Origin of the sequence: Methanofollis sp. UBA420 (genome assembly GCF_002498315.1) — an archaeon.
GTDB lineage: Archaea > Halobacteriota > Methanomicrobia > Methanomicrobiales > Methanofollaceae > Methanofollis.
In genome coordinates, this window is sequence record NZ_DAGX01000002.1 from 458,178 (window position 1) to 622,312 (window position 164,135).

The window sequence follows — 164,135 nt, forward strand, 5'->3', positions numbered from 1 at the left end:
TCTGATACTTGCGGAGGTATCGGGGGGTTCATCACGATTTTCATCACAATGCTTAACCCTGCTTCTGCCTATCATATATGAATGCTCACGATAGGCCTGCTGGGGTGCGGCAATATCGCAAATATAATCGTCAAAAACCATGTAGGAGTCGAGATTGTCGCCCTGTATGACCAGATGCCCGAGCGTGCGGAGGAGCTGGGGAACCTCTGCAACGCAAGGGTATTCCGGGATATCGAAGAGTTCCTCAGCGCAGATTTTGACATCGTTGTGGAGGCGGCCTCGGTCGCCGCCGCCCAGGCACATGCCGCCCGGATCCTTGAGCACGGCAAGGACCTTGTGGTGATGAGTGTCGGTGCCTTTGCCGAGAAGCAGTTCCGGGACGCGGTCAATGACCTCGCCCGGTCTCTCGGCAGGAAGATCTACATCCCGAGCGGAGCGATCTTCGGGCTGGACAACCTCAAGATCGGGCAGGTCTCCGGGATCCACCGTCTCCTTCTGCGGACGACGAAGAACCCCCGTTCCCTCAATATCGAGTGCGACGAGCGCACTCTCCTCTTCTCGGGAGCGGCAAACGAGTGCATCAAGCACTACCCGAAGAACACCAATGTCTCGGTCGCCCTCGAACTCGCCGCCGGCCGCACGGTGGACGTGGAACTCTGGGCCGATCCTGCCGTGGACAGGAATGTGCACGAGATCGTCATCGAAGGGGACTTCGGGGACGCCACGATCACGGTGCGGAACCTGCCGAGCCCCGACAACCCGGCGACCAGTTATCTTGCCGCCCTCTCGATCGTGACCCTGCTCAAGACTCTCGACGAGCCGATGAGGATAGGGACATGATAGCCGACGAGATCCGCAGGCTGAAGGAGGAGAGGAATGCGGTGGTCCTCGCCCACAACTACCAGGTGCCTGCGGTGCAGGACGTCGCCGATTTCGTCGGCGACAGCCTTGAACTCGCGATCAAGGCAAAAAATACCGATGCCGACGTGATCGTCCTCTGCGGCGTCGACTTCATGGCCGAGACCGCCCAGATCCTGAACCCGAAGAAGACCGTCCTCCTCCCGGCCAGGGAGGCGACCTGTCCCCTGGCACGGGCGCTGACGCCCGACATGATCAGGGAGGCCAGGTCTTCCCACCCTGACGCGGCCGTTGTGGTGTACGTCAATTCGACGGCCGAGTGCAAGGCGGAGGCCGATATCACCTGCACCTCGGCGAACGCCGTCGATGTGGTCAGGTCTCTTGGCGAGGACGTGGTCTTCGTCGGGCCGGACGCCAACCTCGCCTCCTATGTCAGGGGGCAGGTGCCCGAGAAGACGGTCTTACCCCTGCCTGCGGACGGCCACTGCCCGGTACACCTGCGGTTCACCCTTGCCGACGTCGAGGCCGGACGGGCACAGGGCGACGCGGTCGTCTGCCACCCCGAGTGCAGTCCCGAGGTGCAGGCGGCATCCGACCTTGTCGCCTCCACAGGCGGGATGGTGAGGCAGGCCCACCTCCACCCGAACTGGACAGTGCTCACCGAGGAGGCGATGACCTACCGTCTCGGCCGGGTCTTCCCGAACGCCGCCTTCCACGCGGTCGAGGGCACCGAATGCGCCGATATGAAGATGACGACGGTCGAGGACGTGCTCGTGGCCCTGAAGGCCGGGAAGCACCGGGTGGCGGTGGACGAGACCGTCGCCGCAGGGGCGCGCCGGGCCATCGAGAGGATGATCGCACTCAAGAGGTAGAAGAGAATGGTCGATGCACGCATGCTCCTCTCCTTCCTGGAGGAGGACACCCCCTTCGGCGATATCACCTGCGATGCCGTCATCCCTGCGGACCTCACGGCATCGGCCGTGATCAGGGCGAAGGAGGCGTGCGTCATCGCCGGCCTGGAGGAGGCGGCGTTCCTCTTCTCCCACCTCGGCGCCGGCGTCGTCACCCCTGTGAGGGACGGCGAGAGAGTGGCCGCGGGGACGGTCGTCATGGAGATCAGGGGGCCGGCCCGCGCGGTCCTCGTTGCCGAGAGGACGGCCCTCAATATCATGGGGCGGATGAGCGGGATCGCGACCGCGGCACGCGAGGCTGTGGACGCGGTGCGGGCGGTCAACCCCGCAGTGCGGGTCGCCTCCACCAGGAAGACCTGCCCCGGCCTCAGGACACTTGACAAGAAGGCGGCGGTGCTCGGCGGCGCCGCGTCGCACCGCTTCTCCCTCTCCGACATGGTCATGATCAAGGACAACCACCTCGCACTGGTAGACCTGGAGGAGGCGGTGCGGCGGGCGAAGACGCACTCCCCCTACCACAAGGTGGAGGTCGAGGTGGAATCGGCGGAGGACGCTGTCAGGGTGGCGGAGTACGGTGCCGACATCGTCCTCCTGGACAACATGACCCCCGAGGGGGTCAGGGAGGCCGTGGCAGCCCTCATGGCCGCGGGCCTCAGGGAGAGGGTCGTCGTCGAAATATCGGGCGGGATCACCCGTACCACCCTTCCCCTCTATGCCGGGGCCGGGGCCGATATCATCAGCATGGGCGCCCTCACCCACTCTGTCAGAAACGTCGACGTCAGTCTGGACGTCGTGCCTGACGGGGAGTGAAGAGTCTTTTTTTTGGGGGGGGGGAGAAAATGTTCCCCTTTTTTCTGGCTTATCGCAATGTCGTGAATCAGTGGTGGGGATCAAACGCCTTCCCACTACTGCCTACCGGGGGACACTCGAAAGCCTGACGGCTTTCTCGTTGCCCCCGGACCCCCGAACTCAGGATAGACCGGGGAAGGCAGAATAGAGACCTTGAGATATCTTGACGAGAGAAATTGTCATCTCACCTCTATCCTGAGCGGGGGTCTGGGGGCGTAGTCCCCCAGGGACGGAACACCGACCCCCCCGCCCTCTCATACCTTCCACTCTGGATCTCAGAAGGATATATTGAGGGGGCAGGGGTTATCTACAGATCCAAAAAAAAGATTAGAAGTCGGGCTTCGACTTCAGGGCCTCGACAAGGAGAGCAATGCCTCCCTCGATGTCCTTCATGTCGAGCACCTCGACAGGCGAGTGGATATAGCGGGTCGGGATGCTCAGCGTCGTGGAGGGGATGCCGCCGCGCTCCAGATGGATGGAGGTGGCGTCGGTTGTGCCGCCCTTCCCGACCTCGAGCTGCACCTTGATCTCCTTCCCGGCCGCGGCCGCGCGCAGCCAGGCGATGACCTTCTTGTTGGCGATGAGGCCCCGGCCATTGCTGTCGACGATGGTGATGACCGGCCCCTCGCCCATCTGGAGGGAGGCGTCCTTCTTCTCGATGCCCGGGTGGTCGCCCGGAATGGTGGTGTCGGTGGCGATGGCGCAGTCGGGGTTGAGGGAGTAGGCGACAGTCTTCGCGCCCTTCAGCCCGACCTCCTCCTGCACCGTGAAGACGCCGTAGATGGTGTGCGGCGACTGCACCGTCTGGAGGGTCTTGATCAGCATCACGCAGCCGGCCCTGTTGTCGAAGGCCTTGCCCGTCACCCTGCCGTTCGCAAGTTCGGTGAACGCGCGGTCGACGGTGACCGGCGTCCCGACCTCGATGCCGAGCGCTTCCGCGTCCTCGGGAGAGGTGGCGCCGACGTCGATGAACATGTCGTCCACCTTCAGGGGCTTCTTCCGGTCTTCCTCCTTCATCACATGGGGGGGCTTGCCACCGACGACGCCGTACACCGGCCCCTTCGTCCCGTGGAGGATCACACGCTGGGCATAGAGAGTCGGGTCGAACCAGCCGCCGATGGTGACGAACCTGACAAAGCCCTTCTCATCGACGTACTTGACCATCAGCCCGATCTCGTCCATATGGGCCGCGAGCAGGACCGAAAAGTCATCGCCCTTCTTCACCGCGATGAGGTTCCCCATCGTGTCCTCCCTGATCTCGTCGACGTACGGGGCGACCTCTTCCCTGATCACCGCCGCAACGCTCCCTTCGCTCCCGGAAATCCCGTGGGCGTTGGATAATTTCCTCAGCAACTCCTTTACCATATGATCACCTGTTTGTTCGGGACTACGTTAAGCCTCATCGACCGCTTCCCGGATCCGGCCGAGAGCACGCCGCAGATCGTCCTGTGAGGCGGCATAACTGAGACGGGCATACGCGGGTGCGCGCGTGCCGAAGGCCGTGCCCGGCACGATGATCACGCCTTTCGCGATGATCCGGGCGAAGAGGTCCGCTTCCATAGGCACGAAGGCGTAGAACGCACCTTCAGGTCTGGGGAAGGAGAGGCCGAGATCGGCGAGGCCGTCGCAGACGAGGTCGCGCCGCCGGTGGTACTCCTCCCGCATCGCCGGGACCGCCGTCTGGTCGCCTGTCAGGGCGGCAAGGGCGGCGTACTGCGAGATCGAGGTGGCGCAGGCCTGGCAGTACTGGTGAACCTTGATGCACTCTTCGATCACCGCCTTCGGTGCGGCCATGTAGCCGAGGCGCCACCCGGTCATGGAGTAGGTCTTCGAGGTGGCATTGATCGTGACCACGTCCTCGCCGAAGCGGGCCGCACTCACGTGGGGTTTTCCGTAGGTGAAGTGCTCGTAGACCTCGTCGGAGACGATGGTCACGCTCATATCGGCGGCGTACTCCACCAGCGCCTTGATCGACTCCTCGCTCTCCACCATGCCTGTCGGGTTTGCCGGGGTGTTCAGCACGAAGAGGCGCGCGCCGTCCATCTGCTCCTTTGCCGCCTCCACGTCGATGTGGAGGGTGGCGTCGAGAGGGACGCCCTCAGGCCTGCCGCCTGCAAGGGTTGCAAGGGCCGCATAGGAGACAAAGCCGGGATCGGTCATCAGGACGCGGTCCCCCCTGTCCACCAGGGCCTGCATCACGATGTGCAGGGCCTCGCTTGCGCCCGCGGTGACGATCACCTGATCGGGCGCGTACTGCAGGCCGTTCTCGCGGCCGAACTTCCCTGAGATCGCCTCTCTCAATTCGGGGACGCCGGAGTTCGTCGTATACCCGGTCATCCCGTCGCGGATCGCCCTGATCCCCGCCTCACGAACGTGCGCCGGAGTCGGGAAGTCGGGCTGGCCGAGGCCGAGATTGATGGCGTCCTTTCCCGCCCCCTCGAACATCCGCCTGATCCCCGAGATCTCGATCCCGCGGACCCTTTCTGCAAACCTGTACCCAGTCATATGCCGGTCACTCGATATTGGCGTGCCTGCATTTGAGTGCTTCGACGTCAGTCTCCGTGATCTCCATCAGGCGGGAGACGATCGCATCGGAGAAGACCATGCACGCCGTCTCGAAGATCGTGCCCAGCGGGGCGAAAGACTTGTGCTCGCCCATCATCTGCCTGATCTCGAACTCCACGGAGTCGTCCTTCACCTCGTCGCGGTGGCTCTCGATCTCGACCATGCAATCGGCGATCTTCCCGATCCGGGAGTCCCGGTTGGAGGTGATCAGGCAGACCCGGCCGCCGATCTCTTTCGAGGTCTCGGCGAGCTCGGCGACGGTCTTCGTCTTCCCCGACCCGGAAAAGACGATGAGCACGTCCCCCGCCTGCATGGCCGGCGTGATCGTCTCGCCGACGACAAAGGACTGCAGACCAAGGTGCATCAGCCGCATCGCAAATGCCTTTGCAACCAGACCTGAGCGGCCTGCGCCAAGGACGTAGATCCTCTTTGCACAGAGAAGTTCCTGCAAAAGGGATTCCACCTCTGTGTCCGCGATCCTGTCGGCGATAGAGGAGATCTTTGACGCCATCAGGCGCATCATATCCTGAACTTCGTGGTTCTCCATGATCCTTCAATAGGGGTGGTCGTGCCAACTAGATGAGAATATCGCGGATGCCCGGTTTCAGATGGGAAATGTCATCTTTCAGGAGGGCAATGTCTATGCAGACCGGTGGCATGATGCAACCCTATTACTCCTGCGACGGCGTGACTCTCTACCATGGCGATTCTGTCGAGTGCATGAATGCCATGACTGCGGGCTCCGTCGACCTCATCTTTGCGGACCCGCCGTACAACCTCTCGAACGGCGGTTTCACCTGCCAGAGCGGGAGGAGGGCACCCGTCGACAAGGGGGCGTGGGACCGGAGCGGCGGGATCAGGGAAGACTTTGATTTTCATTGCCACTGGATAGAGGCCTGCAGCCGCCTTCTCAGGGACGGCGGGACGATCTGGATCAGCGGCACCTATCACTCGATCTATGCCTGCGGTTATGCCCTCCAGAGCCTCGGCTTCCATATCCTCAATGATATCTGCTGGTTCAAGCCGAACGCCCCTCCCAACCTGAGCACGCGGGTCTTCACGGCGAGTCATGAGACCCTGATCTGGGCGCGGAAGGGAGAGGGACGCCATACCTTCAATTATGACGAGATGAAGCACGGCGGATGGGACTACGACGTCCTGAAACGTCCGGGCAAGCAGATGCGCTCTGTCTGGTCTGTCCCGACACCGAAACGCTCGGAAAAAAAGGAGGGGAAGCACCCGACCCAGAAACCCCTTGCACTTCTTCAGCGCGTGATCCTGGCGAGTTCCTATGAGGACGACCTTGTGCTCGACCCCTTTGCCGGGAGTTCGACGACCGGGATTGCCGCATGCCTCCTCGGCCGACGTTTTATCGGGATCGAGAAGGAGCAGACCTACCTCGACCTATCGGTCAGGCGTTTCCGGGCGCTCCTCGGTGAGGACGGCGAGTGACGCTCCTCAGATGAAACGCTCGAAACGATCTTTTCCCGCCTTGCAGATCGGGCAGATCTCAGGGGGGTTCTCCCGGGCGCAGAGGTAGCCGCAGACCCTGCAGCGCCAGACCGGGAGGGGAAGAGACCCGGCGACCCCGCCTGATGGGCGTGCCTCTCCTTTTTTTGGTCCTCCCGGCGGGCGGCGTTCGGGAACGGGTCTTGCCTCCGCCTTCCCCGACGCAACCTCCGCGGAGACATAGAGGGCGCAGTAACAGGCCCCGTACGCGGTGAGGTCGGGATCGCGGTAGTCGCAGGGGCAGATGATGTCGAGGTCTCTCTCCCTTTCCCCGGCGGCGAGGCGGCAGGGACATGCCGCGTAGCCGTACCTTTCCGTGTTGGTCAGGAGGCCCTTGACCAGTCCCGCGACGAACTCCCTGTCGGGGTTGAGGCGGTACCCCCCGGCCTCGGCCTCTTTTTTCAGGCGGAGATATTCTTTCTCGACCTGCTCGTCCGGGATCATTCCGCGAGGGCCTCCCTGATCTCGTTCTCCTGGTAGCCGATGATTGCCTTCCCATTGATCACGAGTGTCGGGAACGAGCCGAGGGGGTTGTAGAGCTGCAGCATCTCAGAATAGGTCTGTTCCATCTCGTCCTTCTGGAGCCGGTCGACAAAGACATAGTCGAAAGCGACGCCGAGTGATGAAAGGAGTTCTTTTGTCTTTGCGCACCACCCACAGGTGCTCAGGGCATAGAGGTAGATCGGGCCCCGGTCTTTTCCATCCACATGTATCATATCCATAGTATCTCGATGCGAGGATTAACCGGCCTTCTCATAAGGATTTCGGAGTGGTATGGATCAGAAGATTGATGCCGCCGCATCGCCTCCGGTGGCGTACATGCTCCTCGAGGTCTACGACGCGGCCGCCAACGCCTTCAGCCTTATCGGGGCCATCGTCATCATCTACGGCGGGATCAGGGCGGCTGCGGAGACGCTGGGGAAGGAGGTGCTCGGGCGCCCCTTTGGGTACGGCGAGATCAGGCGGGATTTCACCATAAAAATCGTCTTCGGCCTGGACTTTCTCATCGCCGCCGACATCCTCCAGACCCTTGTCACGCCCTCGCAGGAGGAGATCCTCTTCCTCGGCAGCATCGTCATCATCAGGACGATCCTGGGGTACTTTCTCACCAAAGAGGCGACCGAATTCAATCTGGACTGAGAAAATATCTGCTTCTGGTAGTTGAGTGAAAAATTCTCAGGAGTGGGATTGCCATCCTCCCTATCCTGATGTGTGGACGACTCGAGATAGGGCAGGGGAAGAGCGAACAAGATATTCTGAAGAGGAGATTGCCATCTCGCCCCCATCCTAAAGATGGGGGGAACGACCGAAGGGAGTTTGAGAAGCCTTTAGCTTTCGAAAGCGGGGGGCTCTGCCCCCCGGAAGAGAGCGCAGATCAACCGCCTTCCCCAAAGAGTGTACCGGGGGCAAGCCCCCGGACCCCAAAATTAGGATAGGCTCCGGGAAGACAGATCCAAAGATCCTGAGGGGGTTCTGGTGGCTGCGACCGAAGGGAGTATGAGAATACAGGATATCGGAGATATCCTGTTCCAGCAGATCTCCGATCTACATGGGGTCAAAGTCTTTGAGGCAGTCCCCCGGAAAAAATGCCGAACCACCGCCTGCCAGACCAGCAGGCGTATGAAGATTTTTACCGCGTCCCCTCTTCAGATCCCCAGAATCTCTATGAGTTCCCTGATGTCGTGGAGCACGAAGTCCGGCCTGCAGATGAGGGGCGCGGGACCGTCGCTCCTGTCTCCGTACAGGGCATAGGCCGTCTTCATGCCCAAGCCCTGCGCCGGTTCGATCTCGCGCCTGATGCTGTCGCCGACGACCATCGCCTCCGCGGCGTCGGCGGGGAGGGCCCTGAGGGCGTAGAGGAAGGACGCAGGGTCGGGCTTTCTCTGCCCGGAGATGTCGGGGGTGACGATGCAGGAGAAGTACTCGCTGAGCCCGGCCTTCTCAAGCCTCCTCTTTGCCTGGGAGGAGTGGGCGTCGGTGACGATAGCAAGGGGGATCCCGGCGTCGGAAAGAGAGGCCAGTGTCTCGGCCGCCCCCTCGTACGGCCTGATGGCGGCGAGTTTCGTCTTCTCGTAGACCGTGCAGCAGCGGGGGAATGACGAGGCAGGGGCGTTGATGTCCCTGATATAGTCGAGGATGTTTTCCGGGTCCTCGAAACCGACCCCCGGCCTCCTGAAGTACTGGTAGAGGTCTTCGCCGTCGCCCACTTTGAGAAAGTCCACGACTGCATGGCATGCCGCCTGCTTTGCGGTGACGAAGTCCCAGAGCGTGTTGTCCATGTCGAAGAGGAGGGCCTTTACCTCTCTATTCCGAGGGCCAGAAGATGCCTGCATACGTCCACGTCCAGTGCAAACTCTGTATGCAGATGCTCATCTATGAATGTTAGTTTGAAGGCATCGGCGTTGTTGCCCTTGCCACCGTACTCGCTGAAGATGCAGGTCCCCTCGATCTCCACGACCCCGAAGGTCACGGCAAGGTCGGCGATGAAACCGAGGAGCGCCTGGGGGGAGACCGTCCGCGGCCGTGCATGGTACGGCGCCCTGAAGAGGAAGTACTCAAGGCCGCCGGCGTCGCAGAGATCTGCCATCGCGGCGTCGGCGGTGAGGAGGACGGGCAGGTTGAAACGTTCTTCCTCGAACCGCCTGAGCGCCCTGACGATGAACTGGTCGTTCTCCCGCGTGGCATGGGTGGCCTTCTGTCCCGACTCGAGGAGGATGGCACGGTCGCGGAGCGCCCTGTACTCGGCCATCGCGCGGTATGCCGCTTTTCTCGACTTCTTCTTCCGCCTGTTCTCGAACTCCGCGATGATCCATTCTTTTTCCGGGGCGCTTGCGATGAGTTCGCTGATCAGGCGGGCCGAGTACTTGTGGTTCAGGACGTACTCGATCTCCTGCCTGACCACGTCGACCAGGATCGTCTCTTCGGGCTGCAGGGCGCCGGTGACGGTGACGAAACGGTGGTACAGGAGATTGGTGTCGACACCGTAGTACACGTCTTTCCTGAGGCCCCTGTACAGGTCGGCCCGCGTTGCAAACTCGTCGAGGTTCTCGTACGCCGTGATCCCGCTCGCCAGGAGGCACTCCTCGAAGTCAGTAAAGAGAGGCATCTCCTGTGCATGCTCCCCAAAACGTTCGGCACCGTCGAAAAAGTCCTCGTACCGGCAGAGGACCGTGATCGCATATCCGTCGCCGGCAGGCCGGGCGGAGAGCAGATCGGTCCCGTAGACCGGGTATGAGAGGGTGAAGCCCTCGGCGAAGAGATTTGCAAGGACAGCCAGTTCCCTGCCCTCGACCACCTCACCTGTGCCCTGCATTATGGCCCTCCTGCAAGGTCATGGAGGGTCTGGAGGTGGAGCGGGATCATCGGGTGGGGGAGTGGCAGGGGCCCGCCGCCCTGGAGACCGAGATAGAATATGTGTGCCGGGGCGATGCCGGCGTCGGCCAGGGCCAGGCAGGCCGAGACGATGAGGGCCTTCCTCCCTGGCGTGATGTCGAGGGCGATCTCATACCCCTCCGCGACCCGGCGGCGGGCAAGGTCGAGCACCGTCCCGGCGGCCCCGGCAAAGTCGCCGCACGGCACCGTGGTCACCGAGACGGCAGGCGAGGTCACGTACCGCCGCGAGATGATCCCGATCCCTTCGACGGCCGTGGCCGGGCCGGGCATGCACGGCGTCTCCGCGATGATATGGACCTCATCAGGGAGGCACCTCCCTTCCCGGAGGACGGCGTGGTAGGTATTGAGGAGCGCCCAGACAGACCGTCCGGCAAAGGTAATGTACGCGGTCCCGCGTCCCATGGGGGGTAGTCCGGGACGGGAGGTTAAAAATGCTCTGCCCGATCCCGCTCCCGACGATGGCGTCCCCGGGGCATTGGAGACGCCATCGCCGACACCTGCACTGTCGAGCAGTGTCGCGTACCCGGATTGGACCCGATATCAGTCTGGTCTTCATGTGCGTCTGTAAATTTATTGGTGCTATAAATTCGCCATTTTTAAAATTTTCTTCGTGATACTCATTACATAATTTAAAATAGGTATGTTTCAGTATTATTTTTATATACACTAATGTGGAGAGTATAGCATGAATATGAAAAATCGTATTATCGTGGTTGCGCTCTTTGTGGCCCTGATTGCCGCTGCAGGCTGCATGGGGAGTTCATCAACCGTTCAGGAGACTCCTGCGGTCACCCCCGCGCCGTCCTCCGAGATCGCCCTCACCGACGGTTTTGGCAGGACTGTCACCGTCCCGTCGCCCCCTGAGAGCGTCGTCTGTTCCGGGTCGGGCTGTCTCCGCTACCTCGTGTACCTGCAGAGTCAGGACCTTGCCGTCGGTGTCGACAGCATCGAGAAGAAAAATCAGGCGATCGAAGGCCGCCCCTATGCCCTCGCATATGGGTCGCAGTTCAAGGATCTTCCCCTGATCGGCGAGTTCAGGGGCAAGGACGACCCGGAGAAGATCATTGCGATCAGCCCCGAACTCGTCTTCAAGACCGGTTCGACCGGGACGGCATATGGTACGAGTGCCGCCGAGGCCGACAAACTGCAGGAGAAGACGGGCATCCCGGTCGTGGCGTTCCCGTACGGATCCCTGCGGAACGACGTTGAGACAGCCGAGATGTACGGCGGCCTCCGGGCGATGGGTCAGGTACTCGGGAAGCAGGACCGGGCCGAAGAGGTGATCGCCTATATCGATGCAACGATGGCCGACCTTGAGCGCCGGACCGGCGACATCCCTGAAGCCGAACAGAAGACCGTCTATGTCGGCGGCATCTCCTCGGCAGGCGCCCACGGCATCATCTCCACCGAACCGGCCTACTCACCGTTCCTCTGGGTGCACGCAAAGAACGTCGCTGCAGGCATGGGCACAGCACACGTTGACGTGGCGAAAGAGGCACTCGTTGACTGGGACCCCGAGTATATCTTCGTCGACGTCGGCACCATCCAGATGGACAGCGACGGGGCGATCGGTGAGTTGAAGACCGACGCCGCGCTGCAGGGCCTCTCCGCGTCGGAGGAAGGCAGGGTCTACGGCGTCCTCCCGTACAACTTCTACAACACAAACCACGAGACCGTGCTTGCCAACGCGTACTTCATCGGGAAGACCCTCTATCCCGACCGTTTCGCCGACGTCGACCCCGTCCAGAAGACAGACGAGATCTACACCTTCTTCATCGGCAAACCTGTCTTCGGCGACCTGAACGGCCAGTACAGGGACCTCGGCTTCACACAGATTTCGGTGTGACACATGATCCGCGGCACGAGATCGTAAAGGAGGATGTAGAGACGTGCACTTTGCAGACGGGACTATTCCCGCGGACTACCTGGGATACGTGCGGCGCAAGTACCTCTGGGTTCTCGGGGGACTCGCCCTCCTTTTTCTCCTCCTGATCATATCCATCTCCGTCGGCGCGGTCAGCATCCCCCCGTACGACGTCTTTCTCTCCATCGTGAACGGGTCCGTCGACCGGATCAACGCGCTTCTTCACCCCGGCATCGCCACGAGCGAGCCCGGCAACTGGGACCGTATCATCTGGAACATCCGCCTCCCTCAGGCGCTCGCCGCGATCGTCGCCGGCGTCGGCCTCTCGGTGGCCGGGGTCGCGATGCAGTCGATCCTCAGGAACCCGCTCGGCTCGCCGTTCACCCTCGGCATCTCGAATGCCGGCGCCTTCGGGGCGGCCGTCTCTGTCATCCTCCTCGGCACCGGTCAGATGCAGTCGACGGTCGCCAGTGCCGTCACCCTCAACAACCCCTACCTGACGACGATGGTGGCATTCGTCTTCTGCCTCCTTGCCACCGCCGTGATCCTCCTGATCTCCCGGATCCGCGGGGCGTCTCCCGAGGTGATGGTACTCGCCGGCGTCGCCCTCTCCTCCCTCTTCACGGCCGGGACGATGTTTCTCCAGTACTTCGCCGACGATACCCAGCTTGCCGCAGTCGTCTTCTGGACCTTCGGCGACGTCGGCCGGATCAACTGGCAGGAACTCGGGGTCATGGCCCTCATCGTCGCAGGGGCCTGCATCTTCTTCACCGCGAACCGCTGGAACTATAACTCCATCGACGCCGGCGACGAGACAGCAAAAGGGCTCGGCGTCAATGTTGAGAGGGTGCGGAATGTCGGCATGGTCGTCGCGGCGCTCGTCGCCGCCGTGATCGTCTCGTTCCTCGGGGTGATCGGATTCGTGGGGTTGGTCTGCCCGCACATGACACGAAGGATCATCGGCGACGACCAGCGTTACCTGATCCCAGGGTCATGCGTGATGGGCGGCCTCCTCCTTCTCGCCTCCGACACCGTCGCCCGACTTATCGTGGCGCCGTATGTCCTTCCTGTTGCTGTCCTGACAGCATTCATGGGAGCGCCGGTCTTCATCTACCTGCTCCTGCGGGGGTATCGGCGATGATCCTCTCTGTCGAAGAACTCTGTTTCCTCTACAAGAACCGCGAGGTGCTCAGCAAGATCGCCTTCTCGATCAATGCCGGCGAGGTCGTTGCGATCCTCGGCCCGAACGGTGTCGGGAAGACGACGCTTCTCAAGTGTCTCAACCGTATCCTCCGCCCGAAAGGGGGCGTCGTCAACCTCGACGGCGAAGACCTCTGCCAGCTCGACCAGATGGATATCGCCAGAAGAGTAGGATATGTCCCCCAGCGGGTGGAGACCGGGCGGCTGACCGCGTTCGACGCCGTCCTCCTCGGCCGCCGACCCCATATCGGGTGGGACGTCACCGGGCGCGATCTCCGGATTGTTGATGCTATCTTCCACCGCCTTTCGATGGACCGCCTCCGCCTCTCCTACATCGACGAGATGAGCGGCGGCGAACTCCAGAAGGTCGCGATCGCGCGGGCCCTCGTCCAGGAACCGAAGATCCTCCTCCTCGACGAACCGACGAGCAGTCTGGACCTCAAAAACCAGGTGGAGATCCTTTCCATCATTTTGCAGGTCGTCCGCCAGCACGATATCGCGGCGGTGATGACGATGCACGACCTCAACCAGGCGCTCAGGTACGCGGACCGCTTTATCTTCCTGAAAGACGGGCGTATCCACGTCCACGGCGACCGCGATGTCGTCACGGCCGACGTCATCGAGGAGGTCTACGGGCTGCCCGTGATCATCGGCGAGATCGCCGGCGTGCAGTGCGTCATCCCGGACGGCAGTGCGGGCATGCCGGAGAGGCACGTCCTATCTCCGGCAGAATAGGACCGTGACGTGTACGTGTGAGGGCGGGCCTGTGCTCTTCAGGCCCGCTCGATAGATATCACCTTCACCGGCGTCCCCCACTGCTGGATGGTGGCGACATCCACTTTCTCGACGGTGAACGTCACGGAGAGGTTGTCCTGCTCGAACGCGGGGTCGAGGTCCAGGGGCAGGTACCGCGTGCCGTCGTCGGCAACGATCCCGTAGAACCCGCCTTCGAGGTCGATGTAGGTCACGGTGCCGGTGATCGTGGCGATCGGCGTTTCATTCATCGTTCTGTCGGGTGTCTCATTCAACTCTTTGCCGCTGTCGGTGCCGGTGCACCCTCCGATGAGCACCGCACCGCAGAGGAGTGCGACGAGTGCCAGGGCGGTCATCCATGGTCTGCCATGCATCATTTCCACCACCCTGAAATCGTCCTGCCAGGATATAGTGCTTTTTAAGACTGCGAGTATTTTCGTAGTCTCATTTCGGGATGAGCAGATCCCGGAACTCCAGGACGTTCTCTTCCCCACTCAGAGATCGAACCGAAGCGGATCCACCGATCCAGCGGATCTCTCCAGAAACGACGGACGGAACAATCCCGGTGAAGAAAGCATATATCATACCATACCAAAGACTTTCTGTACAATTCTGGTGAAATTCGATGATCATTACGACCAATGAATCCATCCCCGGCCACGAATTCGAAGTGCTCGGCCTCGTCGTGGGCAACACTGTACAGGCAAAGAATATCGGGCGTGACATCCTGAGCGGGTTGAAGGGCATGGTCGGCGGGGAGATCACGGCCTATACCGAGATGCTCTCCGAAGCACGGGATATCGCACTCGATAGGATGCAGAAAGAGGCCGAAAAACTCGGCGCCGACGCTGTCATTGCCCTCAGGTTCTCGACCGCGGAGGCAATGCCCGGTGCCGCCGAACTGATGGCCTACGGGACTGCTGTCAAACTGCGGTAAGTCCCTCCCCCTTTTTTCTCTGCACCTGCCGTGCCGGGCAGATTTATATAGAGAGATCGATACCCCTCAGCGAGGGGACATGATCATCGAAAGAATCGTTTCAGAGAGACTGGCGCACAACTCCTACCTGGTCGGGGCAGGAAAAGAGGCGGCCGTCATCGACCCGCGGCGCGACATTGGCGTCTACCTGGACTGTGCCGGACGGCACGGCCTTGCGATCACCCACATCTTCGAGACCCACAGGAACGAGGACTACTGTGTCGGGTCCCTCGAACTGGCAGAGAAGACCGGGGCGCAGATTTTGCATGGGGCACAGATGGACTTCACATACGGCGTCCCTGTCCGTGAAGGCGATGAATTCGCCGTCGGCCCTCTCCGCCTCGGCGTCCTTGAGACGCCCGGTCACACCGACGAGAGTATATCAGTCGTGCTGACTGACATGCGGGTCTCCCGCGACCCCTTCCTCGTCTTCACCGGCGATGCCCTCTTTGCCGGCGACGTCGGCAGGACCGACTTTTTCCCGGACCGCCTGGGCGAGATGGCCGGGAAACTCCACGACTCTCTCTGGAAAAAGATCCTTCCCCTCGGCGACGGCGTCATCGTCTGCCCGGCCCATGGGGCGGGGTCTGTATGCGGCGGAGGGATAGCCGACAGGCCCCTCACGACGATCGGGTACGAGAAGAGGACGAACTCCGCCCTCCGCCTGGGACGGGACGCCTTCATCCGCCTCAAGGTCGGGGAGCACCACTATTATCCGCCGTACTTCGCCGTGATGGAGCGGTACAACCGTGCAGGCCCTCCCCCGATCGGCGCCGCCCCGGCGCTCCGCCCTCTCTCCCCTGACGAGGTCGCCGACGCGGCCTCGAAGGGGGCTCTGCTCGTCGATATCAGGGGGCCCTCGGCCTTTGCAGCCGGGCATGTCCCGGGCAGCCTGAGCATCTGGCAGACAGGCCTCTCCTCCTTCCTTGGCTACTATGCCGACTACATGCACCCCATCATCTTTATCGACGAGTTTGACGTCGGCGTCGTGGATGCGGAGGTGCAGGCCAGGCGGATCGGCTACGATCTCATCTCAGGATATTGTGCCGGCGGGATGGCGGCATGGGCGAGGAGCGGGATGCCCTTCGGGCGGTGCGGCACGTGCACGGTCCATGAGGTCGAGGCAGACCGGTTCGTCCTCGACGTCAGGGACATAGGCGTCAGGAAGAGGACAGGACATATCCCGGGATCTGCCCACATCTATGCCGGCCAGATCGAGGGACACCTCGACGAGGTGCCGCGGGATCGGGACGTCTATGTCATCTGCGACAGCGGTTTCAAGGCAAGCCTCGCCGTTTCCATCCTGCTAAGACACGGCTACACGCGGCTGACCACCGTTCTCGGCGGGATGACGGCCTGGATAAATGCCGGCCTGCCGCTGGAGAAAGAGGTAGCCCCCCTTATGGGGGCAGCATAACGGTGTCGATGACATGGATGACACCGTTTTTCGCCTGGATGTCGGCGGTCACGACCGTGGCGCCGTCCACCTTCACCCCGCCGTCTGTGGAGACGGTAAGGGTCGCACCTGACAGGGTCGTCAGGTTATCGGTTCCGGCGAGATCGGCGGCGGTGTAGGTGCCCGGCACTACATGGTAGGTCAGCACCCGGGTGAGTTCAGTCTCGTTCGAGAGCACGGCGTCGAGCGTCCCTGCCGGGATTCCGGCGAAAGCCTCGTCAGGCGGCGCAAAAACGGTGAAAGGCCCGTCCCCCTTCAGGGTTTCGGTAAGGCCTGCGGTTTCGATCGCCGTCAGCAGCGTGGTAAATGTTCCTGCTTCTGTCGCCGTTTCGATGATGTCCTTCTCCGCGGCCGGTCCGGTCGTATTGACGGCCGCCGTCTCCGTTGTCGCCGCAGTCGTTTCTGTTGCTGTGGTTTCCGTCGCCGTTATCGTCTCATTCCCCATAACAGGGACTGTCGTTTCCGTTGTCGGTACGGTCGTCAGCGACGTCGGCGTCGGCGTGACCCCCGGCTGCTGTCCGGTACATCCGCAGATCATGACGGCAACGACGAGCACGACACATGCTATCCCCCCATAGATCGTGTTCAAATTCTTCCCCTCCTCCGGGTCAACGCATACCCTGGGCATATGCCATATAATATTTTCCCGCATGACTGTCCACGCTGAGCAGTTCTTTCAGGGCAGCGGCGTCCTGTACCGGCTGTTCGCAGAGCCGCTCCCGGCAGAGATACGCAGTCGTACCTCCCCTGATGGGTGTGAGCCGGGCAGTATGGGGGGCGATATCGGCAAGCACGCCGGCGTTCTCATCGTCCCTGAGGACAAGGGTGAGGTTCGGGATGTAGAAGCCGCGAACGACGTTGAGCATCGCTCCTGTCACCGTATCCTCTCGTTCTCCGGCGATAACGACCTCGTAGGAAGGCGTGACCGCGGAGAGAAGCGCTGCCAGGTACCATATCGACGCGGACGTGTTTTTTGCGGCTCTGCCCGAGAACGCGCTGAAGCCTTCGGCCACGACCTCTTCGTACCTGCTCTCCCCGGTCAGCCGTGAGAGGACAAGGAGGTTCTGGAGCGCCACCGCGTTGCCCGACGGCATCGCCCCGTCGTACGCATCTTTCTGCCTGAAGAGGAGTTTTTCGCCTCCCGCAGGTGCGAAGAAAAATCCTCCCCCTGCGGTGTCGGCGAACCCGGCGATCATCCTGTCGGCGACTTCGCAGGCCTCCTTCAGGACGGCAGGGTCAGATGTCGTCTGGTAGACCTCGTTCAGGGCCCAGAGCAGGAAGGCGTGATCGTCGAGCATGGCAGGAATGGCCGTCTCGCCGCCGCTGTACCTGTGGAAGAGTCGCCCGTCCGGATCGCGGAGGTGCGCCCGGAGAAATGCCAGGGCACGCAGGGCGGCGGCGGTGTACCTCTCCTCTCCAAAGACCCTCCCGGCCCGGACAAGGGCGGCGACCATCAGGGCATTCCAGTCGAGGAGAATTTTTTCGTCCCTGTGCGGCCGTATCCGCCCGGCCCGCGCCGATAAAAGTTCCTTTCGCACCTTTTCAAGTCGCCCGGCACACTCCTCCTCTGTGATGCCGGCGTGCCGCGCGATCTCTGCGGTCGTCCCTGCCCTGTGCGGGACATTCATCCCGACCTGCGGCACCCGGGCCGGAGCTCTCTCGCCGAGTGCATAGGCCGCGGCAAAGAGGTCGCCGTCGTCCGACCCTGCAACCTCGCGCACCTCAGGTGCCGTCCAGAGATAGAACCTCCCCTCGGCACCCTCGCTCTCCGCATCCTCGGCCGTATAGAATGCACCGTCGGGCGCGGCAAGGTCGCGGAGCACATATGCGATGACCTCGTCCGCCGTCCGCCGGCACGCCAGGTTGCGCGTCGCCTCGAAGGCCTCCGTGCAGGCAAGGACCAGCATCGCCTGATCGTAGAGCATCTTCTCGAAATGCGGGAGGGCCCACGCATCGTCGGTGGCATAGCGGTGGACGCCGAAACCGATCTGGTCGAAGACGCCTCCCTTGCGGATCTCAGTCAGGGTCTTTACCGCCGTTTCAAGGGCCACCTTCTCCCCTGTCGCCTGCCAGTACCTGATGAGGAAGATGAGGACATGAGGGGAGGGAAACTTCGGGGCATGGCCAAAACCGCCATGGTCCCGGTCGTACTCCCGTTCCAGGTTTCTGAAGGCCCGGTGGACGAGTGCCATGCCGGGTTTTTCCCCGCCAGCGCTCTCCTGCAGCGCGGTCTTCAGGGCGACGGCGACCTCTTCGGCAGAAGACCGGACCTCCTCCCTCCGTTCTGTCCAGAGATCCCTGACCTTCGGGACGAGGTCGAGCATCCCGGTCATGTCGAAGCGTGACATCTTCGGGATATAGGTTGCCGCGAAGAAGGGGAGTTTCTCGGGGGTCATGATGATGGAGAGCGGCCATCCTCCCCGTCCTGTGAGGGCGAGGCAGGCCTGCATGTACACGGCGTCGATGTCCGGCCTCTCCTCACGGTCCACCTTAATGGAGACGAAGGTCTCGTTCATCATTCTGGCGACCTCGGGGTCTTCGAAGGACTCCCGGGCCATCACATGGCACCAGTGACAGGTGGAATAGCCTATCGAGAGAAATATCGGTTTATTCTCCTGCTTCGCCCGCTCGAACGCCTCCTCTCCCCAGGGGTACCAGTCCACCGGGTTGTAGGCGTGCTGCAGCAGGTACGGACTTTTCTCCCGGACCAGTCTGTTTGCTTTCAGGTGCGCTCTCTCCTCGGCCATGGGACATCACCCCTTCAGCGGCATCACCCTTTATATCACTTTCCGGTGAGTGTGCGACAGGGTTAATCCCGATCTTGGAGAAAACTGAGAGAGGAGATACGTATCCTATGACAGAAAATGTGTTCGAACGCTATTTCAGGCTTAAAGAGCATGGAACAACAGTACGCCAGGAGGTCGTCGGCGGCCTCGTCACCTTCATGACGATGGCGTACATCATCGTGGTGAACCCTGCCATCCTCCTGGCCGCAGGCATGCCCTTCGGCCCTGCGATGGTCGCCACGATCCTCTCGGCCATCTTCGGCACCGCGATCATGGGCATCTACGCAAACCGTCCCTTTGCGATCGCCCCGTATATGGGCGAGAACGCCTTCGTCGCCTACACCGTCGTCGGCGTCCTCGGGTATTCCTGGCAGACCGCCCTCGGCGCCGTCTTCATCTCGGGCGTGCTGCTGACCCTGCTCACCCTGACGAAGTGGCGATCGATCATGACCGAGGCCGTCCCCAATAACCTCAAGATCAGTTTTGCCGTCGGCATCGGCTTTTTCATCACCTTCATCGGTCTGGTGAACTCAGGGATCGTCGTTCTCGGCGTCGAGGGTGCACCAGTCCATGTCGGTGCGCTCAACACCGCGCCCGTCGCCCTTGCAATCTTCGGCGTCCTCCTGATCGCCGCGCTCATGATCAGGAAGGTAAAGGGCGCCATTCTCTTCGGCATCCTGGCCACCGCTATCATCGCCTTCCTCACCGGTATCGCCGCGCCCCCTGAGGCCATCTACAGCATGCCGCCCGACGTATCGGCGGTCTTCCTCCAGCTCGACGTCTTCGGCGCCCTGACCTGGGGATTCTTTGCTGTCATCCTCACGATGTTCACGATGGACTTCCTGGACACAATGGGGACGCTCATCGGCGCCTCGGCAAAGGCCGGTTTCCTGGACGAGAACGGGAACCTCCCGGAGATCGAGAAACCCTTCCTTGCCGACTCACTGGCGACAGTCTTTGGCGCCGTCGCCGGCACGACCACGACAGGCACCTTCGTCGAGTCCGCGGCCGGCATCGAGGCGGGCGGCAGGACCGGCCTGACCGCCCTTGTGGTGGCGGCCCTCTTCGGTCTCGGCCTCTTCTTCTCCCCGCTCTTCGGGGCGATCCCCGCGGCGGCGACAGGGCCGGCACTCATCATTGTCGGCCTCCTCATGATGGCGCCGATCCGGGGCCTGGACTTCCAGGACTATGCTGAGAGCATCCCGGCCTTTGCGGTCATCGTCCTGATGAGTTTCACCTACAACCTGGGGGTCGGGCTCTGTGCGGGTTTCGTCCTCTTCCCGCTCTTCAAAATCGTCCAGGGAAGGATCGAGGACGTCAAGCCCGCAGCATGGGTGCTCTTCGTCCTCTGTCTGCTCTTCTTTATCTTCTACCCCTACTAACTTTTTTCACCGGCCGTACAGGACGTAGGTCTCCCCGTACTGGGTGAGATGTCCTTTCATCGCCTCTTGAAGCGATTTTTTGTCGGCACCCGCCGGGAGGTCGAGCATGGAGTCAAGGCCGTAGACCCTGACGTCGTACCTGTGCTGTTCGCCCCGCGGCGGGCACGGGCCATTGTACCCGATCTTTCCAAAGGAGTTCGTCCCCTGGCGTGCTTCGAACGGGAAGGAGATCTCGGCGTCCTTTGGGATCGCCTCAGGGATGATTCGCACGGGTTCGATGTTCCAGATCGCCCAGTGCGTGAAGTCCCCGCCATGCGGCGCGTCGGGGTCGTTGACGATCAGGGCAAGGGATTTCGTCTTCTCCACGTCGACCCCGCCAATGGTGATGGCGGGCGAATGGTCGAGACCGTCGCAGGTGTAGTTGTACGGCAGTTTCAGGACGCTGATCTCGACGCTCAGTTTTCCGATCTGTTCTCCGATCATCCGGGTTCCCCCACCTCCCATCCCCGTCTACCTCTATATAATGGTGTCCGCCATGCCCCCCTGACACCCTCCCGGGAGAAGGATAAAGATAGCAGAGATCAGATAAAAATAGATATTCTGTGAGTCTGGTGATTTCTTGAAGAGCCCATTTGATGTCGGAGATCCGCGGTATCACCTCTCTGTCACCGCCCTCCTGAGTGCGGTCGTTGCCATGGTCATGTTCACCGAGGCGATGCTGGCGCCGGCCCTCCCGGCCATCCAGAACGAGTTCGCCATCTCGGGCGTCCTGAACTCGTGGATCCTGACAATCCCCCTCCTTGTCGCCGCCATCATCTCGCCGGTCATCGGAAAATGCGGCGACCTCTACGGCAAGAAGAGGATGATCCTCTTCTCTGTCATCGTCTATGCGGCGGGCGTCTTCGCGAGCGGGTGGGCCCCGGACATCTGGGTCCTCATCCTGTGTCGGGCGATGCAAGGAGTGGGCCTTGGCGTCCTGCCCCTCGGGTACGCCCTGATCAGGGAGCAGTTCCCGCAGGAGAAGGTCCCTGTCGCCATCGGGACGATCGCCGCGATGTTCGGTGCCGGTGCCTTCCTCGGCATCTTCATCGGTTCCTGGATCATCGAGCACTTCGGTTGGAGGATGACCTATCATGTGGCGGCGCCCGTGGTCTTCCTCCTCGTCCTTGCAGCGGTACTTGTCATCGTCCCGTCGCCCCGCGTCCGGGGTGCGGCGATCGACAGGCCCGGCGTGGTCACCCTCACCCTCTTCCTCCTCTCTGTCGTGCTGGCCCTCACCCTCGGCGGACAGGAAGGGTGGACGTCGACGGCAGTCATCGTCTGTGCCGTGCTCGCCGTCATCTTTGCCGTCCTCTTTGCCCGTGTCGAGAGGCGGTCGCCCGACCCGATGATCGACCCGGCCATGCTCAGGAAGGCTCCTGTGGTCATCGCGATGACCATCGGGTTTCTCATCTCCATGCTCACCTTCATGGTCATCCAGACTCTCCCCTATCTCATAGAGAGTCCGACAGGTCTTGGTCTCTCCCACTTTGCCGTCGGCCTGGTGATGATGCCCGGCGCTCTCGCCGACATGATCTGCGGCCCCCTCACCGGCATCTTCATCGGGCGGCGAGGAACGCGTGCCGCCATGCTCGTCGGGTCTGTACTCTTCGCCGCGGGGGCCGTCTGCTATCTCCTCCTCGACTCCTCAATGGTGACTCTCGTCCTTGCGGGTATCCTCTTCAATGCCGGGATGTCGGTCACCCTCACCGGCAACACGATCATCGTCGTCAGGTCGGTGCGGCCGGAAGAGACCGGCATCGGGACTGCGGTCTACCATACCGCCCAGAACATGGGCGGGATGATCGGCCCGGTAATTGCGGGGATATTCATCTCTCTCCATGTAGTGTCGGTGCCGGGATGGGACGCCGCCGTACCCACAGGCGAGGCTTTCACCTCGATATTCGGCCTGATCGTCCTTCTCGCCCTCTTCGTCATCCTCCTTGCCCGGCAGATCCGGGACAGTGAGGTGACGGCTGCGGTCCCGGGGAAGTAATCAAAAAAAGTAGAGCCTGGTCGGGGTACGCCCCTTACCAGGCCTCGACAAAGGCCATCTCTGTATAGAGGTCTTCGAGCCGCGCCTTGTGTCCCCTCTCCATCTTCGCCAGTTCGACGAAGACCCGCTTCTGGGCCTGGTCGGTGCTGAGTTCGGCAAACTGTTCGTACATCTCCATGGCGTCCTCTTCCCTCTTGATGGCATATTTCAGGCCGTCAAGGGGCTTCATGTCGGTCGTCGGTTGCGGGCGCTCGAAGGTGGACGAGACCTTGTAGTCCTTCGACTCGTCGAAGTGGAGTTCGCCGGTCTTTCCGGAGAGATAGCCCTCCAGAAGTTTCCTGTGCTGCTTCTCCTCTTCGGCAAGTTCCCCGAAGAGCGCCTTCAGGTTTGTGTCTTTCACCTTCTCCTGGACCGACTCGTAGAAGACATATGCCTCGACTTCTTTGTCGATTGCCTGGGACAGGATTTCCCTGTACATATCAAGTTTCAGCATGGTCATTCCCCCCTGCACGGGAGACCAGATGACCTCCTGCCATATAGAGTGTTCCCCCGGAGAGACACGAGGCCCTTCGCCGCCACCTCAATCTTTTTTTCGGCATAAAACCCTGACTATAGCGTGTCTGCCAGAGGTACGGAATTTTCAGAGGAGCACGCGGTGCTGGTCGGGAAGTTCGAGAGGGCCCTGACCGGAGAGGGGGCGGGCAGGGCGGCCTGCCTCGCCCTCCGCAGGGTGATCTGCCACTACTACCGGCACCAGGGGCGGCAGATGGCATGGAGGGAGACGAACGACCCGTACAGGATCTTCGTCTCCGAGGTGATGCTGCAGCAGACAGGGGTGGAGCGGGTCAGGCAGAAATACGCGGAGTTCATCGAGAAATTTCCGGATTTCCCTGCACTCTCCGCGGCCGAGCAGCGAGACGTCCTTGCTGCCTGGCAGGGTCTCGGCTACAACAGGCGGGCGCTCGCCATCCACCGTTCGGCACAGATTGTCATGGAGACATTCGGCGGTGCACTCCCCCGGACGGTTGAAAACCTCGAGTCCCTCCCGGGCATCGGCCAGGCGACGGCCTCATCGATCGCGGCATTCACCTTCAATGACCCGACCGTCTTCATCGAGACCAATGTCCGCCGCGTCTTCATCCACTTCTTCTTCAGAGGCAGGGAAGGGGTCGCCGATGCCGAGATCCTCCCCCTTGTCGCCGAAACTCTCGACCCTGAGCACCCGCGGGAGTTCTACTGGGGGGTGATGGACTATGGCACCATGCTCAAGAAACGGTACCCCAACCCGAACCGGCGGAGTGCCTCCTATGCTCGCCAGAGTCGATTCGAAGGGTCTGACCGGCAGGTCAGGGGCCGTGTTCTCAAGGTGCTTCTCAGTGAGGGGCCCATGAACACGGCCGACCTCCTCGCGGGTCTGGAGGTGGACGACCGAGAAAAAGGAGAGATTATTCTTCAAAAAATGGTGGCTGAGGGATTTGTAGCGGAAGAGTCGGGAAAGTACCGTCTTCGGTAGTGTCGTTCCCGACTTTCTCGTCTGCCACTGTTTCGTTTCCACTGGCACCGTTCTCGGCGGGCACGTCCCCGGTTGCGTTGTCGTGCCCTTCACGCCAGAAGAGGTCGGGGATGGGGATTTCCTCCTCTCCCGCCGGTTCCATACCGTTCTCCTCTCCTTCTGCCATCATCCCGTACTTCGTGACAGGGTAGGGGGAGTATCCCTCGAAGACCAGGCGGTCCTCGGGGTCGTAGCCGATAAACTCCGTCTTCATCACCTCGGCCCTGAGGGGGTGATCGATGGCGTCGGGGGCGACGGTGACGAGGCGTATGTTCCCACTGCCGCCGTGGTCCTCGGCCCATTCTTTTTCAACGATCATCCTGACGACGACCTGCGGACCGGTGCCCGCGTCCTGCCGCACGATGCCAGCGATGGCGACGCCGTCGAACTCGTGAGCGATCTCGGGCACATAGTCCTCCCCGCCGAGCAGGAAGGACCTGAGGAGGTAGGGGTCCTTGTTCTGGCCAGGTTGTTCAGCCGCTGCCATGCTCTTCATCTCCTGGGGTGCCGACATGTTCTCTGGGGCGGGTTCTTCCGGTTTGACGGGTTTGTCCGCCCCGCGGAGCAGGACCGCTCCTTCTCCGCCTGTCCCTGTCCCGACGGCGATCTCTGTCCCGTCAGGGGTGATCGCTATCCCGAAGACCGGGTGGCCGATGTCATAGGTCCGGACGACATCGCCGGCACGGGTGAAGAGGGTGACTGTGTGGCCCGAGGATGCTGCCACATATGCCCCATTCTCGGAGACGGCCACGCCATAGACCCTCTCTTGTGTGTTATACTTCCAGAGCACCGTGCCGTTCCTGTCGAAGAGATATACGAAGTAATTCAACGACCCTGCCGCTACGTAATCTCCTTCAGGTGACACGGAGATGCTGGTTACTGCTTTCCCGGTGTCGAAGGTCCAGAGAGGGGTGCCCTGGTTGTCGAAGACAGAAACCAGTGCGTCCTTTCCTCCCGCGGCGATGACCGAACCGTCGAATGAGAGGGCAAGGGCCTTCGGGTCACCCTCCAGGACCTGTGTCCACCGCCTCTTGCCGTCCGCGGTCAGGAGCACGAGCTGGTTGTTGTCGTAACCGGCCGCAACATATTTCCCATCTCCAGAAATGGCTGCACCATATGCGTAGTAATCGTCCTCAACCTGAGTTACGATATCGCCGTTCCTGTTGAGGACTCTAACCTTGTCGGACGCGACGGCGATGAGATTCCCGTCGTCTGAAGAGGACACCTGAAAGACAGGGCAGCCTGTGGGATAGGTCCAGAGTTCCTTTCCCGTACGGTCAAGAAGCACGACTCCCCCACTCTCCTGGGTCCCTGCGGCAACCAGGTCCCCGCCAGGCGTGATCGACGTGGAGACGACCCTGCTTCCGAGTGCTGTTTCCCAGACCGGTTTGCCGGTCTCCTCTGCCACGGCGAGAGAGGGGCAGAAGAGGAGGACGATACATGCGAGTGCAATTGCTTTTTTTTTCAATGGATTCCCCCCGATACTTTATGGTATGCCTGAATTGGCCCGATAGATCCTTTTGATTGATGTTTAATTAATATTATTATTGTACCAAAAGGATGCAGGGAAGAAAAAAGGGGTTTTTGCGCCTTAGGAAAGCGCTGCAAGTCCACCATAATCGATGGAATTTGCAAATGCGTACAGGTCGTCTTTCGAACCTCCGTCAACGTTGACAAAGACGATGATCCTGTCCTTGATCCCGACATAGACGCCATAGTCCTCGGCAGTTTTGTCGATGTACTCCCATGCGGGGTGGCCCTTCATCGTTGTCGACTTCCATGAGAAATCATCCGTTTCGATGGTCATCGCCGCGTCCCACATCGTCCAGTAACCTTCTCTCATGCCGGCCGTGTCCTGGATATAGACCGCCGCGGTGATGTCGGGATTGTCCGTCCGGGAGTAGGTGGCCCATGCCGAGCTCCAGTCCTCACCATCTGCTTTATAGGTCACGCCACTCTTGTCGTCGAGTTGCCAGCCTCCGGGTGCTGCCGGAAGGAATTTCTGGAGTTCTGTGTAGGAGACGGCGGGTACCGATGAGGAGGGGGAGGAGGAAGAGGGCGACGATGACGCACTGCCGGCATCGCCAGAGGTGGTCTGGGGTGCGGCGGGCGTCTGCTTCTCCGACGCACCGGTACATCCAGCTGCGGCTGCCATGATAACCATCATCAGAACAATAGAGCCCAATAACAGAGCCTTTGCATGATTTAACTGTTCTACGCGCATAGTATCACGTTCGCAGCGATATAATCGATCATAATATTTATCCGTTGCGCAACGATTTAGGTGGGCCAGGGAAACTGTTATATCGCGGGAGGTGCAGCACGGCAGGGGGAGAGATATGCCCAGGGCAGAGTGGAAAGGGAAGATCCTTGCCGAGAGCGATCATGTGAGGATGGTCGAAGGGAATGTGTATTTCCCTCCTGAGTCAGTCAGGCGCGAGTGCCTGCAGGAGTCGCCCACCAGGAGCATATGCCCCTGGAAGGGTGAGGCGCACTATTACACGGTTGTCGTGGGCGAGGAGGAGAACCCTGACGCCGCCTGGTATTACCCTGAACCCAAACCGGCGGCGAAGCAAATCTGTAATTATATCGCGTTCTGGAAAGGAGTGAAGGTAGCTGACTGAATAACAAAAAGAAACTTTTTTATCTGGTGCAATGGAGACGCCAATGTGGAGAGAGCATGGAGATTGTAAAGATACCCCGGATGGAGAAAGAAGAGTACGACCAGCTCATTGCCGACGGGTTCATCGCCAGGATCGCCTTCCAGGGGGAGAAGTACCCCTATATCGCACCATTCCTCTACGTCTTCGACGGCACGTTCCTCTACTTCCTCTCGACCAAGTACGGGCGAAAGAACGACCTCTTCAGGAAGAGTCCCTATGTCTCAGTCGAGGTTGAGAAATTCACCAGGGATCTCTCCTGCTATACCTTTGTGACGATGCAGGGGTACCTCAGGCAGGAGGAGGACACGATTCAGAAGAAGATCGTCAGGAATGAGTTTGTCAGGATGATCAAGGAGCGGAAACTCTCGACAAACATCCTTGCGGCGCTCGGCCACCTGCCCGGGGATCCCATCGAGTCTATCGCCTCGGAGGAGCGCTCGAACATCTGGAAGCTGACCGGCGTCGTCGATATCGTCGCCCTGAAAAACCTCTGAGTGCCTGTTTTGCAGAATCGCTCACGAAACGAAGTTTCAAGCGGTTCTTTGAAAACCACCTCAGTGGTTTTCATGGTAATTCCTGTTCTGGAGTTTCTGTGCCGGGGGACTACCAGCGAAGACCTGATGGTCCGTGGCACATCGAAGATGTGCACGCACAGGAAAATCTCCGATTTTCCGTCTTCTCGATTCCCTTCGGTCATTCCCTGTTCTGGATTGGACCGGGGAAGATAGAACCCAGGATTCAGAGGAGGGCGATTGCCATCCCGGGCCTATCCTATTGTTGGGGGTCCGGGGGCGTGCCCCCGGGCTCCTGATGAGGGGATGGCATTGCATGGAGATTCTAAGTCTTGAATAACAGTGGCTGGAGAACAGGGTCTGTTTTTCTCAAAATCACTACTCTTACCTCCCCCTCAGGAAAAAAGTCTGAGATGGTACCGTGAGCCTTTTTTTCCCTCACTTCTCTCTTCGCTGCCACCTCTTCAGCACGAACGCCCCCATCACAACGACAAAGATCCCGCCGAGCACCGCCCTGATGACCGGGGCCGTGGTGTCGGTGCCGCGGAGGAGGGCATGGACGAGCCCGAGAAGGAGGGCGGCGTACATGAGCATATGAAAGGGTCGCCAGTGCGCGGTGTACCTCTTCCTGAGGCTGACCGCTGTCAGGGCGACGAGGATGAGGACGAGGGCCGGCCGCCCCGCATAGGTCCAGAACTCCACCCATGTCCAGGTCGAGGGGAGGAGAACCTCAAGGCTCCCGGCCAGGAGGGCGTAGGAGAGGGGGTGGAGGAGGATGGCGGCAAGGCCGAAGGCGGCGAGGAAGTGGTGGACCGCGAGGAAGGGCCTGCCGAAGACCTCCCTGATCTCGCGGAGGAAGGGCGACATCGAGGCGGCGAGGGCGAGGGCAAGGTAGCCGTTGAGGGCCAGGAGGCGGACGAGAAGAGAGAGGGGGTCGCCGCCTGCCAGAAGAACGGAAACGCTGACGATGAAAAAGAGCGCCGCTATTCCCCCGGCCAGCACCGCCCCCCGCCTCTCCATGCCCTCCCTTTGCCGGGGGGTTATATCAGGGTTTGCCGGCGGCCGCTCGCCAGAGGGCGACCTTCTCCTCCACGGTGAGGCGGGCGTTCGCCGGACTTGTCGAGGGGAGGGAGAGGACGACGATGCCCGGCGTTGCCCACACCTCCGGGTGGACGCGCCTGAGCCACTGCTCCGCCGTCCTGCCATTGAGGACGACGGTCCTCACTGTCGGGTGGTCGCGGAGAAAGCCCGGGATGTCGTTGGCCCTTGCGTCCCTGATGGAGGCGTCGCTGCTCCCCTCCCGCGTGCACCCTGCAAGGACGTCCCAGAGAGCGACCCCGGTCGCCTTCAGACCTTCAAGTCGCTCATGATAGGGATGGTCCCTGCGGACGCCGAAGACCCCCTCCATCACCCGCCAGAAGGCGTTCCGCGGGTTCGCATAGTACTCGCCGGCCTGCAGGGAGGCGACGCTCGGGAAACTGCCCAGGATCAGGACGCGGGGTTCGCGTCCCGCGGCAGGGAGAAGGCCGGTCATCCCCGCCGACTCTCCCGCATCGAGAGGGCGATCCGCTGTCTCTTCAGGTCCACCGAAAGGACGGTGACGGCGACCCGGTCATGCACCCCCACGACGTCGAGGGGGCGGGCGACATAGGAGTCGGCCAGTTCGCTCACGTGGACCAGGCCATCCGTCCCGACCCCGATGTCCACGAAGGCCCCGAATGCCGTCACATTGGTCACCGTCCCGGAGAGGGCCATGCCGGGGGCCAGGTCGTCGACCGAGGCGGGTGCGTCCTCATAGACGCTCAGGTCGAAGGGCGGCCGAGGGTCCCGTCCCGGGGCGGCGAGTTCGGCGCATATGTCCTGCACCGTTGGGAGGCCGACCGCACCATGCACATAGCATTCGGGCTCGACCTTCCTGAGGAGGGATGGGTTGCCGATCAGGTCGCCGACGCCGACACCCAGGTCGGCGGCCATCGCCCTGACGACCGGCGCGTGCATCGGGTGGACGGCGGTGGCGTCCAGGGGGTCTGCCCCCCTGGCGACACGCAGAAACCCGGCCGCCTGTTCGAAGGTCTTCGGTCCGATCCCGGGCACGTCCCGGAGGGCACGGCGAGACCCGAAGGGGCCGTGCTCCTCCCTGAAGGCGACGATCCGTTCGGCCTGCGCCGGCCCGATCCCGGAGACCCTGGCGAGGAGGAGGGCGCTCGCCGTGTTCATCTCCACCCCGACAGCATTGACCGCGCTGACGACCGTGTCGCCGAGAGCCGCGGCCAGGAGTCTCCCGTCCACATCGTGCTGGTACTGCCCGACGCCGAGGGCCTGCGGGTCGATCTTCACCAGTTCGGCGAGCGGGTTCTGGAGGCGCCTGCCGATGGAGACGGCGCTCCTGAGGGTGAGGTCGAGGTCGGGGAACTCACGGCGTGCCTCCGCCGAGGCAGAGTAGACCGAGGCCCCGCACTCGCTCACCGTGATCACCGGGACTTCCAGGTCGAGAGTCTGGAGATAGGCCCGCGCCTCCCGGCCGCCGTGCCCGTTCCCGACGGCGATCACCTCGACCCCGTACCGCCGGCAGAGGTCGGCGAGCACCACCCCGGCCTTCGCCTCCTGCCGGTGCGGCGGGAGGGGGCGGACGACCGTGGCGTCGAGGAGTTTCCCCTGCCCGTCCAGGCAGGCGACCTTGCACCCGGCCGCGAAACCGGGGTCGACGGCAAGCACGACTTTTCTCCCCAGAGCAGGGGCCAGGAGGAGACGCCTGAGGTTTGCGGCAAAGACCCGCACCGCCTCCAGGTCGGCCCTTTCCTTCGCGGCCGCGAGAGTCTCGCGCTCCATCGCCGGGGCAAGGAGGCGGCGGTACCCGTCCTGCACTGCAGCGGCCACCACCTCCGCCACCGGCCCCCGGCCCCTCTTCCCCAGCAGGGCGAGCGCCCGTCTCTCCGGCGGGGCGACCGTGAGGGAGAGCAGGCCCTCCCGCGCCCCCCGCAGCACAGCGTGGACGCGGTGGGCCGGCATCGCCCTGACAGTCCCGGTATATCCTGCATAGTCGGCGTACGGCGTGGCCGCGAGGTCCTTCCCGCGTGCCGCCCTGACCGTGATCACCCCGGCCTCCGCGAAGAGGCGGCGCATCGCCGCCCTGACGTCGGCGTCCTCGGAGACGGTCGCGGCGATGATGTCCTTCGCACCGGCAAGAGCCTCCGCAGCGTCGACAGGGCCGCCGGGGCGGACATATCTCCGCGCCTCGGCCTCGGGGTCGGCGCACTCACCCCCGAGCAGGGCCTCTGCCAGGGGCGCGAGCCCCTGCTCCCGCGCCGCAGAGGCGCGGGTCCGGCGTCCCGGCCTGAAGGGGAGATAGAGGTCTTCGAGGGCCGCGGGGGTCTCCGCCCCCATCACGCCGGCCAGGAGGGCAGGAGTGAGCACGCCCTGCTCCCGCAGCGACGCGATCACCGTCTCCCGCCGGTCTTCGAGCCTCTGCATCGCGGCAAGGCGGTCCCTGATCGCGGCGACGGCCACCTCGTCCAGAGACCCGGTCGCCTCCTTCCTGTACCTCGCGATGAAGGGGACGGTCGCGCCGCCAGCAAGGAGGGCCACGGTCCCTTCCACCTGCTCCCTCCTGATCCCGAGGGCGGCCGCAATGCCGGCGGCGATCCAGCCCGAGCGCTCCCCGGTCGCTTCAGCCTCCATTCTTCTGAACTCTTGGGCCCTCTCCTGATAAAGGCGCGCCGGCCCGTTCACTTTCACTGCCCACTCCTGTACCTCTATGAGGTCCGAGGACAGAGTATCCGCGTGATGAAACACCTCGTCGTCAGGGGCGCGAGGGAGCACAACCTCAGGGATATCACCGTCACCCTCCCCCGCGACCGCCTCGTCGTCCTCACCGGCGTCTCCGGTTCAGGCAAGTCCACCCTCGCCTTCGACACCATCTATGCCGAGGGGCAGAGGCGGTACGTGGAGTCCCTCTCCGCCTACGCTCGCCAGTTCCTCGGTCTGATGAAGAAACCCGACGTCGACGCCATCGAGGGCCTCTCCCCCGCCATCTCCATCGAGCAGAAGACGACCTCGAAGAACCCGCGGAGCACCGTCGGCACGGTCACCGAGATCTACGACTACCTCCGCCTCCTCTATGCCCGCATCGGCGTGCCGTACTGTCCCGAGCACGGCACGCGCATCGAATCGCGCTCGCCCGAGGCGATAGCCGACGCCATCGCGGCCTCTTTCGCCGGGCAGGTGACCGTCCTCGCTCCTGTCGTCAGGCAGAAGAAGGGGACGTACGGGCAACTCCTCAAGGATCTCAACGCCGAAGGCTTCAGCCGCGTCCGTCTCGACGGTGCGATCGTGCGGACCGACGAGGAGCACCCCCTGGAGAGGTACGTCAAGCACGACATCGACGTCGTCGTCGACCGCCTCGACCCGGCCGAGCGCTCACGCCTCGTCGAGGCCGTCGAGGGCGCCCTCGCTAAGTCCGGCGGCCTCGTCATCGCCGTCGGGAAGGACGGCCGCGAGGAAACCTACTCTGCAAAGATGGCCTGCCCTATCTGCGGCCTCTCCTTCGAGGAACTCCAGCCGCGGATGTTCTCCTTCAACTCCCCCTTCGGGGCCTGCGAGGAGTGCAATGGCCTCGGCATCAGGATGGACTTCGACCCGGCCCTCATCATCCCCGACCCCTCCCTGAGCATCGCGGACGGCGCCGTCGCCCTGTACAAAAACTATGTCGACGGCTACAGGACGCAGTACCTCGCCGCGGTCGCCCGCCACTTCGGATTCTCGGTGCTGACGCCGATCCGGGACCTGACGCCGGGCCAGTACGAGGCCCTGATGTACGGCTCTCCCGACCAGATGAGGTTCTCCGTGCAGGGGAAGGGGGGCGACACCAGCTGGTCGCACACCGGTGCTTGGGAAGGCCTCCTCCCGCAGGCCGAACGCCTGTACCACCAGACCCAGTCGGAGTACCGCCGGGAGGAACTGGAGAAGTTCATGCGGGTCTCGCCCTGCCCGAAGTGCGGGGGCAAGAGGCTGAAGGAGAAGGTGCTCGCCGTGAAGGTCGGCGGGAAGAGCATCGTGGAGGTGACGGACCTCCCGATCACCGCGGCCATCCGGTTCTTCGACGACCTCGAACTTACCGGCAGGGAGGCCGAGATCGCCCGCCAGGTCCTCAAGGAGATCAGGGCCCGCCTCACCTTCCTCGAAGAGGTCGGCCTCGGCTACCTCACCCTCTCGCGGAGCGCCGGCACCCTCTCAGGCGGCGAGGCCCAGCGCATCCGTCTCGCCACCCAGATCGGCTCCAACCTGACGGGCGTGCTCTACGTCCTGGACGAACCCTCCATCGGCCTCCACCAGCGCGACAACCGCAGGCTCATCGAGACCCTCAAAAAACTCCGCGACCTGGGGAACACCCTCATCGTCGTCGAGCACGACGAGGAGACGATCAGGGCGGCGGACCATGTCGTGGACATCGGCCCCGGCGCCGGGATGCACGGCGGCGAGGTCGTCGCGGCCGGGACGCCCGACGAGGTGGCGGCATCTCCCGCCTCCCTCACCGGACAGTATCTCTCGGGCGCCCTCTCCATCCCGGTGCCCGCCCACAGGCGGCGGAGCGACGCGTACCTCAGGATCACCGGGTGCCGGGAGAACAACCTGAAGAATATCGACGCGGCCATCCCCCTCGGCACTCTCACCGTCGTCACCGGCGTCTCGGGGTCAGGCAAGTCCACCCTCGTCTACGACACCCTCTATCCCGCCCTCGCACGGGAGGTCTCGGGCTCGCGGGTCACGCCCGGCGCCTTCGCCACCCTCGCATCGGACACACCCGTGGACAAGGTGATCGTCATCGACCAGAGCCCCATCGGCAGGACGCCGCGGTCGAACCCGGCGACGTACACGAAGGTCTTCGACGAGATCAGGAAGGTCTTCGCGGAGACGAAGGAGGCGAAGGTGCGGGGCTACAAACCCGGCCGTTTCTCCTTCAACGTGAAAGGCGGGCGGTGCGAGGCCTGCCAGGGCGACGGCGTCATCAAGATCGAGATGAACTTCCTCCCGGACGTGTACGTGGAGTGCGACGAGTGCAAGGGGAAGCGCTTCAATGCCGAGACCCTGGAGGTGAAATACCGCGGGAAGTCCATCGCCGACGTCCTTGACATGACAGTCGAGGAGGCGACGGCGCTCTTCGAGAACATCCCGGCGATCAGGAACAGACTCGAGACCCTCTGCCGGGTCGGCCTCGGCTACATCAAACTCGGGCAGAGTTCGACGACTCTCTCCGGCGGCGAGGCGCAGAGGATCAAACTGACGCGCGAACTCTCGAAGAGGGCGACCGGCCGGACCGTCTATCTCCTCGACGAACCGACGACCGGCCTCCACTTCCACGACGTGAAAAAGCTCATCGGTGTCCTGGACGATCTCGTCGAGAAGGGGAACACCGTCGTGGTGATCGAGCACAACCTCGACGTGATCAAATGCGCCGACCACATCATCGACCTCGGCCCCGAGGGCGGGGACGCGGGCGGCAGGGTGATCGCCGCAGGCACCCCCGAGGAGGTGGCAGGGGTGAAGGAGAGTTATACCGGGCAGTTCCTGGCCGCGATGCTGAAATGATCGACCTCTCCGCCGTCCCCGAGGAACCGGGGTGCTACCTGTACCACGACGCCGCCGGGGACGTCATCTATGTCGGCAAGGCGAAGAACCTGAAGAGGCGGGTCTCCAGTTACTTCCAGAAGCACGGCCACGACGCCAAGACGCAGAGACTCGTCGAGCAGATCGCCTCGGCCGACTATATCGTGACGGAGAACGAGGTCGAGGCCCTGATCCTGGAGAACACCCTGATCAAGAGGCACCAGCCGAAGTACAACATCGACCTGAAGGACGCGAAGAACTATGCCTACATCCACCTCTCCGGCGGCGCCTTCCCGCGGATCGGGATCGCACGCCGGGCAGGGAAGGACGGCGAGTACTTCGGGCCCTTCGTCTCGGCGCGGGAGCGGGACTACGTTCTCTCCGTCGTGAAGAAGGCCTTCAGCCTCCGGTCGTGCCGCCGCCTTCCGAAGAGGCCCTGTCTCCGCCACCACATCGGCACCTGTTCGGCCCCCTGCACCGGGACGGTCACGGAGGAGGAGTACGCCGCACGGATCGACCGTGCGCGGGTGGTGCTCCGCGGACAGGGGAAGGACCTCGTCGCCGCCATGGAGGCGGAGATGGCCGGGAGGTCGAAGGCCCTCGAATTCGAGCGTGCCCTCGAACTGCGGGACGAGATCGCGGCGGTCAGGCACCTCGCGGGGCGGCAGAGGGTGGAGCGCCGGAGAGACCACGACGAGGACATCATCACCTACCAGGAGAAGGACGGGAACCTCTACCTCCTCCTCTTCCACGTCGAGATGGGCACCCTCACCGGGAAGCAGGAGTACGTCTTCGAGGCCTCGGACGACGCCGTCGAGGAGTTCCTGGTCCAGTACTACGGGGACCACGCGCCCCCGAAGGAGGTGGTCCTCCCCGCGGGCGTCGGCGAACCTCTCGCCGACTATCTGGCAGACCGCCGGGGCTCGAAGGTCGCGGTCACGGTGCCGCAGAAGGGGGACAAGAAGAAACTCCTCGACCTTGCGGAGAAGAACCTTGAGATCGCCTTCTTCGGCGACGCCCTGAAGGTCGAGGCCCTCCAGAAGGCCCTGCACCTCCCCGACCCGCCGAATGTCATCGAGTGCTTCGACATCTCCCACCTTGCAGGCACGGCGATGGTCGGGTCGATGGTGCAGTTCAGGGGTGGGAAACCTGACAAGAGGAACTACCGGCGCTTCAGGATCAGGTCTGTCGAGGGGATCGACGACTTCGCCTCCATCGCGGAGGTGGTCGGCCGCCGGTACGCCCGCATCCGCGACGAGGGCGGGGAGTTCCCCGACCTGGTGGTCGTCGACGGCGGGAAGGGGCAACTCGCCGCGGCCCTCGACGTCCTGAAGCGCCTCGGCACACGCCTCCCGGTCATCGCGATCGCCAAGAGGGAGGAGGAGATCTATGTGCCGGGTTTCCCCCACCCCCTGCCGATCAGGAAGGACGAGAAGTCCTCCCTCTTCGTGCAGGAGATCAGGGACGAGGCCCACCGCTTCGCGATCACCTACAACCGCCTGTTGCGGAGGAAGGAGATGACAGGATGACGGAATTCAAGGTACACGCGGATTTCAAACCGACAGGGTCCCAGCCCGACGCGATCAGGGGACTGACAGACGGACTTGCGGCGGGCGAACGCTTCCAGACCCTCCTCGGCGTGACCGGGTCGGGGAAGACCTTCACGGTCGCGAACGTGATCGAGGCGGTGCAGAGACCGACCCTGGTCATCGCCCACAACAAGACCCTGGCGGCGCAACTCTACCACGAGTTCTCCGGATTTTTCCCGGAGAACAGGGTGGAGTACTTCGTCTCGTACTACGACTACTACCAGCCTGAGTCGTACCTCCCGGCAAAGGACCAGTATATCGAGAAGGACGCCTCGATCAACCCGAAGATCGAGCAGATGCGCCTGGCCGCCACGGCCTCCGTGCTCTCGCGGCCCGACACCATCATCGTCGCCTCCGTCTCCTGCATCTACGGCCTCGGCAACCCGGCGAACTTCCAGGGAATGGGTTTCGAACTGAAGAGAGGGGAGAGGATGCGGCGGGCCGACCTTCTGGAGAGGCTCGTCGAGATCCAGTTCGAGAGGAACGATATCGACCTCGCGCCCGGCCGCTTCAGGGCGAAGGGCGACGTGATCGATATCGTCCCCGGCTATTTCAACGACATCATCAGGGTCGAACTCTTCGGCGACGAGGTCGACCGGATCTCGGAGATCGACAGGGTGACGGGACGGCGGAAGGAGACGATGGAGTATTTCTACGTCTATCCGGCCCGCCACTTCGTCGCCACGGAGGAGGAGAGGGAGAGGGCAATCGTCTCGATCGCGGAGGAACTCGAGGAAACCCTCCCCTCCCTCGGCATGATCGAGGCCCACCGCCTGAAGCAGCGCACTCTCTTCGACATCGAGATGATCCAGGAGACCGGGAGTTGCAAGGGGATAGAGAACTACTCCCGCCACTTCGACGGGAGGAAACCGGGCGAAAAGCCGTACTGCCTCCTGGATTACTTCCCGGACGACTTCCTGATGGTCATCGACGAGTCCCACCAGACGGTTCCGCAGGTGCGGGGGATGTACCGCGGCGACCGCTCACGGAAGGAGACCCTGGTGAAGTACGGCTTCCGCCTCCCCTCTGCCTTCGACAACCGGCCCCTCCGCTTCGCGGAGTTCGAGGGCTATATGAAGAACGTCATCTTCGTCTCGGCGACGCCGGGCGAGTACGAACTGACGCACTCGGCAGGGGTCGTCGAGCAGATCATCAGGCCGACAGGCCTCGTAGACCCGGTAGTGGAGGTGCGCCCGCTCGAAGGGCAGGTGGAGGACGTGATGGCGGAGATCAGGCGGACGATCGAGAGGGGCGACAGGGTGCTCGTCACCACCCTCACGAAGCGCCTTGCCGAGGAACTGACCGACTTCCTGGCAGAGCAGGGGATCAGGACGCGCTACCTCCACTCCGAGATCAACGCCCTCGAAAGGACGGAGATCATCAGGCAACTCCGTCTCGGCACGTTCGACGTCCTCGTCGGGATCAACCTCCTCCGTGAGGGCCTCGACATCCCTGAGGTCGGTTTCGTCGGCATTCTGGACGCGGACAAGGAGGGTTTCCTCAGGGACGCACGGAGCCTCATCCAGACCATCGGCAGGGCGGCGAGGAACGCGAACGCCCGCGTGGTGCTGTACGCGGATCATACCACCGACTCGATTCGCACCGCCCGCGCCGAAACCGACCGCCGGCGGCGGATGCAGGTCGCCTACAATGAAGCGCACGGCATCGTCCCGCAGACGATCAGAAAACCTGTCCCGGCAAAGGAGATCGACCTCACCGACACGAAGCACCTCCCGAAGTCGGAGATCCCGAACCTGGTCATCGAACTGGAGACGCAGATGTACAGGGCCGCGGAAGACCTCGACTTCGAGAGGGCGATCCTCCTCCGCGACCGGGTGAAGGAACTGCGGGCCGGGATGGAGAAATGAGGGGATCTCCCGGTACAATCTTACGGGAAGGCAGCGGATCGGTGTTCCGGAGGGGGACTACGCCCCCAGACCTCGAAAGCCTCTGGCTTTCTCATGCTCGCTATCGCTCGCACCCCGCTCAGGATAGGGGTGAGATGGCAAGCTCCCTTTCTAGGTTATCAGTCTGTCTTCCCCTGTCCTATCCTAATTTTTGGGGTCCGGGGGTGAAACCCCGGCGCGTGTTCTAGGGGAAGGCAGTAGATCGATGTCTGCGCTGGCGGACTATGCCCCCCCAGGAGACGCTCTGGAAAGGCAGTGATCTGACATTCTCCTTTCTCAGAGAAGGGTATGCTTCAGGGCGGATAATGGGCATATGGATGCATACAATATGTGCAAAAACGTATATGTTGTCATTTAGATCCATATTTTTGGCTGCAAATATTATTAGATTGTAAAATGCCATCATCGATTCTGCAGGATAGCATTAAATATTGCAAATTCCAAGGGGGAGTCCCATACGGGGGATAAAAGTATGCAACAGAAAAGTGCGCAGATCCAGAAGAACATCGTCGAGACCGCGGTCGCATCAGGAGAGTTCAACACCCTGGTCGCGGCGGTGAAGGCGGCGGGTCTTGTCGAGACGCTGAGCAGTCCCGGGCCTTTCACGGTCTTTGCCCCGAACGACGCCGCGTTCTCCAAGGTATCGAAGGAGACTCTTGACAGTCTCATGAAGGACAAAGCAAAACTCGCCGACGTCCTGAAGTACCATGTGATCTCGGGGAAGCACATGGCCTCAGACGTCGCCAAGATGAAGTCTCTCAAGACGCTACAGGGGTCGGACCTCTCGGTCGACACGAGCAAGGGCGTGAAGATCAACGACGCCAACGTGATCAAGGCCGACATCGTCTGCTCGAACGGCGTCTGTCATGTCATCGACTCGGTGCTGATACCGAAGTAACCACCTTTTTTTGCCTGTTCGCCCCCCATCGAAGGGTTTCGCAGAGGGGGGCACGCCGATGATGCCGGGGGATATCTGAATAAAGGGGATAGCCCTGGCAGATGGGCACCTCTCCCAGGCACTGTCCCTTTATCCCCGCGTGATAGAGGAGATGTACGCGATCCCGAGGTGGGCCCGGAGGATCCTGGTCCCATCCAGGAAGTGACGCATATCGACAAACTCCCCCTCTGCAAGGCACCGGTCGATGCCCTTCTCAAGGGTGGTCTGGAGGTCCCAGGGAACCTTCCTGAAGACGACGCCGTGGGTGTGGAGGACAGGGCCGTTATCTCCCTCACCGCGGGGATGGCCGGAGAGAGAGGCGATAGCCCCGGCATCGTAGGAGGAGAGATCTGCCGAAGGGTCCAGGCCGACGCCGAAGGCGACGATGCTATCTCCCGCGTATTTCGGTTCTTCAGAGGCCTCGATCCAGTCGCCGACATTCTCGGGGTCAAAGATCGATCCGCCCTGTGCCGGTGCGTCCCGTGCGAGCGGGGCCTTCCTGATCCCCGAGCCCAAGACACCTCCCGTCACGCCCCAGAGGGCGACGGCTACGACGCCCGCCCCGACCTTCCGATCGCGTGCATGAGCGAAGACGGCACGGTACAGAGCATCGAGGGTGATCTCCTCCTCCGCCTCGACGGTGGCGAACTCGTTGAACTGGCCGTCAAGGGCTACATTGAAGGCGGTGTAGGCCCTCACCTCCCCGCCGACCCGTGCAGGCACGAAGAAGTCGGGGGTGTTGTGGCCGTCCGACGGGAGCCAGGTCATCGAGCCATGGAGGGTGATCATCTCCCCGAGGAACGGCATCGCGTTGAGGAGGCTGCTGCCGAGAGCGCCAAGGCCGAGGGAGTAACCGATATCGGAGAACTTCTCGGCACTGACGCTCTCCTCCCTGATGCGGGCATGGAGGAGGTCGTCGAGGCTGCCCTTCACCCGCAGGGAGGCAGGCGTCCGGGACCCGGGCTCGAACCTGAACTTCGCCCCCTCATGCTCGACCGGAGGGGCTGCAAGGTCGGCGATGAGGGAGAAGGAGTCCTCCCGGCGGAAGGACGCCGCAAGGGCAGCGTCCCGCGAGGGGTAGAGGGTGAAGACCCGGTCGAAACCGGCCATGGCAAGGACCTGCAGGGGGTACTCGCCCACATTGCAGATCGCAAGGCCCCCTCCCCGCCCCTTCAGTTCCTTCTGCAGGCCGAGAAAGACCCTGATCCCGGCGCTGCTCAGGTACGCCAGGCCGGCAAGGTCGATGACGACCGAGCGGTCGTCGTCCCTGAGGACCCCGGCGATCCCTCTCTTCACCTCTTCGGCCGCATAGCCGTCGAGCCTCCCCCCCACTTCGAGGGTGAGGATACCGTCACATCTCTCTGCAGTCATCTCCATGATTCCGTCTCCTTATCTCTCAAAATGTTTCACCAGGCGAAGAACATTCTCCCCTTGCCTGCGCTCGTACATGACGGCGTCGGTCATCTTTCGCATCAGGTGGACGCCGAGGCCACCGATCGGACGTTCATCGGCCCCGCCCTCCAGGTCGGGTGCGGAAGCCGCCGTCGGGTCGAAGGCCGGGGCCGCGTCCCTGATCTCGACGACCACCCCCTCTTCCGTCTTTTCACAGGAGAGGGCGATCCGCCCCCCGGCACTCTCGTACCCGTGGAGGATGATGTTCGTCACCGCCTCGTCGACGGCGAGTTCGACCTCCTGAACAGCCTTTGCGGGAGCACCCAGGCGCTGGAGGGCGGCGGCGACGCGGTCGAGGGCGCCGGGGAGGGACGCAAGATCGGCGGTGATGGTCCACTCCTCCACCTTCACACCCCCTTCAGCACCATAAGGGTGATATCGTCGAACTGCGGTTCTTCACCGGCGAATTCGTGGACTGCGTCCCTGACACCGCGGATGATCTCTCCGGCAGGCCTGTCCCGCAGGCCAAGGACCGTCTCCTTCAGCCGCGTCTCGCCGAACTCCTCTGTCCCGACATTGATCGCCTCGGTCACCCCGTCGGTGTACAGGACGAGCATGTCGCCGGGACCGATCGCGACCGTCTCCTCCCCGTACTCCATCTCATCGACGGCCCCGAGAGCGATGCCGGTCGGCATCAGCCTGACGAAATCGTCCGAACCCGCCCTGAGAAGGAGTGGGGGGTTGTGCCCGGCATTCGCATAGGTGAGCGTGCGTTTCTCCTCGTCAAGGACACCGTAGAAGAGGGTGACGAACATCCCGGAGTCGGACTGGGAGAGGATCATCGCGTTCGTATCGGCAAGGGTACGCGAGACACGGGGGTGCCACCCGGCCATCGCCCTGATGATCGTCCGGGAGAGCGCCATGTACAGCGCCGCAGGGACGCTCTTCCCCGAGACATCCGCGATCACGATACCGGTCTTCCCGTCCTGCAGGCGGATGGCGTCGTAGAAGTCGCCGCCCACCTCCCGCGCCGGGCAGCTCACGGCAGCAAGGTCGAACCCTTTTAGTGGCGGGATGGCCTTCGGGAGGAAGGTGTGCTGGATATCGGCGGCGATCTGCATCTCAGCCTTCTTCCTTTCGAGTTCACCGCGGTATGTGTCCCTCTCCGCCTTTGTCCGCCTCTCCTCGACGAGGTTCGAGACCAGGAGCGCAAAGATGAACATGCCAACGGAGTTCGCCAGGATCATCGGGATGCCCACCAGTCTCACCACTTCCCATGCGGTGGCGAAGGGGTTGCAGAGAAGGAGGACAAGGCCCATGTGGAAGACCTCCATGCCGACGGCAAAGGCAACGGCGGTCCTGACCGGCACCGGGCCATTGCGGTGGACCCACCAGATGGCGCCCCCGAAGAGACCGGCAAGAACGGTGGCGATCGAACAGGGAAGAGCGGTGAAACCCCCCATTTGCAACCTGAAGAGACCGCCGATGATCCCGGCGCCGAGACCGACCAGCGGGCCGCAGAAGAGGCCGGCGACCATCGGTCCGAGGTCGCGGACATTGATCGGGGAACCGAGGGCCGAGACGCCGCTGAGGGTACCGTACACCGAGAGCGCGCCGAAGAAGAGGGCGAGGAGGAGGGTGCTCCGCGGAGAGAGACGCCGCTCCAGCGCCTCGGTGAATGGTTCACGCCGGGTGATGAAGTATGCTGCGACGACGATGACGCAGATCATCTGGAAGAGGACGATGAAGTCCGCCACCGCCGACATCATCAGTCACGTCCCTGATGGTGCAGGGCGTCCTCCACGCTGTCATATGCAGGGAATATCCGTAAAAATCCCGATATTTCAAATATCTCCCGGACAAACGGACAGAGTCCTGCTATCGAGAAAACTCCGTCCATCTTCTTCACCTGTTTGTACGCGGTCAGGAGCACCCGGAGGCCTGAACTGCTGGTGTACGTGAGGTCGGTCATATCGACGATGATGCTTCTCTCCCCCTGCTCGACAAGGTGGGAAAGGGTCGATTCCAGACCCCCGCAGGAGGATGCGTCGATCCTTCCTGCCACCGAAACGACTGCGCACCCGGCCATCACACGGACGCCGGTATTTGAGGAACTTTCCATTGTCATTGGCGTCTCTCCTGATAGCATAAGTAGATTGTTTTTTTGCGTGTCTGTCCAGGTTAGAGAAATGCAGGAAAACAGGAGATCTATCCCTGCTTTTCAAAGACCGCAACGACCTCGGCACGCGGGAGGTCCTTGCCCCTCACTCTCAGGGACCATGTGCAGGTCTCCAGCGCAGAGGGGTGCAGCGCCGAGAAGAGAGTGCAGACTTCGGACTCCGAAAAATAGTGGGTGAGGATCCCTTCGCCGCGGAGGAAGGTACCGGCCTCGACCCTGGTCCCTTTCCCGCACCGCATGTCCCGCTCTGAAAAGTCCCGGAAATAGAGTTTACCGCCGCCTTTCAGCACCCGTTCAATCTCGCCTGCGACATCTTCCCGACCTGCCGCTTTCAGGTGTCCGGCCACATGGAAGGCACAGACCGCGTCGAATATCCGGTCCCTGAAGGGGAGGGAACCGGCGTCGGCGACAAGAAGGGGCGCTCCTTCCCCGGAAGCACGGCGACAGAGCGCGACGGCCGAGGGGGAGATGTCGAGACCGACGACGGAGACACCTTTCCCTAAGAGGGAGGTATAGGTCTTCCCGTTGCCGCACCCGATTTCGAGGACGCGTGAACCGGGGGGGATCGCGGGGAGGTCGCAGGCCGCGCCTCCCCAGAGGCGTCCCCTCTGGAGATAATCCCTCTCCCACGCGCCGGGGTCACGGAATGAGGCGGTCATGCCGCGGCTTTCTGCAGGGAGAGGAGTGTGATCGAGAAGTTGAGGTCCTTGCCGGCAAGGGGATGGTTTGCGTCCATCGTAACGGTGGTCTCGTTCATTGCGGTCACCGTAAACATAGCATGCGTGTTATTATTCATCTGGATAAATCTCTGGCCCACGGCCGTATCCTTCGGGAGCAGGGAGCGGGTCGCATAGGTGACCAGCGCCGGGTTGTACTCACCATACGCCTCTTCCACCGGGATTGTCACGTTCACCGACTCGTTCACGGCAAGGCCGATAACGGCCTTATCGAAACCGGCGATCACCTTCCCTTTCCCGAGGGTGAAAGTAAGGGGGGCGCGGCCGACCGAGGATTCATAGACCGTCCCGTTCAGGAATGAAACCGTATAGTCGACAGAGACGTTGTCGCCCGGAGCGGCCCTCGGCTTTTCGGCCGTACCCGTGCATCCCGCGACCAGCATCAGGGCCGCAAGGAGAAGACAGGCTGCCGGAATGATCATCTTCGATCTCATCCCCCTTCTGTTGGCGCCGAAGGATTATGAGACCATCTCCTGACCCGGAAAAGAGCCGATAAAAAAAAGGGATCTGTTGGCTCTGGAGAATCCGGCATGATTCGAGAGCACACGTCAGGCACGAGTGCCTGTTCGGGGGACGAATGCCCCCGTCAGAGAAAACCGTAGGTTTTCTCGAACTCGCTGACGCTCGTTTCCCCTGGTACAGGAGAGGATCGGATTCTCTCCCAATCCGGAATATCCTGATCCATCTTCCCCGGTCCTATCCGAAAGGGGGTCTGGGGGCAAAGCCCCCTGTCTAATGGTGTGGGGAAGGCGATGGATCTGGCTCACTCAACCGGATATGAGGAGTATCCTTGTTACCAGGATTTCCTTTCCGCGGGTTTCAGTTCGACGGGGCATCCCCGGATGGTCTTGCCCTTCATTCCTTCGATGACTGCAGTTGCTGCGTCCTCGGGCACCTCGACAAAGGAGTATGTGCCATAGATACTGATCGCTCCGATCGACCGGCCGGGTATGCCGGTTTCGCCGGCGAGTGCACCGACAATATCCTTCGGCCGGATCTCCTGATCTCTCCCCAGGTTCAGATAGAGGCGGACCATGCCGGGTTCGGCACCGGTGTTTGCCGGGGTGAGGTCGGGAGCTTTCTCGGGTTCGGCGCCTGTGTCAAGTCTGAGTTTCAGGAGGGCCGCGGCGATGTCCATGGAGGTGTAGTCGTCCACCATGATCCGCTCGACCATTCCGATGTACTTCTCCATCTCGCCGTTGTCGACGGTCTGCTTGATTTTCTCGACGATATTTCTCATCCGTGTCTCCTCGACGTCGCTCTCTGTCGGGAGGGGTATGCGGGCGATCGTGATCTTGGCATATTTCTGGATCGTCCTGAGTTTGTAGATCTCCTTCGGGCCGACAAAGGTTATGGCCCGTCCGGCCCGTCCGGCCCGTGCGGTCCTGCCGATGCGGTGCACATAGTATTCCACGTCCTGGGGAACGTCGAAGTTGATGACCATGTCGACGTCCTCGACGTCGATCCCCCGTGCAGCGACGTCAGTGGCAATGAGCACGTCGATAGTGCCGCTCCTGAACTTTGCCATCACGCGGTCACGCTGGACCTGTTTCAGGTCGCCGTGAAGGCCTTCGGCAAAGTAGCCCCTCGCCTGAAGCTGGCTGTTCAGTTCGTCGACGCTCTTTTTCGTGTTGCAGAAGACAAGGGTGAGTTCAGGGTCGTAGATGTCAAGGAGCCTGCAGAGGATTTCGAGTTTTTCCCTGCTGCGCACCTCAAGGTACAACTGCTCGATCTGCGGGACGGTCAGTTCGCGGTGGGGGACACTGATGAACTGGGGGTTCTTCTGGAAACGCTTCGAGATCTCCAGGATCGGTTTCGGGAGGGTCGCGGAGAAGAGGACAGTCTGGCGGTTCTGCGGAGTCTCGCCAAGGATTGTCTCGATGTCCTCCCTGAAGCCCATGTCGAGCATCTGGTCGGCCTCGTCAAGGATGACCATCTTCACGCCACCGAGTTTGAGCGTGCCGCGGTCGAGATGGTCGAGCACGCGCCCGGGCGTGCCGACGACGATCTGTACCCCGGACTTCAGTGCCCGGAACTGCCGCTCAATGGGCTGGCCGCCATAGACGGGTATCACGGTGATACTCCCGTGATATTTTGCAAGGCGCGAAAATTCTTCGGCTGTCTGGATGGCAAGCTCCCGGGTCGGCGAAAGGACGAGCACCTGTGTTTCCCTGTTTGCAGGGTCGATCTTCTCGATGGCCGGGATGCCGAATGCCGCTGTCTTTCCTGTGCCGGTCTGGGCCTGGCCGGTCACGTCTCCTCCGACCAGGATCTTGGGTATGGCAAGGACCTGGATCGGAGTGGGCTCTTCAAAGCCCATATCTTCTATTGCCTTGAGAATATTCGAGGATAGATGAAATGTTGAAAAGCTGATGGTATCTTCCATTCTATTGTCATGGGTGTTCGTCCCTCATTATATATTGTATTGTGGAGGGGAAAAATCAGACACGGCCCGGACGATATGAGCAGGGATTTACAGGGCATAAAAGAGACAGATCCAGAAAATAATTGAGGAGGTACGTTTATTTGGAGAGATCGGGTGCGACCGCCATAGACAGGCTGCGCGGGGACCGGGGGTGCGGGACAGTTATCCCGCGTTCCCGAGGTCTTTCCGTATTTTTTCGATGTCATCGGGTGTGGCGTCCATCTCCATGACGGCGGTGCCGAAACAGGGCTTCGTGAAAGGGAAGAGGACTTTCCGTTTCTTCTCCTTCACTCCGACGATCAGGGGGGATTTGCCAAGGATGATGACGTCCCGGATGGCATAGTCGGGCGGCATCTCATAGTTCTCCTTTGCATGCCGCCGGATGTACTCGTTTGCCTCTTCCATGGAGATGTCCTTGATGAGGATCCGTGCCGGAAGGCGGTTGACGCAGTGCGGCTTGCCCAGATCTGCCATTGTGGTCTCACTCCGTATGAGGGTACTACTGTATTTCTCCCTCATTTAAGGTTCTCCCGCGGGCAGGAACGGCGGGATACATCGATGCACGATGATGGAGAAGGATGCCCGCGCTCGGCTCGCCAGATCGCTTGATGCCATTCTCCGGTTTCAAGGGCCTCAGAACGACCGGATGCGACAACGGGTTCACATACCATCAGACCCTGCAGGTCTGGCCTGACCATGGAGATAATAGGAGCACATCGGCCATGGCCGCGCAATCTGCACAGACCGCCAGAAATGATAAAATAACAGATGAAACGAGGGATTCGAACAAAAGAAAGAGAGCCCCAGGCGGACTCATATACCTATGGTAAAAATCCCTCCAGAAGGTATATAATCTCCACCTCCCTATTTACACGCATGGAACCGGCGACCAACCGAAAGAGGGCTTTTCACCAGCCCGATGAAAAGTATGTAGAATACGCAGAGAACACCCTTACCCACGCCCTGGAGGAGGAGCGGATCACCCCCGACGACGACGCCCTCATCCGGGAGTTCACCGGCGAGATCGTGGCGACCTCGCATATCTCCGCCGGCCGGAAGTATAAGATCACCTACACCCTTGTGGGGTGGCGGCGGTTCATTGGCCCCTTCCGGGAGAACGGGATCACCGACCTCTTCACAGGTGTGGAGAAGGTGCAGGCCGCCCGCAAGGAGGACGGCGAGCCTGAGTTCAAAAAGAACACCCTCGCCGATTATATCCGATTCATAAAGCGCTTTTACCTGTGGATGATCGAGAACGGGTACTCCACGGTCCCCGAAAAGAAGGTGCGGAAGATCAAGGGCATGTCCTATGACACCGCCACCAAGAGCGCCGAAATGCTTCTTGAGCCCGGAGAGGTGCGGAAGATGATCGAGGCGTGCACCTCCTCCCGTGACCGTGCCCTCGTTGCCATGCTCTATGAAGGTGCTTTCAGGGCGGGAGAACTGGGTAACCTCCTGTGGGGACAGGTGAAGTTCACCGACTGGAACGTGGTCATCAACACCGACTTCAAGACGGGGAAGGGCCGGTACATCCCCCTCGTGATGGCCCGGCAGTACCTCGCACAGTGGCGGAACGACTACCCCCGGACCGTCACCCCTGAAGCCCACGTCTTCCTCAACAACCTGAAGCAGCCCCTCCAGTATCAGGGCATGGCCAAGCAGTTGAAGATCATCACCCGCCGCGCCGGTGTGGAGAAGAAGGTAACACCGCATATCTTCCGGCATAGCCGGATCACCCACATGATACAGGAAGGTTACCAGGAGTCCGTCATCAAGAAGATTGCATGGGGAAACCTCGGAACAGAGATGTTCCAGACGTACGCCCACCTCGTTGATGCTGACATCGACGACGAGATAGCCGCACAGAACGGGATCAAGCCCCCTGAGGCGAAGGAGAAGGCGGAGTGCCTGGAGCCCCGGCAATGCCCCCGGTGTTATACCGTAAACGCACCGACCCACGAGCATTGCTGCAAGTGCGGGTATGCCCTCACCGGTCAGGCCGTGGATAACGTGCGGATCGCAGAGGAGCAGGTCGAACTTACCCCGGAGTATCAGGCGGTCTATGCGAAGGTCATGCAGGATCTCCAGGCGGCGGGTGTGGTTCAGCATCCGGCAAAGTAGGCGTGTGTACTATAATCGTGCACACCTCTCACACCGTGCACAGGGGTGGGTGGCCCCCTCCCGGGCAGAAATAGCAGAAAGGGAAGAAAATGAGAGTATAAGGCGGATGCCTTAGAATATAGGCACAGGGGAGGGCCACCCCAAGATGCATCCGAAGGGAGAAATTTAGTAAATTTACTAAAAGAGGTACAAATTAATATTTCACTCTCATAGAGAATTTGGGCGGAGTGCCTGAAACAAAAGAACGGAAAATGGAGTACTGAAGATGAGATCGATGATAATCCACAAGGGAGAAGCGATTCGGGAGCCAACCGTTCACAATTCGGTGAGGATCCCCGCGAGCCTCCATGCCTATGCGAGGACGCATAAGATCAGTCTCAGCAAAACGCTGACGGTGGTTCTCGCTGCGGCGAAGGCTGAAGACGAAGTAGGGGTCGGGTGCCCGGCAACCAACCAAGACTCGACCCCAATTGGCCTGCAAGAACCCTGTAATCCTTCCGGATCACAGGAGAACACCCCAAACTCCGGGGGCGCAGGTGATTGATAGTTGACTTTTCTGATACTTATACCTCACCCGATCACCAAGTGCCCACCCGGTGCAGGAGCGACGGGACGGTATGCGGCGACGCCGGCCGATATTCCTGGTGTCCGGTCCGACTCGAAGACCCCCCCGTGGAGGCGAGTGTATGAGCGACATCCCCGCCGCAACCCCTCGCCCGATCCCCGGTTTCACTATCACCCCTGACACCCTCGCAGCCATGGACACTCTTCACCGACTCGTCGCAAAAGAGTTGATCAGAAGGGGGAGGTGGCACCTCGTGGAGGGCCGGACCTCCCCGGCGACAACTGACCACACCCCACGGCCGGTGAGGACATGACAGGGATCGCCGACGCCGACGACCCGATCACCGCAGCACAGGCGACCGGGAGGAAGATCACTTCCTCGAAGAACGCCGTATCATCGAGCACCAACGCACGAGCACCAACGCACCCGGTAGAGTGTGGAGAAACATCCCCGGGCACCCTGGACACCCGCCACCGTGACGGGATCGACGCCACATTCCCTCCCTCCATGCGAGCGGTCCCCCGGTGGGTCACCTGGGGATACGAGTATAGGGACGGCAAGAGGACCAAGGTTCTACACAACCCCAAGACCGGAGCGAGGGCAAGCAGCACCGACCCTTCCACGTGGACACCCTATGAGGAGGCCGCCAAGGTCCGGGAGCACTATGCCGGGATCGGTTTCGTCTTAGGTGACGGTTGGACCGGCATAGACTGGGATGCCGTCAGAGACCCGACGACAGGCGAGTGGAAGTCCGGTGTCCTCGAAGAGATCATGAGCATCGGCAGTTACGCCGAACTCTCCCCCTCAGGAACCGGTGCCCACGTCATCACCCACGGCGAGAAGCCCGGCGAGCGGTGCAGGCGTGGAGACCTGGAGATGTACGTGACAGGCCGGTTCTTCACCGTCACCGGGAACCATATCGAGGGGACGCCCGCGGATGTGATGAATGCCCGGCCCGGCAGCATCGAGGCCCTGTATGTGAGGGTTGCGGGGCCGGAGGAGGAGCAGGCACCCGCACCGAAGGAGAAGGCCCCGGCCCCCTCGCCCACAGTGACGGCGGAGGGCCGCACCGACGAGGAGGTGATCGCCCTCTGCACCGCAGGCAAGAACGGCGACAAGTTCACCCGTCTGTGGGAGGGTGACACCTCAGAGCACGGAGGCGACGAGAGCGCCGCAGATCAGGCCCTCTGCAACTACCTCGCGTACTACACCGACCGAAACCCCACACAGATGGACCGACTCTTCAGGCGGTCCGGCCTGATGCGGTCGAAATGGGACGAGCACCGGGGAGCGGAGACGTACGGACAGATCACCATCTCCACAGCGACGCGTGGGACCACCCGCACCTACTCCGAGGACAGCGCAAAGGCGAAGAAGAAGGCCGGGAAAAAGGCGAAGGAAGAGGAGGAGCCGCCGAAGAAGTTGAAGTCGCACGTGATCACCGACAGCGGGATCTATCTGGACGTGGTCACCGCCGATCAGCGTTTCCTCTTCGCAGGTGTGGACGAGGACGGCACCCTCTCTTTCCACGAGACGGTGACGGACAAGAACGGCGAGACGGTCCACCCCCGGCCCCTCGACCGACACCCCGACACCGGCGACCTGGTAGAGATCGTGGGACTCCCCCGGAAGGAGGAGATGGAGGCCGCCGCCCTCCTCGCCCCGGGTGACCTCTACGATATGATCACCCGCCATCTCTACAAGTACACCGACGTGAAAGACGATGAATATCAACTGTTTGTCTACTATGCCATGATGTCTTGGGTATACCAGAAGTGCAGCACCTCCCCCTACCTGAGGTTGATCAGCGACACCGGCAAGGGGAAGAGCAGGATCGCCCGCACAGTGTCGGACTTGTGCTTCTATCCGATCACCGCCGGGGGCGCAAGCAGTCAGTCCGGGATCATGCGTACCAACGAGAAGTGGAAAGGCACCCTCAGGATCGATGAATCGGACCTTTCCGGTGGGTACCAGAATCCCATGATCAAGTTCCTGAATCTGGGGTTCGAGCGTGGGCAATACTACGTAATTAGTGACAAGAACGACCCGAAGAGACAGGAGTTCTTTGATCCTTTCGGTCCGAAGGTGATCGCCATGCGGCAGCCCTTCGGCGATACAGCCACAGAGGGTAGGTGCCTGTCGGTCACCCCGCACGAGACGCAGCGCAAAGACATCCCGGTGGATCTGGACCGCACTTATGCAGAGGAGATGCAGAAAATCCGTGCCCACATCGCCGTCTTTGTTCTCCACCACTGGAACGAGATCGACGGTGAGAGGCTGATGGACTGCACTGACATCGACGTGGAACCCCGGCTCAAGCAGATGTTGCGCCCACTCTCCATCGTGCTCCAGGTCTTCCCCGATGGCGAAGATCGTTTCCGGGGATACATGAAGACCCGGCAGGCCGAACTGAAGAAGCAGCGTTCCCTTTCGTGGGAAGGCAGCCTCTTCAACCTCGCCCTCTCCCTCGCCACAGGGGATACCACGATGATGGATGATCCGAAGTATGCACAGTTCTACGATCTCGCCGACCGTCTCCAGGTGGTCACGCCCCCCATGCTCGCCGACTCTTTCAAGGCGTCTGCAAAGTCGGTGACCTCCGCCCTTACCGGGATCGGGATGGACGTGGAGCGGAGGAGGATCGAGACCTACCCGGCCGTCCACACAAACGGGATTGATACCCGGGTGAAGGGCGAGAACAAGCAGGTGAGCCTCTACACCGTCCCCGGCCCGCAGGAGTGGAGGGAGATCACCCGGCGGTACTACTTTGATGCGGAGAACTCGGACGCCGCCGCCCCGCCATGCCCCGAAATTCTCAGAGGGCGGCACTGGGTGGCAAACGCGCAGGCGACCCTTGCAGAAGAGAAGGTGAGGGCATGAGCGCCGACACCGACGCCCCGCAGAGCGCACCCACGCCGTCACTGTGGTATGAAATGCCGGTGCGGTTTTTCGCCCGGTGTGGTCCGGGATCGGTCTCGAATAGCACCAGCCCCGACCACCCAGGGATCTATCAGAGTTACCCCCGGCGGCCGGCGGTCCTCCTCTCGCCCTTCTGCATCGCCCGGGTGCGGCGGTATTCCGGTGAGCCGGTCCCCCTCTACGATGCGGTCTTGATCGACCCCCGAACCAATGAGAGGATCGAAGTCACGAGGGCCGACGCAGGCGGGATCGCACAAGTCATCAACGCCCGGTGTGGCTACCCTCGCGCCCCCCTGAAGGCGGCGGTCTATGCCTTGATCACGGGGTTCTTCTGGAGATATGTGGACCGGCGGCGATGAGCCCATCACCTCCACACTGTTTTTTTGAAACGGCCCCATATCGGCCTGAGAGGGACCGCACCCCGCCCCATCAGAGGGCATAAGGCCGGTATCCCAAGAAAAAGGGAGATATAAGCGCCCCAGTGGAAAAATATCCTCCCCTCGCCGAACCGACGCACCCACACCGACGCACGGCGACGCAGCGACGCACCCCAAGATTGTGGTTACTCCTCCTCACCCTCAGGTTCTTCCAGGAGGACGCACTGAACCCGGCGACCCAACCACCTTTTAGGAACGAGGACACCGGCCCCGTTGCCCACCTTGATGGCCTTCTTTTCTACCTGTTCAAACCCGCCGATGGTCACAGTAAATTTCTCCATGTTATAACATTGTTATAGAAAAGTATATATCTTTCTGAGTTATAACTATGTTATAACGAGAGATGAGACAGATGATGGCAAAGGCAGGAAAGATAACCCGACTCCACAAGGCCCTGAGGATCGAACTTGAAGCCCGCGAGGGTGGCAACCTCGTGATCGGTGCGGCGGATGCCCGGAACCTGATCGACCACGGCGAAGGGGTCTCCCTCTACCAGGTCACCCGCACCACCGACGTGGACACCATCGAGCGGGTGGGGAGTGCGTACATGAGCCGCAGCGGGAAGGGGATCGCCCTCAGGATCGACGTGGGTATGCCGGTCCTCCCGACCCTCTACGCGAGCAAGGCGCAGGTGGAAGACGTGTATCGAGGCTTCAGGACGGCGGCGATGGTCAGCGCCCCCGCCGACATCTCCCCACACCCTGAGGCGAGGAAGGCCACCGACCGACCCGCCCTGAAGCGTGGCTTCGGTGATGCAGGCAACCCCCCAAGGAGGCCCGCACCCTCACCCGTGATAGTGGCGTGACCCCCCGCCCCGATGACGGCCCATGCCCAGGGCCCGAGGGGAACCGGCGAGGAGGGCGCAAAACCCGGAGTGTGAGAAATGTCTATGCCCGACTGCACCGCCCAAGCCTGAAGAACCGCCCCGGAAGGGGACCAATAGAAGGGAACGCCCTCCCCGACGATCATCATCTCTCTTTTTCGGCGACAGGACACCCGATGCCCACGGGTGATCCCTCGCCAACCCTGTGCACGGTGTGAGAGGTGTGCACGATTATAGTACACACACCCTCTTTCTAACAGTGTGGAGTAGAATAGATAGTATTTCCTGTGGAACTCCCCCTCCGGTATGGCGCGCATCGTATCGCAATTTATCGCAAACATTTTGCGTATCGCAATTTATCGCAACCCCCCACACGCAGGAGGGATTGCAAAAACACGTCGAACCCGTGGACATCAGACACCGCCGTATCGAACCGGTGCGGATCGATTCATGCGATACGATGCGCGCCACACCGCGCAATTTGGGAGATGCTGCGCGCCATGCGCGGACCATGGGGACGCCCCACATCAACGGTGTCGATCATTTTGTGATTGGGTCGGCACCAGGGACCGACCACCCACACCGTGCACGGGGTGATCCCACCCAACCCCCCCTGTGCACGGTGTGAAAGGTGTGCACGATTATAGTACACACACCCTCTTTCTAACAGTGTTGAGTAGAAATGATATCATTTCCTGTGTAAATCCTCAGGGAAGACAGGAGCGGGGAGAGGTGCGCCGACGAAGACAAAGGCCGTGGAAGCCCTCGCCCGCGCGGGAGAGGGGATCACCTGCGGTATGATGTTGTTGGACATCAGAAAAAGGGGAAACTGCACGGAGACACCCCCTTTCAGAAAAAGGGCTTTTTACCGTGCGTCTCCAAGCCCCAGGCGAGAGTTGAACTCGCGACCTGCTGATTACAAGTCAGCCGCTATGCCACTAAGCCACTGGGGCGCGGATGCACTATACGTTGATCATGCCTGATAAAAAAGATGGCGATGCCCCGACCCTCCCCTGCCCCCCTGATCAGGCACGCCTGACCTTCCCGACCCTGCGAGATGTCACGCCATAATCCCCGCAGACGGCCGTCATCTCCTCGAATGTCCCCCGGCAGTAGACACGCACCGGCACCGGCACCCCTTTTCGGAATGAGGCCATCTGCCGGTCATAGACCTTCTGGATATGCCGCAGATCGTTAGCGGCGAAGTAGTCCCGAAGGCACCTGAGAAACGCCACTTCCTGCTCGAGGTACGCCTCTTCATAGGCCCTCACCTCGCGGGCGATCTCGCGCGCCTCATCCTCCCCGATCGAGGCATAGTACTCACCGTGCTGGTTGAGTCCGCTGATCTGCCGCCAGTCCACGGTGCCGTCCTCCCCCTCCTCGCGGTGGAGCATGTAGGGGTATACCCTGCAGATGGCCATCCGGCGGTCATAGATGGTACACCGTCTCTCCTCTGAGAGAAAGACACATGTCCCGTCTTCCCGTGTCCGCAGCGCATAGCCGGAGACATAAAAAATCCCGCTCTGATCACAGAACTCGAAGTACGGCGCGGGCATCAGGACAGAAGGATCGATCGTCCTCACCTGCTCGGTGTCGCCATCGAGGAGAAACACATGGTCGTTAAGCTCCCGCGTGCAGCACCTGCCACAGCAGGTGCAGGAGAACCCAACCTCCCTGATGATGCGGACGAGGTCTGCATCAGGGTAGCCGAGGAGCGCATCGGTCTCAGCCTCGATGTCGGCGATCATCTGGCCAAATCGGTCTATCGGGGCGAGAGTTTTCTGGTGAAGGTCCATCCCTATGAGATTGCAGGCCATGGGAGATGCTCTTTACGGCCGGGGATCACGTCGGCAGAGGTGAGCCGCACGTACCTGGGCTCAGGTACATATCCCGATATGCTTGCCGGGAGACCTCGGCGCAGCCAGCGCCGCGATCTTCGGGACGCCCACGCGTGTTGGGAATATGTGGGTGCAGATGAGGCGGTTTCTCGATGCGAGCCACGGGATCGGGAAAAGAGACTCCCTCGTCGGCAAGGTAGGGCTCCCCTCCCTTTGCCGATCAGAGATCTCTCGAAGAGGTCACCGACTGCTCGCAGTACGGGAGTATCCTCGCCGGCGATACCGTCACATAGCCGGGCAAGAAAGAAAGGGCGGGCAGATGTTTTCAGAGCAGCCTAGATCGGCATGTTGCCGCGGTCGCCCTCCGACCCGCCCCCTCTCCCGAGAGAGCACTCTTGCCGCCACGAGTGGTCCGGACAGGAAATGAGACCAATTTCATCCCTGAACTCACTTTTCATGACAGGACTCCGGAAATATCCCCGTTTTTCCGGATGATTCCAGAAATAGGAGAACACCGGGACGAGAAGCCCCCAAGTCGGAGGAGGAAAGATATAAATATCGAATCTCCTATTAGAGTCCTTCACGAGAGAGCACATCGGTGCGATCCCGGGGGGGACCGAGGGACATTGACAATTTTACCAAATGACGCGTACGTACGCCCGGAATACGATCCAATAACAGCTCATATGAGTTCACCTCTGGCCGAGATCGTACGGCCGGATCTGGAAAAAAACCGTATCAGCGGGGCCAGATCTTTTGGGACGGTCATATACCGCCCCACACAAACGTCCATAACAAGGAAGTCACTTGCAGCCATTCCCTGCTACAACGAGGCCGTTACCATCGGTTCAGTTGTCCTGCAGACACGAAAATATGTCGATGAAGTCCTGGTCATCGACGACGGGTCGACAGACGACACCAGGGTCATCGCCCTTGAAGCGGGAGCGAGGGTCATCACCCATGCCGTGAACAGCGGCAAAGGAAGTGCGGTCCAGACCGCACTGAAATACGCGCAGGACGGTGCATTCGACTTCATCGTCCTCCTTGACGGCGACGGCCAGCACGACCCGCGCGAGATCCCGGCACTGGTGGAGCCGGTGGAAGAAGGAACGGCCGACCTTGTCATAGGGTCGCGTTTCCTCAGCAGCAAGAACAAGATACCGAAATACCGTCAACTCGGCCAGATGGTCCTCACGACCATGACGAACTTCAACGCCCGGCATACGACGACCGACTCCCAGTCAGGCTTCAGGGTGCTCAGCCGGTCCGCGATCGAACGCTTCACCATGGAGTCGAAGGACTATAATGTCGAATCGGACATGATCACCAGCCTCTCGGCACAGGGGATCGCCATCAAGGAGGTGCCCATCTCGGTGACGTACGACGTGCCCAACAAGCACAAGAAAAATCCGATCACCCATGGTTTCGGTGTCTTACGGAGCATCGTCGGGACGATGGAGTACAGCAACCCTTTCCTGACCTTCGGCGTCATCGGCATCGCAGCCCTGGTGGGGGGGATCGCCTTCGGTGTCACCGCCCTCTCGGCCTATGCGGCCACAGCAGTCCTGCCCTTCTGGACGTCGCTGCTGGGAGGCACATTCACGCTGCTCGGCGTCCTCTTTCTGATGGCAGGGATCACCCTCAGGTATGTTGCTATGACGGTCAGGAGGATGGTCTGAGGTAACGTCGTCAAAAAAGTGGAGGGACAGGCATCCCAGAAAAAAGACACATATATACGGGGGGGACGTGTCGCTGAGACCCCTGTTCGCTCCTACTTACACTTGTAGATTGCAATATATAAATCTTATTCTTTTGTTCGGGGATTTATATTTCTGATTGATGTCTTACTTTTGTTCGACCTCCTGGAGGCCGGATGTATTCCCGGAGAGCGGGGAAAGGGACACCTCTTCTTCGGCGCGAACGTTGGTCATGCATACCCGCTGATATCATAGTCGATCTCCGTGCTGCTCCGTGCACACCCCTCGCCATGCCTCAGGAAATCGTCGATGTTCTTCTTCAGCAGTGCGGGGAAGGCCGCACCGACGATCTGCTGGACTACCTTCCCACCGCAGAAGAAGAGGAACGAGGGAGTGTGACGGACGGCATAGCGCTCGGCCGTCCAGCCATTGCCCACCACATTCAGGCGTGCAAAGAGGATCGGGCCCCTGTATTCTCCTGCGAACTGCCTGAAGAAAGGTTCGATCTGCTTGCAGAAGGGACACGTGGGGCTGTAAAACATCACCACAGCAGGCCCCTTCCCCTTCTCGACCGTCGCCTCCCATGTGGTGTCGGTCACCTCCACCAGATCGGTACCCTCAGCCATAGGGAGAGGAGATACCAGTCATCCCGGTTAATGCTTGCCCCCGGCCTCCCGGTCGATGAGGATGTTGATGGTGTTCTCACAGATGTCGGTAGAGTATTCCCCGATCCTCCTGATGCTGTCGGAAAGCGAGACAAGCGCCGTCGCAGTGACAGGGGCGTACTTCAGCGCCGCCTTGTTGATCGCACGCGCTTTTTTTTCGAGATCGGCGACCTGCTGAATGGCTTCATTGGCCCCTTTCAAGTCCTCGCCGAAGAGAGACGAGATCGCACGGTCGAAGATCGCCTGGGATGTCCCGCTCGCCTCACTGATCATCGCCGTCATCCCGGTGTCGATTCCCTCCTTGAGGAGGACGATCGCGCTCTTTGCGATCCTGGTGCCGTGGTCCCCGATCCTCTCGATGATCCGCGAGGTGAGGAAATAACTCATCGCCGCCGCCGGGGTGACGTTCATCCGACGGGAGACCGCGGGGTCGCCGAGCACCAGGTGGCACTGACGGGCGATGAGCCACTGGAGACGGTCCACGTCATTGTCCCGCACGATGACGTCCTCGGCAAGTTTCTGGTTGCCGGACCGCAGGGCCTCGATGCCGTCCTGGTGCATGCCCTTTGCGATCACCGCCATCCGCGTGATCGTCTTCTCGAAGGGCATCTCGACGGGGTTGAGCAGGTCCTTGATGGTGATCGAGGTCTCGGTCTCCTCCACGACCTCCTGCCCGATGGCCATCTGGGTGAACTCCCTGACCCGGATCCTGATGGACGGCGGCATCCTCCCCTGCGCCCGGAGGGTGATCGTGGTGTACCCGGCGATGTACGCCCCGACAAGACAGCGGTACAGGAAGGCCTGGTCGGTGGTTGCGCTCACCGGGAACTCCTTCGTCCTCTGGGTGGCGACGGCATCGATCCTGGGGGTGACGAGAAGGGTGCCGTCCTGCTGGACGATGAGGCCTAGAGGGTCGTTTTTCTTGATATTTGAGGAAAGAACCCAGTCTTTAGGGAGGGATACGATATAGGACGACCCCCCGGTGACCTGCACCTTTCTGATCTCCATGTATCAGGGTTTTCCGGATGAGAATATATTTTTTGCCCGGGCCTATAGAGTGCACCATACTCTCTACGGAGTATATCGCGCGCCATAGTCTCATTCGAAACCGGTTATATTATATGGCGGGCTTTTTACTCATGGTGAAATACCGTGAAGAACAGCAAGATTCCTCTCCTTGCCGTGCCTCTCCTGGCACTTCTCATGATTGCGACCCTCTTCGCCGGCTGCACGGGCGGCGGAGGCGACACGACACCGGAGAGCCTCTCGGTCACCGGCTCCACGACCGTCCTCCCTGTCGCCCAGAAGGCGGCCGAGGCGTACATGGACACGCACCTGCAGGCTGACATCCAGGTAAGCGGCGGCGGTTCCAGTGTCGGCGTTCAGGCCGTCGGCGAGGGCACCGCGGATATCGGCATGGCCTCCCGCGACCTGAAGGATTCGGAGAAAGAGAAATATCCCGATCTGGTCCAGCACGTCGTGGCGCGGGACGGGATCGCCGTGATCGTCCACCCCTCGAACACCATGGAGACGGTCACCACCGCACAGGCGAAGGCGATCTACCAAGGCACTATCACGAACTGGAAAGAGATCGGCGGCCCTGACTTGGCGATCGTCGTCGTCGGCAGGGACAGCGCCTCGGGCACCCGCGAGTTCTTCCAGGAGGCCGTCATGAACAAGGAGGACTTCGTCCCCACCCAGCTTGAGAAGAACTCGAACGGGGCGGTGAAGCAGACCATCGCCCAGACACCGGGCGCCATCGGCTACGTCGGCCTCGGGTACATCGACCCCACGGTGAAGGCGCTGAAGGTCGATGTGAACGGCACGGCCGTCGAACCGACAGTCGCCGCCGTCGTCAGCGGCGACTACCCGATCGCCCGTTCCCTCAATATGTTCACGAAGGGCGAGGCCACCGGGCTTGCGAAGGACTACCTCGACTTCATCCTGAGCCCGGATGGGCAGACGATCGTCGAAGAAGAGGGTTTTGTCCCGGTCGCCTGATCGGCAGGGAGACGGGAGAGGAATTTTGTCCTCCCCCTCTCTCATGAGGTGAAGCACCAGCATGAACAGTTATCTTCAGGCAGCACGCAACGCCCTCTCCTCCGGGAACAGGCTTGCCATGGCGAAGGAGAGAGCCATCGGCCTCATCTGGCTGATTGCGGCCTCCGTCGCCACACTCACCGTCTTTTTCATCCTCCTCTTTCTCCTCCGTGACGCCCTCCCCATCTTCGAGACCGTCGGCATCGTCGACTTCGTCTTCGGGGAGACCTGGAACCCCACCGGCGCGACCCCGTCGTACGGCGCCTGGCCCCTCATCGTCGGGACGCTCCTCGTCACCCTCGGAGCGGTGGCCATCGCCGTGCCCCTCGGCATCGGGAGCGCGGTCTGTCTTGCAGAACTCGCCCCGCCCCGCATGAAGGCCGTCGTAAAACCGGCCATCGAACTCCTCGCCGGCATCCCCTCGGTCGTGTACGGCTTCTTCGGCCTGGTGATCCTCACCGACTGGCTCCGCATCTCCTTCGACGTGCCGTCAGGGGAGAGCTGGCTGGCCGGGTCCATCCTCCTCGGCATCATGGCCCTCCCGACGATCGTCTCGGTCTCCGAAGACGCCCTGAGCACGGTGCCCCGCGCCTACCGGGAGGGGAGCCTCGCACTCGGCGCCACGCGCTGGCAGACGATCAGCCGCGTCCTTGTCCCCTCCGCCCTCTCCGGGATCACGGCGGCGGTGATCCTGGGGATGGGCCGCGCCATCGGCGAGACGATGGCCGTCATGATGGTGACGGGAAACGCCGCCATCATCCCGGACCCCATCACCAACGTCCTCTCGCCGGTCCGCACCCTCACCGGCACCCTCGGCATCGAGATGGGCGAGGTGGCGGTCGGGTCTCTCCACTACCATGCCCTCTTCGGCGTGGCGGTGGTCCTCCTCCTCATCACCCTTGTCGTGAACCTCGCTGCGCTCTGGATCATGGCGCGGATCAGGGCCGGGCAGGGCGCCGCATTGCCGGGAGCGGACAGGCGGCAGGTGAAGAGAGCCCTCTCCATCGTCGCCGTGCTTGCGGCCGCGGCAGTCATCTTCGCCGTCCTCCCGCCGGTCCCGGCCCTCGCGGTCCTCCTCGTTGCGGGGGGAACCTACCTTGCCCGTGACCGGGTCTCCCCCGCAGCCGCGGAGAGGATCGCCTTCTCCACTCTCTGGGCGGCGATCGGGATCGTTCTCTTCATCCTCGGGATTATCCTCTTCTTCATCGTCATCAACGGCCTCCCGGCCCTCTCCTGGGAGTTTCTCACCCAGGCGCCCCGCGACCTCGGGCGGGCAGGCGGGATCTTCCCGGCAATCGTCGGGACCCTCTGCCTTGTCGGCGGCGCCATCCTCTTCGCCCTCCCGATCGGGATCGGGGCGGCGGTCTACCTCAACGAGTACACCCGCGGCGGCCGCGTCACCGCACTCATCAGGAGCGGGATCGACCTCCTGAACGGCATGCCCTCGATCGTCTTCGGCCTCTTCGGCTTTGCATTCCTCGTCCTCTTCCTCAACTTCGGGGTCTCCCTCCTCGCGGGCATGATCACCCTCGGGCTCATGATCCTGCCGACGGTCATCAGGACGACAGAGGAGGCCCTGAAGACCGTGCCGATGGCGATACGGGAGGGGAGCCTCGCACTCGGCGCCACGCGCTGGCAGACGATCAGGCAGGTCGTCCTGCCCCCGGCCCTCCCAGGCATCCTCACCGGCACGATCCTCTCTATCGGGCGGGCCGCCGGGGAGACGGCGCCGATCCTCTTCACGGCCGTCGTCTTCTCGAAACGCTTCCTCCCGACATCGGTCTTCGAACCGGTGATGGCCCTCCCTTACCACCTCTTCATCCTTGCGACAAATGTCCCGGGCGCGGAGACGAACCAGTACGGCACCGCCCTCGTCCTCCTCATCCTCGTCGTCGGGATCTATGCCGCCGCGATCGCCCTGAGAAATCACTACCAGAAGAATGTCAGATGGTAACATGACAGAGACTGCAATCCTCTCGGCCAGAAACCTCAACCTCTACTACGGGGAGAGTCATGCCCTGAAGGAGATCACGATCGATATCGCGCCGAACAGGGTGACCGCCCTCATCGGCCCCTCGGGGTGCGGGAAGTCCTCCCTCCTCCGATGTTTCAACCGGATGAACGACCTGGTCGAGAATGTCAGGATCGAGGGGGAGATCCTCTTCGCAGGTGAGGATATCACCTCCCCTGCAGCCGACGTCGTCGCGATCAGGAAGAGGATCGGGATGGTCTTCCAGAAACCGAACCCCTTCCCGAAGTCGATCTACGAGAATGTCGCATATGGCCCGAGGGTCCACGGCATCAGGGACGCGAAGGCCCTCGACGCGATCGTGGAGAAGAGTCTCCGCGACGCCGCCCTCTGGGAGGAGGTGAAGGACCGCCTCCACTCCTCGGCCCTCGGCCTCTCCGGGGGGCAGCAGCAGCGCCTCTGCATCGCCCGCACCCTCGCGGTCGAGCCCGAGGTGATCCTGATGGACGAACCCTGCTCGGCCCTCGACCCGATCGCCACGGCAAAGATCGAGGCCCTGATCGAGGACCTGAAGACGCGCTACACGGTGATCATCGTCACGCACAGCATGCAGCAGGCGGCGCGGGCAAGCGACTTCACCGGGTTCATGTACCTCGGCGAACTCGTGGAGTTCGGGGAGACGACCCAGATCTTCGAGGCCCCGAAGAACAGACTGACAGAGAACTATGTGACCGGCCGTTTCGGATAGGTGAAAGGATGAGTGAGAAATTTCATGACGAACTGAAGGCCCTGAGAGGGGAGTTCGTCGAATACGGACAGTTTTCAGCTGACATGCTGAAGGACGCCTTCAGGGCGCTGAAGGACGGGGACACGGACCTCGCGGACGCGGTCCTCCAGCGGAAAACCCACCTTGCAGAACTCTCCGACCACTTCGACGAGCGCCTGCTCACTCTCATCGCCCTGTACCAGCCGATGGCAAAGGATCTCAGGGTGATCGCCTGCACTCTCAAGATGAACGACGCTCTCTACCGCATCGGGCGGTACGGCAAGGACATCGCCATGCTCGTCCCGGCGTTCGCCGCGTCCGGCCACCTCGGGCGGATGCTCAACCTCCCGTATATGGCCGAGATCGTCTTTTCGATGGTCGACGACGTCCTCCGCGCCTACGAAGAGAGGGACATCGCCCCGCTCGCCACCCTCTCCGAGAGGGACGACTGCGTGGACGACATCAGGTACTCGGTCTTCAGGGAGGGGATCACCTACATGATGGAGGACCCGAAGAACATCGAGCGGTGCATGGACTACGTGATGGTGGCACGCTACCTCGAAAGGTGCGGCGACCACTGCTGCACGATGGCCGAGAAGATCCACTACATGGTCACGGGGGAGAGGATCGAGATCCGGTGAGGGGGGGGGACGGGAGAATTTTTTTCTGGAGTGCCTGTGCCGGGGGACTACGCCCCCCTCGAAGACTCCGTCTTCTCGACTCCCTTCGGTCGTAATCGAAAGCCTCTGGCTCATGGCACATCAAAGATGTACCTGAACAGGAGAATCTTCGATTTTCCGCTTTCTCAAGCTCCCTTCGGTCGTCACTCGAAAATCGGAGATTTTCTCGAACTCGCTATCGCTCGTTCCCCGCTCAGGATAGGCGGGATACGACAATATCCTTCCAGGGATCTTCTGCTCTCCCTTCCCGGCCCTATCTTAGATCGGGGGTCCGGGGGCAACGAGCAATAGCGAGTTCGAGAAAGCCATCAGGCTTTCGAGGTAGTCCCCCGGCTCAGATTGAGGGGGAGGCGAAGGATCGGCGCATTTTCTCCTGAAATCAGGAGGATACATCAATCCGACCATGAGGAATATCCCCAATCCCGATCATGACGACCTCCCTGGAGCCGATGCGATGCCTTTATGTTACCCCCGGCAGAGGAGGTATTCGGAGGAAATGATATGCCGGAATTTGGTAACCCGTTTTCAGGCACCGCATACGGCCGAAAGATGACCGATGCTGAACTCGTCCGCGCGATACGCTTCATGGTCTCGGCGGAGTACGAGGCGGTCCAGCTCTACCAGCAGCTTGCAGAGTCCACGGACAACAAACTCGCACAGGCGGTCCTCCTCGACATCGCCGAGGAGGAGATCGTCCACGCGGGCGAGTTTCTCCGTCTCCTGAAGGAACTCTCCCCCGAGGAGGAGGGATATTACGCAAAAGGGACAGAAGAGGTCGAGGAGATGATCGAGAAGATCAGAAAGTGACCGTCTCGTCTCCCTTTTTTCCTGTCGGGGTGTAGTGCTCGACCTCCCCGAAGACCTTCAATTTGCCGTCCTCAAGGACGGAGACCGCACCGTGGCCGCCGCAGATGATACAGCGCTTCGCCTGCGCGGCGAGGTCGCGGTCCACCGCGGCCGCAAGGTCGAGGAGGGCGTGCCTTTCCTCTCTGGCCCGACCCGAGTCCACGTTCACCGAGGTGACCAGGAAATCGGCGAGGGAGTTGTAGACCTTCCTCTCATCGGTGAGACTGCCAAAGTTGATCACCGTGTCGCTCGTGAGGAGGATGCCCTCCTCGGGGCAGAAGAGGTAGACCAGACCGTGGACGTGGCCGCCGAGGCTTTCCAGCACCTCGAAGGTCCTGCCGCCGAAGGTGAACCGATCGAGGACCGGGAAGATCCCCCGCACCTCGCCTGTCGGGCCGCCGAAGAGGGTGACGTCCTTCGGCGGGTTGAACCGCGAGAAGAGGTTGATCATCGTCGTATAGACGGTCTCCAGGACCGAACCCTCGGCAGGGGAGCCATAGGCGCGGTCCGAGGTCTCGATGACGGCCAGGGTGCCGGAGTGCATGTACGCCGGGGCGTCGTAGAAGCCGCCCGCGCCGCAGTGGTCGGCGTCGGCATGGGTGATCACCACCCTCTTCAGTTTCGTGCCGTCGCCGATGCCATAGTGCCTGAACATCCCGAGGACGTCGGGGTAGTAGATGCCGTAGCCGGTGTCGACCATCATGGTCTCGTCAGGGGTCTCGAAGACATAGATGCTGCCCCCACCGGGGAGCTGGAAGCAGAAGAGCTCCATCTCCAGGGTCACCCGGACCCGCTGGACGTCGGCGTAGAAGCCATCGCCGCAGGTCCGGTTCAGGCTCTCGCCGGTCTGGAGAACGCTCGCGAAGACCTGCCGCGGGTCGGCGCCGCGGGCGGCGAGGTCCTGGGCGATGTGGTTCATGTCGCCGAGGAGGCGGAGGAGGAAGTCGTCCCCGGCCTGACCGGTCAGCCGCCGCAGACGCTGGGCGAACCAGATATAGAAGACGGTCTCGTCAAGGGTGTCGCCGGTCTGGTCGTATTCGAGAATCTCGATCGGGTATTGCGACTTCAGGCTGTTGAGGAGGGCGTCGACCCTCCCGCTCTCCTCCAGGCTGAGGGCGAGGGTCAGGCGGTCGGGATGGCTCCCCGTGTCGTCGAAGTCGACATGCGCGATATTGGCGCCGACGGTCGTCGTCAGGTCAAGGAACGTGGAGAGTGCGCCGGGGACATGGGGAAGGGTGACGTGGATTCGCAGGAAACTCAGGCCCGGGAGGTGGGTCTGGAGATAGCCGATGGCGGCGAGGTCGTTCCTGATGGCGACATGCGCCTCGGGATATGCCGTTACCTCCAGGAAAACGGTGGATGGGTCGATACACCTGCTGTACTGGATGCGGTTGATGTTCCCGCCGTGCCGCATGATGATCCCGGCCGCCCGGTGAAGGGCGCCGGGCCGGTCGGGCATGCGGGCGACGAAGGAGATCTTCTCTTTCTGGGCCTCCATATCTGGAGATCAATGGGAGGACCACGGCAATAAATGTCGGGGGTCCTCAGGACGGGACGAGGACATAGACGGCAAAACCCATGTACTCCCGCCCATAGGCGGCGTACTCGTCCTGGATGCGGTAGAGGTACTCGCGCACCTCGTCGGCGTCCGCATCGCCGGGGTGGTCGCGCAGCCAGGCAAGGAGACCCTGCCAGTTACCCGACTCGTAGGCGTCCCAGTCGTCGGGCGACGCCCGGAAGATGGCCGCGACATCGAAGCCTGCGTCCCGTGCCGTCTGAAAGATCTCGTACTCGGTGAGGACGTCGCGCCACTCTCTGGCGAATTCAGGGGGGACGCTGTCCCGCGCCCAGTAGCGCTCGCCGATGACGATCCTGCCGTCGGGCTCGAGCCACGCGCTCATTGCCTCGAGGGCACCGGCAAAGCCGCCCCAGATGTGAGAGGAACCGATGCAGGCGGCACAGTCGTACAGGCGGTCGGGCGTTTCGTCCCGCACGTCGGCAAGATCGATCCCGATCCGCGGGGAGAGTCCCTCCTTTTCGAGGAGGGCAACGGCCCGGCGGCAGGCGTCCTCCCTGATGTCGAGGCCCCGCCCGGCGATCCCGAACCTCTTCCCCCAGAGAGCAAGGATCGTCCCGTAACCGCAACCGAATTCCACAACCCGGTCGTCGGCGGAGAGACCGGCCGCCTCCCCCGCACTGACCACCTTCTCAGGCGTCGTGGGGTTCATGATGGCCATGCCGCTCGTCGAGATCGAGATGAGATCAAAATATTCCACCCTGAAAAGTGGATGGTCCCGGAATATAGGGCCATCGCAGGGTGCGTGAAAGGGGTATGTGAGATGGGCAGGTGTGCCTGCCCGTCCTGTTCAGAGCCGGTTGGACTTGGTGCTCTTCTTCACCGGCGCAGTTTCTGTCTTGGCATCCGCGTCCTTCTTACCCTTGGACGAGGAGCGCTTCTGGGTCTCGTAGGTCATAGAGGACTCACCTCCTATCCTGATCAGATATTCTCAGATCTGTCATGCGAGGGATAAAAGTTGCCGGGGCGCAACGAGAGATCCTGCGGGAAAACCCTATTTGAACGGCATTTTGAGGGGTTTTGCATCGGGCGCGCCGGAGGGGATCGGGAGGATCAGGAGGGGGGCAAAAAGGAAGAGGGGGGCATCGCCCTGTGCCGGTATGGACGTGGTGCCTGCATGTCAGAATGTAGGGGGACATTTTGGACCCGACTCGGGTCAAATACGCCCGGATATGCCCTGGATCCGGGGATCCCACCCCCCGTTCAGGGCCATATCGGGGAGATCCAGCGATCCGGGCATACCGGGGGCCGTGGGCAAAACAGGATGAAATCCGGCAGGACTCAACGCCCTCTGGCCGCCGATATGATTGTGGGTAATGCCTCCCATCTCCCGGCCCCCCCGGTGCCATGAAGGGGGAGGGAGCGGGGCTGAAAATCGTCCGGATCCGGGCTCTTGAGAACCCTCACACTGAGGTTGATGTCGGCATTCCAGAGCGGGAATTCTACAGTGACCTCTTCAGGAAGCGATCACTCTACGCGAGGGTTTCTCCAGATCCTGAACTTAAAGATCGATGCCGCGTTCTCTCAGTTCTCTGGTCTTTTTCTCGGAGCAGGCCTCGCACCTGAATTCGGGGGCGCGGTCGTCGGTCCTGTCGTAGTTGGAGGTCATGACAAGGCGGTATCCGCGGCAGACCTTTCCGCAGTCCACGCACCTGATATTCTCCTTCACCTCCCACTGGGCGGCAAGGGCCTTCGAGGTGAAGATGAAGCGGTCCACCCAGAAGAAGATGAGGCCGCCGATGAAGTTGGCGATGATAGTGGCGGTGATGGGGTCCATCGTGGAGAGGAGGATCAGCACGCCGGCGAGGAGCGGGGTCGAGAGTTGCCACCTGATGAGGTAGAGCCCATAACGCTTGAAATTGACGTCCATATATCTGTATAAATTCAGAATTGCGGATAATAAACCTGAGTATGAGGACAGGGGAAGAACCTTCATCTCCCTTGCCATGCCACCTGATCAGATATGGCAGATGCAGAAGCAGAGGAGGGCGCATCCACCTCTTCTATAGTGTCGTCGGTGAGACTGCATGATAGCGCCGAAGGCGCGGATATCGAAGGACAGATCCACCCCCCCGATATCGTCGTCGGAGAGACGGCAGGGCGGGGCCGCGGCGTCTTTGCCGCGAGGGACTTCCTCCCCGGCGAGGTGATCGAGGTCTGCCCGGTGATCGTCTCGGCAGGAGCGGCTGACGAGGGCCTCATCGACCAGACAAACTTCTTCAACTACTACTTTGGGTGGGGAGAGTGTGAGAAGGCCTGTGCGATCGCCCTCGGCTACGGCTCGCTGTACAACCACTCGTATCACCCGAACGCCGACCACCGCCGGGACTTCGAGGCTGGCACGATCACGGTCGCGGCCTGCCGGCGCATCAGGGCGGGCGAGGAGATCACCATCAACTATACCGGTCCGGTGGATTGCCGGGACCCGGTCTGGTTCGACGTCGTGGAAGAAGAATAGAAAGAGACGGGGCAGGGTTCAGAGAACCTCTGCCTTCGTGATCCTGACTTCGGGGACAGGCCGGTCCTGGCGGTCGGTCCTCGTACTTCCGATGGCGTCGACGACCTCCATGCCGGCGACGACCTTCCCGAAGGCCGGGTGCATCCGGTCGAGGTAGTTGTTGTTCACCAGATTGATGAAGAACTGACTTCCCCCGGTGTTCGGGCCGGCATTCGCCATCGAGATGGTGCCGCGGTCGTTCCTGTTCGAGGGCGTGAGCTCGTCGGGGATCGTGTAGCCTGGCCCGCCCATGCCGGTGCCGGTCGGGTCGCCACCCTGGATCATGAAGTTGGGGATGACCCGGTGGAAGATGACGCCGTCGTAGAACCCTTCCTTCACCAGTTTTTCAAAGTTGCCGGCGGTGATCGGCATGTCGCCGTAGAGTTGAATGGTGATGTCGCCCGCCGTCGTGCGGAGGACGACCTTCGCTCCGCCTGGATGGTCAACCATGATCTTTCCTCCCTCTCTGGTGGCGCGGACAACCATAAGAGTTCTCCCGGTTGGACGCCATGGGGGATCATGGCAGGGAAGGATGAGAGGCGGGCCGCGGAGCACGAGGAGATGGTCGCCGTGTTCCTGAAAAACCTCACCCACGAGAGGCCAGAATACCGCTGGGGCGCCGCGGACGTCCTCGGGAGGCTCGGCGACGAGCGTGCCGTCGAACCCCTCATCGCCGCCATGGACGACCCCGACCCGCGGGTGCGGAAGAAGGCAGCATGGGCCCTCGGGCAACTCGGCGACATGCGAGGGCAGCGGCCCCTCCTTGCGGCGATGCGGGACGTTGACGAGGACGTCAGGGAGATCGCGGAGGAAGCGTACGAAATGTTGAAGAGGAAGGTCTTCGGTGGAGGGTGAGGGTCACACCTGCTCTTTCGTCCCGTACCGTACCAGTGCCGACCCGACGGCCCGGAGGCCCTCGACGAACAGGGAGGACGGGACGGCGGCGAGCATTGGCCCTACATCGGGTTCGCACTCGATCAACCGCTCCTCGTACGGCAAGAAGAACCGGTCGGTAAAGATATCCCCCATATCGCCCAGGAGATCCCCGACTTTCTCCACGTCCTTTTCAGAACGCACCCTGTTGACGACGAGGTGGACCGTGGGGATGCCCAGTTCCCGTGCGAGCAATGCGGCATGTTTGACGACCTGCACGGCGTTGAATGTCGGATCGGTGACGAGCACCGCCTGGTCAAACCCCTCCGCAATCGACCTCCCGAAATGCTCGACGCCGGCCTGTGTATCCATCAGGACAAACTCGCCCTCCCGCAGGTTGATGTATCTGACGACGGCCTGAAGCAGTGTGTTTTCTGGGCAGAGACACCCCGTCGCCGCCTGCACGACCGTTCCCATCACAAGGATGTTCACGCCGTCAGGGCCCCTGACCCCGAACCTCTCCACCACATCGGAAACGTCCGGGTTGAGCGTCAGCATGAGTCCCCAGCCGTCGCCTGGCCTGGCACCGGTCTTCTCCTCCACATAGTCGATGTTCTTCGTCAGCGGCACAATGGCGTCGCTCTTCTCGCGCGGCACGCCCACGGCATAGGGCAGGTTCATCTGCGGGTCTTCGTCGACGGCAAGGACGGTGTGGCCGTTCCGTGCAAAAATGCGCGAGAGGAACGCTGTGATCGTGGTCTTGCCGACTCCGCCTTTCCCGGCCACGACGACGCGGAACCCTCTTTCCGTCTCCTTGTGGGTGTTCTGCCTGATCGTCCGGGCAGCACTCAAAATTTTTTCTTTTCTCTCATCAGGGTCACACATAGGTGCCTCCACTCCCGTGTTCTATAGTATCTCCTCCATCTCCCTCCACTTTTCCCTGTCAGGGATCAGATCCCGAGCGCTCTCCTCTTCCTCTCGATCTCCGCTTCGAGGAGGTCTGCGGCCTTCACCGGGTCGGGTTCGACGGCAAGGGAGGCGTTCACCATCTCCCGGAGACGAGAGGTGAGGATATCGAGCACCTTCTGGCTCCCATAGACCCGAGGCGGGATGCCGAGCACGGTGGTGATCCCCGACGCCACGAAGTAGGTGGCGATGGAGAGGGCCTTCTGCGAGTACCATTCAGGTGCCGCACCGCCGAGGGGAAGGTCGCCGATACCAGTGCCCAGTTCGTCCGCAAGATGTGCGGCCATTACCAGAATCCGGGAGCAGTCGACACAGGAGCCCATATGGAGCACTGGCGGGACCCCGGCCGCAGTGCAGAGCGCCTTCAGTCCCTCGCCGGCCAGGTCCGCCGCCTCGGGCACCATCAGTCCGGCCTTCCCGCATGCAACGGCGGCGCACCCGGTCTCAACGACCAGGATGTCTCTTCTGATCAGTTCTTTCGCAAGCGTGACATGGCCGTCGTCCTGCCTGACCGCCGGGTTGTTGCAGCCGACGATGCCTACCACCCCTCTGATGCCCCCGGCAACGACCGCATCGACCAGAGGCCTGTAGGATCCTCCAAACGCCGCCCGGATCGCCTCTTCGGAGAAACCCGCCATCATGCGAATGGGCTTTGCGGGGATCCTGACCCGGTCGGGGTTCCGGTTAGGGAAGTTCTCGATCGCACGTGCGATGATCTCCTTCGCGGTGTCGAGGTCGTTTTCCGGACGGAATTCCAAAAATATCGCACCCTGAACCCTGGATTTTTCGCTGGTGGTGACGACCTTCGTGTGGTAGCAACCGGCCGTGTGGGTGATGGAGGGGAAGATGCACTGCGACCCGATCACCATGACGTCGACCGCACCGGTGACGATGGCAAGTTCCTGGTCGAGCAGGGAACCTGCGATGGGGATGCCGTGCCGCATTAATAGTTCGTTCCCTGTACAGCACATCCCGACCAGGTTGATCCCCTTTGCCCCTTTTTCCCGTGCGCGTTTGAGGAGTGCCGGGTCTCCCGCCACTCTGACGATCATCTCGGAAAGGACGGGGTTATGCCCGTGGAGGACGATGTTGACCCTGTCTTTCCTGAGCGTGCCGAGATTCGCCCTGGCGGTGCACGGCATGGGGGTGCCGAAGAGGATGTCGGATGCTTCCGTCGCCATCATGGACCCGCCCCACCCGTCGGAGAGCGCCGTCCTCATGGCGTGCAGGAGGAGATCTGCAGGATCTGCGCCGACGCCCATGTGGACCCGGTGCATGGCCTCGACGACCTCCCTGTCGACGCCCCGCGGCACGATCCCGGCCTTCGTCCATGCCTCCTTTGTCTTCTGCGGGGCACGTTCCGTCATCTGGATCCTGTTCTTGAGGGTGCCGTACTCCTCCAGCATCGCCCGGGCAAGGTCGGCGGCGACCTCCGCCGTTCTCCGTCCTTCAGACCGGATGCCGTACTCTGCAACGACTGCCTGCAATTTTTCCATATCAATGACCCTGTAGCCCTGCGACTTCCCTTCTGCGGTGCGGAGCAGGACTTCAAGGACCTCGCGGCCGTGGTCAGAGTGGGCGGCGGCGCCCGTTGAGATGTCGTTGAGGAGGTTTCGAGCCACGATGAGGTCTGCGTCTGCACCGCAGACACCCCGCGTCGGTTCCTTCCCGAAGGGTTCGATCCGGCAGGGCCCCATGGCGCACCTGTTGCAGCAGACCCCCAGCTGGCCGTAGCCACACCGGGGTTGCTGGGAGGTGAAGCGGTCCCAGACCGTCTCGATATCGTCGTCTCCCGCCTTTTCGAAAATGTCCCTGTCAGTGTCGTCGAGCACCCTCTTTCCTGAGATATCCCGTGCCCTCTGGAGATCAGACATTGTATGTTTCGTCCTTTCTTTCATTACAAAACTCTGCGATCTTTTTCAGGACAGCCCTGTATGCCCTGATATTTGCGGGGACGGCGGCCTCTGCGCTCTTCGCATGGTGAGGATGGGGGGCACTGCCGAGGACAAGCGCCCCTGTCTTGCACGCCTCCACACACGCGGGGATCTTTCCGGTTCTCCGCCGCTCGATACAGTTGTCGCACTTTGTGTTGACCCTGCGGTCGGTCGAAAAGGGGGGGACGCTCCCGAACGGGCAGGCCCGTGCACAGACGGCGCAACCGATGCACAGGTCTTCATCCACGAGGACCGAACCTGTGTCTCTGTAGAGTGCGTCTGTCGGGCAGGCCTCCATGCAGGGTGCAGGGGTGCAGTGACGGCAGAGGTTGGGAATGGTCAGGGTACTGGTCCCGGTCCAGACATGCATACGGCGCTGTACGATTTTTCCGTCACTGACGGCACTGAAGAGGTCCCTGCCCGGCGTATGCTCCACCGCGCATGCAAACTCGCAGTGTCTGCACCCGATACAGAACTCAGGCCTGACAGAAATGTTTTCCATACATCTTTCCTTCAGATATTTTTTTATCGAGCGTCGAAGGTTTCAGGTGCTGCTATTTATCAAAAAATAATTTTATAACGCCTCATATTCATATCTGGCGATTTATGAAATTCAGAATAATCTCATGATATTTTTACCGCGTTCCGAGTCTCCCGGATAGAGACCTGCGATCCGACCAGAGCATGATGCTCATCCTCCACCGTGCGGAGAAGGTGTGGTCACTCTCCTGAATACTCCCATTCCCCGAAAAAAAGCACCTTATAGGAACACGGCCGAACTCATACAGAATGACCGAGGAGAAGATGACCCCTGCCATGCGGCAGTTCTATGCGATGAAGGAAAAACATCCTGACTGTGTCATTTTTTTCCGCATGGGGGACTTTTACGAGACATTCGGTCATGACGCCGAGATCGTCTCCCGCGAACTCGACATCGTGCTCACCTCGCGGGGCAAGGACAGGGAGGGGGAGAAGATGCCCCTCGCCGGCGTGCCCTATCATGCGGCAGACACCTACGTCTCCCGCCTCGTCGCGAAGGGCTACCGGGTTGCCGTCTGCGAGCAACTCGAGGACCCGAAGAAGGCGAAGGGTATCGTGAAGAGGGGCGTTGTCCGGGTGATCACCCCCGGCACGGTCATCGACGCCTCCATGATCGCCTCGCCGGGGGCGCGGTACCTGATGTCCCTCTGCCCGAATGGTGCGGATTTCGGCCTCGCCTTCCTGGACATCTCCACAGGCGAGTTCTTCGTCGAGGAGTGCAGGGACGGCGGCGAGGTCGTCTCCGAGGTGGAGAGGTACAGGCCGCAGGAGTGCATCGTCCCCGGCACCCTCACCGGCGATCTTTGCGAGCGTTTCTCCGCCCAGGGCGTCCTCCTCACCCCCTATGAGGAGGGGGCGTTCGCGGCCGGGCGGGCGCGGCAGGTTCTCCTCGACCGCTTCGGCACCGTCTCCCTCGAGGGCTTCGGCTGCGAGGGGATGGAGGCGGCGGTCAGGGCCGCCGGCGCCGCCCTCAGGTACGCCACCGAGACCCAGTTCTCCGACCTCTCCCATATCACCGGCCTCTCTGTGCGGTCCACCGCCGAGAGGATGTCCCTGGATGCGATCACCCTCCGGAACCTCGAGGTCACCGAGACGATCCGGGGAGAGGGGAAGGAGGGGACGCTCCTCCATGTTCTGGACAGGACGCGGACCTCGATGGGGAGCAGGACGATGCGGGCGTACCTGGTCAACCCCCTCCTCGACAGGGCAGAGATCGACGCACGCCTCGACGCCGTCGAGTACTTTGTCGGGAACACCCCGGCACGGGAGACCTTCCAGGACCTCCTCCGCGGCTGTGCGGACATCGAGAGGATCGCGGGCAGGATCGCCTACGGGAACGCGACGCCCCGCGACCTCGTCACCCTCAGGACGTCCTTCGAGACCGTGCCGGAGGTGAAAGAGACCCTGCAGGGCGATCTCCCCCTGCGGGTCAGGGAGGCAATCGACCAGATCTCCGACTTCCCCGCGGTCAGGGACCTCATCGCCCGCGCGATCGTCGACGACCCGCCGGCGAACCTCAAGGGCGGCGGCGTGATCAGGGAGGGCTACAGCCCGGAACTCGACGAACTGAAGGGCCTCTCCGGGTCGGGGAAGGACTGGATTGCGGAGTACCAGCAGAAGGAGAGGGAGAGGACAGGGATCAAGTCCCTGAAGGTGCGGTACAACCGGGTCTTCGGCTACTACATCGAGGTGACGAAGCCGAACCTCCCCCTCGTGCCGGACGACTATGACCGGAAGCAGACGACCGCAAATGGCGAGAGGTTCACCACCCCGGACCTGCGGGAGAAGGAGATGCTCATCACCAATGCCGAGGAGCGCCTCCTCTCCCTGGAGGCCGAACTCTTTGCGGACCTCGTCGCCACCCTCGCCGCATCCGTCCCCGGTTTCCAGGAGACGGCACGGGCGATCGGCGTCCTCGACGTCTACGCGGCCCTCGCCGCGGTCGCACAGAGGAACGACTATACGCGGCCGGTCCTCGACGACTCTGTCAGGACCGCGGTCCGGGCCGGACGCCACCCTGTCGTCGAGGAGATGGTACCGGGCTCCTTCGTCCCGAACGACACCCTCCTCGACGGCGGCGGCGACCAGGTCCTCATCATCACCGGCGCGAACATGGCCGGGAAATCGACGTACATGCGTGCCGTCGCCCTCATCCAGGTAATGGCCCAGATCGGGAGTTTTGTCCCGGCCGCCCACGCATCCCTCGGGATCGTCGACAGGGTCTTCACCCGCGTCGGGGCCTCGGACGACCTCTCCAGCGGGCGGAGCACCTTCATGGTCGAGATGCAGGAACTCGCGAACATCCTGAACAATGTCACAGAGCGGAGCCTCGTCGTGCTCGACGAGATCGGGCGGGGGACGAGCACCATCGACGGCTACTCCATCGCAAGGGCCGTCATCGAATTCCTCCACGGCACGGGAAAGACCGGGCCGCGGACCCTCTTCGCCACCCACTTCCACCAGCTCATCGACGTGGAGGCCGACCTGAAGAGGGTGAAGAACTACCACTTCGCGGTGAAGGAGACGGGCGGGGAGATCGTCTTCCTGCGGACGATCATCCCCGGCGCCACAGACCGGAGCTACGGCATCCATGTGGCCCGGCTTGCCGGCGTGCCGCGGGCGGTGACGCAGAGGGCCGAGAAGATCCTGAAGGCGACCGAGGAGGAGGTGGCGTCGGGCGGGCCGAAGCAGAGGAAGTTCACCCAGATGCTCCTCTTCCCGTCCTCTGAGGCGCGGGCGGACCCCGACCCCGCGGTGGAGGCCCTGAAGAGGATCGACCCCGACGCCCTGACTCCCCGGGAGGCCCTCGACGCACTCTATGAACTGAAGGCTCTCGCCGGGAAGGAGGGGTCGCCATGACCGAACCTGTCATCCATGTCCTCGACGAGAGGACGGTCAACCAGATCGCCGCCGGCGAGGTCGTCGAGAGGCCGGCGTCTGTCGTCAAGGAACTCGTGGAGAACGCGATCGACGCCGGCGCCGACCTGGTGCGGGTGGAGGTGACGACAGACCGCACCCATGTCACCGTGATCAGGGTTCAGGACAACGGCGTCGGCATGGACCGCGCCGACGCGGTCCTCGCCTTCAAGGAACACGCCACGAGCAAGATCGCCAGGATCGACGACCTCGACCGCGTCGCCACCATGGGCTTCAGGGGCGAGGCGCTGGCGAGCATCGCCTCTGTCGCCGACGTCACCCTGACCACCAGGCCAAAGGGGGGCGAGGTCATCGCCGGGACGAAGGTCAGGATCAGGGGCGGCGGAGCGCCCGAGGTCGCGGAGGTCGGCGCACCCGAAGGGACGACTCTGGAGGTGCGCGACCTCTTCTTCAACACGCCGGCCCGCCGGAAGTTCCTCAAGTCCCTCCACACCGAACTCGCTCATATCCACGGGGTCGTCGAGAGGACCGCACTCGCCCACCCCGAGGTCTCCTTCCGCCTCGTCCACAACGGGAAGGAGAGGGTCGCCACCCACAGGACGACCGACCTGCGGGAGACGGCGGCCTCCCTCTTCGGGACAGAACTCCACGCCGACCTCATCCCCCTCGACTTCGAGGCCCCCGCGGTGAGGGTCGGCGGCTACATCTCCCGCCCGGCGCACTCCCGCGCCGACATGTACCAGGTCTTCCTCTCGATCAATGCCCGCCCCGTCTCCTCGCCCGCAATCGTGCGGGCGCTCAAGGAGGGGTACGGCACCCTCCTCCCGGCAGACCGCTATCCTGTCGCCTTCGTCACCCTCACCGTCGACCCGGCCCAGGTGGACGTGAACGTCCACCCGACGAAGAAACTGGTCCGCCTCAGCCGGGAGAGGGAGATCTGCGACGCCGTCGCCGCGGCGGTGCGGGCCGCGCTGGACGGGAGGAACCTCCTCTCCGCCCCTGCGGCACGCCCGGCGCCGGCATGGAGACCGGCCCCTCCAATCCCCGCGAGGACGACCGGCATCGCGGAGGCGCCGGCACTCTACGCACGCTCCGACAGGCGCCTGAGGCAGACCTCCCTCCCTCTCGTCACGGCCGAAAGGAACCTCCTCCCGGAGATCGAAATCCTCGGCCAGGTCGACGCCACCTACATCGTCGGCAGGGCCGAGAACAACTCCCTCATCGTCATCGACCAGCACGCCGCCCACGAGCGCATCCTCTACGAGCAGGTGACGGAGAAGCAGCAGGACGGGCAGAAGACGCAGGAACTGATCGTGCCTGTGCTCATCACCTTCACGGCGCAGGAGGCCGAACTGGTGAAGGACGCCCTGCCGGCCCTCGAGGAGGAGGGGTTCGCCCTCGACGAGTTCGGGCCGGACACCTACGCGGTGAGCGCGATCCCCATCGTCCTTGGGCGGATGGAGGACCCGGCGGTGGTCCGCGACCTGGTCTCGGCCCTCGTGCGCGAGGCCACCCGCGACCCGGTGGGGAGGCGGGAGGCGATCACAAGACGGGTCGCCTGCCGCGGAGCGATCAAGGCCGGCGACCCCCTCACCCGCGAGCAGATGCGCCGCCTCGTCGACCAGCTCGCCCACACGAAGAGCCCGTACACCTGCCCCCATGGTCGGCCGACGATCCTCTCCTTCTCCCCCGACGAACTGGCGGCGATGTTCAGGAGGACGTGAGAGAGGATTCTGGGGGAGGGGATCATCCCCCCGATCTGGCCTCTATTTCATATTTCCGCCCTCTCGATCCGGCCTGTATGGGCGGGATTGAGAATAATGCTATTTTCGGAGTGTTTCGGGGATCGTGACCTGGAATACACATCCCTATCGGGACGGGGATGGGTTTGCCGGGTGGCACAGAACCCCCTGATAGGTTGGAGACGTGGAGGGGAAGAGAGGGGCAGTATAGGGGGCGGAAATGAGCGCGATCTGGGAGGAGGATCTGTCGCATATTTTTGTGGATTTTTACGGTGATACGGGGTTTCTCACTTTCCTGATGTGAAGACGATCGGTACAGAATTGATATATACAATACCTGGATACTATCGGCCGTGGACATCTGAACAGGTCTCACGCAGGGGCCGGCGACACGGCCCGGAGGGGAAGAGAAGAAAATGAGGAATGAGCAGGTATGATTAGAGAAAAAAGATTTCTGACTCTTTTGCTCCTCCTCGTCCTTCTGGGATGCACCATTCTCACGACAGGGTGCATGACAGGGGAAGGGCCGGGCACGACGACGCCTGTCCCGACGCCCCCCACATTCCAGCCCGACATCCTGGACAAACCGATCATCAACGCTCCCCCCGGAGAGGGAGGGCCGTCTCCTTTCCTCTTCGAGTTCGACACGGAGAACGCCTCGGGCTTCGAAGCGGTCAGGGCAGATCGACCGGGAGCGCCGAAACTCGTCCTGCGGCCGAATGCATCGGCGACCCTTCCGATCATCGTCTCCTCAGAGGCTGGCACCGAGATCAGGATCACCCGGACCGACGGCCTGCCGGAAGGTGTGCAGGTCTCCTATGCCCCGGACTCCTTCATCCTTAAGGCGGGGGAGACGACACGCGTGGAGATGCGTCTTGCCTCATCGGAGGACCAGACCGTGCCGGCGGAGACGGCAGTCGTCGTCTGGATGGAGGGTGCGGGATGGGAGATCGGGAGGGGTTTCCACCTCGGGGAGATGGAGTGAGGGTCTCCGACCTTCCTTCAATACTTCTCGTCCTCACGTCCGGCGATCGTACCCCGGTGTAACCTTTCCTCCGAGGACCAGGACGGAGGCGACGATGATGCCGACGAGAACAAAACCGGCCAGGGGGTGGTCGGGGATCACGATGAAGAGGTCGGGATAGCCGGTATATTTCAGAAGCAGGTCGACTATCGTGACCGATGCCGCCCCCAGCAGGATGCTGATCGCCGGGTTGAATCGGGAGAGACGAAGAGATCCGAGTGCCTCGAAGGCGGCCGCCATCCCGAGGGAAATGACCATACTGGAGAGCAGCAGGACAAGGAGCGGTTTATTGTACAGTTCGATGAGTATTTCAGAGCGTGTCAGAAGAAAAGAGACCGGGAGCACCAGCAGTATCGGGAATGCGAGAGCAAAACCCGGGCGACGGATGAACGCCGTCAGATGGCACCAGACGGCTGCGAGGGTCGCGATGAAAAAACAGCCCGCGACGTACAGCAACGGTGCAAGGATCACGGCCGCGCTCACCCAGCCTATATTTGACATACTATCGGGGTAGTCCTCTCTGATCAGGGAGATGAGGAGGATGAAACCGCAGATCGATGCGGACACGATCAGGAAGAGAAGGAATGTCAACATCAGCCTCGATGAAAAGAAGAACGGAACGATGGTCCCTGCCTGAAGTGCCGCTTCGGAGACGGGAGACACGTTGAAGTCCCTTGCAAAACCGAGCAGGAATATGAATAAAAAGGAACTCGCCGAGACTGCGGTGATCAGAAGGTACTTCCTCCAGTCTCCGAACCTCTCCGCCACGAGGGGAAGGGGTGTCAGGATGCCGAGCACCTGCACGGCGACGATCGTCAGAGTGCCGGCCAATGCCTCGGGGCCGATGACCTGGAACGGGTAATACTGCGGTACGATCACCGAGAGGGCGAGAGCAAGGACGACGGGCATCAGAGCACTCAGGCAATGGGAGGGCAATCGCTCGAAGATCCCGTACAGGAGTGCCGGGGCCAGGAGAAATCCAAGAAAAATAATAATTTCGATCATATTTTCATTACTGGGGTTTTTTTCGTTTCTTCGCGAAAATTGTTGTGTTTTATATCAGTACACCCCATCCCCGGTTATCAGGATGCCCGTCACCTGATACGTGCCATCGCACCCTCCCTGAAATTCGTGCCTCATCCTCTCCCAGTATGAATTCGACTGCCAGCCCCCTACCCACCACTGGTTTATCGCATGAAATTCGGAGGAGATGGTGAGGACATTCTCGTCATCGGCAGTATAGAAGAGGATGAAGGGCGTCTCGAAGACGTATCCTGAAGACCCGGCGCTCACGTAATAGACCCCGTACATGGCGCTGTCAGGACTGCTGATATTTTCGGCGATCCGGTACGGCATGAAGAGGGGCTCTTTTCCGACCGGCGTTTTTGTATCGATCTCGTGGTCGACAGAGGTATCGTACATATGAATCTCCATCTCGACAAGCTCAGGGGTCTCTTCGGAATAGCGGTCCGAATAGATATGGGTCGGCTGCGGGAGTTCGGACTCGTCCTGTCCCGGCATGATCGGGATCGGCGTGATACGGTTTTTGTAGAGGGGACTGATCCGGTCGGCCGAGATCTTCAGCATCGGGACGCCGTTCACCTCCTCGATCTGTGCGGAGATAGTGTCCCTGTCGAAATTCGTGAAACTGGTGCGGGAGATGTTGATGGCAGTCTCGTTTTTCCCGGACTCCGCATTGTAATTGGAGGGAACGGGGACCAGAAGGGTTGCATTCTCCAGAGGCCCGGTCGTGGAGAGCGTGAGTTCGTAGATATAGACCGACTGTGCACTTTCGGGTGCGGACACGCTGAAATATCCTATGATCAATACAAAGACAACGACCAGAATGGCGACCAGGATGAGTATTGCAAGGATGATCTTCTTGAGAATATCCAGGAGGCTTTCCATGGGCGGTAATTTTATAATAATATAATTTATAGATGCTCGTCTGTCATTCGGATGAAGGATTATTTGGATTTGTTGAACTTCTGGCTCCTTTGAAATCCATCATGCTCTGGTCGATGTATCCTCCCTTTCCTGAGAGAAGACGCGGATATACCGCCTTCCACCTACCGCCTGCCGGGGGACTACGCCCCCGGACCCCCGCTCAGGATTGATCCCGGGAAGAAGGGTCGGAGTTCTGGAGGATTATGTCATCCCTGCCTCTATCTTAATGGCAGGGGGTATGGGGGGCGGCAGCCCCCCCGGACCAGGCGCTTCTGAACAGAATTTTTTCCCCTATCACTTCAGGAAGTACTTTCCCGCGAGGGTTTCTACAGAGCCGATTTACCATGAAAACCATCAGAAATGGTTTCAAGAAGCTTCGTTTCAGGAGCGATTCTACACCGTTAAAAAAAGAGTATTACAGGGTAAGAGTCCCCGCCACCCGCAGGTTCCCGCCCTCGAGGTAGGTGACGACCGCCTTCGAACCCGGCATATAGACCAGGTCCTTTTCGAGTTCGAGGGAGATCTTCACCGACCGTCCGTCGGCCTCGGCCGAGGTGACGCGGGAGGGGATGAACTGCATCCAGTGGCCGACATGGAGGACCATGCCCTCGGTGATCGGCGTCTTCCAGAAGGGCACGAGGTCCAGGGTGCCGGTCACGGAGGTCGCACACCGCAGGGAGGAGTCGTTGGTGAGGACATAGCCCCGGTCGAGTTCTTCAGCCTCGACGTTCTTGAGGGCGAGGCCGACGCGGTCGCCGGCGTCCGCCTCCTCGAAGTCCTCGTCGTGCTTCTGGATCGACCGCACGAGCGCGGTCTTCGCCGTCGGGAGCACCTTGAGGTTGTCGTGCTTGCGCAGGTGGCCGTCCGCGACGCACCCGAGAATCACGGTCCCGATGCCGCGGACATTGAAGAAGTGGTCGATCGGGATGACGCAGGTCTTCTTCGGGTCGGCAAGGGAACGCTCGATCGCGGTCTGCTCTGTCTGCTCAAGGAGGCGCTCGCGCAGGTCGACGAGGTCGTCCTCGACGCACTCGTACCCCTCCAGCAGCGTCCCCTTCAGGAGGGGCCTGATCTGGTCGGGCGCGATATAGTTGCGGAGGACGAAGTAGCCCTTCTTCACGCCCGCTGCCTGGAGCATGAGCAGGTACTCGCCGAAGGTCGCGTTCAGGGCGTCGACGACGACGACGGCCGCGTCCGCAAGGGTTGCGGCGTAGAAGAGCGGGGCGAGACGCTCAGGGTACCGGGTCGGTTCGATGAACGTCACCGTGTGCGCACCCTTTTTCAGGTTGTAGAAGGTGATGTCGGTGCTCGTCCCCTTTTTTCCGAGATCCTTTGCGTATCCTGCAGGGCCGAATACCGCTACAGTAAGGTTCGCCATATAGAGGTATTGGCGTGAGAGGGGGATAATGCTTCTCGAAGGGGGCGGGATCATGACGACAGACGTTTATAGCCGGGCACCGATTGACCGCTGAGGTGCAGGCACATGACCCGGCGACTCGGTGAAGCGGAGGGCTACGCCCTCCTGACGAGGTATGGCATCCCGGTGCCCCGCCATGCCGTTGCAACGAACCGACAGGGGGCGGCGGACGCGGCCGACGCCATCGGCTACCCGGTCGTCGTCAAGGTCGTCTCCCCGGAGATCGTCCACAAGTCGGACGCGGGAGGGGTGCGGACAGGCGTGCGGAGCCGCGAGGAGGCGATGGAGGCGTACGACGCAATCCTCGCCGCCGTCTCCGAGCGGCACCCCGGCGCCGCGATCGAGGGCGTGATCGTCGAGGAAGAGGTCGGAGGCGGGGGGGAGTTCATCGTCGGCGGGGCGACGGATCCCGCGTTCGGGAAGGTGCTCACCTTCGGGTCGGGCGGCGTCCTCGTCGAACTCCTGAGAGACGTCGGTTTCTCCGTCCTCCCGGCAGGGGAGGAGAGGATCAGGGAGATGGTCCGCGGCATCAGGGGCTATCCCCTCATCACGGGCTACCGCGGCATGCCGCCCCTCGACGAGGAGGCGCTCGTGGCGGCGGTCGCCGGCGCGGCCCGGATGTTCCTGGAGGAGGAGAAGGTCGCGGAGTTCGACATCAACCCTCTCGTCCTCGGGGTGGAGGGGGCGTGCGCGGTGGACGCAAGGGTCATCTTCGGAGAGGAGAGGCCCGAGACGGCGGCGGCCCCAGAAAGACCCCCCTTCGCCCTCCCGGCACCGACATCCGTCGCCGTCATCGGCGCTTCCCCCGAAGCCGGGAAGGTGGGGTATGCCCTGACGAGGAACCTCCTCTCCTTCCCGGGAAAGTTCTGGCCGGTCAACCCGAAACATGCGACCGTCCTCGGGCGGACGGCCTACCCCTCGGTCCTCGCCGTCCCCGACGAGGTGGACGTCGCCGTCGTGGCGGTGCCGGCGCCCGTCGTCCCCGCCGTCCTCAGGGAGTGCGCGGAGAAGGGGGTGCCCCTCGCCGTGATCATCTCCGCGGGATTCTCGGAGAGCGGTGCGGAGGGGAAGGAAAGGGAGGAGGAGGTGAAGAGGATCGCGGCGGCGACGGGCATCAGGGTGCTCGGGCCGAACTGCCTGGGCATCATCCTCCCGGCCGAAAAGATCAACGCCACCTTCGACCCCATCACCCCGAAACCCGGCCACATCGGTTTCCTATCACAGAGTGGCGCCGTGATCACGACAGTCGCCGACTGGAGCATCCCCGCGGGCATCGGTTTCTCCGCCGTCGTCAGCGTCGGCAACCAGGCCGACCTCGGCTTTGCCGACCTCCTCCCGGCCCTCGCCGCCGTGCCCGACACGCGGGCCGTCATCCTCTATGTCGAGGAGATCAGGGACGGACGGCGCTTCCTGGAGACGGCGAAAGAGGTGACCCCCGAGGTGCCAGTCATCGCCGTGAAGTCGGGAGCGTCTGAGAGGGGGAAGGCGGCGGCCTCCTCCCACACCGGCTCCCTGGCCGGGTCGTACGCCGTCTATGCCGCCGCCTTCAGGGAGGCCGGGATACTCCTCGCCGGATCCCTCGAAGAGGCCTTCCAGCTCGGCGAACTCCTGGCGTCGGAGGGCTATCCCACGGGCGATAGGTGCGTCGTCATCTCGGGCGCCGGGGGTTTTGCCGTCCTGGCGGCGGACTACGCGGAGAAGCACGGCGTCCCCCTCCCGCCGCTCCCGCCCGGGATCCGCGACGCCCTCGACGCCTTCCTCCCCTCGATCTGGAACCGGACAAACCCGATGGACATCATCGGCGACGGCGGGGCCGCGCGCTTCGCCCGCGTCTTCGACGTCATGATCGCCCGGCAGGACCTCTGGGACGTCGCCTGCGTCGTCAGCGTCCCCTCGGCCGTCCTGAACCCGGTCGAACTCGCCCACGAGATCGTCAGGTTCTCGCGGAACACCAGCAAGATGGTCGTCTGCTGCCTCCTCGGCGGCGAGAGCATGAAAGGCGCGGTGCGTATCCTGAAAGACCACTGCGTCCCGAACTTCCCCGAGATCGAGGACGCCTTCAGGGCCGTCGGGACAGTCCTCGCCTCGGGACGCCGGGGGAGCGGGACGGCACCCCCCTGCGATATCGAAAGGGGCGACTGAGATGGACGGCACCGCACGGAGACGCTCGGAGAAGGCAGGCCTCCCTCCCGGTTCTCTCGTCTATGTCGGGGACGCCGGGCAGGAAAGGACGGAGATCGACGTCATCGACTACACCTGGGAGGAGATCAGGGAGGAGGCCGGCATCGGCGTCGACGAGATCCCGCCGTACCTGGAGAGGGAGTCGGTCACCTGGATCAATGTGACCGGCCTCAAGGACACCGCCGCCATCGGGAGGATCGGGGAGATCTTTCACCTCCACCCTCTCGTGCTGGAGGACATCCTCAACACGGAACAGCGGCCGAAGACCGAGGAGTACGACGGGACGATCTATATCATCCTGAAGATGATCGGCTACTCGGCGGAGGGCGACCTGGTGGACGAGCAGATCAGCATCGTCCTCGGAAAGAACTCCGTCATCTCCTTCCAGGAAAGACAGGGCGACGTCTTCGACCCGGTGCGGGAGCGGATCAGGGGAGGGAAGTGGCGGGCCAGGCGACTCGGCGCCGACTACCTCGCCTATGCCCTCGTCGACGCCATCGTGGACAGTTATTTCACGGTGATGGAGACCTTCGGCGAGAAGATCGAGGCGGTGGATGACGTCCTCATCGAGAACCCGGACCCCGGCGTGATCAGGGCGATCCAGGGGGTGCGGCGCGACCTCCTGTACCTCAGGAAACGGATCTGGCCGCTGAGGGAGGTGATATCCTCCCTCGAACGGACCGACTCGCCCCTCTTCGCCGACCAGACAAAGGTCTATCTCAGGGACGTCTACGACCACACCGTCCAGGTGATCGAGACGCTGGAGACCTACCGGGACATGGGGGCCGGGATGCTCGACATCTACCTGTCGAGCACGAGCAACCGCATGAACGAGGTGATGAAGGTGCTGACGATCATCGCCACCATCTTCATCCCCCTCAGTTTCATCGCAAGCGTCTTCGGCATGAACTTCAGGCAGATGCCGGAACTGGAGTGGGAGTTCGGGTACTACACTTCCCTGGTCCTGATGGCCGTCGTCGCCCTCGGCATGCTCCTCTATTTCAGGAGGAAGAGGTGGATATGACAGTGAAGGAGAGACGAAGATGAAGAAAGTCCTGATCAACGCACGAAAGGAGGACTACGAGAATCTCTCCCTCCTCCTCGAAGGGATCCACCATGTGGTCCTCCGGGAGGACGGGATCTACGAGGTCAAACTCTTTCTCCCTGACAACGACCTCGACCCCTTCATCGAGAAGGTCAGGCCCCTCCTCGACCTGCGGTATAGAGAGAACCTCATCGAGGTCTCCTCGCCGGACTTCGTCATCTCGCCGTACCTCAAGAAGGTCGAGGAGAAGACGGAACAGCCGGAAAAAACCCCGATCGAGGAGCTCCTCGACACCACCCGGCCGTACCAGAGGCTTGACGCGGGAAAACTCGTCCTCACCTCGATCGCCGGGATCATCGCCCTGACCGGCCTCTTTCTCAACAATGTGGCGGTGATCATCGGGGCGATGCTCCTCTCCCCGATCCTGGGGCCCATCTACGGCTTCGCGATCAACATCTCGATCGGGAAGGTGCGTGACGGCCTCCAGAGCATCCTTGTCCTTGCAGCGCTCCTCTCCTGCGTCTTCGCCCTCTCGGCCGCGACGACCTACCTCCTCCACTTTGTAACGCCACTCTCCATCACGCCCGAGATCCTCTCCCGCACCGTCGTCAGCCCGATCTACATCGTCATGGCCGTCCTCCTCGGGTTCGCCTCGGTGCTCGCCCTCGCACGCGGGATGTCCGACCTCATCGCGGGCGTTGCGATCGCCGCCGCCCTCCTGCCCCCGACGGCGGTGATGGGCATCTCCCTCGTCCTCATCAGGGAAAGCCTCCTCCCCTCGACGGTTCTCGTCCTGGAGAACGTCATCGGGATGATGGCCGGGGCCCTGATCGCCACCCTCTCCCTGCAGATAGGTTCGCGGGCATATTACGAGCAGATCGCCGCGAAAAAGTACATCGCACGGACGGCCGTCCTCATTATCATCCTGATCGCCCTCCTCTTCGGGCTGAGCATCCTCCTCTCCACCCCGCCGATCTGAGATGGGGAGAAACCCTATATCACATGGCGCCGTCCGGCACCTATGGCCGGGATATCAGCAGAGGTCGTCGAGGCGCGTTTTCCCCTTCTCTCCGGGCATTCTCTCGAAGGAAGGAAGGTGATCCTGCCCAAGGACCTGAAGGGGATGGTCGCCCTGATCGCCGTGGCCGTGCAGAGGGGGGCCCAGTCCATGATCGACTCGTGGCGGACGCCTTTTGAGGAGGAGTTTGCGGGCGATCCGAAGATCGCATTCTATGAGGTGCCGGTGATCGAGAAAGAGAACGAACTCTTTCTCGGAGGCGTGATCAATGCGGGGATGCGGGAGGGCATCGACCCTGCGAAGTACGGCTCTATCATCACCGTCTTTGAGAACACGAAGCGGATCAGGAAGGTGCTCGGGATGGACGATCCCTCCCGCGCCTACCTGTACCTCCTCGACCAGGAGGGAACGGTCAGGTGGAGAGTGTCGGGATTCGCAGACAAAGGGGGGATTGAAGAAATCATTACCGTGACACGGAGGCTTGCCGGTCCGTGGGGCGGAAGGAATCTTTAACAGCGATGAACGGTACCCGTGCATCAGGTGACTGATATGAGGACCGGAGCGGTTGCGGTGGTCGTCGTCTGCGCCGCCTTCGTCCTGGCCGCCGGGTGTGCGGGAGTGCCGGGACAGGGGGGGCAGACGGTCGTCGTCGGGGCGAAGACCTTCAATGAACAGTACATCCTCGCCGAGATGATCGCCCTTCTCCTGGGGGAGGAGGGCTATGCCACCGAGGTGAAGGCGAACATGAACGACGCCACCCTCTATGAGGGGATCAGGAAGGGGCAGGTGGACGTGTATGTCGAATACACCGGCACCGCCTACTCGCAACTCCTCAAACTCCCCCAGATGACGGAATGGGACCCCGACACCGTCTACGACGAGGTGAAGACCGGGCTTGACGCCGAAGGGGTCACTGTCCTCTCGAAGGTCGGGTTCAGGGACGACTACACCGTCGCCGTGCCCGAGGTATGGGCCGGGGAGAAGAACGTGACGACGATCTCCGACCTCGCTCCCCATGCCGGGGAGATGGTCCTCGGGACCGATTACGTCTTCCCGAACAGGGAGGACGGCCTCCCGCAACTGGCAAAGGTGTACACCTTCACCTTCGGGGAGGCGAGGCAGATGGCGCCGACCCTGATGTACGAGGCGATCAAAAACGGCGAGGTGGACGCCATAACGCCGTACACGACCGATACGCGGGTGGACCTGTACAAACTCCGCATCCTGGAGGACGAGAAGTCGGCCTTCCCACCCTATCACGCGATCATCCTCGCGAACGACCGGATCGCGGGGGACCAGAAAGCGACCGCGGCGCTCGCCGTCCTCTCCGACAGGATCGACGCCGAAAAGATGCGGCAGCTCAACTACCAGTTCGACGTCGAGAAGAAGGACGCCAGGCAGATCGCCCGCGACTATCTCGTCGCAGAGGGCCTGATCGCAGGATAGGGCCTGTCCCTCCTCCCCCCATGCCACCGCACCAGAGGCTCTTCGAGCGGATCGAAAAGGTCGAGATATCGGGCCTTACGAAGACATATGGCAGCAGGTATGCCGTCAGGGACCTCGACCTCACGGTCGTCGGCGGCGAACTCCTCATCCTGATCGGGGCGAGCGGGTCGGGAAAGACGACGACACTCCGGATGATCAACCGCCTGATCGAGCCAGACCGGGGGAGCGTCCGCATCAACGGCGTCGATGTCGGGGGGGTCGAGGCGGTGGCCCTCAGGCGGAACATCGGCTACGTGATCCAGCAGATCGGCCTCTTTCCCCATATGAGCGTCGGGGAGAATGTCGGGATCATCCCGACCCTCGAAGGCTGGACGAAGGAGAAGGTGAGGGAGAGGGTCGAGCATCTCCTCGGCCTCGTCGACCTCCCGCCCGAGACCTATGCCGGCCGCTCCCCGCGCGAACTCTCGGGCGGGCAGCAGCAGAGGGTGGGACTGGCCCGGGCGCTGGCGATGGATCCCCCTCTTCTCCTGATGGACGAACCCTTCGGCGCGCTCGACCCGATACTCAGGAAACAACTCCAGGACGAGTTCAAGAGGATCAAGCACGACCTGGGTCGGACGATCGTCTTCGTCACCCACGACATCGACGAGGCCTTCGCCCTCGGAGACAGGGTGGCGGTCATGCACGACGCCCGCCTCGTGCAGGTCGGCACGCCCGAAGACCTCATCCTCGCCCCGGCGTCGGATATCGTCGCGCATATGGTGGGCGCCGACAGGAAGTTCCGGTACCTCGACACTCTCTCTGTCAGGGACCTGATGACGCCTGTCCTGGCGCGCTATCTCTTCGACGGCGCCACCTCGATCCTCTCGGCCCTCGAGACGATGATGAGGGAGGACACCGGCGTCGCCATCGTCATGGAAGGGGGCGGGGTCGCGGGCACGGTGACGAGGCGCAACGCCTTCACGAAGCGCCACGATGAGGGGGGCCTGGCCGGGATCGCCGCGATGCCTCGGGTCTTCGCGCCCGGCGACGCGGCGGCCGCGGCCCTCGGCGACCTCAAAGAGGCGGGTGCGTCCTTCGGACTGGTCATGGAAGGGGAGAGGCCTGTCGGCCTCTTCCTCGCGGACGAAGTGCTGATGAGGCTGATCTGATGGACGCCGCGGATTTTGTCCTCTCTATCTGGCAGGACTACGACCTCACGGCACGGACAGTCGAGCACCTGGGCATGTTCGCCGTCGCCCTTGCCGCCGCGATCGTCATCGGTGTCGCCGTCGGCGTCCTTCTCTTCAGGTACGAACAACTTTCCGGCCCGGGCTTTGCCGCGCTCAACGTCCTCGAAACCGTGCCAGACCTCGCTCTCCTCGTCCTCCTCATCCCTCTCGTCGGGATCGGGGCAGTGCCGACCGTCGTCGCCTGCATCCTCTACTCTGTGCTGCCGATCGCCAGGAACACCCATGCCGGCCTGACAGGCGTCGGCCCCGACGAGATCGGGGTGGCCGAGGCCCTCGGCCTCACCGAAAGGGAGGTCCTGCTCCATGTCCGCATCCCCCTCTCCCTCCCCCTCGTCGCCGGGGGGATCAGGATCGCCGTCGTCTTCGCGATGGGCGTCGTCACCCTCGGCGGCCTGATCGGGGCGGGCGGCCTTGGCGTGCCCCTCCAGACCGGGATCTTCAACAACATCCCCGAACTGATCCTGGTCTCCGGCCTCTGGGTCGGCGTCCTCGCGGTCCTCTCGGACGGCATTGCCGGGTGTGTCGAGCGCCGCCTCGAACGGAGGTACGGCCGGTGGTAGCCGTCGAGACGGTGATCGCGGCGACGTTCCAGCACGTCGTCCTGGCGTATGCCGCGCTCCTCATCGCCGTCGGCATGGCCCTGCCCCTTGCCGTCCTCTCCCTCTCCTCCCGCACGGTGGCGGCGGTGGTGATGGCCGCCGCAAACCTCGCCCAGGCGATACCCGGCCTGGTCGTCGTCGCCTTTGTCGTTCCCCTGCTCGGCATCGGGTTCTACCCGGCGATCGTCGTGCTCGTCCTCCGGGCCCTCCTCCCGATCGTCAAGAATACCTGGATCGGCCTCTCGACGGTGGACCCCGGGATCATCGACGCGGCGACCGGCATCGGCATGACAGACAGGCAGATCACCCGGCACATCAGGTTCCCCCATGCCTATCCCGCCTTCTTCGCCGGGGTCAGGTTCGCCGCAGTCCTCACGAACAGCGTCGCCGTCCTCACAGCGATCATCGGGAGCGGCGGTCTCGGCGGACTGGTCTTCGAGGGCCTCGCCGGCAGCAACATGATGACCCTCTGTGCCGGCGCCCTGCCGGCGGTCCTGCTGGCCATCGCGGTCGACCTCCTCATCTCCGTCCTGGAGAGGCGGGTCGAGGGGGGGAGGGTCGGGGGGTAGAGAGAAGAGAATGAAGGGGGGAGATAGAAAATGGGGGGAAGGCGGTGAAGGGAATATGTGAAGGTCTTCGGTTCGTGACTCCCCGGTCATCCCCCAGCTCAGGATAGGATCGGGGAAGAGCGAATAAGATATCCTGGGATAGGAAATCCTCATCCTACTGCCTATCCTGATGGCAGGGGGTCTGGGGGGCGGCAGCCCCCCAGTGAAGAGCGGGATTGGACGGGGGAAGAAAGAACAGAGGCTTCAAGAGGCGGAGATTACCATCTCGCCCCTATCCTGTAATGGGCTGCGAGTGCCAGCGAGTATGAGAACGCAGGATATCATAGATATCCCAAGGGACTCGTCCCGGTGAGCAGAATGGGGAGGGCGGCGAATCCGGCCCCCCCTGGAGGACAGAAAAAAAGAACCGTAAGGGCCGAAACCCCTCACGGCGCCCGATTCACCGGCGCGAACGGGTCGAGGAGGATCCTGTTCGGAAGACCCCGCAGGGCCACCGCGGCGAGGGCCCCGATGACGCCGCGGCCTCCGCAGACCTGAACGCCGTTCCGGGCGGCGACCTCCCGCGCCTCCTCGACGGTGACCACCTCGGCCCTCGCACGGGCGCCGAAGGCCCGCAATTCGGGGAGAGGGCAGAAGCCGTGCCGCAGGGCAATCCCCCATTCAGGGGAGAGGGCCTCGGCGGCGACGAAGCGGCGGGCCCTCTCCGCGATGCCGGGGCAGGCGGCCTGGTCGGCAGCGAGTTCGATATAACTGCACGAGTTGCCCGCCGTCCTCTCCGGCAGGTCGGGCTTGAGCATCGCCACCCTGTGGCCGATCGGGATCACCCCGTCCAGGGTGCTGAGGTGCTGGAGGAGGGCGAGGGCCAGGGCAAAGGTCGCCCCTCCTTCCGCACTGTCGGTGTCGTCGACGCCGATCCCGACCAGGACGAGGGCCCGCGTCCGCACCTCGCCCTCGACGATCCCCCCCTCGACCTTCCTGGTCACGACCGAGCAGACCCCCTCCGCCTCGGCCATCTGGTCGGTGAGGGAGTAGGCCGGGCCGCCGGTGCACCGGATCCTCTGCACGATCTCGTCCCCCTCCCGCCTGATCCCGACCACGCCCACGGCAGGCCGGGGCGCGAGGCCGATCTCCACCTCGTGCTCGGTGAGGGTGCCGCACTCCCGCAGGAGGGTGCCGTCCCTCTGCACATGGACGAGCGCCCCGCCTGCCCGGCCATGGTGGTATGCGCAGAACGCGGCGCACCCGCTGCTCAGGCACTCATGGTAGCACTCCACCCTGTCGCCGTCGACGGTCGTGAAGATCCGCCGGCACGCGCTCGCGGGAAGGGCCGAGGCGACGGCATACACGGCCGGGTGCCGCCCCCGCCTCTCCTCCTTCTGGACGATGCACCCCTCGTCGAGGAGACGGTTCACCCAGTCCTGCACCGTGCTCCGCGGCAGGGCGCTCCCCTCCGCGATCTCCTGCACCGTGAAATGCCCGTTTTCGAGAGTCGATCTCCGCATCAGGGCGAGAATGTCCCGCCTCTTCTCAATGACCCTTGACATGACAGTTCTTGATGAAGAGCAGGTCGCCGATGACGGCGCTCGCCGTCTCCACCGACCCCGCCCCCTTCCCGACCTCGGTGATCGCCCCGGCCATATCGGTGACGACAGTCACCGCGTTCAGGGTGTCGCGGACGACAAGAGGATGTTTCTTCGGGAGGATCCGCGGCGAGACCCGCAGCAGCCCCATCTCCGGCACCACCTCGCCGATGAGCCTGATGGTAGAGTTCTGGCTCCCGGCAAGGGTCAGCGCCTCCGCAGTCAGGAGGTCGATGCCCGTGCACTCGACGTCCTTCAGGGTGACGCCGTTATTCCAGATCGTATTGGCGAGGATGACCAGTTTGAGGGCGGTATCGATCCCCTTCACGTCGAAGGTCGGGTCGGCCTCGGCATAACCGAGTTCCCGCGCCTCGGCAAGGGCCTGGTCGTAGGTGAGGCCCTCGTCCGCCATCCTGGTGAGGATATAGTTGCAGGTTCCGTTCATGACGCCATAGACCGCGTGGACGGTGTTGCCGGCAAGGCCGTGCTGGATGGTCTGGATGATCGGGATCGCCCCGCAGACCGTCGCCTCGTACCTGAGTTGTACGCCATGCTCCTCTGCCAGGGCCGTCAGGTCCCTGAAGTAGAGGGCCATCGGCCCCTTGTTCGAGGTGACGACGTGCTTTCCCATGGCGAGGGCCGCCCTGATATGGGTGAGGGCCGGTTCGCCGGTCTCCACGTCGGTGGGCGTCACCTCGACGAGGACATCGTACTCGCCGCCCTCCGCGATCGACCTGGCCGTCACGGCCGGGTCGCCGCAGAGGCCGGTCTTCGCCTTCTTCTCAAGCACGGCGGCGACGTCGATACCCGCAGGGTCACAGACCCCGCTCTTCGAGTCGGCGATGCCGGTGACCGTGATCCCGAGGCCCTTCCTGGCGAGCATCGAAGCGACGCCCCGTCCCACAGACCCGAGACCGAGAATGGCGACCCGCATCATGCCACCTCCTCCAGGGGTTCGACGAGGAGGAGATCCTTCTTCTTCGCCACCGTGCGGAGGATCTTCACAGCCTCGTCCATATGCGTCCGGTTTGTCGCGGAGATGGTGAGGAGGGCCGACGACCTCTGGGCGATCCCAGGCATCGTCATATGCATCTCGACGACCTCGGCATAGCCTGTCCGGTCGATCTGGCCGACGGTGTCTGAGAGGTCGGTGTGCATCAGGTGACCGATCATGATGACGCTCCGCTTCAGGAGGAGACGCTCCTCGCCGAGCCTGAGGATGGTCACCCCCGCCGCTTTGAGAGTCGTGATCAGGCCGTCGAGCCGTTCCTCGGGCAGGTCGAGAACGACCTGGACGATCCTGGTCTTTGGCCTCAGCGTCGGGTCCCACTCGTGGATCACGGCCATGATGTTCCCGCCGGCATCGGAGATCGGCCTGAGGGCGGCCACCAGCTGGCCGGGGGCGTCCTTCACCTCTATCTTCATGGATACCTGCACCAAACCACCGATGTAGTATTCTCGCGCCGAAAAGATAAGCCTTTTATTCCGATCGATCACGGACAAACCGGCCCTTTCCTTCACCTCCGGAATATCAAATCAAAAATATATTTATGATATGACCGCAGAAGTATGACTGATCAGTACAATAAGCTCCTGCTTACCGCGTGAATGCAAGTATCGTCTTGTTTTGGGCGCCTTATTCCGGTGTTCAACGTTGATTCATGCGGGGTTTGGCAGGACTGCCGGTATTGTCCGGGCATTAGAGATTCCCTGCCCTCAAGGGGGTTTTGAAGACCGCATAGCGGAGGCTTTCATGAATAAGGAGATGGTTAAACCCAAAATTACAATCAGATCGTTATATAATATCTTTGGAAAACATCCGGAAAAAGTCGTTTCCCTTCTCAGAAAAGGGAAGACAAAACAGGAAATCCTGGAGGAAACCGGGCAGACCGTCGGCCTCAGGGACGTGAACCTCTCTGTCGACGAAGGTGAAATTTTTGTGGTCATGGGCCTCTCGGGTTCGGGAAAGTCCACTCTTCTCCGGTGCATCAACCGCCTCATCGAACCAAGCCATGGGGAGATCCTCATCGACGGCACCGACATCGCCTCTCTTGAGGAGGACGCACTCAGGGAGGTGAGACGGAAGAAACTGGGCATGGTCTTCCAGAACTTCGCCCTCCTCCCCCACAGGAGCGTCATCGAGAATGTCGCCTTCGGACTGGAGGTGCAGGGGATGCCGGAGGAAGAAAGGATCGAAAAGGCAGGAAAGACCATCGAGATGGTGGGCCTTGCCGGCTACGAGGAGAGCATGCCCGACGAACTCTCCGGCGGCATGAAACAACGGGTCGGCCTGGCCCGCGCCCTTGCCAGCGACCCCGACGTCCTCCTGATGGACGAAGCATTCAGCGCCCTCGACCCCATTATCAGGACAGGAATGCAGGACGAACTCCTCGACCTTCAGGGCGAACTCTCGAAGACGATCATCTTTGTCACCCACGACCTCGACGAGGCCCTCAAACTCGGGAACAGGATCGCCCTGATGAAGGACGGATGCATTGTGCAGGTCGGTACGCCCGAAGAGATCCTCACCTCGCCGGCCGACGACTATGTGGCCAGTTTTGTCGCCGGCGTCGACAGGACCAGAGTGCTCACCGCGGAAGGCGTCATGAAGCCTCCCGAACCTGTTGTATCGATCATTTCCGGCCCCAGGGTCGCCCTGAAATTAATGGAGGAGCACGGGATCTCGACCATCTTTGCCGTCGGGAAAGGAAAGGTCCTGAGGGGCCTGGTGACCGTTGACGATGCCGTCGCAGCGGCACGGGCAAAGAAGACGAACATCGAGGAGATCCTGATCACCGACACTCCGGTCACGAACCCGGGGACGCCTGTCCGCGACCTGATGGGAGTGGTGGCCACAAGCCAGTATCCTGTTGCAGTCGTCGACGCCTGCAACCGACTCAAGGGCGTCATTGTCAGGGGTTCTCTCCTTGCCGCCCTGGCCGTCTCCGGCAACGGTGAGGAGGAACTTGTATGACTTCCTTCGACCTCCCGAAGCTCCCACTCGGCGATGCAGTCGAGGCTCTCGTCGAGTGGATCGAGATCACCTTCGCCGTCGCCCTGGACTGGATCAGCGACGGGCTGGACGCGATCATCGGCGGGATGAAGTCCCTCCTCCTCCTCCTGCCACCACCGGTCTTCATTGTCGTGGCGGCGACGCTCATCTGGTTTGTCACAAAACGCAACACCAGACTCGCCGTCGGTTCCGCGATCGGCCTCCTCCTTATCTGGGACCTGCATCTCTGGCCCCTTGCAATGGAAACGCTTGCGCTGGTCCTGGTGGCCACGCTCTTTGCGCTTCTCATCGGGATACCGACAGGTATCTTTGCGGCGCGTTCTGAGACGGCGCACAGGATCGTCAAGCCGGGCCTCGACTTCATGCAGACGATGCCGGCCTTCGTCTACCTCATTCCCGCGGTGGTCTTCTTCGGCCTTGGCAACGTGCCCGGCATGATCGCCACCGTCATCTTTGCAATGCCGCCTGTGGTCAGGCTCACCACTCTCGGGATCCAGCAGGTGCCCAGGGAACTGACCGAACTCGCCGACGCCTTCGGGACCACCGAGAGGCAGAAACTGATCAAGGTCCAGTTGCCTGTCGCCTTGCCGACGATCATGGCCGGCATCAACCAGTGTATCATGATGGCCCTCTCGATGGTGGTGATCGCCGCCATGATCGGGGCCCAGGGTCTCGGTTACAAAGTGCTGGAGGGCATCCAGCGCCTCGACATTGGCCTCGGTTTCGAGGGCGGCCTTGCGATCGTGATCATCGCGATCATCCTAGACCGGGTGACCCAGAGCCTGGCACCCGCGCGTACAGAACGATGAAAACATTTTCCCGAGTTGATAGTATGATAAAAAACAGCAAAACAATCGCATGTATTCTGGTCGGCCTCGTGGCCGCAGCACTCGTCCTCACCGCCGGCTGCACCGGGGACGCAGGAACACAGCCTTCAGAACAAAAATCGATCTCCATCGGCTACGTCCTCTGGGACTCAGAGATCGCGAGCACCAATGTGATCAAGCAGGTCTTCGAGAAGGCGGGCTATGAGGTCACTATCACCGCTGTCGACGCCGCACCCCTCTACCAGGCCGTCGCCAGCGGCGACGTGGACTGCACGGTCTCGGCCTGGCTTCCCAGAACACAGAAGTCCTACATGGACGAGTTCGGGGACCAACTCGACCTGGTCGGCAAGAACCTCGAAGGCGCGAAGATCGGTCTCGTTGTCCCGGCCTATGTGACCATCGACTCCATTGAAGAGATGAACAGTGTAAAGGACAGGTTCGAAGGGAAGATCGTGGGCATCGACGCGGGTGCCGGGGTCATGAAGACGACCGAGGACGCAGTCGAGGCATATGGCCTTGACTATGACATTGTCTACAGTTCGAGCGCCGGCATGGCCTCGGCCCTGAAAAAGGCCGTTGACAGGGAAGAATGGGTCGTGGTCACCGGGTGGACTCCGCACTGGAAGTTCGCCCGCTGGGACCTGAAGTATCTTGAAGACCCGAAGGGAATCTATGGTGACGAGGAGTACATCGGCACTCTTGCACGCACCGGCCTGGCCGCGGACGATCCCGAGGCCTATGCAATCCTGAAGCGTTTCTCCTGGACTCCCGAAGACATGGGGTCGGTGATGCTCGATATCGAGGACGGCATGTCCCACGAGGACGCCGCACAGAAGTGGATCGACGCCCATCCAGACCAGGTCAATGCCTGGCTCGGGAAGGCATAATACTACAGAACCCCCCTTTTTTCTGATGAAAGTCCGCGTCATTGCCTGCGGCAACCCATACATGGGAAACGACGGTGTCGGCCACGCCGTGATGGAGCGTCTCTCTGCAAGACACCCGGAACTCGATATCGTCGACGGGGGCCTCGGCGGGTTCGGGCTCATACCCCTGATGGAGGACTGCGACCGCGTCGTCATCGTGGACGCGATGACCGGCATGGGAATACCGGGCGAGGTCCGGGTTTTCCATGAGGTGCCTCCCTCATCGGTCTTCCCGATGTCCCTTCACGACCTCGGGATCGCGGAGGCGGTCGCCCTCGCCCGAGAGGTCGGGGTCACGGCAGAGGTGGTCATCGTCGGGATCGAAGGAGGAGAGATCGAGGCATTCTCAGACGAGATGACCCCCGAGGTGCAGGCCGCAGTCCCGGCCGCATGCGACGCGGTGATCCGCGCGGTGCAAGAAGGGGATGTGGGCGGGGAGTGAAAATCCAAGACAGGGGGCTGCCGCCCCCTGCAGCTCCTGCACTCAAGGATAGTCGGGGATACAGCAACCTCCCCCCTCAGGATCTCTGTTCTGTCTTCCCTGTCCCAATCCTGTTTCAGGGGTCCGGGGGCAACGAGAAGACGAAGTCTTCGAGTAGTCCCCCGGCCCGTGTTGAGGGGAAGGCGGTTGGTGTTCTCCCCCGGGGGGTTCACTCCCCGGTCCCCCCACCATTATGATAGGCAGGAATATGGCAATCCCCTCTTCCCACTTTCTTTTTCTGTATCCCCCATCTCATCTGATCTGGGAGACGAGCACCAGCGAGTTCAAGAACAGAGGATATCAAATATTTTCCTGTGCGTGCACATCTTTGATGTGTCACATCTCTCCTCAGGGGACCGGTGATCTACATCAACCCCAGCACGAGGAGTTCAACAGAATCGGAAAAAAAAGAAAAAAATCTCAGATCGACCCGGGCGCGCCGGTGACGACCGGGAGCGCTGCGGCGATCTCGGGGAGGAGTTCGACCGGGATGCCCATGACCATCTCGCCGTCAGCAATACCGGAGAACTTGCGCGACCCGTCGCAGCCCAGGGAGAAGTTCACCTTGCCGTTGAGATAAGTCTGGGCGGTCGTGTCGGCGCAGACCGACTGGATGCCAGCAAAATTCGACTCGATCCTGCCGCCGAGTTTGTAGAGGACGCTCTGGGCGAGTTTGAGCATCACACGCGGCTCGGCCACGATGAGAACGACCGTCGGGGTGAAGGGCGTCTTTTCGAGCGGGGCATACATCGTCGCATAGGTCAGCCCCGACTCCACGTGCGGGATCTGGTCGATCGTCCGCTTGCAGGCAGCCCAGGTATCGAACTTGCCGAGCTTGAAATAGAACTCCCCGCTCTTCAGGCTCGGCGTGATCGCCTTCAGGCCGAGGGCCCAGGCGCCGCCCTGACAGGCGTGCTTCTCTGCAGTGGCGTAGAAGACCTTCCCCTCCTTCCGGGCGAGGTTGACCATCTGGCAGTGACGGGTGGTCTCGGAAAGTTCCTCCATCCCCGCGGGGATCTGTTCCTTCGACTGCACGAACCCGACGGCCACCGGCGAGTGCGATAAATTGAGATTTTTCTTCAGAGCCTCAGAAGCAGCCGCATAATCGATTTTCGTCCTTATGTCACTCATTTTTGTTCCTCCTGTAGTCTACTCCTCTCCCCCATGCACCATAAAAATGTGCCTGCCAGCAAATATATCATGGAAATTATAGACTGTGAAGTTTCTCCCGCACCTTCAGGAAGAAATTTTTCCCGGCGTCGATGAAGATTGCCGGTGCGTCGGCCCTTTTCACCGAGATATCGAGGCCGTCCATAAGTGTCGTGCTCCCTCTGCCGTCGAAGACGAGTTGAGCCGGTTTGTCGCTTTCAAGCTTGATCCGCAGATCCCTGCTGCTCTCGATGAGATGGGGCCGTGAAGAGAGCATGTAGGGTGCGAGAGGGACGAGGAGAAAGCCGTCGAACTTCGGGTCAACGATGGGCCCCCCGCCGCTCATCGCATAGGCCGTCGAACCGGTCGGCGTGGCGATGACCAGACCGTCGGCTCTGAACTCCTCGACCTCGATGCCGTCGATGACGATGGTGAACCGCAACATCTTCGCGGGGCGTTCAGTGACGATCACCGCTTCGTTGAGGGCTGTGCCCAGGGGTTCTCCCCCGGCACTGAGGGCGATACGCATCCGCATTTCGAGTCTCATCTTCCTCTGAAGGTCCCTGAAGAATGCCTGCGCCTCGGAGGACTCGAGGTCCGCGAGGAAGCCCACATGCCCTTTGTTGATCCCGATGATCGGGATCTGCCTCTTCATCCTCCTGACGGCAAGGAGGACCGTGCCGTCCCCGCCAACGGCGACGACGATGTCGGCATCGGTCTCGTCGAGCCACTCCCCTTCCCCGCCTCTCCCGAGGGCAATGGCGGTGCTTCCTTCCAGGGCCACATGGTAGCCGTACGAGAGGAGGAGCTCCTCTACCTCCACGGCATAGGAGAGCACTTCGGGCATGTCTATACGGGATATCAGGATGGCCTTCACGTCTGTTACCTCAGGTATTCGATGATCTTGTTATGGAGGACGCCGTTCGTGGCCACCAGGCACCTCCCGATACTCACCTCGTCGGGGAAGGCGGCAGGGCTTCCTTCCAGTCCTGTCACCGTCCCCCCTGCTTCCTCGCAGAGGACGATCCCCGCGGCGGCGTCGGTGATGCGGAGGGTGTTCCTGACGTCCACGAAGCCGTCGAGCCTGCCGGCAGCGACATAGGCGAGTTCAAGGGACGAAGCGCCGAGGAGCCGCCACCGCCGCACCTTCTGCCCGAGCCTGAGCACCGAGGCCGGGTCGAACTTCCTCCCGTAGACTGAGAGTGCGCTGTCTTCAAGCAGGGACGTCTTTGAGACATGGATGGGTTTCCCGTCGAGGAAGGCTCCTTTCCCCTTCTCCGCCGTGAAGGTCTCGTGAGTGCAGAGATCCCGGACATATCCTTTTGTCAGGACGCCGTCCTCGCCATAGGCGATGGAGATGGTGTAGAACGGGATACCGTGGACTGCATTATAGGTGCCGTCTATGGGGTCGAGGTAGACCGTCCCCTTTTCCCCGCCGACATCGACGCTGCCAGCTTCCTCGGAGATGAGGCGGCGGCAGAAGGGATCGTCCTTGAGGGCAGCGATAACGCACTCCTCCGCGGCCTGATCTATCAGCTCGGTCGGGGTGCCGTCTGCGCCCATCCGGATATACTTTCCGCCCTCAGGACTGCCGGCAAGATCCCGCGTGGCATCCTCGACGATCCCGGCCAGATTTTCGCACCACCTGATGAAGTCCATGCAAACTCACGTGCGTTGTATTTATCTATGGCCGTCATGATAAATTACTACTGCGAGCGTGAACTCAATGAAGGAACAGACTGAGACTGGTAAGTTAAAGGAAGGCCGCTATGTTGTGGTCGACGATGAGCCCTGCAAGATCCTTGGAATTGCCACGTCAAAGCCCGGCAAGCACGGTGCGGCCAAGGCCCGTATCGATGTCGTCGGTATCTTTGACGGCCAGAAACGCTCGATCGTCCAGCCGGTATCGACGAAGGTCTATGTGCCGGTCGTTGAGCGGAAGGTCGGACAGGTGATCTCAATCACGGGCACCACCGTCCAGATGATGGACGTCAAGGACTTCACCATGTTTGAGATTGAGGTCCCTGAGGACAAGGTCGCCGAGATGGAGGCTGGCAAAGAAGTCCAGTACATCGAGGCACTCGGGAAGAAGAAGTTGGACTTCTGAGCCTGCACGGCCATCTGGTCGGAGCGGTGCTCAGGAGGAGCATTCATGGAAGTCTTCCTAAATACTCTTTTTGCCGACGCCGGAGCAGAGTATGCCGACGCCGGCTATGTGATCTTCGGGGCGCCGTATGACGGGACATCCTCGTACAGGGCAGGTTCCCGCGACGCACCCGGCGCGATCAGGGCAGTCTCGTTCAACTTCGAGACCTATATCCCTGACCCGGGTATCGACCTTGTGGACGTTTCCGTCTGCGACCTCGGCGACCTTGAGGTGCTCTCTCTCCCCGACCTCGTCGTGGACCAGGTGAGGGAGACAGCCGCCATGATTGTGCAGGACGGCAAGGTGCCGATACTGATCGGCGGCGAGCACACGGTCACGCCGGGTGCGGTCGAGGCTGTGAAGCCCGCGTGCTATGTCGTCTGCGACGCCCACCTGGACCTGCGCGACGAGTTCGGCGGGACGAAGTGGAACCACGCCTGCGCGACGCGGCGGGTGATGGACCTCGGCGTGGAGGATATCTTCATCATCGGGGCCCGGAGCGGGCCTGCGGAGGAGTTCGAACTCGTCGGGGAGTCGGAGAGGCTCCACATGTATACGGCCGACGATGTCGCGGAACGGGGCATTGAGGCGGTGATCAGGGATATCAAGGATATCATCGGCGACCGGAGTCTGTATCTCTCCATCGACGCGGACGCGGTCGACTGCTGTCTCACCCCGGGCCTCGGGACGCCCGAACCTTTCGGGATCACGCCCCGCGACCTGCGGAGCGTGGTGCGGGCCTTTGCGGCGCGGGCGTCGGGCTTCGACTATGTCGAGGTCTGTCCGATCGACGCGGGCCAGACAGCGGCGGTGGCGGCAAAACTGATCCGGGAATTCATCGCCTGGCATGAGGCCGGGATTGAGGGGCTCTGAGCCCCTCTTTTTGATCTTTCTTCTTTCGCTTTTGAGATCTCATACTCTCGGGGCCGGAACGGCGGCGCCCTCCTCTGAAATATCCTCCAGATAGAGGCCGAAAAGATCTGGACATGCTACACCCTGCCCCTCCTGCTCTTGATCCCGGCATCGTACACTCTCTGGACACCATAACAGAGACAGGCCATGGCAGGGATGACGACGAACAGGAGTACTCCGTTCTGGAAATATCCCGAAAGGTTCAGCCAGGAAATGAACTGACCCGATAGGGAGAAAACCGGCATGTGAAAGAGGTAGATGCAGTACGATGCGTACGCGAGCGCTCCGATGGCAGGAAAAATGCTCGTCTCGTGTTTTTTAAGGGGTTGCTCAAGAAAAAGGAAACGGCGGTTGCCTTCAGCCGCGGCAATTCCGGCAATAAAGAAGAAGTAGTACAGGAAGAAGCGATAGTCGATGATGTTCAGGATCTGATGAAGGATGGCCAGAACGGCAAAGATGCTTACGGCAAGAAGTATCCTCGTCCGACCGGGCCGCCCGGAAAATACGGGATACATGGCATACAGCACCATGATGAAACCGATGAACCAGAGGGTGAAGATCGGTTCGATATATGCGGGTGCCAAGATTACCTGAAGACAGAGGATGTTAGCAACCCATTCGGGAATGCTGTAGTGGAGCGGAGGGAAGAGGCCGAATACCTGGAAGCAGAGGAAGTAGACGAAGAGTGCGGCGAGGTAGAGAGGGTATATCCTCACGATTCTTTTTTTGTAGAAATGCAGGACTTCCTTTCTGTCCCGGAGGGTCGTATTGTTCTCGTAGATGGCATACCCGGATACAAATGTAAAGCAGGCCAGCGCGATGAATGTGAGGAACTCGAAGACGTAATAATTCTCTATGACGACCGCCGACAGGAAATTTTGCATGTGAACGAAAATGACAAGAAGAATTGCAAAAGCTTTGATCGCATCCAGAAAGAGAAACCGCCCCATATGTCACCTCATATGATAGGCACTGATGAATGGATCGTCATAGCCTTTTCGATCTGTTTTTTCCGCGGGGCATGTCGTCATCGAGCGTCAATGATATGGCCATCCCGGTGACGAAGGAAGATAAAATGAGGGCCGGGTTCTGTAGAATCGCTCATGAAAGTTTCAAGCGGTTCTACATAGCCCACTTCACACTTTTTTATCGGCAGGACCCGGCATATCCGGAGGTTTCAGAAGAAGGCGCATTGCATCCAGCCAGAGTTGACGCATTTCTGCATGATCCATGTACGTCAGGGCATAGTCCTGAATCCCCGAATACAATGCGACGATCAGGAGCGCCAGAGTCCGGGCATCGGTCTCTGTGGTGATGGTGCCCTTTTGCTGTCCTCTTTTAATTCCTTCTTCTGCCAGGGAGACCATGCCGTTGACGTACTCGAGGACGACATGCCCGACTCTTGGCGTGTTCCGTGACGCAAGCGCAAACATCTCGTAGAACAGAGCCCGCCTTTTTTCATCGCTGAGACTGTACCGCTCGAAGATCAGGGTCAGTACTTCTTCAAACGGGCGGTTATAGCCATCATAGGCTACTCTCTGTATTTCTGCCAGTATTGTGGCGAAAACTTCCTGGAGCAGGTCTTCTTTGCTCGAAAAGTACCAGTACACCGCCCCCTTGCTCACCCCGAGTTTTTTGGCGACATCTTCGATGGTCGTCTGTGCATAACCGCGTTCGGCAATCGCCTCCATCGCTGCCTGTATAATTCGCTGTTTTGCATCTTCCCTGTACTCAGGAACGACCTTTGGCATTGATGAATCATTTCTCTTTTTTCTCGAATTTAAATAGTCGTACCTCCGGGAGACATCCATACCAAATGGTTTAATAACATTCTATTCAGTATGTTATTTGATCCATTAGAATGGCAACGCCGATGGCCGCGGTGGCCAGAACACGATCGGAGAAGGGCGGTGCCATGAAATGGGCCTCGAAAACCAGCGGAAGGAGAGTGCTCAGCGGCGCCGTCCCTCCCCCGCGGGAACACAAGGAGATGAACACCGATGCAGGTACCGTCACCTACGACGATCTCTGATGAGAAAAGAAGCATGAAAGCGGGCCCGAGCACAATGGCCGAATCGATGCTGCTGGAAGACAGAAGCATTTTTTTGGACCCCTGTGCGGTCCATTTCGTCGGTCGCCAGATGCTTGAGTGGGCCAGAGACCATCCGCTGGAAACAACAGCGATCGCAAAAAAATACGATCGGAAAATGCCGGGGTGGAGCACTTTCATCCGCACCCGCGCCCGGTATTTCGATGACGTCGTACAGAATGCAGGGAGCGAAGGGTTCAGCCCGCGGGGTATCTGTCCTGGTACCGGAGGCGACAGCGAATGAGCAAGTGGGGACGAACGCGATCGGGTTCATACCTGAACCCCAATTTTATCGCCGGGAGAGCGACCGGCACCTGCTGCTGGGGATGCGCCAAGCGCGACGACTGCCCCCTGGAATCCGCGGGGCGGCGGTGCACCCGCGACCACACCACCTGCGAGGTCTGCACCTGGTGGAACGAACGCGGCTGTGTCTGTTTTGAGATCGACCGGAAGTTCCTGAAACTGTGAGTAAGGTTAGAGACAAAATCCCGAAAAGAGAGAACACCATGACAGAAATGAAAAATGCCAATTCGCACATTCCCGGATGCATCAGAAAGATGACCAATACCGAACGGGTATTTTACATGTATCCCGGATGCAATGTCGCGGTCGTTGCCCGGATACGCGGCACCATATCAGAACCTGATCTGCGTCGCGCCCTTGAAAAGGTACTCCGAATGCACCCTTTTATCGGTGCAAAGATAGTTGTCGATGGCCGTCATGATGCCTGGTTCTCAGATGACAATGTTCCCCCTCCTCCTTTGCGGGTCGTACAAAGGACTTCGGATACACAGTGGTTTTCCGAGATGAAATCCGAACAGCGGATACCTTTCGACCTGGGAAAAGGGCCGCTCATCAGGTTTGTGCTGATACATTCGCCGGACATATCCGACCTTGTGATCGTATGCAACCACACTATCTGCGACGGCATGGCACTGGCAAACCTTGTCCGCGATCTCCTGGAGTTATACGCCAATCCGGGGCAGGAAATCACCGTACTTTCTCCCCCCGATATGATGGACTTCCTCCCGAAAAATGGGGGGGTCTCACTAAAAGCACTCCTGACGCGTCTCTTCACGACCTACGGCAACTGGAAGTGGAGAAAGAGCCCGCATTACTTTTCTCAAGAGGATTATGATGCGATCATCACAGCGTACTGGGAAAAATGGGATTACGGTGCTGTGTTGTTGAAACTCGAACCGGAGGAGACGGCATCTCTCTCTGCCCGCTGTCGGAACGAGGGCGTCACCATCGGATCCGCAATCACAGCGGCATGTATTGCCGCGCACGAGGACATTGCCGGTGCATTTGCCGGAAATTTCAGGGTTGTATCCATACCCTTCGATCTCCGGAGACATGCAACCCCGCCGGTTGGCGATGTATTCTGTCTCTGTGTCGGGGGTTCGCAGTTCTCGTTCACGTATCAATCCGAAAAACCCTTCAGGGAGAATGTTTCCGTGCTGCATGCCGAGATCCACAAAAGGGTGGAAAAACTGGACTCGGCCGGCATGGAAGTCCCGGATTTCGATCCTTCGTTTATCGATGCATTTGCCTGTTTTGCATCGCTGAAAAAAAGTATTCCTGAGGCATATACGCGGACCGCCACCCTGTCCAGGTTTTCCCGGGATACGAAGAATATCGCGTTCTCTTTTGCCCGTAATTATGAGAAAATAACTCCCGGAACTGTTGCGTCCAACCTCGGGAGACTCAACATCCCGGACACCTACGGAGATCTCCGGATAGAGAGCATAACCTTCCTGCCTCCGGTCAGCAATTCCATGCCCTTGGTGCTCGGGGGCGTCAGCATCGGGGGCAGACTGGTCTATTCCATGACGTTTGCCGAACCGAAAGAGAACCAAACTGCCTCTCGGGAGCCCGATATGATCAGGATACGGAACCGTGCACTGGAATATCTCGGTTTCCCGGAGAAGGTCAGCGACAACGCACTGGAATCGGTCGAGGCCATCCACCCATGATTGTCTGATAGAATCCAAAAAGAGTGAGGTAAGATCATGCCAACAGTACACGTTAACGACATCGACATGTATTATGAGGCCCATGGCGAAGGCGAACCGCTTCTGATGATCCAGGGCCTTGGTTTTGAGATCTCCGCAATGGTGACCGAGCCGGGAAAGTCCCGGTACATCGACAAATTCACCGACAGTTACAGGGTCATCGTCTATGATTACCGGGGTGTGGGGAGGACGGACAAGCCGGATATGCCCTACACGATAGAGATGCTGGCCGATGATACGATTGGCCTCATGGATGCCCTTGGCATCAGGAAAGCCCACATCATGGGAACCTCGATGGGGTCACAGATCGCCCAGACCATCGCCGCGAAGTACCCGGAGCGGGTGAAGGGCCTCGTCCTCGTTGTCGGTTTCACCCGCGTACTGCCCCTGATGCGACTGATCGGCATTATTACGACAAACATTCCCGGCATCAAAGAGAAGATGACCGGCTGGATATACCAGCAGAAATACCCCCCTACCCCGGCGTCTTTCCGGCGGATTACAGACGCTGCCAACCAGTGTGATACGCGGGAGTTGTGCGGCAGGATCGCGGCCCCGACCCTGATCGTCAACGGGACGAAGGACGGGATTGTGCCGATGAAGATCACGCGGGAACTGGCTGACGGAATCCCCGGTGCCCGGCTGGTCCTTGTGGAGGGGGACCACCTGTTTGTAGCGAAAAACCCCGACCTGCTGATAACACCGGCCCTTGCATTCCTGGGGGAGGTGGACGGGAAAATAGATCATTGATGCTGCCGGGGCTCTCTTTTTTCCTGGGGGTGCAACAAAGTTTCGATGAACAGGGCAACACCGTACCTCCATTTCAAGAGCAAAGAAACTCCCCTGGCGGCTGTCGTGCTCAGAGGAGTACAGTCCTCCGACGAAAAATCTCCGGGATCCAGGTTTGAGAACTGATTCTTTCGGTTCACTTCCTCCTTCGCTATGAAAACGATCACGATTGAGCGTCGTACATGGAATGACCCTCCCCTTTCTGTGTACTATACCGTCAGCGCGTTATTCGGCCCGCCTCGCCCTGGTGCGCACCTCACATCCCGCACAGTCGGGCGGGCATTCCATAGCAACATCTCCGCTCCCCTGACCCCGGAAGAGAGCCCTGACGATCTCGATCCACCGGGAGCGAAGCTCATCCCGGTCGACACCGAGGAGGATCATCACCCGCATGCCGTTGAACATCGATACAAGGGCGATCGCAAGGGTACGTGGATCGGTCGCCGGGGAAATAAGACCTTCCTGCTGCTGTTTCGCGATTGCCTGCGCCGGTTGATCGATGCCGTTCTTCATGCGCTCTCTGGAAAAGTTCCCGAGCACGGGTTCACGCGCCGTCATCGCAAATATTTCGAGGAGAAGCGCATGCTCGTTGAGATCGGACGACATCATCCGGTCGAAGATCTCGATCCATGTCGCGACCGGACACCTTTCCGGACTTTGGGGAGTCGTAATTTTGCGGTACTGTCCCTGAAGGATCTTCGCACTCTCCAGGATCAGTTCATCTTTATTTTTGAAGTACCGATAGAGGGCCGGCTTGCTGACATTGAGGTGTTTCGCAATATCCTCCATCGTGGTCCTGCAGTACCCTTTCTCGTACATGACCTCCAGCCCGGCTTCAACAATCCTCTTTTTCGCCTCTTCACGGTACTCCGGTACCATCTTCGACGTTGAATTCACCCTCCCATGCATGTGAGCGCCACTCGTATATCTCAATAACTAATAGAACACTAAAGTTACCAATTGGTAACTTATATTAACAATTAGTAAGAACGAGAATATGACACTCCACGAAGGACAATCGACAGGATGGCAAATTCCTGCATCATTCAGGTTCTATTGAACGGAGTGGCGCATATGACCGCGAACAGATACTTTCAGAGGGTAAAATGACACCAGCACCACAGAACGAATCGATGACCGCGTTCACCGGCGGTCGGATCCTTACGATGGATTCCGGACAGAATCATGCAGAAGCAGTCGTGATCAAGGGCGGCCTGATTCTCGATGTCGGCGACGCGGGAATCGTGGAGCGGTACCCCGGTGCCGAGATCGTCGATCTGAAGGGCCGGACTCTGCTGCCAGGCTTCATCGACTCGCACAACCACCTCTCGTCCTTTTCCTGCTTCTTCTCGGGATGGGCAGACCTCTTCGGTCTCCTGACAAAGGACGCCGTCCTGGATGCATTGAAAGACCATGCCCGGAAGAATCCCGGAAACGGCTGGCTGGTCGGTTTCGGGTGGCTGGATGCACGATCCGGCGGAGTTGCCCTGACGCGACAGGACCTTGACGAAATCGGATCCGACCGCCCCACACTCGTCATCCAGGCTACGTTTCACATGAGCGTCGCGAATAGCCGGGCGCTGGACATTGCAGGCATCAACGGATCGACACCCGATCCCGGATGCGGGATCATCATGCGGGACGCCGACGGGACACCAACCGGCGTGCTGATCGAAGAGGCACAGGCCCCTGTCTTTGGTCTGACCATGAAGGCCGGCACCCATGAACATGCCGACCTCATCAGAGCGCGGGCAGAAGAACTCCTCCCCTTCGGGGTCACCGCAGTCCATGATCCGGGCGTCACCCCGGCCGCGGCAACGGCATACCGTCTCCTGCATGATGAGGGCCGACTGCCGGTCTCCGTGCTTATGATGCCCCACGGTGCGACCCTTCTCGACAACCGTCCGGGGATCTGGCTTGACGGGCCGGGGACAGGAAGCGGGGACGAGCATCTCCGCATCGGTCCGGTCAAAGTCTTTGCCGACGGAGCAACACCGGAAACGGTGGCATATGCCATGACGATCCAGGGCAGGACCATGACGAGCGGCAGGTACCGCGATGATTTCAGCGAGGTCTTACGCGATGCAACGCGGCGAGGTTTTCGCGTCTGCGTTCATTCCTTCGGGAACGCCACCACAGATGCTGTCCTTGACGCGTTTGAAGAAGCCGCGGGAGATGCCCCCGCAGGATTCGAGATGCGGCCCCGCCTGGAGCACGTGACCCTGATCTCGGAGTCCCAGATCCGGCGTCTTGCTGCCATGGGAGGGTGCGTCTCCATCCAGCCCCAGTTCCTCATCCGGGCCAGTAATTTCTCCCGGGCACAGGTGGAGAATGCAAAGTGGCTGGCCTACGCCGATCTCTTCCGCGCCGGCGTCCATGTTGCCGCATCAAGCGACGATCCCGGCGGTTTCATGGACGCGCGTGATCCGATCACAGGGGCGGTGATGGGATCGACCATGAGCAACGGGGATGGGAATACGGTATTCCCGGACCAGGTGCTGCCCTTCGAGACATGGCTCTGGATATACACCGCAGGGAGCGCCTATGCCGGAGGACAGGAGAACGAGCGCGGCATGCTGAAAGAAGGGCTGGTCGCAGACCTCGTGATCCTAGAGGGAGCACTCGATCCCCTGAACCCCCCGGTCGTCGATGAGACCTGGAAAGACGGCCGGGTCGTGTACAGACGCCACAAAACAGAGAAGATTGCATGAATCCGCCGGAAAACTCATCGAAGGATGCCGGGCGCATCCTGCGGGCGAAAGGCATCCTCTCCGGTACGATCCCGGTGATCATTATGGGAGCGGTCCTTTTCGTCTCGGCGGGCACGCTCGCCTGGCCGATGGCGTGGGTCATCCTCGGTGTCCTGTTTGCCGCCACAACGCTCGTTACCCTGCTCTGCAGCCCCGGCCTGATCGTGGAGCGCATGAACAAACAGACAGGGGCAAAGGACTGGGACGCCCGCCTGGTCAGAGTGATGAACCTTATCGGGCTCCTGCCGCTTCTTGTTGCAGGGCTGGACATGCGGTTCGGCTGGAGCGGGCAGATCCCCCTTCCCGTACAGGTCGCGGCCCTCGGCGTCTTTATCTCTGGTTATATCGTCTTTTCGTGGGCGATGCTCACAAACCCATTTTTTTCTCTCGTTGTCCGTATCCAGGACGAGAAGGGCCATCATGCCGTCACCACCGGCCCCTACCGGTTCGTCCGCCACCCTGGGTATCTGGGATTTTTTCTGATCGTTCTCGCCCAGCCCCTGATGCTGGGGTCTCTCTGGGCGCTTGTGCCTGCCGGGATCACTGCAGCCCTCTTTATCGTGAGGACCGGCAGGGAGGACGAGACGCTTCTCGCAGAACTCGTCGGGTACCGTGAGTACGCCGAGGAAGTCGGGTACCGCCTTATTCCCGGGATATGGTAAAAGAAAACAGAACGTTAAAAAGAAGGAAACAGGAACACAGGGTTGATCCTCGATCCTTTCCATGACGGGATCAGGGAGGCAGGGGGACCTGGTGCTCTCTATCATGTGAGTGACCTTGAAATCCATCCCTGCCCCGGGGACCATGCCTTTTTCCGCCGGCCGTCGGTACATGCGTCCGGTCCGACGACATGGACCGGCCGGTGCCGAAAGTGCGGGATGCGAATGTCGGTCTTCGCATCATCGTCTCTTCTCGGGGGCTATGATCGAAAACCGATTCTGGAAAAATGCATTGTATGGTGCGCCTGCATCAAGATGAAAAGGCAAAGGTAATTCTCAGGAAATACTCTTTTTAAATGACCTTAAATTATCAGAACCGGTACTCGGAAATGAAAACGGTGGTGAAAGATGACAAAAGTCGTTGCGTTTAACGGTAGCCCCCGGAAAAATGGGAACACATCCATCCTTATCGAGCATATGCTCGAAGAGCTCCGGAAAGAGGGGATCGAAACCGAAGAGATATACCTCAGCGGACGTGTTGCACGGGGATGCACTGCCTGTATGAAATGTTTTGAGAAGAAGGACGGGCATTGCATCTTTGATGATGATTGTGTCAACAAATGCATCGACAAGATGGTTGAAGCTGACGGCATCATTCTCGGTTCGCCGGTCTACTTCACCGATGTCACAGCTGAGATGAAGGCCCTGATCGATCGGGCGGGCCTTGTATCCATGGCAAACGGGGGACTCTACCGGCGCAAGGTGGCGCAAGCCGCAGTCGCGGTGCGGAGGGCCGGCACATTCCATACCCTTGATACCCTTCTGCATTTCCTGCTCATAGGCGGGATGACAGTCCCGGGATTCCCCGTTGTTGGTGTCGGAAAAGAGATCGGGGAGGTCCTTAAAGACGAGGAGGGCCTGATGCGGGCAAAAGACGCGGGGAAAAACATGGCATGGCTCCTGAAAACTCTTGAGCAGGCAAAAAATTCCTGATGTTCTGGGAGAGATGAGCAATGATTGACACCAGGAATGCGTACATAAAAATAAAATGGCCCGGGAAAACCTTCATATTTGAAAACGAGAGGAGTCCATCGAACTCCCCGATACTCTATTGTTTATTCCTCGGCCTGAGCGTAGTAGTACTCGCCCTTCGCCCTCTGCTCGCGGTCCAGGTACGACTCGGGCTTGTTGATCCTGGGCCGGCCACTCTTGTCCCGCCTGAAGGTGACGCCGAGGGCCGAGAGGAAGAGGTTCATGCCGTCGCGCATCGAAAACGGCCCCTTCGCCTCGCCGGCAACACCGGGCTCGCCGTCGAAGACGACGAGGCGCTCGGAGATCATGTCGATGAGATAGATGTCGTGGTCGATGACGATGACGCCGCACTCCTTCCCCTCGGCATGGTGCTTGAGCACCCGCACCAGGCTCATCCTCTGCTCCACGTCGAGGTGGGCGCTCGGTTCGTCGAGGATATAGAGGGCGGCTTCCCGGGAGAGGCAGGCGGCGATGGCCACCCTCTGGAGTTCGCCGCCCGATAGGGTGTCCAGGGGCGACTGGAGGATCTGCCGGAGGCCGAGGGGGTCGAGCACCTCGTGCTGGTAATACGAGGTGTCGAAACGCCGGGTGATCTGGCGCAGGGTGAACTCCACCGTGTCGGTGGAGTCGGCCTTCACGTACTGGGGTTTGTACGAGATGGCAATCTTCTCGTCGAGGGGGCCCCCGTCGGGTTCCTCCACGCCCGCGAGGAGTTTTGCGAAGGTAGACTTCCCGATGCCGTTCGGGCCGACAAGGCCGAGCACCTCGCCTTTCCTGATCTCGCCGCCCTTCACGTCGAGGTGGAAGCGGTCATAGTGCTTGGACATCTGCGGGAAGGTATAGAGAGGTTCCCGCCTCGTCTCGTCGGCATGGGCCCGTTTCTCAAAGACGACGGCCGAGTCCCTGAAGCGGACGTTCTCCTCGGGCAGGTATCCTTCGAGGTACTCGTTGATCCCGACACGCACGCCCTTCGGCCCGGTGATCACGCCGAAGACCGCCGGTTTGCCATAGGCGACATGGACCGTGTCTGCGAGCATGTCCAGGATCGCGAGGTCGTGCTCGACGATCACGACAGGCCTCTTCTCCGCGACCTCCCTGATCAGGTTGGCTGTCGCCATCCTCTGGTAGATGTCGAGGTATGGGGTGATCTCGTCGAGGAAGTAGAAATCGGCGTCCCGCGCCAGGCAGGCGGCGATCGCCACCCTCTGGAGTTCACCGCCGGAGAGGTTCTGGATGTCGCGGTCCAGGATGGAGTCGAGGGTGAGTTCCGCGGTGAGGTGGCCGAGCACCCCCCTCTCGTCGGTCTTTGCCAGGAGGTCATGCACCGTCCCTTTGAAGGCCTTCGGTATGAGGGTGATGTACTGGGGCTTCACCGCCACCTTGATCTCCTTCCCCGAGATGTGCTTCAGGTAGTCGAAGAGTTCGGTGCCTGTGAACCTCTTCATGATCTCGTCCCAGGAGACGGTGGCGTCAAAGATCCCCAGGTTCGGCTGCATCTGGCCGGAGAGGATCTGGATGGACGTGGACTTTCCGATACCGTTCGGGCCCAGGATACCGGTCACCTTCCCCTCGACAGGGATGGGGAGGCCGTACAGCACGAAGGCGTTCGGCCCGTACCGGTGGGTGGGTTGCTCCAGTTCCTCGGGGAGGTTGACGATATCGATCGCGTCGAACGGACACTTCTTGACGCAGATGCCGCACCCGGCACAGAGTTCCTCGGAGATGACCGCCTTTCCTTCCTCATCGAGGACGACGGTCTCGTCCCCACTTCTGACCCGTGGACAGTAGATGATACACTCCTGTCCGCACTTCTTTGAATGACAGTTATCTTTGTGGACGACGGCGATTCGCATGGATGATCACATCGATGAAGTGGTGAGCATGGTGGACCAGGAGATGAACCAGAAGGCGAAGGTCATGAACGCCTGATAGAACCAGTCTTTGTTGTTCAACTCGGTGTAGTCGATCTTCATCAGCATGAAAATGTGTTTCTGGACGACCACACCGGCCATGAGGAGGAGGATGCCGATGATCTGGTTTTGCTGCAGTCCTGTCGCAGGGTCGGGAGTCCCGCAGATATAGAATGAGAGCAGGCCGGTCGCGATACCGAGGAAGCACGCAACAAGGGTTCTCCGGATGCGCTTTTTATGCTCTCTCTGTTTTTCCTCTTTCGTCTTTGCGCCTTTGCTTTTCGGCGCTTCGGGTGCCTGTGACAGTTTTTCCTCCTCGCCCATGATGCATCAGTGGTCTATTTTGTGCGTTGTAGCCATATTTAATTTCGTGTTGCCCGGGCGACGGGACCAGCACGATGGTCTCTCACGGCCGGAAACTCCGGGTATCCGGGCGGTGCGGGCATGCACGCGGAGGTGCCGATGGTAGCAGGGGCATCTTAAAGAGCGTTCTGGACCCATACGTACAAAGAGCGTGGGATAATGGCAAACGAACAGGGGATGAGCGGGATGGATGTCAGGGCACTGACGGCGGAACTGTCGGCCCTGCTCCCGCTCTGGATCGGCAAGATCTATCAGTACGATGCGAAGACTCTCGGGATCCGTCTCAACGGGAACGAGGGGGCCAAGTATCAGTTCCTCGTCGAGACAGGCAGGCGCGCCCACCTGGTCGGGGCCCTCCCCGAGTCCCCGAAAAATCCCCTGGGGTATGCGATGTTCCTGCGCAAACACCTCGAAGGGGGACGGGTGACCGCTATCGGGCAGTACGGCCTCCAGCGTATCTTCTACATCGATGTGGCGAAGAAGGCCGGAATACTGAGGCTTGTCATCGAACTCTTCGACGAGGGGAATGCCATCCTCCTCGACGAGGCCGGGGTGATCACCAAGCCCCTGCGGCACCACCGCTTCAAGGACCGTTCCGTCGTGCCTGGAGAGACCTATGCCCTCCCCGAGGGGACTGACTGCAGCGGCTTCGACGGCGAGTCCTTCGCCGCAATGCTCCGGGCATCAGATCGCGATCTTGTCAGGACCCTTGCCGTGAACTGCCTCCTCGGCGGCGCCTATGCCGAACTCGCCTGCAGCCGTGCCGGGGTCGACAAGAGCATTCCGGCTGCCGAAGCCGATGCCGGGGCGGTGTATGCAGCGCTCCACCAGGTCATCGGCATGGTCGAGGGGCAGAGGGAACCGGTGACCACCGGCAGCGGGTGCTGGCCGATCCGGGGCATGGGAGAGGAAAAAGAGGCGTTTCCCACATTCAACAAGGCCCTGGAAGCATATTATCCATTACAGGCAGCCGCCGCGGTGAAGGCCGAGGCGAAACGGCCGAAACTCTCGAAGGAAGAGGTGATCCTCCGCCAGCAGGAGGAGGCGCTGAAGAAGTTCGCGGGGAAGATCAAAAAGGCCGAGAAGGCGGTCGAAGCGGTCTACACCAACTATCCCCTCGTGCAGGACGTCATCGCCACCCTTGAACGGGCAAGCCGGAGCCTCTCCTGGCAGGAGATCGAGGAAGTCCTCAAAAAAAGCGACCTCCCCGCGGCAAAGGCGGTCGTCGCCGTCCACCCGGCCGAGGCGGCCGTCGAACTCGACCTCGGGGTGCGGGTGAAGATCTTTGTCCACGAGAATGTCGAGGCAAACCTCGACCACTACTACGACCAGGTCAAGAAGTTCAGAAAGAAGACCGAGGGTGCCCTTGCGGCGATAGAGCGCGGCGCCGCAAAGCCGAAGGAGAAACCGAAAGAGACCCTCCACCTCCTGAAGAAGAAGTGGTTCCACAGGTTCAGGTGGTTCTATACGACCGACGGCACCCTTGTCCTTGGTGGGCGGGACGCCTCGCAGAACGAGGAACTGGTCAAGAAGTATATGGAGGGTAAGGACACCTTCGTCCACGCCGACGTGCACGGCGGTTCGGTCGTCATCGTCAAGGGGGAGACCGAGCACATGGACGACGAGGTTGCCCAGTTCGCCGCCTCGTACTCCAATGCCTGGAAGGCCGGGCACTTCTCTGCCGACGTCTATTTCGCACGCCCCGACCAGGTGAGCAAGACCGCCGAGTCGGGCGAGTTCGTCGCCCGCGGCGGTTTCATCGTGCGGGGCGAGAGGCGCTATGTGAAGGACGTCCAGCTCGGCGCGGCAATCGGGGTGCAGAAAGAGCCAAGCGTTGCGATCATCGGTGGCCCTCTGGCGGCGGTGCGTACACGGACACAGTATGTCGTCGAACTTTCTCCCGGCACCTTCGAACCGAACGACGTGGCAAAGAAGGTCCAGCGTCTCCTGAGGGAGAAGATCGGCGAGGATAACTGGAAACGACTGAAGACCGCGCTGAACACCGAGGCGATCGCCGCCTTTGTCCCGCCGGGCGGGTCTGATATCGTGGGCGAGCATGAAGGCTGAGTACGGCGAACTCAAGGGATCGTACGGAGAGATCAGGCTGTTCCCTGAGTCTCTCGACGACCTCTGGCACCTGGAACACCTCATCGAGCCGCGCGACCTCGTCTTTGCGACGACCTTGCGGACCGTCGACTCGGCGACGGACAAACTCCGCCCTGAAAAGGCCGAGAAGAGGCCGGTCCGCCTCGGCATCAGGGTGGAGAAGGTGGAGTTCCACCCGTACGCCAACCGCCTCAGGGTCGGCGGCATCATCGAATCGGGCATGGACATCGCCTCGTACCATACACTCAATGTCGAGCCGGGCTACGAGATCTCGGTGATCAGGCGGTGGCGGGGGATCGACCTCGAAAGGGTCGAGAGAGCGGTCGGGGCCTCCCTCCACAATGTCGTCCATGTGCTCACCATCGAGGAGGGAGAGGCCGAACTCTTCAGGATCAGGCAGTACGGTCCGGAGAGGGTCACGACCATCACCGCAGGCAGCGGGAAAGGTGCAGAGATCGACGGCAGGACCGCCTTCTTCGCCGACGCCCTCCTCTCCCTGAAGGACGTCACCGGCCCGGTCGTCGTCGCGGGGCCGGGTTTTGTCAAGGAAGACTTTGTCAGGTACCTGAAGGCGAAAGACCCCGACCTCGGCGAGAGGGTCGTCACCGTCGAGACGCGGCGGATCGGCCGCGGCGCCGTCCAGGACGCAATCGGCCAGGGCGTCCTTGAAAGACTCGCCGGCGACCTCCAGCTCGCCCGCGAGGTGACCAGGATGGACGAGGTGCTCAAACGTATCGGCACCGGCGGGGCGGTGGCGTACGGAAAGGCCGAGGTCAGGAAGGCGGTGGACTATGGCGCCGCCGAGGAGGTGCTCGTCACCGACACCCTGATCAGGGACGCCGGCATCGCCCGTCTCCTCGAAGAGGCGGAGAGGATCAACGCGCGGGTCGTCGTCTTCAGTTCCGAGTTCGACCCCGGCGGACAACTCAACGCCCTCGGCGGGATCGCCGCCCTGCTCCGCTATCCCCTCGGGTGAGGGGCACCGCGATCCTTTTTTTCCAGTACGAAGGTCGCTCCCCCGACAAAGCGGGCGATAGAGTTGTACAGCACGGCGATGACGTAACCCCCAACACCACCTGCAATGCCATAGAGCACGATGCCGAACAGGAGAGCACCGGCGACGACCGCAGGCGTACTCCCCGCGAACCCGCCCGCCTCCGCGCCGAGGAGAGGAAAGATCCCGCTTTTCTGGAGGATTGTGGAGACTCCGGCCATGAAGCCCGCCCCGAGACCCACAATGCTCATCGTACGGGCGACTGACCTGGGCACGACCGCCGCCATCTCCACACTGTTTTCAGAGGTGTTCTCCCTGTCCTGATCTCCGTTTCCGTGGGTGCGGGCCGTCACCCTCACCCCGCCGATGATGACGGCGACGAGGTCGTACAGGACGACACACACACCGCCGATGAAGATGCCGCTTAGTACAGCGACGAATATCCAGGTGATGAGCATGACCAGAATAAATTCGGGCGTAGCGCCGTACAGGATGGGTGTCCATGAGAGAGGCCACATAATAGATCCGATCCAGCCGACACACTCGTATATGAGGGTCTGGAGGGCCATGAGTGCGAGGGAGAGGCAGACGCCGATCTTCAGCGCCGGAAAAACACCGATCTCGCGGATAGCCCATGTCCCTTTTGCCATGGTTCCCGGTTGCGCCCTCACGACGGCCCCGCCGAACCGGCCAGCGGCGAGGTTGTACAGGGTCGCCGCGAGCGCTGCAAAGATGATCGCGTGTACGACGTTGAGAAGGGGCACGACATAGAGCACCTGATAACCGAGAGCCCTGAGCACCTCTCCCTGTGCTGTTGTCACGGGGATATTCTCGTTGATCGCCGTCGGCAGCACCATGAAGCCCTGTACGACGCCGACCACCAGGGAGAGCGTCGCCGCCATCAGGACACACGACCGGAGAGAGACCGACGTGATCTCGACCTCGGAAACGGTGGGACCTGTTACACCCGTGGACATAGGGCAACTATCCATTCCAGACGCATAAAGACTTTATCGCAGGATCGGTTACACGTCCTGTTTCCGAAGGCCTGACCTGTAACCGATCGGTACAGAATGAATAAATAGACCCGGCCCGACCTACCTGTGTCGACGATGAGAACACTCTGTGCATGGTTCGTCCTGGTCCTCGCGTGCTCCCTCGCAGGAGTGTGTGCGGCGGCGCCTGCCGAAGAGGTCGCCGCCGGTGCGGTCGCGGCGTACCATCAGGTCGCCGATTATACGGCCACCGTCACCGTTCACGGCCCGGACAGGGACGAGGTCGTCAGGGTGGCGGCCATGCCGCCAGGCAGTTTCAGGGTCGAATACGGCGACCCGTCACTCCATCACGGCGCCGCCCTTGCGGTCCTGTCGGAGGGGTCTGCATGGTGGTATGTGCCTCCGCAGTGTTCGATGGGGTCGACAGGGGTGGAAAAACCCCTGGACGGCGACTATATGGCGGCGGGGATCGCCGCCCTCTCGACCGGCAAGGTCACGAGCATGCACGAGGCCGTCCTGGACGGCAGGACCGTCCCTGTCGTCGATGTCGTACCCGTTGGTGCCGTCGACCCCTTCCCCCCTGACACCGCACGTCTCTCCATCTCGATCGACCGGGAAACGATGCTGGTCCTGTGTGTCGAGGGCTACGACCGCACGGGGGCCCTCGTGCGGTCGGCGGAGTACCGGAACCTCAGGGTAAATGCCGGCCTCCCTGAAGACACCTTCGCCTTCGGGAAGCCGAAAGGTGTGTGGGAGCGGGCCCCTCCCACAACATCCGATTTTCTCATGAACCTCGCCTTTCTCCTTGCAAACCTGGTCATCATCCCCATCGAGTCATTCCTCGCGCTTCGCATCTGGTTGAGCCTTGGCTACCGGAGGGTCACGCAGAAAAACATCCTTGATAATGTGACACGGTGCCGGGTTTACCAGGCCATCCTGGATAACCCCGGAATACACAGGGAGAAGATCGCCCGGATCACCCGGACACATCCCGGCACCCTCCGCTATCACCTCGCGGTCCTCAGGCAGGCAGGGAAGATCGCGGTCGAGCAGACGGGAGGTTGCTGCCGCTACTATGAGAACAATGGGAGATATTCAGAGCGTGAACGAACAGTCCTTGCCGCTCTCAGGAACAGCACCCGGCGAGAGATCCTCACCGTCCTCCTCCAGACACCCGGCCTCTCGCGGCAGGAAATCGCGGTGCACCTCGGCATCTCCGGCCCTGCCGTCTCCCGCCACATGGACAGACTCCAGAGGGACGGGATCGTCGAGAAGAGCATGAACGGACGTGCCGCATCTTTCTCCGTCACCGGGGAGAGCGGCCACGATCTGCTCGGCGCCCTGCACGTTCTAAAATGCGGGGCCGACTGAAAGGAAAAAGGAGATTATATTTATTCTTCCTTCACTTCAGCTTCGGCTTCTGCCGGCTCTTCTGCGGGCATCTCCGGGCGCTTGAAGGTCTCGACAAAGACGATGTCCTGCACCTCGGGGATGAACTCGAAGATCTGGTGGACGACGATCCCGCGGGCCATGACCCAGCGGCGGTCGTAGTTGATCCCTGCCGGGAGGTTCAGGGTGAGGGTGCCCTCGGCAAAGGTGAGGTCCATCTCGCGGCCTGCAAAGAGCTTGATGAAGCCCTTTGCCTTCTCCTCGACGGTCTCGACCATGCCCTCGATGGTGAAGGTGTAGGAGAGATCCTTGCCGGCGAGCGGGTGGTTGAAGTCGACGACGGCCCTCTTCCCGACCACATTGACGACGACGCCCTCGCGGTCGCCCGACTGGATACGCATGCCGAACTTGGGCTTCTCCCTGAACTGGTTGGCGTTCACGGACTCGACAAGCTTCATGTCATGGGGACCAAAGCCCTTCTCGGCCTCGACCTCGACCTCGTACTGCTGGCCGATCTCCTTGCCGACGAGAGCCTCGTCAAGGCCCGGGATGACATGGTTGCTCCCGACGCGAATGACGATCGGGGCATAGTCCTTCTGGCTCTTGATGCCTGCTTCTTCTGCATCAGCGGCGACGGTGGTGTCGAAGATCTCGCCCTCCACACGGGCGGTATAGTTGAGTCTAACGATGTCTCCTTCCTGAATTGCCATAATATACACCTTGTCTATATCAAGTCTCGACGAAAATACTTAAAATGGTGCCATAGATGTTTGAAGTGGAAACAAAAATACGCGTCCCTGATCTCCCGGAGATCCGCTCCCGTCTTGTCAGGATCGGCGCCGGAACGCCGTCTGTCGCCGACCAGCAGGACGTCTACTACAACCACCCGGTGCGGGACTTCGGCCGGACCGACGAGGCCCTCAGGGTCAGGTACGAGGGCGAGAGGTGCACCCTTACATATAAAGGGCCGAAACTCGCCACAAAGGGTGCAAAGACCAGGGAAGAGTTCAACCTGACCGTGGAGTCCGGGGAGAACCTGGAGGAGGTCCTGCGCCGCCTCGGTTTTGTCAGGAGCGCGGAGGTCCGGAAGCACAGGGAGGAGTTTGCCCTCGGGACCGCGTCCGTCGCCCTCGATGAGGTGGACGGCCTCGGGAGTTTCGTCGAGATCGAGGTGATGGCGCACGAAGCAGGGGCGGAAGCGGAAAAAGAGATCGAACGAATTAAAGGAGAACTGGGGATAGAGGGTTCTCACATCCCGCAGTCCTATCTTGAACTGCTCAAACAGTGAGCAGTTCGATCTCGATCGCCTTCGGTTCGTCGCCGAAGTGGATCAGGGCGCAGTTGCCCTCCGAGGCCGGGCCCGGGTTGACGATCTTGACGCCGTCCACCTCGGTGACCCCCTTGTTCTCGTGCATGTGAGCGCAGCAGACGAGGTCGAACTCCTTGATGTGGTTCCTGACACTTGTGCTGCCCACATGGTCCTCACCGGCCAGGTCAAAGACGCCGTGGGGCGGGACATGGCTGACCAGCACATTATGGACATTCCTGTCCATGTGAGCCGTAGCCTGTTTGATCAGACGTTCAATCTCCTCTTCTTTCAACTCGAAGGGCGTCCCGAAGGGCGTCGGGTTGGACCCGCCAACGCCAGCCATCGAGATCTTCCCGAGCGAGAATGTAGCACCGTGGAGATTGACACAGTCCGAGTGTTCGAGAGCATCGCATATATCGCATGGATCACAGTTCCCCGGTACCGCAAAGCACGGTACGTCGATGAGCGAGGTCATCTTGTTGACCATGTCACATGGTCCGAACTGTGTGAGATCGCCAGCAATGATGACAAAGTCGGGCTGGAGGGCCATGAAGGACTCCAGCTTGCCCAACTGGCCATGAAGGTCTGCCAGCAAAAGCACATCCATCATGATAGAACTTCTCTAACGGTTCCTATAAAATCTTCTCTCAGGATCGTCCCAGGAGCCAGAAATTTTCCCATTTAGTGCAAGGCGACCAAGATCGCGTTGCGTCTCCGAAAGAAGCCATCTTGGCCTCAGGTTTGCCATCGGCGTCCCGGGCAGCGGTATAAAGAGATGGACATGGGCCTGCCCACGGCGCGTGACCTCGCGGATGAGAGCGAGGGTCGCCAGTTCGTCTTCGTCCTCCTCGCACGGGAGGCCGACGATGAAGTCGACCACGGGCATGAAGCCATGGTCACGGCAGAGGTCGAGGGCATGCTCGACGTCGGCGACGGTATGTCCCCGGCGCAGGAGGCCGAGCACCCTGTCGCTTCCCGACTGGGCCCCGAAGTGGAGGCGGCGGTTTGCGCAGTGCGCCGAGATCAGGTCGAGAGACTCGTCGGTGACGAACTCGGGGCGCACCTCCGAGGGAAAGGTCCCGAAATAGATCTGGTTTTTGTGGAGCGCACGAAACAGGCGTTCAACGCGGTCGAGGCGCGGGTGGATGCCGTCGTCAGAGCCGTAGGCAAGGGCGTTCGGGGTGACGAAACGGGCGTCCCTGAACCGTGCCGCATACCGGGCGATCTCCTCCACGGGCCGATGGCGCATCCGCCTCCCGAAGATCCGGGGGGTCTGGCAGTACGCGCACCCGAAGGGGCAGCCGCGGGAGATCTCGATGTATCCTTTGAACTGCGAGAAGGGGGGATACGCGGGGAGAAAGACCGTATGGTCGGGCGGGCAGATGCCCGCCTTTGTGGCCACGCCTGGCACCGGGCCGGTCTCACCGGCCTTGATCGCCCGAAGGAGCCTCGGGAGGGTGTGCTCACCCTCGCCGGTGACGACATAGTCGGCGTACCTCGCCACCTCCGCAGGGCATGCCGCCGCATGGGGGCCGCCGACGATGGTGATGCAGGGCGCCGATGCAATCTCGTCCTGGAAGTGCGGGGCATTGATGGAATTGAGACTGTAGCAGGTCACGTCGCCTTCGGGCCCGCCCGACAGCCGCAGGGTGATCCCCTCTGCCTCGCAGGCCGCATAGAGGGCGGCAAAGGTGTTCTTGGCTGCGGTGATCTCCCGCCAGTTCACCTGCATCCTGTCTGCCCTCTCATGCCTCCCATGAGACCGTCCCCGCCTCTCCGTCCACCGTCACGGTCTCTCCTCCAGGCAGGCCCGAGAGCCCGGTTTCGAGGCGGTCGACCATCGGGATATGGGCGATGATCGCGCCGGTGACGATGATCGGTTCGGCCTCCTCGTTGATGATGGCGGCCGGCGCCTTCCCGTTCCGTGCGAGGGCGTACATCACATAGGACCCAACAGTCGAACCCTTCCCGAAGGGAAATGCAAAGACCGTCCCCGCAATCGATTCGCCCTTGAGAGGATGGCCTTCTTCGATGATCACGCCGCTCTCAGGGTCAACCCCTGAGAGAAATGACAGTGGTGCCGGGGAAACGAGCAACCTCCCGGTCGCAGTTCCCCGAGCAATGCCTCTTCCATTGATTATCACAGACACACCTAATAAATGTATAAAGAATCCACTATATTAGTGACATGGAAGACTCTGTGATTGGCGTCAACAATGACAATAATCTGTATAAACTCCAGGTCCAGGAAATGAAGGCGAAGGTCCTGGACCTGAAGATGCAGAACGAGTTGCTCCAGAAAGAGGTCAACCAGCTGCGGCGGGAAAACAACCAGCTCAAGCGGGTCCCGCTCTTTGTTGCAGCTGTTGTTGACAAACTCGGTGACGGCGAGGTCTATCTCAGGCAGCAGGGAAACAACCAGGAATACATCACACGGGTCAACCCCGAACTCTATGACGGGATGAGTGTGGGCATGAAGGTTGCCGTGAACAATGCTCTTTCCATTGTGAAGCCCATCGGCACAACCTACGACTCCCGTGTCAGGGTTATGGAGCTTGAAGAAGCGCCGAGCGTCACCTTCGAACAGATCGGCGGGCTGAAAGAAGAGATCGAAGAGGTCCGCGAGGCGGTCGAGTACCCGCTCACCAGGCCCGAGATCTTCGAAAAAGTCGGCGTCGAACCCCCGAAGGGTATCCTGCTGTACGGCCCGCCCGGCACGGGGAAGACCCTCATTGCCAAGGCCGTGGCGCACAATGCCCATGCCGAGTTCATCAGGATGTCGGGCTCGGAACTCGTCCACAAGTTCATCGGCGAAGGGGCGCAGCTGGTGCGGGAACTCTTCGACTTCGCGCGCGAGCACGCCCCGGCAATCGTCTTCATCGACGAGATCGACGCGATCGCGAGCCAGCGTACAAACGACGGCACCTCGGGGAGCGCCGAGGTCCAGCGGACCCTGATGCAACTCCTTGCCGAGATGGACGGCTTCAACAACCGCGGCAATATCAGGATCATGGCGGCCACAAACCGCGTCGACATGCTCGACCCGGCGATTCTCCGGCCCGGCCGTTTCGACCGGATCATCGAGGTCCCGGTCCCTGACGCCGACTCGCGCCGGGAGATCTTCAAGATCCACACCGGGAAGATGAGCCTTGACAATGTCAACCTGGAAGCGCTTGTCCCCCTCGCCGAGGGTATGACAGGCGCCGAGATCCAGGCGGTCTGCCGCGAAGCCGGTATGCGGGCGGTCCGCAGGAATGCCGTGGCCGTGGAGCACAATGACTTCCTTGAGGCTATCCGGAAGGTCAGCCGCAAGGAAAACGCAGGCGATCTCCGGATGTACATCTGAACAGACCATGCGCCTGCTCCTCATCCCGCATGAGGGAGTCGACCTCAACAATACCTTTTTTGCATCAGAGACAAGCCGCGAGATTCTCAGGTTCTACCGCCCCGAAAAAAGGCCGTACGGTATGTCCATCAGGGTCGTATCCCTTGGTGCGGCCCTTTCCCTTGCCGCAGAACTGAGGTGGTACCTCAGACGGTACGTTGCACTCACTCTCTTCGAGATGGCACCGGGCTATTCCTGCACCCTCGCCTACGCCCATGCGATTGAGCAGAGGGCGGTCGACCCGGACCAACCGCCGGACCACCGTTTCTTCATCGGCTTTCCCGATGGTCGCCCCGTAATCACCGAGGGACCGGACGGCACCCTTGAGGTGTGGGCGCTTCCCGGCGAGGTGATCCGGGTCAGGTAACTGCCCGTACATCCAGAGACGAGAGACATTGCCATCCCCCTTTACAGACCCCTCACGCTCTGGAAAGGGGTCGGGCACGAAGAGGGGACATCTTTCTCTCAGGCGGAGAACAGGCAGACAACTAACTCCAGAGATATACTTCCAGAGGCAGCAGGGAAAGAAAAAAAGGTTGAGTTTCAGGCGAACATCTCGCCGACTGTATTTCTCAGGGGCTGACGTTCGAAGTCGGCCATGAACTTCTGGAGCGCCCGCCCGAAGTCTTCGTTGGTGACGGATGTCCGCTCCTCCCGGATCGCGAACATCCCGGCCTCCATGCAGATCGCACGGAGGTCGGCACCGTTCCTCCCCTCGGTCTGGCAGGCGATCCCGGTGAGGTCGACGTTCTCTGCCAGGTTCATGCCCTTTGTGTGGATCTTCAGGATCGAGAGACGTCCCTCGATGTCGGGGAGCGGTATCTCGATGATCCGGTCGAAACGGCCCGGCCTGAGGAGGGCGGGGTCGAGGATATCGATCCTGTTCGTCGCCCCGATGATCTTCACGTCGCCCCGTGCCTCGAAACCGTCCATCCCTGCCAGGAGTTGCATCAGGGTCCGCTGAACCTCCCGGTCACCCGAGGTGACAGACTCCGTCCGGTGCGTCCCGACGGCGTCGATCTCGTCGATGAAGAGGATCGTCGGCGCCTTCTCGCGTGCGAGGTCGAAGAGTTCCCGGACCAGGCGTGCCCCTTCGCCGATATACTTCTGCACGAGTTCGGAGCCGACGACATGGAGGAAGTGGGCGTTCGTCTCGTGGGCGACGGCACGGGCGAGCAGGGTCTTGCCTGTCCCCGGCGGCCCGTACAGCAGGACGCCCTTTGGCGGGGTGATCCCCACCGTTTCGAAGAGTTCGGGCTTTGTGAGCGGGAGTTCGACAGCCTCCTTCACCTCCAGGATCTGCGGCTCCAGCCCGCCGATATCGGAGTAACGCTCTTCAGGCCGGTCTTCCAGTTCCATCCCGTAGACCTGCGGGTCGTAGGTGTTCGGGAGCACCTCGATCAGGGCAAGGGACTGCTGGTTGAGGGTGCACCTGCTCCCTGCCTTCAGGTCCTTCGGTTCTATGAACTGGGATACCCGGACAAGGAAACGCGGGCCTGCACTGCTCCTGACCACGACGCGGTTGTTGTCGATGATGTCGAGTATCTCACCGACAATGAGAGGCGGACTTCTGAGTTGTTCGATCTCACTCCGTAATTTCCGCATTTCCCGCTCGTAGCGGATCTTCTGCGTCTCCACATACCGCTTCTCAGACTCCATCTGGCGCATCCGCTCCCTGAGCTCCAGGTTGCGGTTTTCCAGGTTGGAGATCCGTTCGAGCAGGTACTTGCAGAGTTCTTCGCTGTTCTGCGGGTCGGGTGAATCACAGCCGCTGTCCCCCATCGTCCTCCTCGAATAGGTATATAGTATAAAGTGACTTAAATGTGTTTGCGAGTAGTATGCAGTGCGAATTATGTGGGGCTATAATAAAGGGCGCCCCGAAAAGAGTGCGGATCGAGGGTGCGGTACTTCAGGTGTGCCCGAAGTGTGCGACCCTCGGAGTGGAGGTGGCACAGCCACGGCCTGTCGAATCGAAACGGAAAACCGTCGCTGCTACACCGGGCGCCCCTCAGCGCCGGGGCCGTGACGTCTTCGACCTGATGGTCGGAGAGATAGTCGAGGACTTTGGCGAACGGATCAAGAGTGCCCGTCTGGAGAAGAACTGGACCCAGAAGGACCTTGCCAACGAGATCAAGGAACGTGAGATCCTAATCAGGAAGATCGAGAAGGGCGACCTGATCCCTGAAGACGAGGTGCGGATCAAGCTCGAGAAAGTGCTCGGCATCTCTCTCCTCGATGTCTCGGACGAGGAGGTGAGGAGACAGAAGGGGGGCAGGCTTGCGACGACTCTCGGCGATATCATCAAGATCAAGAGGGAGTAGATGGCGACACCCCTGATCCTCGTCAACCTGAAGGCATATACGGAGGGCATGGGCGAGAGGGCCGCAACCATTGCCGCAGCCGCCGCAACGGTCAGCGGGGAGAGCGGCATCGTGATCGGTGTCGCCCCGGCCTTTACCGATCTTGCGGCGATCGCGTCCAGGTTCAGCATCCCCGTCTATGCCCAGCACATCGACGGCGTCTCTCCCGGGGCTTATACCGGCCATGTAACCGCCGCACAGGTGAAGGCGGTCGGGGCGACGGGTACGCTCATCAACCACTCGGAGAGGCGTCTCACGCTCGCCGATATCGATGCCAGTCTCTCTGCAGCACGGAGTGCAGGGCTCAAGACCGTGATCTGCACGAACAATGAGACGACGACCGCTGCAGCAGCGGCCCTTGCCCCGGATTATGTCGCCATTGAGCCCCCGGAACTGATCGGGACGGGCGTCTCTGTCTCCAGGGCCGATCCCGGCATCATCGAGCGCTCGGTAGCGGCGGTGCGGGCGGTCAACCCGCAGGTGAAGGTGCTCACCGGCGCCGGGATCAGCACGGGCGAGTGCGTAAAAATCGCGCTGGAACTCGGGACCGACGGTGTCCTTCTCGCCTCCTCGGTCGTGAAGGCAAAGGACCCTGCCGCCGTCCTCAGAAACCTTGTCTCCTTAATCTAACCGATAAGAGTGATCAGGTCGTGCTTTGTGATCACGCCCTGAACCTTTCCCCCGCCAAGGACAAGAACGGCATGGTGCTGCTGGAGCAGGTGGACCACCGTCTCTACATCGGCGTCTGGGGGGACAGTCGGAAAACTGGACTCCATAAAGTCCTTCACTTTTCGTGTATGCGCCCGAGCGATCCCGATCTGCTCGATGGTATTGACAATCGCCGACTCCGAGATGCACCCGATGGGAAAGCCGTTCTCGATCACCGGCAACTGGGAGACGTCTTCCTCCTCCATGATCGCGACGGCGGTCGTGATCGCGTCGTCAGGGGTGACGGCATGGACAGGGGCGTGCATCACCGATCCCGCGGTGATCGAGGGATTTTCTGCAACTTTCAGCACCTGGACAATCTTCCTGAGGGTGCTCACCCTCGGGTCGACGGTGCCCGACTCGATCCTGGCCACCATGGACTGGGAAATGCCTGCTTTTCGTGCGACATCGGCCTGGCGGAGGCCGAGCATGATCCTCTTGGCCCTCAGTTCCGCGGGGGTGGGAATATACATGGTATTACTCATAGTGATTTCATCCGATAAAAATATGCATTACTTGACCCGCCCAATCCAGGATGGTCGACAGTGCTGGATGCTCTCTCCTCGCGGCTGGAGGGACGATAAAATGCTCAGGAGAATTCCTATTCTGGTGTGTCTGTGCCGGGGGACTACAGTGAAGGTCTTCGACCTTCTTGACCTCACTTCGTTCGGACAGCGAAGACTTCGTCTTCTCGACTCCCTCCGATCGCATCTCCCGACTTCCACATCGAATCGGAGGTGCATGGCTGTCTCCGTTCTCAGGATCTCTGTCTTTCTTCCCCGGTCCTATCCTAGATAGGGGGTCTGGGGGGTGAACCCCCGGTCCAGATTCTGGGAAGGCGGTGGATCGACAATCCCTTCCAGAGACTACCCGCAAAAATCGTTCAGAAGGAGACTGCCATCCTCCACAAGCACTCAAGACAAAAAAAATTCTCCATAGCAAAAAAGGGACGTTACGGGTGCCGTCTCCACACCAGAAGGCCGAGGGCGAGGACCGCAAGGACGGCGCCGAAACCCGGGAGGGGAGAGGCGGGCAGTTCGCTCTTTGCATAGATTATCGTTTTGAAGACTTCGGACCCGGTGAGATGCCATTCGGCTGTTTTCTCATTGACCGTGTTGGCATTGGAGTCGACGATCTTCCCGGGCATCTCCAGGTAATAGTGGATGGAACAACTGCCAAGCATCGCATCGGTGATCTTGTCTGACTCGCCCATCCCCTCGGCGCCTGCAAATCTCCTGTCCATGTAGATCAGGAACCCGCTGTCTTTTGCAAGTGTCCAGTTGGTCCCGTCAGGTACGATCTTTTCGGTGCCCGCAATCTTCATGGTCACTGAATCTTCGTTCCAGACTTCTTCATAGGACATGGCTCGGTCATCCGATCTCGCCAGGACATAGTCCCTGACGCCCGCATATCCTTCGTCTCTGGCATTCTGTTTCAGGATATTATAGACGAACGAGGTTGTCGTGAGTTCGACGCGATAGTCGCTGACCGATCCGTCGGGGTTTGCCGTCGCGTGGACATTCATCGTGAAGCAACCCGAGACCATGACAAGAGCCAGTAATGCAAATATAACCAGAATACTGGCTGTTTTCTTTGATAGTGCCATATGAATTGCCAGATATTAAAAAGCAAGTGCAAATAAAAATTTTTCGATTTTGTTTTCTGAATATGGGAGGCCCACGGATGAAAATACTTCGGGAATCGAATATCATCGATCGCTCCTGCTCGGGAATAATAGGATACAAAATGGTGGAGTCGGAGGAGTAAGCCCCCTTATGTTCTGTGCGGCATTCAGCTCCGCGCCAAACCCGGGCAGGCCCAGGCGCCCGTATGCCCTGTTCTGGCTTGCACCCGCAGGGATTCACCGTTTCATCGATTCCCGCCGTTACGTTCAACGGGTTAACTCGCACCCGATGGTGCTTCTCGCCCGAAGGCTCGGCCGTTTCATAACTGGCGGCGGGGCGTGTCGTTTCTGTGTCATTGCCATGACTCTCGCCATCCGCACTTGTGTACGGCTGCGTGCCTGGTCGGTGGGGGGACTTTCCTCAGCGGCCCGAAGGCCACCGTCGGCCGCACTCTCCCTCTCCTCTTAATAATATGGGGGCCCCTGAATATATTACTAATGTTTGCGCTGACCAGTGAAGAGGGCGGGATCGCGGTGCGCCTCGCACGCGACGCCCTCGAAAAGAGCCTTCAGGGTGAGGAGTTCACCCTGCCGCCACTGCCCCGGATATTCTCTGAGAAAAGGGGCGTATTCGTCACTCTTACCCGGGACGGCTCCTTACGCGGGTGCATCGGCCTTCCGTACCCGGTCATGCCCCTGGCTGAGGGGATCGTCCACGCGGCACTCTCCGCCGCCCTTGAAGACCCGCGCTTTCCGCATTTACAGGCTGCCGAACTCCCACAGGTCAGGGTCGAGGTCACCGTCCTCACAGCCCCCGAACCTCTCGCCTGCCTGCCCGAGGAGCGGGCCGGCCACGTGGAGGTCGGGCGGCACGGACTGATCCTCGCCGACCATGACAGGAGAGGACTTCTCCTCCCGCAGGTCGCGACCGAATACGGCTGGGACGCGGAGGAGTTCCTCGACCACACCTGCATCAAGGCAGGTCTCTCGCCAGGTTGCTGGAAGAGGGCCGACGTCGAGGTCGCCACCTTCGAAGGGCAGATTTTCCATGAGGAGGGAGCGTAAATGGGAATATCCTTTGAGATCCTCCAGAAGGACATCGCCGCCCGCGCCGGCAGGCTGAAAGTGGGGGAGAAGACCATCAGGACACCGGCCCTCCTCCCTGTCGTCAACCCGCACCTCCCCCTCGTCACGCCGCGGGAGATGCAGGAGATGGGGGTCGAGGCGATCATCACCAACGCCTACATCTTCTCGAAGAGCGCCGAGTACCGGGAGAAGGCCCTCTCCGAGGGCCTGCACAAGGTCCTCGACTTCGACGGCGTCATCATGACCGACTCTGGCTCATTCCAGTTGATGGTCTACGGCGGCGTCGAGATCACAAACCTGGAGACGGTCAGCTTCCAGAAGGCGATCGGGTCTGACATCATCGTGCCCCTCGACATCCCGACGACGCCCGACGCCGACCGCGAGCGTGCGGAGAAGGAACTCGCCATCACCCTAGACCGGATCCGCGAGGCCAGGGAGCACCTCGGCCCTGACGCACAGATGGCCGGACCCGTCCAGGGTGCCCTCTTCCCCGACCTGCGGGAGAGGTCGGCCAGGGCCGTCCAGGAGATCGGCTTCGACTTCTGCCCTGTCGGCGCCGTCGTGCCCCTGATGGAGAACTACCGGTACAAGGACCTCGTCGACGTCGTCCTCGGCGCGAAGAAGGGCCTCTCCCCCTCGACCTGCGTCCACCTCTTCGGCGCTGGCCACCCCTCCATGCTCGCCCTAGGTGCGGCGATGGGCTGCGACATCTTCGACTCCGCGGCCTACGCCCTCTTTGCGAAGGACGGCCGGTACCTCACCACCTACGGGAGCCTGAAGATCGACGAACTCTCCGAACTCCCCTGCCCCTGCCAGGTCTGCCGGAGCCACACGGCCGAGGAACTGAAGAAGAGCCCAGACAGGGTGCGTCTCCTCGCCCTCCACAACCTCTATGTCACCCTCGCCGAGATCGCGAGGATCAGACAGGCGATCACAGACGGCACCCTCTGGGAACTCCTGGACCTCCGGTGCCGGAGCCACCCGCGCCTCCTCGAAGGCTACCGCGAGTTCCTGCGCCAGGCACAGGACCTGGAAGAGCAGGACAATGTCTCGAAGAGACGGTTCTTCTACCAGGGCTCGGAGAGTTGCATGCGGACCGAGGTCGTGCGCTACCACGCGATGGTCGAGCGCTTCACCCTCGGCCCCCGCGTCCTCGTCGCGATGGCCGGGAAGGCTCCGGGCGACTACGACGACATCCTCTTCTTCAAACCGCCCTTCGGGCCATACCCTGAGGGCCTCTCCGAGACCTTCCCGATCGGGCAGTCCGAGATCCCGTCCTGGGACGAGGATATGATGCGGGCCGGGTGCCGCGGCATCGCGCGCCTCATCGAGACCCACCCGGAGAGCACGGTATCCGTTCTCTGTCCGGTCGAATGGGCTGCGTTCGTGCGGGGCGAACTCCCCGGTGTGGAGGTGCTGAATGCCGACACAGTTTGAGGTGAGGGGACGGGACGGCCTTGGCCGTTCCGGTCTCTTCTCGGTGAACGACAGCACGTACCAGACGCCCCTCCCCCTCGACATGGAGGAGATCTACCCCGAACTCGCCGCTCTCCACCACGCGAACGTCCCCCTCTCTGCAGACCCGGAGTTTGCGCGGGAGTATCTCGTCCAGCCCGGCGGCGAGGCCGTCATCGTCCACCCCGCACTCGGCGGCGGCGAGTCGGGACAGTGCGCGGTCGTCGCCAACTGGCACACCGCCCTTGCCAACCCGCGGAACATGGTCGGCCACCTGGCCGCCCTCAGGGAGAAGGTCCCGCCGGACGCGGCATGGTATGCTCCGGCCGCGGCCCTGCCGTCGAATGCGTGCTTCCTTGTCTACCTGGGCTTCGACCTCTTCGACTTCACTGCCGTCGACCTCATGACCGCCCGCGGCCTCTTCTGCACCCCCGAAGGTGAGTTCCCATTCGCGGAGATCGAGGAAGGCTCATGCTCCTGCGCCGGGTGCGCACAGGGAGACCTCGGCCTCCACAACCGTCTCGCCCTCCGTGCCGAGTGCGCCACGGTGCGGCGGTTCATCGCCGGCGGGCAACTCAGGGAACTGATGGAGCAGCGCTGCCGGATGGACCCGAACCAGGTCACCGCCCTGCGTCTCCTCGACCAGGAGTATCATATCACCGAGGAGGCGGCGCCCGCGGCGCGTGCCGTCAGGCTGCGCGCGAACTCGGCCGAGTCGATGTACAGGCCCGAGGTGAAGCGTTTTGCCGAGCGGGTGATCGGGCGCTATGTCCCGCCGAGGAACGACGTCGCCGTCCTCCTCCCCTGTGCGGTGCGCAAACCCTACTCCTCGTCGCAGAGCCACCAGCGCTATATCGCCGCCATCGCCGGCCGCGCCCACGAGGTGATCATCACCTCGCCCCTGGGCGTCGTGCCGCGCGAGGTCGAGGCCGTCTACCCGGCAGGCCACTATGACGTCCCGGTGACCGGGTACTGGGACCACGAGGAGTGCGCCTTCCTCTCCGACATCCTTACCCGCTACCTGCAGGCGCACCCCTACGGGAGGGTGATCGCCCACCTCGAAGGCGGGGCGCTGAAGGTCGCGGAGATGGCGGCCGAGGCATGCGGGATCGAAATCGAGTGCACCTGCATCGGCCACCCGACGTCCCCCGCCTCCCTGCGCGCCCTCGACGAGGCCCTCGCCGGCGAGAGAAAGATGAGGACCACGCCAGTCGCCGGCGTCCTCTCCTGGCAGTTCGGCGAACAGGTCGAGACGAAAGGGATGCAGGTCAAGGGGAAACCCCGGCGGCAGGCGGTCTTCAAGGGGAAGACCCTTCTCTACAACATCGACCCCGGGACAGGCCTGTACAAGCCCACCTTCGAGGGCTGGGAGTATCTCAGCGGTTACCGCGTCCAGATCGACGCCTTCGTCCCGCACGGGGACGTGCTGGCGCCGGGCGTGATGGATGCCGACCCCGCGATCAGGCCGGGCGACGAGGTGCTCGTCGCCGGCCCCTCGGCCCTGGCGACCGGCCGGGCGATGATGGGTGCGTCGGAAATGGTCAGGTCCCACCGCGGCGTCGCTGTGAAAGTGCGTAAAGTAAAGTGCATCGAACGCTAACCTCATGAAGCAAGAGTCATTTGACATTGGAGTGGTAGAGTTTGTATCTGGTTGAGGAGGCAACGCAGCTCGCAGATAAAGTGTTCCAGATGTGGATCCACGCGCCCCAGGTGGCGCGGCACGCCCGGGCCGGGCAGTTCCTGGTTATCAGGATCGACGAAACCGGTGAGAGGATCCCCATCACCATCTCGGCAGTGAAAGAGGACTCGGTACGGGTCATCTTTATGACCATCGGCAAGACCACCGAGCACCTTTCCACCCTGAAGAAGGGCGACGCCATCAGGGACGTCGTCGGGCCGCTCGGCACGCCGAGCGATATCAAAAAATACGGCACCGTCGTCGTCATCGGCGGCGGCGTGGGTGTCGCGAGCACCCCGATCATCGCCCGTGAGGCGAAGGAAGCCGGAAACCATGTCATCGGGATCATCGGGGCGAGGAACAAGGACCTCCTCATCCTCGAAGACGAGATGAAGGAGGCCTGCGACGAACTCTTCATCACCACCGACGACGGGAGCAAGGGCATCCACGGCTTCGCAAGCACTGTCCTCGACCAGCTCCTCAAGGAGCGGGAACTGGGCTGTGTCTGGATCGTCGGCCCGGCCATCATGATGAAGGTGACCTCGGGCGTGACAAAGCCGTACGGTGTCAAGACCTTTGTCTCCCTCAACCCGATCATGGTCGACGGCACAGGGATGTGCGGGTCGTGCCGGGTGACTGTCGGCGGGGAGACGAAGTTCGCCTGTGTCGACGGACCCGAGTTCGACGCCCACCAGGTCGACTTCGACGGCCTCATGCAGAGGCAGAGGATGTACGTCGACGAGGAGAAGGAGGCGCTCGAGCACTTCCACCACCCTCATGGCGGCTGCGGGTGCTGCGGGGGTGAGCACTGATGACCGAGGTCTCAGAACACGTTAAGGACTTCAACGAAGTCAACAAGGGGCTTTCCGAGGAGAACGCCGTCCTTGAGGCACTCAGGTGCATGAACTGCGTGCGGCCGAGTTGCGTGAAGGGCTGCCCGGTCTGCATCGACATCCCGGCATTCATCCAGAAGGTCGCAAACAGGGACTTCGCGGGCGCGGCGGAGGCCGTCAAGGAGAACAACATGCTCCCGGCGATCTGCGGCCGTGTCTGTCCGCAGGAGACCCAGTGCGAGGGCGAGTGCATCCTCTCCAAGAAGGAGAAGCCGATCGCCATCGGCGCGCTCGAACGCTTTGTCGCCGACTGGGAGAGGGAGCACGGCGTGACGACCCCCGAAGTCGCCGCCCCGACCGGAAAGAAGGTGGCGGTCGTCGGTTCAGGCCCGGCAGGCCTCACGGCTGCGGCCGAACTCGCCCGTTTCGGCCACGCGGTCACGGTCTTTGAGTCCCTCCACGAGGCCGGCGGCGTGCTGATGTACGGCATCCCGAACTTCCGCCTCCCGAAGGAGATCGTCCAGGCGGAGATCGAGCAGGTGAAGGCCCTTGGCGTCGAGATCAGGCTCAACCACCTCGTCGGGAGGAGCGTCTCCACGGAGGAGCTCCTCGCGTACGACGCCGTCTTCCTGGGCACCGGCGCCGGCCTGCCGTATTTCATGGGCATCGAGGGCGAGAACCTCTGCGGGGTCTACTCTGCAAACGAGTTCCTCACCCGCGTGAACCTGATGCATGCCAACTGCTTCCCCGCCTTTGACACGCCGGTCAAGCGCGCCGCGAAGGTGGTCGTCGCCGGCGGCGGCAACGTGGCGATGGACGCGGCCAGGGTGGCGCGGCGCCTCGGCGCCGACGTGACCCTCGTCTATCGGCGGCGCGAGGAGGACCTCCCGGCCCGTGCGGTCGAGGTCACGAATGCACAGGCCGAAGGCGTCCGTTTCGTCTGCTGCGCAAACCCGGTGCGGGTGCTCGGCGAGAAGACGGTCTCTGGTGTCGAGTGCGCCAGGATGGAGATGTGCGCCCTCGACGAGAGCGGGAGGCCGAAGCCTTCATGTATCGAGGGGAGCAACTTCGTGCTTGAGGCAGACGTCTTCATCGAAGCAATCGGTCAGGGCCCCAACCCCCTCCTCATCTCCATGCTCCCGACGCTGAAACGCGAGCGCCGGGGCAACGTGGTCGTGGATGCGGACGGTCAGACGGCCGTCGCCGGCGTCTACGCGGCCGGGGACGTGGCAACCGGCGCCGCCACCGTCATCTGGGCGATGGGTTCGGCAAAGAAGGCTGCTGCCGCTATAGACAGGATGCTGAGGGGAGAATGACTGAGGTCAGGTTTCTTGAGGAGAGGAAGGTCGTCCTCGACCTTGCAGACGTGAGCGATCGGGAGGTGCTGGACATCGGTGCCGGCCCTCTCTCACTCATCGCCGCAAAGGAGTACGACTGCTATGTCACGTCCGTCGATATCGACGGAGAGAAGATCAAGGAGTGGGAGAAAGAGGCAGAGCGCGAGGGCGTTGCCGAGAAGATCAGTTTCGAGGAGGCCGACGCGACCGACCTCCCGTACTGCAAGGACGCCTTCGATATCGGCATCTGCTTCGGGGCCCTCCATCATCTCCCAGAAGATATGCGGGAGCAGGCACTCTCCGAAATGGCGCGGGTCTCGTATGAGAAGTTCGTCATTGCAGAGTTCACCGAAGAGGGCTTTGCCGAACTGCATGGCGGGGAAGACCTTGTCCCCGTCGATCTCGTCCGCCTGGAGGGTGCCCTGAAAGCGATGGGCACCCTCACCGTCCGTCCCCTCGGGAAACTGAACGTCTATATTGTTGAGAAGGGGAACTGACCTCCCCCCTTATTCCGGGGACGAGGACTTTTTTCGGCTCTGAGATATTTCTGTCCTTCTTTCGGTCCTGCTGTGCAGAAGAGGTTTCTCGACTCTCATTGTCTTTTGATTGACGAGGCAGAGCCTTTGTCCAGAAGATGCGGTGCTGTACCTCGGAAAAAAAGTGTTGGGTTTTATCTCCTCTTCCAGAGGACGACTGCCGCAATGAGGAGGACGGCCGCCCCGCAGAGGATAAGCATCATGGTGGGGAATGGCTGCGGTGTCTCCGCCGGGGGCGATGCCGGTGTTTCAGTCACCGGCGAGGCGGGTTCTGTCGTCCCGGCCTGTGCTCCTGCTTCCGCTGTTTTGACGGCGACGGGTGCTGGTTCTCCGCCGATTGCAAAGACGGAGAAGCCCGGACTCTGTGCCGAGAAGTACCAGAAGGTCGCGTCTTCGTCCCTGACCTCGGTGGGGAGGGGTTGCCAGGCGTCGTCGTGGTAGCGGCAGAGCACGACGTCCGCCGGGTCGATACTGTTCTCCTCCAGCCACGCCTTCGGGATCTTGAATAAGATGAGGGCGCCCTCGATGGCGTCGTCGGTCGTGTGGTAGAGCGTGACCTCGTCGTATTCATAGACCATACTGGCCGGGGCCCCGACGCTGGAGGGCAGGCCTGTCCGCCCGACCGTGACAAGGAGAGTCTGGATCGTCTCGCCGACTGTCACCCTGATCTCGTAGATAGCCGGGCCCCGGAATGCCAGGGTACCGCTGCCGCCTGCCGGGATCTTTCCTGTCGAGTCGGCAGAGAGGTCGGAGTGGCCGCCGCCCGAACCGGATGAGGATGATGTGGGTATCGGTGTCGGCAGGGCTTCGAGGACGAAGAAGACCTCCGTCGTCTCGCCTGCATTGACCGTCACGGTCCTGTTCTCAGGTTTGACGTAGTCGTCGAGGGTGACTGTGACGTTGTGCTCTCCCGTCGGGATGTCCGTCAGGGTCGTGTTGGTCAACCATTCGGTTTCCTTCCCTTCGAGGAATATCCGCGCCCCCTCTGGTACGGATGAGACGTTGAGAACCCCGCACTCGCGTTCAAGTTCGAAGAAGACTTTTGCCTCCTCGCCTGTCTCAACCGTCACGGTCTTGTTCTCAGGCGTGACGTACCCCGCGAGTCTGACCGTGACCTTGTGGTCACCCGTGGGGATACTCTCCAGGGTCGTGTTGGTTAACCATTCGGTTTCTACGCCGTCGAGGAATATCCGGGCCCCCTCCGGTACGGAGGAGACATTGAGAACTCCGCACTCGCGTTCAAGCTCGAAGAAGACCTTTGCCTCCTCGCCTGTCTCAACCGTCACCGTCCGGTTTTCAGGGGTCACGTATCCTTCGAGTCTAACCGTGACGTTGTGCTCGCCCGTCGGGATGTCTTCCAGGGTCGTGTTGGTCAACCATTCGGTTTCCTTCCCGTCGAGGAATATCTGCGCCCCCTCTGGTACGGATGAGACGTTGAGAACCCCGCACTCGCGTTCGAGGGCGAAGGTGACCTCTGTCGTCTTCCCCACTTCGACCGTCACTGTATCATTAATCTGAGTCACGTAGTCTTTGAGGGTGACTGTGACATTGTGCGTCCCTGTCGGGATGTTCTCCAGAACTGCGTTGGTCTCGCCCTTGTCCACCCCATCGAGGACTATCTGCGCCCTCTCCGGTACGGAGGAGACGTTGAGGATCCCGCACTCGCGCTCAAGTTCGAAGAAGACCTCTGTCGTCTCGTCTGCATAGACATTCACGGTCTTGTTCTCCGGCGTGAAATACCCGGCGAGTTTGACCGTTACGTTGTGCTCTCCTGTCGGGATGTCCTTCAGAATTGCGTTGGTCAACCTTCCAGTGTCCACGCCGTCGAGGATGATCCGGGCCTCCGCCGGTACGGAGGAGACGTCGATCTCCCCGCATACCTCTTTGAGTTCAAAGAAGACCTCTGTCATCTCACCTGCATTGACTGTCACGGTCTTGTTCTCCGGCGTGACATACCCGGCGAGCTTGACCGTTACGTTGTGCTCGCCGACAGAGAGGTAGAGGGGCGTATCGGTTGTGTAGCCGTTCGTCACGCCGTCGAGGACTATCTGCGCCCCCGTGGGCGTCGAGGCGACCGCCACAGTCCCGCCGTACACCAGAGGGAGATGGTCGGTGTTGCGTCCGCTGAAGAAGCCATCAATGGTCAACGGTTCGTCACAGATGCCATCGAAGTCGGCGTCCGCACACCACTCCGAGATGTTCTGGGCGGGGTCCTGAAGCCAGAGGTTGCCGCCGAGGTACGGCCCGCCAGCGATGTTGGTGCCGCGGGTGCAGGTGGTGTTGAAGAAGGCGGAGGAGGAAGATGCACGGATATTGTCGGGGTTGTCGAAGCGGCAGTTGGTGATCGTGATGGGAGAGCAAACAAGGAAGTATGATGCCCCGCCCTCGCCGTAGTGTACGGTGTTGTTGGTGAAAGTGCAGTTGGTGATCGTAGCGCCGGCGCCAATACACCACTGGAAGTCTGCCCCGCCGCCATTGATATTTGCTCTGTTCCCGGTGAAAGTGCAGTTGGTGATCGTGGCGCCAGTACACCACTGGAAGTCTGCCCCGCCGCCGCTTTTAGTTGCTCTGTTCCCGGTGAAGGTGCAGTTGGTGATCGTGGCGCCAGTACACCGCTCGATGTATGCCCCGCCGCCGCTTTTAGTTGCTCTGTTCTCGGCGAAGGTGCAGTCAGCGATGGTGAGGCGCTGGAGATTTGACATCATACTTCCTGTGGCTTGTATGCCGGCGCCATTGCAGTCCAACCAGTTGCTGCTGGAGATGTTGAGGCCGCGAAAGGTGGCGTTGTCCGCTGTGACGGTGAACACCGGTCTGTCTGTCTCTTTGTATGTGATGATGGGTTGGGCGGGCGAGCCTTCCCACTGTTTGACGGTCACGTCCGGTTTGTCGATGGTGATCCCGCTCTTATAAGTGTGGCCCTCGACGCCCCAGATGCGGATCGTATCTCCTTTTCTGACCTTATTCCTGAGATCCCAGAGACTGGTGACGTTGTCCTCTCCCTCGATCTTCGAGACATTCCAGATGTGGGGGTGAGTGATCCTGGCCGCTGTCATCATGGGTTCTTTTTCTTCCTCCGCAACGATCTCGATCGAAGTGGTGTTCGCGAGGGGGAGGGTGGTATTGGTTGCCGTGAGTGTGACAGTGTGGGTGCCGGGCGTGAGGAAGGTGTGGGTGATGTCAGGGCCGTCTGCGTCCGCCGCGACGCCGTCGATTGTCCACTCCCAGATATCAGCCGCAAGACCTGTCGCCGTCCCTGTGAACCACACGGTGAGCGGCACCTGACCTTCAAGAGGATCGGCGGTAATCGCGAGCGCCAGTTCCGTTTCCACTGGAGTCTCAGTTTCCACTGGAGTCTCAGTTTCCGCTGGAGTCTCAGTTTCCGTAGGAACCGAGATATTCGTAATCATTTCATAGGACGCCACTGATTCGGGCGGGACTGTGCCCTCTTCATCCCCGGCAACCGGCCCGATGATACAGGCCAGGGCCACCAGCAGGACTGCGAAAATAACTATCTTTTTCGGGAATGGGGGGATATTTCTCATTTCAAACCTCCGCATGAACGGAATGTCAGCTTCCCCGGATACGGGAGAGGATCACGCCTGACGGGGGGCTGAGATGGCGGAGAATTAATTTTTGTATTAATATATGTTTTTATTTTAAGCTACTTGTGCCGCGCATTTGCAAAAATAGATCATTTTGTTGATCCAATCCAATATAGAAAGTATGATAGCGCATAATAAATATATTTACGTATTATAAGATTGCGAAATAGTTGAATGACTTGCGCGAGCGCCCCGATGAAATTTGCCAGGTACCGTACCCTGCCGGAGGATATACCCCGGTTTTTGCGGATATCCCCTCATCACACCGTGGATTGAGGATGAAAAACGGATTGCTGATGATCCGAACCAGATCAACCTCTTCGGCGGGCCACTCCACTGATAGGGGGTGCGTGGTGCTGAACCACGTTGTCGTGTGCAGTGCCCAAGAAGGAGGACAGACCGGCACCTCTCCCTTCTGGGGACCCGGAGATGGTGCGTAACTCACAGAAACGTAATGGAAGTGCGCCACCTCCATGCCCCGAAGAGTTGCTCCTTTCCAGGACGGTAAATATGCATTCACCGCGCTATTGTAAACTATCTCAACAAAACGTCAGGAGGACAGACCTCTGGTGCATCCTGAAGAAAAAAGAGTGCCGTCTGTTTTTATCATCGCTGCAGGTTGTGAGAGAGAAACGACTGGAGAACTGAAAAGCGGAGGGGAGTGCCGGGAGACATCTTCCTGCACACGATATATCAACCCGACCTCCAACTCTCCAGAATACTGAAAAGTTATTCTCTTCCGTATCTCAGGAGTCCGGCGATGGCGAGAGCGGCACCCGCAGTCGCAATGAGAAAGCCCGGTGCCTCTGGTGTCGCAGTCTGCGACGGGGTCGGAATCTCAGTCAACGTCTCTGCATCCTGTAAGACAACCCTCGACACCAGCCATCCCTCGGCACCGCCGTTCATCCTCGACCAACCAGCGGAAACAATTTCTCCGGACTGCGTCAGGAACACGGAACTGAGCCTGCCTTTCCATGCGTCCCATACCTGTCCGTCGAGGACGTTCCCGTCATAGTCAATGATCTGGATCTGCGGGACAGAGCCCCAGCAACCGGCGAGGACGTAGCCTGTTCCAGGAAATTCTGTCATTGCATAGATCTCAACGCCGGGCATCTTCTGTTCCCACTCGATGACACCTGCATCGTCGATCTTTGCGGCCCACGCATCTGTGACGAACGTGGTCTTTCCGGTCTCATTACTGGTTGTGGTCATCGATCCGCCAAGCAGATATCCATCGTTCACTGCCAGAGACGTCAAGAGAGTGCGATTGTCAATCTCTCTTGTCCACATCTCTTTTCCCGATGCATCTGTTTTCATGATCCACAAGGAGACGGGACCATCAATGGTCGATCCGTCTGTTCCCCCGACGAAGATGGACCCATCCGCTGCCGTGGCAATGGTGCGTGCAGCTCTTTCGGCGTAGGTCTCTGCCCGGATCTCCATACCCGAGAGATCGTAGATACCGACAAATGTCTCCGTCTCTCCGGCAGGTTTCCACAACCATCCGCTCACCGCGATTGTATCATCGGGCAATCTGTCGAGATCGGTGAGACGCAGTCCATCAATGGTGACGTTCCAGAGAGGGGTTCCGGCGGTATCGATCCTGACGAGACGTGATGTGCCAGTGGCATTGTCCCAGTCGGCGACGGTAAGAAAATCGCCGTCAATGGCGTATGTCCCCACAATGGCCCCGCCGTCTTCCAGCGGGACGATGCCGACGACGCAGTCACCATCAAGTGTGGCATTCCACTGCTCAACTCCTCTCGGATCGGTTTTTATGAGAAGAGCACTGTCATTTCCGGCACCATACCCGAATCCGCCCAGCAGATATCCCATATCGTCTGTCTGTCCGGCAGCAAAAATATCGGTGTACATCCCTTTGTGGAAGGTTGCATTCAATCCTCCCGTCTCATCGATGGAAACGGCCCCCACAGATATGACAAGGAGGCTGCTCAGGAGAAGGCAGTATATTCCTTCTTTAATATAGTGTGGTTTCAGTGCATTTGTTGCCATAGGAAACTTCACCTCTGGTACATTATTATATGGATCTCGTCAGTCATAATTATCGTTCCCGGCGCGTTGCCGGAGGGTTCTGTCATCAAACACCTTTTTTCATGCCCGGACAGAGAAAAACACTCCCCCAGAAGGCGGTTGCTGGCAGGTCTCGGACCTGCCGAGTCGACCCTTTGAAAAATCCAGTCGGGCTCTGTCTCTTCCCCCTGCATTCACGCCGTATGCGTGACCTTCAGTCCCTCGTTGTCGACCGCCGTGGAGAGGGCCACCGAGAGGCCGAGGCTGTCGGCGATCGCCTTCATCTCCTCCTCCGGTTTCCCGGTGACGACGGCGATGGAGGGGCCGACCGAACTCATGCCCACGAACTCGATGCCGGCCTCGCGCAACCTGCTCATGATGTTGTAGATCGCGAAGTCGTGGTGCTCGATCTCGGCCCTCTTCGACCCCCTGAACTCGATCTCCCACATCACGTCCCCGGCCTTCTTGAGGTCGCCCCGTTCGAGCGCGGGCAGGAGGTCCATCAGGACCATGTAGGCCTTGATCGGGCGGTCGCGGTAGTCGAGGTCGCGTGCCCGGTTCATGAGGAGGTCGAACTCGCTCTTCCCTGACGAGGAGATGCCGCTCTTCGGGATGATGACGAAGACATTCTTTCCCTCGGCAAAGGGATGGCGGTATGCAAGGGCGAGTTCGTCGCCCATGACGACAAAGCCGCCGTAGGTGCTTGCGGCCGGGCCGACGCCGGTCTCGAAGCCGAAAGCGACCATGTTGTTGTTTTCGGCCGTCTCCTCGACGAAGTTCTTCCCGACGAGGATCCGCAGTTCCTCGGCGGTGAGGGGAGAACCGAGGGCCGCGTTCATTGCATGGCTGACGGCGAGGAGCATGGTGCCTGTCGAACCGAGGCCGACATGCTTGTAGTGGTGGTCGTCCGCGGCGATCCTGAAACCGCCCTGGTAGCCCACCGTCGCCCTGAAGGCCTCGACGATATGCCTGATGATCGGCGTGCGCTCGTACTCGATCTCGATGCCGTCGGCGGTGCACTCCGCACGTGCCGTGCTGTACACCTGGACGGCATATCCAAAGCCTCCGCCGCCCGGTTGGTCGGGGGCGAAGCGGTTCATGTCCAGGACCGTCGAGTGGATGCGTGCCGGAACCCTGACCGTGAACGTGCCGGACTGAGGCACTGGCCGGAGGGGCCGGTCGATCCTGAGGGGGCGGATGTTTGTCCCTGCTCTGAAGGGCTCGAAATCGTATTCGACGAGGTCGAGGTCGCCGCCCCTGATCTTCATCAATGGCATGCCTGTTTCTATGAGCGGTCAAAGAAGATATTTTTCCCTGAGGCCTTGAGAGGGAGGGCATAGACGACGGTGCAGTCCGGGAGGAGGCCGAGGATACGGGAGCCGACACCGCCTGAGTAAAAGACCCTGTTGTCGACGTTGTGGATGGACGCCGTCTTTACCGCGGACCCGACGGCGATGCCGAGGTCTGTCATCCTGATCACGCAGTTCGGTCCCCTGAACGGGACGCCGTCTTTTTTTGTCTCTTCAACTGCGGCGGCCATCTCAGTGCAGGTCGGGTACCCGCAGCCGCCGCAGTTGACGCCTGCGGTCTGCTGGCCCTTGCACCCGATCAGGACACAGGCATCCGCTTTCTCGATGTTCTTTGCATCCCGCAGGAAGAAGCCGAGGGTGTGCTCCTCGCCATAGGCCCGCATCGCGTCGGCGAGGTCGGTGAGGTCGGTGCCGGTGAGCACCTCGACCTCGATGGTGTCGACGCCCTTCCCCTTCGGCGCCGTCCGTGCGGCAAGAGCCATCAGCATTGCCACGGTCCTGACTGCCTCGAATTCCGGAGTCATGGGGGTACGATCACCATGGGCACAGATATATTCTCCTCACTTTCGTGCTGCCCGCCGATCCCTTTTGCCCGCGGGGGGATGATGGGTACCTGATGGAGAGGCAGGGTGTGATCACGTCGCCGGTAGAGGGATATCCCTGGTCCGACCTGGACACGCCCGACACCGCCGGGGGGTGCGGGCGTCTCCTGAAGGTCCTCCTCGACGGCCGCTGCTCGTACGACTGCGCCTACTGCGGGGTCAGGGCCAGGAAGGGCGGGGGCCCGGTCGGGCCTGCGGAGATCGCCGACGCCTTCCTCAGGATGCACCGCGAGGGAAGGGCGGACGGCCTCTTCCTCTCCTCGGGCATCGCGGGCGACGTGGACCTGGCGATGGAGGGGATCGTGGAGACCGGGGAGATCCTGCGGCGGCGGGGTTTCCGGGGCTATCTCCACCTCAAGGTCCTCCCGGGCGCCGCACGGGCGGACATCGCCGATGCGGCGCGGGTGGCCGACAGGATCTCGATCAACATCGAGGCGCCGTCGGCATCCCGCCTCTCCGAGGTCGCGGGGGTGAAGGACTATCGGTGCGACATCGAGAAGAGGCAGGCCTGGGTGGCGGAGGCGATGCCCGGCCGCCACACGACGCAACTCGTCGTCGGCGCGGCGGGGGAGAGCGACGCCGAGATCCTCTCCTGTGTCGCCAGGCAGTACAGGCGTCTCGCGCCGGCACGGGTCTACTACTCCGCTTTCACGCCGTTGGCAGGGACGCCCCTCGAGTGCCGGGATGCGACTCCTCTCTGGCGGCAGAGGCGCCTGTACCAGATGGACGCCCTCGTCCACCTCTACCAGTTCTCCCCTGATCTGCTCCGCGACGTGATGGACGACGACGGTTTCCTTCCCGACGCCGACCCGAAGAGGGTGCTTGCAGAGAACCTCCCGCCTGTCGATATCAACACCGCCCCTCTCGCCGACCTCCTCCGCGTGCCGGGGATCGGTCCTGTCGGCGCTCGCCGGATCTGTGCGATGCGGCGGACGGCGCCGCTCGTCTCCCCTGCAGACCTCAGGAGGTGCGGCGTCCGCACGAAAGATGCCGGGCCATTCGTCCGCTTCGGGAGAGAGGTGCAGGCGACACTCTCGTCTTTTTGAGGGGAATCGTTCATGAAACGAAGTTTCAAGCGGTTCTTTGAAAACCACCTCAGTGGTTTTCATGGTAATCCCCGGCCCGGGATCTGCAAAAATGAGCATTCCCCGGGTCGCCGAAAGAAATAGGTGGCCGGACGTTGACCCATTGTGCGTGTCCGCAAAGGTCAGGCCGATCTTCTGGATCGTGCTGGGACTCTCCGTCGCGGCCAGTGGCATAGTGTTGCTTGTGTTTTTCGATATTGTCCCTCTGAAAGAGAATGAATATCCCGCTATCGTCCCCTGCGGGGAAAAGGGAATTCGAAATGTCACGTATCAATTTTCTTTTCACTCACAGAACCATTCGGTCACCTTTCCCGTCGAGATGCCGGTGTACTTCGGGGCTAAAAACTCCCGGAAAGAGGCTCACATTTTTACACACAAACCGCCGGAGGAGATCCTGCAGGAATATTATTCCTCTTTCATCTATGACCGGCATCAAGAGAGCCTCTATGGAGAGATTCTCGGGGACATGAGATTCATCCGCGATTCCTGCAACCTGAACGACGACGAATACCTCGAACTCCTTGTTGCTTTTGTCCGGTCTATCCCCTTCGAAGGGGACTTCAACGAGACGGGCGTGAAATTCCCCGTGGAAACAATCATCGAAGGTGGGGACTGTGACGACAGATCAGTCCTGCTCATCGGTCTCATGACCCGCGAGGGGTACGACGCCGCACTCCTGTATTTTGACGGCAAATACCATACGGCCGTGGGTGTCAGAGACGGAGCCGGTCAGGGGAACTATGAAGGGTATGCATATATTGAGACGACTGCCTCCCTTCCTATCGGTGTGAAAGCCACAGAACTTGCAAACGGCGACACCCTTGATACGGAACCATGTGTCATCAGGTTCGGGAACGGGACAAAATGGTACTCCCGCGGGGGAGCGGAAAAAAGGGATTAAGGATTACTTGTACTCGCGCTTCGAGTAGCTGTACGTCTCGCTGTCGCCGCCCCGCACGACGATGGCGATCCACTCCCAGAGCGACTTGATCGTCCCGAACTGCTCGTACCGGCGCATGTCGAAGGCGACGCGGAGTTTCGGGTCGAGGAGCACCGTGCCGACCTGCCGGGTGCGGCGGGCGATCTCCAGGTCGTCGCCGGCGTCGATGCACCGATACATCCCGATCTGCATGAAGACCTCGCGCCTGAAGGCGGTGTTGCACCCGAGAGTGTAGTAGAGGGTGTGGGTCAATGCGCCGACGCGGGAGAAGAGATTTGCCAGGGCGAGGGAGAGCGCGTTCTTGATCCCCTTCTCCTTCGGGTACACGAGGCCGAAGACCTGCACCGCGTCCGGGCGTGTGGCAAAGTCCTTCTCGATCCTCTCCAGCCAGTCGGGCGGGATGATGCAGTCCGCGTCGGTCGTGGCGACGATATCGCCCTTTGCGGCCTTCGCGCCGTCGTTTCGTGCGCCGCCGACCTTCTTGCTCGTCTGCACGAAGACGAGGTCGGCGTACCTCTCTGCGATCTCCCGCGTTTTGTCCTTCGAGTTCCCGTCCACGACGATGATCTCGTACCTTTCGCGCGGCAGAGTCTGGTTGCAGAGGGACTCAAGACAGGAGGCGATGTTCGCCTCCTCATTGTAGGTCGGAACGATAACCGAGATCATTGACCAATCAACTCCCTGTAGAGGTTCATGTGGAGGTCTGCGACCTCATTGATGTCGAATTTTTCCGAGAAGGGCCGTGCAAGGGAGGCGTGCCTCCCGAGCGCCGCCTCGTCGCCGAAGTGCGCCCCCGCCTCCTCTTTGTCCCCGAAGAAGAGGGCGGCGTCCCCGAAGATCTCGACGAACTCCGGGATCCGCCTGATGACTGTCGGCAGGCCGCTTGCAAGGGCCTCCAGCACGACGAGGCCGAAGGTCTCGGCATAGGAGGGCATGAAGAAGACATCGGCCCCGCAGTAGGCGGCGGCGATGTCGTCGACAAAACCGGTGAAGGTGACGTTCTTCCCGCACCTCTCTTTCTCCTCCTCGATCCGGCCGTGGTCCTTGGAGAACCTCCCGTACGGATACCCGCCGACCCAGACGAAGTGAAGGTCGGGGTGGTCGTGCGAGAGGGCGAGGAAGTCGTAGATGCCCTTCCGCGGCGTCTGCTGGGCGACCGAGAGCACCACCCTCTCGTCCTCGCCGATGCCGTACTTCGCCCTGAATGCCGCCCTCTTTGCCGGGTCGGGCCTGAACCTCTCCCTGTCCACGCCGTTCGGGATGAGGGTGGTCGGGACGTCGGGGGCGATCTCGTGGACCTCCTCCTCGCAGAGGTGCGAGATGGTGATGATGTGGTCGAATCCCCCGTAAATTTCAGGGTAGAAGTGGTTCACCGTCTCCGAAAAGGCGAGGTTGCCAGTGTTGAGGCGCGGCGTGGAGTGGGCGGTGAGCACCTTGACGCCGTGGCTGTATTTTTTGTTCGTCAGGGCGAGGGGGCCGAAGGTGTGGTAGTGGACGAGGTCGAAGTCGCGGCCGCGGGCATTCCAGGCCATCTCCGGGCCGGCCTCCTCTCTCGCGAGGGCGCCGTACAGGGTCTTCGCCAGGGTGGCGCACCCGATGTACTTGAAAAAGAGCATGTCCTCGACGAAGAAGTTGACCTTCATGGATATTCCTTCACGAAATCGATGACATGGCGGATGCAGGCGTCCATATTGATGTACTCGAACTCTGCGAAACGGCCGACGAGGTCGATGCCCCGCGTCTTGCAGTAGTCCCTGACAGTCCTGACATTCTCCTGGTAGGCGAGGTCGTAGATGACGTACGCAAATTTCTGGCGGTCGACAGAGGCGGAGACGACCTGGTCGCGGGACGCGACGACGCCCATCTTCATCAGGCCCTCGACGGTGTGGTCGATGAGGGCCTCGTCGTCCATCAGGGCGGCCTCGTCGCCGTCCCTGTAGGTGATCTCGGCGAGGACCGACCCGCACCCGTCTGGGGCGTTCCCGTCGCTGTAGCCCGAGGGGAAGGAGATGCGGTTGAAGAGGCCGATCTCCTCCTGCGGGACATAGACCCAGGAGTACGGGGGGATCCCGCCCTTCAGGCCGAGGCAGATGCAGGCGACAGAGTTGTACTTCAGGGCCCGGCAGGCCTCCGCCACCGTCTCCGGCACGCCCTCGAGACAGGGGAGGAGGGCCTGGAGGGGGATGGTGGAGATGCACCTCTCCGCCCTGACCTCCTCTGTGCCGTCGCTGATCACGAAGGCCCCGTCCTCCTCTCTCACCGACCTGACCGCGAAATCTGTCCTGATAATGTCCTCGACCGGCGCGGCGATCGCCCTGACCAGCGCCTCGATACCCCCAACCTCGGGGTACGAGAAGACGGCCTGGTGGGTGTAGCCCTCTGTCTCGATGCCGACCGCCGCCTTGATCACGTCCTCCACCGGCGGCCGGGGGATCCGCCCGTCCACCCAGTGGGTGGACATCTCCTCGGGCGGGAACTTCCAGATCTTCCGGTTGTACGGGACCATGTAGCAGTCGGCGATACCCTCGCCGAAGGTGTGGACGATCCACTCCCTGAAGTTCCGGGGTGCGGAGAGTTCCCCCTTCTCCGCTTTGATGAGGGTCTTTACGAACTCGTTGATGCAGAGGAAGAGGTCGTCCTTCGGGAGGTCTGCAAGACCGTTCTCAAAGGGGTATTTGACGTATTTCCCCTTGTAGAAGATCTTGGTGTTCCGGTGCCTCTCTGTGCGGTTCTGGCCGAGCGCCTCTTTCATAAAAGCGAGGGCCCCGGCGTCCCGGGAGAAGATGATATGCGATCCGCCTGTGTCAAAAGTGAAGCCGTCGATGGTCTTCGACCGGCAGAGACCGCCGTATTCAGGCTCCGCTTCGAGAACGACCACATCTTCGCCTCTTTCCCGGAGCAGTCTGGCCAGAGTCACCCCGGTCAGCCCGCCGCCCAGTATCGCCGTTTTCACGCCATAGAGATTCGCGGTCGGGTGATATATGATTGTTCATAGGGAAGGCGTCGATACAAAGCAGGGCATTTTCTTTCGCATTGCGCCTGTTCCTCCCGGTGCATCCGCACCTGTCTGTCAGGAAATCGGATGACACTCACTATATTAATCCTGACCCACAATCTCATCAGGATGATTACCCTCAAACCTGGCGATGTCGAGGCGGGCGGCGTCGGCCTGAGAAACCACCTCATCCTTGCGGCCGGCGTCCTCGGGACGACCGGCGCCTCACTCTCGCGGATGCTCAGGCTCGGTGCCGGCGGCGTGGTCACGAAGTCCATCGGCCCCGCGCCCAATGCGGGCCACCACGGCCCCTGCCTGATCAGGACGGACTGCGGACTGCTCAATGCGATGGGCCTCCCGAACCCGTCGAAGAACTTTGTCGAGGAACTGGAGCCCCTCAAGGGCGAACCGGTGGTCGCGAGCATCTTCGGCGGCAACCCCGAGGAGTTCAAAGAGGTCGCCGGGTGGTTCGCCGGGCAGGCGCAGGCCTTCGAACTGAACGTGAGTTGCCCGCATGCCGAGGGGTACGGGGCGGCGATCGGGACTGACCCGGAGACTGTGCTCGAGTGCACGCGGGCGGTCGCCTCGTACGGCCTGCCGGTCTGGGTAAAACTCACCCCGAATGTCACCGACATCACGACCATCGGGAAGGCGGCAGAGCAGGGCGGGGCGAGCGCGATCGTGGCCGTCAATACGGTGCGGGCGATGCGGATCTCCACCGAACTCCGCCGGCCTGTCCTCGGCCACAAATCAGGCGGGCTTTCCGGGAAGGCGATCTTCCCCGTCGCGGTGAAGTGTGTCTGGGACCTGTACGAGGCCTGTTCCATCCCGATCATCGGGTGCGGCGGGGTCTCGACGGCCAACGACGTCGTCGAGATGATGATGGCCGGTGCGCAGGCGGTCGAGATCGGGAGCGCGGTCGTCGACGACGTGCGGGTCTTCGAGCGGATCGGGCGGGATCTGTATGCAAAGGACGGCCATGCGGCCGACGAGATCGTGGGGGCGGCGCACCATGACTGAGATCCCCACGATGCCGGTGCCGGTGACGATCAAGGCGATCGTGCAGGAGACGCCCTCGATCAGGACCTTCTACTTCGACCCGGCCATTCCGTCCTCGCCCGGCCAGTTCGTGATGGTCTGGGTGCCGGGCATCGACGAGATCCCGATGGCCCTCTCCTCAGGCCACTCGATCACCGTCCAGAAGGTGGGGGACGCCACCGCGGCCCTCTTCGCGATGCAGGTCGGCGACCGCCTCGGCATCCGCGGGCCGCTCGGCAACGGGTTCACCGTGAGCGGGAAGACTCTCGCGATCGGCGGCGGCGTCGGCGCCGCTCCTCTCCTCAACCTCGTCTCGGCAGGACAGGTGAGCACCTTCCTTCTCGGAGCGCGGACGAAAGACGAACTCCTCTTCGCCCCGCTGATCAGGGCGGCGTGCACCCTGCGCATCGCCACAGACGACGGGACTGACGGACGCCACGGCTTTGTCACCGACCTGATGGACGATATCGACCTTGCCGACTACGACCATATCTGCGTCTGCGGCCCGGAGATCATGATGGTGAAGGTGCTCGACCGTCTCCAGAAGGCGGGCATCGCGGAGCGCGGCCAGTTCTCCCTCCACCGGTACATGAAGTGCGGCATCGGCGTCTGCGGGTCCTGCGCCACCGACCCGCACGGCCTGCGGGTCTGTCGGGACGGCCCGGTCTTCACCGGGGACAGTCTCCTCGAAACCGAGTTCGGGAAATATACACGCGACGCCAGCGGCCGCAGGGTCCACTTCCCGCCGCTCCACCCCGAAGCTCCGAAAAAGCCGGAGACGAAGGAAGAATAATAGAGCCCCCACTTTTTTGCGGCCCGGCAATTGTCAGAGGACAGGCCGACGCCGGGAGTGAATGACCCGGGATAGGCCCTATTCCTTCCCGGGACGAGAGGTGCTATCCTCCAGGGGGTGAGGATCTCCCCGCGGCAAAAAAAGATTCAGGTCTCAGTCCTCGACCCTGGCCTGGCACCGGTTTTCGCCTCGAACTGGGCCCTGAACTTCTCCAGGTCGTGGATATGGTTGATGTTCGTGAAAGTGAGGAGGTCAGGGTCCATTTCCCGGAAAGATTCCACATCCATATATCGTGCGTTGAGACTCCGGATCATCGCCCGCAGGGAGAGGGACTCGTGCTCCCTGAGGTAGTCCATGACCGCCGAACGGCGGTAGACGGCATGGAGGGGCTCGTACATATCCTCGTTCCAGAAGGGGATGGCAGCGTCGAAATCGTCGAGACCTTCAAAAAGGGCGTTAATCACCCCGCCGTTGATGCAGGGCATATCGCAGGCGACGACAAAGAGCGTCTCGCCGTGCGCCGCAAGGCACCCGGCATGGAGGCCGCCGATGGGGCCGAGACCCGGCCTGAGGTCGGAGATGCAGACGACATCCTCGAAGCCGGCAAAACGGGCGCACTGCTCCCTGTTCCGTGCCACGATGACGATCTCGTCGACCACCCCCCTCAGGGTCTCCAGGAGCCGTTCGATGAACGTCTTGCCGCAGAACTCGAAGAGATACTTCTCCACGCCTCCGGCCCGGCGCCCCTCGCCGCCCACCAGCACGATGCCCGTCCGCATGTTACCCCAGAAGTGACTCGCGGAAGTGCATCAGCTTTGTGATACAGTCGTTGTACGGAGCGGGTATGTCGTACTTCGCTGCCCGTGCGGCGATCTCGCCGTTCATGAAGTCGATCTCGGTCAGGTGCCCGTGTTTGATGTCCTGGAGCATGGAGGCGTGGTGCTCTGCCGTGCTCGGCACCTGCACGTCATGAAGATATGCGAGGTAGTCCTCTGCCGTCGACCAGGGGACGCGGACACCTTCCCGCGCCATGACGGCAAAGGCCTCCCTGACGACGTGCTCGATGATCCCCCAGGTCATCGGGTGGAGGAGTTTCCCGTACGGGACGCCCATCAGGGCGCCGAGGGGGTTGAGGGAGGAGTTGTACAGGGTCTTCGCCCAGAGGTCGCCCCTGATATGGCTGCTCCCCTCGACAGGGATGCCTGCCTTCTCGACAAGGGCGACGAGGGCGTCGACCTTGGGGTCGGGGCCGTCGGGGAAGCGGCCGAGTTTCATCGGGCCGCCCACGACCGAGACATGGACAGAGGCGTCCCCGGCCCACTCGAAGCCGGTGATGATCGTGCCGCCGATCACATGGTCGGTGTACTCCGCGACGATCTCCTCGTTCCCGATGCCGTTCTGGAGGCTGACAGTCTCGGTGTCCCGGATCACGTCGGCGAACGCCTCGCAGACCGACCGGGTGGCAAGCGACTTGGAGGTGATGAAGATATAGTCGTAGCGCTCGCCTTCGGGCACCGTATCCGAGGCGGAGAAATGGAATGTCCCCTCGCCCCAGAGGCCGGTCATCTGAAAACCGCGCTCTGCGATCACATCGGCATGCCGCTTTCTGCAGACGGCATGGACATCGCAGTACCTGGAGAGCCTGGCCGCAAGGGAGAGCCCGACCGCACCGGCTCCGAGTATCAGCACTTTCATGGAAAAATCACTCCATAGGTTTGTGCCGCAGGGGCTTAAGATATCCGTCTTCCCGCCTCCATGGCAAGGAGGGTCCGCTTCAGATCGAGGGAGGGGGAGAATCCGCCTATCCCGCCCTTCGCCACCACCCGGTGGCAGGGGACGACGAGGGGTGTCGGGTTGGCCCGCATCGCATTGCCGACGACCCGCGCCGCCGTTCCCACCCGTGCGGCGACCTCCCCGTAGGTCGCCGTCTCCCCGTACGGGACCGCCTGCACCGCCCTGTAGATCCGTGCATAGACGGAGTCCCCCTCGACTGCCGCGCTCCGAAGGCCGAAGAGGGCGTCGGGGTCGCCGGCAAGGTACCGAAAAAAGGGGGCCGGCGCCGGTGCCAGGGCAGGCGACCGCCCGAACCGCACCTGGAGGACGCGGTCTCCCGACCAGACGACATGGACATGCCAGAGCCCGAAGGGGCAACTTCCTTCCTGCACTCCCATCCTGCAGGTGGGTTCTGCGTCGTGAAAGAAAAGGGTGGTGGTGGGGGTCGGGAGAGAATGTCGTGCATTAAATCAGGGAAGATACATTGTCCATCTGAGGAGAGGGAAACATCTCACCTCTATCCCAATGGGGGGGGACCGGGGGCAAAAGTCCCCCGGCACAGAAATCCTCGGCCCTCTACTTCCACTTCGCCACGAGTTCCCTGAACCTGACGACGTCGCACCTCTCCATCTCCCGCTGCATCCAGGGAGGGAGGCCGGCGAAGACGCCCGAGTCCAGGAAGCGCTCCTCGGCGAGGACGAGGACGCCGGTGTCCTCCGGTGTCCGCAGCACCCGGCCGAGGGCCTGGGTGGCCCTGTTGATCGCGGGGAGGGTGTACGAGATGAACTCGCCCTCGCGCCCGAACTTGTGCTTGTAGTACTCGATCACCATCTTCCTGACACTGTTGTAGGGAGCGAGTGGGAGGCCGACGACCATCGCCCCGCGGAGCATCTCGCCGCGGTAGTCGAGGCCCTCGCTCCACTTGCCGCCGCAGACGGCAAAGAGGATACCCGCCCGCCCTTTCTGTGGGAGGGAGACGAACTCCTGGAGGGCGGCCGTCGCCTCCCTGGACTCCTTCGGCTCGGTAAAGATCTCTTTCCCGTTGATCCGGCCGCCGCAGAGTTGCGCGTAGGTGTTCAGGATCTGGTACGAGGGGAAGTAGACCGCGAGGTTGCCGCGGGCATGGGCGAACGCCCTGATGTACTCGACGATCCTCTCGGTGTTCTGTTTGTTCTGGCGCATCCTGTAGGCGGTGGTGACATCCCGACCGCAGGCGACGAGACGGTTCTCCTTCGGGAAACTGTTCGGGAGGGAGAGGGTCTGCACAGGGATGTCGCCGAAGTAGTACTTCCTGTAGGCGTCGAGGGGCGAGAGGGTGCCGGAGATGAGGATGCAGGCGGCATGGGCCTGCCCGATCTCCTGGAGTTTCTCGCCCGGGTCGATGTTCCGCACCTCCAGTTCCACCTTCCCCTCGGCAGAGCGGTACAGGGTGAGGAAGGTCGGGTCTGCCCCGGCCCGGAAGACCCTGTACATGAAGTCGGTGAGGCGCTCGATCGCGCTCTCCTTGTAGACCCCGGCGCTCTTGTTCTTCTCGGAGATGCGTTCGGCGATCCTGGAGAGGTCGCCGACGATCTCTTCGAGATTTTTGTACAGCGAACCCCTGACCACCGACCGATGAAAGATCCCGGGGTCGAACCAGTCCTCCCCCTTCTCCGAGCGCCTGAGAGCCTCCATGAATGTCTCGATATTGGGGAGGATCTGGCGGACGGCGTTCACGTCCTTCATCGTCCGCGAGAGGTGGGCGAGTTCGGTCATCGCCTGCCCGAGCATCTCGTCCTCCAGGACGACGCTCTGGATCCCCTCCACGACGTCGCCGCAGTTGTGGGCCTCGTCGATGAGGAGGAGGACGTCTTTGGGCTCGACGTCGAGGGTTGCGTAGAGCTGGTCCCTGATCTCGTCGTTGAAGAGGTGGTGGAAGTTGCAGATGAGGACGTCGGCCCCCCGCGCCGCCTGCATCATCGTCTCGTACGGGCACATGCCGCTGCAGAAGGACTTCAGGTTCTCCGGGGCGATCGCCTCGCTCTTCACCCTGTCGGCCTTCTGCCTGAGAGTCACGGACGACGCCATCCGCAGTGCGCTCTCCTCGTCGCCCCGCACAAACACCTTGCTCCTGATAAAGTACGGGCAGATGAGGGGGTGCTCCGGGTCCAGGTGCCGGATCTGGTCCTGGATCATCCGATCCTCCGAGGGGACGAGCGAGCCCTTCTGCGCCCTCTCCCGCATCAGCGCCGAGGAGAAGGCCTTGACGCCCTCGCACCGCCTGTACGGATCGCCCTCCCCGCCGAGCGGGCACATCGAGCCCTTGCCGACGAGGTACGAGAATGTCAGCGACGGCTGCTTCTTCCTGACGAGGGCGAGTTCCCTGATGAAGGTGGCGAGCTGCGAGATCGTCCGCACCGCCACGATCACCTTGCGCCCGTTGCGTTCGGCGAGGAGGGCCGAGACGACGCTCGACTTCCCGCTCCCTGTCGGGGCGTCGATCATGGCGATCCCGCCGGACCGCGCGGTCTCCGCGGCAAATGCCAGCATCTCGCGCTGGTTGGGGCGGAAGTCCGGATACGGGAACCAGTCATCAAGCGGGTCCATTCTGTATCTCTTTGTCGGCGGGCCAGATGTAGTATTGGGTCGGTCTGACAAAGGGTTAAGAGAGGGAAGGACAAGGTCGGAGGGGGGATGGGAATGGCAAAAGGGGACGTCGCCATATTTATCGCGCTCCTTCTCACCGCAGGGCTTTTCTGGGCGGCCGACAGGCTCTACCCCGACCTGCTCCTGGAAAAGCTCGCGCTCACCGTCTTCGCCGTCGCCGTCATCCACCTCCTCCTCAGGCTCGGCGCCGAGAGGGTCCTGACCAGGGCGGTCAGGTCAGAGATGGCACGCTACTCGGTGAGGAAGGCGGTGTCCATCATCTCCCTCGTCCTGATCCTCGCGGTGGTGATCAGGATCTGGGTCGCGGACCCCCAGACCCTCCTTCTCTCGTACGGGATCATCGCCGCCGGCCTTGCCATCGCTCTCCAGGACGTCTTCAAGGACTTTGTCGGGAGCCTGATCATCCTTGTCGCCCGGCCCTTCGGTATCGGCGACAGGGTCGAGATAGACGGACACGCCGGGGACGTGATCGATATCGGCCTCCTGAACACCGTGCTGATGGAGATCGGCGGGTGGGTCTCGGGCGACCAGCCGAACGGCCGCATCACCTCTGTCCCGAACAGCGCCATCATCTCCGGGGCGGTGAGCAACTATACCCGGGACTTCACCTTCCTCTGGGACGAGGTCACGGTCCCGGTCGCCTATGGGGGCGACTGGAAGGAGGCGGCAGAGACATTTCTCGCCATCGCGCGGGATGAAACGGGGGAGGCGGTCCATGCGGCCGGGCAGGAGATCGACCGGATCAGGCAGGAGTATTATCTCACCAGGCGGAGCGTCGAGCCCATGGCCTTCGTCGCCCTCACCGACAACTGGGTCGGGGTGACGGTGCGGTACATCGCCCCGGTGATGGAGAGGCGGGCCGTGAAGGACAGGATCAGCCGCGCTATCCTCGCGGCGGCAGAGACCTCGGAGAGTTTCAGGGTCGCAAGCGCCACCCTGGAGATCGGCGGGGCCCTTGCGGTCAGGTCACAACCTATATCTACCCGGATGCCGACCGGCAGGCCGGGGGAGAGAGAGGATGGACCTGGCGACTGCCGTCCCACAGGGGAATGAACGGCTGGAGAGAGAGATGGCCGGGCTGGAGGGGGAGGCCGCCTATGCGGAGACGGCCTATGCCCTGCCGGTGAGTTATGCCCTGACCGGCGTGCGGGTGGCCGGGGCCGGGGAGGCAAGGGAGGCGTACCTGGCGTCGGGAAAAAATCCGCTCGTGGCCGCGGAGTGCGTCAGGGCTTTTGCCGGCGGCGGGGTGGAGGAGACGCCGTACACCGGTTTCCTCGGCGACACCGAACTGCGGCGTCTCGGGTATTCCCTGGTGGACGGGAGCATCCTCGGCCTCGCCCTCCTTGTCGGCACGCCGGAAAACGCCGACGCCGCCGCGGCGATCTGCCGGGAACTGCAGGAGACGTACATGCTCACCTTCCTTGCCGGCGGGGTGACTGACGTCCTCACGGCGGCGGGCGTGAAGGTGGGGCCGGGGTACCGCCTCATACCCCTCGGGCCGGGCGGGATGGCGGCCGTCCACTTCGCGGACGTCCTCGCACGGGTGGCGATGATGTTCGGCGGAGTGCAGGCAGGCGATGCCGGTCGTCTCCTCGCCTATGCACGGGAGAGGGCGAAGGCCTTTGTCATCGCCTTCCCGGGCCTTTCGGAGGAGGAGGTCGCCGTCCTCGACGCCCTCCGCCCCCTCGGCGTCCCTATCCTCTCTGTCAGCGGTTATGAGGGCGGCGAGTGGGTGCCGGTCGGGGCCGGCGAGGCGGTCGGCCGCGGCAGGGACCTGCGGGAGATCAGGGTGAAGGTGACGGCGATCCCGATCCCGATGGCCTGTTCGCCGGCCTTCGAGGGGAAGAGCATACGCAAAGAGGAGATGCACGTCGAGTTCGGGGGCGGGCGGACCCCCGCCTTCGAACTCCTCCGGATGCGCCCTGTCGCGGAGGTGGAGGACGGGAAGGTGACGGTGATCGGACCGGAGGCCGACGCCGTCGCCGAAGGCGCGGCCCTGCCTCTCGCCATCCTCGTCGACGTCGCCGGGAAGAGGATGAAGAAGGAATACGAACCGGTGCTGGAGAGGCGGATCCACACCTTCCTCAACTATGGCGAGGGGTCCTGGCACGTCGCCCAGCGCGACCTCATCTGGGTCCGCCTCTCGAAGGAGGCGGTGGCGAAGGGTGTGCGGGTGCGCCACCTCGGCACCCTCCTTGCCGGCAGGTTCAGGGCCGACTTCCCTGACCTCATCGACGCCGTGGCGGTGACCCTGATCACCGAGGACGCCGCCGTCCTCGCCGCCCGCACGGCGGCGGAGGAGGTCTACAGGCAGAGGGACGAGAGGATCGCCGGCATGAAGGACGGCGACGCCGCCCTCTTCTACTCCTGCACCCTCTGCCAGACCTTCGCCCCGAACCATGTCTGCATCATCACGCCCGAGCGCCCGGCCCTCTGCGGGGCGATCACCTGGCTGGACGCCCAGATAGCCCACGAGATCGCACCTGCCGGCGCGAACCAGCCCGTGGAGAAGGGCGAGGTCGTCGACAGCCTCACGGGCGAGTTCGCCGGGGTGAACAGATTCGTGAAGAAGGCCTCCCACGGGACGGTGGAGCGGGTCTGCCTGTACGGGATGATGGAGTACCCGATGACGGCCTGCGGCTGTTTCGAGGCGGTGGCGGCGGTGCTCCCGGAGACAAACGGGGTCGTGATCGTCACCAGGGAGTACAGGGGCGAGACGCCCCTCGGCATGACCTTCTCCACCCTGGCCGGGACGATCGGGGGCGGGGCACAGACGCCGGGTTTCCTCGGGATCTCAAGGAACTACATCCTTTCGGACCGCTTCCTCAGGGCCGAGGGGGGGATCGCTCGGGTGGTCTGGATGCCCGCCCACCTGAAGGAAGAACTGGGGGAGAGGTTGCGGCAGGTGCTCGCCGCACGCGGCATGCCCGATCTTTTCGAGAGGATCGCGGACGAGAGGACGACGACGACCCTGGAGGACCTCGTCGCCTTCCTGGAGACACACGGCCACCCGGCGCTGGAGATGGACCCGATCATCTGAGGGGAGGGACGAATGACAGAGAGGATCACGGAGGTGGCGGTCGGCGCCACCAGGACTGAGGGAGGGACGAGGACGCGGTCGTACAGGGTCGGCGGGGCGTCGGCCCTTCCCGGCATGGGCGACGCGGGGAGCATGCCCCTCGTCGCCCTGGAGATCTGCGACGACCCGGCCCTCTGGCCGACAGTCGTGCTGGAGGAGGTCGGCGACCTTGCCGGCGACCTCGCCGGCTGGGCGAAGGCCGCGGAGGAGAGTTGGGGGGCCGACCTCATTCGCCTCGTGCTGACGAGCACGCGGCGGCGGGGTTTCGACGACCCGGCCGCGGCAGGGCGAGCGGTCGAGGAGGTGCTCGCCGCCACCGGCCTCCCCCTCGTCGTCGAGGGGAGCATCGATCCCGCCCTGGACACCGAGGTCTTCAGGCGGTGCGGGGAGGCCGGCGAGGGGGAGAGACTCCTCCTCGGCACTGCGGAGGCCGAGAGGTATCGCTCTGTCGCGGCCGCCGCCCTTGCCTACGGCCACGCCGTCGTCGCCCAGACCCCGATCGACATCAACCTGGCAAAACAGTTGAACATCCTGCTGCGGGAGACAGGCGTGCCGCATGACCGGATCGTCATCGACCCGTACACCGGCGCCCTGGGGTACGGCTTCGAGTACTCGTACTCGGTGATGGAGCGGGTCCGCACCGCCGCCCTCGCGGGCGACGCCGACCTTGCGATGCCGATGATCAGCGCCGCCCAGGACTCCCTCACGGTGAGGGAGGTGCGGGAGGCCCCGGATGAAGAGAGGGTGGAGACGGCGGTGCGGTGGGAGTTCTATGCCGCCTTCGCCGCGGCCGTGGCCGGCGCCGGCATCGTCTGCGTCCGCCACCCCCGCACCGTCGGGGCGCTCAAAAAGGCGATCGCCGACCTGTGGGGGGGAGAAGGATGGCGATGAAGGCGCTCGAGGTCTACAAACTCCTGCCGAAGACGAACTGCAAGGAGTGCGGTTTTCCGACCTGCCTCGCCTTCGCGATGAAACTCGCCGCCGGGGGCGTCGACCCCGAACGCTGCCCGTACCTCGACGAGGAGACGAAGGCCCTCCTCGGCGGGGCGACTCGCCCGCCTGTGCGAGCGGCGACTGTCGGCGTCGGCGCCCGTTCCTTCACCGTCGGCGAGGAGATCGTGATGTTCAGACACGAGAAGACCTTCTACCACCGCCCCGGCATCATGGTCTGCGCCGGCGACACCTCGCCGCTGGAGGAGGTGAGGAGGAACGCGGAGGAGGTGCGCGACCTCGTCGTCCACCGGGTCGGGCAGGACCTGACCCTCGACGGCATCGCGCTCAGGTGCGAGAGCGGCGACCCGGACCGCTTTGCCGCGGCCTCCATGGCCGTCGGGGAGTGCGGCGACCTCCCCCGCCTCCTCATCGCGGCAGACCCCGACGCCCACGCGGCGGCCCTCCGGGTCTGCGGCCAGTTCCTCCCCCTCATCCACGCGGCGAACCCGGAGAACCACGAGGAGATGGCGGCCCTCGCGAAGCGCTACGGGTGCCCCCTCGTCGTCAGGGCCGGGACTCCCGAGGGGCTTGCAGACCTCGCCGCCCGGTGCACCGCCGCCGGCGCCAGGGCCATCCTTCTCGACCCGGCCCCGCGGACGATGGGGGACTTCGTGGCGCGGGCATCGCACCTCAGGGAGCACGCGGTGACGAGGGCGTCGCCCGACCTCGGCTATCCCCTCTATCTCGACACCACGGCCCTCGGGACAGACGCCGCGCTCGCCGCCGGCATCCTCAGGTACGCCGGCGTGATCGTCGTCCCGCCCCTGCCGCGGCCCTCCCTCCTCGCCGCCCTCACCCTCCGCCAGAACATCTACACAGACCCGCAGAAGCCCATCCAGGTGACGCCCGGCATCTACCCGGTGAACAACCCGGGCAGGGACGCACCCGTCCTCCTCTCGGTGAACTTCTCCCTCACCTACTTCACCCTCCTCGGCTACCTGGAGGCCGGGAAGGTCCCCTGCTACCTCTTCGTCGTGGACACCGCGGGACTCTCCGTCCTGACGGCGGTCGCCGGCGGAAAACTCGACGAAGACGTGGTGAAAAAGTCGATCAAGTCCATGGGCCTTGCCGGGACCGTGGACCACCGCACCATCGTCATCCCGGGCTACGCCGCACCCCTTTCAGGGAGGATCGAGGATGCAACCGGGTGGACGGTGCGGGTCGGGCCGCGCGACGCCGCGGAGATCGCAGAGTTCCTGGAGAAGGAGGAATAGATGCCGGTCATCACCTTCCTGCCGGGCTACAGGAAGGCCCGGGTCCCGCAGGGCGCCACGGTGCTGGAGGCGGCGCAGAAGGCCGGCCTCGTGATGAACGTCGTCTGCGGCGGGCAGGGGAAGTGCGGCAAGTGCATCGTCCGCGTCGAGAGCGGGGAGACGACCTTCGACCGGGAGAAGTTCGGTGTCCTCTTTGCTGCCGCAGAACTCGATGCCGGCACCTGCCTCGCATGCCAGACCCACGTCTTCAGCGACGCCCGCATCGATGTCCCGGCGCGGACGCTGGTGCAGGAGCAGAAGATCCTGGTCGATGCCAGACCTCTCGACGTCCCTGTCCACCCGTTGGTGCGGAAGTACGCCCTCGTTCTGGCGCCGCCCACCCTGGATGACCCCTCGTCCGACCTCGCACGGCTCCTCGAAGGGGTGGAGCACAGCGGGGGACCGGCGGCGGCGAAGGTCTACGCGCCCCTGGACGTGCTCAGGAAGATCCCGGTCGTCCTCCGCCACGGCAGGTGGCGGTGCACGGCGACTGTCGCCCTGGTGCCGGGCGGTTACCGCCTGATCAATGTCGAGGAAGGAGACACGGCGGCACGGCTGTACGGGGCGGCGGTGGACCTCGGGACGACGACGGTCGTCGCCTACCTCTGGGACCTCGCCGGCGGCCGCGTCCTCTCGACGGCCTCGAACTACAACAGGCAGATCTCCTGCGGCGAGGACATCCTCTCCCGCGTGAACTATGCGAAGAAGAACGGCACCGGCCGCCTCCAGGAACTCGCCGCGGCGAGCATCAACACCGCCCTCACCGCGGCGGCCGACGCCGCAGGGATCGACCTCGAAGACATCTACGAGGTGATGGTCGCCGGCAACACCGTGATGACCCACCTCCTCCTCGGCATCGACCCGGCCTACATGATCGCCGAACCGTACGTCCCCGTGGTGAGGCGGACGTTCTCGACGACGGGGCAGCGTCTCGGCCTCTCCGTCGCCCCGACTGCCGGGGTCTTCACCTTCCCCGCGGTCTCGAACTTCATCGGCGGCGACATCGTCGCCGACATCCTCACCTCGGGGATGGCCGACCAGGACGAGGTCTCCCTCCTCATCGACATCGGCACCAACTTCGAGGCGGTCCTCGGCGGGCGGGACTGGATGCTCGCCTGCGCCGGGGCGGCCGGACCGGCCCTGGAGGGCGGGGAGGTGCTCTTCGGGATGCGGGCGAACCCGGGGGCGATCGAGAGGGTGCGGGTCGACGAGGCGACCCTCGAACCCGCCTTCGAGACGATCAACGACGTCCCGCCCGTCGGCATCTGCGGGTCGGGTTTGATCGACCTCCTCGCCGGCCTGATCCGCGCCTGCGTCATCGACAGGACAGGACAGATCAACACGGGCATCGACCACCCGCGGATACGCATGGGCCGCCATTTCCCCGAGTACGTCGTCGCATGGGAGAAAGAGAGCGGGGCGGGGAAGGACATCGTGATCACCGGACACGACATCAGGAACCTGATCCTGAGCAAGGCGGCGGTGCTGGCGGCCTGCATCACCCTGATGGACGCGGCCGGGATCGCCCACGACGACCTCGCCACCGTCTTCTTCTCCGGGGCCTTCGGGAATTACATCGACAAGGAGAACGCCGTCACCATCGGCCTCATCCCCGAGGTGCCTCTCGGCAGGGTGCGGAACCTGGGGAACGGGGCGATCACCGGGGCGAACCAGGCCCTCGTCAGCAAGGAGAGGAGGAATGCCCTCGACAGGATCGCACGGACGATCACCTACATCGAACTGAACGCGGACCCGGGGTTCATGGACAGGTACACGCAGAGTTGTTTCCTCCCCCACACCGACCTATCTCTCTTCCCGACGGTGCAGAGGGTGCTCGAAGAGTGCAGGCTGCGGAGGGGGGCGCAATGGCAGGGGTGATCCCCGCGGCCGGGCTGAGGGCGACCGGGGTCGGCGCCCTGCCGCACCGCGATCCCGACGCCGCCTGCCGGGCGGTCCTCGCCGCTTTCCCGGAGGTGCCGTACGCCCCGACTCTCCCGAACAAAAATCCCCTCGAAGCGATCGTCCTCGCGGAGGCGGAGTGCCTGCCCGGCGCGGAGGTCCGCGACGGGAGGGTGACCGTCGACACCGGGGCAGACGAGGCGATGGAGGCAGTGCTGATGGACTACCTGGAGGGGCGGTATGCCGGGTATGCGGCGTCAGAGGCGACGGCCTCGGGTTTCCACCGCCTGATGGCGTACGAACTCTCCGGTGCCGTCCTCCTGAAGTGCCAGGTCACCGGCCCGGCAACTCTCGGGATGCAGGCGGTGGACGCGGGAAGGCGCCCCGTCCACTATGACGGGGCGTACGCCGACGTCCTGGGGAAGGCGCTCGCCCTGCGGGCGCGGTGGTCCGAGGCGCGGATGCAGGAGCACGGGGTGCCGACGGTCATGGTGCTGAACGAGCCCTACCTCACCGCCCTCGGGTCGCCTGTCGTCCCCCTGGACGAGGAGACGGTCCGCTCCTCCTTCGCCGACATCGCCGCCCTCCTCGACGGGGGCATCGGCATCCACTGCTGCGCGAACACCGACTGGGGCTTCGTCTTCTCCCTTTCGCCGTCCCTCGTCTCCTTCGACGCCCACGCCCATGCCCGCGAGTTCCTCCTGTACGGGGACGATCTGGCGGCGTACTTCGAAGGGGGCGGGGTCGTCGCATGGGGGATGGTCCCGGCAGACAGGCCGGCGCCGGACGCGGGGGAACTCGACCGCATCCACGACCGCTTTGCCGCGATCAGGCGGACGGTCGCGGACCTGGTCGGCGACGACACCTTTGCCGACCGCTCCCTGATCACGCCGACCTGCGGGATCAGGGCTATGGATGAGGCAGGGGCTGATGGGATCATGGCGGCGGCGGCGGCGGTCGCCCGCAGGGCGCGGGGTGAGGGGGCATGAGGCCCTGCACCGTGGCGATCGCCGGCAAAGGCGGGACAGGGAAGACAACGATCGCCGCCCTCCTGGTGGACTCCCTCGTCGCCGCCGGCGTGCGGCCTGTCCTCGCGGTGGACGCGGACCCGAATGCCAACCTCCACGAGGCGATGGGGGTCGCCGTCGAGGAGACTCTCGGCACGATGCGGGAGGAGGCGTTCACCCGCGGCATCCCGCCGGGAATGGACAGGCGGGCCTACATCGGCTACAGGTTCAGGCGGGTGCTCGTCGAGGCCGGGGGCTTCGACCTCCTGGCGATGGGGAGGCCTGAAGGGACAGGGTGCTACTGTTTCGCAAACGACCTCCTCCGCGAGTGCGTCGACTCGCTGGTACAGGACTACCGGTGCGTCGTCATCGACGCCGAGGCCGGCATGGAGCACGTCTCCCGCGGCACCGTCGGGGCGCCAGACGTCCTCCTCGTCGTCTCCGATCCCTCGGCCCGCGGCCTGCGGACTGCCCTGCGGATCCGGGACCTCGCCGTCTCTCTCGGCCTCGACGAGGGGCGGATCTTCCTTGTCGTCAACCGCTCGAAAGGGGAAGAGGTGGCCGACGGCCCCCTCCCCCGCGCCGCCGTCGTCCCGTACGACCGGGCAATCGAGGAGGCCGACGTCGCGGGCCGTCCGGTCATCTCCGTCCCGCCGGAGAGTCCGGCGCGGGCGGCGGTGGAGGGGCTTCGCCGGTGGGTGTGGGAGAGATATAGATGACCTCGTCGGCCATCGCCAGACTCTCCGGCACGAAGGCGACGATGTTCTCCCGCTCGGGGTCGGGTTCCTCGTAGGTGGTGGACGTTCTGACGTCACGCCAGAAGAGGAAGTCGCGGGTCTCGGTGATCGTGACGTTCCCTCCCTGGCCGCCCCGGCCGAGGATATTGATCGGACACGCCTGCACGTCCCCAACAAACCGCACCTCCCTGAGCGGGGTGAAGGTGCCGTTTTCGAGGAGGGCGAGGTCGTAGTCCCCGCCGCCGTACCGGACCGGACCACACATCCCCGAGACCCCGATCCAGAGCCCTTCGCTTCCGAGGTGGAGATCGGCAAAGTCGACCTCTTCCAGTTCGCCGAGGACATCGAGGGGATGGAGGCTCACCGGCACCGACTCAGATGCCGCTCGTGACCAGGAGATCTTCCCTGCCCTGTCAGGAGAGAACGAGAGATCGACATAGACCAGATCCGCGTTGCCCTCGCTCCCGTCCCAGAACTCAATGATCATCCTCTCCAGTTCGCCGCCCGCTCCGATCATGAGGTCGGCGCTGTTGAGCACGGCCGTCTCGTTTGTCGCGCCGGTCTTCTCCAGGACGATGTTCCAGATCCCGGTGAGCGGGAGGCCGAGGGCATTGGGCTGGAGGATGACGGTCGCCTCGTTCTCCGGCGCCCCGGCAAGACCGGTGCACCCGGTGGCGATAAGGCAGAGGGCAAGAGAGGTGGCAAAACAGAAGAAGAGGGGGCCGGGGGTTTGCATATGTCAATTTTTATCACAATCGTCATAATATTTCCCGGACCATGGGTTGGGGGCGGGATGGATCCTATCTCCATCTTTCCCCTGGCCAGCCGGTCCCCTATCCCGACGCACACCCCTTTTATCGCCAGGCGTCCACACTATTCCCCATGGCGATCCACCCGATAGACTACCGGTACGGCACTCCGGAGATGAAGGCCGTCTGGGGCGAAGAGAACCGGTTCAGGTGCATAGTGGCGGCGGAGGTCGCGCTTGCACAGGCCGAGGCGGCGTGCGGCGTGATCCCGGCCGATGCCGCGGCGACGATCAAGGAGTGCGCGGGAGAGGCCACCCTCGCACGGGCGAACGAGATCGAGGCCGAGATCAACCACGACATGATGGCCGTCGTCAAGGCCGTCACCGAGGTCTGCGGCGACGCCGGGCGCTGGATCCACTTCGGCGCCACCTCGAACGACATCCTGGACACGGCCACCGGCCTCCAGATGAAGGCGGCGATGGACCTGGTCGAGGAGAAACTCCAGAAACTCCTCGCGGTCCTCCTCCGCCGCGCCGAGGAGACGAAGAACCTCGTCTGCGTGGCCCGCACCCACGGCCAGCACGGCGTGCCGACGACCTACGGCCTGCGGTTTGCGATCTGGGCGAGCGAGGTCGGCAGGCACATCGAGCGCCTCCGCGAGATGCGGCCCAGAGTTGCGGTCGGCCAGCTCACCGGCGCCGTCGGGACGCAGGCGGCCCTGGGCATGAAGGGGCTTGAAGTGCAGCCCGCGATGATGGCGTACCTCGGCCTCTCGGCCGTCGACGTCTCCAACCAGGTGATCTCCCGCGACCGGTATGCGGAGTACGTCCTCTTCCTGGCGAACATGGCCACCACCCTGGACAAGATCGGGGTCGAGATCAGGTCGCTCCAGAGGACAGAGATCGCCGAGGTCGAGGAGGCCTTCGGCAAGAAGCAGGTCGGGTCCTCGACGATGCCCCACAAGAGGAACCCGATCAAGAGCGAGCAGGTCTGCGGCCTCGCCCGCATCGTCCGCTCGATGGTCGAACCCGCCCTCCAGAACAACACCCTCTGGGACGAGCGCGACCTCACCAACTCCTCCTGCGAGAGGGTGGTCTTCCCCGAGGCCTCGGTCCTCGCGGACCACATCCTCAACGTGATGACCCGCGTCCTCGACCGCCTGAACATCAGGGAGGAGAACATCAGGAAGAACCTCGACCTCCTCCACGGCGTGAACCTGGCCGAGTCGGTGATGATCGAACTGACCCGGCGGGGCATGGGCAGGCAGGACGCCCACGAGGCCGTCCGTGTGGCGAGCATGACCGCCCTCGCGGAGAAGAGGAGCATCGCCGGCGTCCTCGAAGAGAACCCAAAGGTCGCGGCTGTCCTCTCCTCCGAAGAGATCGCCGTCCTTCTCAACCCTGACAACTACATCGGCACCGCGGTCGAGCAGGTCGAGTGCGTCGTCGAAAAACTCAGGCCCCTCTCGGCCTGAAATATCTTTTTTCGGCTCTGGAAACATATTCTCCAATGACCCCTTAGCCGGAGGTGGTCGGCACGGACGATGAGGTACGACCCACCCCCGGATATGGCTAAATTGCCCCAGGTTTCAAGAACAAAGTCCCTCATCAGGGACCATTCTGGGCGTCTTTTCCGATCAAACCATAGAGACGTTTTTTCATGCAACGCATCGAGGGAACCGGGTCTTTCCCGGCCCCCCGAGCCAGCGTATGATTGCAGGTAATATCAAACATCATGGACGTCCGGTACTCCTGCGATAAGGGCAAGAAAAGAGACGGGATTATGGCGGATTTCAGGAGACCCGGCTCTGTTGAATCCTCATTTTTTTGCCAGGGTGGCTCTTCTGATCACTCACGTCCCTTCTGGTGAGCCGGTGCATTTCCAGGGCCATTTCATCGAGTGGGAAGAGTTGTTGGGCCGGAAAAAAGAAGGGGTCTATCCCCGCCTTCCCCTGAGGAGGAGGGCGGCACCGGCTGCAAGGACCGCAAGCCCGAAGGGGAGGGGGCTCTGCTGCGGCGTGGTGGCCGTGGCGGCGGGGGTCGTGACCGGGAGTGCGGTCGCGGTCACGGTCGGCGTCACGGTCGCGGTCGCCGTCGTCTCAGGCCCGGACTCTGCGATCCCGATCGCGAAGAGGGAGAAGCCGGGGCTCTCGGCGGTGAAGGAGTAGCCGTACGCGTCCTCGCCGACGAGATGGGTCGGGAGGGCGTGCCAGGCGCCGTCGTGATACCGATACAGCACCACGTCTTCGGGGGCGAAACCCTTCGCTTCCAGCCATGACTTCGGGACGGTGAAGTTCAGGGACGCACCCGCGAGGGCGGCGTCCGTGGTGCGGTACAGGGTCACTTCGTCGTATTCATAGACCGCACCGGCCGGGGCATCGACGCCCGAGGGCAGGCCTCTCTTCTCCACGGTGAGGAGGACTTCAGGGATCGTCTCCCCGGCGGTCACTCCCACTTCATAGATCGCGGAGTTCTGCACTGCGAAGGAGGCGTGACCGCCTGTCGGGATGTTGCTCGCCGTACCGGCCGAGACATCGGAGTGACCGCCGCCGGAACTGGGGGAATGGGGCGTCTGTGTCGGCGTCGGCGTTGGCGTCGGCGTTGGCGTCGGCACCGGTTGCAGGGAGAAGGAAAGGGGTGCGTTCGGGCCAGAGACGACCGTCACCGTCTTTTCGGCGGGGGTCACGTACCCTGCAAGGGAGACGGTGATCGTGTGGTCGCCGACAGGGAGGTAGAGGAAGGTGTCGGTTGTGCGGGTGGTATTCACGCCGTCCACATGGACGGACGCACCGGCAGGCGTCGAGGAGACTGCCACCGTCCCGCCGTACACCAGCGGGAGGGCGTCGGTGCCGAGGTTCGGGATCTCCAGCGTCTGATCGCAGATGCCGTCGAAGTCCGCGTCCGCACACCACTCCGAGATGTTCCGGGCGGGGTCAGTCAGCCAGAGGTTGCCGCCGAGGTACGGCCCGCCCGCGATGTTCGTGCCGGCGGTGCGGGTGGCGTTGAGGACGCCGGTGGAGTTTTCTGCAAAGATGTTGGTGGGGTTGTCGAAGCGACAGTTGGTGATGACGGCACCGGTGGAACTGATGAAGAACGCACCACCGCCGCCGTTCGTTGCCGTGTTGTTCGTGAAGGTCGTGTGTGTCAGGACGGCACCGGTGGAAGACTCGAAATACGCACCGCCACCGATCCGTGCTGCCGTGTTGTTCTCAAAGGTGGTGTTTGTCAGGGCGGCATTGTGGGACGCCGCGAAATACGTACCGCCGCCGCCGTTCGTTGCCGTGTT

155 protein-coding genes, 1 tRNA gene and 1 other RNA gene are annotated in these 164,135 nt (G+C 61.8%); 83 read left to right on the top strand and 74 right to left on the bottom strand.

What is annotated here, in order from left to right; genetic code table 11:
- The first annotated feature begins 81 nt into the window (after nucleotides 1–81).
- The 3 genes from nadX to nadC are packed head-to-tail and all read left to right on the top strand — an operon-like array spanning nucleotide 82 to nucleotide 2,579.
- Complete coding sequence (gene nadX / locus BP869_RS02305; RefSeq protein ID WP_342676506.1) at nucleotides 82–840, top strand: aspartate dehydrogenase; 759 nt, start codon at nucleotides 82–84, stop codon at nucleotides 838–840.
- Complete coding sequence (nadA, locus tag BP869_RS02310) at nucleotides 837–1,730, top strand: quinolinate synthase NadA (RefSeq protein ID WP_342676508.1); 894 nt, start codon at nucleotides 837–839, stop codon at nucleotides 1,728–1,730. Before nadX ends, nadA begins: the two co-directional genes overlap by 4 nt.
- 6 nt (nucleotides 1,731–1,736) lie before the next feature.
- Nucleotides 1,737–2,579 (top strand): carboxylating nicotinate-nucleotide diphosphorylase, encoded by an 843-nt coding sequence (nadC, locus tag BP869_RS02315; RefSeq protein ID WP_342676509.1) that lies wholly within the window; start codon nucleotides 1,737–1,739, stop codon nucleotides 2,577–2,579.
- 366 nt (nucleotides 2,580–2,945) lie between these two features.
- On the opposite strand, the gene BP869_RS02320 is transcribed toward nadC, so the two are convergent.
- From BP869_RS02320 to hxlB, 3 genes are read right to left on the bottom strand one after another with little or no spacing between them, the layout of a single operon-like run.
- Complete coding sequence (locus BP869_RS02320) at nucleotides 2,946–3,983, bottom strand: M42 family metallopeptidase (protein ID WP_342676510.1); 1,038 nt, start codon at nucleotides 3,981–3,983, stop codon at nucleotides 2,946–2,948.
- A 27-nt stretch (nucleotides 3,984–4,010) separates the two neighbouring features.
- On the bottom strand, nucleotides 4,011–5,123 hold the full coding sequence (locus BP869_RS02325; RefSeq protein ID WP_342676512.1) for a pyridoxal phosphate-dependent aminotransferase: 1,113 nt from the start codon (nucleotides 5,121–5,123) through the stop codon (nucleotides 4,011–4,013).
- 7 nt (nucleotides 5,124–5,130) lie between these two features.
- Complete coding sequence (gene hxlB / locus BP869_RS02330; protein WP_342676514.1) at nucleotides 5,131–5,730, bottom strand: 6-phospho-3-hexuloisomerase; 600 nt, start codon at nucleotides 5,728–5,730, stop codon at nucleotides 5,131–5,133.
- Nucleotides 5,731–5,819: 89 nt separating this feature from the next.
- Here hxlB and BP869_RS02335 point away from each other — a divergent pair, with 89 nt between their 5' ends.
- Entirely contained in the window at nucleotides 5,820–6,635 is an 816-nt protein-coding gene (locus BP869_RS02335; protein ID WP_342676516.1) for a site-specific DNA-methyltransferase, read from the top strand.
- 6 nt (nucleotides 6,636–6,641) lie between these two features.
- On the opposite strand, the gene BP869_RS02340 is transcribed toward BP869_RS02335, so the two are convergent.
- Together BP869_RS02340 and BP869_RS02345 are read right to left on the bottom strand one after the other, a co-directional pair.
- A complete protein-coding gene (locus BP869_RS02340) occupies nucleotides 6,642–7,136 on the bottom strand; it encodes a ferredoxin-thioredoxin reductase catalytic domain-containing protein (protein ID WP_342676518.1) in 495 nt (164 codons plus the stop codon).
- The gene (locus BP869_RS02345) at nucleotides 7,133–7,414 is read right to left on the bottom strand and encodes a glutaredoxin family protein (RefSeq protein ID WP_342676520.1); all 282 of its coding nucleotides are present in this window, start codon (nucleotides 7,412–7,414) and stop codon (nucleotides 7,133–7,135) included. Before BP869_RS02345 ends, BP869_RS02340 begins: the two co-directional genes overlap by 4 nt.
- A gap of 52 nt (nucleotides 7,415–7,466) precedes the next feature.
- On the opposite strand from BP869_RS02345, the gene BP869_RS02350 reads away from it, so the two are divergent.
- Nucleotides 7,467–7,832: a DUF1622 domain-containing protein gene (locus BP869_RS02350; protein WP_342676522.1), complete on the top strand. Its 366-nt coding sequence runs from the start codon at nucleotides 7,467–7,469 to the stop codon at nucleotides 7,830–7,832.
- 506 nt (nucleotides 7,833–8,338) lie between these two features.
- Here BP869_RS02350 and BP869_RS02355 read toward each other — a convergent pair.
- From BP869_RS02355 to BP869_RS02365, 3 genes are read right to left on the bottom strand one after another with little or no spacing between them, the layout of a single operon-like run.
- Entirely contained in the window at nucleotides 8,339–9,025 is a 687-nt protein-coding gene (locus tag BP869_RS02355; RefSeq protein ID WP_342676523.1) for an HAD family hydrolase, read from the bottom strand.
- Complete coding sequence (locus BP869_RS02360) at nucleotides 8,989–10,005, bottom strand: PIN domain-containing protein (RefSeq protein ID WP_342676525.1); 1,017 nt, start codon at nucleotides 10,003–10,005, stop codon at nucleotides 8,989–8,991. Before BP869_RS02360 ends, BP869_RS02355 begins: the two co-directional genes overlap by 37 nt.
- Nucleotides 10,005–10,487: a hypothetical protein gene (locus BP869_RS02365; protein WP_342676527.1), complete on the bottom strand. Its 483-nt coding sequence runs from the start codon at nucleotides 10,485–10,487 to the stop codon at nucleotides 10,005–10,007. Before BP869_RS02365 ends, BP869_RS02360 begins: the two co-directional genes overlap by 1 nt.
- Before the next feature lie 283 nt (nucleotides 10,488–10,770).
- Here BP869_RS02365 and BP869_RS02370 point away from each other — a divergent pair, with 283 nt between their 5' ends.
- From BP869_RS02370 to BP869_RS02380, 3 genes are read left to right on the top strand one after another with little or no spacing between them, the layout of a single operon-like run.
- The gene (locus BP869_RS02370) at nucleotides 10,771–11,931 is read left to right on the top strand and encodes an iron ABC transporter substrate-binding protein (protein ID WP_342676529.1); all 1,161 of its coding nucleotides are present in this window, start codon (nucleotides 10,771–10,773) and stop codon (nucleotides 11,929–11,931) included.
- Nucleotides 11,932–11,974: 43 nt separating this feature from the next.
- Nucleotides 11,975–13,090 carry an iron ABC transporter permease gene (locus BP869_RS02375; RefSeq protein ID WP_342676531.1) on the top strand — a complete coding sequence of 372 codons (1,116 nt, stop codon included), beginning with the start codon at nucleotides 11,975–11,977 and terminating at the stop codon, nucleotides 13,088–13,090.
- Nucleotides 13,087–13,884: an ABC transporter ATP-binding protein gene (locus tag BP869_RS02380; protein ID WP_342676533.1), complete on the top strand. Its 798-nt coding sequence runs from the start codon at nucleotides 13,087–13,089 to the stop codon at nucleotides 13,882–13,884. Before BP869_RS02375 ends, BP869_RS02380 begins: the two co-directional genes overlap by 4 nt.
- A gap of 38 nt (nucleotides 13,885–13,922) precedes the next feature.
- Here BP869_RS02380 and BP869_RS02385 read toward each other — a convergent pair whose 3' ends face one another.
- The gene (locus BP869_RS02385; protein ID WP_342676535.1) at nucleotides 13,923–14,276 is read right to left on the bottom strand and encodes a hypothetical protein; all 354 of its coding nucleotides are present in this window, start codon (nucleotides 14,274–14,276) and stop codon (nucleotides 13,923–13,925) included.
- A gap of 251 nt (nucleotides 14,277–14,527) precedes the next feature.
- On the opposite strand from BP869_RS02385, the gene BP869_RS02390 reads away from it, so the two are divergent.
- A complete protein-coding gene (locus BP869_RS02390; RefSeq protein WP_342676537.1) occupies nucleotides 14,528–14,839 on the top strand; it encodes a heavy metal-binding domain-containing protein in 312 nt (103 codons plus the stop codon).
- 79 nt (nucleotides 14,840–14,918) lie between these two features.
- Nucleotides 14,919–16,295: an MBL fold metallo-hydrolase gene (locus BP869_RS02395; protein WP_342676539.1), complete on the top strand. Its 1,377-nt coding sequence runs from the start codon at nucleotides 14,919–14,921 to the stop codon at nucleotides 16,293–16,295.
- Here BP869_RS02395 and BP869_RS02400 read toward each other — a convergent pair.
- Both BP869_RS02400 and BP869_RS02405 read right to left on the bottom strand, forming a co-directional pair.
- Nucleotides 16,279–16,923 (bottom strand): fasciclin domain-containing protein, encoded by a 645-nt coding sequence (locus BP869_RS02400; protein WP_342676541.1) that lies wholly within the window; start codon nucleotides 16,921–16,923, stop codon nucleotides 16,279–16,281. The two genes, BP869_RS02395 and BP869_RS02400, sit on opposite strands and share 17 nt — an antisense overlap.
- A 19-nt stretch (nucleotides 16,924–16,942) precedes the next feature.
- Nucleotides 16,943–19,081: a thioredoxin domain-containing protein gene (locus tag BP869_RS02405; RefSeq protein WP_342676543.1), complete on the bottom strand. Its 2,139-nt coding sequence runs from the start codon at nucleotides 19,079–19,081 to the stop codon at nucleotides 16,943–16,945.
- A gap of 107 nt (nucleotides 19,082–19,188) precedes the next feature.
- On the opposite strand from BP869_RS02405, the gene BP869_RS02410 reads away from it, so the two are divergent.
- Nucleotides 19,189–20,502 (top strand): NCS2 family permease, encoded by a 1,314-nt coding sequence (locus tag BP869_RS02410; protein ID WP_342676545.1) that lies wholly within the window; start codon nucleotides 19,189–19,191, stop codon nucleotides 20,500–20,502.
- A gap of 6 nt (nucleotides 20,503–20,508) precedes the next feature.
- On the opposite strand, the gene BP869_RS02415 is transcribed toward BP869_RS02410, so the two are convergent.
- Nucleotides 20,509–20,985 carry a YbhB/YbcL family Raf kinase inhibitor-like protein gene (locus BP869_RS02415; protein WP_342676547.1) on the bottom strand — a complete coding sequence of 159 codons (477 nt, stop codon included), beginning with the start codon at nucleotides 20,983–20,985 and terminating at the stop codon, nucleotides 20,509–20,511.
- A 136-nt stretch (nucleotides 20,986–21,121) separates the two neighbouring features.
- On the opposite strand from BP869_RS02415, the gene BP869_RS02420 reads away from it, so the two are divergent.
- Complete coding sequence (locus tag BP869_RS02420; protein ID WP_342676549.1) at nucleotides 21,122–22,537, top strand: MFS transporter; 1,416 nt, start codon at nucleotides 21,122–21,124, stop codon at nucleotides 22,535–22,537.
- Nucleotides 22,538–22,571: 34 nt separating this feature from the next.
- On the opposite strand, the gene BP869_RS02425 is transcribed toward BP869_RS02420, so the two are convergent.
- Entirely contained in the window at nucleotides 22,572–23,030 is a 459-nt protein-coding gene (locus BP869_RS02425; protein ID WP_342676552.1) for a ferritin family protein, read from the bottom strand.
- Between the two features lie 123 nt (nucleotides 23,031–23,153).
- On the opposite strand from BP869_RS02425, the gene BP869_RS02430 reads away from it, so the two are divergent.
- Entirely contained in the window at nucleotides 23,154–24,050 is an 897-nt protein-coding gene (locus BP869_RS02430) for an A/G-specific adenine glycosylase (protein ID WP_342676554.1), read from the top strand.
- Here BP869_RS02430 and BP869_RS02435 read toward each other — a convergent pair.
- On the bottom strand, nucleotides 23,983–25,557 hold the full coding sequence (locus tag BP869_RS02435) for a WD40 repeat domain-containing protein (protein WP_342676556.1): 1,575 nt from the start codon (nucleotides 25,555–25,557) through the stop codon (nucleotides 23,983–23,985). The genes BP869_RS02430 and BP869_RS02435 overlap by 68 nt on opposite strands.
- A gap of 123 nt (nucleotides 25,558–25,680) precedes the next feature.
- Nucleotides 25,681–26,244, bottom strand: coding sequence for a hypothetical protein (locus tag BP869_RS02440; protein ID WP_342676558.1), 564 nt, complete (start codon nucleotides 26,242–26,244; stop codon nucleotides 25,681–25,683).
- A 184-nt stretch (nucleotides 26,245–26,428) separates the two neighbouring features.
- Here BP869_RS02440 and BP869_RS02445 point away from each other — a divergent pair, with 184 nt between their 5' ends.
- Both BP869_RS02445 and BP869_RS02450 read left to right on the top strand, forming a co-directional pair.
- The gene (locus BP869_RS02445) at nucleotides 26,429–26,713 is read left to right on the top strand and encodes a DUF427 domain-containing protein (protein ID WP_342676560.1); all 285 of its coding nucleotides are present in this window, start codon (nucleotides 26,429–26,431) and stop codon (nucleotides 26,711–26,713) included.
- 56 nt (nucleotides 26,714–26,769) lie between these two features.
- Complete coding sequence (locus BP869_RS02450) at nucleotides 26,770–27,246, top strand: pyridoxamine 5'-phosphate oxidase family protein (protein WP_342676562.1); 477 nt, start codon at nucleotides 26,770–26,772, stop codon at nucleotides 27,244–27,246.
- A gap of 456 nt (nucleotides 27,247–27,702) precedes the next feature.
- Here BP869_RS02450 and BP869_RS02455 read toward each other — a convergent pair whose 3' ends face one another.
- From BP869_RS02455 to BP869_RS02465, 3 genes are read right to left on the bottom strand one after another with little or no spacing between them, the layout of a single operon-like run.
- Nucleotides 27,703–28,284, bottom strand: a complete 582-nt coding sequence (locus BP869_RS02455) for a hypothetical protein (protein WP_342676563.1) — start codon at nucleotides 28,282–28,284, stop codon at nucleotides 27,703–27,705.
- Nucleotides 28,285–28,309: 25 nt separating this feature from the next.
- Nucleotides 28,310–28,798 carry a DNA-deoxyinosine glycosylase gene (locus BP869_RS02460; RefSeq protein WP_342676564.1) on the bottom strand — a complete coding sequence of 163 codons (489 nt, stop codon included), beginning with the start codon at nucleotides 28,796–28,798 and terminating at the stop codon, nucleotides 28,310–28,312.
- A complete protein-coding gene (locus tag BP869_RS02465) occupies nucleotides 28,795–30,942 on the bottom strand; it encodes a Tex family protein (RefSeq protein ID WP_342676565.1) in 2,148 nt (715 codons plus the stop codon). The genes BP869_RS02460 and BP869_RS02465 overlap by 4 nt, the downstream gene beginning before the upstream one ends.
- Before the next feature lie 105 nt (nucleotides 30,943–31,047).
- On the opposite strand from BP869_RS02465, the gene uvrA reads away from it, so the two are divergent.
- The 4 genes from uvrA (at nucleotide 31,048) to BP869_RS02485 (ending at nucleotide 38,261) form a co-directional block, all read left to right on the top strand.
- The gene (uvrA, locus tag BP869_RS02470) at nucleotides 31,048–33,849 is read left to right on the top strand and encodes an excinuclease ABC subunit UvrA (protein ID WP_342676567.1); all 2,802 of its coding nucleotides are present in this window, start codon (nucleotides 31,048–31,050) and stop codon (nucleotides 33,847–33,849) included.
- Nucleotides 33,846–35,396: an excinuclease ABC subunit UvrC gene (uvrC, locus tag BP869_RS02475; RefSeq protein WP_342676570.1), complete on the top strand. Its 1,551-nt coding sequence runs from the start codon at nucleotides 33,846–33,848 to the stop codon at nucleotides 35,394–35,396. The genes uvrA and uvrC overlap by 4 nt, the downstream gene beginning before the upstream one ends.
- A complete protein-coding gene (gene uvrB / locus BP869_RS02480) occupies nucleotides 35,393–37,324 on the top strand; it encodes an excinuclease ABC subunit UvrB (RefSeq protein ID WP_342676572.1) in 1,932 nt (643 codons plus the stop codon). The genes uvrC and uvrB overlap by 4 nt, the downstream gene beginning before the upstream one ends.
- Before the next feature lie 511 nt (nucleotides 37,325–37,835).
- On the top strand, nucleotides 37,836–38,261 hold the full coding sequence (locus tag BP869_RS02485; protein WP_342676574.1) for a fasciclin domain-containing protein: 426 nt from the start codon (nucleotides 37,836–37,838) through the stop codon (nucleotides 38,259–38,261).
- A gap of 129 nt (nucleotides 38,262–38,390) precedes the next feature.
- Here BP869_RS02485 and BP869_RS02490 read toward each other — a convergent pair whose 3' ends face one another.
- The 8 genes from BP869_RS02490 to BP869_RS02525 form a co-directional block, all read right to left on the bottom strand.
- The gene (locus BP869_RS02490; RefSeq protein WP_342676576.1) at nucleotides 38,391–39,677 is read right to left on the bottom strand and encodes an STAS domain-containing protein; all 1,287 of its coding nucleotides are present in this window, start codon (nucleotides 39,675–39,677) and stop codon (nucleotides 38,391–38,393) included.
- A 12-nt stretch (nucleotides 39,678–39,689) separates the two neighbouring features.
- Nucleotides 39,690–40,097: an ATP-binding protein gene (locus BP869_RS02495; RefSeq protein ID WP_342676578.1), complete on the bottom strand. Its 408-nt coding sequence runs from the start codon at nucleotides 40,095–40,097 to the stop codon at nucleotides 39,690–39,692.
- Nucleotides 40,098–40,099: 2 nt separating this feature from the next.
- The gene (locus tag BP869_RS02500; protein ID WP_342676580.1) at nucleotides 40,100–41,461 is read right to left on the bottom strand and encodes a PP2C family protein-serine/threonine phosphatase; all 1,362 of its coding nucleotides are present in this window, start codon (nucleotides 41,459–41,461) and stop codon (nucleotides 40,100–40,102) included.
- Nucleotides 41,461–41,820 (bottom strand): STAS domain-containing protein, encoded by a 360-nt coding sequence (locus BP869_RS02505; protein ID WP_342676582.1) that lies wholly within the window; start codon nucleotides 41,818–41,820, stop codon nucleotides 41,461–41,463. The genes BP869_RS02500 and BP869_RS02505 overlap by 1 nt, the downstream gene beginning before the upstream one ends.
- 80 nt (nucleotides 41,821–41,900) lie before the next feature.
- Entirely contained in the window at nucleotides 41,901–42,530 is a 630-nt protein-coding gene (locus BP869_RS02510) for a class I SAM-dependent methyltransferase (protein ID WP_342676584.1), read from the bottom strand.
- Nucleotides 42,527–43,030 (bottom strand): peptidylprolyl isomerase, encoded by a 504-nt coding sequence (locus BP869_RS02515; RefSeq protein ID WP_342676586.1) that lies wholly within the window; start codon nucleotides 43,028–43,030, stop codon nucleotides 42,527–42,529. Before BP869_RS02515 ends, BP869_RS02510 begins: the two co-directional genes overlap by 4 nt.
- Nucleotides 43,031–43,401: 371 nt before the next feature.
- The gene (locus BP869_RS02520) at nucleotides 43,402–44,994 is read right to left on the bottom strand and encodes a DEAD/DEAH box helicase (RefSeq protein WP_342676588.1); all 1,593 of its coding nucleotides are present in this window, start codon (nucleotides 44,992–44,994) and stop codon (nucleotides 43,402–43,404) included.
- A 201-nt stretch (nucleotides 44,995–45,195) separates the two neighbouring features.
- Nucleotides 45,196–45,507, bottom strand: a complete 312-nt coding sequence (locus BP869_RS02525) for a DUF1894 domain-containing protein (RefSeq protein WP_342676590.1) — start codon at nucleotides 45,505–45,507, stop codon at nucleotides 45,196–45,198.
- 402 nt (nucleotides 45,508–45,909) lie between these two features.
- On the opposite strand from BP869_RS02525, the gene BP869_RS02530 reads away from it, so the two are divergent.
- From BP869_RS02530 to BP869_RS02545, 4 genes are all read left to right on the top strand, one after another.
- On the top strand, nucleotides 45,910–47,154 hold the full coding sequence (locus BP869_RS02530) for a tyrosine-type recombinase/integrase (RefSeq protein ID WP_342676592.1): 1,245 nt from the start codon (nucleotides 45,910–45,912) through the stop codon (nucleotides 47,152–47,154).
- A gap of 686 nt (nucleotides 47,155–47,840) precedes the next feature.
- Nucleotides 47,841–48,032: a hypothetical protein gene (locus BP869_RS02535; RefSeq protein ID WP_342676594.1), complete on the top strand. Its 192-nt coding sequence runs from the start codon at nucleotides 47,841–47,843 to the stop codon at nucleotides 48,030–48,032.
- Nucleotides 48,029–50,599: a hypothetical protein gene (locus BP869_RS02540; RefSeq protein ID WP_342676596.1), complete on the top strand. Its 2,571-nt coding sequence runs from the start codon at nucleotides 48,029–48,031 to the stop codon at nucleotides 50,597–50,599. The genes BP869_RS02535 and BP869_RS02540 overlap by 4 nt, the downstream gene beginning before the upstream one ends.
- A complete protein-coding gene (locus tag BP869_RS02545) occupies nucleotides 50,596–50,997 on the top strand; it encodes a hypothetical protein (protein WP_342676597.1) in 402 nt (133 codons plus the stop codon). The genes BP869_RS02540 and BP869_RS02545 overlap by 4 nt, the downstream gene beginning before the upstream one ends.
- A gap of 203 nt (nucleotides 50,998–51,200) precedes the next feature.
- On the opposite strand, the gene BP869_RS02550 is transcribed toward BP869_RS02545, so the two are convergent.
- Nucleotides 51,201–51,356 carry a DUF2080 family transposase-associated protein gene (locus BP869_RS02550; RefSeq protein ID WP_342676599.1) on the bottom strand — a complete coding sequence of 52 codons (156 nt, stop codon included), beginning with the start codon at nucleotides 51,354–51,356 and terminating at the stop codon, nucleotides 51,201–51,203.
- A gap of 62 nt (nucleotides 51,357–51,418) precedes the next feature.
- Between BP869_RS02550 and BP869_RS02555 the strand changes: the two genes are divergently transcribed.
- The gene (locus BP869_RS02555) at nucleotides 51,419–51,880 is read left to right on the top strand and encodes a hypothetical protein (protein WP_342676601.1); all 462 of its coding nucleotides are present in this window, start codon (nucleotides 51,419–51,421) and stop codon (nucleotides 51,878–51,880) included.
- Between the two features lie 899 nt (nucleotides 51,881–52,779).
- Here the strand turns inward: BP869_RS02555 and BP869_RS02560 are convergent.
- Nucleotides 52,780–52,851 (bottom strand) — tRNA-Thr (locus BP869_RS02560).
- A 72-nt stretch (nucleotides 52,852–52,923) separates the two neighbouring features.
- Complete coding sequence (locus BP869_RS02565; protein WP_342676603.1) at nucleotides 52,924–53,715, bottom strand: YkgJ family cysteine cluster protein; 792 nt, start codon at nucleotides 53,713–53,715, stop codon at nucleotides 52,924–52,926.
- A 707-nt stretch (nucleotides 53,716–54,422) separates the two neighbouring features.
- On the opposite strand from BP869_RS02565, the gene BP869_RS02570 reads away from it, so the two are divergent.
- Nucleotides 54,423–55,415, top strand: a complete 993-nt coding sequence (locus tag BP869_RS02570) for a glycosyltransferase family 2 protein (RefSeq protein WP_342676605.1) — start codon at nucleotides 54,423–54,425, stop codon at nucleotides 55,413–55,415.
- A gap of 248 nt (nucleotides 55,416–55,663) precedes the next feature.
- Here the strand turns inward: BP869_RS02570 and BP869_RS02575 are convergent, their stop codons facing one another.
- Both BP869_RS02575 and BP869_RS02580 read right to left on the bottom strand, forming a co-directional pair.
- On the bottom strand, nucleotides 55,664–56,059 hold the full coding sequence (locus BP869_RS02575) for a thioredoxin family protein (protein WP_342676606.1): 396 nt from the start codon (nucleotides 56,057–56,059) through the stop codon (nucleotides 55,664–55,666).
- Nucleotides 56,060–56,086: 27 nt separating this feature from the next.
- Nucleotides 56,087–57,106, bottom strand: coding sequence for a phosphate uptake regulator PhoU (locus BP869_RS02580; protein WP_342676608.1), 1,020 nt, complete (start codon nucleotides 57,104–57,106; stop codon nucleotides 56,087–56,089).
- Nucleotides 57,107–57,250: 144 nt separating this feature from the next.
- On the opposite strand from BP869_RS02580, the gene BP869_RS02585 reads away from it, so the two are divergent.
- From BP869_RS02585 to BP869_RS02605, 5 genes are all read left to right on the top strand, one after another.
- Nucleotides 57,251–58,099, top strand: coding sequence for a phosphate ABC transporter substrate-binding protein (locus BP869_RS02585; RefSeq protein ID WP_342676610.1), 849 nt, complete (start codon nucleotides 57,251–57,253; stop codon nucleotides 58,097–58,099).
- A gap of 118 nt (nucleotides 58,100–58,217) precedes the next feature.
- A complete protein-coding gene (pstC, locus tag BP869_RS02590; protein ID WP_342677389.1) occupies nucleotides 58,218–60,092 on the top strand; it encodes a phosphate ABC transporter permease subunit PstC in 1,875 nt (624 codons plus the stop codon).
- 1 nt (nucleotide 60,093) lies between these two features.
- A complete protein-coding gene (gene pstB / locus BP869_RS02595) occupies nucleotides 60,094–60,855 on the top strand; it encodes a phosphate ABC transporter ATP-binding protein PstB (protein ID WP_342676611.1) in 762 nt (253 codons plus the stop codon).
- An 8-nt stretch (nucleotides 60,856–60,863) separates the two neighbouring features.
- Nucleotides 60,864–61,514 (top strand): phosphate signaling complex protein PhoU, encoded by a 651-nt coding sequence (phoU, locus tag BP869_RS02600; protein WP_342676613.1) that lies wholly within the window; start codon nucleotides 60,864–60,866, stop codon nucleotides 61,512–61,514.
- 540 nt (nucleotides 61,515–62,054) lie between these two features.
- Nucleotides 62,055–62,360, top strand: coding sequence for a ferritin family protein (locus BP869_RS02605; RefSeq protein ID WP_342676615.1), 306 nt, complete (start codon nucleotides 62,055–62,057; stop codon nucleotides 62,358–62,360).
- On the opposite strand, the gene BP869_RS02610 is transcribed toward BP869_RS02605, so the two are convergent.
- The 3 genes from BP869_RS02610 to BP869_RS02620 all read right to left on the bottom strand — a co-directional run bounded on the left by BP869_RS02610 (nucleotide 62,350) and on the right by BP869_RS02620 (nucleotide 65,845).
- Nucleotides 62,350–63,897, bottom strand: coding sequence for an MBL fold metallo-hydrolase (locus BP869_RS02610; protein WP_342676617.1), 1,548 nt, complete (start codon nucleotides 63,895–63,897; stop codon nucleotides 62,350–62,352). The genes BP869_RS02605 and BP869_RS02610 overlap by 11 nt on opposite strands.
- Nucleotides 63,898–63,943: 46 nt before the next feature.
- On the bottom strand, nucleotides 63,944–64,675 hold the full coding sequence (locus BP869_RS02615) for an SAM-dependent methyltransferase (protein ID WP_342676619.1): 732 nt from the start codon (nucleotides 64,673–64,675) through the stop codon (nucleotides 63,944–63,946).
- An 801-nt stretch (nucleotides 64,676–65,476) separates the two neighbouring features.
- Nucleotides 65,477–65,845: a hypothetical protein gene (locus BP869_RS02620; RefSeq protein ID WP_342676621.1), complete on the bottom strand. Its 369-nt coding sequence runs from the start codon at nucleotides 65,843–65,845 to the stop codon at nucleotides 65,477–65,479.
- A 147-nt stretch (nucleotides 65,846–65,992) separates the two neighbouring features.
- Here BP869_RS02620 and BP869_RS02625 point away from each other — a divergent pair, with 147 nt between their 5' ends.
- On the top strand, nucleotides 65,993–66,433 hold the full coding sequence (locus BP869_RS02625; RefSeq protein ID WP_342676622.1) for an SET domain-containing protein: 441 nt from the start codon (nucleotides 65,993–65,995) through the stop codon (nucleotides 66,431–66,433).
- Nucleotides 66,434–66,451: 18 nt separating this feature from the next.
- Here the strand turns inward: BP869_RS02625 and BP869_RS02630 are convergent, their stop codons facing one another.
- Complete coding sequence (locus BP869_RS02630; protein ID WP_342676623.1) at nucleotides 66,452–66,922, bottom strand: peptidylprolyl isomerase; 471 nt, start codon at nucleotides 66,920–66,922, stop codon at nucleotides 66,452–66,454.
- A 69-nt stretch (nucleotides 66,923–66,991) separates the two neighbouring features.
- On the opposite strand from BP869_RS02630, the gene BP869_RS02635 reads away from it, so the two are divergent.
- Complete coding sequence (locus BP869_RS02635; protein ID WP_342676625.1) at nucleotides 66,992–67,327, top strand: HEAT repeat domain-containing protein; 336 nt, start codon at nucleotides 66,992–66,994, stop codon at nucleotides 67,325–67,327.
- Between the two features lie 3 nt (nucleotides 67,328–67,330).
- Here BP869_RS02635 and BP869_RS02640 read toward each other — a convergent pair whose 3' ends face one another.
- From BP869_RS02640 to BP869_RS02650, 3 genes are all read right to left on the bottom strand, one after another.
- Nucleotides 67,331–68,230 carry an AAA family ATPase gene (locus tag BP869_RS02640; RefSeq protein WP_342676627.1) on the bottom strand — a complete coding sequence of 300 codons (900 nt, stop codon included), beginning with the start codon at nucleotides 68,228–68,230 and terminating at the stop codon, nucleotides 67,331–67,333.
- 65 nt (nucleotides 68,231–68,295) lie between these two features.
- A complete protein-coding gene (cooS, locus tag BP869_RS02645; protein ID WP_342676629.1) occupies nucleotides 68,296–70,185 on the bottom strand; it encodes an anaerobic carbon-monoxide dehydrogenase catalytic subunit in 1,890 nt (629 codons plus the stop codon).
- Nucleotides 70,178–70,747, bottom strand: coding sequence for a 4Fe-4S dicluster domain-containing protein (locus BP869_RS02650; RefSeq protein WP_342676631.1), 570 nt, complete (start codon nucleotides 70,745–70,747; stop codon nucleotides 70,178–70,180). The genes cooS and BP869_RS02650 overlap by 8 nt, the downstream gene beginning before the upstream one ends.
- 287 nt (nucleotides 70,748–71,034) lie before the next feature.
- Between BP869_RS02650 and mutS the strand changes: the two genes are divergently transcribed.
- The 3 genes from mutS to BP869_RS02665 all read left to right on the top strand — a co-directional run bounded on the left by mutS (nucleotide 71,035) and on the right by BP869_RS02665 (nucleotide 76,389).
- Nucleotides 71,035–73,644 (top strand): DNA mismatch repair protein MutS, encoded by a 2,610-nt coding sequence (gene mutS, locus BP869_RS02655; protein ID WP_342676633.1) that lies wholly within the window; start codon nucleotides 71,035–71,037, stop codon nucleotides 73,642–73,644.
- A complete protein-coding gene (gene mutL, locus BP869_RS02660; protein ID WP_342676635.1) occupies nucleotides 73,641–75,386 on the top strand; it encodes a DNA mismatch repair endonuclease MutL in 1,746 nt (581 codons plus the stop codon). Before mutS ends, mutL begins: the two co-directional genes overlap by 4 nt.
- A gap of 451 nt (nucleotides 75,387–75,837) precedes the next feature.
- Complete coding sequence (locus tag BP869_RS02665) at nucleotides 75,838–76,389, top strand: hypothetical protein (protein WP_342676637.1); 552 nt, start codon at nucleotides 75,838–75,840, stop codon at nucleotides 76,387–76,389.
- 33 nt (nucleotides 76,390–76,422) lie between these two features.
- Here the strand turns inward: BP869_RS02665 and BP869_RS02670 are convergent, their stop codons facing one another.
- From BP869_RS02670 to BP869_RS02680, 3 genes are all read right to left on the bottom strand, one after another.
- Nucleotides 76,423–77,433: a hypothetical protein gene (locus tag BP869_RS02670; RefSeq protein WP_342676639.1), complete on the bottom strand. Its 1,011-nt coding sequence runs from the start codon at nucleotides 77,431–77,433 to the stop codon at nucleotides 76,423–76,425.
- Between the two features lie 54 nt (nucleotides 77,434–77,487).
- Complete coding sequence (locus BP869_RS02675) at nucleotides 77,488–78,336, bottom strand: hypothetical protein (protein ID WP_342676641.1); 849 nt, start codon at nucleotides 78,334–78,336, stop codon at nucleotides 77,488–77,490.
- A 454-nt stretch (nucleotides 78,337–78,790) separates the two neighbouring features.
- Nucleotides 78,791–79,753, bottom strand: coding sequence for an EF-Tu/IF-2/RF-3 family GTPase (locus BP869_RS02680; RefSeq protein WP_342676643.1), 963 nt, complete (start codon nucleotides 79,751–79,753; stop codon nucleotides 78,791–78,793).
- Nucleotides 79,754–79,858: 105 nt separating this feature from the next.
- On the opposite strand from BP869_RS02680, the gene BP869_RS02685 reads away from it, so the two are divergent.
- From BP869_RS02685 to BP869_RS02720, 8 genes are read left to right on the top strand one after another with little or no spacing between them, the layout of a single operon-like run.
- Nucleotides 79,859–81,934 (top strand): acetate--CoA ligase family protein, encoded by a 2,076-nt coding sequence (locus BP869_RS02685; protein ID WP_342676645.1) that lies wholly within the window; start codon nucleotides 79,859–79,861, stop codon nucleotides 81,932–81,934.
- 1 nt (nucleotide 81,935) lies between these two features.
- On the top strand, nucleotides 81,936–82,997 hold the full coding sequence (corA, locus tag BP869_RS02690) for a magnesium/cobalt transporter CorA (RefSeq protein WP_342676647.1): 1,062 nt from the start codon (nucleotides 81,936–81,938) through the stop codon (nucleotides 82,995–82,997).
- Between the two features lie 19 nt (nucleotides 82,998–83,016).
- Nucleotides 83,017–83,997, top strand: a complete 981-nt coding sequence (locus BP869_RS02695; protein WP_342676650.1) for a TIGR00341 family protein — start codon at nucleotides 83,017–83,019, stop codon at nucleotides 83,995–83,997.
- Between the two features lie 42 nt (nucleotides 83,998–84,039).
- Complete coding sequence (locus BP869_RS02700) at nucleotides 84,040–84,549, top strand: hypothetical protein (protein WP_342676652.1); 510 nt, start codon at nucleotides 84,040–84,042, stop codon at nucleotides 84,547–84,549.
- 36 nt (nucleotides 84,550–84,585) lie between these two features.
- A complete protein-coding gene (locus BP869_RS02705) occupies nucleotides 84,586–85,482 on the top strand; it encodes a glycine betaine ABC transporter substrate-binding protein (RefSeq protein WP_342676654.1) in 897 nt (298 codons plus the stop codon).
- Between the two features lie 20 nt (nucleotides 85,483–85,502).
- On the top strand, nucleotides 85,503–86,633 hold the full coding sequence (locus BP869_RS02710) for an ABC transporter ATP-binding protein (protein WP_342676656.1): 1,131 nt from the start codon (nucleotides 85,503–85,505) through the stop codon (nucleotides 86,631–86,633).
- Nucleotides 86,633–87,274 (top strand): ABC transporter permease, encoded by a 642-nt coding sequence (locus BP869_RS02715; RefSeq protein ID WP_342676658.1) that lies wholly within the window; start codon nucleotides 86,633–86,635, stop codon nucleotides 87,272–87,274. The genes BP869_RS02710 and BP869_RS02715 overlap by 1 nt, the downstream gene beginning before the upstream one ends.
- Nucleotides 87,268–87,882, top strand: coding sequence for an ABC transporter permease (locus BP869_RS02720; protein WP_342676660.1), 615 nt, complete (start codon nucleotides 87,268–87,270; stop codon nucleotides 87,880–87,882). The genes BP869_RS02715 and BP869_RS02720 overlap by 7 nt, the downstream gene beginning before the upstream one ends.
- A 425-nt stretch (nucleotides 87,883–88,307) precedes the next feature.
- Here BP869_RS02720 and BP869_RS02725 read toward each other — a convergent pair whose 3' ends face one another.
- Genes BP869_RS02725 through BP869_RS02735 form a run of 3 tightly spaced genes read right to left on the bottom strand, consistent with a single transcriptional unit; the run spans nucleotide 88,308 to nucleotide 90,887 of the window.
- On the bottom strand, nucleotides 88,308–89,426 hold the full coding sequence (locus tag BP869_RS02725) for a helix-turn-helix domain-containing protein (RefSeq protein ID WP_342676662.1): 1,119 nt from the start codon (nucleotides 89,424–89,426) through the stop codon (nucleotides 88,308–88,310).
- Complete coding sequence (locus BP869_RS02730; RefSeq protein WP_342677391.1) at nucleotides 89,410–90,396, bottom strand: homoserine dehydrogenase; 987 nt, start codon at nucleotides 90,394–90,396, stop codon at nucleotides 89,410–89,412. Before BP869_RS02730 ends, BP869_RS02725 begins: the two co-directional genes overlap by 17 nt.
- Nucleotides 90,396–90,887 (bottom strand): amino acid-binding protein, encoded by a 492-nt coding sequence (locus BP869_RS02735; protein WP_300163617.1) that lies wholly within the window; start codon nucleotides 90,885–90,887, stop codon nucleotides 90,396–90,398. Before BP869_RS02735 ends, BP869_RS02730 begins: the two co-directional genes overlap by 1 nt.
- 328 nt (nucleotides 90,888–91,215) lie before the next feature.
- Between BP869_RS02735 and BP869_RS02740 the strand changes: the two genes are divergently transcribed.
- Genes BP869_RS02740 through BP869_RS02755 form a run of 4 tightly spaced genes read left to right on the top strand, consistent with a single transcriptional unit; the run spans nucleotide 91,216 to nucleotide 94,670 of the window.
- Entirely contained in the window at nucleotides 91,216–92,436 is a 1,221-nt protein-coding gene (locus BP869_RS02740; RefSeq protein WP_342676666.1) for a glycine betaine/L-proline ABC transporter ATP-binding protein, read from the top strand.
- Nucleotides 92,433–93,284 carry a proline/glycine betaine ABC transporter permease gene (locus tag BP869_RS02745; protein WP_342676667.1) on the top strand — a complete coding sequence of 284 codons (852 nt, stop codon included), beginning with the start codon at nucleotides 92,433–92,435 and terminating at the stop codon, nucleotides 93,282–93,284. Before BP869_RS02740 ends, BP869_RS02745 begins: the two co-directional genes overlap by 4 nt.
- 23 nt (nucleotides 93,285–93,307) lie before the next feature.
- Nucleotides 93,308–94,189 (top strand): glycine betaine ABC transporter substrate-binding protein, encoded by an 882-nt coding sequence (locus BP869_RS02750; protein ID WP_342676668.1) that lies wholly within the window; start codon nucleotides 93,308–93,310, stop codon nucleotides 94,187–94,189.
- A gap of 25 nt (nucleotides 94,190–94,214) precedes the next feature.
- Nucleotides 94,215–94,670, top strand: coding sequence for a hydrogenase maturation protease (locus tag BP869_RS02755; protein ID WP_342676669.1), 456 nt, complete (start codon nucleotides 94,215–94,217; stop codon nucleotides 94,668–94,670).
- A 459-nt stretch (nucleotides 94,671–95,129) separates the two neighbouring features.
- Here BP869_RS02755 and BP869_RS02760 read toward each other — a convergent pair whose 3' ends face one another.
- The 3 genes from BP869_RS02760 to BP869_RS02770 all read right to left on the bottom strand — a co-directional run bounded on the left by BP869_RS02760 (nucleotide 95,130) and on the right by BP869_RS02770 (nucleotide 97,517).
- Nucleotides 95,130–95,840: a DUF169 domain-containing protein gene (locus BP869_RS02760; protein ID WP_342676671.1), complete on the bottom strand. Its 711-nt coding sequence runs from the start codon at nucleotides 95,838–95,840 to the stop codon at nucleotides 95,130–95,132.
- A gap of 76 nt (nucleotides 95,841–95,916) precedes the next feature.
- The gene (locus BP869_RS02765; protein WP_342676673.1) at nucleotides 95,917–96,735 is read right to left on the bottom strand and encodes an NAD(+)/NADH kinase; all 819 of its coding nucleotides are present in this window, start codon (nucleotides 96,733–96,735) and stop codon (nucleotides 95,917–95,919) included.
- A 5-nt stretch (nucleotides 96,736–96,740) separates the two neighbouring features.
- Nucleotides 96,741–97,517, bottom strand: a complete 777-nt coding sequence (locus tag BP869_RS02770; RefSeq protein WP_342676675.1) for a bifunctional fructose-bisphosphatase/inositol-phosphate phosphatase — start codon at nucleotides 97,515–97,517, stop codon at nucleotides 96,741–96,743.
- A 67-nt stretch (nucleotides 97,518–97,584) separates the two neighbouring features.
- On the opposite strand from BP869_RS02770, the gene BP869_RS02775 reads away from it, so the two are divergent.
- Complete coding sequence (locus BP869_RS02775; RefSeq protein WP_342676676.1) at nucleotides 97,585–97,965, top strand: translation initiation factor IF-5A; 381 nt, start codon at nucleotides 97,585–97,587, stop codon at nucleotides 97,963–97,965.
- A 45-nt stretch (nucleotides 97,966–98,010) separates the two neighbouring features.
- On the top strand, nucleotides 98,011–98,877 hold the full coding sequence (speB, locus tag BP869_RS02780) for an agmatinase (RefSeq protein ID WP_342676677.1): 867 nt from the start codon (nucleotides 98,011–98,013) through the stop codon (nucleotides 98,875–98,877).
- A gap of 116 nt (nucleotides 98,878–98,993) precedes the next feature.
- On the opposite strand, the gene BP869_RS11810 is transcribed toward speB, so the two are convergent.
- Both BP869_RS11810 and BP869_RS02790 read right to left on the bottom strand, forming a co-directional pair.
- Nucleotides 98,994–99,866 (bottom strand): acyltransferase family protein, encoded by an 873-nt coding sequence (locus tag BP869_RS11810; protein ID WP_394339008.1) that lies wholly within the window; start codon nucleotides 99,864–99,866, stop codon nucleotides 98,994–98,996.
- A gap of 186 nt (nucleotides 99,867–100,052) precedes the next feature.
- Complete coding sequence (locus BP869_RS02790; RefSeq protein ID WP_342676682.1) at nucleotides 100,053–100,727, bottom strand: TetR/AcrR family transcriptional regulator; 675 nt, start codon at nucleotides 100,725–100,727, stop codon at nucleotides 100,053–100,055.
- A gap of 50 nt (nucleotides 100,728–100,777) precedes the next feature.
- On the opposite strand from BP869_RS02790, the gene BP869_RS02795 reads away from it, so the two are divergent.
- Genes BP869_RS02795 through BP869_RS02815 form a run of 5 tightly spaced genes read left to right on the top strand, consistent with a single transcriptional unit; the run spans nucleotide 100,778 to nucleotide 103,770 of the window.
- On the top strand, nucleotides 100,778–100,948 hold the full coding sequence (locus BP869_RS02795; RefSeq protein WP_342676684.1) for a hypothetical protein: 171 nt from the start codon (nucleotides 100,778–100,780) through the stop codon (nucleotides 100,946–100,948).
- Between the two features lie 34 nt (nucleotides 100,949–100,982).
- Complete coding sequence (locus tag BP869_RS02800; RefSeq protein ID WP_342676685.1) at nucleotides 100,983–101,249, top strand: class I SAM-dependent methyltransferase; 267 nt, start codon at nucleotides 100,983–100,985, stop codon at nucleotides 101,247–101,249.
- A complete protein-coding gene (locus BP869_RS02805; RefSeq protein WP_342676687.1) occupies nucleotides 101,246–101,473 on the top strand; it encodes a hypothetical protein in 228 nt (75 codons plus the stop codon). Before BP869_RS02800 ends, BP869_RS02805 begins: the two co-directional genes overlap by 4 nt.
- Nucleotides 101,474–101,511: 38 nt before the next feature.
- Nucleotides 101,512–102,981, top strand: coding sequence for a condensation domain-containing protein (locus BP869_RS02810; protein WP_342676688.1), 1,470 nt, complete (start codon nucleotides 101,512–101,514; stop codon nucleotides 102,979–102,981).
- 36 nt (nucleotides 102,982–103,017) lie between these two features.
- On the top strand, nucleotides 103,018–103,770 hold the full coding sequence (locus BP869_RS02815; protein WP_342676689.1) for an alpha/beta fold hydrolase: 753 nt from the start codon (nucleotides 103,018–103,020) through the stop codon (nucleotides 103,768–103,770).
- Between the two features lie 264 nt (nucleotides 103,771–104,034).
- On the opposite strand, the gene BP869_RS02820 is transcribed toward BP869_RS02815, so the two are convergent.
- Nucleotides 104,035–104,688, bottom strand: a complete 654-nt coding sequence (locus BP869_RS02820; RefSeq protein WP_342676691.1) for a helix-turn-helix domain-containing protein — start codon at nucleotides 104,686–104,688, stop codon at nucleotides 104,035–104,037.
- Between the two features lie 227 nt (nucleotides 104,689–104,915).
- On the opposite strand from BP869_RS02820, the gene BP869_RS02825 reads away from it, so the two are divergent.
- The 3 genes from BP869_RS02825 to BP869_RS02835 all read left to right on the top strand — a co-directional run bounded on the left by BP869_RS02825 (nucleotide 104,916) and on the right by BP869_RS02835 (nucleotide 108,211).
- On the top strand, nucleotides 104,916–106,520 hold the full coding sequence (locus BP869_RS02825) for an amidohydrolase (RefSeq protein WP_342676693.1): 1,605 nt from the start codon (nucleotides 104,916–104,918) through the stop codon (nucleotides 106,518–106,520).
- Nucleotides 106,517–107,221 (top strand): isoprenylcysteine carboxylmethyltransferase family protein, encoded by a 705-nt coding sequence (locus tag BP869_RS02830; protein WP_342676695.1) that lies wholly within the window; start codon nucleotides 106,517–106,519, stop codon nucleotides 107,219–107,221. Before BP869_RS02825 ends, BP869_RS02830 begins: the two co-directional genes overlap by 4 nt.
- A gap of 405 nt (nucleotides 107,222–107,626) precedes the next feature.
- Nucleotides 107,627–108,211, top strand: a complete 585-nt coding sequence (locus BP869_RS02835) for a flavodoxin family protein (protein ID WP_342676697.1) — start codon at nucleotides 107,627–107,629, stop codon at nucleotides 108,209–108,211.
- Nucleotides 108,212–108,333: 122 nt separating this feature from the next.
- Here BP869_RS02835 and BP869_RS02840 read toward each other — a convergent pair whose 3' ends face one another.
- Together BP869_RS02840 and BP869_RS02845 are read right to left on the bottom strand one after the other, a co-directional pair.
- Complete coding sequence (locus BP869_RS02840; RefSeq protein ID WP_342676698.1) at nucleotides 108,334–110,103, bottom strand: ribosome biogenesis/translation initiation ATPase RLI; 1,770 nt, start codon at nucleotides 110,101–110,103, stop codon at nucleotides 108,334–108,336.
- A 6-nt stretch (nucleotides 110,104–110,109) separates the two neighbouring features.
- On the bottom strand, nucleotides 110,110–110,484 hold the full coding sequence (locus BP869_RS02845) for a hypothetical protein (protein WP_342676699.1): 375 nt from the start codon (nucleotides 110,482–110,484) through the stop codon (nucleotides 110,110–110,112).
- Between the two features lie 198 nt (nucleotides 110,485–110,682).
- Between BP869_RS02845 and rqcH the strand changes: the two genes are divergently transcribed.
- Together rqcH and BP869_RS02855 are read left to right on the top strand one after the other, a co-directional pair.
- The gene (gene rqcH, locus BP869_RS02850; protein ID WP_342676701.1) at nucleotides 110,683–112,590 is read left to right on the top strand and encodes a ribosome rescue protein RqcH; all 1,908 of its coding nucleotides are present in this window, start codon (nucleotides 110,683–110,685) and stop codon (nucleotides 112,588–112,590) included.
- A complete protein-coding gene (locus BP869_RS02855) occupies nucleotides 112,580–113,605 on the top strand; it encodes an mRNA surveillance protein pelota (protein ID WP_342676703.1) in 1,026 nt (341 codons plus the stop codon). Before rqcH ends, BP869_RS02855 begins: the two co-directional genes overlap by 11 nt.
- On the opposite strand, the gene BP869_RS02860 is transcribed toward BP869_RS02855, so the two are convergent.
- Nucleotides 113,590–114,600 carry a hypothetical protein gene (locus BP869_RS02860; RefSeq protein WP_342676705.1) on the bottom strand — a complete coding sequence of 337 codons (1,011 nt, stop codon included), beginning with the start codon at nucleotides 114,598–114,600 and terminating at the stop codon, nucleotides 113,590–113,592. The genes BP869_RS02855 and BP869_RS02860 overlap by 16 nt on opposite strands.
- Before the next feature lie 135 nt (nucleotides 114,601–114,735).
- Here BP869_RS02860 and BP869_RS02865 point away from each other — a divergent pair, with 135 nt between their 5' ends.
- Nucleotides 114,736–115,989, top strand: a complete 1,254-nt coding sequence (locus tag BP869_RS02865; protein ID WP_342676707.1) for a winged helix-turn-helix transcriptional regulator — start codon at nucleotides 114,736–114,738, stop codon at nucleotides 115,987–115,989.
- Between the two features lie 20 nt (nucleotides 115,990–116,009).
- On the opposite strand, the gene BP869_RS02870 is transcribed toward BP869_RS02865, so the two are convergent.
- Entirely contained in the window at nucleotides 116,010–116,717 is a 708-nt protein-coding gene (locus BP869_RS02870) for a peptidylprolyl isomerase (protein ID WP_342676709.1), read from the bottom strand.
- A 56-nt stretch (nucleotides 116,718–116,773) separates the two neighbouring features.
- Here BP869_RS02870 and cyaB point away from each other — a divergent pair, with 56 nt between their 5' ends.
- A complete protein-coding gene (gene cyaB / locus BP869_RS02875; RefSeq protein ID WP_342676711.1) occupies nucleotides 116,774–117,295 on the top strand; it encodes a class IV adenylate cyclase in 522 nt (173 codons plus the stop codon).
- Here cyaB and BP869_RS02880 read toward each other — a convergent pair.
- The 3 genes from BP869_RS02880 to BP869_RS02890 are packed head-to-tail and all read right to left on the bottom strand — an operon-like array spanning nucleotide 117,285 to nucleotide 119,460.
- A complete protein-coding gene (locus BP869_RS02880; RefSeq protein WP_300163559.1) occupies nucleotides 117,285–117,926 on the bottom strand; it encodes a metallophosphoesterase family protein in 642 nt (213 codons plus the stop codon). The two genes, cyaB and BP869_RS02880, sit on opposite strands and share 11 nt — an antisense overlap.
- Before the next feature lie 12 nt (nucleotides 117,927–117,938).
- Nucleotides 117,939–119,048: a TIGR04013 family B12-binding domain/radical SAM domain-containing protein gene (locus BP869_RS02885; protein WP_342676714.1), complete on the bottom strand. Its 1,110-nt coding sequence runs from the start codon at nucleotides 119,046–119,048 to the stop codon at nucleotides 117,939–117,941.
- A 13-nt stretch (nucleotides 119,049–119,061) separates the two neighbouring features.
- On the bottom strand, nucleotides 119,062–119,460 hold the full coding sequence (locus BP869_RS02890) for a DUF126 domain-containing protein (protein WP_342676716.1): 399 nt from the start codon (nucleotides 119,458–119,460) through the stop codon (nucleotides 119,062–119,064).
- A gap of 44 nt (nucleotides 119,461–119,504) precedes the next feature.
- On the opposite strand from BP869_RS02890, the gene BP869_RS02895 reads away from it, so the two are divergent.
- Both BP869_RS02895 and BP869_RS02900 read left to right on the top strand, forming a co-directional pair.
- On the top strand, nucleotides 119,505–120,662 hold the full coding sequence (locus BP869_RS02895) for a proteasome-activating nucleotidase (RefSeq protein WP_342676718.1): 1,158 nt from the start codon (nucleotides 119,505–119,507) through the stop codon (nucleotides 120,660–120,662).
- A gap of 7 nt (nucleotides 120,663–120,669) precedes the next feature.
- Nucleotides 120,670–121,068, top strand: a complete 399-nt coding sequence (locus BP869_RS02900) for a DUF5804 family protein (protein WP_342676720.1) — start codon at nucleotides 120,670–120,672, stop codon at nucleotides 121,066–121,068.
- Between the two features lie 176 nt (nucleotides 121,069–121,244).
- Here BP869_RS02900 and BP869_RS02905 read toward each other — a convergent pair whose 3' ends face one another.
- On the bottom strand, nucleotides 121,245–122,483 hold the full coding sequence (locus BP869_RS02905; RefSeq protein ID WP_342676721.1) for a proteasome-activating nucleotidase: 1,239 nt from the start codon (nucleotides 122,481–122,483) through the stop codon (nucleotides 121,245–121,247).
- Nucleotides 122,484–122,539: 56 nt separating this feature from the next.
- On the opposite strand from BP869_RS02905, the gene BP869_RS02910 reads away from it, so the two are divergent.
- Both BP869_RS02910 and tpiA read left to right on the top strand, forming a co-directional pair.
- Nucleotides 122,540–123,022: a multiprotein bridging factor aMBF1 gene (locus BP869_RS02910; protein ID WP_342676723.1), complete on the top strand. Its 483-nt coding sequence runs from the start codon at nucleotides 122,540–122,542 to the stop codon at nucleotides 123,020–123,022.
- Nucleotides 123,023–123,691, top strand: a complete 669-nt coding sequence (gene tpiA, locus BP869_RS02915; RefSeq protein ID WP_342676725.1) for a triose-phosphate isomerase — start codon at nucleotides 123,023–123,025, stop codon at nucleotides 123,689–123,691.
- Here the strand turns inward: tpiA and BP869_RS02920 are convergent.
- From BP869_RS02920 to rnpB, 3 genes are all read right to left on the bottom strand, one after another.
- Nucleotides 123,688–124,242: a CBS domain-containing protein gene (locus BP869_RS02920; RefSeq protein ID WP_342676727.1), complete on the bottom strand. Its 555-nt coding sequence runs from the start codon at nucleotides 124,240–124,242 to the stop codon at nucleotides 123,688–123,690. The two genes, tpiA and BP869_RS02920, sit on opposite strands and share 4 nt — an antisense overlap.
- Nucleotides 124,243–124,721: 479 nt before the next feature.
- Complete coding sequence (locus tag BP869_RS02925; RefSeq protein ID WP_342676729.1) at nucleotides 124,722–125,375, bottom strand: hypothetical protein; 654 nt, start codon at nucleotides 125,373–125,375, stop codon at nucleotides 124,722–124,724.
- A gap of 146 nt (nucleotides 125,376–125,521) precedes the next feature.
- An RNA gene (gene rnpB, locus BP869_RS02930) (RNase P RNA component) lies at nucleotides 125,522–125,855 on the bottom strand.
- 36 nt (nucleotides 125,856–125,891) lie between these two features.
- On the opposite strand from rnpB, the gene BP869_RS02935 reads away from it, so the two are divergent.
- From BP869_RS02935 to BP869_RS02960, 6 genes are read left to right on the top strand one after another with little or no spacing between them, the layout of a single operon-like run.
- Nucleotides 125,892–126,458, top strand: coding sequence for a TIGR00296 family protein (locus BP869_RS02935; RefSeq protein WP_342676731.1), 567 nt, complete (start codon nucleotides 125,892–125,894; stop codon nucleotides 126,456–126,458).
- Nucleotides 126,459–127,916: a tRNA guanosine(15) transglycosylase TgtA gene (gene tgtA, locus BP869_RS02940; RefSeq protein WP_342676733.1), complete on the top strand. Its 1,458-nt coding sequence runs from the start codon at nucleotides 126,459–126,461 to the stop codon at nucleotides 127,914–127,916.
- Nucleotides 127,900–129,534, top strand: coding sequence for an archaeosine synthase subunit alpha (arcS, locus tag BP869_RS02945; RefSeq protein WP_342676734.1), 1,635 nt, complete (start codon nucleotides 127,900–127,902; stop codon nucleotides 129,532–129,534). Before tgtA ends, arcS begins: the two co-directional genes overlap by 17 nt.
- Nucleotides 129,535–129,575: 41 nt before the next feature.
- Nucleotides 129,576–130,424 (top strand): sulfide/dihydroorotate dehydrogenase-like FAD/NAD-binding protein, encoded by an 849-nt coding sequence (locus BP869_RS02950; RefSeq protein WP_342676736.1) that lies wholly within the window; start codon nucleotides 129,576–129,578, stop codon nucleotides 130,422–130,424.
- Entirely contained in the window at nucleotides 130,424–131,761 is a 1,338-nt protein-coding gene (gene gltA, locus BP869_RS02955; RefSeq protein WP_342676738.1) for an NADPH-dependent glutamate synthase, read from the top strand. Before BP869_RS02950 ends, gltA begins: the two co-directional genes overlap by 1 nt.
- Nucleotides 131,758–132,279 (top strand): class I SAM-dependent methyltransferase, encoded by a 522-nt coding sequence (locus tag BP869_RS02960; protein WP_342676740.1) that lies wholly within the window; start codon nucleotides 131,758–131,760, stop codon nucleotides 132,277–132,279. The genes gltA and BP869_RS02960 overlap by 4 nt, the downstream gene beginning before the upstream one ends.
- Before the next feature lie 173 nt (nucleotides 132,280–132,452).
- On the opposite strand, the gene BP869_RS02965 is transcribed toward BP869_RS02960, so the two are convergent.
- The 4 genes from BP869_RS02965 to BP869_RS02980 all read right to left on the bottom strand — a co-directional run bounded on the left by BP869_RS02965 (nucleotide 132,453) and on the right by BP869_RS02980 (nucleotide 139,785).
- Entirely contained in the window at nucleotides 132,453–135,647 is a 3,195-nt protein-coding gene (locus BP869_RS02965) for a PEGA domain-containing protein (RefSeq protein WP_342676741.1), read from the bottom strand.
- A 1,002-nt stretch (nucleotides 135,648–136,649) separates the two neighbouring features.
- Nucleotides 136,650–137,933, bottom strand: coding sequence for a hypothetical protein (locus tag BP869_RS02970; protein WP_342676743.1), 1,284 nt, complete (start codon nucleotides 137,931–137,933; stop codon nucleotides 136,650–136,652).
- Nucleotides 137,934–138,145: 212 nt separating this feature from the next.
- Nucleotides 138,146–139,228 (bottom strand): GHMP kinase, encoded by a 1,083-nt coding sequence (locus BP869_RS02975; RefSeq protein WP_342676744.1) that lies wholly within the window; start codon nucleotides 139,226–139,228, stop codon nucleotides 138,146–138,148.
- A gap of 8 nt (nucleotides 139,229–139,236) precedes the next feature.
- Entirely contained in the window at nucleotides 139,237–139,785 is a 549-nt protein-coding gene (locus BP869_RS02980; protein WP_342676746.1) for a ferredoxin domain-containing protein, read from the bottom strand.
- Between the two features lie 92 nt (nucleotides 139,786–139,877).
- Here BP869_RS02980 and BP869_RS02985 point away from each other — a divergent pair, with 92 nt between their 5' ends.
- Both BP869_RS02985 and BP869_RS02990 read left to right on the top strand, forming a co-directional pair.
- Entirely contained in the window at nucleotides 139,878–140,909 is a 1,032-nt protein-coding gene (locus BP869_RS02985) for a helix-hairpin-helix domain-containing protein (RefSeq protein ID WP_342676747.1), read from the top strand.
- A gap of 61 nt (nucleotides 140,910–140,970) precedes the next feature.
- On the top strand, nucleotides 140,971–141,849 hold the full coding sequence (locus BP869_RS02990) for a hypothetical protein (protein ID WP_342676749.1): 879 nt from the start codon (nucleotides 140,971–140,973) through the stop codon (nucleotides 141,847–141,849).
- A 3-nt stretch (nucleotides 141,850–141,852) separates the two neighbouring features.
- Here BP869_RS02990 and BP869_RS02995 read toward each other — a convergent pair whose 3' ends face one another.
- Genes BP869_RS02995 through BP869_RS03005 form a run of 3 tightly spaced genes read right to left on the bottom strand, consistent with a single transcriptional unit; the run spans nucleotide 141,853 to nucleotide 144,841 of the window.
- Nucleotides 141,853–142,554, bottom strand: coding sequence for a glycosyltransferase (locus BP869_RS02995; protein WP_342676751.1), 702 nt, complete (start codon nucleotides 142,552–142,554; stop codon nucleotides 141,853–141,855).
- Nucleotides 142,551–143,531, bottom strand: coding sequence for a glycosyltransferase family 4 protein (locus BP869_RS03000; protein WP_342676753.1), 981 nt, complete (start codon nucleotides 143,529–143,531; stop codon nucleotides 142,551–142,553). Before BP869_RS03000 ends, BP869_RS02995 begins: the two co-directional genes overlap by 4 nt.
- Nucleotides 143,528–144,841, bottom strand: coding sequence for a protoporphyrinogen/coproporphyrinogen oxidase (locus BP869_RS03005; RefSeq protein WP_342676755.1), 1,314 nt, complete (start codon nucleotides 144,839–144,841; stop codon nucleotides 143,528–143,530). Before BP869_RS03005 ends, BP869_RS03000 begins: the two co-directional genes overlap by 4 nt.
- Before the next feature lie 171 nt (nucleotides 144,842–145,012).
- Between BP869_RS03005 and BP869_RS03010 the strand changes: the two genes are divergently transcribed.
- Nucleotides 145,013–145,903, top strand: a complete 891-nt coding sequence (locus BP869_RS03010; protein WP_342677393.1) for a dihydroorotate dehydrogenase — start codon at nucleotides 145,013–145,015, stop codon at nucleotides 145,901–145,903.
- Entirely contained in the window at nucleotides 145,896–146,714 is an 819-nt protein-coding gene (locus tag BP869_RS03015; protein WP_342676757.1) for a dihydroorotate dehydrogenase electron transfer subunit, read from the top strand. The genes BP869_RS03010 and BP869_RS03015 overlap by 8 nt, the downstream gene beginning before the upstream one ends.
- A 146-nt stretch (nucleotides 146,715–146,860) precedes the next feature.
- On the opposite strand, the gene mobA is transcribed toward BP869_RS03015, so the two are convergent.
- From mobA to BP869_RS03035, 4 genes are all read right to left on the bottom strand, one after another.
- On the bottom strand, nucleotides 146,861–147,493 hold the full coding sequence (gene mobA, locus BP869_RS03020) for a molybdenum cofactor guanylyltransferase (protein WP_342676759.1): 633 nt from the start codon (nucleotides 147,491–147,493) through the stop codon (nucleotides 146,861–146,863).
- Between the two features lies 1 nt (nucleotide 147,494).
- On the bottom strand, nucleotides 147,495–148,409 hold the full coding sequence (locus BP869_RS03025; RefSeq protein ID WP_342676761.1) for a ketopantoate reductase family protein: 915 nt from the start codon (nucleotides 148,407–148,409) through the stop codon (nucleotides 147,495–147,497).
- Between the two features lie 35 nt (nucleotides 148,410–148,444).
- On the bottom strand, nucleotides 148,445–148,885 hold the full coding sequence (locus tag BP869_RS03030; protein WP_342676763.1) for an MGMT family protein: 441 nt from the start codon (nucleotides 148,883–148,885) through the stop codon (nucleotides 148,445–148,447).
- Between the two features lie 178 nt (nucleotides 148,886–149,063).
- A complete protein-coding gene (locus BP869_RS03035) occupies nucleotides 149,064–151,073 on the bottom strand; it encodes an ATP-dependent DNA helicase (RefSeq protein ID WP_342676765.1) in 2,010 nt (669 codons plus the stop codon).
- Nucleotides 151,074–151,166: 93 nt separating this feature from the next.
- On the opposite strand from BP869_RS03035, the gene BP869_RS03040 reads away from it, so the two are divergent.
- From BP869_RS03040 to BP869_RS03070, 7 genes are read left to right on the top strand one after another with little or no spacing between them, the layout of a single operon-like run.
- Nucleotides 151,167–152,186 carry a mechanosensitive ion channel family protein gene (locus tag BP869_RS03040; RefSeq protein ID WP_342676767.1) on the top strand — a complete coding sequence of 340 codons (1,020 nt, stop codon included), beginning with the start codon at nucleotides 151,167–151,169 and terminating at the stop codon, nucleotides 152,184–152,186.
- Nucleotides 152,152–154,173 (top strand): acetyl-CoA decarbonylase/synthase complex subunit alpha/beta, encoded by a 2,022-nt coding sequence (gene acsB, locus BP869_RS03045; RefSeq protein ID WP_342676769.1) that lies wholly within the window; start codon nucleotides 152,152–152,154, stop codon nucleotides 154,171–154,173. The genes BP869_RS03040 and acsB overlap by 35 nt, the downstream gene beginning before the upstream one ends.
- Before the next feature lie 12 nt (nucleotides 154,174–154,185).
- The gene (locus BP869_RS03050; protein WP_342676771.1) at nucleotides 154,186–155,103 is read left to right on the top strand and encodes an acetyl-CoA decarbonylase/synthase complex subunit delta; all 918 of its coding nucleotides are present in this window, start codon (nucleotides 154,186–154,188) and stop codon (nucleotides 155,101–155,103) included.
- The gene (acsC, locus tag BP869_RS03055; RefSeq protein ID WP_342676773.1) at nucleotides 155,100–156,419 is read left to right on the top strand and encodes an acetyl-CoA decarbonylase/synthase complex subunit gamma; all 1,320 of its coding nucleotides are present in this window, start codon (nucleotides 155,100–155,102) and stop codon (nucleotides 156,417–156,419) included. Before BP869_RS03050 ends, acsC begins: the two co-directional genes overlap by 4 nt.
- Complete coding sequence (locus BP869_RS03060) at nucleotides 156,420–158,336, top strand: ASKHA domain-containing protein (protein WP_342676774.1); 1,917 nt, start codon at nucleotides 156,420–156,422, stop codon at nucleotides 158,334–158,336. It begins immediately after the preceding gene.
- Entirely contained in the window at nucleotides 158,324–159,346 is a 1,023-nt protein-coding gene (locus BP869_RS03065; protein ID WP_342676776.1) for a hypothetical protein, read from the top strand. The genes BP869_RS03060 and BP869_RS03065 overlap by 13 nt, the downstream gene beginning before the upstream one ends.
- On the top strand, nucleotides 159,343–160,083 hold the full coding sequence (locus BP869_RS03070; protein WP_342676778.1) for an AAA family ATPase: 741 nt from the start codon (nucleotides 159,343–159,345) through the stop codon (nucleotides 160,081–160,083). Before BP869_RS03065 ends, BP869_RS03070 begins: the two co-directional genes overlap by 4 nt.
- Here the strand turns inward: BP869_RS03070 and BP869_RS03075 are convergent.
- Nucleotides 160,004–160,837, bottom strand: coding sequence for a hypothetical protein (locus tag BP869_RS03075; protein WP_342676780.1), 834 nt, complete (start codon nucleotides 160,835–160,837; stop codon nucleotides 160,004–160,006). The genes BP869_RS03070 and BP869_RS03075 overlap by 80 nt on opposite strands.
- 146 nt (nucleotides 160,838–160,983) lie before the next feature.
- Between BP869_RS03075 and purB the strand changes: the two genes are divergently transcribed.
- Entirely contained in the window at nucleotides 160,984–162,324 is a 1,341-nt protein-coding gene (gene purB, locus BP869_RS03080; protein ID WP_342676782.1) for an adenylosuccinate lyase, read from the top strand.
- Between the two features lie 461 nt (nucleotides 162,325–162,785).
- Here purB and BP869_RS03085 read toward each other — a convergent pair.
- The coding region (locus BP869_RS03085; protein WP_342676784.1) for a PGF-pre-PGF domain-containing protein at nucleotides 162,786–164,135 on the bottom strand (1,350 nt) is incomplete at its 5' end.

Coding starts and splice junctions, on each gene's coding strand:
- nadX (WP_342676506.1), top strand. CDS start 82: ATGCTCACGATAGGCCTGCTGGGGTGCGGCAATATCGCAAATATAATC.
- nadA (WP_342676508.1), top strand. CDS start 837: ATGATAGCCGACGAGATCCGCAGGCTGAAGGAGGAGAGGAATGCGGTG.
- nadC (WP_342676509.1), top strand. CDS start 1,737: ATGGTCGATGCACGCATGCTCCTCTCCTTCCTGGAGGAGGACACCCCC.
- BP869_RS02320 (WP_342676510.1), bottom strand. CDS start 3,983: ATGGTAAAGGAGTTGCTGAGGAAATTATCCAACGCCCACGGGATTTCC.
- BP869_RS02325 (WP_342676512.1), bottom strand. CDS start 5,123: ATGACTGGGTACAGGTTTGCAGAAAGGGTCCGCGGGATCGAGATCTCG.
- hxlB (WP_342676514.1), bottom strand. CDS start 5,730: ATGGAGAACCACGAAGTTCAGGATATGATGCGCCTGATGGCGTCAAAG.
- BP869_RS02335 (WP_342676516.1), top strand. CDS start 5,820: ATGTCTATGCAGACCGGTGGCATGATGCAACCCTATTACTCCTGCGAC.
- BP869_RS02340 (WP_342676518.1), bottom strand. CDS start 7,136: ATGATCCCGGACGAGCAGGTCGAGAAAGAATATCTCCGCCTGAAAAAA.
- BP869_RS02345 (WP_342676520.1), bottom strand. CDS start 7,414: ATGGATATGATACATGTGGATGGAAAAGACCGGGGCCCGATCTACCTC.
- BP869_RS02350 (WP_342676522.1), top strand. CDS start 7,467: ATGGATCAGAAGATTGATGCCGCCGCATCGCCTCCGGTGGCGTACATG.
- BP869_RS02355 (WP_342676523.1), bottom strand. CDS start 9,025: ATGCAGGCATCTTCTGGCCCTCGGAATAGAGAGGTAAAGGCCCTCCTC.
- BP869_RS02360 (WP_342676525.1), bottom strand. CDS start 10,005: ATGCAGGGCACAGGTGAGGTGGTCGAGGGCAGGGAACTGGCTGTCCTT.
- BP869_RS02365 (WP_342676527.1), bottom strand. CDS start 10,487: ATGGGACGCGGGACCGCGTACATTACCTTTGCCGGACGGTCTGTCTGG.
- BP869_RS02370 (WP_342676529.1), top strand. CDS start 10,771: ATGAATATGAAAAATCGTATTATCGTGGTTGCGCTCTTTGTGGCCCTG.
- BP869_RS02380 (WP_342676533.1), top strand. CDS start 13,087: ATGATCCTCTCTGTCGAAGAACTCTGTTTCCTCTACAAGAACCGCGAG.
- BP869_RS02385 (WP_342676535.1), bottom strand. CDS start 14,276: ATGCATGGCAGACCATGGATGACCGCCCTGGCACTCGTCGCACTCCTC.
- BP869_RS02390 (WP_342676537.1), top strand. CDS start 14,528: ATGATCATTACGACCAATGAATCCATCCCCGGCCACGAATTCGAAGTG.
- BP869_RS02395 (WP_342676539.1), top strand. CDS start 14,919: ATGATCATCGAAAGAATCGTTTCAGAGAGACTGGCGCACAACTCCTAC.
- BP869_RS02405 (WP_342676543.1), bottom strand. CDS start 19,081: ATGGCCGAGGAGAGAGCGCACCTGAAAGCAAACAGACTGGTCCGGGAG.
- BP869_RS02410 (WP_342676545.1), top strand. CDS start 19,189: ATGACAGAAAATGTGTTCGAACGCTATTTCAGGCTTAAAGAGCATGGA.
- BP869_RS02415 (WP_342676547.1), bottom strand. CDS start 20,985: ATGATCGGAGAACAGATCGGAAAACTGAGCGTCGAGATCAGCGTCCTG.
- BP869_RS02425 (WP_342676552.1), bottom strand. CDS start 23,030: ATGCTGAAACTTGATATGTACAGGGAAATCCTGTCCCAGGCAATCGAC.
- BP869_RS02440 (WP_342676558.1), bottom strand. CDS start 26,244: ATGGCAGCCGCAGCTGGATGTACCGGTGCGTCGGAGAAGCAGACGCCC.
- BP869_RS02445 (WP_342676560.1), top strand. CDS start 26,429: ATGCCCAGGGCAGAGTGGAAAGGGAAGATCCTTGCCGAGAGCGATCAT.
- BP869_RS02450 (WP_342676562.1), top strand. CDS start 26,770: ATGGAGATTGTAAAGATACCCCGGATGGAGAAAGAAGAGTACGACCAG.
- BP869_RS02455 (WP_342676563.1), bottom strand. CDS start 28,284: ATGGAGAGGCGGGGGGCGGTGCTGGCCGGGGGAATAGCGGCGCTCTTT.
- BP869_RS02460 (WP_342676564.1), bottom strand. CDS start 28,798: ATGACCGGCCTTCTCCCTGCCGCGGGACGCGAACCCCGCGTCCTGATC.
- BP869_RS02465 (WP_342676565.1), bottom strand. CDS start 30,942: ATGGAGGCTGAAGCGACCGGGGAGCGCTCGGGCTGGATCGCCGCCGGC.
- uvrA (WP_342676567.1), top strand. CDS start 31,048: ATGAAACACCTCGTCGTCAGGGGCGCGAGGGAGCACAACCTCAGGGAT.
- uvrC (WP_342676570.1), top strand. CDS start 33,846: ATGATCGACCTCTCCGCCGTCCCCGAGGAACCGGGGTGCTACCTGTAC.
- uvrB (WP_342676572.1), top strand. CDS start 35,393: ATGACGGAATTCAAGGTACACGCGGATTTCAAACCGACAGGGTCCCAG.
- BP869_RS02485 (WP_342676574.1), top strand. CDS start 37,836: ATGCAACAGAAAAGTGCGCAGATCCAGAAGAACATCGTCGAGACCGCG.
- BP869_RS02490 (WP_342676576.1), bottom strand. CDS start 39,677: ATGGAGATGACTGCAGAGAGATGTGACGGTATCCTCACCCTCGAAGTG.
- BP869_RS02500 (WP_342676580.1), bottom strand. CDS start 41,461: ATGATGTCGGCGGTGGCGGACTTCATCGTCCTCTTCCAGATGATCTGC.
- BP869_RS02505 (WP_342676582.1), bottom strand. CDS start 41,820: ATGACAATGGAAAGTTCCTCAAATACCGGCGTCCGTGTGATGGCCGGG.
- BP869_RS02510 (WP_342676584.1), bottom strand. CDS start 42,530: ATGACCGCCTCATTCCGTGACCCCGGCGCGTGGGAGAGGGATTATCTC.
- BP869_RS02515 (WP_342676586.1), bottom strand. CDS start 43,030: ATGATCATTCCGGCAGCCTGTCTTCTCCTTGCGGCCCTGATGCTGGTC.
- BP869_RS02520 (WP_342676588.1), bottom strand. CDS start 44,994: ATGGAAGATACCATCAGCTTTTCAACATTTCATCTATCCTCGAATATT.
- BP869_RS02525 (WP_342676590.1), bottom strand. CDS start 45,507: ATGGCAGATCTGGGCAAGCCGCACTGCGTCAACCGCCTTCCGGCACGG.
- BP869_RS02530 (WP_342676592.1), top strand. CDS start 45,910: ATGGAACCGGCGACCAACCGAAAGAGGGCTTTTCACCAGCCCGATGAA.
- BP869_RS02535 (WP_342676594.1), top strand. CDS start 47,841: ATGAGCGACATCCCCGCCGCAACCCCTCGCCCGATCCCCGGTTTCACT.
- BP869_RS02540 (WP_342676596.1), top strand. CDS start 48,029: ATGACAGGGATCGCCGACGCCGACGACCCGATCACCGCAGCACAGGCG.
- BP869_RS02545 (WP_342676597.1), top strand. CDS start 50,596: ATGAGCGCCGACACCGACGCCCCGCAGAGCGCACCCACGCCGTCACTG.
- BP869_RS02550 (WP_342676599.1), bottom strand. CDS start 51,356: ATGGAGAAATTTACTGTGACCATCGGCGGGTTTGAACAGGTAGAAAAG.
- BP869_RS02555 (WP_342676601.1), top strand. CDS start 51,419: ATGAGACAGATGATGGCAAAGGCAGGAAAGATAACCCGACTCCACAAG.
- BP869_RS02565 (WP_342676603.1), bottom strand. CDS start 53,715: ATGGCCTGCAATCTCATAGGGATGGACCTTCACCAGAAAACTCTCGCC.
- BP869_RS02570 (WP_342676605.1), top strand. CDS start 54,423: ATGAGTTCACCTCTGGCCGAGATCGTACGGCCGGATCTGGAAAAAAAC.
- BP869_RS02575 (WP_342676606.1), bottom strand. CDS start 56,059: ATGGCTGAGGGTACCGATCTGGTGGAGGTGACCGACACCACATGGGAG.
- BP869_RS02580 (WP_342676608.1), bottom strand. CDS start 57,106: ATGGAGATCAGAAAGGTGCAGGTCACCGGGGGGTCGTCCTATATCGTA.
- pstC (WP_342677389.1), top strand. CDS start 58,218: ATGGCGAAGGAGAGAGCCATCGGCCTCATCTGGCTGATTGCGGCCTCC.
- pstB (WP_342676611.1), top strand. CDS start 60,094: ATGACAGAGACTGCAATCCTCTCGGCCAGAAACCTCAACCTCTACTAC.
- phoU (WP_342676613.1), top strand. CDS start 60,864: ATGAGTGAGAAATTTCATGACGAACTGAAGGCCCTGAGAGGGGAGTTC.
- BP869_RS02605 (WP_342676615.1), top strand. CDS start 62,055: ATGCCGGAATTTGGTAACCCGTTTTCAGGCACCGCATACGGCCGAAAG.
- BP869_RS02610 (WP_342676617.1), bottom strand. CDS start 63,897: ATGGAGGCCCAGAAAGAGAAGATCTCCTTCGTCGCCCGCATGCCCGAC.
- BP869_RS02620 (WP_342676621.1), bottom strand. CDS start 65,845: ATGGACGTCAATTTCAAGCGTTATGGGCTCTACCTCATCAGGTGGCAA.
- BP869_RS02630 (WP_342676623.1), bottom strand. CDS start 66,922: ATGGTTGACCATCCAGGCGGAGCGAAGGTCGTCCTCCGCACGACGGCG.
- BP869_RS02635 (WP_342676625.1), top strand. CDS start 66,992: ATGGCAGGGAAGGATGAGAGGCGGGCCGCGGAGCACGAGGAGATGGTC.
- BP869_RS02640 (WP_342676627.1), bottom strand. CDS start 68,230: ATGTGTGACCCTGATGAGAGAAAAGAAAAAATTTTGAGTGCTGCCCGG.
- cooS (WP_342676629.1), bottom strand. CDS start 70,185: ATGTCTGATCTCCAGAGGGCACGGGATATCTCAGGAAAGAGGGTGCTC.
- BP869_RS02650 (WP_342676631.1), bottom strand. CDS start 70,747: ATGGAAAACATTTCTGTCAGGCCTGAGTTCTGTATCGGGTGCAGACAC.
- mutS (WP_342676633.1), top strand. CDS start 71,035: ATGACCGAGGAGAAGATGACCCCTGCCATGCGGCAGTTCTATGCGATG.
- mutL (WP_342676635.1), top strand. CDS start 73,641: ATGACCGAACCTGTCATCCATGTCCTCGACGAGAGGACGGTCAACCAG.
- BP869_RS02665 (WP_342676637.1), top strand. CDS start 75,838: ATGATTAGAGAAAAAAGATTTCTGACTCTTTTGCTCCTCCTCGTCCTT.
- BP869_RS02670 (WP_342676639.1), bottom strand. CDS start 77,433: ATGATCGAAATTATTATTTTTCTTGGATTTCTCCTGGCCCCGGCACTC.
- BP869_RS02675 (WP_342676641.1), bottom strand. CDS start 78,336: ATGGAAAGCCTCCTGGATATTCTCAAGAAGATCATCCTTGCAATACTC.
- BP869_RS02680 (WP_342676643.1), bottom strand. CDS start 79,753: ATGGCGAACCTTACTGTAGCGGTATTCGGCCCTGCAGGATACGCAAAG.
- BP869_RS02685 (WP_342676645.1), top strand. CDS start 79,859: ATGACCCGGCGACTCGGTGAAGCGGAGGGCTACGCCCTCCTGACGAGG.
- corA (WP_342676647.1), top strand. CDS start 81,936: ATGGACGGCACCGCACGGAGACGCTCGGAGAAGGCAGGCCTCCCTCCC.
- BP869_RS02695 (WP_342676650.1), top strand. CDS start 83,017: ATGAAGAAAGTCCTGATCAACGCACGAAAGGAGGACTACGAGAATCTC.
- BP869_RS02700 (WP_342676652.1), top strand. CDS start 84,040: ATGGCCGGGATATCAGCAGAGGTCGTCGAGGCGCGTTTTCCCCTTCTC.
- BP869_RS02705 (WP_342676654.1), top strand. CDS start 84,586: ATGAGGACCGGAGCGGTTGCGGTGGTCGTCGTCTGCGCCGCCTTCGTC.
- BP869_RS02710 (WP_342676656.1), top strand. CDS start 85,503: ATGCCACCGCACCAGAGGCTCTTCGAGCGGATCGAAAAGGTCGAGATA.
- BP869_RS02715 (WP_342676658.1), top strand. CDS start 86,633: ATGGACGCCGCGGATTTTGTCCTCTCTATCTGGCAGGACTACGACCTC.
- BP869_RS02725 (WP_342676662.1), bottom strand. CDS start 89,426: ATGTCAAGGGTCATTGAGAAGAGGCGGGACATTCTCGCCCTGATGCGG.
- BP869_RS02730 (WP_342677391.1), bottom strand. CDS start 90,396: ATGCGGGTCGCCATTCTCGGTCTCGGGTCTGTGGGACGGGGCGTCGCT.
- BP869_RS02735 (WP_300163617.1), bottom strand. CDS start 90,887: ATGAAGATAGAGGTGAAGGACGCCCCCGGCCAGCTGGTGGCCGCCCTC.
- BP869_RS02740 (WP_342676666.1), top strand. CDS start 91,216: ATGAATAAGGAGATGGTTAAACCCAAAATTACAATCAGATCGTTATAT.
- BP869_RS02745 (WP_342676667.1), top strand. CDS start 92,433: ATGACTTCCTTCGACCTCCCGAAGCTCCCACTCGGCGATGCAGTCGAG.
- BP869_RS02750 (WP_342676668.1), top strand. CDS start 93,308: ATGATAAAAAACAGCAAAACAATCGCATGTATTCTGGTCGGCCTCGTG.
- BP869_RS02755 (WP_342676669.1), top strand. CDS start 94,215: ATGAAAGTCCGCGTCATTGCCTGCGGCAACCCATACATGGGAAACGAC.
- BP869_RS02760 (WP_342676671.1), bottom strand. CDS start 95,840: ATGAGTGACATAAGGACGAAAATCGATTATGCGGCTGCTTCTGAGGCT.
- BP869_RS02770 (WP_342676675.1), bottom strand. CDS start 97,517: ATGGACTTCATCAGGTGGTGCGAAAATCTGGCCGGGATCGTCGAGGAT.
- BP869_RS02775 (WP_342676676.1), top strand. CDS start 97,585: ATGAAGGAACAGACTGAGACTGGTAAGTTAAAGGAAGGCCGCTATGTT.
- speB (WP_342676677.1), top strand. CDS start 98,011: ATGGAAGTCTTCCTAAATACTCTTTTTGCCGACGCCGGAGCAGAGTAT.
- BP869_RS11810 (WP_394339008.1), bottom strand. CDS start 99,866: ATGGGGCGGTTTCTCTTTCTGGATGCGATCAAAGCTTTTGCAATTCTT.
- BP869_RS02790 (WP_342676682.1), bottom strand. CDS start 100,727: ATGGATGTCTCCCGGAGGTACGACTATTTAAATTCGAGAAAAAAGAGA.
- BP869_RS02795 (WP_342676684.1), top strand. CDS start 100,778: ATGGCAACGCCGATGGCCGCGGTGGCCAGAACACGATCGGAGAAGGGC.
- BP869_RS02800 (WP_342676685.1), top strand. CDS start 100,983: ATGGCCGAATCGATGCTGCTGGAAGACAGAAGCATTTTTTTGGACCCC.
- BP869_RS02805 (WP_342676687.1), top strand. CDS start 101,246: ATGAGCAAGTGGGGACGAACGCGATCGGGTTCATACCTGAACCCCAAT.
- BP869_RS02810 (WP_342676688.1), top strand. CDS start 101,512: ATGACAGAAATGAAAAATGCCAATTCGCACATTCCCGGATGCATCAGA.
- BP869_RS02815 (WP_342676689.1), top strand. CDS start 103,018: ATGCCAACAGTACACGTTAACGACATCGACATGTATTATGAGGCCCAT.
- BP869_RS02820 (WP_342676691.1), bottom strand. CDS start 104,688: ATGGTACCGGAGTACCGTGAAGAGGCGAAAAAGAGGATTGTTGAAGCC.
- BP869_RS02825 (WP_342676693.1), top strand. CDS start 104,916: ATGACACCAGCACCACAGAACGAATCGATGACCGCGTTCACCGGCGGT.
- BP869_RS02830 (WP_342676695.1), top strand. CDS start 106,517: ATGAATCCGCCGGAAAACTCATCGAAGGATGCCGGGCGCATCCTGCGG.
- BP869_RS02835 (WP_342676697.1), top strand. CDS start 107,627: ATGACAAAAGTCGTTGCGTTTAACGGTAGCCCCCGGAAAAATGGGAAC.
- BP869_RS02840 (WP_342676698.1), bottom strand. CDS start 110,103: ATGCGAATCGCCGTCGTCCACAAAGATAACTGTCATTCAAAGAAGTGC.
- BP869_RS02845 (WP_342676699.1), bottom strand. CDS start 110,484: ATGGGCGAGGAGGAAAAACTGTCACAGGCACCCGAAGCGCCGAAAAGC.
- rqcH (WP_342676701.1), top strand. CDS start 110,683: ATGGCAAACGAACAGGGGATGAGCGGGATGGATGTCAGGGCACTGACG.
- BP869_RS02855 (WP_342676703.1), top strand. CDS start 112,580: ATGAAGGCTGAGTACGGCGAACTCAAGGGATCGTACGGAGAGATCAGG.
- BP869_RS02860 (WP_342676705.1), bottom strand. CDS start 114,600: ATGTCCACGGGTGTAACAGGTCCCACCGTTTCCGAGGTCGAGATCACG.
- BP869_RS02865 (WP_342676707.1), top strand. CDS start 114,736: ATGAGAACACTCTGTGCATGGTTCGTCCTGGTCCTCGCGTGCTCCCTC.
- BP869_RS02870 (WP_342676709.1), bottom strand. CDS start 116,717: ATGGCAATTCAGGAAGGAGACATCGTTAGACTCAACTATACCGCCCGT.
- cyaB (WP_342676711.1), top strand. CDS start 116,774: ATGTTTGAAGTGGAAACAAAAATACGCGTCCCTGATCTCCCGGAGATC.
- BP869_RS02880 (WP_300163559.1), bottom strand. CDS start 117,926: ATGATGGATGTGCTTTTGCTGGCAGACCTTCATGGCCAGTTGGGCAAG.
- BP869_RS02885 (WP_342676714.1), bottom strand. CDS start 119,048: ATGCAGGTGAACTGGCGGGAGATCACCGCAGCCAAGAACACCTTTGCC.
- BP869_RS02895 (WP_342676718.1), top strand. CDS start 119,505: ATGGAAGACTCTGTGATTGGCGTCAACAATGACAATAATCTGTATAAA.
- BP869_RS02900 (WP_342676720.1), top strand. CDS start 120,670: ATGCGCCTGCTCCTCATCCCGCATGAGGGAGTCGACCTCAACAATACC.
- BP869_RS02905 (WP_342676721.1), bottom strand. CDS start 122,483: ATGGGGGACAGCGGCTGTGATTCACCCGACCCGCAGAACAGCGAAGAA.
- BP869_RS02910 (WP_342676723.1), top strand. CDS start 122,540: ATGCAGTGCGAATTATGTGGGGCTATAATAAAGGGCGCCCCGAAAAGA.
- tpiA (WP_342676725.1), top strand. CDS start 123,023: ATGGCGACACCCCTGATCCTCGTCAACCTGAAGGCATATACGGAGGGC.
- BP869_RS02920 (WP_342676727.1), bottom strand. CDS start 124,242: ATGTATATTCCCACCCCCGCGGAACTGAGGGCCAAGAGGATCATGCTC.
- BP869_RS02925 (WP_342676729.1), bottom strand. CDS start 125,375: ATGGCACTATCAAAGAAAACAGCCAGTATTCTGGTTATATTTGCATTA.
- BP869_RS02935 (WP_342676731.1), top strand. CDS start 125,892: ATGTTTGCGCTGACCAGTGAAGAGGGCGGGATCGCGGTGCGCCTCGCA.
- tgtA (WP_342676733.1), top strand. CDS start 126,459: ATGGGAATATCCTTTGAGATCCTCCAGAAGGACATCGCCGCCCGCGCC.
- arcS (WP_342676734.1), top strand. CDS start 127,900: ATGCCGACACAGTTTGAGGTGAGGGGACGGGACGGCCTTGGCCGTTCC.
- gltA (WP_342676738.1), top strand. CDS start 130,424: ATGACCGAGGTCTCAGAACACGTTAAGGACTTCAACGAAGTCAACAAG.
- BP869_RS02960 (WP_342676740.1), top strand. CDS start 131,758: ATGACTGAGGTCAGGTTTCTTGAGGAGAGGAAGGTCGTCCTCGACCTT.
- BP869_RS02970 (WP_342676743.1), bottom strand. CDS start 137,933: ATGGCAACAAATGCACTGAAACCACACTATATTAAAGAAGGAATATAC.
- BP869_RS02975 (WP_342676744.1), bottom strand. CDS start 139,228: ATGCCATTGATGAAGATCAGGGGCGGCGACCTCGACCTCGTCGAATAC.
- BP869_RS02980 (WP_342676746.1), bottom strand. CDS start 139,785: ATGACTCCGGAATTCGAGGCAGTCAGGACCGTGGCAATGCTGATGGCT.
- BP869_RS02985 (WP_342676747.1), top strand. CDS start 139,878: ATGGAGAGGCAGGGTGTGATCACGTCGCCGGTAGAGGGATATCCCTGG.
- BP869_RS02990 (WP_342676749.1), top strand. CDS start 140,971: ATGGTAATCCCCGGCCCGGGATCTGCAAAAATGAGCATTCCCCGGGTC.
- BP869_RS02995 (WP_342676751.1), bottom strand. CDS start 142,554: ATGATCTCGGTTATCGTTCCGACCTACAATGAGGAGGCGAACATCGCC.
- BP869_RS03000 (WP_342676753.1), bottom strand. CDS start 143,531: ATGAAGGTCAACTTCTTCGTCGAGGACATGCTCTTTTTCAAGTACATC.
- BP869_RS03010 (WP_342677393.1), top strand. CDS start 145,013: ATGATTACCCTCAAACCTGGCGATGTCGAGGCGGGCGGCGTCGGCCTG.
- BP869_RS03015 (WP_342676757.1), top strand. CDS start 145,896: ATGACTGAGATCCCCACGATGCCGGTGCCGGTGACGATCAAGGCGATC.
- mobA (WP_342676759.1), bottom strand. CDS start 147,493: ATGCGGACGGGCATCGTGCTGGTGGGCGGCGAGGGGCGCCGGGCCGGA.
- BP869_RS03025 (WP_342676761.1), bottom strand. CDS start 148,409: ATGAAAGTGCTGATACTCGGAGCCGGTGCGGTCGGGCTCTCCCTTGCG.
- BP869_RS03030 (WP_342676763.1), bottom strand. CDS start 148,885: ATGGGAGTGCAGGAAGGAAGTTGCCCCTTCGGGCTCTGGCATGTCCAT.
- BP869_RS03035 (WP_342676765.1), bottom strand. CDS start 151,073: ATGGACCCGCTTGATGACTGGTTCCCGTATCCGGACTTCCGCCCCAAC.
- BP869_RS03040 (WP_342676767.1), top strand. CDS start 151,167: ATGGCAAAAGGGGACGTCGCCATATTTATCGCGCTCCTTCTCACCGCA.
- acsB (WP_342676769.1), top strand. CDS start 152,152: ATGGACCTGGCGACTGCCGTCCCACAGGGGAATGAACGGCTGGAGAGA.
- BP869_RS03050 (WP_342676771.1), top strand. CDS start 154,186: ATGACAGAGAGGATCACGGAGGTGGCGGTCGGCGCCACCAGGACTGAG.
- acsC (WP_342676773.1), top strand. CDS start 155,100: ATGAAGGCGCTCGAGGTCTACAAACTCCTGCCGAAGACGAACTGCAAG.
- BP869_RS03060 (WP_342676774.1), top strand. CDS start 156,420: ATGCCGGTCATCACCTTCCTGCCGGGCTACAGGAAGGCCCGGGTCCCG.
- BP869_RS03065 (WP_342676776.1), top strand. CDS start 158,324: ATGGCAGGGGTGATCCCCGCGGCCGGGCTGAGGGCGACCGGGGTCGGC.
- BP869_RS03070 (WP_342676778.1), top strand. CDS start 159,343: ATGAGGCCCTGCACCGTGGCGATCGCCGGCAAAGGCGGGACAGGGAAG.
- BP869_RS03075 (WP_342676780.1), bottom strand. CDS start 160,837: ATGCAAACCCCCGGCCCCCTCTTCTTCTGTTTTGCCACCTCTCTTGCC.
- purB (WP_342676782.1), top strand. CDS start 160,984: ATGGCGATCCACCCGATAGACTACCGGTACGGCACTCCGGAGATGAAG.